Annotated in this window: 199 protein-coding genes (1 of these 199 cut by a window edge); 95 read left to right on the plus strand and 104 right to left on the minus strand. The window is 65.1% G+C overall.

Annotated elements, in window-relative coordinates; genetic code table 11:
• Positions 1-60: 60 nt before the first annotated feature.
• A complete protein-coding gene (locus ASC83_RS11245; RefSeq protein WP_056062211.1) occupies positions 61-357 on the minus strand; it encodes a hypothetical protein in 297 nt (98 codons plus the stop codon).
• Positions 358-446: 89 nt separating this feature from the next.
• On the minus strand, positions 447-815 hold the full coding sequence (locus ASC83_RS11250; RefSeq protein ID WP_056062214.1) for a hypothetical protein: 369 nt from the start codon (positions 813-815) through the stop codon (positions 447-449).
• A 698-nt stretch (positions 816-1,513) separates the two neighbouring features.
• Here ASC83_RS11250 and ASC83_RS11260 point away from each other — a divergent pair.
• From ASC83_RS11260 to ASC83_RS11275, 4 genes are all read left to right on the plus strand, one after another.
• A complete protein-coding gene (locus tag ASC83_RS11260) occupies positions 1,514-2,824 on the plus strand; it encodes an HD-GYP domain-containing protein (protein WP_056062219.1) in 1,311 nt (436 codons plus the stop codon).
• Positions 2,825-3,169: 345 nt separating this feature from the next.
• Positions 3,170-4,108 (plus strand): translesion DNA synthesis-associated protein ImuA, encoded by a 939-nt coding sequence (gene imuA, locus ASC83_RS11265; protein ID WP_056062220.1) that lies wholly within the window; start codon positions 3,170-3,172, stop codon positions 4,106-4,108.
• Positions 4,071-5,678 (plus strand): hypothetical protein, encoded by a 1,608-nt coding sequence (locus ASC83_RS11270; protein ID WP_056062224.1) that lies wholly within the window; start codon positions 4,071-4,073, stop codon positions 5,676-5,678. The genes imuA and ASC83_RS11270 overlap by 38 nt, the downstream gene beginning before the upstream one ends.
• 19 nt (positions 5,679-5,697) lie before the next feature.
• Positions 5,698-8,961, plus strand: coding sequence for an error-prone DNA polymerase (locus ASC83_RS11275; RefSeq protein ID WP_056062226.1), 3,264 nt, complete (start codon positions 5,698-5,700; stop codon positions 8,959-8,961).
• Positions 8,962-9,232: 271 nt separating this feature from the next.
• Here the strand turns inward: ASC83_RS11275 and ASC83_RS24470 are convergent, their stop codons facing one another.
• Entirely contained in the window at positions 9,233-10,831 is a 1,599-nt protein-coding gene (locus ASC83_RS24470) for a methyl-accepting chemotaxis protein (RefSeq protein ID WP_082522427.1), read from the minus strand.
• 414 nt (positions 10,832-11,245) lie between these two features.
• Here ASC83_RS24470 and ASC83_RS11285 point away from each other — a divergent pair, with 414 nt between their 5' ends.
• Positions 11,246-12,064, plus strand: a complete 819-nt coding sequence (locus ASC83_RS11285) for an alpha/beta hydrolase-fold protein (protein ID WP_056062229.1) — start codon at positions 11,246-11,248, stop codon at positions 12,062-12,064.
• A 102-nt stretch (positions 12,065-12,166) separates the two neighbouring features.
• On the opposite strand, the gene ASC83_RS11290 is transcribed toward ASC83_RS11285, so the two are convergent.
• Positions 12,167-13,084 (minus strand): LysR family transcriptional regulator, encoded by a 918-nt coding sequence (locus ASC83_RS11290; protein WP_056062232.1) that lies wholly within the window; start codon positions 13,082-13,084, stop codon positions 12,167-12,169.
• A gap of 84 nt (positions 13,085-13,168) precedes the next feature.
• On the opposite strand from ASC83_RS11290, the gene ASC83_RS11295 reads away from it, so the two are divergent.
• On the plus strand, positions 13,169-14,005 hold the full coding sequence (locus ASC83_RS11295) for a dienelactone hydrolase family protein (RefSeq protein ID WP_056062235.1): 837 nt from the start codon (positions 13,169-13,171) through the stop codon (positions 14,003-14,005).
• Between the two features lie 34 nt (positions 14,006-14,039).
• Here ASC83_RS11295 and ASC83_RS11300 read toward each other — a convergent pair whose 3' ends face one another.
• Positions 14,040-15,413, minus strand: a complete 1,374-nt coding sequence (locus tag ASC83_RS11300; protein ID WP_369816970.1) for a lytic murein transglycosylase — start codon at positions 15,411-15,413, stop codon at positions 14,040-14,042.
• A 221-nt stretch (positions 15,414-15,634) separates the two neighbouring features.
• Between ASC83_RS11300 and sbcB the strand changes: the two genes are divergently transcribed.
• From sbcB to ASC83_RS11315, 3 genes are all read left to right on the plus strand, one after another.
• Positions 15,635-17,083 (plus strand): exodeoxyribonuclease I, encoded by a 1,449-nt coding sequence (sbcB, locus tag ASC83_RS11305; protein ID WP_056062241.1) that lies wholly within the window; start codon positions 15,635-15,637, stop codon positions 17,081-17,083.
• Between the two features lie 147 nt (positions 17,084-17,230).
• Positions 17,231-18,478 (plus strand): cystathionine gamma-synthase family protein, encoded by a 1,248-nt coding sequence (locus ASC83_RS11310; protein WP_056062243.1) that lies wholly within the window; start codon positions 17,231-17,233, stop codon positions 18,476-18,478.
• Between the two features lie 38 nt (positions 18,479-18,516).
• Positions 18,517-19,845: a protein kinase gene (locus ASC83_RS11315; RefSeq protein WP_056062248.1), complete on the plus strand. Its 1,329-nt coding sequence runs from the start codon at positions 18,517-18,519 to the stop codon at positions 19,843-19,845.
• Positions 19,846-19,908: 63 nt separating this feature from the next.
• Here the strand turns inward: ASC83_RS11315 and ASC83_RS11320 are convergent, their stop codons facing one another.
• The gene (locus ASC83_RS11320) at positions 19,909-21,138 is read right to left on the minus strand and encodes a nucleoside recognition domain-containing protein (RefSeq protein ID WP_056062251.1); all 1,230 of its coding nucleotides are present in this window, start codon (positions 21,136-21,138) and stop codon (positions 19,909-19,911) included.
• Positions 21,139-21,415: 277 nt separating this feature from the next.
• On the opposite strand from ASC83_RS11320, the gene ASC83_RS11325 reads away from it, so the two are divergent.
• The 10 genes from ASC83_RS11325 (at position 21,416) to ASC83_RS11370 (ending at position 32,715) form a co-directional block, all read left to right on the plus strand.
• The gene (locus tag ASC83_RS11325; protein ID WP_056062254.1) at positions 21,416-22,129 is read left to right on the plus strand and encodes a YebC/PmpR family DNA-binding transcriptional regulator; all 714 of its coding nucleotides are present in this window, start codon (positions 21,416-21,418) and stop codon (positions 22,127-22,129) included.
• 84 nt (positions 22,130-22,213) lie between these two features.
• A complete protein-coding gene (locus ASC83_RS11330; RefSeq protein ID WP_015014301.1) occupies positions 22,214-22,510 on the plus strand; it encodes a DnaJ domain-containing protein in 297 nt (98 codons plus the stop codon).
• Positions 22,507-23,082, plus strand: a complete 576-nt coding sequence (locus tag ASC83_RS11335; RefSeq protein ID WP_056062257.1) for a hypothetical protein — start codon at positions 22,507-22,509, stop codon at positions 23,080-23,082. Before ASC83_RS11330 ends, ASC83_RS11335 begins: the two co-directional genes overlap by 4 nt.
• Positions 23,083-23,087: 5 nt before the next feature.
• Positions 23,088-23,849 (plus strand): hypothetical protein, encoded by a 762-nt coding sequence (locus ASC83_RS11340; protein WP_056064957.1) that lies wholly within the window; start codon positions 23,088-23,090, stop codon positions 23,847-23,849.
• A gap of 169 nt (positions 23,850-24,018) precedes the next feature.
• Positions 24,019-25,311: a hypothetical protein gene (locus ASC83_RS11345; RefSeq protein ID WP_056062258.1), complete on the plus strand. Its 1,293-nt coding sequence runs from the start codon at positions 24,019-24,021 to the stop codon at positions 25,309-25,311.
• A gap of 341 nt (positions 25,312-25,652) precedes the next feature.
• Entirely contained in the window at positions 25,653-26,759 is a 1,107-nt protein-coding gene (locus ASC83_RS11350) for a GGDEF domain-containing protein (protein WP_235509360.1), read from the plus strand.
• Between the two features lie 163 nt (positions 26,760-26,922).
• The gene (locus ASC83_RS11355) at positions 26,923-27,552 is read left to right on the plus strand and encodes a DUF1569 domain-containing protein (protein ID WP_056062265.1); all 630 of its coding nucleotides are present in this window, start codon (positions 26,923-26,925) and stop codon (positions 27,550-27,552) included.
• 228 nt (positions 27,553-27,780) lie between these two features.
• The gene (locus ASC83_RS11360; RefSeq protein WP_056062268.1) at positions 27,781-28,812 is read left to right on the plus strand and encodes an HlyD family secretion protein; all 1,032 of its coding nucleotides are present in this window, start codon (positions 27,781-27,783) and stop codon (positions 28,810-28,812) included.
• Entirely contained in the window at positions 28,776-31,580 is a 2,805-nt protein-coding gene (rbbA, locus tag ASC83_RS11365) for a ribosome-associated ATPase/putative transporter RbbA (RefSeq protein ID WP_056062271.1), read from the plus strand. Before ASC83_RS11360 ends, rbbA begins: the two co-directional genes overlap by 37 nt.
• A 1-nt stretch (position 31,581) precedes the next feature.
• The gene (locus tag ASC83_RS11370; RefSeq protein WP_056062274.1) at positions 31,582-32,715 is read left to right on the plus strand and encodes an ABC transporter permease; all 1,134 of its coding nucleotides are present in this window, start codon (positions 31,582-31,584) and stop codon (positions 32,713-32,715) included.
• Positions 32,716-32,781: 66 nt separating this feature from the next.
• Here the strand turns inward: ASC83_RS11370 and ASC83_RS11375 are convergent, their stop codons facing one another.
• A complete protein-coding gene (locus ASC83_RS11375) occupies positions 32,782-34,056 on the minus strand; it encodes an amidohydrolase family protein (RefSeq protein ID WP_056062276.1) in 1,275 nt (424 codons plus the stop codon).
• A gap of 71 nt (positions 34,057-34,127) precedes the next feature.
• On the opposite strand from ASC83_RS11375, the gene ASC83_RS11380 reads away from it, so the two are divergent.
• Positions 34,128-34,487 (plus strand): VOC family protein, encoded by a 360-nt coding sequence (locus tag ASC83_RS11380; RefSeq protein ID WP_056062279.1) that lies wholly within the window; start codon positions 34,128-34,130, stop codon positions 34,485-34,487.
• A 34-nt stretch (positions 34,488-34,521) separates the two neighbouring features.
• Here the strand turns inward: ASC83_RS11380 and ASC83_RS11385 are convergent, their stop codons facing one another.
• From ASC83_RS11385 to ASC83_RS11430, 10 genes are all read right to left on the minus strand, one after another.
• Positions 34,522-35,445, minus strand: a complete 924-nt coding sequence (locus ASC83_RS11385; RefSeq protein WP_056062282.1) for an ABC transporter permease — start codon at positions 35,443-35,445, stop codon at positions 34,522-34,524.
• Between the two features lie 114 nt (positions 35,446-35,559).
• On the minus strand, positions 35,560-36,621 hold the full coding sequence (locus ASC83_RS11390) for an ABC transporter permease (protein WP_056062285.1): 1,062 nt from the start codon (positions 36,619-36,621) through the stop codon (positions 35,560-35,562).
• A 25-nt stretch (positions 36,622-36,646) separates the two neighbouring features.
• A complete protein-coding gene (locus tag ASC83_RS11395; protein WP_056062288.1) occupies positions 36,647-38,203 on the minus strand; it encodes an ABC transporter ATP-binding protein in 1,557 nt (518 codons plus the stop codon).
• A complete protein-coding gene (locus tag ASC83_RS11400; protein WP_156379483.1) occupies positions 38,204-39,169 on the minus strand; it encodes a 5'-methylthioadenosine/S-adenosylhomocysteine nucleosidase in 966 nt (321 codons plus the stop codon).
• A gap of 111 nt (positions 39,170-39,280) precedes the next feature.
• Positions 39,281-40,291 (minus strand): BMP family protein, encoded by a 1,011-nt coding sequence (locus tag ASC83_RS11405; protein WP_056062290.1) that lies wholly within the window; start codon positions 40,289-40,291, stop codon positions 39,281-39,283.
• Positions 40,292-40,591: 300 nt separating this feature from the next.
• The gene (gene upp, locus ASC83_RS11410) at positions 40,592-41,221 is read right to left on the minus strand and encodes a uracil phosphoribosyltransferase (protein ID WP_056062295.1); all 630 of its coding nucleotides are present in this window, start codon (positions 41,219-41,221) and stop codon (positions 40,592-40,594) included.
• Positions 41,222-41,304: 83 nt separating this feature from the next.
• Positions 41,305-42,279 (minus strand): threo-3-hydroxy-L-aspartate ammonia-lyase, encoded by a 975-nt coding sequence (locus ASC83_RS11415; RefSeq protein ID WP_056062298.1) that lies wholly within the window; start codon positions 42,277-42,279, stop codon positions 41,305-41,307.
• A 205-nt stretch (positions 42,280-42,484) separates the two neighbouring features.
• Positions 42,485-43,327: an enoyl-CoA hydratase-related protein gene (locus tag ASC83_RS11420; protein WP_056062301.1), complete on the minus strand. Its 843-nt coding sequence runs from the start codon at positions 43,325-43,327 to the stop codon at positions 42,485-42,487.
• Positions 43,328-43,497: 170 nt separating this feature from the next.
• Positions 43,498-44,310, minus strand: coding sequence for a hypothetical protein (locus ASC83_RS23940; protein ID WP_056062304.1), 813 nt, complete (start codon positions 44,308-44,310; stop codon positions 43,498-43,500).
• 183 nt (positions 44,311-44,493) lie between these two features.
• On the minus strand, positions 44,494-46,032 hold the full coding sequence (locus ASC83_RS11430) for a helicase HerA-like C-terminal domain-containing protein (protein ID WP_056062307.1): 1,539 nt from the start codon (positions 46,030-46,032) through the stop codon (positions 44,494-44,496).
• Positions 46,033-46,111: 79 nt separating this feature from the next.
• Between ASC83_RS11430 and ASC83_RS11435 the strand changes: the two genes are divergently transcribed.
• The 7 genes from ASC83_RS11435 to rng all read left to right on the plus strand — a co-directional run bounded on the left by ASC83_RS11435 (position 46,112) and on the right by rng (position 53,202).
• Complete coding sequence (locus tag ASC83_RS11435; protein ID WP_015014275.1) at positions 46,112-46,831, plus strand: YebC/PmpR family DNA-binding transcriptional regulator; 720 nt, start codon at positions 46,112-46,114, stop codon at positions 46,829-46,831.
• A 112-nt stretch (positions 46,832-46,943) separates the two neighbouring features.
• Entirely contained in the window at positions 46,944-48,224 is a 1,281-nt protein-coding gene (gene purD, locus ASC83_RS11440; RefSeq protein ID WP_056062310.1) for a phosphoribosylamine--glycine ligase, read from the plus strand.
• Entirely contained in the window at positions 48,224-49,213 is a 990-nt protein-coding gene (gene hemF / locus ASC83_RS11445) for an oxygen-dependent coproporphyrinogen oxidase (RefSeq protein WP_056062314.1), read from the plus strand. The genes purD and hemF overlap by 1 nt, the downstream gene beginning before the upstream one ends.
• 184 nt (positions 49,214-49,397) lie before the next feature.
• The gene (gene rsfS, locus ASC83_RS11450) at positions 49,398-50,261 is read left to right on the plus strand and encodes a ribosome silencing factor (RefSeq protein ID WP_056062317.1); all 864 of its coding nucleotides are present in this window, start codon (positions 49,398-49,400) and stop codon (positions 50,259-50,261) included.
• Between the two features lie 73 nt (positions 50,262-50,334).
• Positions 50,335-50,802, plus strand: coding sequence for a 23S rRNA (pseudouridine(1915)-N(3))-methyltransferase RlmH (gene rlmH, locus ASC83_RS11455; RefSeq protein ID WP_010458753.1), 468 nt, complete (start codon positions 50,335-50,337; stop codon positions 50,800-50,802).
• 264 nt (positions 50,803-51,066) lie between these two features.
• Positions 51,067-51,681, plus strand: a complete 615-nt coding sequence (locus ASC83_RS11460; RefSeq protein WP_056062319.1) for a nucleoside triphosphate pyrophosphatase — start codon at positions 51,067-51,069, stop codon at positions 51,679-51,681.
• Between the two features lie 30 nt (positions 51,682-51,711).
• On the plus strand, positions 51,712-53,202 hold the full coding sequence (rng, locus tag ASC83_RS11465) for a ribonuclease G (RefSeq protein WP_056062322.1): 1,491 nt from the start codon (positions 51,712-51,714) through the stop codon (positions 53,200-53,202).
• 28 nt (positions 53,203-53,230) lie between these two features.
• On the opposite strand, the gene ASC83_RS11470 is transcribed toward rng, so the two are convergent.
• Entirely contained in the window at positions 53,231-53,839 is a 609-nt protein-coding gene (locus tag ASC83_RS11470) for a glutathione S-transferase family protein (RefSeq protein ID WP_056062325.1), read from the minus strand.
• Between the two features lie 94 nt (positions 53,840-53,933).
• Here ASC83_RS11470 and ASC83_RS11475 point away from each other — a divergent pair, with 94 nt between their 5' ends.
• Both ASC83_RS11475 and ASC83_RS11480 read left to right on the plus strand, forming a co-directional pair.
• Positions 53,934-54,887, plus strand: a complete 954-nt coding sequence (locus ASC83_RS11475; RefSeq protein WP_056062327.1) for a YafY family protein — start codon at positions 53,934-53,936, stop codon at positions 54,885-54,887.
• Between the two features lie 102 nt (positions 54,888-54,989).
• Positions 54,990-56,906: a DUF3857 and transglutaminase domain-containing protein gene (locus ASC83_RS11480; RefSeq protein ID WP_082522430.1), complete on the plus strand. Its 1,917-nt coding sequence runs from the start codon at positions 54,990-54,992 to the stop codon at positions 56,904-56,906.
• A 78-nt stretch (positions 56,907-56,984) separates the two neighbouring features.
• Here the strand turns inward: ASC83_RS11480 and ASC83_RS11485 are convergent, their stop codons facing one another.
• The 6 genes from ASC83_RS11485 to kdpF all read right to left on the minus strand — a co-directional run bounded on the left by ASC83_RS11485 (position 56,985) and on the right by kdpF (position 65,279).
• On the minus strand, positions 56,985-57,707 hold the full coding sequence (locus tag ASC83_RS11485) for a response regulator (RefSeq protein ID WP_056062333.1): 723 nt from the start codon (positions 57,705-57,707) through the stop codon (positions 56,985-56,987).
• 23 nt (positions 57,708-57,730) lie between these two features.
• Entirely contained in the window at positions 57,731-60,448 is a 2,718-nt protein-coding gene (locus ASC83_RS11490) for a DUF4118 domain-containing protein (RefSeq protein ID WP_056062336.1), read from the minus strand.
• A gap of 67 nt (positions 60,449-60,515) precedes the next feature.
• Positions 60,516-61,133: a potassium-transporting ATPase subunit KdpC gene (gene kdpC, locus ASC83_RS11495; RefSeq protein ID WP_056062339.1), complete on the minus strand. Its 618-nt coding sequence runs from the start codon at positions 61,131-61,133 to the stop codon at positions 60,516-60,518.
• Between the two features lie 173 nt (positions 61,134-61,306).
• Entirely contained in the window at positions 61,307-63,373 is a 2,067-nt protein-coding gene (gene kdpB, locus ASC83_RS11500) for a potassium-transporting ATPase subunit KdpB (RefSeq protein WP_056062342.1), read from the minus strand.
• Between the two features lie 20 nt (positions 63,374-63,393).
• On the minus strand, positions 63,394-65,187 hold the full coding sequence (gene kdpA, locus ASC83_RS11505; RefSeq protein ID WP_056062346.1) for a potassium-transporting ATPase subunit KdpA: 1,794 nt from the start codon (positions 65,185-65,187) through the stop codon (positions 63,394-63,396).
• Entirely contained in the window at positions 65,184-65,279 is a 96-nt protein-coding gene (gene kdpF / locus ASC83_RS11510) for a K(+)-transporting ATPase subunit F (RefSeq protein WP_056062349.1), read from the minus strand. The genes kdpA and kdpF overlap by 4 nt, the downstream gene beginning before the upstream one ends.
• 492 nt (positions 65,280-65,771) lie before the next feature.
• On the opposite strand from kdpF, the gene ASC83_RS11515 reads away from it, so the two are divergent.
• Positions 65,772-66,674: a DMT family transporter gene (locus tag ASC83_RS11515; RefSeq protein WP_056062351.1), complete on the plus strand. Its 903-nt coding sequence runs from the start codon at positions 65,772-65,774 to the stop codon at positions 66,672-66,674.
• 22 nt (positions 66,675-66,696) lie between these two features.
• Here ASC83_RS11515 and ASC83_RS11520 read toward each other — a convergent pair whose 3' ends face one another.
• The 5 genes from ASC83_RS11520 to lptF form a co-directional block, all read right to left on the minus strand.
• Positions 66,697-67,863 carry a pyridoxal phosphate-dependent aminotransferase gene (locus ASC83_RS11520; protein WP_056062353.1) on the minus strand — a complete coding sequence of 389 codons (1,167 nt, stop codon included), beginning with the start codon at positions 67,861-67,863 and terminating at the stop codon, positions 66,697-66,699.
• Positions 67,864-67,930: 67 nt separating this feature from the next.
• The gene (locus tag ASC83_RS11525) at positions 67,931-68,872 is read right to left on the minus strand and encodes a CysB family HTH-type transcriptional regulator (RefSeq protein WP_056062356.1); all 942 of its coding nucleotides are present in this window, start codon (positions 68,870-68,872) and stop codon (positions 67,931-67,933) included.
• Positions 68,873-68,944: 72 nt separating this feature from the next.
• Positions 68,945-69,316 (minus strand): sirohydrochlorin chelatase, encoded by a 372-nt coding sequence (locus tag ASC83_RS11530; protein ID WP_056062358.1) that lies wholly within the window; start codon positions 69,314-69,316, stop codon positions 68,945-68,947.
• Positions 69,317-69,338: 22 nt separating this feature from the next.
• The gene (gene lptG, locus ASC83_RS11535) at positions 69,339-70,448 is read right to left on the minus strand and encodes an LPS export ABC transporter permease LptG (RefSeq protein WP_056062363.1); all 1,110 of its coding nucleotides are present in this window, start codon (positions 70,446-70,448) and stop codon (positions 69,339-69,341) included.
• Entirely contained in the window at positions 70,445-71,551 is a 1,107-nt protein-coding gene (gene lptF, locus ASC83_RS11540) for an LPS export ABC transporter permease LptF (protein WP_056064961.1), read from the minus strand. Before lptF ends, lptG begins: the two co-directional genes overlap by 4 nt.
• Before the next feature lie 23 nt (positions 71,552-71,574).
• Here lptF and ASC83_RS11545 point away from each other — a divergent pair, with 23 nt between their 5' ends.
• The 4 genes from ASC83_RS11545 (at position 71,575) to ASC83_RS11560 (ending at position 75,424) form a co-directional block, all read left to right on the plus strand.
• Entirely contained in the window at positions 71,575-73,131 is a 1,557-nt protein-coding gene (locus ASC83_RS11545) for a leucyl aminopeptidase (protein WP_056062366.1), read from the plus strand.
• Between the two features lie 6 nt (positions 73,132-73,137).
• Complete coding sequence (locus ASC83_RS11550; protein WP_056062368.1) at positions 73,138-73,572, plus strand: DNA polymerase III subunit chi; 435 nt, start codon at positions 73,138-73,140, stop codon at positions 73,570-73,572.
• Positions 73,572-74,165, plus strand: a complete 594-nt coding sequence (locus ASC83_RS24545; RefSeq protein ID WP_082522431.1) for a hypothetical protein — start codon at positions 73,572-73,574, stop codon at positions 74,163-74,165. Before ASC83_RS11550 ends, ASC83_RS24545 begins: the two co-directional genes overlap by 1 nt.
• Positions 74,166-74,296: 131 nt before the next feature.
• A complete protein-coding gene (locus tag ASC83_RS11560) occupies positions 74,297-75,424 on the plus strand; it encodes a branched-chain amino acid ABC transporter substrate-binding protein (protein WP_056062370.1) in 1,128 nt (375 codons plus the stop codon).
• Between the two features lie 129 nt (positions 75,425-75,553).
• On the opposite strand, the gene ASC83_RS11565 is transcribed toward ASC83_RS11560, so the two are convergent.
• Complete coding sequence (locus ASC83_RS11565) at positions 75,554-76,561, minus strand: D-2-hydroxyacid dehydrogenase family protein (protein ID WP_056062374.1); 1,008 nt, start codon at positions 76,559-76,561, stop codon at positions 75,554-75,556.
• A 1,066-nt stretch (positions 76,562-77,627) separates the two neighbouring features.
• Entirely contained in the window at positions 77,628-78,302 is a 675-nt protein-coding gene (lexA, locus tag ASC83_RS11575) for a transcriptional repressor LexA (RefSeq protein WP_056062380.1), read from the minus strand.
• An 83-nt stretch (positions 78,303-78,385) separates the two neighbouring features.
• Between lexA and ASC83_RS11580 the strand changes: the two genes are divergently transcribed.
• From ASC83_RS11580 to ASC83_RS11590, 3 genes are read left to right on the plus strand one after another with little or no spacing between them, the layout of a single operon-like run.
• Positions 78,386-79,345 (plus strand): asparaginase, encoded by a 960-nt coding sequence (locus ASC83_RS11580; RefSeq protein ID WP_056062383.1) that lies wholly within the window; start codon positions 78,386-78,388, stop codon positions 79,343-79,345.
• Between the two features lie 19 nt (positions 79,346-79,364).
• Positions 79,365-79,784, plus strand: a complete 420-nt coding sequence (locus ASC83_RS11585; RefSeq protein ID WP_056062387.1) for a hypothetical protein — start codon at positions 79,365-79,367, stop codon at positions 79,782-79,784.
• Positions 79,785-79,825: 41 nt separating this feature from the next.
• On the plus strand, positions 79,826-80,296 hold the full coding sequence (locus ASC83_RS11590; RefSeq protein ID WP_056062391.1) for a DUF6152 family protein: 471 nt from the start codon (positions 79,826-79,828) through the stop codon (positions 80,294-80,296).
• A 152-nt stretch (positions 80,297-80,448) separates the two neighbouring features.
• Here the strand turns inward: ASC83_RS11590 and adk are convergent, their stop codons facing one another.
• The 6 genes from adk to ASC83_RS11620 form a co-directional block, all read right to left on the minus strand.
• Positions 80,449-81,105: an adenylate kinase gene (gene adk, locus ASC83_RS11595; protein ID WP_056062394.1), complete on the minus strand. Its 657-nt coding sequence runs from the start codon at positions 81,103-81,105 to the stop codon at positions 80,449-80,451.
• A gap of 256 nt (positions 81,106-81,361) precedes the next feature.
• Positions 81,362-82,192 (minus strand): 3-deoxy-manno-octulosonate cytidylyltransferase, encoded by an 831-nt coding sequence (gene kdsB / locus ASC83_RS11600; protein ID WP_082522432.1) that lies wholly within the window; start codon positions 82,190-82,192, stop codon positions 81,362-81,364.
• Positions 82,189-82,371 (minus strand): Trm112 family protein, encoded by a 183-nt coding sequence (locus ASC83_RS11605; protein WP_056062396.1) that lies wholly within the window; start codon positions 82,369-82,371, stop codon positions 82,189-82,191. The genes kdsB and ASC83_RS11605 overlap by 4 nt, the downstream gene beginning before the upstream one ends.
• A 28-nt stretch (positions 82,372-82,399) precedes the next feature.
• A complete protein-coding gene (lpxK, locus tag ASC83_RS11610; protein ID WP_056062399.1) occupies positions 82,400-83,500 on the minus strand; it encodes a tetraacyldisaccharide 4'-kinase in 1,101 nt (366 codons plus the stop codon).
• A gap of 5 nt (positions 83,501-83,505) precedes the next feature.
• The gene (locus tag ASC83_RS11615) at positions 83,506-83,940 is read right to left on the minus strand and encodes a biopolymer transporter ExbD (RefSeq protein WP_056062402.1); all 435 of its coding nucleotides are present in this window, start codon (positions 83,938-83,940) and stop codon (positions 83,506-83,508) included.
• A 5-nt stretch (positions 83,941-83,945) separates the two neighbouring features.
• Positions 83,946-84,593, minus strand: coding sequence for a MotA/TolQ/ExbB proton channel family protein (locus ASC83_RS11620; RefSeq protein ID WP_056062406.1), 648 nt, complete (start codon positions 84,591-84,593; stop codon positions 83,946-83,948).
• A gap of 352 nt (positions 84,594-84,945) precedes the next feature.
• Here ASC83_RS11620 and xseA point away from each other — a divergent pair, with 352 nt between their 5' ends.
• Together xseA and ASC83_RS11630 are read left to right on the plus strand one after the other, a co-directional pair.
• A complete protein-coding gene (gene xseA, locus ASC83_RS11625; RefSeq protein WP_056062409.1) occupies positions 84,946-86,271 on the plus strand; it encodes an exodeoxyribonuclease VII large subunit in 1,326 nt (441 codons plus the stop codon).
• 209 nt (positions 86,272-86,480) lie between these two features.
• Entirely contained in the window at positions 86,481-87,062 is a 582-nt protein-coding gene (locus ASC83_RS11630) for a superoxide dismutase (RefSeq protein ID WP_056062412.1), read from the plus strand.
• A 172-nt stretch (positions 87,063-87,234) separates the two neighbouring features.
• Here ASC83_RS11630 and ASC83_RS11635 read toward each other — a convergent pair whose 3' ends face one another.
• Positions 87,235-87,774: a DUF192 domain-containing protein gene (locus ASC83_RS11635; RefSeq protein WP_156379484.1), complete on the minus strand. Its 540-nt coding sequence runs from the start codon at positions 87,772-87,774 to the stop codon at positions 87,235-87,237.
• A 196-nt stretch (positions 87,775-87,970) separates the two neighbouring features.
• Positions 87,971-88,174, minus strand: a complete 204-nt coding sequence (locus ASC83_RS11640) for a hypothetical protein (protein WP_056062415.1) — start codon at positions 88,172-88,174, stop codon at positions 87,971-87,973.
• 225 nt (positions 88,175-88,399) lie between these two features.
• Between ASC83_RS11640 and icd the strand changes: the two genes are divergently transcribed.
• Complete coding sequence (gene icd, locus ASC83_RS11645) at positions 88,400-89,659, plus strand: NADP-dependent isocitrate dehydrogenase (protein ID WP_015014237.1); 1,260 nt, start codon at positions 88,400-88,402, stop codon at positions 89,657-89,659.
• Between the two features lie 92 nt (positions 89,660-89,751).
• Here the strand turns inward: icd and ASC83_RS11650 are convergent, their stop codons facing one another.
• Entirely contained in the window at positions 89,752-90,663 is a 912-nt protein-coding gene (locus ASC83_RS11650; protein ID WP_056062418.1) for a LysR family transcriptional regulator, read from the minus strand.
• A 106-nt stretch (positions 90,664-90,769) separates the two neighbouring features.
• Here ASC83_RS11650 and gstA point away from each other — a divergent pair, with 106 nt between their 5' ends.
• The 9 genes from gstA to ASC83_RS11695 all read left to right on the plus strand — a co-directional run bounded on the left by gstA (position 90,770) and on the right by ASC83_RS11695 (position 100,947).
• Positions 90,770-91,390, plus strand: a complete 621-nt coding sequence (gene gstA / locus ASC83_RS11655; RefSeq protein ID WP_233193738.1) for a glutathione transferase GstA — start codon at positions 90,770-90,772, stop codon at positions 91,388-91,390.
• An 11-nt stretch (positions 91,391-91,401) separates the two neighbouring features.
• Positions 91,402-91,620 carry a 4-oxalocrotonate tautomerase family protein gene (locus ASC83_RS11660; RefSeq protein ID WP_056062421.1) on the plus strand — a complete coding sequence of 73 codons (219 nt, stop codon included), beginning with the start codon at positions 91,402-91,404 and terminating at the stop codon, positions 91,618-91,620.
• Positions 91,617-91,997, plus strand: coding sequence for a nuclear transport factor 2 family protein (locus ASC83_RS11665; RefSeq protein WP_056062424.1), 381 nt, complete (start codon positions 91,617-91,619; stop codon positions 91,995-91,997). The genes ASC83_RS11660 and ASC83_RS11665 overlap by 4 nt, the downstream gene beginning before the upstream one ends.
• 1 nt (position 91,998) lies before the next feature.
• Positions 91,999-93,099 (plus strand): MBL fold metallo-hydrolase, encoded by a 1,101-nt coding sequence (locus tag ASC83_RS11670; protein WP_200938931.1) that lies wholly within the window; start codon positions 91,999-92,001, stop codon positions 93,097-93,099.
• Between the two features lie 2 nt (positions 93,100-93,101).
• Complete coding sequence (locus tag ASC83_RS11675; RefSeq protein WP_056062431.1) at positions 93,102-94,088, plus strand: catalase family peroxidase; 987 nt, start codon at positions 93,102-93,104, stop codon at positions 94,086-94,088.
• Complete coding sequence (locus tag ASC83_RS11680) at positions 94,085-94,765, plus strand: DsbA family protein (protein ID WP_056062432.1); 681 nt, start codon at positions 94,085-94,087, stop codon at positions 94,763-94,765. Before ASC83_RS11675 ends, ASC83_RS11680 begins: the two co-directional genes overlap by 4 nt.
• A 273-nt stretch (positions 94,766-95,038) precedes the next feature.
• Positions 95,039-96,889: a PAS domain S-box protein gene (locus ASC83_RS11685; RefSeq protein WP_056062435.1), complete on the plus strand. Its 1,851-nt coding sequence runs from the start codon at positions 95,039-95,041 to the stop codon at positions 96,887-96,889.
• The gene (locus tag ASC83_RS11690) at positions 96,886-97,296 is read left to right on the plus strand and encodes a response regulator (protein WP_056062437.1); all 411 of its coding nucleotides are present in this window, start codon (positions 96,886-96,888) and stop codon (positions 97,294-97,296) included. The genes ASC83_RS11685 and ASC83_RS11690 overlap by 4 nt, the downstream gene beginning before the upstream one ends.
• A gap of 18 nt (positions 97,297-97,314) precedes the next feature.
• Complete coding sequence (locus ASC83_RS11695; protein ID WP_056062439.1) at positions 97,315-100,947, plus strand: EAL domain-containing protein; 3,633 nt, start codon at positions 97,315-97,317, stop codon at positions 100,945-100,947.
• A 58-nt stretch (positions 100,948-101,005) separates the two neighbouring features.
• On the opposite strand, the gene ASC83_RS11700 is transcribed toward ASC83_RS11695, so the two are convergent.
• From ASC83_RS11700 to ASC83_RS11725, 6 genes are all read right to left on the minus strand, one after another.
• Positions 101,006-102,424: an ABC transporter ATP-binding protein gene (locus ASC83_RS11700; RefSeq protein ID WP_056062441.1), complete on the minus strand. Its 1,419-nt coding sequence runs from the start codon at positions 102,422-102,424 to the stop codon at positions 101,006-101,008.
• Positions 102,421-103,263: an ABC transporter permease gene (locus tag ASC83_RS11705; protein WP_056062444.1), complete on the minus strand. Its 843-nt coding sequence runs from the start codon at positions 103,261-103,263 to the stop codon at positions 102,421-102,423. Before ASC83_RS11705 ends, ASC83_RS11700 begins: the two co-directional genes overlap by 4 nt.
• Positions 103,260-104,228 (minus strand): ABC transporter permease, encoded by a 969-nt coding sequence (locus tag ASC83_RS11710; protein ID WP_056062446.1) that lies wholly within the window; start codon positions 104,226-104,228, stop codon positions 103,260-103,262. The genes ASC83_RS11705 and ASC83_RS11710 overlap by 4 nt, the downstream gene beginning before the upstream one ends.
• On the minus strand, positions 104,225-105,838 hold the full coding sequence (locus tag ASC83_RS11715; RefSeq protein WP_056064972.1) for an ABC transporter substrate-binding protein: 1,614 nt from the start codon (positions 105,836-105,838) through the stop codon (positions 104,225-104,227). The genes ASC83_RS11710 and ASC83_RS11715 overlap by 4 nt, the downstream gene beginning before the upstream one ends.
• An 18-nt stretch (positions 105,839-105,856) precedes the next feature.
• On the minus strand, positions 105,857-107,968 hold the full coding sequence (locus tag ASC83_RS11720) for a TonB-dependent siderophore receptor (RefSeq protein ID WP_056062448.1): 2,112 nt from the start codon (positions 107,966-107,968) through the stop codon (positions 105,857-105,859).
• Positions 107,969-108,215: 247 nt separating this feature from the next.
• Positions 108,216-108,608 (minus strand): hypothetical protein, encoded by a 393-nt coding sequence (locus ASC83_RS11725; protein WP_056062451.1) that lies wholly within the window; start codon positions 108,606-108,608, stop codon positions 108,216-108,218.
• 269 nt (positions 108,609-108,877) lie between these two features.
• On the opposite strand from ASC83_RS11725, the gene ASC83_RS11730 reads away from it, so the two are divergent.
• Together ASC83_RS11730 and ASC83_RS11735 are read left to right on the plus strand one after the other, a co-directional pair.
• Complete coding sequence (locus ASC83_RS11730; protein ID WP_056062454.1) at positions 108,878-109,726, plus strand: hypothetical protein; 849 nt, start codon at positions 108,878-108,880, stop codon at positions 109,724-109,726.
• A complete protein-coding gene (locus ASC83_RS11735; protein ID WP_056062455.1) occupies positions 109,723-110,172 on the plus strand; it encodes a hypothetical protein in 450 nt (149 codons plus the stop codon). Before ASC83_RS11730 ends, ASC83_RS11735 begins: the two co-directional genes overlap by 4 nt.
• A 136-nt stretch (positions 110,173-110,308) precedes the next feature.
• Here the strand turns inward: ASC83_RS11735 and mmsB are convergent, their stop codons facing one another.
• The 6 genes from mmsB to ASC83_RS11765 all read right to left on the minus strand — a co-directional run bounded on the left by mmsB (position 110,309) and on the right by ASC83_RS11765 (position 115,621).
• Positions 110,309-111,211, minus strand: coding sequence for a 3-hydroxyisobutyrate dehydrogenase (gene mmsB / locus ASC83_RS11740; protein WP_255356919.1), 903 nt, complete (start codon positions 111,209-111,211; stop codon positions 110,309-110,311).
• 100 nt (positions 111,212-111,311) lie between these two features.
• The gene (locus ASC83_RS11745; protein WP_056062463.1) at positions 111,312-111,713 is read right to left on the minus strand and encodes a DUF488 domain-containing protein; all 402 of its coding nucleotides are present in this window, start codon (positions 111,711-111,713) and stop codon (positions 111,312-111,314) included.
• Between the two features lie 37 nt (positions 111,714-111,750).
• On the minus strand, positions 111,751-112,254 hold the full coding sequence (locus tag ASC83_RS11750) for a TfoX/Sxy family protein (RefSeq protein WP_056062467.1): 504 nt from the start codon (positions 112,252-112,254) through the stop codon (positions 111,751-111,753).
• 63 nt (positions 112,255-112,317) lie between these two features.
• Positions 112,318-113,484, minus strand: coding sequence for an acyl-CoA dehydrogenase family protein (locus ASC83_RS11755; protein ID WP_056062469.1), 1,167 nt, complete (start codon positions 113,482-113,484; stop codon positions 112,318-112,320).
• Between the two features lie 45 nt (positions 113,485-113,529).
• Entirely contained in the window at positions 113,530-113,946 is a 417-nt protein-coding gene (locus ASC83_RS11760) for a lysozyme inhibitor LprI family protein (protein WP_056062471.1), read from the minus strand.
• A 151-nt stretch (positions 113,947-114,097) separates the two neighbouring features.
• Complete coding sequence (locus ASC83_RS11765; protein WP_056062474.1) at positions 114,098-115,621, minus strand: CoA-acylating methylmalonate-semialdehyde dehydrogenase; 1,524 nt, start codon at positions 115,619-115,621, stop codon at positions 114,098-114,100.
• A 194-nt stretch (positions 115,622-115,815) separates the two neighbouring features.
• Here ASC83_RS11765 and ASC83_RS11770 point away from each other — a divergent pair, with 194 nt between their 5' ends.
• Positions 115,816-116,718 (plus strand): LysR family transcriptional regulator, encoded by a 903-nt coding sequence (locus ASC83_RS11770; RefSeq protein WP_056062476.1) that lies wholly within the window; start codon positions 115,816-115,818, stop codon positions 116,716-116,718.
• Positions 116,719-116,885: 167 nt separating this feature from the next.
• Here ASC83_RS11770 and ASC83_RS11775 read toward each other — a convergent pair whose 3' ends face one another.
• The 4 genes from ASC83_RS11775 to ASC83_RS11790 form a co-directional block, all read right to left on the minus strand.
• Positions 116,886-118,145 (minus strand): SEL1-like repeat protein, encoded by a 1,260-nt coding sequence (locus ASC83_RS11775; protein ID WP_056062479.1) that lies wholly within the window; start codon positions 118,143-118,145, stop codon positions 116,886-116,888.
• Between the two features lie 35 nt (positions 118,146-118,180).
• A complete protein-coding gene (locus ASC83_RS11780) occupies positions 118,181-119,893 on the minus strand; it encodes a DUF4384 domain-containing protein (protein ID WP_056062482.1) in 1,713 nt (570 codons plus the stop codon).
• 115 nt (positions 119,894-120,008) lie between these two features.
• On the minus strand, positions 120,009-120,437 hold the full coding sequence (locus ASC83_RS11785) for a hypothetical protein (RefSeq protein ID WP_056062486.1): 429 nt from the start codon (positions 120,435-120,437) through the stop codon (positions 120,009-120,011).
• A gap of 151 nt (positions 120,438-120,588) precedes the next feature.
• A complete protein-coding gene (locus tag ASC83_RS11790) occupies positions 120,589-121,062 on the minus strand; it encodes a hypothetical protein (RefSeq protein ID WP_056062488.1) in 474 nt (157 codons plus the stop codon).
• A gap of 474 nt (positions 121,063-121,536) precedes the next feature.
• Here ASC83_RS11790 and ASC83_RS11800 point away from each other — a divergent pair, with 474 nt between their 5' ends.
• From ASC83_RS11800 to ASC83_RS11810, 3 genes are all read left to right on the plus strand, one after another.
• On the plus strand, positions 121,537-122,355 hold the full coding sequence (locus ASC83_RS11800) for a response regulator transcription factor (RefSeq protein ID WP_082522434.1): 819 nt from the start codon (positions 121,537-121,539) through the stop codon (positions 122,353-122,355).
• A 115-nt stretch (positions 122,356-122,470) separates the two neighbouring features.
• Complete coding sequence (locus ASC83_RS11805) at positions 122,471-123,286, plus strand: sensor histidine kinase (RefSeq protein WP_146870983.1); 816 nt, start codon at positions 122,471-122,473, stop codon at positions 123,284-123,286.
• Between the two features lie 187 nt (positions 123,287-123,473).
• Complete coding sequence (locus ASC83_RS11810) at positions 123,474-124,055, plus strand: EF-hand domain-containing protein (protein WP_056062496.1); 582 nt, start codon at positions 123,474-123,476, stop codon at positions 124,053-124,055.
• A 74-nt stretch (positions 124,056-124,129) separates the two neighbouring features.
• Here ASC83_RS11810 and ASC83_RS11815 read toward each other — a convergent pair whose 3' ends face one another.
• The 6 genes from ASC83_RS11815 to ASC83_RS11835 all read right to left on the minus strand — a co-directional run bounded on the left by ASC83_RS11815 (position 124,130) and on the right by ASC83_RS11835 (position 131,558).
• A complete protein-coding gene (locus ASC83_RS11815) occupies positions 124,130-125,809 on the minus strand; it encodes a PAS domain-containing sensor histidine kinase (protein WP_082522435.1) in 1,680 nt (559 codons plus the stop codon).
• A gap of 259 nt (positions 125,810-126,068) precedes the next feature.
• On the minus strand, positions 126,069-126,227 hold the full coding sequence (locus ASC83_RS23545) for a DUF3309 family protein (protein ID WP_007856361.1): 159 nt from the start codon (positions 126,225-126,227) through the stop codon (positions 126,069-126,071).
• Positions 126,228-126,457: 230 nt separating this feature from the next.
• On the minus strand, positions 126,458-128,101 hold the full coding sequence (locus ASC83_RS11820; protein WP_056062503.1) for a DHA2 family efflux MFS transporter permease subunit: 1,644 nt from the start codon (positions 128,099-128,101) through the stop codon (positions 126,458-126,460).
• A 16-nt stretch (positions 128,102-128,117) separates the two neighbouring features.
• Positions 128,118-129,443, minus strand: coding sequence for an HlyD family efflux transporter periplasmic adaptor subunit (locus ASC83_RS11825; RefSeq protein ID WP_056062506.1), 1,326 nt, complete (start codon positions 129,441-129,443; stop codon positions 128,118-128,120).
• A 68-nt stretch (positions 129,444-129,511) separates the two neighbouring features.
• Positions 129,512-130,990, minus strand: a complete 1,479-nt coding sequence (locus ASC83_RS11830) for an efflux transporter outer membrane subunit (RefSeq protein WP_082522436.1) — start codon at positions 130,988-130,990, stop codon at positions 129,512-129,514.
• Between the two features lie 34 nt (positions 130,991-131,024).
• Positions 131,025-131,558: a MarR family winged helix-turn-helix transcriptional regulator gene (locus tag ASC83_RS11835; RefSeq protein WP_056062509.1), complete on the minus strand. Its 534-nt coding sequence runs from the start codon at positions 131,556-131,558 to the stop codon at positions 131,025-131,027.
• A 330-nt stretch (positions 131,559-131,888) separates the two neighbouring features.
• Here ASC83_RS11835 and ASC83_RS11840 point away from each other — a divergent pair, with 330 nt between their 5' ends.
• The gene (locus tag ASC83_RS11840; RefSeq protein ID WP_056062511.1) at positions 131,889-132,854 is read left to right on the plus strand and encodes a ketopantoate reductase family protein; all 966 of its coding nucleotides are present in this window, start codon (positions 131,889-131,891) and stop codon (positions 132,852-132,854) included.
• Positions 132,855-132,866: 12 nt separating this feature from the next.
• Here ASC83_RS11840 and metE read toward each other — a convergent pair whose 3' ends face one another.
• Positions 132,867-135,245: a 5-methyltetrahydropteroyltriglutamate--homocysteine S-methyltransferase gene (gene metE, locus ASC83_RS11845; protein WP_056062514.1), complete on the minus strand. Its 2,379-nt coding sequence runs from the start codon at positions 135,243-135,245 to the stop codon at positions 132,867-132,869.
• A gap of 108 nt (positions 135,246-135,353) precedes the next feature.
• Between metE and ASC83_RS11850 the strand changes: the two genes are divergently transcribed.
• Positions 135,354-136,280, plus strand: coding sequence for a LysR family transcriptional regulator (locus tag ASC83_RS11850; protein ID WP_056062517.1), 927 nt, complete (start codon positions 135,354-135,356; stop codon positions 136,278-136,280).
• Here the strand turns inward: ASC83_RS11850 and ASC83_RS11855 are convergent.
• The gene (locus tag ASC83_RS11855) at positions 136,258-136,689 is read right to left on the minus strand and encodes a nuclear transport factor 2 family protein (protein WP_056062519.1); all 432 of its coding nucleotides are present in this window, start codon (positions 136,687-136,689) and stop codon (positions 136,258-136,260) included. The two genes, ASC83_RS11850 and ASC83_RS11855, sit on opposite strands and share 23 nt — an antisense overlap.
• A gap of 97 nt (positions 136,690-136,786) precedes the next feature.
• Between ASC83_RS11855 and ASC83_RS11860 the strand changes: the two genes are divergently transcribed.
• Entirely contained in the window at positions 136,787-137,653 is an 867-nt protein-coding gene (locus ASC83_RS11860; RefSeq protein WP_056062521.1) for a LysR family transcriptional regulator, read from the plus strand.
• Positions 137,654-137,763: 110 nt separating this feature from the next.
• On the plus strand, positions 137,764-139,065 hold the full coding sequence (locus tag ASC83_RS11865) for a M20/M25/M40 family metallo-hydrolase (RefSeq protein ID WP_056062523.1): 1,302 nt from the start codon (positions 137,764-137,766) through the stop codon (positions 139,063-139,065).
• 65 nt (positions 139,066-139,130) lie between these two features.
• On the opposite strand, the gene ASC83_RS11870 is transcribed toward ASC83_RS11865, so the two are convergent.
• From ASC83_RS11870 to ASC83_RS11885, 4 genes are all read right to left on the minus strand, one after another.
• Positions 139,131-140,096 carry a 2-hydroxyacid dehydrogenase gene (locus ASC83_RS11870; protein ID WP_056064978.1) on the minus strand — a complete coding sequence of 322 codons (966 nt, stop codon included), beginning with the start codon at positions 140,094-140,096 and terminating at the stop codon, positions 139,131-139,133.
• A 76-nt stretch (positions 140,097-140,172) separates the two neighbouring features.
• Positions 140,173-140,637, minus strand: a complete 465-nt coding sequence (locus tag ASC83_RS11875; RefSeq protein ID WP_056062526.1) for a nuclear transport factor 2 family protein — start codon at positions 140,635-140,637, stop codon at positions 140,173-140,175.
• Positions 140,638-140,790: 153 nt separating this feature from the next.
• Positions 140,791-141,702 carry a 5-dehydro-4-deoxyglucarate dehydratase gene (gene kdgD / locus ASC83_RS11880; protein WP_056062529.1) on the minus strand — a complete coding sequence of 304 codons (912 nt, stop codon included), beginning with the start codon at positions 141,700-141,702 and terminating at the stop codon, positions 140,791-140,793.
• 49 nt (positions 141,703-141,751) lie between these two features.
• On the minus strand, positions 141,752-142,723 hold the full coding sequence (locus tag ASC83_RS11885; protein WP_056062533.1) for a tripartite tricarboxylate transporter substrate binding protein: 972 nt from the start codon (positions 142,721-142,723) through the stop codon (positions 141,752-141,754).
• Between the two features lie 382 nt (positions 142,724-143,105).
• Here ASC83_RS11885 and ASC83_RS11890 point away from each other — a divergent pair, with 382 nt between their 5' ends.
• Positions 143,106-144,203 (plus strand): beta-propeller fold lactonase family protein, encoded by a 1,098-nt coding sequence (locus ASC83_RS11890; RefSeq protein ID WP_056062538.1) that lies wholly within the window; start codon positions 143,106-143,108, stop codon positions 144,201-144,203.
• Positions 144,204-144,304: 101 nt separating this feature from the next.
• Positions 144,305-145,297: a tripartite tricarboxylate transporter substrate binding protein gene (locus ASC83_RS11895; protein WP_056062540.1), complete on the plus strand. Its 993-nt coding sequence runs from the start codon at positions 144,305-144,307 to the stop codon at positions 145,295-145,297.
• A gap of 68 nt (positions 145,298-145,365) precedes the next feature.
• Here the strand turns inward: ASC83_RS11895 and ASC83_RS11900 are convergent, their stop codons facing one another.
• On the minus strand, positions 145,366-145,689 hold the full coding sequence (locus ASC83_RS11900; RefSeq protein WP_056062543.1) for a helix-turn-helix transcriptional regulator: 324 nt from the start codon (positions 145,687-145,689) through the stop codon (positions 145,366-145,368).
• Positions 145,690-145,918: 229 nt separating this feature from the next.
• Here ASC83_RS11900 and ASC83_RS11905 point away from each other — a divergent pair, with 229 nt between their 5' ends.
• On the plus strand, positions 145,919-147,955 hold the full coding sequence (locus tag ASC83_RS11905) for a tetratricopeptide repeat protein (RefSeq protein ID WP_056062545.1): 2,037 nt from the start codon (positions 145,919-145,921) through the stop codon (positions 147,953-147,955).
• Between the two features lie 33 nt (positions 147,956-147,988).
• On the opposite strand, the gene ASC83_RS11910 is transcribed toward ASC83_RS11905, so the two are convergent.
• From ASC83_RS11910 to ASC83_RS11955, 10 genes are all read right to left on the minus strand, one after another.
• Positions 147,989-148,315 carry an EthD family reductase gene (locus tag ASC83_RS11910; protein WP_056062550.1) on the minus strand — a complete coding sequence of 109 codons (327 nt, stop codon included), beginning with the start codon at positions 148,313-148,315 and terminating at the stop codon, positions 147,989-147,991.
• Between the two features lie 114 nt (positions 148,316-148,429).
• Positions 148,430-150,277 carry an ABC transporter ATP-binding protein gene (locus ASC83_RS11915; RefSeq protein ID WP_056062552.1) on the minus strand — a complete coding sequence of 616 codons (1,848 nt, stop codon included), beginning with the start codon at positions 150,275-150,277 and terminating at the stop codon, positions 148,430-148,432.
• Between the two features lie 77 nt (positions 150,278-150,354).
• Entirely contained in the window at positions 150,355-150,822 is a 468-nt protein-coding gene (locus tag ASC83_RS11920; RefSeq protein ID WP_056062555.1) for a CopD family protein, read from the minus strand.
• 136 nt (positions 150,823-150,958) lie between these two features.
• Positions 150,959-151,279 (minus strand): hypothetical protein, encoded by a 321-nt coding sequence (locus ASC83_RS11925; RefSeq protein ID WP_156379486.1) that lies wholly within the window; start codon positions 151,277-151,279, stop codon positions 150,959-150,961.
• 21 nt (positions 151,280-151,300) lie between these two features.
• Entirely contained in the window at positions 151,301-152,668 is a 1,368-nt protein-coding gene (locus ASC83_RS11930) for a bifunctional diguanylate cyclase/phosphodiesterase (RefSeq protein ID WP_056062561.1), read from the minus strand.
• Between the two features lie 105 nt (positions 152,669-152,773).
• Positions 152,774-153,640, minus strand: coding sequence for an oxaloacetate decarboxylase (locus ASC83_RS11935; RefSeq protein WP_056062564.1), 867 nt, complete (start codon positions 153,638-153,640; stop codon positions 152,774-152,776).
• 80 nt (positions 153,641-153,720) lie between these two features.
• A complete protein-coding gene (locus ASC83_RS11940; protein WP_056062566.1) occupies positions 153,721-154,998 on the minus strand; it encodes a PrpF domain-containing protein in 1,278 nt (425 codons plus the stop codon).
• A 35-nt stretch (positions 154,999-155,033) separates the two neighbouring features.
• Entirely contained in the window at positions 155,034-157,670 is a 2,637-nt protein-coding gene (acnD, locus tag ASC83_RS11945; protein ID WP_056062569.1) for a Fe/S-dependent 2-methylisocitrate dehydratase AcnD, read from the minus strand.
• A 33-nt stretch (positions 157,671-157,703) separates the two neighbouring features.
• Positions 157,704-158,864, minus strand: coding sequence for a 2-methylcitrate synthase (gene prpC, locus ASC83_RS11950; RefSeq protein ID WP_056062572.1), 1,161 nt, complete (start codon positions 158,862-158,864; stop codon positions 157,704-157,706).
• Positions 158,861-159,256 (minus strand): acyl-CoA thioesterase, encoded by a 396-nt coding sequence (locus ASC83_RS11955; RefSeq protein ID WP_056062575.1) that lies wholly within the window; start codon positions 159,254-159,256, stop codon positions 158,861-158,863. Before ASC83_RS11955 ends, prpC begins: the two co-directional genes overlap by 4 nt.
• A gap of 134 nt (positions 159,257-159,390) precedes the next feature.
• Here ASC83_RS11955 and ASC83_RS11960 point away from each other — a divergent pair, with 134 nt between their 5' ends.
• From ASC83_RS11960 to ASC83_RS11995, 8 genes are all read left to right on the plus strand, one after another.
• Positions 159,391-160,842, plus strand: coding sequence for a short-chain fatty acyl-CoA regulator family protein (locus ASC83_RS11960; RefSeq protein WP_056062579.1), 1,452 nt, complete (start codon positions 159,391-159,393; stop codon positions 160,840-160,842).
• A 271-nt stretch (positions 160,843-161,113) separates the two neighbouring features.
• Positions 161,114-164,209 carry an EAL domain-containing protein gene (locus ASC83_RS11965; protein ID WP_056062580.1) on the plus strand — a complete coding sequence of 1,032 codons (3,096 nt, stop codon included), beginning with the start codon at positions 161,114-161,116 and terminating at the stop codon, positions 164,207-164,209.
• A 140-nt stretch (positions 164,210-164,349) separates the two neighbouring features.
• Complete coding sequence (locus tag ASC83_RS11970; protein ID WP_056062583.1) at positions 164,350-165,414, plus strand: diguanylate cyclase; 1,065 nt, start codon at positions 164,350-164,352, stop codon at positions 165,412-165,414.
• Between the two features lie 261 nt (positions 165,415-165,675).
• Entirely contained in the window at positions 165,676-169,200 is a 3,525-nt protein-coding gene (gene smc / locus ASC83_RS11975; protein ID WP_056062586.1) for a chromosome segregation protein SMC, read from the plus strand.
• A gap of 16 nt (positions 169,201-169,216) precedes the next feature.
• Entirely contained in the window at positions 169,217-170,332 is a 1,116-nt protein-coding gene (locus ASC83_RS11980; protein WP_056062590.1) for a hypothetical protein, read from the plus strand.
• A 14-nt stretch (positions 170,333-170,346) separates the two neighbouring features.
• Positions 170,347-172,434, plus strand: a complete 2,088-nt coding sequence (ligA, locus tag ASC83_RS11985) for an NAD-dependent DNA ligase LigA (protein ID WP_056062593.1) — start codon at positions 170,347-170,349, stop codon at positions 172,432-172,434.
• A gap of 118 nt (positions 172,435-172,552) precedes the next feature.
• Positions 172,553-174,847, plus strand: coding sequence for a transglycosylase domain-containing protein (locus ASC83_RS11990; protein WP_156379487.1), 2,295 nt, complete (start codon positions 172,553-172,555; stop codon positions 174,845-174,847).
• A 239-nt stretch (positions 174,848-175,086) separates the two neighbouring features.
• Positions 175,087-175,494 carry a hypothetical protein gene (locus ASC83_RS11995; RefSeq protein ID WP_056062595.1) on the plus strand — a complete coding sequence of 136 codons (408 nt, stop codon included), beginning with the start codon at positions 175,087-175,089 and terminating at the stop codon, positions 175,492-175,494.
• Positions 175,495-175,549: 55 nt separating this feature from the next.
• On the opposite strand, the gene ASC83_RS12000 is transcribed toward ASC83_RS11995, so the two are convergent.
• The 3 genes from ASC83_RS12000 to ASC83_RS12010 all read right to left on the minus strand — a co-directional run bounded on the left by ASC83_RS12000 (position 175,550) and on the right by ASC83_RS12010 (position 177,156).
• Positions 175,550-175,783 carry a DUF1737 domain-containing protein gene (locus ASC83_RS12000; RefSeq protein ID WP_056062597.1) on the minus strand — a complete coding sequence of 78 codons (234 nt, stop codon included), beginning with the start codon at positions 175,781-175,783 and terminating at the stop codon, positions 175,550-175,552.
• 8 nt (positions 175,784-175,791) lie between these two features.
• The gene (locus ASC83_RS12005) at positions 175,792-176,343 is read right to left on the minus strand and encodes an NUDIX hydrolase (protein ID WP_015014179.1); all 552 of its coding nucleotides are present in this window, start codon (positions 176,341-176,343) and stop codon (positions 175,792-175,794) included.
• Positions 176,344-176,460: 117 nt separating this feature from the next.
• The gene (locus tag ASC83_RS12010) at positions 176,461-177,156 is read right to left on the minus strand and encodes a fumarylacetoacetate hydrolase family protein (protein ID WP_056062600.1); all 696 of its coding nucleotides are present in this window, start codon (positions 177,154-177,156) and stop codon (positions 176,461-176,463) included.
• A 121-nt stretch (positions 177,157-177,277) separates the two neighbouring features.
• Here ASC83_RS12010 and ASC83_RS12015 point away from each other — a divergent pair, with 121 nt between their 5' ends.
• From ASC83_RS12015 to ASC83_RS12025, 3 genes are all read left to right on the plus strand, one after another.
• Entirely contained in the window at positions 177,278-177,733 is a 456-nt protein-coding gene (locus ASC83_RS12015; RefSeq protein ID WP_043566498.1) for a MarR family winged helix-turn-helix transcriptional regulator, read from the plus strand.
• Between the two features lie 111 nt (positions 177,734-177,844).
• The gene (gene maiA, locus ASC83_RS12020) at positions 177,845-178,513 is read left to right on the plus strand and encodes a maleylacetoacetate isomerase (RefSeq protein ID WP_056062603.1); all 669 of its coding nucleotides are present in this window, start codon (positions 177,845-177,847) and stop codon (positions 178,511-178,513) included.
• The gene (locus ASC83_RS12025) at positions 178,510-179,415 is read left to right on the plus strand and encodes a polyphenol oxidase family protein (protein WP_056062606.1); all 906 of its coding nucleotides are present in this window, start codon (positions 178,510-178,512) and stop codon (positions 179,413-179,415) included. The genes maiA and ASC83_RS12025 overlap by 4 nt, the downstream gene beginning before the upstream one ends.
• Here the strand turns inward: ASC83_RS12025 and ASC83_RS12030 are convergent.
• A complete protein-coding gene (locus ASC83_RS12030; protein WP_056064982.1) occupies positions 179,335-179,676 on the minus strand; it encodes a hypothetical protein in 342 nt (113 codons plus the stop codon). The genes ASC83_RS12025 and ASC83_RS12030 overlap by 81 nt on opposite strands.
• Before the next feature lie 123 nt (positions 179,677-179,799).
• On the opposite strand from ASC83_RS12030, the gene ASC83_RS12035 reads away from it, so the two are divergent.
• From ASC83_RS12035 to phbB, 5 genes are all read left to right on the plus strand, one after another.
• A complete protein-coding gene (locus tag ASC83_RS12035) occupies positions 179,800-181,500 on the plus strand; it encodes an alpha/beta hydrolase (protein ID WP_056062608.1) in 1,701 nt (566 codons plus the stop codon).
• Positions 181,501-181,570: 70 nt separating this feature from the next.
• Entirely contained in the window at positions 181,571-182,749 is a 1,179-nt protein-coding gene (locus ASC83_RS12040) for an acetyl-CoA C-acetyltransferase (protein ID WP_056062610.1), read from the plus strand.
• Positions 182,750-182,927: 178 nt separating this feature from the next.
• A complete protein-coding gene (locus tag ASC83_RS12045) occupies positions 182,928-184,367 on the plus strand; it encodes a methyl-accepting chemotaxis protein (protein WP_235509361.1) in 1,440 nt (479 codons plus the stop codon).
• A gap of 81 nt (positions 184,368-184,448) precedes the next feature.
• The gene (locus tag ASC83_RS12050; RefSeq protein ID WP_056062613.1) at positions 184,449-185,231 is read left to right on the plus strand and encodes an EAL domain-containing protein; all 783 of its coding nucleotides are present in this window, start codon (positions 184,449-184,451) and stop codon (positions 185,229-185,231) included.
• 251 nt (positions 185,232-185,482) lie between these two features.
• Entirely contained in the window at positions 185,483-186,220 is a 738-nt protein-coding gene (gene phbB, locus ASC83_RS12055) for an acetoacetyl-CoA reductase (RefSeq protein WP_056062618.1), read from the plus strand.
• Positions 186,221-186,697: 477 nt separating this feature from the next.
• Here the strand turns inward: phbB and ASC83_RS12060 are convergent, their stop codons facing one another.
• The 6 genes from ASC83_RS12060 to dapC form a co-directional block, all read right to left on the minus strand.
• Positions 186,698-188,737: an ABC-F family ATP-binding cassette domain-containing protein gene (locus ASC83_RS12060; protein ID WP_056062619.1), complete on the minus strand. Its 2,040-nt coding sequence runs from the start codon at positions 188,735-188,737 to the stop codon at positions 186,698-186,700.
• A 115-nt stretch (positions 188,738-188,852) separates the two neighbouring features.
• Positions 188,853-189,794, minus strand: a complete 942-nt coding sequence (gene prmB / locus ASC83_RS12065; protein WP_056062622.1) for a 50S ribosomal protein L3 N(5)-glutamine methyltransferase — start codon at positions 189,792-189,794, stop codon at positions 188,853-188,855.
• Positions 189,791-190,984 (minus strand): succinyl-diaminopimelate desuccinylase, encoded by a 1,194-nt coding sequence (gene dapE / locus ASC83_RS12070; protein ID WP_056062625.1) that lies wholly within the window; start codon positions 190,982-190,984, stop codon positions 189,791-189,793. The genes prmB and dapE overlap by 4 nt, the downstream gene beginning before the upstream one ends.
• A 163-nt stretch (positions 190,985-191,147) precedes the next feature.
• Entirely contained in the window at positions 191,148-192,311 is a 1,164-nt protein-coding gene (locus tag ASC83_RS12075) for a PilT/PilU family type 4a pilus ATPase (protein WP_056062628.1), read from the minus strand.
• Positions 192,312-192,382: 71 nt separating this feature from the next.
• Positions 192,383-193,216 (minus strand): 2,3,4,5-tetrahydropyridine-2,6-dicarboxylate N-succinyltransferase, encoded by an 834-nt coding sequence (gene dapD, locus ASC83_RS12080; protein WP_056062639.1) that lies wholly within the window; start codon positions 193,214-193,216, stop codon positions 192,383-192,385.
• 16 nt (positions 193,217-193,232) lie between these two features.
• The gene (dapC, locus tag ASC83_RS12085; protein ID WP_056062643.1) at positions 193,233-194,438 is read right to left on the minus strand and encodes a succinyldiaminopimelate transaminase; all 1,206 of its coding nucleotides are present in this window, start codon (positions 194,436-194,438) and stop codon (positions 193,233-193,235) included.
• Between the two features lie 181 nt (positions 194,439-194,619).
• Here dapC and ASC83_RS12090 point away from each other — a divergent pair, with 181 nt between their 5' ends.
• Positions 194,620-196,107 carry a methyl-accepting chemotaxis protein gene (locus tag ASC83_RS12090; protein ID WP_056062645.1) on the plus strand — a complete coding sequence of 496 codons (1,488 nt, stop codon included), beginning with the start codon at positions 194,620-194,622 and terminating at the stop codon, positions 196,105-196,107.
• Positions 196,108-196,151: 44 nt separating this feature from the next.
• Here the strand turns inward: ASC83_RS12090 and rsxB are convergent, their stop codons facing one another.
• The 3 genes from rsxB to ASC83_RS12105 form a co-directional block, all read right to left on the minus strand.
• Positions 196,152-196,859 (minus strand): electron transport complex subunit RsxB, encoded by a 708-nt coding sequence (rsxB, locus tag ASC83_RS12095; RefSeq protein ID WP_056062649.1) that lies wholly within the window; start codon positions 196,857-196,859, stop codon positions 196,152-196,154.
• Positions 196,856-198,469, minus strand: coding sequence for a polyhydroxyalkanoate depolymerase (locus ASC83_RS12100; protein WP_056062650.1), 1,614 nt, complete (start codon positions 198,467-198,469; stop codon positions 196,856-196,858). The genes rsxB and ASC83_RS12100 overlap by 4 nt, the downstream gene beginning before the upstream one ends.
• A gap of 205 nt (positions 198,470-198,674) precedes the next feature.
• Positions 198,675-199,763 (minus strand): GTP pyrophosphokinase family protein, encoded by a 1,089-nt coding sequence (locus ASC83_RS12105; protein WP_056062655.1) that lies wholly within the window; start codon positions 199,761-199,763, stop codon positions 198,675-198,677.
• 201 nt (positions 199,764-199,964) lie between these two features.
• On the opposite strand from ASC83_RS12105, the gene ASC83_RS24475 reads away from it, so the two are divergent.
• Complete coding sequence (locus tag ASC83_RS24475; protein WP_056064986.1) at positions 199,965-202,799, plus strand: EAL domain-containing protein; 2,835 nt, start codon at positions 199,965-199,967, stop codon at positions 202,797-202,799.
• On the opposite strand, the gene dusA is transcribed toward ASC83_RS24475, so the two are convergent.
• Positions 202,792-203,796, minus strand: a complete 1,005-nt coding sequence (dusA, locus tag ASC83_RS12115) for a tRNA dihydrouridine(20/20a) synthase DusA (protein ID WP_056064988.1) — start codon at positions 203,794-203,796, stop codon at positions 202,792-202,794. The two genes, ASC83_RS24475 and dusA, sit on opposite strands and share 8 nt — an antisense overlap.
• Positions 203,797-204,080: 284 nt before the next feature.
• Positions 204,081-205,250 (minus strand): alkane 1-monooxygenase, encoded by a 1,170-nt coding sequence (locus tag ASC83_RS12120; RefSeq protein WP_056062658.1) that lies wholly within the window; start codon positions 205,248-205,250, stop codon positions 204,081-204,083.
• A 322-nt stretch (positions 205,251-205,572) separates the two neighbouring features.
• Between ASC83_RS12120 and ASC83_RS12125 the strand changes: the two genes are divergently transcribed.
• Complete coding sequence (locus ASC83_RS12125) at positions 205,573-206,160, plus strand: lysophospholipid acyltransferase family protein (protein ID WP_056062661.1); 588 nt, start codon at positions 205,573-205,575, stop codon at positions 206,158-206,160.
• 178 nt (positions 206,161-206,338) lie between these two features.
• On the opposite strand, the gene ASC83_RS12130 is transcribed toward ASC83_RS12125, so the two are convergent.
• Positions 206,339-206,788 (minus strand): Lrp/AsnC family transcriptional regulator, encoded by a 450-nt coding sequence (locus ASC83_RS12130; RefSeq protein ID WP_056062663.1) that lies wholly within the window; start codon positions 206,786-206,788, stop codon positions 206,339-206,341.
• Positions 206,789-206,956: 168 nt separating this feature from the next.
• Between ASC83_RS12130 and ASC83_RS12135 the strand changes: the two genes are divergently transcribed.
• Complete coding sequence (locus tag ASC83_RS12135; protein WP_056062667.1) at positions 206,957-208,087, plus strand: saccharopine dehydrogenase family protein; 1,131 nt, start codon at positions 206,957-206,959, stop codon at positions 208,085-208,087.
• Between the two features lie 15 nt (positions 208,088-208,102).
• Here the strand turns inward: ASC83_RS12135 and ASC83_RS12140 are convergent, their stop codons facing one another.
• Positions 208,103-209,965, minus strand: a complete 1,863-nt coding sequence (locus ASC83_RS12140) for a long-chain fatty acid--CoA ligase (RefSeq protein WP_056062671.1) — start codon at positions 209,963-209,965, stop codon at positions 208,103-208,105.
• A 291-nt stretch (positions 209,966-210,256) separates the two neighbouring features.
• Here ASC83_RS12140 and ASC83_RS12145 point away from each other — a divergent pair, with 291 nt between their 5' ends.
• Positions 210,257-211,423 (plus strand): GGDEF domain-containing protein, encoded by a 1,167-nt coding sequence (locus tag ASC83_RS12145; RefSeq protein ID WP_056062674.1) that lies wholly within the window; start codon positions 210,257-210,259, stop codon positions 211,421-211,423.
• A gap of 67 nt (positions 211,424-211,490) precedes the next feature.
• Here ASC83_RS12145 and ASC83_RS12150 read toward each other — a convergent pair whose 3' ends face one another.
• A complete protein-coding gene (locus ASC83_RS12150; protein ID WP_056062675.1) occupies positions 211,491-212,126 on the minus strand; it encodes a GntR family transcriptional regulator in 636 nt (211 codons plus the stop codon).
• A 143-nt stretch (positions 212,127-212,269) separates the two neighbouring features.
• On the opposite strand from ASC83_RS12150, the gene scpA reads away from it, so the two are divergent.
• From scpA to bioB, 9 genes are all read left to right on the plus strand, one after another.
• The gene (gene scpA, locus ASC83_RS12155; protein WP_056062678.1) at positions 212,270-214,438 is read left to right on the plus strand and encodes a methylmalonyl-CoA mutase; all 2,169 of its coding nucleotides are present in this window, start codon (positions 212,270-212,272) and stop codon (positions 214,436-214,438) included.
• Entirely contained in the window at positions 214,435-215,463 is a 1,029-nt protein-coding gene (gene meaB, locus ASC83_RS12160) for a methylmalonyl Co-A mutase-associated GTPase MeaB (protein WP_056062683.1), read from the plus strand. The genes scpA and meaB overlap by 4 nt, the downstream gene beginning before the upstream one ends.
• A gap of 35 nt (positions 215,464-215,498) precedes the next feature.
• Positions 215,499-217,031: an acyl-CoA carboxylase subunit beta gene (locus tag ASC83_RS12165; RefSeq protein WP_056062687.1), complete on the plus strand. Its 1,533-nt coding sequence runs from the start codon at positions 215,499-215,501 to the stop codon at positions 217,029-217,031.
• Positions 217,032-217,046: 15 nt separating this feature from the next.
• On the plus strand, positions 217,047-217,457 hold the full coding sequence (imm45, locus tag ASC83_RS23945) for an Imm45 family immunity protein (RefSeq protein WP_156379488.1): 411 nt from the start codon (positions 217,047-217,049) through the stop codon (positions 217,455-217,457).
• 9 nt (positions 217,458-217,466) lie between these two features.
• Positions 217,467-219,515 carry an acetyl/propionyl/methylcrotonyl-CoA carboxylase subunit alpha gene (locus tag ASC83_RS12170; protein ID WP_056062691.1) on the plus strand — a complete coding sequence of 683 codons (2,049 nt, stop codon included), beginning with the start codon at positions 217,467-217,469 and terminating at the stop codon, positions 219,513-219,515.
• Positions 219,516-219,795: 280 nt separating this feature from the next.
• Entirely contained in the window at positions 219,796-220,266 is a 471-nt protein-coding gene (locus tag ASC83_RS12175) for a VOC family protein (protein WP_056062694.1), read from the plus strand.
• Between the two features lie 33 nt (positions 220,267-220,299).
• Positions 220,300-220,668 (plus strand): hypothetical protein, encoded by a 369-nt coding sequence (locus ASC83_RS12180; protein ID WP_056062696.1) that lies wholly within the window; start codon positions 220,300-220,302, stop codon positions 220,666-220,668.
• 90 nt (positions 220,669-220,758) lie between these two features.
• Entirely contained in the window at positions 220,759-221,148 is a 390-nt protein-coding gene (locus tag ASC83_RS12185) for a hypothetical protein (RefSeq protein WP_056062699.1), read from the plus strand.
• A 354-nt stretch (positions 221,149-221,502) separates the two neighbouring features.
• Entirely contained in the window at positions 221,503-222,546 is a 1,044-nt protein-coding gene (gene bioB / locus ASC83_RS12190; protein ID WP_056062703.1) for a biotin synthase BioB, read from the plus strand.
• Positions 222,547-222,647: 101 nt separating this feature from the next.
• Here the strand turns inward: bioB and ASC83_RS12195 are convergent, their stop codons facing one another.
• From ASC83_RS12195 to ASC83_RS12225, 7 genes are all read right to left on the minus strand, one after another.
• The gene (locus ASC83_RS12195; RefSeq protein WP_056062707.1) at positions 222,648-223,838 is read right to left on the minus strand and encodes a two-component system response regulator; all 1,191 of its coding nucleotides are present in this window, start codon (positions 223,836-223,838) and stop codon (positions 222,648-222,650) included.
• The gene (locus ASC83_RS12200) at positions 223,831-226,917 is read right to left on the minus strand and encodes a response regulator (RefSeq protein WP_056062711.1); all 3,087 of its coding nucleotides are present in this window, start codon (positions 226,915-226,917) and stop codon (positions 223,831-223,833) included. Before ASC83_RS12200 ends, ASC83_RS12195 begins: the two co-directional genes overlap by 8 nt.
• 27 nt (positions 226,918-226,944) lie before the next feature.
• A complete protein-coding gene (locus tag ASC83_RS12205; protein ID WP_082522438.1) occupies positions 226,945-227,481 on the minus strand; it encodes a molybdopterin-dependent oxidoreductase in 537 nt (178 codons plus the stop codon).
• Between the two features lie 139 nt (positions 227,482-227,620).
• Complete coding sequence (locus ASC83_RS12210) at positions 227,621-227,989, minus strand: carboxymuconolactone decarboxylase family protein (RefSeq protein ID WP_056062713.1); 369 nt, start codon at positions 227,987-227,989, stop codon at positions 227,621-227,623.
• A 76-nt stretch (positions 227,990-228,065) separates the two neighbouring features.
• Positions 228,066-228,257, minus strand: coding sequence for a DUF2892 domain-containing protein (locus ASC83_RS12215; protein WP_056062716.1), 192 nt, complete (start codon positions 228,255-228,257; stop codon positions 228,066-228,068).
• Positions 228,258-228,343: 86 nt separating this feature from the next.
• Positions 228,344-228,724, minus strand: coding sequence for a rhodanese-like domain-containing protein (locus ASC83_RS12220; RefSeq protein WP_056062719.1), 381 nt, complete (start codon positions 228,722-228,724; stop codon positions 228,344-228,346).
• A gap of 47 nt (positions 228,725-228,771) precedes the next feature.
• Entirely contained in the window at positions 228,772-229,632 is an 861-nt protein-coding gene (locus tag ASC83_RS12225) for an MBL fold metallo-hydrolase (RefSeq protein ID WP_056062723.1), read from the minus strand.
• Positions 229,633-229,732: 100 nt separating this feature from the next.
• Here ASC83_RS12225 and ASC83_RS12230 point away from each other — a divergent pair, with 100 nt between their 5' ends.
• The 3 genes in view from ASC83_RS12230 to ASC83_RS12240 are tightly spaced (at most 28 nt apart) and all read left to right on the plus strand, a layout consistent with a single transcriptional unit that may run on beyond the window.
• On the plus strand, positions 229,733-230,068 hold the full coding sequence (locus ASC83_RS12230; RefSeq protein ID WP_056062726.1) for a helix-turn-helix transcriptional regulator: 336 nt from the start codon (positions 229,733-229,735) through the stop codon (positions 230,066-230,068).
• Positions 230,062-230,493, plus strand: a complete 432-nt coding sequence (locus ASC83_RS12235) for a YeeE/YedE family protein (protein ID WP_056062729.1) — start codon at positions 230,062-230,064, stop codon at positions 230,491-230,493. Before ASC83_RS12230 ends, ASC83_RS12235 begins: the two co-directional genes overlap by 7 nt.
• Positions 230,494-230,521: 28 nt before the next feature.
• Positions 230,522-230,686: the start of a YeeE/YedE family protein gene (locus ASC83_RS12240; RefSeq protein ID WP_056062731.1), read on the plus strand. It continues 285 nt past the right edge of the window; only the first 165 of its 450 coding nucleotides appear in the window; its start codon is at positions 230,522-230,524; its stop codon lies off the right edge, out of view.

The following is a 230,686-nucleotide window of genomic DNA, read 5'->3' on the forward strand; positions in this document are numbered from 1 at the left end:
GCCTTTTGCATTGGCAATTTTCACAAAGCCCTCATGCAGTCTGCATGGGGCCTCTGGCAATTACATTGCGTTGCCGATTTCGCCCGAAGAGATCTGGCCCGTGCGCAGGGCTTCAGCAGCCTGGGCACGCACAGCAGCACGGTCAGCCGTGGACTTGTAAGTCACCACACGCGAACCAGCGGGTTCGATGGAGCGGGTCTGGGCCACGGTAGCGGCTTCGGCGGCCACTTCAGCGCGGGTGCGGTTGGTTTCGAACTTGGTGGCGAACTGCGAAGCATCGGCTTCATCAGCGTGGGCACCAAAAGCGGCAAAAGCGGCGACAGCAGCAACGGACAGGAAACGGACAGACTTGTTCATGGTGAAACTCCGGAAAATTCTAAAAAGAGGACTTGGGTACTGAGAGATACGGCGCAACCAGGGCGGCAGATTCAGCCACCCCTGGTGAATCAGCCGCGCTCACCCGAAGAAATCTGGCCGGTACGCACTGCCTCAGCAGCCTGTGCACGCACGGCAGCGCGGTCGGCCGTGGACTTGTAAGTCACCACACGCGAACCAGCGGGCTCGATCGAGCGGGTCTGGGCCACGGTAGCGGCTTCAGCAGCCACTTCAGCGCGGGTGCGGTTGGTTTCAAACTTAGCGGGCTCGATCGAGCGGGTCTGGGCCACGGTAGCGGCTTCAGCAGCCACTTCAGCGCGGGTGCGGTTGGTTTCAAACTTGGTGGCGAACTGCGAAGCATCGGCTTCGTCAGCCTGGGCACCAAAAGAAGCAAAAGCGGCGACAGCGGCGATAGACAGGAAACGTGCGGTGTTGTTCATGATGGAAATCCTTGAAGTTAAAGAAGCGGCTCAAAAAACCGGAACAAAGCGCCAAAAACAAAGAAAGCTGCTTGGGACCGGGTTCGGTGAGTCGCCTTGCNTTGGGCACCGAAAGAAGCGAAAGCAGCGACAGCGGCGATAGACAGGAAACGTGCGGTGTTGTTCATGATGGAAATCCTTGAAGTTAAAGAAGCGGCTCAAAAAACCGGAACAAAGCGCCAAAAACAAAGAAAGCTGCTTGGGACCGGGTTCGGTGAGTCGCCTTGCRGGTTCGGCTCATCGATGGGATGAACTGTACGCCGGTGGGGTGCAGAGAAAAACCACCGGGTCGCGAACTAACTGTTCCAGTATTGTGAACAATCAATGCGGAACTTTTCAGGGTTTACCCAAGACTGACTGCCCAGGATCACCAAAAAGCAGGCCACCGGCGACATTGTTGAATGAAAACCCTGATGCCAATTTGGGACAATGACATTGGGGTGACAGGGGGCTTTGTCACCCCGGCGAGCCCGGGCGGGTCCAGGTCTTGGTCATGGGAATCCGGACGTGTGATCTCTGCCATGCGGCAAAAAACGAGCACGGGTAGCAGCGCCTGCTGCTTGATGTGCATCAAGATTGCATGTCTGTATCGCGTCACGCGAGTCAGTGCCCCGCAAGAGAACCCCCTATAGTGCGAAGTAACGATTTGTGTTGCTTGCATGACCGATATTCTTCTTTCAGCGGATGCCGAGGACGCTGACAGTCCCCATTACTTGCGTGCGCTGACCGACATGGCCGACCGGCGTACGGTGGTCGCAGGTGCTGCCATCTACACCGACAACGGCATCAAGCTGGTGGAGAAGGGCGCGCGCATCGACAGCCGCCTGTACGACCGCCTGGTGCAGCACAAGCTGCGCGAACCCATTGACCGCCATCTGTCCATCGAAAACCCGGTGGACGTGCCATCACTGCTGGCCCTGGGCCAGACGCTGATCGAGCAGGAAACCCTGCCCGCCATGCTGGCCGAGGCCCTGGGCTCAGGTGCCTGGTTACTGGCGCCCCTGCGGTCCCTGCCGTTGCCTTCTGCCATGGCCTGCAAGCTCACCGTGATGCGTGACCAGCGGCCCACGCTGTTCCAGCACAGTCTGGTGATGACCACCGTGGCGGTATTTCTGGCGGTCAAAAGCGGGCTGAGCGAACGCGATTGCAGCACGGTGGCGGCTGCTGCGCTGCTGCATGACCTGGGGGTGCTGCACATGGACCCGGCCTGGGACGACCCGGACCACAAGGTGGTGGGGGTAGGGCGCAAGCACTTGGTGGCCCATCCCATCTCGGCCATGCTCATGATCCGCGACACGCAGGCCTATCCACGTGCTGCCGAAGTGGCCGTGCTGGAGCACCATGAGCGCATGGACGGCAGCGGCTATCCGCGCGCCTTGCTGGGGGCGGACATCACGCCCATGGGCCGCATCCTGCTCCTGGCCGAAGTGGTGGCTGCCTTCTACGAGAAATACGACGACATGCCCGCGCAGCGGCTGTCGCTGGTGCTGCGGCTCAATCACCGCAAGTTTCCTTCGGCACTGGTGGCGTTCATCCTGCCGCTACTGCAGGAGGAAGTGGCCCGCGAATCGGCCTTGATGCCCCTGGGTAACGATGCGCCCCGCCAGATCGAATTGCTGGCCGAAGCCTTTGCCTATTGGGACCAGCTCAAGGCGGCCTTGCCCCCGGACACGGCGGCCAAGTCTCCTGCGGGCACTGCCTTTGCGTTTACCGATTCCCGCCTCATGGCATTGCAAAAAGCCCTGATCGAAGCGGGCTCGCACCCCCGGCACCAGGGCGAGTTGCTGGCGCAATTGCAAGGCGACGCCATTGGCATGGCCGAGGTCGCCCTGGTGGGACGCGAGGCCCTGTGGCAACTGCAAAGCATCCTGAACGCCAGCCACCGCCGCTGGCCCCAACTCTCGGACCGTGCCACGCCTGCTGATGCGGCGGTGGCGGACTGGTGCGACTGGGCGATGCGTACGCTGTAAGCAGACTTTCGGATTGACCCCGCTAGGGCGCGGGGTTTGCCTCTTCCACTGGGTACTCCGGCGCGCTGCGTTTGCTGGGCATCGCAACCCGAAGTGAAGGTCTCCTCCGCCACGCCACTCGTCGTTGCGTTCCCAGCCAAAGCCCTGGCCTTGGCGTCGTCGCGCGCCTGGATTGGCGTGGCGGGGGAGGCCTTGGCACTGGCAAAAATAGTGGGAACAAGCCCTTGCCTGCGTGGGCCTCCTCAGACCGACGTCCTTGGTGGGTCTTCGCTTCCAGGTTCACCCATTCGGCAAAATACTGGTTATATTTACAGTATTCGTGTTGCCTCAACTTCTCCCACCACCATGCCTGCGCCACGCCCCTCTTTGCGGGTTGCGTCCGATTTGCCCATCCCCGTGCCTGGGGTGTGGCATGCCGACGCGCTGGGGGCCAGCGCGCAGCGCGTATTGCCTTCGGGCCATGCTGCGCTGGATGCCCAGCTGCCGGGCGGCGGCTGGCCTGTGGGGGCCCTGAGCGAAGTGCTGCAGCCCCTGGCGGGCCTGCACGAATGGCAACTGGTGCTGCCCGCACTGGTGCAGGCCACGGCCCGGCAGAGCGGGGCCGTGGTGCTGGTAGCGCCGCCGTTCGAGCCTTTTGGCCCGGCCCTGCAGTCGCAGGGGTTGCGGGCAGAGCGGGTGTGTGTGGTGCATGCCGACTCGCCCATGGTCGCCTTGTGGGCGACCGAGCAGGCACTGCGCTGCCAGGGCGTGCTGGCCGTCATGGCCTGGCTGCCCCAGGCGCAGCCTGCCGCCTTGCGGCGGTTGCAATTGGCGGCGGCCCAGCAGCAGCAATTGTTGTGGGTGTTTCGTCCGGTCGATGCCCCAGGGCCTGCATCGCGGGTGTCTCAGGCGTCGCCGGCCCAATTGCGGCTGCAGGTGCAGGGGCTGGCTTTGTCAGGGGATGCCGTAGCAGCCCCCGGCATGCAGGTGCAGATCCTCAAGCGCCGGGGGCCTCCGCTGGCGCAGGCGCTTCAACTGGCGGGCTGCCACCCTCAACTGGCGCAGGTGCTGGTGGCACAGGCCGAGCGGCGCCGCGCTGCGCAAGAGGCCGCCATTGCCCAGGTGGCGGGGCGCCAGCCCGCGTCCGTCCGTGTAGCCGGGGTCTTGGCGGGGGCGCTGGCGCGCCACGTGCCCCCAGTCCAGCCCCCAGGCCAGCCCGGAGAGCAGCCAGGGGGCCGACCCGGAGGCCGACCAGAAGGGAGCAGGCATGCACTGGATCGCTCTGCCATTGCCCTGGTCCGATGAGGCTGCCGCCTTGCCAGGTACGGGTATGGGCACGGACAAAAGTGCTGGCGCACACCAGGCCGCCGCAGGCTGGTGGGCCTTGCGTTTCACGCCGCGTGTGGCGCTGGCCGATGGCGAGGCGGTATTGCTGGAAGTGTCCACCACCGAACGCCTGTGGGGCGGGCGCGATGCGCTGCAGGCACTGGTGCTGCAAGCCTGGGCCGATGCGGAGGCCCGATGCGAAGGGGAGGGCGTTGCCCCTCCACCCGTCCGCAGCGCTGAAGGGCTTGCCCCTTCCTGCGGAGTGACTGCAGCTTTGCCACCCCATGCGCCGACGGTATGGGGCACAGGCCCCACCGCCCTGGTGGCCCATGCCAGGCTGCGCATGGCACTGGCAGGGCGCCCCTGCCCACCGCAGGGCAGGGTAGAGAGCCTGCCATTGCACACGCTGACAGCACTGCGCCCCCATGTGGCCAGCCTGGAGCGCATGGGCTGCCGCACCTGGGGCGCGCTGCGGGCCTTGCCGCGTGCGGGCGTCGCGCGGCGCCTGGGCGCGGGCGTGCTGCTGGTGCTGGACCAGGCCCTGGGCGATGCCCCCGAGGCCCATGCCTGGCTGCAACTGCCCGAGCAGTTTGTGTTGACCACCGAGCTGCCCGCCTTGGCCGCGTCGGCCGACGCACTGTTGTGGAGCGCCAGCCGCAGCCTGACGGCCCTGCAGGCCTGGCTGCAGGCGCGCCAGCAGGGCGTGCTGGCGCTGGAGCTGGCCTGGCGCCACGACCTGCGGCGCCTGGATGGCGTGGCGCTGCCCCCCACCCAGGCGCTGCAGGTGCGCACCGCCCAGGCCACCCACGACCTGGTGCACCTGCGGCGCCTGCTGGCCGAAAACCTGGCGCGCACCACGCTGGCCGCGCCGGTCAACCAGATCACGCTGCGGCTGCTCGACGCGGCCCCGTTGCCGCACCGCAGTGCCAGCCTGCTGCCCCCGGGGGAGGTGGGCGGGCGTGACCCCACAAGCCATGGCAGCACCGACCCGGCCGGTACCCCCGGCGAGGCCCTGCACCAACTGCTGGAACGCCTGTCGGCCCGCCTGGGGGCCGACCACGTGGTGGCCCCGGTGCTGCTGGCCGACCATCGGCCCGAACGCATGCAGCAATGGCGACCGGCCGCTGAAGTGCTGGGCATGCCCTCGGCTGCGACGCGCAATGCAGCCACGCGAACACCCTCTAGTCCTGTGTCCGCGCGTGCGGGCGGTGCTTCGCAGGGCATCGTCCCGGATACCCCCTTGCTGCCCACCTGGCTGCTGAACCCGCCCCGGCAGCTGGCCGTGCAGGGCAACCGCCCCTGCCACCACGGCCTGTTGCGCTTGCTGGCCGGGCCCCACCGGTTGGAGGCGGGCTGGTGGTCTGCCACCGACGATGCGGTGGACCCAGCACACCCCAGCGCAAGCCTGGCCCTGCGCGACTACTTTGTGGCTCACAACGACGTTGCGGGACTGGTGTGGGTGTTTCGCGAGCGCCTGGCGCCTGCGCTGGACGGCACGCCAGCGGTGGCTCGCCCACACCGCTGGTTCTTGCACGGAATCTTTGGGTGAGCGGGCAGGGTGGTTGTGCATGGGTTTGACGCACCGACATCCTTCACAGGCCACTGCGGTGCCAGGCCCCGCAGCGGGCGCGGGCGAGCTGCCGGGCTATGCCGAGCTGCACTGCCTGTCCAACTTCAGCTTTCAGCGCGGCGCATCGCACCCGCAAGAGCTGGTCACGCGTGCTGCCAAGCTCGGCTACCAGGCGCTGGCGCTGACGGACGAATGCTCCGTGGCCGGCGTGGTGCGTGCCTGGGGGGCGGCCAAGGAATGTGGCCTGCACCTCATCGTGGGCAGCGAGTTTTTGTGGGGTGACCTGCGGCTGGTGGCACTGGCGCGCGATGCCGAGGGCTGGGGCAACCTGTGCGAGTTCATCACCGCCGCCCGCGCCGCTGCGCCCAAGGGGCAATACCGCGTGGGTGCGGACAGCCCCTGGCACTTGCTGCAGGGGTGCGAGCTGCTGCTGGCACCATGCCGTCAGCGCTTTGATGCTTCTGATTTTGTAGCAATCAGCGCATGTATCACTAGCGCTACCGGCCAGTTAGGCTCTCAAAAGGCTCCGCATGTGTGGCTGGCGGTCGAATTGCACCAGGCCGCCGACGACAGCCTGTGGCTGGCCACGCTGCAGCGCGTGGGCGCTGCACTGCAGCTGCCGCTGGTGGCGGCGGGCGACGTGCACATGCACGCCCGCTCGCGCAAGCCGCTGCAGGATGTGATCACCGCCGTGAAGCGCGGCTGCACCGTGGCCGAGTGCGGCTTTGCGCTGCAGCCCAACGCCGAGCGCCACCTGCGCCAGCGCGTGCGGCTGGCGGGCATCTACCCGCCCGAATTGCTGGCGGCCACGCTCACCGTGGCCGGGCGCTGCACTTTCAGCCTGAGTGAGATCCAGTACCGCTACCCGCTGGAGACCGTGCCCGAGGGCATGACACCTGCCCAGGCACTGGCCTGGCTGGTAGAGCTGGGGGTGCGAAGCCATTACCCGCTGGGCGCGCCCGAGAGCGTGCAGGCGCAGATCCGCAAAGAGCTCGACCTGATCGCGCACTGCGGGTATGAGATGTATTTCCTGACCGTGCACGACATCGTGCGGTTTGCGCGCAGCGTGGGCATCCTGTGCCAGGGCCGGGGCTCGGCGGCGAACTCGGTGGTCTGCTACGTGCTGGGTATCACGGCGGTGGCCCCCGAGCAGTCCCACCTGCTGTTCGAGCGCTTCATCAGCAAGGAGCGTAGCGAGCCGCCCGACATCGACGTGGACTTCGAACACGACCGGCGCGAAGAGGTCATCCAGTACATCTACGACAAATACGGCCGCGACCGCGCCGCCATCGCCGCCGTGGTCACCTGCTACCGCACACGCAGCGCCCTGCGCGACGTGGGCAAGGCCTTGGGCGTGGCGCCCGCCCTGGTCGATGCGTTTGCCAAAGACCACCACTGGTTTGACGAAACCTTTGCCACCGACCGCCTGCAGGAGCTGGCCCAGGCGGTGGGCGTGTCGCTGCACCGGCACATCGCCCGGCTGTGGCTGGAGCTGGCTGCCGACCTGAAGGATTTTCCGCGCCACCTGAGCCAGCATGTGGGCGGCTTTGTGCTGACCCAGGGCAAGCTCACGCGGCTGGTGCCGGTGGAGCCCGCCAGCATGAAGGACCGCTCCGTCATCCAGTGGGACAAGGACGACCTGGATGACATGGGCCTGCTCAAGGTCGATGTGCTGGCCCTGGGCATGCTCAGCGCGCTGCGCCGCTGCCTCAACCTGCGCGCAGCCCTACGCGGCGAGCACTGGGGCCTCAAGGAAATCCCGCGCGAAGACCCTGCCACCTACGACATGATCGGCGCCGCCGACACCGTGGGCGTGTTCCAGATCGAAAGCCGCGCCCAGATGAGCATGCTGCCCCGCCTGCAGCCGCGCGAGTTCTACGACCTGGTGGTCGAGGTCGCCATCGTGCGCCCCGGCCCCATCCAGGGGGGCATGGTGCACCCGTATCTGCAGGCGCGCGAGCGCCGGCGCAAGGGCGAGCCTCTGCAACTCGAAAAGCCGGAGCTGGAGGACGCCCTGGCGCGCACGCTGGGCGTGCCCATCTTCCAGGAGCAGGTGATGCAGATCGCCATGATCGCGGCGGGCTTCACCCCCGGCATGGCCGACGACCTGCGCCGCTCCATGGCCGCCTGGAAGCGCAAGGGCGGCGTGCATCGCTTTGAAGAGCCTCTCAAACAAGGCATGAAAGACCGGGGCTATCCCGCCGAATTTGCCGACCGCATCTTCCAGCAGATGCTGGGCTTTGGCGAATACGGCTTTCCTGAAAGCCACGCCCACAGCTTTGCGCTGCTGGCCTATGCCAGCAGCTGGCTCAAGTGCCACGAGCCCGCGTGCTTTTTGGCGGCGCTGCTCAACTCTTTGCCCATGGGCTTTTACAGCGCTTCGCAACTGGTGCAGGACGCCCGCCGCCACGGCGTGCGCGTGCTGCCCATCGACGTGACCGTGAGCGACATCGACTGCACGCTGGAGGGCAACCCCGAGCCCCTGCGCCCCGCACGCGGCCTGGGCGCACCGCCGCTGCCCCAGTCCGCCGTGCGCCTGGGCCTTCGGATGGCCAGCAGCCTGCACACAGACGCCGCCAAACGCCTGCTGCAAGCACGCGCCACAGGCCCCGCCTTTGCCACCACCGAAGACCTGGCCCTGCGTGCCCAACTGAGCCAGCAAGACCTGCAAGCCCTGGCAGCCGCCGACGCCCTGGCCAGCCTGTCGGGCCACCGGCGCCAGCAGATGTGGGACGCCGCCGCCCAGCACAGCGCGCCGCCCCTGTGGCGAGACGTGCCCGTGCACGAGGCCCCGCTGCAACTGCCCGAGGCGCCCGAGGGCGAAGAAATCCTGTTCGACTACGCCGCCACTGGCCTCACGTTACGCCGCCACCCTCTGGCCCTGTTGCGCCCCCGCCTGGCCCGCTGGCGCCTGCAAACCGCCCTGCAACTGCACAACGCCGCCCACGGCCGCAAGGTGCGCGCCTGCGGCATCGTCACGGTGCGCCAGCGCCCCGGCACCGCCAAGGGCACCATGTTCGTCACGCTGGAGGACGAAACCGGCCCCGTCAACGTCATCGTCTGGCCCGCCCTGGTCGATGTGTGGCGCAATGCGCTGCTGCGGTCACAGCTGCTGGCGGTGGAAGGGGTGTGGCAATGCAGCGCCGGCCCACCCGGCAGCACGGCGGTGGTGCGCCACCTGGTGGCCCAGCGCTTCAAGGACCTGACACCCCTACTGGGCCGCATGGGGCAGGCGCTGCAGGGGAGCCGGGATTTCCATTGAAGGAGAGTTTCCGAGGCTCGTAGTGGGGATGGCAGTCAGGCTAAACAGCGGCCCATGGGGCTTGCGCGCCGCCAGTCCCTCCAACGCCTGGCACTCTAGATAGAGCGCTTGGCTGCTGTATGCAGCCGTTGAAGACGGGGCTCCAAAAGAAAGCCCGCACGAGGCGGGCCAAGAGTGAGGGTGTCGGCAAAGGGCAAAGCCGACGGCCGATAGTAGCGGCCTTGGCGTGCCAAGCCCACCCGACGATGGTCGTATTTCGCAGGTTGCAATCCTATTGAAGGCGAGGCGCAGCGAACGATAGCCCAGGCATGCGTGCCAAAGCTCCCCGACCACCAGGCAATTTGAAGAACGCGACCGCACTGACAAGTTCTGCAGCCTGATTGTTCAAGCTGCTGGCAGCGGCTGCCATCTCTTCCACCAACGCGGCATTCTGTTGGGTGACCTGGTCCATTTGGGTCACAGCTTCGCCCACCTGCGCCACGCCCTGGCTTTGCTCTTGGCTGGCAGCGCTGATCTCACCCATGAGGTCCGTCACCCGCTTGATGGCGCCAACCACTTCCGTCATCGTCGTGCCTGCTTGGTCCACCAGGGTTGTGCCCTGACTCACTCTCGAAACGCTGTCATCGATCAGCGTTTTGATCTCTTTGGCCGCATCTGCGCTGCGCTGTGCCAAGTTGCGCACCTCGGTGGCCACCACGGCAAAACCGCGGCCTTGCTCGCCGGCCCGTGCAGCTTCCACCGCTGCGTTCAGTGCCAGGATGTTGGTCTGGAACGCAATGCCATCGATGACGCTGATGATGTCCGCAATTCTCTTGCTGCTGTAGTTGATGCCCTTCATGGTTTCGACGACCTGACCGACCACCTCGCCCCCTTGTATTGCGACCGTAGAGGCGCTCATTGCCAGCTGGTTGGCCTGGCGTGCGTTGTCTGCGTTTTGCCGGACTGTGGAGTTCAGCTCTTCCATGGACGCCGCCGTCTCTTCCAGCGCACTGGCCTGTTGCTCCGTGCGGGCGCTCAGATCGTGGTTGCCCTGGGCAATTTCTGAGGAGGCCGTAGACACGTTCTCAGAGTTTTGCCGAACCATGCTCACGGTGTTGACCAGGCTTTGCTGCATGCGCTCCAGCGCTGCCATGAGCTGGCCCGTTTCATCCGCGCTGGTGACCTGGATGGTGGTGCTCAGGTCACCGCCAGCCACATGCTCTGCCAGTTGCACGGCTTGGGCCAACGGGCGGGTGATGGAGCGCACCAGCAAGAGGGCTGTCACCACGGCCAGCACTATCGCAAGGGTCGAGATCATCAGCAGCGTTGCGCGCGCATTGGCATAGGTTGCCTCCGACTCTGCCCGGGATGCCTCCGAGCCGTCGCTATTGATCTTTACCAGCTGGTCCAGCGTCTCCATGGTCAGATCAAACAGCTTCTTGGACTCACCCTCCACGAGACTCCGTGCCTGATCGTTTTCGTTCTTGCGCGAGAGTGCAAGCACGCGGTCATCCACCTCACGGTACTGCTTCCATTGCTGCACGAGCTGGTCATAAGCCTTGCGTTCGTTGTCCCCGCTGATGAGCTTCTCGTAAGCCTTCAATGACTGATCCAGTTTCTGCCGGTCGATCACTACCTTCTTGTCAATCGCCTCCATCGCCACCGCGTCGGTATTCATGACATGACCCAATACGGTCATGCGTGCCACCAACAGCTGCGAGTCCATCTCATTGGCTGCTCGAACGCTCGGGAGCCAGTTGTCCGCAATTTCCACGGTGGCTGCCCGCATGGTGGAGAGCTGGAGGGCAGCCAGCCCCGCAAGCCCCATCAGCAGCAATATCAGGGTGGCAAATGCACCGTACAGACGGGTCGAGATTTTCAGATTTTTCATGTCGGCATCTTTCTGGATGGTCTTGTCTCGACGGGATTCCTTGAATCCTCTCTAACCCAGTTAGTGACGGCGGGGCGTTGGGCCTGACCTTCAACGGCCTGTTTTCACCTGCCGCTAAGGTTGTAGTCTGTCGATTTAATCAAATTTATTATATTAATCATTTACAGTGAGAGGCAAGATCATTTTTCGGTTTCTGTCCGGCATTCGGACCGACCCTTCAGGTGTGCTCCGCGAGCCGGAATCGAGCGTCTTCTGTTCCCGGGCCCTCGTTCTTGGCAGCATGAAGCCGCTGGTTTAACTTGGTCTTAAGGAATTTGTCTGTCGCCCACGCAGCCGTGTGCCGCGCGGGGCCCCTAAGATGGCCAGGGTGTGTCGCATTCACCCGCCACCATGGCGCACCAGGAGGAACCACACATGGGCACGAAGTTTCAGCACGCGCGCAGAAGTGCGCTCATTTGCGCGGCGTCCGCCGTCCTGACCGCCTGCGGAGGCGGAGGGGCCGGCGACGGTGCAGGGCCCGCCGCATCAGGCCAGGTGATCAACTCCACCATCAAGTCGGTTGCCAATGGCAACACGTACGCCATTCAGGTTTTCTTGCCAGAGTCGTACGCCAACAGCACGACCGTTTTGCCTGTGATCTACGCGACCGAAGGGGACGCTCCGTACGGGGGCGCCAATCGCTCGCGCTTTGACACGTTCAGGGAGGTCATGCAGCGCCGGGGTACCCAGGCTGTTTTGGTTGGCATTGGGGGAACGGCCTGGAGGGGCACTGACTTTCTCATGCCCGGCGCAACGAAGTACCTCGACTTTCTGGTGAAAGAACTGGCGCCAACCATTGAGAGCCAGTACCGGATTGATCGCAAACGAAGGGCGTTGTCGGGCTTGTCCCATGGTGGGTACTTCGTTCTGGCCGCGTTGATACTGGAGGCGCGTGCAGGTGTGCCCCCCAGTTTTTCATACTACCTGTCGACAGAGTGCAGCGTGGGGGAGCACACCAGCCCGGCGGGGGTCTTAGCGTTTGAAAAGCAGATTGATGGAAAGGCTGTGCCAGCGACCTTGTTCCTTGCGGGTGCGAGTGGCGGCAACCACCCACTGATCGGTATCCCTGTTTTCAATCAGATCGCCTCTCAGAACCTACCGGGCCTGGTATCGCTCAAGGCCGAGTACAACACTTCGCATGTCGGTGCGGATGTGCCTGCATTTGAAGATGCGTTGAAGCGGTTCTTTTCCTAGGCGGGCGTTGTGCTGCGGCGCCTGCACCTGCGCCAGCGTCCGGCGTCACGAACCAATGCACTTTTCTCGGTCATTGCCACGTGCAGACATCGGGTCATCCCTTCATGACTCCAGCTTCACCAGGCGATGCAGCTGTGCCCCTTTGGCTCCCGCAACCACAGCCTCTATCAACGCCCGTGCGGGCACTGACAGCGCTCGGTCCCTCTGCTGCATCACAAACACCTCGCGCTGCACGGTAGGGCGCAGGGGCGAAAAGCGCAAATCGGCAGCATCCCTGTGCGATGCGCCCAGTGCGGACATCACCGCAATGCCCACGCCAGCCCGTGCCATGGCCAATTGCAGGGCGAGGCTGGAGACTTCCACCCCATGGTCCATGTGTGCCACCAGGTCAGAGCCTTGCGCGCGCAGCACGCTGACGATGCTGGTGTCGCTGCCTTCCTTCAGCAGAGGCAGGTCGCCCAGTGTTTCGGTACGGACCCAGGCCTTGAGCTGGTGCAGCTGTGGGTTGAACAGAAGACCCAGCGGTGCGCTCAGCAGCTTGGTGCAGCGCAGGGCCTCGGTGCGGCCTACGGGGGAGCCGATGCCGAAGTCCACTTCGCCTTGTGCCACGCGGCGGGTGATGCCCTGGCTGTTGTCGTTGACCACGCGCACCCGCACGCCAGGGTGTTTTTTGACGAAGGACTGGAGGATGTCGGGCAGCACGGTGCAACCAAAGGCCTCGCCCACTGCCAGGCTGACCGAGCCGCTTTGGCCCGTGGCTTCACCCTGGATCAGGGCGGCGGCCTCCGTCAGGTCGTGCAGCAACCGTTGGGCGACGGGCAGGAATCGCTCACCCTCTGGCGTCAAGGCCAGTTGGCGGGTGGTGCGCAGGAAGAGCGCGACCCCCAGCTGGCTCTCAAACTCTTGCAGCGCGCGGGTGAGCGCGGGCTGGCTGATGTGCAGGGCCTCGCTGGCGCGCGAGATGTTGCCCACGGCGGCGGTGGTCACAAACATGCGCAGCTGGCGTTGGGTGAGATTCATAATGATTGGCTATGAATTGCACTAATTGATGCATTGGACAGGAATTGTGCCGCTTTCTACAGTGCAACCCCAAGGAGTTGCACTATGAAAAAATTCTCGACCCTGTCTCTGGCCATCCTGTTGTCTCTGGGCCTCCATGCGGCCCAAGCCCAAATACCGGCAGGGGAGGTCAAGGGCACCGCGACGGCCCATACCGAGGCGTCTGCCAAAGGCGTGATGGCCGGGGCGCAGCTGGTGTTGCCCGCCCAGGCCACCGGAGGCGCCGCCTATGTGGGGGCGTTCAAGGATGCGCCCGCCACGGTGCGCAACAAGGTGCCCGTGGTGGTGTTCCTGCATGGCTCGTCGGGCCTGGGGCTCAAGGCCATTGGCGAGTGGCAGCAATGGCTGGGCAGCCTGGGCATTGCCAGCGTGGCGCCCGACTCATTTGCGCTGCCTGACCGCGTGACCTACAAGTCGCCCGCCAGCAAGGAGGCGTACGAAAAAATCCACGCGCTGCGCCGGTCGGAGATCACCCTGGCACTGCAGACCTTGCAGACCCAGCCTTGGGCGGACATGCAGCGTCTGGTGCTGGCAGGCACCAGCGAGGGCGCGACGGCCGTGGCACGCTATGGCGGCGCCGAGTTTGCGGGCCGCATCATCTTTTCGTGGAGTTGTGAGGACAACTACTTTGTGGAGCGGCCTGACACTGCCGTGGTGCCGGGGCAGCAGGTGCTGAATATCATCAGTTCGGCCGACCCCTTCTTCTCACCCACCAACACCTGGCTGGGTAACGCCTCGGCCACTGGGCATTGCGCCCGGGCCTTCAAAGACCATCCGCAGGCCAGCGTGGTGTTGATCCCCGGCGCGCCCCACACACTGCTGAACCTGCGGGCGGCGCGGCAGCCGGTGCAGGGCTTTCTGGTGGATTTGTTGAAGCTCTGAAAACCATGGGTGCCCCACGGCGGCTGCAGGGCATTCAGGGCGCCTGCAGCTTCTGCAGCAGTTCCAGCGTCGGATACCCGTCGGCCACCGTGCCCAGGCTGCGCTGGTAGCCGCGCAGGCCTGCGCGGGTGGCGGGGCCCATCACGCCGTCGGGGGTGCCTGCGGCAAAGCCTTTGCGGTTCAGGGCCTCTTGCAGCGTTTGCAACTGTGCACGCGACAGCGGCTCGATGTCGCGGGGCCACGGGGTGGCCACTGGGCCCCCGCCGTCGATCTGCCGCGCAAGCAGCGCCACGCCCAGCGCGTAATTGACCGAGTTGTTGTAGCGCAGGATGGTGCGGAAGTTGTTGCCCACCAGAAACGCCGGGCCCCTTGCACCCGCAGGGGTGGCGATGGAGGCCCCGGCCAGGTCGGGCAACGGCGCCCCGTCGATGGACCGCACCCCTTCGGATTCCCACTGGGCTGTGGTCTGGCGCACGGCGGGGTCGGCGCGGGCGTGGTCGAAGGTGGGTGGCAACTGCACTTCGGCCCCCCAGGGCTCACCGGACTTCCAGCCCGACCGTGCAAGGAAATGTGCGGTGGAAGCCGTCACATCCGGCACGCTGCCCCAGATGTCGCGGTGCCCGTCGCCGTCGGCATCCACAGCGTAGGCCAGGAACACCGAGGGCAGGAACTGGGTGTGCCCCATGGCCCCGGCCCATGATCCGATCATGCGGTCGGCGGCGATGTCGCCCTGGTCGATGATGCGCAGCGCTGCCAGCAGCTCGGTCTGTGCCCAGGTGCGGCGGCGGCCTTCATACGCCAGGGTGGCCAGTGCATCCACCGTGCGGAAGGTGCCAAAGTTGCTGCCGTAGTTGCTCTCCATGCCCCAGATGGCGGTGATGACGCTGGCCGGCACGCCGTAGCGGGCGGCTGCCGCCTGCAGGGCGGTGCTGTGCGCCGCCAATTGTGCTTGGCCCTGGGCGATGCGCTGGGGGGAGACGGCGCTGTCGAGGTACGCCCATGGGGTGCGGGTGAACTCGGGCTGGGCGCGGTCCAGCTCGACCACGCGGGGCAGCCACTGCGCCTTGCCCAGCACGTCGCGCACGGTGGCGGGGCGAATGCCCGCCTCCAGCGCCTGGGCCGAAAAGCTGCTCAGCCATTGGGCAAAGCCGGCCGTGTGGTCGGCATCGGGGCTGGCCTGTGGCGGTGTGGCGGCTGTGGTGGGTGAAGCTGTGGGCGGTGTGGCCGCAGCCACAGGTTTTGCTGCGGGTGTGGGGGTGGGGCTGGGGGCTGACGCGCAGCCCGCGAGGGCGAGGGCAGCTGCCAGGGCCATTCCGGCAACGCCTGTGGGGGCGTGGGCACGGGAGGCCGCGACCGGCAGGGCGGGGGCGCGCCCCAGGGAGCAAGGGGAAGCAATGGAACTGGGCATGCGCCATTGTCCCGCGTGCCAGCCCGCGTACAGGGGGCGAATGTGCATCAGTCCGTATGGTGAATATGATTACTATGTTTTTGATAGCTGCTTGCGCATGTTCCACTAGCGCTTGCGGCCAAAAACACTGAAAAATGCGGTTACAGTGGCACCTTGATCGCCTTGCGCCCCGCCCGCCGTGCGCGAGCCTCCGCCTGCAGCCCCCTGTTAGCCTACCGACCATGGCGCCCCACACCTTTCTCTGGCACGACTACGAAACCTTTGGCGCCAACACGCGCCGCGACCGGCCTGCGCAGTTCGCGGCCATCCGCACCGATGCCGAGCTGAACGAAATCGGCGAGCCGCTGATGCTGTACTGCCAGCCCGCCAACGACTATCTGCCCGACCCGGTGTCGTGCCTCATCACCGGCATCACGCCCCAGCAGTGCCTGGAGCAGGGCGTGCCCGAGCACCAGTTTGCCGCGCGCATCGAGTCCGAGTTTGCGCAGCCCGGCACGATTGGCGTGGGCTACAACACCATCCGGTTTGACGACGAGATCACGCGCTTCATGTTCTGGCGCAACCTCATCGACCCCTATGCGCGCGAGTGGCAGAACCAGTGCGGCCGCTGGGACCTGCTGGACGTGGTGCGCATGACCTATGCGCTGCGGCCCGACGGCATCACCTGGCCCAAGAAGGAAGACGGCGTGACGCCCAGCTTCAAGCTGGAGCACCTGTCCAAGGCCAACGGCCTGCAGCACGATGCCGCGCACGATGCACTGTCGGACGTGCGCGCCACCATTGCGCTGGCACGGCTGATCCGCCAGCACAACACCAAGCTGTTCGACTTTGCCCTCAGCCTGCACAAGAAGGACCGCGTGGCCGCCGAACTGCGGCTGCCCGCCACCACGGCCACGGCGCGGGCTTTTTTGCATGTGTCGGGCATGTTCCCCACCGAGCGCGGCTGCCTGGCCGTGATGTGGCCGCTGGCCAGCCACCCCACCAACAAGAACGAGCTGATCGCCTGGGACCTGGCCCACGACCCACGCGAGCTGGCCACGCTGAATGTGGAGGACATCCGCCTGCGCATGTTCACCAAGGCCAACGCGCTGCCCGAGGGCGTCACGCGCCTGCCCATCAAGACCATCCACCTGAACAAGTCGCCCATGGTGGTGGGCAATGTGAACACGCTCACGCCCGCGCTGGCGCAGCGCTGGGGCATCGACCTGGCCCAGGCTGCACAGCACGCCGAGGTGGCGCGCGCGCTGCCCGACATGAGCGGCATCTGGCCGGCGGTGTTTGCCCGCCCGCAAGAGCCGGCACCGGATGTGGACCAGGACCTGTACGGCGGTTTTGTGGGCAACAACGACCGGCGCCTGCTGAACGACCTGCGCACCCTGAGCGGCGACCGACTGGCCAAGGCGCGTGCGAACTTTGATGACCCGCGCCTGGCCGAGCTGCTGTGGCGCTATCGGGCGCGCAACTTCCCGCAAACGCTGTCGCCCGAGGAGCAGGAACGCTGGGCGGCGCACCGCGCTGCCTGCCTGTTTGACGGGCAGGGTGGGGCGCGCACGGTGGAGCAGTTGTTCACCGAAATCGACGAACTCTCGGAGACCGCCGACGATGAGCGGACGCAGGACATCCTGGGCGCCTTGTACGATTACGCTGAACACATCGCACCGGAGCGGTAGCCCCCTGAGGCGCTGCGCGCCTTCCCCCGGAGGGGGACGCACCCGGTGGCCTGGCAAAGCCAGTTCCACGGGTGCACTGGCATCAGGGCGCGCCAGTAGTGATCGCCCCGTCTTGTAAGTAGCCACGCAGAAACAGCGCAGATTTTTATGACGACACCGCAGAACCACAGTTTCACCACCCAGATCGTGCACGCCGACCGCCTGGGCGGCGCCGAGCACGGGGCCATCCACAAGCCCATTCACACCTCGGTGCAGTACGGCTACGAGAAGGTCGAGGACCTGATCGCCGTCTTCCAGGGCACGGCCAAGGGCGGCTTCAACTACGCGCGCCAGGGCACGCCCACCACGGCGGCGCTGGAGGCCAAGATCACGCAGATGGAGCGCGGGCACGGCTCCATCGTGTTCTCCACCGGCATGGCGGGCATCTGCGCGGTGTTCCTCACGCTGCTCAAGGCGGGCGACCATCTGTTGGCCAGCCAGTTCGTGTTTGGCAACACCAACAGCGTGTTCGGCACGTTGGCCGACCTGGGTATTGAAGTGACCACGGTGGACGTGACCGACGCGGCCAACGTGGCTGCCGCGCTGCGCCCCAACACCCGCATGGTGTTTGTAGAAACCATTGCCAACCCCGGCACGCAGATCCCCGACCTGGAAGGCATTGGCGCGCTGTGCAAGGCGCATGGCGCGCTCTACGTGGTGGACAACACGGTGGCATCGCCCTACCTGTTCCGCGCGGCCACGGTGGGCGCGGGGCTGGTGGTCAACTCGCTCACCAAGAGCATTGGCGGGCAGGGCGACGCGCTGGGCGGCGCCATCACCGACACGGGCCTGTACGACTGGTCCGGCTACCCCAACATCTTTGCGGCTTACCGCAAGGGCGACGCGAAGGGCTGGGGCCTGCAGCAGCTGCGCAAAAAGGGCCTGCGCGACATGGGCGGCACGCTGTCGTCCCACGCCGCCCACCAGCTGGCCCTGGGCGCGGAGACTTTGTCGCTGCGCATGGACCGCACCAGTGCCACCGCCCTGGCGCTGGCGCAGCGGCTGGAGGCGCACCCGGCCGTCTCGCGCGTGCTGTACCCCATGCTGCCCTCGCACCCGCAGCACGCGTTTGCGCGCAAGCACCTCAAGGCGGGCTCGTGGCTGCTGTCGTTCGAGCTGCGCAACCCCGACCAGTGCCTGGCCGTGTGCAACCGCCTGCAGTTGCCCATCAAGGCCACGGGGCTGGCTGACACGCGCACGCTGATCATCCCGGTGGCGCACACCATCTTCTGGGAGGCCGGCCCCGCCGTGCGCGCCACCATGGGCATTGCCGACAGCATGATCCGCCTGTCGGTGGGGCTGGAAGAGGCGGAAGACCTGCTGGCCGACTTTGAGCAGGCGCTGGCCGGAGCCTGACCCCACCTGAACTGCCCACCCTGACCAGGAGCCCCGCCATGGCCACTGCCACCTCTGCACCGCCCGCCAACATCGGCAAGTACCGCATCGAGCGTGAACTGGGGCGGGGAGCCAGTGGCATCGTGTACCTGGGGCTCGACGGCTTCCGGGGCCGCAAGGTGGCCATCAAGCAGACCCACGCGCACCTGCTGAAGGTGCCCGAGCAGGCCGAGCGCTACCGCAAGCTGCTGCGCAACGAGGCCGCCCTGTCGGGCCGCCTGCGCCACCCCAACATCGTGCGCCTGCTCGACGCCGACGAAGAGGCCCTGCCCCCGTACCTGGTGCTCGAATACGTGGACGGCCAGCCCCTGTCGGCCTTTGCCACGCCCGATGCACTGCTGCCCATGCCCCAGGTGCTCGACATCGCCTTCAAATGCTGCAACGCGCTGGACTACGCCTGCCGCGAAGGCCTGGTGCACCGCGACATCAAGCCGGCCAACCTCATGCTGGCGCGCCATGGGGATGTGAAGCTGACCGACTTTGGCGCTGCCCTGTCATTGCGCAGCGACGCCACCCAGCTGTCGGGCCTGGTCGGCTCGCCCTCGTACATGTCGCCCGAACAGGTGCGCGAACACGATCTCACCCACCACAGCGACATGTTCTCGCTGGCCGTGGTGGTGTACGAGCTGCTCACCGGCCGCCGCCCGTTTGATGGCGACACCGACTTCGCCACGCTCTACAAGATCAGCAACGAGACGCCCACCCGGCCCAGCCTGCTGCGGGCGTCGTTGCCTGCGCATGTGGACGAGGTGCTGCTGCGTGCGCTGGCCAAGCAGCCCGCCGACCGCTTTGCCACCTGGGCCGACTTTGCCCAGGCACTGCTGGCCGCGCACCGGGGCCTGCCCCGCCAGAAGTCGCAAGACACTGAGGCCGAGCGCTTTGCGCGCCTGCGGGCATTGCCGTTTTTTGCCGACTTTCACGACGTCGCGCTGTGGGAGCTGATGCGCCTGGGCAGCTGGCGCAGGCTGGAGCAGGGCACCGTGCTGATGCGCGAGAACACGCCCGGCGACTCGTTCTGTATCCTTATCGAAGGCCAGGTGGCCGTCAGCCGCCAGGGCTGGAACCTCAGCACCCTGGGCCCCGGCGTGACCTTGGGCGAGATGACCTACCTGCGTCCCGACAACCGCATCCGCACCGCCACCGCCGTGGCCGAGACCGAGGTGCTGGTGCTCAAGGTGCGCAACCCTGCGCTGCGCGAGGCGTCGGAGGATTTGCAGTCGCGCTTTGACAAGGCCTTCATCAAGCTGCTGGTCGGACGGCTGATTGCCACCAACGAGCAGCTGGCTGAGTGGGAACTGGTGGCTGCGCCAGGGCCCGCTGGCGGTTGATACCCTGATTGCTACTTAATTGATAGCTGCCAGGGCATATTGCACTAGCGCTACCAGCAAAAACTATCCAAAAAACCGGTAGCACACCACAATGGCGGCCACCACGCCCGCCAGCTCGGCCAGCAAGGCGCAGCCCACGGCGTGCCGGGCGCGCTGAATGCCCACGGCTCCAAAGTACACGGCCAGCACGTAAAAGGTGGTCTCGGTGCTGCCCTGGATGGTGGCGGCGGCCAGGGCGGCGAAGCTGTCTACGCCCTGGGTCTGCATGGTCTCGATGAGCATGGCACGCGCCGCGCTGCCTGAAAACGGCTTGACCAGGGCGGTGGGCAGGACGTCCACAAACCGGGCGTCGGCACCCAGTGTGGTCACGCACCAGCGGATGCCGTCCAGCACGTAGCCCAGCGCCCCCGAGGCGCGGAACACGCCCACCGCGCACAGCATGGCCACCAGGTAGGGCAGCAGGCCCTTGGCCACGTCAAAGCCTTCGCGCGCCCCCTCGATGAAAGCCTCGTACACCGGCACCTTGCGCCACGCGCCCAGCGCCACAAACAGCACGACCAGCGCAAACAGCGTGAGGTTGCCCAGCAGCGACGACAGCGAGGCCAGGGCCGCAGCGCTGAGCGTGGTCAGCAGCGCCATGAACCCGCCCAGCACCAGCGCCACGGGCAGCAGGTAGGCCAGCACCACGGGGCTCCACAGCGGCAGGCGCTGCACCACGGCCACGCTCAGCAGCCCCACCAGGGTGGAGGCAGACGTGGCCAGCAGGATGGGCAGGAAGACCAGCGTCGGGTCGGGCGCACCCTGCTGCATGCGGTACATGAAGATGGTGACCGGCAGCAGCGTGAGCGAGGAGGCGTTGAGCACCAGGAACAGGATCTGCGCGTTGGTGGCGGTGTCGGGCTCGGGGTTCAGCTCCTGCAGGGCCTTCATGGCCTTCAGGCCCATGGGCGTGGCCGCGTTGTCCAGCCCGAGGGCGTTGGCGGCAAAGTTCAGCGTCATCAGGCCCAGGGCAGGGTGGCCCCGGGGCACACCCGGCATCAGGCGCAGGAACAGCGGGGCCAGCCACCGGGCCAGGGCATCGACCAGGCCCGCCCTCTCGGCAATCCGCAAAAAGCCCAGCCACAGCGTGAGGGTGCCAAACAACAGCACCATCACCTCGACCGACAGTTTGGCCATGGCAAACAGCGCTTCGACCATGGCCGCAAAAATCTGGGCGTTGCCCCCCACCAGCCATTGGGCCAGGGCCGCGATGGCCGCCGTGAGGAAAAAGCCCAGCCAAAGGGTGTTGAGCATCAGTGCACCGGGCAGGGGTCAAAAGAAGGAGCTTTGCGCATGTCGCCGAGGTTAACTGCACCGCTGCGTGCGGCTGATAGAGAGCGTGGCGGAAGGGCAACGAAAGTGTCCATGGTGGTCAGTGGTACCCTATAGGGTTCGGTCTGAAGTTGCACTCCCATCCTCTGGGGGCTGTTCGGGAGGCGTATTTCCTCCCGGTGGCTCCTGCATGGCTGCAGCAACTCCCACACACGGCGCCCCAGCGCGCCGCATTCACATCAAGGAAAAGAGATCCATCATGGGCGCGCAGTGGAAAGCAAAAGGCAAGGCACAGGTGGCCGACGCCAAGGGCAAGCTGTTTGGCAAGCTGGTCAAGGAAATCACCGTGGCTGCACGCGGCGGTGCCGACCCGGCCAGCAATGCCCGCCTGCGCCTGGTGGTGGAGCAGGCTCGCAAGGCCTCCATGCCCAAGGACACGCTGGAGCGTGCCATCAAGAAGGGCTCGGGCACCGGCGCGGACGCGGTGAACTACGAACGCGTGATCTACGAAGGTTTTGCCCCCCACCAGGTGGCCGTGATGGTTGAATGCCTGACCGACAACGTGAACCGCACGGCCCCCGAGATGCGTGTGCTGTTCCGCAAGGGCCAGCTGGGCACCTCGGGCTCGGTGGCCTGGGACTTCAACCATGTCGGCATGATCGAAGCCGAGCCCGCCACCCCCGACGCTGACCCCGAGCTGGCCGCCATCGAGGCCGGTGCGCAGGACTTTGAAGCGGGCGACGAGGAGGGCACCACCACCTTCTGGACCGACCCCACCGACCTCGACCTAGTCAGCCGCGCGCTGCCCGCCCACGGCTTCACGGTGCTGTCCGCCAAGCTGGGGTACAAGCCCAAGAACCCTGTGAACCCCGCCAACCTCACGGCTGAGCAGCTGGAGGAGGTTGAGAACTTCCTGGCGGCCATCGATTCGAATGACGACGTGCAAAACGTGTTTGTGAGCCTGGGTGGTTGATGTGCGCGCGCAGGCGCCGACACAGGTGCTGAAGAGGGTGCACTGGATGGCGCCCCTGGCTTTGACGGACGGACTGACTGTTTCATGACTGCTGACCACTACGCAGCCCTTGGGCTGGCGGCCAACGCGTCGCTGGCGGACATCAAGAAGGCTTTTCGCCAGAAGGCCTCGTTCTACCACCCCGACCGCAACACGGCGCCCGACGCCGCACAGCGCTTTGCCGAGGTGCAAAAGGCCTATGAGGTGCTGTCTGACGACGACGCCCGCCAGGCCTATGACGACAACCGCCGCCGCAACCTGCTGGACGACCCGCTGCAGACCGCTCAGGAGATCTGGCAGGCCTACAGCGCACGCATTCTTTCTCATCCTTCCGCCCTGTGAAACTTTCTCCCTATTTTTATGACCTGCGCTCCGCCTACCAGGCCGAGCTGGACGACCTGGTGTCCGACTCCGAGGGCAACGACGTTCTGCGCAAGCGCCTGGCCGAAAAGCGCAACGAGATGGCGTTTTTGGTGCAGATGATGGAACTGGCCCCCGAAATGGTGGCCGTGGTCTTTCACCGGGGCTTTCGCTTTACCAAACCGGCTGCACTGGAGCACCTGCTGGGCTTGCCGGTGAACGAGCTGCCCGACTGGCACAGCCTGACCCATGCCGTAGCGTTGGAGCCCTGGGCAATGAGTCTGGCCCAGACCGTGTTGCGCGAACCCCAGGGCGCACGTTTTCTGACGGTAGCCGCCGGCCTGGAATACCTGCAACAGCACGCGCGCCTGGCTCCGGCCGCAGCGTCGCATGCCGACAGCGATGCCGAGGACGATGGTGAAGATGCCGCCGAACACGACGATGACTACAGCGCCCTGAGTGCCGACGACGCGGTGGACCCGCAAAACAGCCGTACGCGCGAAGAGTCCAGCGCCAACTGGCTGGCCGATGTGGGCTTTGAGCGCAAGGAATGACGACCATGAGCAGCAGCAACCAACACCTGGCCCTGATCACCAAGACCACCAGCCTCATTGCGGCCGGTGACATCGTGGGCGCCGAGTCGGCCCTGGCCGAGCTGGCCGACACCGATGGCGACGGCGCGCTGATGGTGGTGCTGGACCAGCTGGCGCCCAAGGACATCCTGGCCGTGATGCGCGAGTACGACGACTCCAAGGCTTCGGTGGTCAACATGCTGGTCACGCCCGAGCAGTTTGCGCGCGCGATGGTGCTGGAAAAGCAGTACAAGGACCTCACCCATACCCACCTGCGCAACATGGTCAACGCGGTGGTGTTCCGTGACGATGCCGACCCGGTGGAGTTCCTCACCGCCATTGGCGACCTGGAGGGTGGCGCTGAGGCCCTGGCCAACTACTTTGCCGAAAAGTGGAGCCGCATCGAGGCCTTTGCCCGTACCGGCACCTTTGACGCCACCGAAGACTACGGCGTCACACTGAGCGACGACGAGCTGCTGGCCTCGGGCTATGTGCAGCCGCGCATCGACCTCGATGAAGTGGCCGACCGCGACTGGATGCAGATGGCCTGGCTGCTGCGCTATGAGTGCCGCGACCTGTTCATCGAGATGCTGCTGGTGCTGCGTGCCAAGGCCCGCGCGTTTGACCAGGGACTGGAAGAGGGCGAAGAGACGTCCGAAGAAGACGATGGCAAGTTCGAGACCAGCGAAACCGACCGCGGCAAGGCCACGCCTGCCGCACGGGCTTCCGACGAAGAGTCTGCAATTTAGTGAACAACCCCCTGAGGCGCTTCGCGCCTCCCCCCTTCTCTCGAATGGCTGTGCCATTCGGGAAGGGGGACACCGCCAGCGCGGCGGGGCGGCCCTTGCGCGGCGGTCCTTGTATGGGCCGCGCCAGTTTCATACCCCATGAGCAGCGCGAAGCGCGATAGATTCAGACATGACCGTGCCTCCCACGCCTTCCTCAATTTCTGCACCAGTCGCTACTGCCAATGCCCTGCAACTGCACGACGCGCGCCCTTTCTTTGAAAAGGCGCTGGTCTACGGCGTGCAGCACGGCCTGATTGACGCGGACCGGCTGGCGGCCATCAATGCCGATGCGCCCAAGGGCATGGTGCAGATCGCGCGTTACTTTGGCAGCGAGTTTCTGCGCCCAGAACTGGAGAAGGCGCGGGACCGCATGGTCAACCTGATCAGCCTGTACCTGCTGGAGACCACAGCCGGTGATCTGGCCAAGGCGGCGGTGTCGCTGCGCGACAACTCCTTTTTGTCGCGCTCCAAAGGCGGCTCGGACATGCTCAAGCGCTTGATCGCCATGCCCGAGAGCAGCAACTTCGGCATGGGCGGCTATGCGGATGCCGAAACCCCACTGCTGGCTGCCTGGTCGCTGCGCAGCCATGCCGACTACCGCGCCGAGCTGGCCCGCCGCAGCCACATCGCCCAGGCCATCGCCGCCGCCGAGTGGCTGGCCGCGCAGTACGACCTGGACACCGAAGAGCTGGAAACCGCAGGGGCCGACGCCGAGGCCGTGATCCGCACAGGGCTGCTGATGCAGGCGCTGAACCCCAAGGCCATGGCGGCGAGTGAGTGGCCCAGCGCCCCGGTGTTTGAAAAGCTGGTGACCGCACTGCGCAAAAAGAAGGCACCCCTGCCGACGGCGCTGCGCCTGCCCCCCGGCGTGCCGGCAGAGCTGCGTGACGTGCTGCAAGTGCAATGCGCCCCCGTGCTGGCCGACCTGCCCAAGCTGCTGCAATCCGCTGCGCCGCTGCGCACCCTGCTGCGCCCCATGGGCGCCTTCAGGGCACGCTACTTCCTGCTGGACGACCCTCTGGCCGAAGTGGACAGCTTTCACCGCAGCCTGGATGTGCTGGAGGACGACGATGAGCCTCCACAGCCTGCCAGCAAGACATGGACCAAGGCGACCGGGGGCAACGACGATGAGCACTCGCTGCTCACGCTCTTCCTGTGCCTGGCCGCCGGTGCGCCCAAGAAAACGCTGCTCACCGAGAAAACCGCCGCCAGCCTGGTGCGCAAGATCCGCAAGTCTGGCCTGCAGCCCGAGCTGGCGTCTGACTTCATCCGCAGCCACGCGGCTGCCGCCTTCCAGCAGGACTACCTGGCTCTGTGGTCTGGTTTTTTGCAAGACGCGCAGGCCACGCTGACCAGCGACCGCGACTACCAGATGCACGATGCGCTGGCGCTGCTGCGGCGCGAATGCCACGTGGTGGGTTGACAGGTGCTCCCAACGGCCACGCGAGGAGGTATGGCCTGAGGAGCTCCAAGCGCCGGCTGAAGCACTGCATTGCTGCCCGCAAAGCGTCGCGGGGCAGTCAATGCTCTCGGTTACCATTGTTCACGTTGATAGTCATCTCACAGCCGGCAGGCGATAGCAGCCGGGCGTTGAGCGATGGCGTCGCGTTGTGAACCCCACTCCATCGCCTGCCCGTACCCTCTGTGCACAGCCCCACCCTCCTTATCGTCGCGGCCATTCTTGCAGCGCTGGTCACTGGCGTTTTGTCCGCGGTGTGGCTCTTCAACAGACGTATTCCGGGACTTCGCCTCTGGGCGCAGGCATTGTTCTGCGCCACTGTGTTCTGCATCAACCTGTTGCTGCGCGACCATGTGCCTCTGCCGTTGTCTGTCGTGCTGGCGCAGTCTTCCATTGCTTTGACTGCATACCTGTGCCTGCTGGGCGCACGCGAGTACATGGGCAAGGCGCCCCTGGGGCGTGGTGTTGCCGCTCTGGCCTTGGGGCTTCTGCTGGCGACTGCCTTGTTTTTTACCCTGGTGAAGCCTAACGTGCAGGTGCGCATCGTGCTGACGGGTCTAGTGCCAGGGGTGATATTCATTGCGGCTGCACACACGCTGGCACGTGGCGGTTTTCGTAAGGTACCCGCACGGTACCTGTTTGCGGCCACGGTGGGTGTGCACGGTGCCTTCTTGCTCGTGCGGCCCTTATTGTTCAAGCTGGCCGCACCCGCCGAAGGGGCGCAGCCCGAGGCGGGCATAGTGGCCGCGCTGTCGCAGTTTGTGGTTCTGGAGTCCACCCTCGCTGTGGTGCTGGTGGCGTTCGGCGCATTGATGCTGACCAATGAGTTCATCACCAACGAACTGCGCCACCTCGCCGAGGTGGACCCGCTGACCAATGTGTTCAACCGCCGCGCGTTTCTGACCTTGTTGGACAAGGCCATCAGCAACGCCCAGCGCACGCAGACGACGTTGCCCGTGCTGGTGATGGACCTGGACCACTTCAAGAAGGTCAACGACAGCTGGGGCCACCGCGCGGGCGATGATGTGCTGCGCCATTTTGTGATGCTGGCCCAGCGCTGCCTGCGCAAGGAAGACGTGATGGGCCGCCTGGGGGGTGAGGAGTTCGCGATCTTCTTGCCCAATGCAGGGGCCGGTGGCGCCATTGCGGTGGCCGAGCGCCTGCGCGCCATGGTAGAGGCACACCCTGTGGTGACCGAGCAGCGCAGCATTGCGCTCACGGTGAGTGTTGGTGTCACCCTGTGCGCGGGCAGCGAGTCGGCGGGTACGGCCTTGCAGCGTGCGGACGAGGCCATGTACCTAGCCAAGGAGCGGGGGCGCAACCGGGTGGAGATGACGGTGGCCCCAGCAGCGCCCTTGGTCCCCGTTACTGCAACCCCCGCGCCGGCCGCACCAACTACCCTGGCGGCCTAGGCGCAGCGGAGCGCCGGGAAGGCGCCCAGGCCTTGCAGCCCTGCGCCATGGCGTGCTGTGTCGGCTGCCCGACCCTGGCGATGGCTGCAGGGGGCACAAGGCAGGCGCTGCCCGGCACAATCAACGCTTTCACCCCACCCCGGTGATGCGAGCAGACAACCCCATGGCAGTTCCACCCCCTCCTGGCGCACCCAAAGCCGCTACCTCCAAAGCCACCCACCCCTCGCCGCCTGCAGCGCCCGACCGGAGGGCGTTTCTGGCCATCGGCACGGGGGTGGCGCTCGCAGCGGCTGGTGCTGCCGGGTATTTTCTGCTCCAGCCCGACAACGACAGGCAGCTGGTGTTTGCCACCCTGCACGATGCGATGCGCGAGGCCGAGCGGCTGAACGCAGCTTCCGTCCACGCGCTGGAACCCGCCACGGCCTGGACCTGGGCACAGACGCTGGTGCATTGCGCACAGAGCATTGAATACTCGCTGCAGGGTTTTCCGTTGCCCAAATCTGCGCTGTTCCAGAACACCCTGGGGGCTGCAGCTTTCAAGGTGTTTACCCTGCAGGGACGCATGAGCCACAACCTGGCAGAGCCTATCCCGGGCGCCCCCGCGCTGGATGCGCAGGCCACGGACACATCGGCCGCCATGGCCCGCCTGCGCCAGGCGGTGCAGGACTTTGCCATCCACACGGGGGCGCTGCAGCCTCACTTTGCCTACGGTGCACTAAGCCGGTCGCAGTACGAGCAAGCGCATGCCATGCACCTGGCCAACCACCTGTCGGCCTTCGATGGGCGCGGGTAGGGCAGTCTCCGGCAACCGACGCGACGCCTCTCAGAACCCGCAGAGGCAAGCTTGTGTCTCAGGCGGAAGCCCCACGCAATTGCAGCCAAATTGATGCAAGTCAAGCGAGGCGGCTGGCCACAAGCAGCCTATGAAGGCGCTGCGCTTACGATGCATTTTGAGGTGAGGCGCCTTTGCTGACGTGACTGGAAATGCGCTCGTGCCTCCGCATCAAAAGGGATCAGAGCCATGGGCAGCAAGTGGAAAATTTATGCGGCCGCCGCAGCGCTGTTGTTGCTGGGCACCGTGCTGGTCGTGCGGTGGGCGCCCTGGCAGCCCAAGGGGCCCGGCCCCGGGTTTGTGAGCGGCAATGGCCGCATCGAGGCCACCGAGATTGCAGTGGCCACCAAGCTGGCGGGGCGTGTGCTCGATGTTTTGGTGGCCGAGGGCGATTTTGTGAAGGCGGGGCAGCCTCTGGCCCGCATGCAGATCGACAGCCTGCAGGCCCAGCGCGAAGAGGCCGTGGCCCGGCTGCAGCAGGCGCAACTGGCCATCAGCAGTGCCCAGGTGCAGGTGGCCCAGCGCGAGAGCGACTACCAGGCCGCCTTGGCCGTGGTGGCCCAGCGCGAGAGCGACCTCGACACCGCCCGCCGCCGCCTGCCGCGCTCTGAGCAGTTGGCACGCGAAGGCTTTTTCTCCAGCCAGTTGCTCGACGATGACCGCGCCAAGGTGCGCAGCCAGCAGGCCGCTGTGACGGCTGCCAAGGCCCAGGCCAAGGCCGCACAGGCGGGCATTGGCGCGTCGCGCACGCAGGTGACCAGTGCCGAGGCCAATGCGCGCGCGCTGCAGGCCACGGTGGCCCGCATTGATGTGGAGCTGGCTGACAGCGAACTCAAGGCACCGCGCGACGGGCGGGTGCAGTTCCGCGTGCTGCAGCTGGTGGACCTGAGCGACGTGTACATGACCTTCTTTTTGCCCGAGACCGTGGCGGGCCGCGTGGCGCTGGGCAGCGATGTGCGCATCGTGCTTGATGCCGCGCCGGGCTTTGTGATCCCGGCCACCGTGTCGTTTGTGGCCAGCACCGCGCAGTTCACGCCCAAAACGGTGGAGACCGCCAGCGAGCGCCAGAAGCTCATGTTCCGCGTGCGCGCGCAGATTGACAAGGCGCTGCTGCTGCGCCACCAGGAGCAGGTCAAGACCGGTCTGCCAGGTGTGGCCTGGCTGCGGGTGGACCCCGCCGTGGAATGGCCCGCCAACCTCGCCATCAAGGCCGACCAGTGAATCTCCCCGGCGGCGTTGCACCCGTGGCGCGCCTGCGTGGCGTGGGCCAGCGCTACGGTCGCACGGTGGCGCTCGCAGACATCGATTTGGAAGTGGCCGCAGGCCGCATGGTGGGCCTGATCGGGCCGGATGGCGTGGGCAAGTCCAGCCTGCTCGCGCTGGTGGCGGGCGCCCGTGCAGTGCAGCAGGGCACGGTAGAAGTGTTGGGCGGGGACATGGCCCAAAGCCGCCACCGCAGCCGGGTGTGCCCCCGCATCGCCTACATGCCGCAGGGCCTGGGCAAGAATCTGTACCCCACGCTGTCGGTGGAAGAGAACCTGCAGTTCTTTGGCCGCCTGTTCGGGCACGACGCGGCCGAGCGTCGCCGGCGCATCGATGAACTCACGCGCAGCACCGGCCTGCACCCGTTCCTGGCGCGGCCTGCGGGCAAGCTCTCGGGCGGCATGAAGCAAAAGCTGGCGCTTTGCTGCGCGCTCATCCACGACCCCGACCTGCTGATCCTGGACGAGCCCACCACCGGCGTGGACCCTTTGGCGCGCGCCCAGTTCTGGGATTTGATCGGCCGCATCCGCGCCGCGCGGCCCGGCATGAGCGTCATCGTGGCCACGGCCTACATGGAAGAGGCCCAGCGTTTTGAATGGCTGGTGGCCATGGACGAAGGGCGCATCCTGGCCACGGGTACGCCTGCCGAGCTGATGGCCCGCACCGGGCACGATGTGCTGGAGCAGGCTTTTGTGGCCCTGCTGCCCGAGGCCAAGCGCCGGGGCCACCAGGCGGTGCAGATTCCGCCGCTGGACCGGTCGCAGGCAGACGACGCTGCCAACGTGGCCATCGAGGCGCGCGACCTGACCATGCGTTTTGGCGACTTTGTGGCGGTGGACCATGTGAGCTTTCGCATCCAGCGCGGCGAGATTTTTGGCTTTCTGGGCAGCAATGGTTGCGGCAAGTCCACCACCATGAAGATGCTCACCGGCCTGCTGCCCGCCAGCGACGGGCAGGCCTGGCTGTTTGGCCAACCGGTGGACCCCAAGGACATGGCCACGCGGCGGCGCGTGGGCTACATGTCGCAGGCGTTTTCGCTGTACAGCGAGCTGTCGGTGGAGCAGAACCTGGTGCTGCATGCCCGGCTGTTCCACGTGCCCGAGGCCGAGGTGCCCGCGCGCGTGACGGCCATGCTGGAGCGCTTTGACCTGCAGGCCGTGCGCAGTTCGTTGCCCATGAAGCTGCCGCTGGGTATGCGCCAGCGCCTGTCGCTGGCCGTGGCCATGGTGCACCAGCCCGAGCTGCTGATCCTGGACGAGCCCACCTCGGGCGTGGACCCGATGGCGCGCGACAACTTCTGGCGCCTGATGGTGGAGCTGGCACGGCGCGACAAGGTCACCATCTTCATCTCCACCCACTTCATGAACGAGGCCGAGCGCTGCGACCGCATCTCGCTGATGCACGCAGGGCGCGTGCTGGAGAGCGCTGCGCCGCAGGACATCGTGGCCAAGCGCGGCGCCGCCACGCTGGAAGAAGCCTTCATCGGCTATCTGGAAGATGCTGCGGGCACGGCCCAGGCTCCTGTGTCCGTGGCGGCTTCGGGCCCCACTGCGCTATCGCCGGCGTCCGCGCCCAACACTCCCACCTGGCCCACCCGCCTGCGCCAGAGCCTGGCCCGCATCCACAGCACCCAGTGGCGCGAGGCACTGGAGCTGCGCCGCGACCCGGTGCGTGGTGCCATGGCGCTGCTGGGCTCGCTGATCCTGATGTTCGTGATGGGCTACGGCATCAGCATGGACGTGGAGAACCTGCGCTTTGCCGTGCTGGACCGGGACCAGACCGCGCTGAGCCGCACCTACACGCTGAACCTGGCGGGCTCGCGCTACTTCACCGAGCAGCCGCCCATCACCACCTACGCTGAGCTGGATGCGCGCATGCGCTCCGCCGAGATATCGCTGGCGCTGGAGATCCCGCCCGGCTTTGCGCGCGACGTGGCACGCGGCCAGCCGGTGCAGATCGGTGCCTGGGTGGACGGGGCCATGCCCCAGCGCGCCGAAACCGTCATCGGCTATGCCCAGGGCCTGCACCAGCAATGGCTGGTGGAGCAAAGCCGCAGCCGCACGGGCGTGGTGCCCCGGGGCCTCTTGGAGGTGGAGCCGCGCTACCGCTACAACCCCGACGTGCGCAGCCTCCCGTCCATGGTGCCTGCCGTGATCCCGCTGCTGTTGCTCATGCTGCCCGCCATGCTCACGGCCCTGGCCGTGGTGCGCGAGAAAGAGCTGGGCTCCATCATCAATCTGTATGTGACGCCCACCACGCGCACCGAATTCATGCTGGGCAAGCAGCTGCCCTATGTGCTGCTGGCGCTGTTCAACTTTGGCCTCATGTGCCTGGCGGCCGTGACGGTGTTTGGCGTGCCCATCACCGGCAGCTTTGCCACGCTCACGCTGGGGGCCGTGCTGTTCAGCCTGTGCTCCACGGGCATGGGGCTGCTGGCCTCCACCGTTACGCGCAGCCAGATTGCTGCCATGTTTTTTGCCATGGTGGGTACGCTCATCCCGGCGGTGCAGTTTGCGGGGCTCATCAACCCGGTGTCGTCCATGACGGGCTTTGCGCGCCGGTTCGGAGAGGCCTACCCGGCCAGCCACATGTTCACCATCAGCCGGGGCGTGTTCAACAAGGCGCTGGGCCTGCAGGATCTGCAGGCCGAGTTCTGGCCGATGCTGTTGGCAGTGCCGGTCATCGTTGGCGCGGCGATCTTGCTGTTACGCAAGCAGGAGACCTGACATGGCGCTGCGTGGCCGCTGGTCGAACATTTTCAGGTTAGGCATCAAGGAGCTGTGGAGCCTGTGGCGTGACCCGGCCATGCTGTTCCTCATCGTCTACACGACCACGCTGGCGGTGTATTCGGCGGGCATGGCGCAGCCCGAAACGCTGCACCATGTGCCCATTGCCATCGTGGACGAGGACGATTCGGCCTTGTCCCAGCGCATCGCCACCGCGTTCTACGCGCCCCAGTTCACACGCCCCGCCATGATCAGCATGCGCGAGGTGGACCCGGGGCTGGACGCCGGCCGCTTCACGCTGGTGCTGCACATCCCCGCGCATTTCCAGCGCGACGTGCTGGCGGGCCGGGTGCCGCAGGTGCAGCTCAACATCGACGCCACGCGCATGGGGCAGGCGTTTGCGGCCAATGGGGCGGTGCAGCAGATCGTGCAGCTGGAGGTGGCCGAGTTCGTGCAGCGCGACCGCACTGTGGCCGCGCAACCCATCGAACTGACGGTGCGCTCGCGCTTCAATCCAGCGCTCAACCCCGCGTGGTTCGGCTCGCTGATGGAGCTGATCAACATCGTGACCATGCTCTCCATCATCCTCACCGGCGCCGCGCTGATCCGCGAGCGCGAGCATGGCACGGTGGAGCATTTGCTGGTGATGCCCGTCACCCCCGGCGAGATCATGCTGGCCAAGGTCTGGGCCATGGCGCTGGTGGTGCTGGTGGCTACCTGGGTGTCGCTCACGGCGGTGATCCGCTGGGCGATTGGTGTGCCCATCGAAGGCTCGGTACCGCTGTTTCTGCTGGGGGCCACGCTGCATCTGTTTGCCACCACGTCCATGGGCATCTTCATGGCCACGGTGGCGCGCAGCATGCCGCAGTTTGGGCTGCTGATGGTGCTGGTGATGATGCCGCTGCAGATGCTGTCCGGCGGCGTCACCCCGCGCGAGAGCATGCCGCTGTGGGTGCAGTACGGCATGGCCCTGGCGCCCACCACGCACTTCACCGAGCTGGCCCAGGCCATCCTCTACCGGGGCGCGGGATGGGCTGTCGTGTGGCCGTCGCTGGTGTGGTTGTTGGGCATTGGGGCCGTGCTGTTCAGCCTGGCGCTGGCGCGGTTTCGCAAGACGATTGCGCGCATGGCGTGAATGTCGGAGAGATGTTTTTGCTATTGAATGTATAGCTATCAAGGCATGATTCACTAGCGCTTGGAGCTAATTCGATGCAAAATCCACGCTGCCGGGCCGCCCAGTCAGGTTCAGCTGCGCCACGGGCACCGGGCTGCTGGCCACCCGTTGGCCGCGCCGCCACACACCTAGGCGCGTGGCCCGCAGGCGGATGGCGTCCACCGGGTTGCGCGCATGCAGCAGCACCAGGTCGGCATGGCAGTCGGGGGCGATACCGTAGCCCTCCAGCCCCAGCAGCTTGGCGGGATTCACCGTCACCGCATCAAAACACTGCCGCATCGCGGCCTGGCTGGTCATCTGTCCCACGTGCAGGCCCATGTGCGCGGCCTCCAGCATGTCGGCGCTGCCGCCGCTGTACCAGGGGTCGAGCACGCAGTCGTGGCCAAACGCCACCGTCAGGCCCGCAGCCATCAGCTCGGGCACGCGGGTCATGCCACGGCGCTTGGGGTAGGTGTCGTGGCGGCCTTGCAGCGTGATGTTGATGAGCGGGTTGGCCACCACGCCCAGGTCGGCCTCAGCCATCAGCGCCATCAGCTTGCTCACGTAGTAGTTGTCCATGCTGTGCATGGAGGTGAGGTGCGAGCCCGTCACGCGGCCCTGCAGGCCCAGGCGCTGGGTTTCGTACGCCAAGGTTTCCACGTGGCGCGAGTGCGGGTCGTCGGATTCGTCGCAGTGCATGTCCACGCGTTTGCCGCGTTCGGCCGCCAGTTCGCAAAGGATCTTCACGCTCTCGGCCCCTTGGGCCATGGTGCGCTCGAAGTGCGGAATGCCGCCCACCACGTCCACACCCATGTCCAGCGCGCGCTTCAGGTTGGCCAGCCCTCCGGGCGCGCGCAGCACGCCGTCTTGTGGGAAGGCCACCAGTTGCAAATCCAGGTACGGCGCCACGCGCTGCTTTACATCCAGCAGCGCCTGCACCGGCAGCAGGCTGGGGTGGCTGGTGTCAACATGGCTGCGGATGGCCAGCAGCCCGCGCGCCACGGCCATGTCGCAGTACTGCAGCGCGCGCTGCACGATGGCGTCGTGGGTCAGCGTGGGCTTGAGTTCGCCCCACAGCGCAATGCCTTCGAGCAGCGTGCCGCTCTCGTTCACGCGCGGCTGGCCGTAGCTCAGGGTCGAATCCATGTGGAAATGCGCGTCCACAAACGGTGGGCTCACCAGCAGGCCACCGGCATCCACCGTCTCATGCGCGGGGGCTTGCAGGCCTTCGGTCACTTCGGTGATGCGGCCGCCTTGCACGGCGATGGACATGTTCTGGCGGCCGTCGGGCAGGCTGGCGTGGGTGATGAGCAGGTCGAGCATGGTGGGGGAGTGTAGATATTCGTCGGGACGCGCTGGCACACTGCGGGGTCTCAAGAAGAAAGGGTCATCCGATGAACGCACATGAAAAGCTGAACTACGTCGAATTTGCCGCGTGCGATGTGCCCGCCACGAAGTCGTTCTTTGAAAAGGCCTTTGCATGGACCTTTGTGGACTATGGCCCCGAATACACGGCCTTCTCGGGCCAGGGGTTGGACGGCGGCTTCTTCCGCGCCAGCCTTTGTTCCACTCCAGCCACTGGCGGCGCCTTGCTGGTGTTCTACAGCGCAGACCTCGAAGCCACATTGGCCAAGGTGGAGGCGGCAGGTGGCCATGTGGTCAAGCCGGTGTTCGACTTTCCGGGAGGACGGCGCTTTCATTTCACAGAGCCCAGCGGCAACGAGTTTGCGGTGTGGTCCGACCAGAGGGTATGAATGAATCGGGCGTGGTGGGCTCATTCGCATCTTCTCACCGCTCCCCCTTGCGGTAGGGCTTCATCAGCGCCTGCGGATACGCCGCCTTGCGTGCCACCAGCACCAGCGCCAGGATGGACAGCAGGTACGGCAGCATCAGATACACCTGGTACGGCAGCCACGCATCGCCCGCCTGCTGCAGCCGCAGCTGCAGCGCGTCAAAGAAGGCAAACAGCAGCGCACCCAGCAGCGCCTTGCCAGGCCGCCACGAGGCAAACACCACCAGCGCCACGCAGATCCAGCCGCGCCCGTTGATCATGTTGAAGAAAAACGCGTTGAACGCCGACAGGGTGAGGAAGCTGCCCGCCACGCCCATCAGCGCCGACCCGGCCACGATGGCGCCGGTGCGCATGGCCGCCACCGAGATGCCCTGGCCCTCGGCCGCCTGCGGGTTCTCGCCCACCATGCGTACCGCCAGGCCCAGGGGGGTGCGCATCAGCACCCAGGCCAATAGCGGCACCAGCAGCAGGGCCAGCAGCGTGAGTGGGGTTTGTGCCGACAGGACAGGAATGCCCAGCCATTCCATCGGTGCAAAGGGCTCGATGGTGGGTGGCGTGTTCACCTTGGGGAAGCTCACCCGGTAGCCGTAGTAGCTGAGCGCCGTGGCCAGCAGCGTGATGCCCAGCCCGGACACATGCTGCGACAGCGCCAGCCCCACGGTGAGCCATGCGTGCAGCAATCCAAACACTGCGCCGGTGAGCGCCGCCACCAGCACCCCGGCCCACAGTCCGTGGCCCGTGTACACCGTGAGCCAACCAGTGAAGGCGCCAGCGACCATGATCCCTTCAATGCCCAGGTTGAGCACCCCGGCGCGTTCGCACAGCAAAACCCCCAGCGTGCCCAGAATGAGCGGGGTGGCGACCCGCAGGGTGGCAATCCAGAACGCGGGGTTGGCGAGGATGTCGAGCAGTTCGGTCATGCGGCTGCTCCGTGGAAATTTGCTTTCATTTCGATAGCATCTAGCGCATGATTCACTAGCGCCAGAGGCCTATTTGGCTTGAAATTGTGGTGTGTATGGGTTGTCATGGCTGCTTCACTTCCACCGCACGCGGTACTGCGTCAGCAGCCCGGCCACCAGCACCGCAATCAGCGAAGTCGCCACGATCACATCCGCAATGTAGGTAGGCACGCCCACCGCGCGGCTCATGCTGTCAGCCCCCACCAGCACGCCCGCCACAAAGGTGCCCGCCGCAATCACGCCCAGCGGGTGCAGTCCGGCCAGCATGGCGATCACGATGCCGCTGTAGCCGTAGCCGGGCGACATGTCGAGCGTTACATAACCAGTGCGACCGGCCACTTCGATGGCGCCAGCCAAGCCTGCGAGCCCGCCGGAGAGCAAGGCGACCAGCACCACCGTGCGGGTGATGGGCACGCCCGCAAAGGCAGCAGCGCGTGCATTGGCTCCCGCAGCACGAATGTCAAACCCCGGCACAGTGCGTGCCAGCAGCGCCCACAGCATCACGGCCAGCGACACGGCCCACAGCAGCCCCGTGTGCAGCCGCGTCTGAGGCACCAGCTTGGAGAGTTCCAGGTCGCCCTGTAATGCCACACTCTGCGGCCAGCCCATGGAGAGCGGGTCTTTCATCGGCCCATCGAGCAGGGCTGACACCAGCAGCAGCATGATGAAGTTGAGCAGCAGTGTGGTGACCACCTCGTCCACGCCCAGCCGCGCCTTCATCAGCGCCGGGCCCAGCAGCAGCGCCGCGCCCGCCAGCGCGGCCGCCAGCATCATGAGTGGGAAGAGCAGATAGGGCGACCACTCCAGCCCCGTGCCCCCATGCATGCCGCCCACGGCCACGGCGGCCAGCGCCCCGGCATAGAGCTGCCCCTCGGCCCCGATGTTGAACAGCCGCGCGCGAAAGGCCACGGCGGCTGCCAGCCCGGTCAGGATCAGCGGCGTGGCGCGGGTGAGGGTTTCGGTCAGCGCAAACACCGAGCCGAAGGCGCCCTGCAGCAGCAGCGCATAGGTCTGCCCCACGGGCGCGCCAGCCCACAGCACCAGCAGGGCGCTGACGATCAGTGTGAACACCACGGCGCCCACCGGCGCCAGCACGTAGGCGGCTGGGGAGGTGTGGTTGCGTTTTTCAAGTCTCATGCTGGGTTGTTCTTGTTGTTGTCGCTCAATGGGCAGCGCCCGCCATGGCCAGGCCGATGGCTTCGCGTGTCCAGTCTTCGGCGCGTCGCGCCTCGCTCAGTTGTCCGTCGTGCATGACGGCCACACGGTCACCCAGCGCCAGCACTTCGTCCAGATCGTCCGAGATCAGCAGCACGGCCGCTCCCGCATCGCGCGCGTTGATGAGCTGCTGCTGCACAAACATCACCGCGCCAATGTCCAGCCCCCAAGTAGGCTGGTGCGCCACGATGAGCTGGGGCGCAGGCGCGGTGTAGCCTGCTGCGTCCTTCGGCGGCATCAGCGCCCGGCCCAGGATGAGCTTTTGCATGTTGCCGCCCGACAGCGACCGGGCGGGCGCGTCGGCACCGCCGCCGCGCACGTCAAAGGTCTCGGCCACGCGCTGCGCGTGCTGGCGCGCGGCGCGGCGTTTGACCCAGAAGGCGCGGAACCACGGGTGCGCAAACCAGGGCCCGCGCAGGCGTTCGGCCACCGCGTTCTCCCACACGGGCAGGTCGCCCACCACGCCCACGGCGTGGCGGTCTTCGGGGATGCGGGCCACGCCCTGGCTTACTAGCCAGGCAGGCCGCGCTTGCAACGGTGCGCCGCGCAGCGTGACCTGGCCGGTGGAGGCGCTGCGCACGCCGCACAGCAGGTCGGCCAGTGCCACTTGGCCGTTGCCGCTCACGCCCGCAATCGCCACGATCTCGCCAGCGCGCAGGGCGAGGGAGACCTCGTGCAACCGATCGCGCCCCGTGGGCGCGGTGCTCACGTTGTTGAGCGTGCAGATGGGCTCGCCCACGCTCCCCGCGGGGCGGCGTTCGGCCGCTTCAATCGCGTGACCCACCATCCACTGCGCCAATTGCCCTTGCGTGGTGCCCCGCGCAGGCGCCTCTGCCACCAGCTTGCCCTGGCGCAGCACGGCCACGCGGTGCGATACACGCAGCACCTCGCCCAGCTTGTGGCTGATGAAGATGATGGACAGGCCCTGCGCCACCATTTGCGCCAGGGTGTCGAACAGTGCCTCGCTCTCTTGCGGGGTGAGCACGGCGGTGGGTTCGTCCAGGATGAGGATGCGGGCGCCCCGATAGAGGGCCTTCAAGATTTCGACCCGCTGGCGCTCGCCCACCGAGAGGCTGCCGACCTTCGCATCGGGGCTCACTGGCAGGCCAAACTGCTGTGACACCGCCAGCAGCTTGGCGCGCGCCACGCTGCGGCGTGAGAAGGGCTGCCACAGCGGCTCGCTGCCCAGCAGCACGTTGTCCAGCACCGTGAGGTTGTCGGCCAGCGTGAAGTGCTGGTGCACCATGCCAATGCCCGCCGCCAGCGCTGCACGCGGCTGGCCGGGCGGCAGGGGCTGGCCGAAGACTTCGATACTGCCTTCGTCAGCCACGTAGTGCCCGAACAGGATGGACATCAGCGTGGACTTGCCTGCGCCGTTTTCGCCCAGCAGGGCCAGCACTTCGCCGCGTGCCAGGGTCAGGCTGATGGCGTCGTTGGCGACGAGCTTGCCGAAGCGTTTGGTGATGTCCGACAGTTTCAGGACGGGGGCGTTGGTGGAGGCCATCTACTTCCACGCCGCCAGAAACGCCCGCAACACCTTGGCCGAGTTGGCGGCCGCCAGGCCCATGAAGGTGCCCATTTCGTTCTCGCCCTCGCCGCCACCGGCGAGGTCGCTCAGTGACCGGAAGGCGATGTAGGGCACGCCATTGCTGTGGGCGACCATGGCGGTGGCGGCGGTTTCCATGTCGAGCACGTTGGCCCCGAAGGTCTTGAAGGCGTACTCGCGGAAGGCCTTGTTGTCCACAAAGGCCTGGCCCGATACGCCGTTGCCGCCCACCACCAGTTGTGGGCGCTGCTTGAGGCAGGTGGCGGCCAGGCAGTGCTCCAGGCCCACGTTCTGCAGGCTGCGGGCGGTGGCCAGCATCTTCGGGTCGGCTTCGAACCAGAACTTCTTGCTGAGCTGGGGGTTGGCAGCCGATCGCACCTCCACCGGGCGCGGGTGCATCATGCCGAAGGCGGGCATCGTCAGCTCGCTTTGCATCCACGCGGGGGCGCTGTACTGGCCGGGTTTGTCTTCGCGCGCCATCAGCCATTCCATGTACTGGCCCCACTGCGCAGGCACCGTCACGTCGCCAATGTGCAGGCTAGGGTTCACGCCGCCCGCGATGCCGCTGAAGACCACATGGCTCACGTGGAAGCGGTCCAGCACCAGCTGGGTGTTCATGGCCGCGTTGGTCATGCTGATGCCCGACAGGAAAACCACCACGGGTTTGCCCTCCAGCGTGCCGGTGGTGAACTCCACGCCGTTGATGCTGTGCTTGGAAGGCTGCTGCACCTGGGGCAACAGCACGGTCAGCTCGGGCGCAAAGGCGGAGATGACGGCGATGCGGGGCGTGTCGTCCAGCCGCACGGCTGTTTTGCCAGGCGAGGTGGCGGCACAGCCCGCGACCACGGCGGCCAGGGCCAGGGCGCCCAGCAGGCGGGTGCACCGCGTTGTCAGAGTCGGCTTGGTGGTGTGGTGCGAAAACATGATCGGTGAGCCAATAGCGGTGAGCATCAAAACAAACAGGCCACCGCTTTGCTGGGGTGGCCTGTGCACAGAAGTTGAGGACGCGGGCACGGCGCCCGCTGCATCCGGTGCTTACTTGGCCGTGGACTTGGGCTGGCTGTCGTCCACCTTCACGGTGAACTTGCCGGCCAGGATGTCGGCCTCCTTGGCCTTGACCTTGGCGACGATGTCGGCCGGTACCTTCTTCTCGAATGTGCCCAGGGGCGCGAGTTCGGAGCCCTTGTGCTTCATCATCGAATACGGGCCGTAGTCCTCGGCGGTGAATTTGCCGTCCTTGACCAGCTTGAGCGCGCGCTCGATGCTGGGCTCCATGTGCCACAGGGCCGATGCCACCACGGTGTCGGGGTACTGCTCTTGCGTATTGATCACGTTGCCGATGGCGAGCTTGCCTTTTTCCTTGGCCGCGTCGCTCACGCCAAAGCGCTCGGCGTAGAGCACGTCGGCGCCCTTGTCGATCATGGCGAAGGTGGCTTCCTTGGCCTTGGGTGGGTCAAACCAGCTGTTGATGAAGGTGATGGTGAACTCGACCTTGGGGTTGGTCTCCTTGGCGCCCGCCATGAAGGCGTGCATCAGGCGGTTGACTTCGGGGATGGGGAAGCCGCCCACCATGCCGATCTTGTTGGTCTTGGTCATGCCGCCAGCCACCATGCCGCTGAGGTACGCGGGCTCCTGGATGTAGTTGTCGAACACGCTGAAGTTGGGCGCCTGCGGCTTGCCGGAGGAGCCGAGCAGGAACGAAGTCTTGGGGAAGTCCTTGGCCACCTTGCGGGCGGCGGCCTCTACCGCAAAGGCCTCGCCCACGATGAGCTGGTTGCCGCCGGTGGCGTACTCGCGCATCACGCGCTCGTAGTCGGCGTTGCTCACGTTTTCGCTGGCCTTGTATTCGATTTCGCCACGTGCCTCGGCGGCCTTGAGGGCCTTGTGGATGCGGCTGACCCATTGCTGTTCAAAAGGCACCGTGTAGATCGCCGCGACCTTGATCTTGGACTGTGCGAAGGCCAAAGAGGGCGCCATCGCCATGGCGGCCGAGAGGGCCATGGAGGTGCAGAGCAGGCGTCCGGTGAAGATGCGGCGAGTGGTCATGGTGGGGTTCCTTCAGACAAGCAAACAAGGAGGTTGGGTGTGCTGCTACCAAGCAAGGAGCGCGCCAGTCGGTGGCTGTGTAACTGCAAACCAGCGGCAAGTCTGCCAGAGGAAAGCCACCAGTTGGTAAAAAAATGGTGCATGCGTGCAGCGCATCAGGAAACCAGGCTGGGGCACCCCACCAGGGTAGGGCTCCCAATGGGCTGTTATGCAACGCAGAGAGGCCCGGTGATGAAAAAAAAGCCACCGCTGGGCGGCAGGCCCTGCGGTGGCTGGTGCACGGGCGCTGCCGTTGTGCGCTTATTTGGTGCCAAAAATGCGGTCACCCGCATCGCCCAGGCCCGGCAGGATGTAGCCGTGGTCGTTCAGCTCGCGGTCGATGGCGGCGGTGAAGATGGGCACGTCGGGGTGGGCCTTTTGCAGCGTGGCCACACCTTCGGGGGCGGCCAGCAGGCACACGAACTTGATGGAGCGGGGGTTGAGCTTCTTGAGGCGGTCCACACAGGCGGCGGCCGAGTTGCCGGTAGCGAGCATCGGGTCCACCACGATGATGTCGCGCTCGTCCATTTCGGACGGCATCTTGAAGTAGTACTCCACCGGCTGCAGCGTGGCCGGGTCGCGGTACAGGCCGATGTGGCCCACGCGGGCGCCGGGCACCACGTTGAGCATGCCGTCCAGAAAGCCGTTGCCCGCGCGCAGGATGGAGACCAGCACCAGCTTCTTGCCGTCGATCATCTTGCCGGTCATGGTCTCCAGCGGGGTTTCGATCTGCACGTCCTGCAGTGGCATGTCGCGCGTGACTTCGTAGGCCATCAGCGTGGAGAGTTCGCCCAGCAGGCGGCGGAAGCTGTTGGTGCTCGCGTCCTTCTTGCGCATCAGCGTGAGCTTGTGCTGGACGAGGGGGTGGGTGATGACGGTGACGTTGCTCATGGGGAACCTGAAAGGAGAAGGGCAGAGGCCTTTGCGCTGACGAACAGGCGCGCTCTGCCGCGCGGTGAGTGAAAAAGTGGGGGCTAGTCTGCCAGAAACCGTGCCAGCCGCGACAAATCGACGTTGCCGCCGCTGATGAGGATGCCGACGCGCGCTCCGTGGATGTCGACGTTGCCATGCTGTGCCCCGGCGAAGGCCAGGGCGCCTGTGGGCTCGACCACGATCTTCATGCGTTCGGCAAAAAAGCGCAGGGACTCGACCAGTTGCTCGTCGGTGGCGGTGACCATGTCGTCGGCCAGGCGCTGGATGATGGGGAAGGTGAGCTGGCCCAGCGCCTGGGTTTGTGCGCCGTCGGCAATGGTGTGGGGCGTGGGGATCTGCACCACATGCCCGGCCTTGACCGACTGCTGGCCGTCGTTGCCCGCTGCGGGCTCCACCCCTACCACCCGGCATTGCGGCGCCAGGGCCTCGGCGGCCAGCAGGCTGCCCGCAAGCAGGCCGCCGCCGCCGACGCAGACGAACAGGTAGTCCAGGTCGGGCACTTCTTCAAAAAGCTCCTTGGCCGCCGTGCCCTGGCCCGCGATCACATGGGGGTGGTCGAACGGGGGGACCAGCGTCATGCCGCGCTCCAGCGCCAGGCGGCGGCTGATGGCCTCGCGGTCTTCGGTGTAGCGGTTGTAGGTGACGACCTGGGCGCCATAGTCGCGCGTGGCGGCCATCTTGGAGGCGGGGGCGTCCTCGGGCATGACGATGGCGGCAGGCATGTCCAGCAGCCGGGCCGACAGTGCAATGGCCTGCGCGTGGTTGCCCGCCGAGAAGGCGAGCACACCGCGTTCGCGCTGCTCGTCGGTGAACTGGGCCAGGGTGTTGAACGCGCCCCGGAACTTGAACGCGCCGGTGCGCTGCAGGTTCTCGCACTTGAAGAACAGCTGCGCGCCCAGCCGCTCGTCGGCGGTGCTGGAGCGCAGCACGGGCGTGCGGTGCGCCATGCCCTTGAGCCGGTGCGCGGCAGCGGCCACATCGTCGTAGGTGGGTGGGGTCAGGCTGGGCAGCGTCATGGTGGCGGCATCCTTGTGGACAGGGCTGGAAGACGGCCATAACTGGCGCAGCCCTTGAAGCCTGATGATAGCCCTTTGCCTCGCCATTTCAAGCAAAAGGGCTTGCAAGCGCTAGTGCTGCATGCCTGGGCAGCTATACATTTTGATGTGGCACATGCCCGTGCGCGCCCCACAATCCGGGCCGCATGGCGCGGCCCGGCGGCGCTCAGCCCAGCTCGCTGAACCGTTGCAATGGTGTGAGCGCCGGGAACTCGCCCGCGCGTTTTTGCTTCATGGCCGTGACCGATTCGCGCACATGCTGGTTGCTCCAGATGGCGCCCTGCAGCCAGCCCATCTGGCGCAGGCTGTCTTCCACGCTGTGGTCGCGCGCGTAGTTCACGGCCTGCTTGGTGCCCCAGATGGCGACGGGTGGTTTGGAGGCGATCTCCTTCGCGCATTGCAGTGCGGCGGCCACCATGGCATCCTGTGTGTCGAACACTTCATTGACCAGGCCATAGTCCAGGGCCTTGGCTGCGCTCAGGCGGCGGCCGGTGTACGCCAGCTCCTTGACCACGCCCAGGGGGATGAGCTTGGGCAGGCGTTGCAGCGTGCCCACGTCGGCCACCATGCCGATGTTGATTTCCTGGATGCAGAAGAAAGCGTCGGCCGTGGCATAGCGGATGCAGCCTGCGGTGACCATGTCCACCGCTCCGCCGATGCAGCCGCCGTGGATGGCCATGATGACGGGGATGCGCAGGTTGTCGATGCGGGTGAAGGTGGCCTGCATGTCCGTCAGCAGGTCAAAGATGGCGGCACGGCCCTCGGGGCTCTGGTCGTCCATCGTGATGGCGCCGCCAAAGGTTTCCAGCGCCATGCCCGCGCTGAAATGTTTGCCGGTGCTGCTGATGACCAGCGCCCGCGCCGCGCCCGCCTGGTGCAGCTGTGCCAGCACCGCGTCCAGCTCGCGCCAGAAGGTGGGGTGCATGGTATTCATGGCCTCGGGTTTGTTCAGAACCAGATGGGCCACATGGTCAGTGATGCTGAGGGAAAAGCAGGTGAGGGTGTTCATGGGGTGCCACTGTAGACCGGTGTGCGCAGGCCCGGTCGTCGCCTGGGTGACTGGGCTTGATTTCAGGCAATTTTGGCTGCAGGCGCTAGTGCATCATGCCCGGGTAGCTATCAAAAAGAGAGTGATTGGGGCTGGCGTTGTGTCGCCAACGGGGTCGGTGGTTCAGGCGCTCAGTCCCCGCCACCACCACAACCGCCGCCGTCTCCCCCGCCATCCCCGCCGCCGTCACTGCCTGCATCCGAACTCTCGGCGCCGCCAAAGTCGCCCGAGCTGCCGCTGTAGCTGCCGTCCGAAAAACTGGTGCCGCAGTAGCTGTCGCCGCCGCTGCCACCCGCGTCGCTTTTGCGGGCGATGTCGGAGCAGTCGGGCACGTAGCTGAAGCCTCCGGCAATCGCGAACTTGGCGTCCAGCGCAAACAGCAGGGGCAGGCGGCTGGGCGCCTTGGGGTCGATGGATTCTTCCTTGCACACCCAGTACCAGCAGCGGCGCAGTCCGTCGTTGTGGCGCGCCTTGTGGCCCAGCGCCTCGGCGGGTGTGTGGTGCAAGAAGAAACCCAGTGCGTTCTGGCACCACAGCTTGTACGCCTGCGTGTGCAGGATGAATTCATGCCACAGCGCATCGACCGCCTTGGATGGCATGGCCACAAACTGCTGGTTGCTGCGCAGGCAGGCCATGAAGAACTGGCGCAGGCCGCGTTCCACCAGCTCACAGTCGCGGGTGCTCAGGTGGGGGTAGGTTTCGCGCAGCCTGCGCTGCAGAAAGCGGGGCAGGGGAGCCTCGCGGATGTAGCGCTGGCGCACTGCGTTGGTCCACTGGATCACCAGCGCCGTGATGATGACGGTGGCAATGAAGTACAGGACCCAGGGCCAGCGCAGGCGCCAGGCGCCTGCAAAGATGCCGAGGATGGCTGCCACCCACACCCCAATGGCCAGCAGCATGACCTTGCCGCCCCAGCGCAGCAGAACGTTTTCAATGCGTGTCATCGTCCCTCCTTCTTTTTGTTGTTGTGTATGGCGATTTCACGGCGGCCATGTGACTGATTTGTGACGAATCGCGGGGTGTCGTCAAAAGGTCACAGGCGCCATGTTGTGCGCTTTCACAGGGAGGCGAGCCAATGGCGGGAGGGGCGCCGCCGGTCTATGACGCCGGGCGCCGTCCCAACGGCGTCAGCGGCGCTTGCTGCCGCCGCCAAAGATGCCGCCGAGCACGCCCCGCAAAATCTCCTTGCCGATCGTGGTGCCCATGGTGCGCACGGCGGACTTGGCCATGGTCTGCGCCAGGCCGTCGCGTTTGCCGCCTCGCGGGCCGGTGCTGCCAAACAGCACATCGTTCAGCCCACCCAGCAGGCCGCCGCCTTCTTCGGTGGGCGTACCGGTGGCCACCTTGCCGTTGCCCCCGCCCGCTGTGTTGCCCGCCTGCCCGCCAGCTTCGGCGGCGCGGCCCTTGAGTTTTTCGTAGGCCGACTCGCGGTCCACCGCCTTTTCATACACACCCGCGACCAGAGAACTGGCCATCAGGGCCTGGCGCTGCTGCGGGGTGATAGGGCCCAACTGGCTGCCGGGAGGCAATACAAACACGCGCTCGGTCACGCTGGGGCGGCCCTTGGCGTCCAGAAAGCTCACCAGCGCCTCGCCCACGGCCAGCTCGGTAATGGCGGTTTCAATGTCCAGCCCCGGTTTTTGCCGCATTGTGGTGGCCGTGGCCTTCACGGCCTTTTGGTCGCGCGGGGTGAAGGCGCGCAGCGCGTGCTGCACGCGGTTGCCCAGTTGGGCCAGCACGCTGTCGGGGATGTCGAGCGGGTTTTGGGTCACGAAGTAAACCCCGACGCCCTTGGAGCGCACCAGGCGCACCACGAGTTCGATGCGCTCCACCAGCACCTTGGGCGCCTCGTTGAACAGCAGGTGGGCCTCGTCAAAGAAGAACACCAGTTTAGGCTGGTCCGGGTCGCCGATTTCGGGCAGTTGCTCGAACAACTCCGACAGCATCCACAGCAAGAACGTAGCGTACAGACGCGGCGAGTTCATGAGCTTGTCGGCCGCCAGGATGTTGACCACGCCATGGCCGTCCACGGTCTGCATGAAGTCCTGGATGTTGAGCATGGGCTCGCCGAAGAACTGCGTGCCGCCTTGCTGCTCGATCTGCAGCAGTCCGCGCTGGATGGCGCCCACGCTGGCGGCGCTCACGTTGCCGTACTCGGTGGTGAAGTCCTTGGCATTGTCGCCCACATATTGCAGCATGGCGCGCAGGTCCTTCAGGTCCAGCAGCAGCATGCCGTTGTCGTCGGCAATCTTGAAGACCAGGTTGAGTACGCCCAGCTGGGTCTCGTTCAGGTTGAGCATGCGGCCCAGCAGCAGCGGGCCCATGTCCGACACCGTGGCGCGCACCGGGTGGCCCTGTTCGCCAAACACATCCCACAGCGTGGTGGGGCAGGCCAGGGGCGTGGGCAGGTCCAGGCCCCGCTCCTTGAGCACGGCGGCCAGCTTGTCTCCGATCTTGCCGGGCTGGCTGGCGCCCGTGAGGTCGCCCTTCACGTCGGCCATGAATACTGGCACACCGATGCGGGAGAAGTTTTCCGCCAGGGTCTGCAGGGTGACGGTCTTGCCCGTGCCGGTGGCGCCGGTGATGAGCCCGTGGCGGTTGGCCAGGCCGGGAAGCAGGTGGCATTCAATCGTGTCGTGCTTGGCAATCAGCAGGGGTTCGGCCATTTCGGGTTTCCTCGGGGGTACGGGTTCGGCAAAAAGTAAAATCCACCGACTAGATTAAATCAATACAAAAGGACTTCTCGTGGCAGGACACAGTAAATGGGCGAATATCCAGCACCGCAAAGGGCGCCAGGATGAAAAACGCGGCAAGATCTGGACCCGCATCATTCGTGAAATCACTGTAGCCGCCCGTGCCGGTGGCGGCGACCTGTCTGCCAACCCCCGCCTGCGCCTGGCGGTGGACAAGGCCAAGGCGGCCAACATGCCCGCCGACCGCATCAAGTACAACATCGACAAGGCCACGGGCAACGCCGAAGGCCTGACCTACGAAGAAATCCGCTACGAAGGCTATGGCATTGGCGGCGCAGCCATCATGATCGACACCATGACCGACAACCGCGTGCGCACCGTGGCCGAAGTGCGCCATGCGTTCAGCAAACACGGTGGCAACATGGGCACCGAAGGCTCGGTGGTGTTCCAGTTCAAGCACTGCGGCCAGCTGATCTTTGCCCCCGGTACCAGCGAAGACAAGGTGATGGAAGTGGCGCTGGAGGCAGGCGCTGAAGACGTAGTGACCGACGAAGACGGCGCGGTGGAGGTGCTGACCGCCCCAGCCGACTTTGAAGCGGTGAAGAACGCGCTGGAGGCCGCAGGCCTGACGGCCGAGGTGGCGGGCGTGACCATGCGGCCTGAAAACACCATCGAACTGACCGGCGAAGACGCCGCCAAGATGCAGAAGCTGCTGGATGTGCTGGAAGACCTGGACGACACCCAGGAGGTTTATCACAACGCGGCATTGTGACTCCGCCCCCTAGAGCACCGCTTTTTCTTGCCCTGACCTGTTTTCCGACTGATATTCCCTCGAACCCTGCCCGGCAGCGCTGCGCTGCGGGCCAGGTTCACCAAAGGTTCCTATGAAAGTACTTGTGATTGGTGGCGGCGGCCGTGAACACGCGATGGCGTGGAAACTGAGCCAGTCCCCCAAGGTGACCAAGGTGTTTGTGGCACCCGGCAACGGTGGCACGGCGCTGAACCCCAAGCTCGAAAACGTGGCGATCTCCGACGTGCGCGAACTGCGCGCGTGGGCCCAGGCCGAGAAGATCGCACTGACGGTGGTGGGCCCCGAGGCCCCACTGGCGGCCGGTGTGGTCGACGAGTTCCGTGCCAACGGCCTGCGCATCTTCGGCCCCACCAAGGCGGCAGCACAGCTCGAAAGCTCCAAGGCCTTCTCTAAGGCCTTCATGCGCCGCCATGGCATCCCCACGGCCGACTACGACACCTTTACCGACCCGGTCGCCGCCCACGCGTTTGTGGACCGGCTGGGTGCACCCATCGTCATCAAGGCCGACGGCCTGGCAGCGGGCAAGGGCGTGGTCGTGGCCATGACGCTGCAGGAGGCCCACGACGCGGTGGACTTCATGCTGGTGGACAACAAATACGGTGTGACGCACAACGAAGGCGGTGCGCGCGTGGTGATCGAGGAATTCCTCGAAGGCGAGGAAGCCAGTTTCATCGTCCTGTGCGACGGCAAGAACGTGTTGGCCCTGGCCACTAGCCAAGACCACAAGCGCTTGAAGGACGGCGACGAAGGCCCCAACACCGGTGGCATGGGCGCTTATTCGCCCGCCCCCGTGGTCACGGCCGATGTGCACGCCCGCGCGATGCGTGAAATCATCCTGCCCACCATCCGGGGCATGGAAAAGGACGGCATTCCTTACACCGGCTTCCTGTATGCCGGCCTGATGATCGACGCCAAGGGCCAGCCCAAGACGCTCGAATTCAATTGCCGCATGGGGGACCCCGAGACGCAGCCCATCTTGATGCGCCTGAAGAGTGACTTCAGCGACGTGATGGCCGCTGCCGCCGACGGCAAGCTCGACCAGATGGAACTGCAATGGGACCGCCGCACCGCGCTGGGCGTGGTCATGGCCGCCCATGGCTACCCGGAGAACCCGCGCAAGGGTGACCCCATTACTGGCCTGCCTGCTGAGGCGGACGATGCCGTGGTGTTCCATGCGGGCACGCAGCTGAAGGATGGTGTGGTCAGCGTGACCGGTGGCCGGGTGTTGTGTGTGACGGTGCTGGCCGACAGCGTCAAGCAGGCGCAGCAACGTGCGTATGACGTGGCACGCGGCATCCAGTTTGATGGCGCGCAGTACCGCCGCGACATCGGCTTCCGTGCCCTGAAGAGCTGATGGCAGACGCTCAGACCTTGAACCCAGCCGACACGGTGACCCGCGTGCGCGGCTACCTGGTGGGCCTTCAGGCCCGCATCACCGATGCGCTGGAAGCCGTGGAAGCCGCTGAAGGTGAGGGCGGCGCACGCTTTCTGGCCGATGCCTGGAGCAAGCCGCCCGGCGAGCCGCTGCAGGGTGATGGCATCACCAAGATCATGGAAGGCGGCCGCGTGTTCGAGCGCGCGGGTTGCGGCTTCAGCCACGTACGCGGCCCGCAGCTGCCACCTTCGGCCACGCAGCACCGGCCCGAGCTGGCGGGTGCGCCGTTCGAGGCCATGGGCGTGTCGCTGGTGTTCCACCCGCGAAACCCTTATGTGCCCACCGTGCACATGAACGTGCGCATGATCGCCGCCGGTCACCCCGGTCAGGCGCCCACCTGCTGGTTTGGCGGCGGCATGGACCTCACACCGTACTACGGGTTTGAAGAAGACGCGGTGCACTTTCACCGCACCTGCCGCGATGCGCTCAGCACCTTTGGCGACGACAAGTACCCCCGCTTCAAGCAATGGTGCGACGAGTACTTTTATCTCAAGCATCGCAGCGAGCAGCGCGGCGTGGGCGGCGTGTTCTATGACGATTTCTCGGAGCTGGGCTTTGAACAAAGCCTGGCGATGACGCAGTCGGTGGGCGACGCTTTCCTCGGCGCCTACCTGCCCATCGTCGAGAAACGTCGGGGCATGCCTCACGGCGAGCGCGAACGCGACTTCCAGCTGTATCGCCGGGGCCGCTATGTCGAGTTCAACCTGGTGTGGGATCGGGGTACACACTTTGGCCTGCAGTCGGGCGGGCGAACCGAGTCCATTTTGCTGTCCATGCCGCCGCTCGTGTCTTGGTCTTACCAGCGCTCTGACGCAGCCGATTCGGCCGAAGCCGACCTCACGCAACGCTTTTTGGTGCGGCGCGACTGGCTGGCTGAAGGCCTTGGCGCAGCGCAGTCAATGGCCTGAAAAACGCAAAAGCTATAATTTCAATAGCTGCCCGCGCTTTTCACATGAGCGCAAGAGGTCAAAAACACCTCATATTGCTGCAGCGCCCCAGCACAACACCCGCGCAACACTCAAGGCCCAGCCCGCTGGCTGCGCGATGCGTTGCACGCTATATTGATTCCATTCCCTCTCTATTCACCGCCTGATGACCACCTCCACCAAATCGGAAACCGCTGCCAAAAAAGACGTCACCAAACTCCAGCGCGCCATCGTTGATGGCCTGGAAGACGTCAAGGCGCAAGACATCCAGGTCTTCAACACCGAGCATCTCTCGCCGCTGTTTGAACGGGTGATCGTGGCATCGGGCACCTCCAACCGCCAGACCAAGGCCCTGGCCGCCAGCGTACGCGACGCGGTCAAGGAGGCTGGGTTCTCCAAGCCCCGCATCGAAGGCGAAGACAACGGCGAATGGATCATCGTGGACTGTGGCGCGGCTGTGGCGCACATCATGCAACCGGCCATCCGCCAGTACTACCGCCTGGAAGAGCTGTGGGGCGACACCCCCGTGCGCCTGAAGCTCGGCGCAGCCAAGCCGGTGTCCAGCGCGGCCACAGAGTTGGCCGAGAAGAAGTCGGCCCAGAAGGCGGCCAAGTCTGACGCCAAGGCGGCAGGCAAGGCGCCCGCCAAGAAGGCGGCGGCCCCCACCGTAGCCGCCCGTTCGGGCAAGGCCACCGTCAAGGCGGTCGCCAAGACCGCTGCGAAGACTGCTGCCAAAACAGCCCCCAAGCCCGCTGCAAAAACTGCGGCCAAGGCTGCACCTGCCAAATCGGCTCCCAAGACAAGCACCGCCAAGCCAGCCAGCAAGACCACTGGCGCAGTGGCGACCAAGAAGCCCGCAGCCACCAAGACCCCTGTCAAGACGGTGGTGGTCAAGCCCGGTGGCGCCAAGAAGCCTGCGGCCAAGAAGTCGCCAGCTGCCAAGTCCCCTGCGCGCGCAGCTGCCAAGCCAGCCTCCGCATCGGGCTCCAAGCCCGCGGCCAAGAAGGCACCTGCTCGCAGCAAGGGCTGATCCGTTTCAGCTGCTGCGCGCTCCATCGCTTGCGCGCGGCAGCGGTGACTCCCTCACGCATCCAGGTTGATCCATGAAGCTGCTGATAGTGGCGGTCGGTCAGCGGGTGCCCGACTGGGCGCAGACCGCGTACGACGATTACGCCAAACGTTTTCCACCTGAACTCAAGGTCGAGCTCAAGGCCGTCAAGACCGAGCCGCGCGGCTCCAAGACGCTGGAGACGCTCTATGCCGCCGAGCGTGAGCGCATCGAAGCCGCCATTCCGCGTGGCACGCGCGTGGTGGCACTGGACGAGCGTGGTACCAACCTCACCACCAAGGCCCTGGCCGAACGGCTCAAGGGCTGGCAACTGGGCGGTGACGATGTGGCATTGGTCATCGGTGGCCCCGACGGGCTGGATCCGGCCTTTCGCCAGGGTGCGCACGAGCGCATCCGCCTCTCGGACCTGACGTTGCCGCACGCCATGGTGCGTGTGTTGCTCATCGAGCAGCTGTACCGCGCCTGGTCGGTGAACGCCGGGCATCCTTACCACCGTGAATGAAGCAGACCCTTTGCGATGATGGTCTGTAATACTCCTGTTTTCATAGCTGCTGGCGCTTGATGAATAAGCGTATGGGATGTCCTGCATCACTCCCCGCGGTCTGTGATAGCGCGGCCTCGGGCAGTCCGCTGCGTTGCTTTTCTTGCCAATAGCCCGGCTATTGGCTGCAAAAAGACGCCTTGCGGCCTATCCCGATCCGCACTACCACCGACTTGCGAGGGTGATGCAGGACATCCCTAGCCGATTTTTATTCAAAATCCGTTCATGCCCGACTTCATCTACCTCGCCTCCCAGAGCCCGCGCCGTCGCCAGTTGCTTGAACAGTTGGGCGTGCGCCACGAACTGCTGCTGCCCAACGTGGATGGCGATGAGCCCGAAGACGCTGAAGCCATCGAGGTGGTGCTGCCTGGCGAAGCGCCCACAGCGTACGTGGAGCGCGTGACGGCCCTCAAGCTCGACGCGGCCGTGGCCCGGCGTGCACGGCGCCAGTTACCGGATGCGCCCATCCTGTGTTCCGACACCACCGTGGCCCTGGGCCGCATCATCTATGGCAAGCCCGACGATGCCGCGCATGCGGCACGCATGCTGGCTGAACTGGCAGGGCACGAGCACCGCGTGCTGACCGCTGTGGCTCTGCAGGTAGGCACCAAGCGGCTGACAGCACTGTCGGTATCGCGCGTCACTTTCGCGCCCATGGCACCTGCGCAGATCGAGGCATATGTGGCCACGGGCGAGCCGCTGGGCAAGGCAGGCGCCTACGGCATCCAGGGCCGGGCGGCGGCGTATGTGGAGCACCTGGCGGGCAGCTATTCGGGCATCATGGGGCTGCCGATGTACGAGACCGCGCAGCTGCTGCGCGCAGCGGGTTTTGCGATCTGAGCGACGCCAACCAAAGACAACAACAACGCCATGCAACAAGACATCCTGATCAATTGGTCCCCCCAGGAAACCCGGGTGGCCGTGGTGGAGCACGGCGCGGTGCAGGAGCTGCACATCGAGCGCACGCTGGAGCGCGGTCTGGTCGGCAATGTCTATCTGGGCAAGGTCTCGCGCGTGCTGCCAGGCATGCAGTCGGCCTTTATCGACATCGGGCTGGAGCGTGCGGCCTTCTTGCACGTGGCCGATGTGTGGCAGCGCCAGCCCGATGGCGAGCCGCCCGCATTTGCCCGCAAGAACGAGCCGCAGGTACCGATCGAAAAGCAGGTGTTCGAGGGGCAGGCGCTGATGGTGCAGGTCATCAAGGACCCGATCGGCACCAAGGGTGCGCGGTTGTCCACGCAGATCAGCATTGCCGGTCGCCTGCTGGTGTTTTTGCCGCAGGACGACCATGTGGGCGTGTCACAGAAGATCCCTCCCGCCGAGCGCGATGCGCTGCGCGCGCGGCTGCAGGCGCTGGTGGGCGACAAATCCACGGGCGGTGGCGGCGGCTTCATCCTGCGCACCAACGGCGAAGATTCCACCGATGCCGAGCTGGCCGAAGACATCGCCTACCTGCGCAAGACCTGGGCGCGCATCAAGGAGGCATCGCTCAAGCTGCCCGCCATGTCGCTGTTGCACCAGGACCTGGACCTACTGCAGCGCGTGCTGCGCGATCTGGTGGGCGACCACACGCAGACCATCCGCCTGGATTCGATGGAGCAGTTCCAGCGCCTGCGTGCGTTCGGGCAGGAGTTCATGCCCGCAGCCGCTGGCAAGCTGCAGCACTACAAGGGTGAGCGGCCGATTTTTGACCTGTACTCCATTGACGAAGAGGTGGCCAAGGCCCTGGGCCGCCGGGTCGATTTGAAATCGGGCGGCTACCTCATCGTGGACCAGACCGAGGCGCTGACCACCATCGACGTGAACACCGGCGGCTACGTGGGTGCTCGCAATTTTGACGACACCATCTTCAAGACCAACCTGGAGGCCGCACAGGCCATTGCGCGCCAGCTGCGTCTGCGCAATCTGGGCGGCATCATCATCGTGGACTTCATCGACATGGTGCGGGACGACCACCAGCAGGCCGTGCTGTCGGAGTTCAAAAAGCAGCTGGCCCGCGACAGGGTCAAGACCATGTCATCTGGCACCTTCTCGCAACTGGGTCTGGTGGAGATGACGCGCAAGCGCACCCGCGAATCACTGGCACACATGCTGTGCGAGCCCTGCGAGGTGTGCCAGGGCAAGGGCAGCGTCAAAACCGCGCGCAGCGTGTGCTACGACATCCTGCGCGAGATCCTGCGCGAAGCCCGCCAATTCAACCCGCGCGAGTTCCGGGTGGTGGCCTCGGCCCGGGTGGTGGAGCTGTTCCTGGACGAGGAAAGTCAGCACCTGGCCGGCCTCTCGGACTTCATCAAAAAGCCCATCTCGCTGCAGGCCGAAAGCGCGATGGGGCAGGAGCAGTACGACATCGTGCTGCTGTAGCAGCACTCTTGATCGACTGAGGGCGTCGTCAGGCCTCGATTTGCATCGCAGGGCGCGCCTGCACCCGCGTCAGCCACGCCTGCACATGCGGGTGTGCATTGACGGGGGCACCCAGGTACACGCTGTAGCCCAGCACCGAGCCCACCACCAGATCCACCAGGGAATAGTCCGCGCCCAGCATCCAGGGTTGGGCGGCCAGGCGGGCATCCAGCAGGGTGAGCAGGTCGTTCAGCCCCGCTGTGGCTGCCTGTGCATGGGCAGGGCTGCGCAGCGCCTCTTCGCCCTGCGTGGCCAACTGCAGGCGCACCAGCACCGTGCCATAGGTCACGTACGCCCAGGTGCACCACGACAGCGCCTGCAACGCCTCGGGCGTACCGGCGGCAGGCCACAGGCCACGCTCGATGCCGTAGCGGTGGCCCAGCCACAGGTGGATGGCCAGGGCCTCGAACATGGGCGCACCGTCCACCGTCAGCGTGGGGACCTTGCCGTTGGGGTTCAGGGCGAGATATTCGGGGCGGCGCTGCTCGCCGGTGCGGATGTCGATCTTCACGCGCTCGTGGGGCACGCCCAGCTCGGTGAGTGCGCAGGCAATCGGGGTGGCGCTGGACATGGAGTGCCAGTAAAGGACGATGGACATGGAAAACTCCTTGGTCGTGGTGGAAGAAAAGGTGGAGTCACTGTAAGAACCATTGCGGACAATTTCAGTCCTCGATTCAACGTACAGTGTCGGCATGCTCAGTTCTTCCACACGCCTGTTGCGCCTGCTGTCCCTGCTGCAAACCCGCAGCCACTGGATGGGCCCCGAGCTGGCCGAGCGGCTGGAAGTGCATCCGCGCACGCTGCGGCGCGACATCGATCGCCTGCGCCAGCTGGGCTACCCGGTGCAGGCCAGCAGCGGCGTGGCGGGCGGCTATGCCTTTCGCGCGGGGCAGGCGTTGCCCCCATTGCTGCTCGACGATGAAGAAGCCCTGGCCGTATCGATCGCGCTGCGCACCGCCACTGCGGGTGCCGTGGGCGGCATTGAAGAGCCCGCCTTGCGTGCCTTGGTGAAACTGGAGCAGGCCATGCCCCTGCGGCTGCGTGAGCAGGTGGACGCGTTGCGCTCCACCATCCTGCCGCTGGACCGCACCGGGCCCGTGGTGGAGGCCTCGCTGTTGGCCACGCTGGCATCGGTCTGCCGCGACCAGTTGCGGCTCGGGTTCTCGTACGAAGACGGCAAGGGGCGCGCCACCCAGCGCGCCGTGGAGCCGCAGGGCATGGTGCACACTGGCATGCGCTGGTACCTTGTGGCGTGGGACTGCGACCGTGGCGATTGGCGCACCTTTCGCATCGACCGCATGGTGGCAAAGCCCGAAGTCGGCGCGCATTTCTCGCCGCGCCCCGGGCCGGACGGCGGCGACCTCAAGGCGTATGTGTCCCGCTCCATCACCGCGGCGCCGCACCCCGACCAGGCGCGGGTGGTGCTGCATGCACCTTATGCAGAAATGGCGCGGCGCATTCCGCAGTCGGCCGGTGTGGTCACGACGCTGGCCAACGGGCAGCAGTGCCAGCTGGAATGTGCGGCCAGCGATGCCCTGGTGTTCTGGCTCATGGCGCTGGACGTGGAGTTTGAGGTGCTGGCGCCCGCGTCGCTGCAGGAGCGGCTGCGCGTGGCGGGAGAGCGGGCGTTGCGTTGCACTGGTTAGGCCTGCGCCGGTGTGGTGCATTTGACTTACCATCCACCGCGGCAGCGCCTTGAGTCTGGCGGGTGTGCGTTGCTGAATATCAAAAATTTGGAGGGAGAAAATATGATCCGTTCCACGAAGGAAGGGCGCTGGTACGCGCGAGGCGCGCTGGCGGGAGTTTTGGCGCTTTCATGGTGCGTCGCCATGGCGCAATCGGGCGATGCGTCGTCTGTGCCGGTGATTTCAAGGCAGCTTCACACGACCTATGACGTTGCCGCAGACGGAAAGTCTTCGGTCACCTTCGCTACAGTCAATCAGATCGTGCATTCCAGTGCGTTGGAGAGGATGAAGTCCTTTTCTTTCTCCTACAGCAGCAGCATTCAGCAGGGCCAGATCGTTGAAGCTTTCACGGAGAAGCCCGACGGCCGCCGCATCGTGGTTCCGCCCAACAACTACCAGACTGAAGTCAGCGACGGGCGCGACGGCAACAAGCCCATGTTCTCGGACCGCTCGCGCATCTCGGTGGTCTTTCCTGATGTGGCCGTGGGTGACTCGGTGGGCGTGATCTACAAGATCGAGGACAAGGTTCCGATGTTTCCTGGGGCATTCTCGACGGTGCAAAGCTTCTCGCCGTACGGTGTGCACCAGGATTCCCGTATTACCGTGCGTGCCCCTCAGGGTTTGAACTTGCGCTTTGAGGCACATGACCTCAAGGAGCAATCTGCCACCGTGCAAAGTGATGTGGTGGTGCGCGAATGGCGCTATCAGAACCCTGTGCCGCGCAGATGGGACGAGGCGGATGCCGGAATCTGGCGGCTGGAAGAGACGCCCGTTTTATTGGTCAGCACCTTCCCGGACTACGAGAGCATCGCCAAGGCCTATGGCGACCGCGCACTGCCCAAGGCGCAGCCCACACCGCGTGTCCGGGCGCTGGCTGAATCAATTGTTGGCAACCAGGCAATTCCGCGTGAGCGCGCGAGGCTGCTGTACGAGTGGGTCTCCACCCAGATCACTTACGGTGGCAACTGCATTGGCGTGGGTGCGGTGGTCCCGCGTGATGTCGATGTGGTGCTGGACAACAAGATGGGTGACTGCAAGGACCACGCTACGCTCCTGCAGGCGCTGCTGGCCGCCGTTGGCGTCCACAGCGAGCAGGTGCTGATTAACTCGGGAAGCCTTTACGACCTGCCCGCAACGCCCGTCGTTTCCACCGTGAACCATGTCATCAACTACCTGCCTGATTTCGGCGTGTATTTGGACGCAACGGCGAAGCAGATTCCGTTTGGCTACCTGCCGGAAGATGCTTACGCAAAGCCTGTGATCCACGTGCGTGAGGGCAAGGCGCTGGCGCAGATTCCTGCGGGCAACCCAGCCCACACGGAACAGCGGATGCACATGGCGCTGAAGCTTGCGGCCAACGGCGGCGCGACAGGCACGCTGCAGGTGCAGATGAAAGGCGCCAAAGCTGCTTACTTGCGTGATTACATGCGCAAATTGCAAGGCGAGAGTGAGCGTGACTTCGTGAAGAAAGTCCTGTCTTCGTCCGGCTGGAAGGGCAAGGGGACGGTCGACAAGGGCGACCTGTCTGGTAGCAAGCTGCTGTCGGACCAGTATGCCTTCAGCATTGCTTTCGATATCGACAACTACCTGTCGTCCAGCGCGCAAGGGGCCTTCCACCTCGGGCCTGTGATCTCCCTGCCCTTGTCGATCTCCAGGCTGGGAGGTGAGCACGAGGACGTCGCGCCGCGCCGCCGCAGCACATGCTTTGGGTACTCGAGCTACGAGACCTACGATCTGGAGCTGGTGCCCGGCGTGGCCTTCACGCAGGTACCTCCCAATATGAAGACGCGAAACAAGCTGATCAATTACAACAGCTCGTATCAGCGAACCAAAAGCGGCTTCAAGGTTGTGCGCGAGCTCAAGGACGCGACGCCGGACGGTATCTGCAGCGCAGAGTACTTGGCGCAATGGAATACGGAGGTCAAGCCGATTTCGGACCATCTACAGCAACAGGTCTTCTACAAGCGTAAAAGCCGTTAACGCCGCTCAAGCCCTGGTCTGCATGCTGCAGGCCGAGCGCGGCATGGTGGTGCTGGTGTAACTCTTGAAGGCCGGGCTTTAGGGTACGAACCGGTACCCGATACCCGCCTCAGTCCGCAAGTGCCGAGGCATGGAGGCGTTGTCCTCCACCTTCTTGCGCAGGTTGGCCATGTGCACGCGCACGTAGTGCGTGTCTTCAGCATGGCCTGGGCCCCATACGGCCTTGAGCAGCTGGGCGTGGGTGATGACGCGGTCGGGCTGGGAGGCCAGATAGGTGAGCAGCTTGTATTCGATGGGCGTGAGGTGCAGGGCCTCGCTGCCATCGCCTTCGCCATTGCTTTGCGTGCGGCGCTCTACCGTGCGGCGGGCAAGGTCCACGGTGATGGCGCCGAACTGGATGACGGGTATCGCCTCTGGGCTGGAGGCCCGCTGGCTACGCCGCAGCTGCGCGCGCACGCGGGCCATCAGCTCGCCCGAGCCAAAGGGCTTGACGAGGTAGTCGTCGGCCCCTGCGTCCAGCGCCGCGATCTTGCTGGCTTCGGCGCTGCGGGCCGAGAGCACGATGATGGGCATCGCCGACCAGGTGCGCAGGTCTCGGATCAAGTCCACGCCATCCCCGTCGGGCAGACCCAGGTCCAGCACCACCAGGTCGGGGCGGCGGGTACCGGCCTCGATCAGGCCGCGCTGCAGGGTCGCGGCCTCGTGCACGGTGTGGCCTTCGGTCTCCAGCGTCAGGCGCACAAAGCGGCGAATATCGGCTTCGTCTTCAACGATGAGGATGTGCGTGGGCAGGTCGGTCATGGCATGGCATGGATGCAAGGGTGTCAGGCGTTGGCGTCATCGCCCAGGTCGGTGGGCGGTGTGCCGCGTGGCAGCAGCAGCGTAAAGCGCGCCCCGGCAGCCTGGCCTTGAGCGTTCAAGATCGTATCGCCCCGGATGCTGCCACCATGCGCCTGCACGATGGCGCGGCAGATGGCCAGGCCCAGGCCCACACCGGGCGTGGCGCTTTCGCGGGCGCCGCGCTCGAACTTTTCAAACAGCAACTCTTCGCGGCCTTTGGGCAGGCCGGGGCCTTCATCGGTGAGGGTCAGTGCCACCGCGTCGCTTTGGGGCTGCGCGCTGATGTGGATGGTGGTGTCTGCGGGCGTGTACTTGGCGGCGTTTTCCAGCAGGTTGACCAGCACGCGCTCCATCAGCACGGCATCGATCTGCAGCAGCGGCAGGTCGTCGGGCAGAGTCACTTCGACCCGGTGCGTTGCTATGGCCGGGGCGCTGGCGGCGAGGGCGCTGCCCACCACTTCTTCCAGCGGCTGCCAGGCCTTGTTGAGCTGCACGGCCCCAGCCTCCAGGCGGGCCATGTCCAGCAGGTTGTTGACCAGCGCGCTCATGCGCTGGGCCGATTGCTGGATGGCGCCGGTCAGTTCTTGTTGATGGGCAGGCAGGGGCGGCTGCACCATGGCCAGTGATTCGGCAAGGCCGACCAGCGAGGCCAGCGGCGTGCGCAAATCGTGCGAGATGGCCGAGAGCAGCGAGTTGCGCAGCCGCTCGGACTCGATCTGCACCGTGCTCTTTTGTGCCACGTCGATGTAGTGGATGCGTTCCAGCGAGATGGCCAGCAGCGATGCACAGGTCTGCAGCAGGCGGCGCGGTTCCACCCCAGGCACCTCTCCTTGGGGCATGGCCACCACCAGCACGCCACGGATGCGCATGGGCGCCTTGAGCGGCAGCACCAGCGTGGGGCTGGAGTGCAAGGTGTCGGTGCCCCGGCCTGCGGGCTCGCCGCGCTCGAATGCCCATTGCGCCACGGCCATGTCCACGGGGGCGGTGCCTCCGGGCAGCACCTGCAGGCGGTTGTCATCGTCGGCCACCACCAGCGTGCTGCCTGCGCTGAACTCGCCCGTGATGAAGCGTGCGCCAATCTCGGCCACCTGTTCGGGCAGCAGGGCGGCAGACAGGTCACGCGCCATGTCGTACAGGCTGCGCACGCGGTGTTCGCGGTCGGTGGCGGCCTCGGCCTGTACCTTGAGCCCGGCGGTGAGCTGGCCCACCACCAGGGCCACCACCAGCATCACGGCAAAGGTGACGACGTACTGCGCGTCGCTCACCGCAAAGTTGAAGCGGGGCGGCACAAAGAAGAAATCAAAAAACCCCACGCCCAGGAACGCCGCCATGATGGCCGGGCCGCGACCAAAGCGCAGCGCCACCCCCACCACCACCAGCAAAAACAGCATGACGATGTTGGTCAGCTCCAGCACGTTGGCCAGCGGTGTGGCAATGACGGCGGCAATGCAGCAGGCCAGGGCGGCGGCGATGTAGCCGGGCCAGAATGCAGCGCGGGGGGCTGCGGTGCTGGTGCGGGTGGTTTTGCGTTCGGTGGTGTCGGCGCTGCGGCTGGGCAGTGTGCCCACCTGCAGCAGGTCCAGGTCGCTGGCACTTTGTCCGATCTGCTCGGCCAGCGTGGCCTGCCACGGCCAGCGCCGGGTGCTGCGCCCCATGACCACACGCACAAGGTTGTGTTCGCGCGCATAGCGCACCAGGGCCTGGGCGGGCTGGGCTGCGGGCAGCACGGCGCAGGCGGCGGCGCCCAGTTGCTGCGCGATCTTCAGCGTACGCTCCACCTGCGGGTGCAGGGTGGCCGACTGGCCTTGCTGCTCGGGCGTTTCCACATGCACGGCGTGCCACGGCAGGTCGAGCTGGGCGGCCAGGCGGGCGCAGCTGCGCACCACCTTTTCGGCGTTGTCGCCCGTGCCCACGCAGGCCAACAGGGCCTCGCGGTTGGGCCACACGGCCTCGGCGCTGGTGCTGCTGGCGCGGCGGTAGGCGCGCATTTCGTCGTCCACGCGGTCGGCGGTGCGGCGCAGGGCCAGCTCACGCAGGGCCAGCAAGTTGCCTTTGCGAAAGAAGTTGGCAGCGGCACGCTCTGCCTGCTGGGGCAGGTAGACCTTGCCGGCTTTCAGGCGCGCCAGCAGCTCGTCGGGCGGCAGGTCGACCACCACCACTTCGTCAGCAGCGTCAAAAAACTGGTCGGGCACCGTCTCCCACACGCGGATGCCGGTGATGCCGCTGACGATGTCGTTCAGGCTCTCCAGGTGCTGCACGTTCATGGTGGACCACACGTCGATGCCTGCGGCCAGCAGCTCTTCGGCGTCTTGCCAGCGTTTGGGGTGGCGCGATCCGGCCACATTGCTGTGGGCCAGCTCGTCCAGCAGCACCAGGCCCTCGGGGTTCGCAGCGCCCCAGGCCAGGGCGGCGTCCAGGTCAAACTCGGGCAGGGTGCGGTCTTTGTAGGGCAGGGCGCGCAGCGGCAGGCGCGGCAGGTGTGCGGTTAGCGCCTCGGTGTCGGTGCGGCCATGCGTTTCGACCACGCCGATGGTGACGGGCAGGCCCTGCGCCTGTGCCGCCCGGGCGGCGGACAGCATGGCAAAGGTCTTGCCCACCCCGGCGCAGGCGCCAAAAAACACCTTGAGCCGCCCGCGCTGCTGCTGGGCCTGCTCTTGCTGGATGCGCTGCAGCAGCGCGTCGGGGTCGGGGCGATCCTGCATGGGCACAGTGTATCCACCAATTTGATGTCGAATAGGCCTCAAGCGCTAGTATCAATTGCGCTGATAGCTATTTATTTGATAGCGAATCGAGTGCCAGATTCAAGGCCAAAACGTTCACACGCGGCTCACCCAACAGGCCCAGCCAGGGGGTGTCGGTGTGCTGCTGCACCAAGGCTTGCACTTGTCCCACGGGCAGGCCCCTGGCACGGGCCACGCGTTCGCTCTGGTAGGCGGCGGCTGCCGGGCTGATGTGTGGGTCCAGCCCGCTGGCCGATGTGGTGACCAGGTCCACAGGCACTGGGCGGGTGTTGCCCGGGTCGGCAGCACGCAGGGCTTCAATGCGCGCCTTGACGGCATCGGTCAACGCCGGGTTGGTGGGGCCCAGGTTGGAGCCGCCCGAGGCCGATGCGTTGTAGGGCATGGGCGCTGTGGCCGATGGGCGGCCCCAGAAGTGGCCGGGCTCGCTGAACGACTGGCCGATCAGCTCGGAGCCCACCGCCTTGCCACCCTGGGTGATGAGGCTGCCGTTGGCTTGGTGCGGGAAGGCCGTTTGTGCGACACCGGTCACGGCCAGCGGGTAGAGCAGGCCGGTGACGAGGGACAGCACGACAAACAGCGTGAGGGCAGGGCGCAGCAGGCCGCCTGGGCTGGCGGGCACGTCGTCGCGGGGGATACGGATAGGCATACGATTTTCCTTTCAATGAAATTCCGGGAGCTGCGCATCAGACTGGCGCTGCTCAGGCGAGGGGACACCGAGCAAGGGCCGCCCCGCAGCGAGGGTGTCGTCCCGCTCCCCGCGTAGCGCAGCGAAGCGAGAGGAGGGGGAAGGCGCGAAGCGACACAGGGGGAGGCCCTGGTTCAGGTCAACCCGGCTGCGGCCAGCACCATGTCAATCAACTTGATGCCAATGAATGGCACCACCATGCCCCCCAGCCCATAAATGGCCAGGTTGCGGCGCAGCAGTGCGGCGGCACCCACGGCGCGGTAAGTCACGCCTTTCAGGGCCAGTGGGATCAAAAAGATGATGATCAGCGCGTTGAACACCACGGCCGACAGGATGGCCGACGAGGGGCTGGCCAGGTGCATGAAGTTCAGGGCCGACAGCTGCGGGTAGGTGGTGACAAACGCCGCCGGGATGATCGCGAAGTACTTGGCGATGTCGTTGGCAATGCTGAAGGTGGTGAGCGAGCCGCGCGTCATCAGCATCTGCTTGCCGGTCTCCACGATCTCGATGAGCTTGGTGGGGTTGCTGTCCAGGTCCACCATGTTGCCCGCCTCCTTGGCGGCCTGGGTGCCGGTGTTCATGGCCACGGCCACGTCGGCCTGGGCCAGGGCGGGCGCGTCGTTGGTGCCGTCGCCGGTCATGGCCACCAGTTGCCCGGCCGCCTGGTAGCTGCGGATGAGCTGCAGCTTGGCCTCGGGTGTGGCCTCGGCCAGAAAGTCGTCCACACCCGCCTCGGCCGCAATCGCGGCGGCCGTCAGGCGGTTGTCGCCCGTCACCATCACGGTCTTGATGCCCATGCGGCGCAGCTCGGCAAAACGCTCCTTAATGCCGCCCTTGACAACGTCTTTGAGCTCCACCACGCCCAGCACATGGGCACCATCGGCCACCACCAGCGGGGTGCTGCCACGGCGCGATACATCGTCCACTGCGGTCTGTACGGCGGTGGGGAAGCGCCCGCCCAGGGCTTCCACATGCTTGCGGATGGCGTCGGCCGCGCCCTTGCGGAGCAGGCGGGCGCCGGGCAGGTCTACACCACTCATGCGGGTTTGCGCCGTGAACGGCACAAACACCGCCTGCAGGCTGGAGAGATCACGTTCACGCAGGTTGAACTTCTGCTTGGCCAGCACCACGATGCTGCGGCCTTCGGGGGTTTCGTCGGCCAGCGATGCGAGCTGGGCGGCATCGGCCAATGCGGCATCGGTCACGCCGGGGGCAGACACGAACTGACTGGCCTGCCGGTTGCCCAGGGTGATGGTGCCGGTCTTGTCCAGTAGCAGCACGTCCACGTCGCCTGCGGCCTCCACCGCGCGGCCCGAGGTGGCAATCACATTGGCCTGCATCATGCGGCTCATGCCCGCCACGCCGATAGCGCTGAGCAAGCCTGCAATCGTGGTAGGGATCAGGCACACCAGCAGCGCCACCAGCACCACCAGGCTCACAGGCTCGCCCGCGCCGCTGGCCTGCACGCTGAACAGCGAGAACGGCAGCAGCGTAACCACCACGCCCAGGAACACGATGGTCAGCGCCACCAGCAGGATGGTCAGCGCGATCTCGTTGGGTGTCTTGTGGCGCTTGGCGTTCTCCACCATGGCGATCATGCGGTCGACAAAGGTCTCGCCGGGGTTCACGGCCACGCGCACCACGATCCAGTCGGACAACACGCGGGTGCCGCCGGTCACGGCCGAGAAGTCTCCGCCCGATTCGCGGATCACCGGGGCCGATTCGCCCGTGATGGCGCTTTCGTCCACCGAGGCCACGCCGTCGATCACCTCGCCATCGGCGGGAATGGTGTCACCGGCTTCCACCAGCACCACATCGCCCTTGCGCAGGTGGGCGGCCTCCAGCGGCAGCCAGGTCATGGCAGTGCGCGGGGTGGTGCGGTCAAACTGGCCGTCCAGCTTTTTGGCCCAGGTCTGCTTTTTGAGGCCGCGCAGCGAGGCCGCCTGGGCCTTGCTGCGGCCTTCGGCCATGGCCTCGGCAAAGTTGGCAAACAGCACGGTGAACCACAGCCACAGCGCCACGGCAGCGGTGAAGCCCTCGGGCTTGCTGGCGGCCAGCGCGGTGGTGAAGGCGCTGCCCACGTACACCACAAACATCACCGGGTTGCGCCATTGCACGCGCGGGTCCAGCTTCTTGAAAGCCTCCAGCAGCGCGGGGCGTACCAGGGCGGGGTCAAACAGGGTCAATGTTTTGCGAGTCATCACAATCTCCCAGCCATTTCTTAACGGGGTGTGAGCACGAGATGCTCTACCACCGGGCCCAGCGCGAGGGCGGGCACATAGTTCAGCAAGCCCACCAGCAGCACCACGCCCGCCAGCAGTGCCACAAACAGCGGGCCGTGGGTGGGCAAGGTGCCATCGGTGGCGGTGGCGCGCTTCTTAGCGGCGAGGGACCCAGCCATGGCCAGCACCGGCACGATCACGCCAAAGCGGCCCAGCCACATGGCCACGGCCAGCAGCACGTTGTAGAAAGGGGTGTTGGCCGACAGGCCTGCGAAGGCGCTGCCGTTGTTGTTGGCGGCAGAAGACAGCGCATACAGCACCTGGCTGAAGCCGTGTGCGCCGGGGTTGGAGAGGCCTGCGCGGCCTGCCTCGCTCATCACCGCCACGGCCGTGCCCAGCAGCACCAGCAGGGGGGTGACGAGGATGGCGATGGCAACGAGCTTCATCTCATGTGTCTCGATCTTCTTGCCCAGGTACTCGGGCGTGCGGCCAATCATCAGCCCGGCGATGAACACCGCCATGATGGCGAACACCAGCATGCCGTACAGGCCCGAGCCGACACCGCCAAACACCACCTCGCCCATCTGCATCAGCACGAGGGGCACCATGCCGCCGAGGGGGGTGAAGCTGTCGTGCATGGCAATCACCGCGCCGCAGCTGGCGGCTGTGGTGATCACTGCGAACAGGGCCGAGGTGGCAATGCCAAAGCGCGTTTCCTTGCCTTCCATGTTGCCGCCCGCCTGCAGTGCGCTGGCGGCCTGGTCCACACCCAGCGATGAAAGCAGCGGGTTGCCCTGCTGCTCGAAGGCGGTGGCTGCTACTACTGCGACCACGAAGAGCAGACTCATCGTTGCCAGAATCGTCCAGCCCTGGCGCTCATCGCCCACCATGCGGCCAAACACCAGGCACAGCGCAGCTGGGATCAGGAAGATCGCCAGCATCTGCAACAGGTTGCTCGCGGCCGAGGGGTTCTCGAACGGGTGGGCCGAGTTGGCGTTGAAGAAGCCGCCACCGTTGGTGCCCAGCATCTTGATGGCCAACTGCGAGGCCACGGGGCCCATGGCCAGCGTCTGGGTGGTTTGTGTGGCGGGTTCCGTCACCGGGGCGCCCTGGGCGTCCAGCACAGGCTGGCCTGCGCTATCGAGCTTGGGGGCGTCGTAATGCACGGCCTCCAGCGTCTGCACTTCGGTATAGGGCGACAGGTTCTGGATCACGCCCTGGCCTGCAAACACCACGGCCAGCACCAGCGACAGGGGCAGCAGCACCCACAGCGTGGCGCGGGTCAGGTCGGCCCACACATTGCCAATGGATTGTGCTGAGTGCCTTGAAAAGCCACGCACCAGCGCGATGACCACCACCAAGCCCGTCGCGGCAGACAGAAAGTTCTGCACCGTCAACGCCAGCATCTGCGTGAGGTAGCTCATGGTGCTTTCGCCGCCATAGCCCTGCCAGTTGGTGTTGGTGACAAAGCTGATGGCGGTGTTGAAGGCCGAATCGGGTGCCACCGCAGCCATGCCCTGAGGGTTGAGCGGCAGCACGGCTTGCCAGCGCTGCAGCGCATACACCGCCAGCACGCCCAGGCCATTGAACACCAGCAGGCCCAGCGCGTAGCGCAGCCAGCCGGCTTCTTCATCGGGCCGCACGCCTGCCAGTCGGAACAGCGGGCCTTCCAGCCGCCGCCCCAGCGCAAAGCGGCCTGCCATCACGGTGTCGATATAACGCGCCAGCGGCCATGCCAGCGTTAGCAGCAGTGCCATGAACACTGCCAATTGCAGCCAGGCACCGGTGCTCATGAAAAGTCCTCCGGCCGCAGCAGCACGGCGATCAGGTACACCAAAAGCGCAGCGGCGAGCACGGCCGCCAGAATCATCCAGCCGCTGGTCATGACCGCCCCCCTTGTGCTTGGCGTTGCAGCAGCGCGCAACCCTTGGCCAAACCATAGACGGCCAGCCAGAGCAGGCCTCCCACCGCCATCAATATCCAGTCCATAGCGTCCTCCTTGAGACATGGACCGATGCTAGGAACGGCCGCATCAAGATGGGCGCAAGAGTGCGGTGCGGGGTATCAAGATCGCATCAAGATGCACGGGCGCCAGGTCTGGTTGGCAGAAAGATGTATGACAGTTTGCTATTGAATTTATAGCTGTATGCGCATGATATTCAAGCGCTACAGACCATTTCTATTCAGAGTTTTGCCTTGAAGCGCGGGTTTACTGGTTCTCGCACCGGTTTCGGGCGTCAGCACGCCCGGCAGGTGTGGCGCACCTTGAGGTCTGTCCGTTCTCCCAATGGTTCATAAGAGAACGCTCGCATCGGCCTGAAGCAAAGGCGTGTGCAAGGTGCGATCATCCCCAACCTGCATCACGCTTCTGTTCTCCATGACCCAGGCCACACCGCTCCGTCCCAGCGCTTCCAGTCCGCTCGATTCTTTCGTCCCTCTGCTGTTTGTGGCGCTCTGGAGCACCGGCTTTATCGGCGCCAAGCTGGGGCTGCCGTATGTGGAGCCGCTGACCTTTCTGGCGCTGCGGTTTGCCATCGTCATCGTGCTCATGCTCGCGGTGGTGGCCGTAGCCCGTGCACCCTGGCCGCCGTCGGGCAGGGCCTGGCTGCACATCGGGGTGTCGGGCCTGCTGGTGCACGGCGTGTACCTGGGCGGTGTGTTCATGGCCATCGGGCACGGGCTGCCGTCGGGCATCACAGCGCTGGTGGTGGGCTTGCAGCCGCTGCTGACAGCCCTGGTGGCCGGGGCTTTGCTGGGCGAGAAGGTGCGGCCTGCCCAATGGGCGGGCCTGGCCCTGGGCTTCACCGGCGTGGCGCTGGTGGTGGCCGGCAAGGTGGCTACCGTGCCGGCGGGTGCTTTGCTGGGCATGCTGCTGCCGGCGGTGGTCGCGCTGCTGGGCATCACGGCGGGCACGCTGTACCAGAAGCGGTTTTGCCCCTCGTTCGACTTGCGCACGGGCTCGGTGATCCAGTACCTGCCGTGTGCGGTGGCCATGGCTGCGGTCGCCTACGCCACCGAATCCATGGCCATATCGTGGACCGGCGAGTTTGTGTTTGCGCTGGGCTGGCTGGTGCTGGTGCTCTCACTGGGGGCCGTGAGCCTGCTCAACCTGCTCATCCGCCGGGGCGGCGCGGTCAATGTGGCCAGCCTGTTCTACCTGACCCCGCCCACCACAGCGCTGATCGCCTGGGCGATGTTTGGCGAGACGCTCAGCGGCTGGGCGCTGGCGGGGATGGCGCTGGCGGCTGCGGGGGTGTGGCTGGCGCGGCAGACGAAGTAAGAGCCCTGGAGGGCCCTGCGGATCACAGCTTGCGCAGCCGCTCCAGCGCCGCCCGCAGCGTCTCATCCTTCTTGGCGAAGCAGAACCGCACCACACGCTGGTCAAACCCGTCGCCATAAAACGCCGACAACGGAATCGCCGCCACGCCCACCTCGCGGGTGAGCCACTGGCAGAAATCAGCCTCGTTCAAATCACTGATCGCCGAGATGTCCACGCACTGGAAGTAGCTGCCCGTGCTGGGCAGCAGCTTGAAGCGCGAGCCTGCCAAGCCCTCGCGGAACAGGTCGCGCTTGGCCTGGTAGAACGCGGGCAGCTGCAGGTAGGGCGTGGGGTCTTGCAGGTAGGCGGCCAGGCCGTGCTGCACGGGGGTGTTGACGGTGAACACATTGAACTGGTGCACCTTGCGGAACTCGGCCGTCAGTGCGGCAGGGGCGGCCACGGTGCCGACCTTCCAGCCGGTGACATGGAAGGTCTTGCCAAAGCTCGACACGATGAAGGCACGCGCGGCGAGGCCCGGAAAGCGCGCGGCGCTCTGGTGCTCGACACCGTCGAACACCATGTGTTCGTACACCTCGTCGCTGATGAGCAGGATGTCGGTGGGGGCGAGCAGATCTTCCAGCTGGCGCATTTCCTCGGCCGTCCAGATGGTGGCGCTGGGGTTGTGCGGGCTGTTGATGAGGATGGCGCGGGTGCGGGGCGTGATGGCCGCGCTGATCTTGGCAAAGTCAGGGCGGAAGGTGCCGGGCGTGAGCGGTACGCGCACGGCCTTGCCACCGGCCAGCTCGATGTTGGGCACATAGCTGTCGTAGCACGGGTCGAGCACGATCACCTCGTCACCCGCGTGCACGATGGCCAGGATGGCGGTGATGATGGCCTGCGTGGCACCGGCGGTGATGGTGATTTCGGTGTTGGGGTTGTAGGCGCGGCCATGCAGTGCCTCGATCTTGCGGGCCACGGCTTCGCGCAGGGCGGGCACACCGGTCATGGGCGGGTACTGGTTGTGGCCGGCTTGCATGGCGGCGGTGACGGCGTTCACCAGCTCGGGCGCGCATTCAAAGTCAGGAAAGCCCTGGCCCAGGTTCACCGCCTTGTGTTCGGTGGCCAGCGCCGACATCACGGTGAAGATGGTGGTGCCGACGTTGGGCAGCTTGCTGGGGAAGGCGGGTGTGCGGGCGGTGGAGGAGGTCATGGCGCAGCAGCTTGGAAAACGGGGGAATTCTGGAAGGGTTCAGGGTGCTTCTCGGGCTGAACGGAGGTCACAGCTCGTAGTCGTTGACATGGCCCGTCATCGCACGGGCAATCAGCTCGCGGCTCAGGCGGTCGCTGAGCAGCTCGGCAAACTTGTAGACAAAGTTGCGCAGGTAGGCGCCGCGCTTGAAGGCCACGCGGGCCACGCTCTGGCCGAACAGGTGGCCCACGGGGCGCACGGCCAGGTCGCCCACCGGGTCGTCGCGCATGGCCATCTCGGCCACGATGCCGATGCCCAGGCCCAGGCGCACATAGGTCTTGATCACGTCAGAGTCGATGGCTTCGAGCACGATGCGGGGCGTGAGCTTGCGCGCCGCAAAGGCGTGGTCGATCTTGCCCCGGCCGGTGAAGGAGGGGTGGTAGGTGATCAGCGCTTCGTGCGCGAGGTCGTCCAGACCGATGCGTTCCTTTTGCGCCAGAGGGTGGTCGTTGGGCACCACCAGCACGTGCTGCCATTCGTAGCAGGGCAGGGTGACGAGTTCGGGGTAGTCAGCCAGGGATTCGGTGGCCATGCCGATCTCGGCCACCTCGTCGATGATCATGCGGGCCACTTCGTGCGGTGTGGCCTGGTGCAGGCTCACGTTGACCTTGGGGTAGGCCTCGCGCAGGCGGGCCACAGGCACCGGCAGCACGTAGCGCGCCTGGGTGTGGGTGGTGGCGATGCTGAGGGTGCCGCTGTCTTGCGCGCTGAACTGCTCGCCAATGCGCTTCAGGTTACCCACCTCGCGCATGATGACTTCGATGCTTTTGAGCACATGCTGGCCGGGCTCGGTGATGCGCTTGAGGCGTTTGCCGTGCCGGGCGAAGATGTCCACGCCCAGTTCTTCTTCCAGCTCGATGATGGCTTTGGAGACGCCTGGCTGCGAGGTATGCAGGGCCTTGGCGGCCTCGGTCAGGTTGAGGTTGCGGCGCGCAGCCTCTTGAACGAAGCGGAATTGGTGCAGATTCATATCGAATATCGCCTAAAGGATTGCATCATTATGCTGCAATCGTCTAAGCGAATGAACCGCACCCCAGAAATTTCAGAGCGGCGGGCTTTCGCAGGCGATCTCTGCCATCAAGGCCGTCATGCGTGGATCCTCCCCGATGGCGGCCTGGATGTGGAATTGCACGGCGGGGTGGGCGGTGCGCAGCTCCTGCACCAGCAGGGGCAAATCCTCCCGGGCGTGTTTGCCGGTGCCCAGAAACATCGGAACCACTGTGACGGCGGTGGCCCCATCTGCTACCAATTGCCGGACGGCGTCCGGCAGGGCCGGTTCACACAGTTCCAGATAGGCGCAGATGGCTCGGCGGTCTGGACTTTGGGACGCAATGCGCGTTGCGACTGCCTCCATGGGGGCGCGCCACAGGGGGTCGCGGGACCCGTGGGCAAACAGGACAATGGCGTGGGTCATGGGGCGGGGCGAGGTCAGGGTGTCAGCGTCTCAGCACCAGCCAGCCAAAGGCCGCCAGCGAGAGCAGGGAGTAGATCAGGCCGGGCGCTGCCGCTGTCAGCCATGGCGACCAGTTTTGCAGGTTGCCCGCATAGCCAAAGACGTTGTTGAGCAGGAAGAAGCTGATGCCCGCCATCACGCCGCCGAACACGTAGCCCGCGATGCCGCCCGAGCGGAAATGCAGGTACGCAAAAGGCAGCGCCAGCACCACCATCACCAGACAGCTCAAGGGGTAGAACACCTTGCGCCAGAACTCGATCTCGTACTTTTGGGCGGACTGGCCGTTGGCGTTCAGGTGCCGAATGAACTGAAAGAGGTCCAGTGTGGCCATGCGATCGGGCTTGAGCAAAGAGGCCGCCACCATGTCGGCACTGATCTTGGTCGGCCACTGCAGGGAGGGGCTTTCCAGGTGCTCCACGCGGGCCTCGTTCTTGTCGCTTTGCTGTTCAAAGTGACTGCGCTGCACCTTCTCCAGGGTCCACGCTCCATCCGAGCCGAACTGCCCTGACGCGGCCCGCGTCTGCGAAGCCAGGCGGCCCTTGTCGTCAAACTCGAAGATGCGCACGTCCAGCATGCCGCCATTGGGGGTGAGCGCGCGCACGTTGACGGCAAAGGAGTGGTCTTCCTGCCGCTCTTTGAGCCATGCGCCCGTGGCGCCTGCTGTCAGCCGCCCCAGGTAGCGCACCTTAATGAGCTGGGCGGTGCGGTCCGTCAGGGGGGCCAGGTAGTCACCGACAGCAAAGGTCAGTAGCACGAAGACGCCACCCAGCGTGAGCAGCGTGCGCAGCGCCCGCCAGGGGCCCATGCCGCTGGTGCGCATGATGGTGAACTCCGAGCTTTGGGCCAGGCGGGCCATCACAAAGATGGTGCCGATCAGCACGGTGATGGGCAGCAGTTCGTACAGGTGGCTGGGAATGCTGAGCACCACAAACAGCAGCGCGTGCGATAGCTGGTAGCCATCCTCCCCCGCACGGCCCACCCAGCGGAGTTCATCCACCAGGTCAAAAAAGAAGAACAGGGCCAGAAAGCCCACAGTGACGAAGGTGACGGCGCCGAGCGCCTCACGGTGGATCAGGCGGCGGATGGTTTTCATGCGGACTGCCCTCCGGTGCGCAGGGACTGCCATAGCCGGCCCGTCGTCCATTGGTTGTGTCGGACAGCAAGCACCAGCAGTGAGGCCGCCAGCATGCCGCCGTGCAGCAGCACCATGAAACTGGTCAGGCCCAGCCGGTCCGCGCCCACCCAGCTCTGGCCCAAGGTCATGAGGTTGTAGTAAACGATGAAGGCAAACAGCGCAAACACCATGCTCGTGCTGCGCGCTGCGCGTGGGTTGACGCTGGCCACGGCCAGACCCAGCAGCACAAAGTTGAGCGCGGCCAGTGCCAGGCCGAGGCGCCAGCCCAGCTCGGCGCGGTAGGCCGGCAGCGGCCGCATCACGAGGTCGTAGGTCGTGCGTGTCTTCACCGCCAGTTCTTCCGCCGCACCTGGGGCTGCACTACCGATGCGGGTGCCGTACAGGCTGAACTCGCTGATCTTCACGCCGGGCTTGTCCCGCGAGGTCTCCAGGCGCTGACCGTCGCTCAGCAGGGCCATGCGTTCACCGCCCTGGGTCTCCAGCCGGGCGCTGCGGGCGGAAGTGACGGATTCGCGTTTGCCGTCATTGGCGGCAATGAAGACGTTGTTGGCGGCCTGCGTGTCTGGGGTGTCCTTGTCGATGAAGAACACCCGGCTGCCGTTGGACGACTCCTGGAACTCGCCCGGTGCAATGCGGTCGATGTCGCTGCGCTGCTCGTAACGGGTCTTGAGCTCCTGGATCTGGGAGTTGGCCCAAGGCCACACCAGCAGCGACAGTACGGCAATCACCACCATCACCGGCCAGGCAAAGCGCAGCAGGGGTCGCACCAGACTGATCAGGCCGCGCCCGCTGGCGAACCAGATCACCATTTCGCTGTCGCGGTACATGCGCGATAGCGTGCCGACCACCGCAATGAACAGACTGAGGCTCAGAATGGTGGGCAATTGCCCCAAGACGGTAAAGCCCATGACGAGCATCACGTCGGACGGGCTGACACTGCCCTTGGAGGCCTGGCCCAGCGTGCGGATGAGCATCATGGTCATGACCACGGTCACCAGCACCACAAGGGTCGCGCCGAAGCTGCGCGCCAGCTCCTTGCGGATGGATGAATCGAATAACATTGGCTGGAAGGAAAACACCAATTATGAACTTTGATCTCAAGACCCTTGAACTTGCTGCGGCAGCCTCGGAGAAATGCGACCTGCTGATCGTCCTGCTTCCCGAGGGCTTCAAGCCGGGCAAGGACGCGCTTTCTGCCCTGGCGGCCTTGGCACTCAAGAACGGAGATCTGACTACCAAGGCAGGCAAACACCTGCAGCTGTACCAGGTGCCTGCCGTTGCAGCCCGCCGCGTGGTGCTGGTGGGGTTGGGCGATGGGTCGGCGCGCGCAACGCGCCAGGCGCTGCAGGCACTCGGTGGTGCCATCAAGGCGCCGCAGACCAAGCGCGTGGTGCTGTGTTTTGCCGGCGCAGCCCCGGCGGCGTCTGTCAGCGCGGCCGTGCAGGCGGTGGCAGACGTGAGCTATGTCTACACCACCACCAAGACCAAGGTGGAGGCACGCAGCCTGAGCCGCTGTGTGGTGGGTGTGCCCGATGCCGCCGGTGCGCGTGACGGGTTTGACAGCGGGGTCGCCCTGGTCGCTGGTGTGGAGTTTGCGAGGGAGTGGGGCAACCGCCCAGCCAACCACGCCACCCCCAGCCTGCTGGCGGATGCGGCCAAAACCCTGGCCAAGCTGCCACGCATCCAGTGCAAGGTCCATGGCCCGGCAGAGGTGGCGCGTCTGGGCATGGGCGCCTTCATGGCTGTGGCAAAGGGCTCTGAAGAGCCCCTGCGTTTCATCGAGCTGCGCTACAACGGCGCTGCCAAGGACCAGGCACCCATCGTGCTGGTGGGCAAGGGCATCACCTTTGACACCGGCGGCATCTCGATTAAGCCCGCGCCCGAGATGGACGAGATGAAATTCGACATGTGCGGCGCTGCCAGCGTGCTGGGCACCTTCCGCACGCTGGGCGAACTGCAGCCTGCCGTCAATGTGGTGGGCCTGATCCCCGCCTGCGAAAACATGCCGGACGGGCGTTCTGTCAAACCTGGCGATGTGGTCACCAGCATGAGCGGCCAGACCATCGAGATTTTGAACACCGACGCGGAGGGGCGCCTGGTGTTGTGTGATGCGTTGACCTATGCAGCGCGATTCAAGCCTGCTGCCGTGGTAGACATTGCGACGCTGACCGGCGCCTGCGTGATCGCTCTGGGGGGCGTACGCAGTGGTCTGTTTGCCAATAACGACGGTCTGGCGGAGTCCTTGCAGGCGGCTGGTGAGGCCGCGCAAGACCTCTGCTGGCGCATGCCGCTGGACGATGACTACGCAGACGGCCTCAAGACCAACTTTGCCGATATGGGCAACGTGGCGGGCCGTGCGGGTGGCTCCATCACCGCTGCCAAGTTCTTGCAAAAGTTCGTCGGCGACATGCCCTGGGCTCACCTGGACATTGCGGGCACTGCCTGGAAGGGAGGCGCGGCCAAGGGTTCCACAGGACGCCCGGTCGGCCTGCTGGTGCACTATGTGCTGGAGCAGTCCAGGTCGCAGGTCCGACAAGCCAAGGCACCCAAGTCCGCGTCACGCTCCGTGACCAGGACGGCCGCTGCTGGAGCTGTGGGCAAGCCAGCCGCCAAGCGGTCCTCCAGCACCAAGGCTGCGTGACGCGTCATGACCGAGGTAGCCTTTCACTTCAACGCACCCGACAAGCTGGCCTACGCATGCCGGTTTGCGCGCAAGGTGCAGCGCAGCGGGGCTCGTTTGGTCATTGCCGCGCCTGCGGATGCGCTTCAGGCGCTGGACCGCATGCTCTGGTTGTTGGCCCCGCAGGACTTTGTGGCCCATTGCCACGCCGACTCGGACGAGGAGCTGGTTCAGGCCTCTCCGGTGTTGCTGGCGCAGGATGCACGCCTGGCACCGCATCACGAAGTGCTGTTAAACCTGAATGCGGAAGTCCCGGAAGGTTTTGGCCGGTTTGACCGTCTGGTCGAAGTGGTAAGCGCCCAGGACGAAGCCGACCGTGCCCAGGCGCGTGCGCGTTGGCGCCACTACGCGTCCCGGGGTTACGCCATTACCCGCCATGATCTGGTGTTGAAAGCGGGCTGATGGCGCTCCCACCCAAAACCCCTCCGCGGTTTGTACCCACGCTCACCGAAGTGGTGCAGGTGCCTGGCGTGGCGCCCCTCGCGCCGGGGGCTTCAAATCCGGCGGCCCGCACCACCGTCCTGTCGCCGTCGCAGTCTGTGGCGTTGGCCAGGCCTGCATTGCCCACTGCGCGACCGGCTGGTGCGGCGCAGGTCGCTGCGCCCCCCGCCACAGAGCGTCCTGTGGCCTCTCCGGTGGCTGCGCCAATCCCTGTGGCCGCTCCCCCGGCATCACGTTCTACGTTATCCCATGTCCAACCTCGCCCGGCGGTTCATGCTGCCACCCCTGCTGGCCCAAAGCCAGGGGCTGCGCCCGTTGCGGCCCGCGCCTTGCCAGAGGGGATGGAGGAGTACATGGTGCACCGCGTCATGCAGCGCGTGGATGTAGTGCTGGACCAGCGCTTGCGCGAAGCAATCGCCACAGTGGTGCAGGAGCAGACGCGGTCAGTGCTTCCGCGTCTGCGCGAAGAGATCGAATCGGTGGTACGGCATGCGGTGTACGAGGCGGTGGCGGACGAGCTGGCCAGTGGTGCGCCCCCTGTGGCCAAGGGATGACAGGGTATTCCCCTGTGGTTTCTCTTGCGTTTAATCGTGTTCCCTAATGATCTGGCCCGTAAATTGCGATATGTTCGCCTGCGTTGAGACACAAGAAGATTCTCAGCGTTTATCTTTACTGGAGATTTGATATGCAATTGAAGTTGAAACTGACCGTGGTTGCTGCTATCGCGGCTGTTGCTGGTGTGGCCTCTGCACAAGAGCAGGTGGTCAAGATCGGCCACGTGGCTCCGGTTTCCGGCGCCCAAGCCCACTACGGCAAGGACAACGAAAATGGCGCCCGCATGGCCATTGAAGAGCTGAACGCTCAAGGCGTCACCATCGGCGGCAAGAAGATCAAGTTCGAGCTGCAGGCTGAAGATGACGCTGCCGATCCAAAGCAGGGCACTGCTGCCGCACAAAAGCTGTGCGACTCCAAGGTCGCTGGCGTTGTAGGCCACCTCAACTCCGGTACGACGATCCCCGCCTCCAAGGTGTACAACGATTGCGGCATCCCCATGGTGACGGGCGCTGCGACCAACCCCAACCTGACCAAGCCTGGCTACAAGACCACGTTCCGTATCATCGCCAACGACAACGCCCTGGGCGCTGGTCTGGCTTTCTACGCTGTGGACACGCTGAAGCTCAAGACCGTTGCCATCATCGATGACCGTACTGCTTACGGCCAAGGTGTTGCCGACGTGTTCAAGAAGACCGCTACGGCCAAGGGCATGAAGGTGGTGGACGAGCAGTTCACGACCGACAAGGCCACGGACTTCATGGCCATCCTGACCGCCATCAAGGCCAAGAACCCTGATGCCGTGTTCTACGGTGGTATGGACCCTCAAGCCGGTCCCATGCTGCGCCAGATGGAACAGCTGGGCATGGCCAACGTCAAGTACTTCGGTGGTGACGGCGTCTGCACGTCCGAAATCGCCAAGCTGGCTGCCGGTGCCAAGACCCTGGCTAACGTGATCTGCGCGGAAGGCGGCTCCTCGCTGGCCAAGATGCCTGGCGGTACGGCCTGGAAGGCCAAGTACGACGCCAAGTACCCCAACCAGTTCCAGGTGTACAGCCCCTACACCTATGACGCCACGTTCCTGCTGGTGGACGCTATGAAGCGCGCCAACTCCGTGGACCCCAAGGTGTACGTGAACGAACTCGCCAAGTCCAACTTCAAGGGCGTGACCTCCACCATCGCCTTCGAACCCAACGGCGAAATGAAGAACCCAGCGATCACGCTGTACGTCTACAAGGACGGCAAGAAGACACCTCTGTAATTGGAGTGTTGCTTTCTGCTGCGGGGCATTTCGGTGCCTTGCAGCAATCGCAAAAAAGGCTTCCCTCGGGAAGCCTTTTTTAATTGCGCGGTGTAGTCAGCGTTGCCAACGCCGCAACGGTTTGATCGGTTAGCGCCTGACTTGTAGCGAGCCAGGATTCACGATGTTGGTAGGCGTGCCTTTGATGAAATTCACCACATTGTCGAAAGCTGCACCAAAGTAGAGCTCGTAGCTGTCCTGCTCCACGTACCCGATGTGTGGCGTGCAGATGCAGTTTTCCAGGCGGAGCAGGGCGTGGCCTTGCAGGATGGGTTCGCTCTCAAACACGTCCACGGCCGCCAGGCCCGGGCGACCCCGGTTGAGTGCTGCGATGAGCGCGTCGGGTTCAATCAATTCTGCACGGGACGTGTTGACCAGCAGCGACGTGGGCTTCATGCACGAGAGGTCTTCAAGCGAGATGATGCCGCGCGTTTCGTCGTTCAGGCGCAGGTGCAACGAGATCACGTCGCACTGCGAAAAAAACTCTTCGCGCGTGGCGGCAGCCTGGTACCCATCCGTCAGCGCCTGCGCGCGTGAGGCTTCACGCCCCCAGACGCGCACGTTCATGCCAAACGTCCGTCCATAGCCCGCCACCAGTTGTCCGATGCGACCATAACCCCAGATACCCAGTGTTTTACCCCGCAGCACGCTGCCGACTCCGAAGTTGGGGGGCATGGACGCGGTCTTGAGACCGGACTGCTGCCAAGCGCCATGCTTGAGGTTGGAGATGTACTGGGGCAGGCGGCGCATGGAGGCCATCACCAGGGCCCAGGTCAGCTCGGCGGGAGCCACGGGGGAGCCGACCCCTTCTGCCACCGCGATCCCCCGCTCGGTACATGCCGCTACATCAATGTGGCTCCCAATCTTGCCAGTTTGGGCAATGAGCTTGAGCCGCGGGAGCTTTTCAACCAGTTGGCGTGTGATCTGGGTCCGTTCGCGGATCAGCACAATGATGTCGGCGTCTTTGAGTCGCACCGAAAGCTGCCCCAGCCCTTTGACCGTGTTGGTGTACACCTTGGCGGTGTATGCGTCGAGCCGAGAGGCGCAATGCAGCTTGCGCACTGCATCCTGGTAATCGTCAAGGATCACAATATTCATGCCGACATTGTGCCTTGACGGGCGCAGGGGAATGCCATAGGGGCCGTGCTGGGCATACCAAAGCCTGCGGTTTTTTGGTGACTGAGTGCTGCATGGGCCCCGCAGACGTACTTCTTGCACTGCGCGTGCACGGAAGTCCGCATTCAGAGAGTGCCATGCACCACGACTGCTGCAGCTCGGTGCGGATTTTTGGACCTGCCGGTGCCCCGGTGTTAGACGTTTGCGGATCGAGAACTGCCCGACATTGCCGCAGCCCTGGTGCGCGGGGCGTAGAAGAGGGCTTGGCGCTCGTGCCGCCTGCTGCGCTTTGCGAATCAGGCCCGGAGCGCCTCGGATGCTGCCAGGCGGTCCAGCTCTGCGCACACATCGGCCATGCGGCCAGCAATTACCAGGCGGCAGGTGCCTGTGTCAGAGGCCCGGCGCAGCACCCGGGTGGATTGTGGTGGGCAGTGGTCTGCACCCACTGACGCCAAAAAGGCTTGTCGTTTGCTGCCGGCCATGTGTGTTGGCAGGAAGGAGCGGTGGGGGGCAGCGGATCTGGTCGGGCTTTCTGGCGTTCGTACTGGAGGTTTGGCGGTAAAGGGCCAATTTCCGCGCAATGGACGTTGTGCCTGGGGCTCTGTGGAGTTGCTGGGAACCAGGGCTTGGGCTTCGTCGCTGCGGGAGGCCGATGCTGGGGCGTTGCCTGGCCTGGCACGTCTCATGCCGACTGGCTGTGCCTGCAGGTCCAGTCGGTCTTTGGGTGCACTGGCTGGGTTGGCAAGCAGCTTTTTAAGACTGCGAAAAGGGTTCTGCACAGCAGACAGGGTGAACAAAGCAATTCCCATGTGAAAACTCCGAAAGTCGGTGGTTGAACATAGGCAGGATTGCAAAGTGGTCGAACACCAGTGCAGACAGGCGCAGTGCGAGTTGATCCCTCGACAGTGCAGACAGCTGCTCCGCCGATCCATCAAGCATTGCCTGAGAGGCCTTGGCATTCAACGGGACCTGCACCGCAGGGCTGGTGAATCGGTTGTATCCGTTCACCAAACGCCCGCCACCCACGGTGCGGCCCCTGGGGCACACGCTACATCAGCATGGTGTTGCGGATAAGTCCCACTGCCAGTCCTTCGATTTCGAAAGGCTCGCCGGGCTGCACCACGATCACGGGATAGTCGGGGTTTTCGGGCAGCAACTCGATGGCAGTGGCTGTGCGGCGAAGTCGCTTGACGGTGACATCATCGCCCAGGCGGGCCACGATGATCTGACCATTGCGAGCCTCACGGGTGGACTGCACAGCGAGCAAGTCACCGTCCATGATGCCGGCGTCGCGCATGGACATGCCCCGCACCTTGAGCAAGTAGTCGGGCTTGTGTTGGAAGAGGCTGTTTTCCACGCTGTAGGTCTGGTCCACATGTTCCTGCGCGAGAATGGGCGACCCCGCAGCCACCCGACCTACCAGGGGCAAGACCAGCTGCGACAGACCCGGGATGGGCAGACTGAATTGGTTGCCACGGGCTGCGTTGATGGAGCGCACTGTGTCTCCGCGCAAGCGGATGCCGCGCGAGGTGCCGCTGACCAGTTCGATCACCCCTTTGCGGGCCAGGGCCTGCAGGTGCTCTTCTGCCGCGTTGGCTGACTTGAAACCCAGCTCGGCCGCGATTTCTGCGCGGGTGGGAGGCGCGCCGGTGCGTGCGATGGCGGTCTGGATGAGATCCAGAATCTGCTGCTGGCGGGCGGTGAGTTTGGGGTTGTCGAGCATGGTGGTTTCCGGTGCAGGCGGTTACAGTGGCGAACAACTGTTTTTTAATCCAGTAACTGTATTTTTCACCAGTTTTTCGGAGTATGCAAGTGAGTGGGCAAAAAATTGTGGTTTTGGGCACCGGTGGCACGATCGCGGGCACCTCTGCCCAGGCGGGAGACAACATCGGCTACACCGCGGCCCAGGTGGGGGTGGAGCAACTTCTGACGGCCGTGCCAGGCTTGCAGGCACTGGCAGGGGGCGCCTTGGCTGCAGAGCAGGTGGCGCAGATCGACAGCAAGGACATGGATTGCGAGGTGTGGCGCACGCTGGCACTGCGGTGCGCGCACCATTTGAGCGACCCGGAGGTGAGAGGTGTGGTCATCACCCATGGCACGGACACCTTGGAAGAGACCGCGTGGTTTTTGCACGAGGCGCTGGATGCGCGCAAGCCCGTGGTGCTGACCTGCGCCATGCGGCCCGCCACAGCCCTGACCCCCGATGGACCCCAGAACCTGCTGGATGCGGTGGCTTCGGTGTTGGCACCGGGTGCAACAGGTGTGCTGGCCGTTGCTGCGGGTGAAGTGCATGGCGCTCGGCATGTGCAAAAAGTGCATCCCTACCGCGTCAATGCCTTCAGCTCGGGCGAGGCCGGTCCTTTGGGATGGGTGGAAGAGGGCGTGGTCCGCTGGGCATGCAATAGCCCGGTAGCGCATGTCAATCATGCCGATAGCGCTATGAATAATATAGTGAACGCTGTGGCTTGGCCGTGGGTGGAAATCGTCATGAACCATGCGGGGGCATCGGGCAGGGCGGTAGATGCGCTGGTGCGAGAGGGCGTGCAGGGCCTGGTGGTGGCCTGCACCGGCAATGGCACGATCCACCACGATCTGGAGGCCGCTTTGGTGCGTGCGCAGGACGCCGGGGTGCGGGTGGTGCGCTCCACCCGCTGCGCGGAGGGTCAGGTGCTGCCCAAGCCGGGGGATGCGTTGCCCGCCTCGCAGGGCCTGTCGCCGGTCAAGGCGAGGGTTGCTCTGATGCTGGATTTGCTGCGGGCGGATTGATCGAAAAGGACTGCCAGCCGTGTTCACCGCACTCAAGACACACGCCTGGGCTTATCCCGCGCTCGAAGTCGTCCACATTGTGGGCATTGCGCTGTTGCTGGGCAATCTGGTGTTGCTGGAGTTGCGGGTGTTTGGGCGCGGTGCGGCCTTGCCGATGAAAGACCTCGCGCGGCTGGGTCTGACTTTGGCCGTGTGCGGCTTTGGATTGGCGGCAGTATCGGGTCTGTTGATGTTTGCCACCCAGCCTGCGGAGCTGCTCAGCAACCGCGCCTTTACCTTGAAGATGCTGTTGTTAATGCTTGCGGGCTGTAACGCGGCGTGGTTTCATGCACGCGGTTCGCTTGCACGCCTGGACGGGTTGGCACGTCTGCAGATGCTGGTGTCCACCGTGATCTGGCTGTCGGTGGTGGCCTGTGGCCGCTGGATTGCGTACCTTTGATATGGCCCCTTGAACCGGGTTTTATTCCTACGGGAGTCTTTATGGGCTTGCAACGTCGTCATGTGCTGATCGCCGCCAGTGCCTTGCCTTTGGGGGTGCACGCCCACCATGGCTGGAGCAGTTTCGATGCAGACCGACCGCTGTATCTGGAGGGCACAGTGCGCAAAGTGCGCTGGCAAAACCCACACGCAGAGCTGGAGCTGGAACCGCCCGCAGCGCTCCGGTTGCCAGCGGACCTTGCGCAACGTGCCATCCCTGCGCAGACAGCGCCCGTGGATGGCCGCGCGCTGCTGGCCAAAACGGTGCTCCCCACCCGCAAGGACCGCGTCTGGGAGATTGAGCTGGCGCCTTTGACCCGCATGCAGGCGTGGCAGGTACCAGAGATCAAGCCAGGCACCGCCGTATCAGTCGTGGGTTTTGGCCTGCGGGACGAAAAGGGCGAGGCGGTACTGCGCGCCGAGTACCTGTTTGTGGACGGCAAAGCCTACGGCCTGCGGTCCAGTCCTGCCTGAGTCAACGCACACGCCCGCAGCAGGCGCCTGTCGCGGCTGCCGTGCTTCAAGGCGGCCCATGAAAAAAGCGACGCCCTGGTGCGGTGCGTCGCTTTGATGTGGCTTGACCGCCCAACGTGTGTCAGGCGGTTTTTTGCTCCTGGTTCAATGTATCAGCTGGCCAGCGCCTGCAGCGCGCGTGCGGTGATCTCGTCCACACTGCCGGTGCCGCTGATGGCGCGGTACTTGGGCGCTACAGCGGGTTCATCCTTGGCCCAGTTGCTGTAGTAATCCACCAAGGGGCGCGTCTGGTCGCTGTAGACCTGCAGGCGCTTCTTGACGGTTTCTTCCTTGTCGTCTTCGCGCTGGATCAGTTCTTCGCCGGTCACGTCGTCCTTGCCTTCCACCTTGGGGGGGTTGAACTTGACGTGGTAGGTGCGGCCGCTGGCGGGATGCGAGCGGCGGCCGCTCATGCGCTCAATGATGGCGTCAAAGGGCACATCGATTTCGAGCACATAGTCCAGCTTGACGCCTGCGGCCTTCATGGCGTCGGCCTGGGGAATGGTGCGGGGGAAACCGTCGAACAGGAAGCCGTTGGCACAGTCTGCCTGCGTGATGCGCTCCTTGACGAGACCGATGATGATGTCGTCACTGACCAGGGCGCCCGAATCCATCACTGCCTTGGCCTGCAGGCCCAGGGGGGTGCCGGCCTTGACCGCTGCGCGCAGCATGTCGCCGGTGGAGATCTGGGGGATGCCGTACTTCTGGCAGATGAACGTGGCTTGCGTGCCCTTTCCGGCGCCAGGCGCGCCCAACAGAATCAGTCTCATGGATGTCCTCGAAGGTTAGAAATCGGGTGGCGCCGCTGGCGGGGACGTTCGAAGGGCGCCTGAAGCCGTTCTGTGCGCCCGGGATGCGGTGCTCTCGTTACAGTTGAGGATAGCATGTGACCACCTTGCGCTGACTTACATGGGTGACCGTTTCTAGGTCGGTGCCTCCACGTGTGCACCATGGAGCCCCGCTGTACGTCCCCAGTGCGTTGAAATGCGCCCGCAGTGCACACCGCACGGCGGCGCCAGAGAGCTTTCAGCGAAACAGCGCGCGCACCCGCTCCAGGTCCTCCGGCGTATCCACGCCAGGGCCGGGCGCCGCGTCTGCCAAGTGCACGGCGATGTGGTGGCCATGCCAGAGTGCGCGCAGCTGCTCCAGGGCCTCCACCGCCTCGGTCGGTGCTGGCGCCAGCTGCGGAAATTTCCGCAAGAACCCTGCGCGATAGCTGTAGATGCCCACGTGCCGCAGCGGTGCAAAGCCTTGCAGTGCCTTGACGCCGGGCTGTGCGGCCTGTGCCGCGCCCTCCCACCAGGCCGTGCCCGCGTGGTCGCGGCCAAAAGGGATGGGTGCACGGCTGAAGTAATGGGCCAGACCCCGCGCGTCCAGCACCACCTTCACCACATTGGGGTTGGTGTAGTCGGCCAGGGACGCAATGGCATGGGCAGCGGTGCCCATGCTGGCTTCGGGGCGCTTTCCATCTCGGTCTTGCAGCAGGCTTGCCACGGCATTGATGAGGCCGGGGTCTATCAGCGGCTCGTCACCCTGAACATTGACCACGATGTCGTCGCCGTCCAGCCCCAGCTGTATGCAGGCCTCGGCCAGCCGGTCGCTGCCGCTGGCGTGGTCGGCGCGCGTCATGACGGCATCTACGCCATGCACTGCGCAGGCTTGCAGGATGCGGGCATCGTCGGCGGCCACCACGACGCGGGTTGCGGCGCTCTGCGCAGCACGCTGGGCCACGCGCACCACCATGGGCAGGCCCGCAATGTCGGCTAGAGGCTTGTCTGGCAAGCGGCTTGAAGCCATGCGTGCCGGGATCAGCACGGTGAAGGGGGTGTGGGCTACGGCGGGCACGGGTGCGCTCACTGCTCCAGTTCCTCGTCGGTCAGGGTGCGTGCTTCGTTTTCCAGCAACACCGGAATTCCGTCGCGCACCGGGTAGGCCAGCCGCGCGCTGCGCGAGACGAGTTCCTGCGCCTCGCGGTCATAGGTCAGGGGTCCTTTGGTGACGGGGCAGACCAGCAGTTCAAGCAGTTTGGGGTCCATGGGGGAGGAGCTTTCCGGGAGGGTTCGTTCAGGCAGGGGCAGATGATAGCGGCGGCCTTTGGGCTCCTGGGCCGGTCGCAACTCGATGGAGCCAGGCATCGAGGACGGTAAAAAATTGCGGGTCCATCTGCGCGACCAGGGGAACAGCCAGTGCGTCGGGATGGCGGGTCCAGAGCTTGACGGCGTCTTTTTCAGTGCAAACAAGCTGCATACGCTGGTCGGATATGCGCTGCCAGCTATCAAAATCATAGTGATCTGGCAGGGCCTCGGTGCGCTCCAGCGCCAGGCCCTGGGTGCGCAGCATGGCAAAAAACTCGCTGGGTCTGGCCACGGCTGCCACCGCATGCAGCGGTTGCCCCTGCATTTGGGCCAGCGGCACCTGGTGGCCGTTCGACCGCAAGGCATAGGGCGCCAGGCTACGCTGTAGCTCAAATGCAGGCGCCTTGGTCCCGTGCGGCGGCGCACTGCCTGCGTGCAGCACGATGTCCACGGCGCGGGGCCAGGGCTCCCGCAGCGGGCCGGCAGGCAGCAGAAATCCGTTGCCGATGCCCTGGTCATTGAAGATGCAGATCTCCAAGTCCCGCTGCAGCGCCAGGTGCTGCAAGCCGTCATCGCAAATAAGAACGTCGGTGTCAGGGTGCGCGGCCAGCAGCGCGCGTGCGGCAGCGATGCGGCGCGGGGCCACAAACACAGGCACTGTGCCACCCGCCGCCACGCTGCGGGCAATCAGGGCGGGCTCGTCGCCCACCTCACTGGCCATGCTGTCAGGCAGTACCGCACGGCAGTCGTGCGTGCTGCGGCCATAGCCGCGCGAAATCACGCCCACGCGCAGGCCGCGCGCCTGCAGGTGTTTGGCGAGTGCGATGACTACCGGGGTCTTGCCGGCGCCTCCGGCAATCACATTGCCCACCACGATGACGGGGCGGCCCGGGTGTTCGGAGCGAAGCCAGCCCCTGCCATACAGCCAGCGGCGCAGCGCCACCAACGCGCCATACACCAGGGAGACGGGCCACAGTGCCCAAGCCGCCGGACCCCGGGACTGCCAGATGTTGTGAAGCCGTTGTTCGGCCGTGGGCGGAGAGACCTGCGGGGCCGAAGCCCGGGGCGGCTGCGGCCCGGAAGCGGCCATGCCCGTCAGCGGCTGGCCGCGCGTCCCGACGCGGACGACTGCGTGGCAAACGTGATCTGCGTGAGGCCCACGCGGCGCGCGGCTTCCATCACAGTGACCACGGACTGGTGTGGCGACATGGCGTCGGCGCTGATGATGACCACGCTGTCGCGGCCTGCGGTGGCAGCACTGCGCAAAGCCTGGGCGATGGCATCCACACTCTTGCCTTCCACGCCGGTCTTGTTGACGGCGTAGCGGCCGTCTGCGGCCACCGACACGATCACTTCCTTGGGATGGTCGCGCTGCTGCTCGGCATCGGCCACGGGCAGGGTGAGTTGCAGCTCCGTGAACTTGCTGTAGGTGGTGGTGAGCATCAGAAAGATGAGGATCACCAGCAGCACGTCGATGAACGGGATCAGGTTGATCTCGGGCTCATCCTTGGCGCGGGGACGAAAGTTCATGGCGCTTACTTGGCTTTGCGCAGGCGCAGGATGTGGCGAACGAATTGCTCCGACGCCAGCTCCAGCGTGAGCAGATATGCGTCCACGCGCGCCCGGAAGTAGCGCCAGAAGATCAGCGAGGGGATCGCCACGATCAGGCCAAACGCGGTGTTGTAGAGCGCGATGGAGATGCCATGCGCCAGCTGGGCCGGGTTGCCGCCACCCATGGCCTGGCCCACACCGCCGCCGCCAGCCTGCGAGCCAAAGATCTCGATCATGCCGATGACGGTGCCCAGCAGGCCCAGCAGCGGCGCGGCTGAAGCGATGGTGGCCAGGGCCGACAGGTACTTCTCCAGCCGGTGCGCTACCGCGCGGCCGGTGCCTTCCATGGCGGCGCGCAGGTCGGTTTCGCTGCACTGGGGGTTACTGTTGAGGGTACGCAGGCCGCTGGCCAGCACTTCACCCAGGGCCGAGTTCTGGGCCAGCTGGTTCACCACGTCGGGGGTGGGCAAGGCCTTGGACGACACCGTGATGGCTTCGTCGAGGAGTTTGGGGGGGGCCACGCGGGCCGTTTTCAGGGCCAGAAAACGTTCAAAAATCAGTGCCAGTCCCAGGACGGAACACGCGATCAGGGGCCAGATGGGCCAGCCTGCGGCTTGTATGATGGACAGCAAATCTCTCTCCGCGCAGATGAAAGCAATCGGCGATTATGGCCTAGCTTGCGGCGGCTACCGCGTCACAAACCGTTACGTTATCGCGCACGCCACCCATCACCGCGCTCACCCACAAAAACTGTGGATAACTTTGTGGGCAACCCATATCCACAGCCTCGCAAAGTGGCTTCGCGCCGTGCTTGCAACAGATTGATGAAAAATTGTGCAGTGAAAAATGTATATAAATCAACAACTTGCACGTGCTCTCGTGTTTTGCAGCCGATTGGGGTGCCCAGTTTGAAGGTAACTCCCGCTGGCTCGAAACTGTGGAGTACTCGCAGGGGGGGCGCGGCGCCAACGCGCGCCGTTTCTCATGTTTGATCGTTCAAGCCCAGCAGCGGCGCCCCGTATCTGGGAAGTTGGCGCGCTGTGCCGCGCCATTGCTGATGCCTTGGAGGCGCGCTTCAATCCTGTCGCGGTGCGCGGCGAGATCACGGGCTTCTCGCGCGCGTCCAGCGGACATTGTTATTTTTCGATCAAGGACGCCAACGGGCAGTTGCGCTGCGCCATGTTCCGCCGCGCAGCCACGCTGCTTGACTTTTCGCCGCGCGATGGTGAATTGGTGGAAGTGCGCGGGCGTCTCGGTGTGTATGAGGCGCGGGGCGACCTGCAGTTCATCGTGGAAAGCATGCAGCGGGCGGGGCAGGGCGCGTTGTTCGAACAGTTCCTGCGGCTCAAGGCGCAGCTCGACGCCGAAGGCCTGTTCGACACGGCGCGCAAGCGCCCGCTGCCGCTGCAGCCCCGCGGCATTGGCCTGGTCACCTCGGCGGGTGCTGCCGCGCTGCACGATGTGGTGACGGCGTTGCGCCGCCGGGTGCCGCACATTCCGGTGGTGCTGGTGCCCGCGCAGGTCCAGGGTGTGGCCGCCCCGCCGTCGATCATTGCGGCGCTATCAAAACTGTATCTACTCGCGCAAGCGGGGCAGGCGCCTGGGGCTGATTCGAACCGGCATCCGCCCATTGACGTGATTTTGCTGGTCCGTGGGGGAGGCTCCATCGAGGACCTATGGGCCTTCAACGACGAGCAACTGGCCCGCACCATCGTGCAAAGCCCGGTGCCCCTGGTCAGCGGGGTGGGGCATGAGACCGATTTCACCATCGCTGACTTTTGCGCCGATCTGCGCGCACCCACCCCCACCGCGGCGGCCGAGCTGGTGGCTCAGCCGCGCGAGGTCTGGCTGGGCGCGCTGGATTTGCTGGCAGGCCGCCTCAGCGATGGTGTGCAGCGCCAGCTCGATACCCGCCACCAGCGGCTGGACCAGGCCGCGGCCCGCCTCGGCCGTCCCTCAGGCCTGGTGGCGCGCCAGCAGCTGCAACTGGCGCGCCTTGCGCAGCGCATGCGCCATGGGGTGCTCCTGAAAATGCAGCTCCTGGCGCAACGCCAGCAAACACTGGAAACCCAATTGCCCCAGGCTCTGCAACGCAGTGCTGCGCAGCACGCCGAGCGGCTGGACCGTGCTGCCTTGCGGTTGGAGCTGCTGGACCCACGCTTGGTACTGCAGCGCGGTTATGCGCTGCTGACCGACACCAGCGGCCAGGCGGTGACCAGCGTGCGCCAGGCCCAGCCGGGCGACGCGCTGCGGGCCACGCTGGCCGACGGCGCCGTGGATGTGACGGTGTCGCAGCCACGGTTGCTGTGAGCGGATTGCGGAGGGCGAGGGCTGCAGGGCTTTTTTGTAGGACAGCGGCGGTTTGTGGCGTTGCGGGTGGGGAACCGGGAGCCCACATGCTGCACAGGTCACCTGATGTTCCTACAATGCCCCCTTCGCGCTGTGTCCGACTGCATTGCTCAGGAAAGCCCGCGTTGCAGACGGCATCCCAGAATTTCAAACCACGAGGAAACACCACCATGGAACACACCCTTCCCCCGCTGCCCTACGCCATCGACGCCCTGGCCCCGCACTACAGCCAGGAAACCCTGGAGTACCACCACGGCAAGCACCACAACGCCTACGTGGTGAACCTCAACAACCTGCAAAAGGGCACCGAGTTCGAATCCCTGACGCTGGAAGAGATCATCAAGAAGGCCAGCGGTGGCATCTACAACAACGCTGCGCAAATCTGGAACCACACCTTCTTCTGGAACTGCATGGCTCCCCAGGGTGGCGGTGAGCCATCGGGCGCACTGGCCGCAGCCATCAACGCTAAGTGGGGCAGCTACGCCGCCTTCAAGGAAGCCTTTGTGAAGTCCGCCGTGGGCAACTTCGGTTCGGGCTGGACCTGGCTGGTGAAGAAGGCTGACGGCAGCGTGGACATCGTCAACACCGGCGCCGCTGGCACGCCACTGACCACCGCCGACAAGGCCCTGCTGACGGTGGACGTGTGGGAACACGCGTACTACATCGACTACCGCAACATGCGTCCCAAGTTCGTCGAGACCTTCCTCGACAAGCTGGTGAACTGGAAGTTTGCTGAAGCCAACTTCGCCTGATCGCTCCGTGCAGTTGCGGTGTGGTGCTCAGCCCACATCGCACTGACAACAAAAAACGGCCCTCGGGCCGTTTTTTGTTGCTCCACAGAAAAGTTGAAGTCTTTTCGACCGGATGCGCTAGTGAATCATGCCTGTGCTGCTAGTGAAAATATAGCGTCAGTCGCCACTTGCATTACTGCCGAGCAAACGGGGTCCCTCCGAGTTTCGCCCCGGCCTTGATGCCCTTCTTGGCAAACCAGCCCTGGTTCATCTCCAGCACGTAGCGCACGGGCTTGGCCGAACAGTGCGAATCCAGTGTCTGGGGCTTCATGTCCTCTAGGTTCACGATGGTACCGTCATCAGCAATGAAGGCTGCCGTGAGCGGCAGCAAGGTGTTCTTCATCCAGAAGCACTGCTGCGAGGGCTGTTCAAACACAAACAGCATGCCCTCGTGCGCGGGCATTTCCTTGCGGTACATCAGGCCCGTTTGGCGCTCCTGCGGGGTGAGGGCGACCTGGGCGTCGATGCGGTGCATGCCTGCGGTCAGCTCCACGCGCCGCAGGTTCATCTGGGGGCCTTCCTGCGCCTGGGCGATCCCAGCAGACGCTGCCAGTGCGCCCACTACCAGCCCAGCACACCACGCCCCGACGGCGCGGCGGGCGCGGCTTGGAACACCGGTCGCACCGCACAGGGCGGCGAGCGGGAAGGCTGGGAGGGCGCGTGAGGCGATCATGGGCGGGGCTTTCTGGTAAAAAAGACAACACGAAGTGCGGCAACTGCGCCAGGGACGGACTGCAGCGGTCGCGAAAAGTTCAGACGGTGTGCAGGGCGTCTGCAGCACCAAAGAAAACGCCCGCAGGAGCGGGCGGTTTTGAATCAGCGAAGGCGTGGGACCCGGCGGCGGGCACAGCAGGCCTTGCAGTGCTGTTTCAGGCGGCCTTGTGGGCGGTTTTCTTCTTGGCGACCTTTTTGTGGGTCTTTTTCTTGGCGACCTTCTTGGTGGCCGGTGCTGCTGCCTGGGCCGTCATGGGAGCGGCTGCAGGAGTGGTGGTGGCAGGGGTGGCTGCGGGTGCCTGTGCAAAAGCACCAGCAGTGAACAGACCGGCCACGAGGACAGCGAGGAGTTTTTTCATATATGCCGTTTCCAGTGTGAACGAAGGTTGAAGGGCCGGACGAATTCCGTACGGCTCCACTCGCAACGATAGCAGCGCGCGGCCCGTTGACAGGGTCTTCGACGAAATTTTTTGTCATTAGAATGGTTTGAAACCACACTGCCACGCCTGTGGCGGTGCCTCTTTTCCTCGCTTTGCCCCTCATCGACCGAATCAGACTCGGCGCATACCGGAGACTCCCCACCCATGACCACCTACCAGCACATCGTGGTGCCTGCCGAAGGCCAGAAAATCACCGTCAACGCCGACATGTCCCTGAATGTGCCGGACGAGCCCATCATCCCCTTCATCGAAGGTGACGGCACGGGCCTCGACATCACGCCCGTCATGATCAAGGTGGTGGATGCAGCCGTGGCCAAGGCCTACGGCGGCAAAAAGAAAATCCACTGGATGGAGGTGTACGCGGGCGAAAAGTCGACCAAGGTGTACGGTCCCGATGTGTGGCTACCCGATGAAACCCTGCAGGTGCTGCGCGAGTACGTAGTGTCCATCAAAGGCCCGCTGACCACGCCCGTGGGCGGCGGTATCCGCTCGTTGAACGTGGCGCTGCGCCAGGAGCTGGACCTGTACGTGTGCCTGCGCCCTGTGCAATATTTCAAGGGCGTGCCCTCGCCGCTGAAGGAGCCTGAAAAGACCAACATGGTCATCTTCCGCGAGAACTCGGAAGACATCTACGCTGGCATCGAATTTGAAGCCGAGTCCGACAAGGCCAAGAAGCTCATCAAGTTTCTGCAGGACGAGATGGGTGTCAAGAAGATCCGCTTCCCCAACACGTCCGGTCTGGGTGTGAAGCCCGTCTCCATCGAGGGCACGGAGCGTCTGGTGCGCAAGGCCATCCAGTACGCCATCGACAACGACAAGCCCAGCGTGACCATCGTGCACAAGGGCAACATCATGAAGTACACCGAAGGCGGCTTCCGTGACTGGGCCTATGCCTTGGCACAGAAGGAGTTCGGTGCTGAACTCATCGACGGTGGCCCGTGGTGCCGCCTCAAGAACCCCAAGAACGGCAAGGAAATCACCATCAAGGACAGCATCGCCGATGCCTTCCTGCAGCAGATCCTGCTGCGCCCGGCGGAGTATTCAGTCGTGGCCACGCTGAACCTGAATGGTGACTACATTTCTGACGCGCTGGCCGCGCAGGTGGGCGGCATTGGCATTGCCCCTGGCGCCAACATGTCCGACTCGGTGGCCTGCTTTGAAGCCACCCACGGCACGGCGCCCAAGTACGCGGGCAAGGATTACGTCAACCCCGGCTCCGAGATCCTGTCGGCCGAGATGATGTTGCGCCACATGGGCTGGACAGCGGCTGCCGACCTGATCATCAGCTCGCTGGAGAAGTCGATCGCATCCAAGAAGGTGACCTACGACTTTGCCCGCCTGATGGAAGGTGCCACGCAGGTCAGCTGCTCGGGGTTTGGGCAGGTCATGATCGACAACATGTAGTCGCATCCGCCTTGGCTTCGGGGCGGTTCAAAACGTCTCCATAAAAGAAGAACCCTGGTGCGTCATTCGGACCAGGGTTTTTTGTTTGCGCCTCATCGTCCCAGCGCGCGTACCAGATAGTCGATGAGCACCCGCACCCGCAGGGGCATGTGCCGGTTGCCTGGGTAGATCAGCGAAAACGGGCGTGACGCGCCCGCATGCCCCGCCAGCACTTCGACCAACTGGCCGTTGCGCAGATCCTCCTCCACCAGAAAACGGTACGTTTGTACCAGGCCTGCTCCTGCGCGGGCCAGCGTGACCTGACCCAGGATGTCATCAGCACAGCGCAACTTGCCCTGGGTCGGCCATTCCATGGTCTGGCCCTCGTGCACCAGCAACCAGGGAACGACCTGCCCGCTGCTCGGCAGCACGAACTGCACGCATTCATGTCGTTCCAGCTCGTCTGGCGTAGCGGGTGCGCGGTGGCGTTTCAGGTAGGCCGGGGCTGCGACAACGATCAAGGCCGCATCCTCCAACTTGCGAGCCACCAGGCTCGAATCTGGCGGTGTTCGGCCGCGGATGGCGAGGTCAAAACCTTCCTCGGTGAAGTCCACGTTACGGTTGGACAACTGCAGTTCTATCTCTATGTCGGGGTACTTCTTGCTGAACGCGGGCAAGAGAGGCAGTACGCGATGGTGGCCGTACGAAGTGGGCAGGCTCATCCGCACAAGGCCTGCTGGCTTGAGTTGCTGGCCCGACGCCTCACGCTCTGCCTCGCTGAGTTGCGTCAGCGCCTGGCGGCATTGGTCGTAATAGCGCTGCCCAACCTCCGTCAGGCGCACTTGGCGCGTAGTGCGCATGAGAAGGCGCACGCCCAGACGCTCCTCCAGCCGTGCCACTGAACGGCTCACGGCAGCCGCCGTGAGTCCTGTGGCCTTGGCTGCCGCAGTGAACCCCTGGTGCTGCGCCGTCAGGCAGAACAACTCAATGCAGCCCAGGCGAAGGTTGTCGAATTGCCGGTTCATTGTTGATTCTTATGTAATTAGTGATTTGAAATGAATCTAGTTTATTGTCAATTTCATCGCAAATACAGTTACTGCATCACCAACCACGGACGTAAGGAGTCCCCAGATGCAGAACTCGATCAAGCTTTACTACTCTCCCGGCGCATGCTCGCTGGCGACGCACATTCTTCTGCGCGAAACCGGCACGCCATTCACGCTGGAGAAGGTGGATACCCACAAACACACCACCAGCACTGGCGGCGACTTCTATGCCATCAGCCCCAAAGGCCAGGTGCCTGTGATCGAACTTGCTGATGGGACGCGGATCACCGAAGGGCCGATAGTTGCTCAATATGTGGCGGACCGGGCGGGCGCACGCACCCTGATGCCCCCCGCAGGCAGTCTGGAGCGCTACCGGGTCATGGAGTGGCAGAACTACGTGACGGCGGAACTGCACAAGTCTTTCACCCCGCTGTTCCACAGCGATGTGGATGCCAATGCCAAGAAGGCGCTGGCTGCTGTGCTTTACAAGAAGCTGGTCTGGCTCGACGGACAACTGGCTGGCAAGAGCTACCTCACGGGCAGCGATTTCACTGCCGCCGATGCCTATCTGTTCGTGGTGCTGGGCTGGGCCAAGTTTGTTCAGATCGACTTGGGGGAACTGCAGCACATCGGCAGCTTCATGGCGCGTGTGGCAGCCCGCCCCGAGGTCCGTGCCGCGATGCAGACAGAAGGCCTCGTAGCCTGAGGAATACTCCCATGCCTTACATCAAGATCCAGATCACCCGCGAGGGTGCATCGCGCGAGCAAAAGGCCCAGCTGATTCGGGGCGCTACCGACCTTGTCGTGCAGGTGCTCGACAAGAACCCTGCCACTACTTTTGTTGTGATCGAAGAAGTGGATACCGACCACTGGGGCATCGCTGGCGAAACCGTGACCGTGCTGCGTGAGCGGGCGAAGAAAGGCGGTGCGCAATGAGTAGCGCCGCTGACTTTGCCGCCATCCATTCGGTGCTGGAGCTGTACCTCGACGGCCTTTACCACAGCGACACAACGCGCCTGGCCAAGGTGTTTCATCCGCAGGCCCTGTACGCCACGGCGGTGGGAGAGCAACCCATCTTCTGGCGTATGAACGAGTACTTCCCGGTGGTGGATGCTCGCCCAGCCCCTGCGGCGAGCGGCCAAGGGCGCACCGACCGCGTGCTCTCCATCGACCTGGTAGGCCCCGTCACGGCACTGGCCAAACTCCAGTGCTCCATTGCGCCCAAACATTTCATCGACCTACTGACGCTGCTCTGGCTGGACGGACGCTGGCAGATCGTCTCCAAGGTCTTTCATTACGACATCAGAGATTGACATGAATATTCTTCGACCTTTCTCCAAGCCGTTTCTCTCTTCAGTGGGCGGGCTGGCGCTGTATTGCGTCACTGCAGTGCTGCTGGGTTTTTCTGCCAGCGCATCGGCGCACCAAGAGTGCGCGGCCCCAGGGTGTGCTGCTTCGGAGCCTTACCATGGAATGCCCGCGATTGCGACCATTGGAGCGCGCACCGGCAAGTACATGGAAATCCCCGAAGCTGCCAAGGGACCCACCATTGACCCCGCGAAGGGTTATCGAATCCAGGAACTGGGGCGCGGCCTGTACATGGTGACCGACAACGTCTACCAGGCGATGTTCGTGGTGCACGAAAAAGGCGTAGTGCTGGCTGACGCACCGCCCCCGCTGGCCGGATTTATCGCGAAAGCCATCCGTGAAGTCACGGGCAAGCCGATCACACACATCATTTACAGCCATGCCCATGTTGACCACATCGGTGCAGCAGGGGAGTTGCTAGCCACGCTGCCGCGCCGACCTGTGATCATTGCGCACGAAGAAACCCAAACCATCCTGGCGCGTGCACGTGATCCCAAACGCCCGCTGCCCGGCGTCACCTTCCGCGACAAGTACACCCTCAAAGTGGGCGGGCAGCGCCTGGACCTTTCGTACCACGGCAATGGTCATGAGCCGGGGAACATCTTCATCCTGGCACCTGAGCAACGTACGTTGATGGTGGTGGACGTCATCTTTCCCGGATGGATGCCGTGGAGACGCCTTGCGCTGGCGCAGGACATCCCGGGCTACTTCAAGCAGGTCGAGAAGATCAAGTCGATGGACTTCGACTGGCTGGTTTCTGGCCATGTTGCACGCGCCGGTACCAAGACCGATGTCGCCATGCAACACGAGTTTTTGCAAGATCTCAAAGAGGCTGCCGGCAAGGCACTGCAGAACACTGCCTCGGGCGAGGGCATGGATGCCCGCGACCAATCCAACCCCTGGGCCGTCTTTGACAATTACATAGACCGCGTGGCGGCCCAATGTGTGAACGCGTTGACACCCAAGTGGGCTTCTCGCCTGGCGGCTTTTGATGTGTACATCTGGGACCAGTGCTTCACCATGGAGCAGAGCCTGCGGCTGGATTGAACATGGCACTCAGAAACTACATCTACCTTATGTTGCTTACGCTGGCCGTTGGGCAGCCGATGGCGGTAGTAGCCCAACCATTGACAGAGTCTGTGGACGGATTGGAGGCGTTGTTTGGCAAACACGCTGGCGTGCGTCGTACGCAGACGAAGGGGCTGTGTGCGAAGGGCTTCTTCATCGGAACTGCCGAGGCACGAGCACTGAGCAAAGCGACTGCTTTTTCGGGAGCCCAAGTGCCAGCCCTCGCTCGGTTTTCGGTGGGTGGGGGCAATCCCGGCACGTCGGACAAAAGCCGTTCAACACGTGGTCTGTCGCTCAAGCTGGACCTTCCCGATGGGGCAGTCTGGATGCAGGCCAACCTGTCTGCTCCGGTATATTTTGTGAAGGACCCGGCGGACTTCGCTCCGTTTGTCCGATCCCGCGTCCCGGACCCGGTGACCGGTAAACCGTCTCCAGAACGCTTGGCAGCATTCAACCTGGCTCATCCCGAGTCGTTGCGCCAGGGGAAATATCTGGCCGAGCGTTCTGCGCCTGCGAGTTATGTCACGACTCCTTATTGGGGCGTGAACGCATTCATCTTCCGGGCTCCGGATGACCAACGCCGCTTTGTGCGTTGGCGCTTTGAGCCGGAGGCGGGAGAGCAGCGGCTGAGTGAGGAGCAGAGCATGCAGCTACCCGACGATTTTCTCGCGGCAGAGCTGAAGGAGCGACTTGCCAGAGGACCCGCTTCCTTCCGGTTTTTGGTGCAGTTGGCTGAAGACATCGACGATCCCAGCGACCCGACCGTCGCGTGGCCAGAACAGCGTCGGCAGGTCACTGCAGGGCGTCTGGTGATTGAGAGCTTGTCCGAGTCTTCGACCTGCGAGCCCGTCCTTTTCAATCCCCTGGCTCTGCCGGATGGCATCGAACCTTCTGCCGACCCGGTGCTGCTGGCGCGTCCAGCCGCATATGGGATTTCATTCGGGCGCCGAATGGCGGAGCGCCAATGAACGCCGCCGCCAGCGAGCGACACCGCTTGGTGTTTGTGGGAGACCCCATGTGTTCATGGTGCTACGGCTTCGGACAAGAACTGTCCGAGGCACTGGCCCAGCGGCCCGAAATGCAGCTCGACATCGTCACTGGTGGTCTGCGTGCAGGGGCTACTGAGGTATTGGACGATGCCGGCAAGAGCTTGAGGTTGTTTCACTGGGCGAAGGTGGAAGCACAGACAGGCCTGAGCTTTGACCGAGAGGCCCTCCTGGCTCGGCGAGGCTTTGTATACGACACAGAGCCTGTCTGTCGCGCGGTAGTTGCCGCTCGGCTCAGTCAGCCGGGTGCAAACCTGTTGGCCATTTTTCGGGCGCTGCAAAAGGCTTTTTATGCCGACGGCTTGGACACGACCGATCCAGAAGTGCTGGTCGCCGTAGTGACTCAGGCTCTGTCGGTACAGGCGTTGGATGCCCAAGGGCTGCAGGAGTGCTTCGTGGCCGATGCAACCCTCCAGGTGACTCAGAGGGACTTTGCGCAAGCGCGTCGCTGGGGCATCACCAGCTTTCCCGCACTTCTGGGCAAACATGGCGAGCACCTGGTCCGCCTGGTGGATGGTTTTGCCAAAGCGCCCGCGTTGCTTGCGACCATAGATCGTTGGATGGATCAGACATCGATGACAGTCACACCCCGGGGCTAGCGGGGGAAAGTGTATGCAACGCCACAGATGGTGAGGCCCACTTTGTACAGCAGCGCTATTGATCAGCCCCTGTTGCATGCTTCCCGATTTTTCCCACAGCCTGCATGATCGCGCTGGCAATTCAGAGTTGGCTTTTTGAATCTTTCCCTCCTAAGATGGCCTGACGCTTCGGCATTGCTGGCATAAGCCTGATGTGTGCTTTGCCGAATGTGGCGAGCGTTGAAGGTCCCTGGAGCAGCTGACTCTCCAGGAAGCAGAAAGCGAGAGGGCTGCATGGCGACTGACTTTTCTGCCGGGTACTGGGAGCAAAACCCCGATGCATTGCTGGTGCTATCACCCCAGGGCGTGGTGCTGGAGTGGAACCCGGCGGCCGAGCTGATCTTTGGCTATTCGCAGGCCGAAGTGCAGGGGCGCTCCATCCTCGACCTGATCGTGCCCCAGGGTCGCGCGCATGAAGAGGACCTTTTCCGTGCCGAGGCCCTGCGGCTGGGCACTTCGGTGCAGGAGGCTGTGCGCCGCCGCAAGGACGGCTCGCTGGTGCATGTCAATGTATCGACCAAGGCCGTGTGCGATGCGGCCGGCCAGGTGCTGTACTTTTTGTCGAGCAAGAAGGATGTCACCCAGCTCAAGGTGCAGCGCGATGCCAAGCTGCTGGAGGCGCGGTTTCGCGACCTGCTCGAATCCACCCCCGACGCAATCGTGATGGTCAACGTGACCGGGCGTATCGTGCTCGTCAACTCGCAGGCCGAGCGCGTGTTTGGCTACCCCCGCTCCGAGTTGTTGGGCCAGGCGGTGGAGGTGTTGTTACCCCACCGTTACCGGGGTGCCCACCTGGGCCATCGCAGTGGTTTTTTTGGCCAGCCGCGCACGCGCACAATGGGCGCAGGGCTGGAGCTGCATGGCCTGCGCAAGGACGGTGGCGAGTTCCCGGTCGAGATCAGCCTGAGCCCCATCGACACCGAAGAGGGCACCATGGTGATGAGCGCCATCCGCGACATCACCGACCGCAAGCGCGCAGACCAGAAGTTCAAGGACCTGCTGGAGGCCGCACCCGACGCCATGGTCATCGTCAACCGCGAAGGGCGCATCGTGCTGGTCAACTCCCAGGCGGTCAAACTGTTTGGCTGGAGCCGCGATGAGCTGCTGGGCCAGCCCATTGAGTTGCTGGTGCCCCAGCGCTTCAGCGCTCGCCACCCCGACCACCGGCGCAATTTTTTTGCCGAACCGCGTACCCGCTCCATGGGCGCAGGGCTGGAGCTGCACGGTTTGCGCAAGGACGGCAGCGAGTTTCCGGTCGAGATCAGCCTGAGCCCGCTGGAGACGGAGGAGGGCCTGTTTGTCTCCAGCGCCATCCGCGATGTAACGGAGCGCAAGCGCATCGAGCAGGTGCTGCGCGACAAGAACCTGGAGCTGGAGAACGCGGCGCTGGTCAAAGACCGTTTTCTGGCAAGCATGTCCCACGAGCTGCGCACACCGCTCAACGCCATCATTGGCTTTACCGGCACGCTGCTCATGAAGCTGCCCGGCCCGCTCAATGCTGAACAGGACAAGCAGTTGCGCATCGTGCAGACCGGTGCCAAGCACCTGCTTTCGCTCATCAACGACCTGCTCGATGTGGCCAAGCTCAGCGCCAACAAGGTCACACTGAATCTGGAGCCCGTGGACTGCAAGACCCTGATCGAAGAAGTGTCTGCGACACTGGAACTGGAGGCGCGGCGCAAGGGCTTGGCCTTTGCCGTGCATGCGCCGCCGGTGGATGTCTTGCTGCTCACCGACCGGCGCGCGCTCAGTCAGATTCTCATCAACCTCGTGGGTAACGCCATCAAATTCACGCAACAGGGGAGGGTGGATGTGGTGCTGCAGGAGTTGCTGCTGCCCACCGGCCGCGCCGTTCAGCTGCGGGTGCAGGACACCGGGCCAGGCATACCGCTGCAGGAGCAGCCCCGGCTGTTCGAGGCGTTTTCGCGGGTCGAGAGTGCGGACCGCCGCCACCATGAGGGCACGGGCCTGGGCTTGCACCTGAGCCGCAAGCTGGCCGAAGCACTGGGAGGCACCCTGGGTTTTGACAGCACCGAAGGCCTGGGCAGCACCTTCACTCTGCAATTGCCGGAGCCCCAGGCATGACAACCACCATCCATCCCGCCACCATTCTGGTCATCGAGGATGATGACGCAAGCCGCCTGCTGGTCACCTACCTGCTGGAAGCCGCTGGCCACCGCGTGCTGGCGGCCGAAAACGGCGCCGTGGGGCTGGACCTGGCCCTGGCCGAGAGTCCGGACATTGTGTTGTGCGACCTGCAGATGCCGGTGATGAACGGCTACGAGGTGGCTCGCGGCCTGCGCGCCAGCCCACGCTGGCGGGTGGTGCCACTGGTGGCGGTGACAGCCTTCTCAATGCCGGGCGACCGCGAGAAGGCCCTCGAAGTCGGCTTTAATGAACACCTGTCCAAGCCCATCACGCCCGAGACCTTTGTGCAGCAGATCGAGGCGTTTTTGGCTGGTGCCCACCCGGCTCCGCCCCAATCAGGTTGAATATCCAGCACGTACAGCATGGCAAAGATCCTCGTCGTCGATGACCTCCCAGCCAACCGCGCCCTGGTGGTGACCCTCATCGGGCACAGCGGCCACCAGGCGCTGGAGGCGGCTGATGGCGCCGAGGCGTTGGCCGTGGTCCGTGCCGAACGCCCCGACCTGGTGATCTCCGACATCCTGATGCCGACCATGGACGGCTTTGAGTTTGTGCGGCAACTGCGCTCTGAACATGGCCTGGCGGCCACGCAGGTGATCTTTTGCAGCGCCCACTATCACGAGGTAGAAGCCCTTCGCCTTGCCAAGGCCTGCGGTGTGACCCAGGTGCTGTTCAAGCCCTGCGAGCCGCAGGACATCCTGGCCGCCATCGAGCAGGCGCTCACGCAGATCCGCCACCAGCCCTCGGTGGCGCTGGAGCACAGTTTTCAGACCCGCCACCTGCAACTGATGACCGACAAGCTCACCGGCAACATGGCCGAGCTGGAGGCCATGAACCGGCGCCTGTCCGCGCTGACCGATCTGAACCTGCAACTGGCCTCCGAGCGCGATCCGCAGGTGCTGCTGGCCAATGTGTGCCGGGGTGCGCGCGAGCTGGTGGGCGCGCAGTACGCCGTGTTGTGCGTGGTGCGCAAGCACAGCGACGGTGCCATCACCTGCACCAGCGGCATGGACCCGGCCCTGCAGAACGGACCGCTCGATCTGCCTGTGGTGTCGCATGGACTGTTGGGGCAGCTGCGGGCCGAACGCCGCCCGCAGCGCCTGGTCAATGCCGGCGGCGACCCTGTAGCGCTCGGCTTGCCCGCAGGCTATCCCCCGGTGCACACGGCAGTGATCGCACCCATCGTGTCGTTGTCGTTCTCCTATGGCTGGCTTTGCCTGGCCAACAAGCTGGGAGCCGATGCCTTCAGCGCCGATGACGAAAAAGTCCTCGCCATCCTGGGCGCGCAGGTGGGCCGCATTTACGAGAACGGCAGCCTCTACCTGGAGATCCAGCAGCACGCCGACCAATTGCAGGTGCAGGTGCAAGAGCGCCAGCGGGCAGTGGATGCCCTGCGTGCCAACAAGGCCAGCCTGCGCCGGGCCCAGGCGCTGGCCAAGATATCCCACGTCATCAGCGGGCCCGATGGCGCCTTCGAGAGCTGGCTCGATACCTTGCCCGACATGCTGGGCCTGGACGAAAGCGCCATGCCCCGCTCGGCCCGCGAATGGCTGGCGCTGGTACACCCCGACGACCGCGACATGTTCCGCCGCCATGCGCTGCAGGCCGCCCACCTGGGGGCGCGCATGGATTTCACCTACCGGGTGCTGCGTGGCGACGGCCAGCCGCTGTACTTGCGCCAGGTGATGGAGCCGCTGGAGGACGAGGCGGGCCGTGGAGAGCAGGGCCGCTGGTTCAACACCATCCAGGACATCACCAAGGAAAAGCGCGCCGAAGAAGAACTGCACGAAAGCGACCGCCGCTTCAACGACATGCTCGACAAGGTCGAGATGATCTCGCTGATGCTTGACTGCGAAGGACGCATCACCTACTGCAACGACTACCTGCTGCGCCTGACCGGCTGGCAGCGCGACGAGGTGTTTGGCCGCAACTGGTTCGATCTGTTCGTTCCACCCGAGATGGGCGATGTGCGCAGTGTTTTTGCGGACGTGCTGGCCGATCGGCCATCGGCGTGGCACTACGACAACGAGATACTGACCCGCTCTGGCGGGCGGCGCCTGGTGCACTGGAACAACACCGTGTTGCGCTCGGTGGGCGGGCAGGTGACCGGGGTGGCAGCCTTGGGAGAAGACATCACGGCGCGCCGGGATGCCGAGCGGCGCATCAAGCGCCTCAACCGCGTGTACGCCGTGCTCAGCGGCATCAACACCTTGATCGTGCGCGTGCGCCAGCGCGACGAGCTGTTCCGCGAGGCCTGCCGTGTCGCGGTGGAGCACGGCCAGTTCAAGATCGCCTGGATCGGCCGCGTGGACCATGCCCTGCAAGAGGTGGTGCCGGTGGCGCTCGCCGGGGCCGGGGCGGAGTTCCTCATGCATGTGCGGCGCCGGTTGTGGCTCAGCGAAACCCCCAGGGAGGGCGAAAGCCTGAGCGCCAGCGTGGTGCGCACCCAGCAGGCCGCGGTGTGTGAAGACATTCAGAGCGACCCGCGCATTCTGGTGCCGCAGGAGCTGGCTGCGCGCGGCGTGGCATCCATGGCAGTGCTGCCCTTGCTGGTGGCGCACGAGGTGGTGGGCGTGATCGCCCTCTTTGCAGACGAAGCCGGGTTCTTTGACGATGACGAGATGCACCTGCTGACCGAGCTGGCGGGGGACATCGGTTTTGCCATGGACCACCTCGACAAGGAAGAGCGGCTGAACTACCTGGCGTACTACGACGACATCACCGGTCTGCCCAACCGTACCCTGTTCCTGGAGCGCAGCGGCCAGCACCTGCGGCCGCGCGAAGGGGCCAAGGCGCTGCTCGGCATGGGGCTCATGGACATCAGCCGGTTTCGGTTCGTCAACGACACCCTGGGGCGCCAGGAGGGGGACGAACTGCTCAAGCAGGTGGCGCAGCGCCTGCAACAAGCGGCGGGCGACGCCTACGACGTGGCGCGCATTGGCGTCAACAGCTTTGGCATCGCCGTGACCGACGCGCGGGATGCCGGCGCGGTGGCGCTGGCGCTGGATGGCCTGATGCGGGCCTGTTTTGGCGCCCCCTTTGTGCTGGGCGGCACCGAGCTGCGCATGGCGGCCAAGGCCGGTGTCGCGCTGTACCCCATGGATGGTGCCGATGCAGAAACCCTGCTGCGCAACGCGGAGGCAGCCCTCAACAAGGCCAAGGCCTCGGCAGATAGCCTGCTGTTCTACACCTCGGAGATGAACACCCGCGTGGCGGAGGCCCTGAGCCTGGAAGGCCGCCTGGGCGACGCACTGGAGCAAGGCCAGTTCGTGCTGCACTACCAGCCCAAACAGCACCTGGCCACGGGTGCTATCGCCGGGGCCGAGGCCCTCATCCGCTGGAACGACCCCCGCCGGGGGCTGGTGCCACCCGCGCAGTTCATCCCCATTCTGGAAGAAACCGGCCTGATCTACGACGTGGGTCGCTGGGCGCTGCGCCAGGCCCTGGCCGACAACCTGCGCTGGCGCCAGGCGGGGCTGGCGCCCCTGCGGGTCGCCGTCAATGTGTCGTTCTTGCAGCTGCGGCACCGGGGCTTCATTGCCGAGGTGCGCGACGCCGTGTCCCACGACGCAGGGGCGGCCGCAGGGCTGGAGCTGGAGATCACCGAAAGCATGGTCATGGACGATGTGCAGCACAGCACCGCCAGCCTGCATGCGCTGCGCGAGATGGGCATCACCATTGCCATCGACGACTTTGGCACAGGTTTCTCGTCACTGAGCTACCTGGCCAAACTGCCGGTCGATACGCTAAAGATCGACCGGTCCTTCATCCTGAACATGGCCTCAGGCCCGCAGGGCGTGGCGCTGGTGTCCACCATCGTCAACCTGGGGCACTCGCTGGGCCTCAAAGTAGTGGCCGAAGGTGTGGAGACTGAGGACCAGTCCCGGCATCTGGCGCTGCTGGGTTGCGACGAGATCCAGGGGTATCTGCTGAGCAAGCCGGTGCCTGCCGAGGTGTTTGAGGCGCAGTTTCTTCAGTCAGCGGTGGCCGATTGACAGAGCATGTCTTCGGCGTGTTTGCGCTTTGGTCCACAACGGGCTGTCTGGTCATCTGTTAAGGCGATTCGCGCATATGCAGCGTGTGCGTTGCAACGACATTTGCCAGCGCCTCATCATGGGTGACCAACACTAAAGCAGCCCCGGATTCGTGTACGGCATCTAGCAGTACCTGTATAGCCTCTTGCTGCGTGATCGGGTCCAGGCGCGAGGTCGGCTCATCGGCAAACAGCAGCGCCGGTTGCGCCACCAGCACGCGCGCCAGCGCAATGCGCTGCAGCTCGCCGCCCGACACCTGGTCGGGCCTGCGCACCAGCATGTCCTCGGGCACGCGCAGTTGGGCCAGGCGCTGCTGCACCGCCTTCCAGTCGCAGCGGTGCAGGCGGGCGGCATCGCGCAGCGACTGGGCCAGGCTGATGTGCGGCGCAAACGAGCCCACCGGGTCCTGGTACAGCTTTTGGAACGCATGCGGGCGCAGCCGGGCGCTGCGCTCCACACGGCCCGTGTCGGGCGCCACCAGGCCCAGCAGCACATTGCCCAGTGTGCTTTTGCCGGTGCCGCTGGGGCCTTGCACGGCGATGCGTTCGCCGCTGCGCAATTCCAGGTCCAGCGGTGCAAACAGCTTCTGCGCACCATAGGCTTTGGAGATACCGCGCGCCTGCACGACGGGCTCGCCCAGCGTGGGCTCGGCAAACGGCAGCCAGTGGGCCGGGTCGGCCTGCAGCAGCTGGCGGGTAAAGGCGTGCTGCGGCGCGGCGGTCACGGTGTGGATATCGCCTTGCTCCACCGCCTGCCCGTGGCGCAGCACGATCACCTGGCCGCCCAGCGCCTGCGCCACCTGCATGTCGTGGGTGATGGTGAGCAGGCAGCCGCCTGCCTGCAGCACCCCCCGGAACAACTCCACCATGCGGCCGCGCCAATGCGCGTCCAGGCCCTTGGTGGGCTCGTCCACCATCAGCACCGGCGCGCCTCCGGCCAGGGTGATGGCGGCCACCGCGCGCTGGGCCATGCCGCCCGACAGTTGCCAGGGGTAGTGGCTGCCTGCACCGCCCAGGCCCGCAGCGCTCAGCACCTGTTCGGCCTGCGCGCTGGCGGCGCTGGGGGGCTGCTGGTGCAGCAGGCGGTACACCTCGGCCAGCTGCGGTGCCACGCGGGCCAGGGGGTTGAGTGCCAGCGAGGGCTCCTGCGGCAGCAGCGCCAGCTTGCGGCCCCACAAGGCGCGGCGCGCGGCGGCGTCCTGGGCGCGGGTGCTGGTGCCATCCAGCGTGATCTGGCCTGTGGCCTGCAGCGCAGGCGGCAGGTTGCCCATGATGGCCTGGGCTAGCAGCGACTTGCCTGCGCCGCTTTCGCCCACCAGCGTGAGCGCCTCGCCCGGCCGCAGGCTGAAGCCGATGTCGCGCAGCAGCCGCTTGCCGCCCACCTGGATGCCCAGGCCCTCCACGACCAGCAGGGCGTCGGATTTCAAAGGCGTGGTCATGCGGTCTCCCGGTCGGGGTTGAGCAGCATCATCGCGGCCACTAGCCACACCAGCAGGGCGGTGGGGGCGGCAATGAGCCACGGGGCTTCTTCGTAGTAGGGCATGGCCTCTGTCATCATCAGTCCCAGCTCGGGCGTGGGTGGCTGCATGCCCACACCCACAAAACCCAGCGCGGCCAGCGCCAGCACGGCTTGCGATGTGGTGAAGGCCAGCAGCGTGCCCAGCGTGGGTGCCAGCGCGGGCAGCAGGTGGCGGCGCAGCACATAGCCGCGTCCAAAACCCAGCAGGCGCGATGCCTGCACCGCATCGCCCGCCAGCACGGGCCGGGCCACCGCACGGCTCACGCGGAAGTACTCCACCCACAGCGCCGCCGACAGGCCCGCATACAGCGCCCACAGTGCACCGGGCGCCAGGGCTGCCACCAGCAGCACCAGCAGCAGGCCGGGGATGGCGAGCACCGAGTCCGACAGCATGAGCAGCGCCCGCTCGGTGCGCCCACCGCGCCATGCGGCGACGATGCCCAGCAGCGTGCCGGGCACGGCGGCGCTCACGGCCGCCAGCAGCGCCATGCCCAGCGACAGCTGCGCGGCATGCGCCAGCCGCGCCAGCGCTGAGCGGCCCAGCACATCGGTGCCCAGCCAGTGCTGGGCGCTGGGGGGCGCCAGGATGTTGCGCAGGTCCTGCACCACCGGGCTGGCACCCACTAGCCAGGGGCCGAGCAGGGCAAACAGCGCCAGCAGGCCGAGCATGGTCAGGCCCAGCATGGTGCGCAGCGGCCAGCGAGGCTGGGCCACCAAGCCGCCAACTGGTGAGGAAAGAGTGGAAGGCACAGCACTCATGCAGCTACCTTCTGGGTATGCCGAGGGTCCAGCGCCAGGCACGCCGCATCCACCAGCAGGTTGAACACTACAAACAGCACACCCATGCACAGGGCCGTGCCTTGCACCACCGGGATGTCGCGCCCGAACACGGCGTGCACCAGCGCGTGGCCAATGCCGGGCCAGGCAAACAGCGTCTCCACCACCAGCGCACCCTCCACCAGAAACAGCGCCTGCACGCCCAGGTAGGCCGTCACCGGCACGGCGGCATTGCGCAGGCCGTGGCGCAGCAGCGCCTGCCAGTCGCTCAGGCCCTTGGTGCGCGCAAATTCAAAGAAAGGCGACACCACCACCTCCAGCATTGCAGCGCGGGTCACACGCGCCAGCCCGGCAGCCAGGCCCAGCCCCAGCGTGAGCGCAGGCAGCACCAGGCTGGCCTGGCTCTCGTCACCGCCCGCAGGCAAAAAGCCCCACTGCACCGCCACCAGCAGGATGAGCAGCACCGACAGCAAAAACGGCGGCAGCGCGCGCAGCACCACGGCCATCAGCCAGCTGGCCTTGTCCACCCAGCCCTGGGGGCGCAGCCCGGCCCACACGCCCAGCGGCACACCCACGGCAAAGGCAATGGCCAGCGCGGCGGCAGACAGGCGCAGCGTGGCGCTCAGGTGGTGCGCCACCTCATGCCACACCGATCGCTGCGACACCAGCGACTGGCCCAGGTTGAACGTGGCCATGTCGCGCCACCAGTGCAGCAGCGCCAGCCAGCCGGGGCGGTCCAGCCCCAGCTCTGCGCGCACCGCGTCGGCGGCAGCGTTGCTCACCAGGTCATAGCCATAGCGGCCCGCCGCCACGCGCATGGCCAGGTCGCCCGGCAGGGCGCGCACCATCAAGAAGCACAGCGTGCCGATCAGCAGGGACACGGCGAGCACCTGCACCAGCCTGCGGCCGAGCAGGGCGGCCCAGGGTGTTGAAATCAAAGGGTTCATGGGTTGGTCCACTCAATGCCGGTCAGGCGGTAAGAACGCTCCAGCGGGTCCAGCGTGACGCCCGCCAGCCGGGGGGCCACGGCCACATGCTGGCGGTACCACGCCACGGGGATCACGGGCAGCTCGGTTTGCAGGGTTTGCGTGATGGATTGCCGCAGCGCCCGCGTGCGCTCGGGCGGCGCCTGGGTGCGCGTCAGCTCTTGCAGGGCCTGCACCACGGTGTCGCTGTGCCAGCCCATGGCGCCCCAGTCGCCGCCCTGGGCGGCAAAGTCGCCCGCCAGCGTGCCTGCGGGGTCGGGCACGTTGGCGTAGTTGCGCGCAGCCAGCGCCAGTTGCAGGCTGCCGTCGCGGTGGCCCCGGGGCACGTCGCCCGAGTTGCCAATGCTCACCTTCACTGCCATGCCCGCCAGCCGCCATTGCTCCTGCAAGGCGGTGGCAATCAGCGGCAGCTCGGGCCGGTCCACAAAGGTGCGGATCACCAGGTGCAGCGGCTGGCCCTCGGCATCGCGCAGGCCGTCGCTGTGGCGCTGCCAGCCAGCGGCCCCCAGCAGGCGCGCGGCGGCTTCGGGGTCGTGCTGCAGCGGGGGCAGGTGCGGGTTGTGCCACGCGCCCAGCGTGGGCGGCAGTAGCTGCGTAGCCGCCAGCGCCTCGTCGCCCATCAGCGCCAGGGCAATGCCCGCACGGTCGATGGCCAGGCTCAGCGCCTGGCGCACGCGCACATCGCGCAGCGCAGGCAGGCCCGCGTTGAGCTTGACGATGACGGTGCGCGGCAGCGTGACCGACGCAATGCGCACCGCTGTGCGGCGTGCCAGCGCCGGGTTCTGCGCATGGCGCCGCAGCCGCCGCAGGCTGGCCGGGTCCAGCCCATAGGCCAGATCGGCCTGGCCGCTCTCGGCCATCAGCGCGCGGGTTTCGGCACGGCTGGCGGCCAGGTAGCGCACGGCGGCAATGGCGGGGCGCGGGCCGTCATAGGCGTCAAACACCACAGCCTCCACCTGCTGCGGCGGCACCAGCACCGCAATGCGGTAGGGCCCGCTGCCGATGATGCTGCGAACCTTGCCGTCGGCCCCATAGCTGGCCGGGGCCAGCACCATGGTGCTGGAATGCGCCAGCAGCGCGGGCAGGGCGGTGTGGGGGCGTTGCAGGCGGATGAGCACCGTGCCCTCGTCGGGCGCGGTGATGGACTCGATGGGCGCCTGGCTCAGCAGTGCGGGCGCCACCTGCGCGGCCTGCAGGCTGCGCACCACGGCGGCGGCAGTCACAGGTGTGCCGTCATGAAAACGCGCCCCGCGCCGCAGCTCAAAGTGCCACACCAGCCCATCCGCCGATCGGCGCCAGAGCCGCGCCAGCGCGGGCCGTGGCTGGCCTTCGTCTGCAGCGTCCAGCAGGGTTTCGGTGACCTGCAGGCGCGTGAACACATAGCCACTGCTGGCGGGCGCCAGGCCGCTGATCTCCCACGGGCCGACGATTTGCAGCGGTGCGGGGGCGGAAGCGGGTGGTGTGCCCTGTGCCCAGGCCGCGGGCAGGGCGCCCGCCGCCAGCGCGGCCATGGGGGCCTGCAAGGCTCGGCGCCGGGTCAGGGGTTTGAGGGCGGAGGAGAGTGTTGTCATGCAGGTCACCGGCACCACTCAGAACTTGGCTTGCAGGCCAAGGGTGACGGTACGCGCGGCCCCCGGCGCCACCCACACGCGGCTGTACGAGCTGGTGTAGTGCACCTTGTCAAACACGTTGTCCACGTCCAACGACAGGTTCAGCGTGGGGCTCAGGCGCCAGTACGCCATCAGCTTGGCCGTGGTGTAGCTGGGCAGTTCAAACGCAGCCGTGCCCGCATTCGCCTCGGCCTGCGTGCGGGCCTGGCCCAGGCGTTTGCCCATGTGCGTCACGCCACCGCCTACGCCATAGCGCTGGCCGTTGGCCAACTGGTTTTCGTACACCGCCAGCACGCTGCCGTTCACGCGCGGCACGTTCAGCAGGCGGCCACCCACCTCCAGCGTTTTGTCGCGGGTCACCTCCACGTCGTTGACAACCAGGCTGGCGTTCACGCGCCAGTGGGTGCTCAGGCGGCCCGCCAGGTCCAGCTCCAGGCCCCGGCTGCGCACTTCGCCTGCAGCGGCGGAGAAGCCCGCGTTCAGCGGGTCGCTGGTCAGCACATTGCGCTTGGTGATGTCAAACAGCGCCGCCGTGGCGCCCAGGCGCTGGTCGGCGCTCTCCCACTTGGCGCCCAGCTCCAGCGCGCGGGATTTTTCGGGGTCAAAGCCATTGCCCGCCACATTGCTGCCCGTGTTGGGGCGGAAGGAACTGCCCGCATTGGCATACACCGTCCACCCCGGAGTGGGCAGCCAGCTCACGCCCAGGCGTGGCGATACGGCCGAGGGGCTTTGCGCCGTGGTGCGGTTGGTGATGCGGTTTTGCAGGCTCTGGTCGTAGTTGTCGGCCCGCAGCCCGGCCATCACGCGCCACTGCTCGCCCAGCTTGAGGGTGTCTTGCACATACAGCGCGGTGTTGCGCTGCTTCTCCAGCGTGTCGGTGTTGCGCCCCGGCGTGGGCTGCGCCTGGCCGTACACGGGGTTGAAGATGTCGATGGCGTACGGCGCGGCAGCGCTGGGGTTCACGCGCAGCATCACCGAATCCATGCTGAACCGGTAGCTCTCCACCCCCACTAGCAGCTCATGCTCCAGCTCGCCCGTGCGCAGGTTGCCTTGCAGTTCAGCCTGCATTGCCACGTCGTCCGACTGGAAGTCGCGATACCGCCGCTGGCGCGTCAGCGTGCGGCCATTGGCCTGCAGCGCGGTGGCTTCGGTCGAGAAGCCTTCCATCCCCGTCTCGCGGTACGACAGCCCCACGCGGCTGCGCCAGTCGGGGTTCCACTCGTGCGACAGCACCAGTTGGTGTGTCTGGTTGGTCACCGTCACATCGCCATCGGCAGGCTCGCCCAAAAAGCGGCTGGCGGGCACCGCGCCCAGGCGGTTGTTGACCGCCACCACGCCCCGGTCCAGCGGCGTGGCGTGACGCAGAAATTCGGCCGTGTACTCCAGCACCGTGTCGGGCGACAGCTTCCAGGTGAAGGCCGGGGCCACCACCTGCCGCTGCGCGCGCACATGGTCGCGAAAGCTGCCCTTGTCTTCCACAGCCACATTCAGGCGGTAGGCCAGCCGGTCGTTGATGGGGCCGGTGGTGTCCAGCGCCGCACGGCCCAGGCCGTAGCTGCCCGCGTAGGCCTCTACCGAATGTGCGGCCTTCCACAGCGGCTTCTTGCTCACGATGTTGAGCGTGCCGCCGGGCTCGCTGCTTCCATACAAGGCCGCCGCTGGGCCCTTGAGGAACTCCACCCGCTCCACCCCCGCCAGATCGCGCGGCGCGTTGAAGCCCCGGTTGGACGAAAACCCATTGAGCAAGGTCGCCATGCCCGTGTTCTCGTTGCCCGGCAGGCCCCGGATGGCGATGTTGTCCCACAGCCCGCCAAAGTTGTTCTGGCGCGAGACCCCGCCCACATAGTCCAGCACATCATCCAGCCGCGTGGCGCCCAGGTCGTCCAGCGTCTGGCGCGACATCACGCGCACGGATTGCGGCAGCTCGCGCAGCGGCAGGCTGGTCTTGGCGCCTTCGGCCTCGTCGGCGTAGTAGGTGCCCGAGGCACTGCGGCCCACCACGTCCACGGCAGACAGGGTGGGTGGGGTGACCACATCGCCGTCTGCGGCCCAGGCGGGGTGCAGGGATGCCAGAAACGCGGCAGCCGCCATGGCCGTCAAGGTGGGGCGTGGCAGGGGCGCAGGGCGTGAAGAAGAAACAGAAGCAGAGGAAGAACGCATGGCAAACCAGTCCAAAAGCGGTGTGTGCAAAAGCCAGGAGCAACGCGGCTCACACCCGCCAGGGAGTTGGCAGGCGCACATGGCCGCGTGCCCACACCCACCCACGGGGGTGAATGCAAGGGCGAAAACGAGAAGGGGATGCGCTGGAAAGCGCAGGCTGGCTGGGGTCTGACGCGTGTCAGGCCCGCTGGGCTGGCGGAGGATCGCGTGCAGCAAACGGCCAGCGCACCTGCTGGGCCGTCAAGGGGTCTGCGCTTTGCGGCGCGATGGCGCCGGGTTCTGCGGGTGAGTGCGGCAGTCGCGCCGGTGCATGCGCCAGCCCCGCCTCCAGCGCGTGGGTCAGGCACCAGGCGCAGGTGGTGTGTGTCTCTTCACTGTGCTCGTCGCTGGCTGCGGAGCTGGTTGCCGCGTAGGCATCCACATTGCCTGCGGTTGCCGAAGCTGCTGCGCTGCGCACCAGCTCCTGAATGTGCCGCGCCTCGTGCAAGGGCGCGCCCGCCAGGGCGTTGAACAACGCCACCAGCAGAAGCACGATGTGGAAAGGCAGGGCGGGGATGGTGCGGCGCAGCATGAGGGGATGCGAATCATACTCAAGTGCGGGGGGTGGCGCGGGGAAGCGCCGATGCGCCGGTTACGCACTTTGGCAGGCCATAGTCTGCCGGGTTAAAGTTGCCGGGTTTAACGGAATTTTTATCCCTGGATTTTTGAACAAATCTATGGCTGCAAAAAATAGGCCCGGAGCCGCATCCAAGAGGACTCAATGTCCAGAATATCCGCACGGTCCAGTTTATTGCGCAAGGTTTGCGGTATACATCACGTTAGCCCTCAGAAAGCCATCGCATGCGTCGTCCAATCGCCCGGTTTCATCTGTACCGCTATCAGTTGCTCCCCGTTGATCGGCACTTTCAAGGCGATCTCTACGGCGCATCGACGATTGACGATTTGCTCGCTCAAAAGAACAGAATCTTCTCGAATGCGCTTGCCGCACCCAGTGCCTTTGACGGAAGTCGAACGCAAACAGCGACACAGAAGCTGGCGGAATCTGACGAGTTTCTTCTCTACCGAATCGCGGCGAATCGTTCGCTTCAACATGAGACCCGAGACTTTCAAACTGAGGTCATAGACAACTGGCCGAAGATCCTTCTGGTCATTTGGAATGCGCCGGACAAACAACTGATCGCAGTCCAGCACAGAATCAACGCGTTCAAGGATACAGAGTCGGTCGTGAAGCTCGTATTCGATTCAATCGAACCGATCCTTTCAAAGAACCAGCTGACGGCCATTTGGGAACCTCTCTTCGAAAAGAAAGTGTTCTGGGACCTGATTGACAAGAATATGGGCAAGATTCAGGAGATCGACTTCGAGTTGGTCACGCCAAATATGGCGAACATCTCTGCCGTGTTGCCAGAGAATTTGCGACAGTTCGCAAAGCGAACAAACGCTGTAAAGAGCCACGTCGCCATCACATCCGACGGAGCTTCAGCGCTAAAGATTGAGCGCAACGATCCTGTAGTAAATGCGCTCGTGGACTACAGCAGTGAGGGCGGCGGTGACATAGCTATCCGGCTTGCAGGAATAAAGAAGAAGATTCACACCTCGCGCACTGTTCGAGAGGTCTCTATCGACGAAGCAGTTCTTCAAGGAACGCCGGAAAACGTCGCCTCAATTCTTCGGGAGCTACTCAAGTGATCGCCCAGATCGCGAAGACATCGCTGCTCTCGCTCGGTGCGGGCTTCATGTGCCAGCTGGCCCAGGACTGGCTTGCGAGCCAGTACTTCAACGAGTTCTTGCGCGCAAATCTCATCAATATCTTGATCGCCCTTTTGGCCGTCAACTCGGCGACTATGGGGATCGTTCTCACTAAGATCCGTGAACTCATAGAGAAGCATGGTCACGGGGATGCGTTTCAACAAACAAGAGAACAGTTCCTTCTGTCTGTCAAAGAGCAAGTTGCTCTTATAGGCGTGGCAATCGTTTTGCTAACAGTCTCACAGTCCAAGTACCTCAAAGACATTCCGAACGTTGGAATGTTCTTTGGCTCAGCCATCGCTGCCGTTTTCGTCTATTCCATGACCATCCTTTACGACACAGCAAAGGGTGTTTTGATCATCATTGACTACAAGCCCGAGAACTGATGGCTAACCCTTCCACTCTGGAACCGAAGAGCGATGGGAAGTGAATCTCGCCGGGTTTTGAGGAGTCTTTTCCACTCCGGTAAGCCCAATAAAAAACGCCAGCAGACGCTGGCGTTTTTCTTTGACGGAAGAGCGATTACCCCTTTTGAACCATCTTAATAATGCTGGAAAAATCCAGCGCCCCATGCCCCGCCAGGCTGTGCGCCGCATACAGATTGCGCGCCATGCCCCCCAGCGGCGTGGCTGCCTTCACCGCCATCGCGTTCTCCTGCGCCAGGCCCAGGTCCTTCAGCATCAAGTCCGTGCCAAAACCGCCCGCGTAGCCTTTGCTGGCGGGCGCGGTTTCCATCACGCCGGGGAAGGGGTTGTACTTCTCCAGCGCCCAGTTGCCGCCCGAGCTGCGGCGCATGATTTCGCTCAGCACCTTGGGGTCCAGGCCGTTGGCTACGCCCAGGGCAATGGCTTCGCTGGTGCCCGCCATCAGGATGCCCAGCAGCATGTTGTTGCAGATCTTGGCCGTCTGGCCTGCGCCCACGCTGCCTGCGTGGAAGATGTTGGCGCCCATTTTTTCGAGCACGGGGCGGGCGCGTTCCAGATCGGCGGCGTCGCCGCCCACCATGAAGGTGAGGGTGCCTGCAATGGCACCGCCGGTGCCGCCCGACACGGGGGCGTCGATAAAGGCCACGCCCTTGGCCTTGGCGGCTTCGGCCACCTTGCGAGAGGTGGCGGCGGCGATGGTGGAGCAGTCGATGATCAGCGTGCCCGCAGGCAACTGGGCCAGCAACTCGCCCGCGCCCAAAAAGAGGCCTTCCACATGCTGGCTGGCGGGCAGCATGCTGATGACGACTTCGGCGCCTGCGACTGCCGCCTTGGCGTCGGTGGCGATGGGCACGCCGTCTGCAGCCAGCTTGTCGCGCGCGGGTTGGGAGAGGTCGAACGCGCGCACTTCGTGGCCTGCCTTGTGCAGGTTGTGTGCCATGGGGCCGCCCATGTTGCCGAGGCCGATGAATGCGATTTTCATGGTGTGTTGCTCCTGGATGTCGTTGTGATGGTGAAAGGGAATGGGTACGGGTTTAGTATGAATTTGATAGCTATAAAGGCTTATCCATAGCGCGGTAACGGCCTAAAAAGCTTGAAATCTAGGGGCTGATGTCTGCCCCACGACTTGCCAGCTCGGCGCGCAGCACCGACCGGTGGCAGCGGGCTTCGTCCTCGCAGTAGCAGCCCAGCGACATGGCGCTGTGGTGCGACAGCGCGGCCAACAAATCGAGCGTGCGGCTGGCCTCGGGCTGGGCCAGTTCTTTGCGGAACTGTTTGGCGAAGGCCTCCCACGCCTTGTCGCCTTCTTGGCCGGTGGGCACCTGCTGGCCCTGGGCCATGAGGTCGGCGCTGGGGGAGAGCAGGGGGTACCACACGTCGTAGTAGTCGCGGCTGGCGAACTCGGCCTTGGGCACGCCACGCGGCGGGCGGCGCACTGTGCCGATGCGGGTACCTTCCCCGGCGGCGCGCGGGGTGCCAAGGCGGACGATGCGAAGGGGCATGGTGATGGGCTCCGGGGTGGGCGATGGAAAGGGCGGGTCAGTCGTCGGCTTCGAAGATGCTGTGCTTCTTGGCGGTCGGCTTTTTGGAGAGGGGATTTGTAGCTTTGGCAGCGGCACCTTTTGGACGCGCGCCTGTTGCTGTGACTTTCTTCGGCGTGGCGGGCTGGGCTTTGGCGATGCCCATTTTTTTCTTGGGCGGTGCAGCCTTGGCGTGCGGGTTGTAGGCCAGCGCTTCGTCAATCCAGAAGCTCCACTGCGTCCGGGTAGAAAACCCATTGGGCTCCACCCAGAAATAGCCCTTCATCCCCCCGCCCGGTGAGAGTTCGCGCGTGTTCTGCATTTCCTGCAGCTCGCCGTGCCGCTCCGGCGGCAAGCGCACCAGCAGCTCCTCGCCCTTGACGGCGATGCACATCTTGCCGTCCACGAAGAAGGCGTGCGTTCCAAACAGGGCGCGTTCTTCCACGTCACTGCGGTGGGCGAGCGCCGTGCGCACGGCGTCAATCAGGTGCAGGGTTTCGTCAGACAGCGGACGGGCGGGCATGGTGAGAGCTAAAAATGCCGGTAGCGCTAGTGCAATATGCCTGGGTAGCTATGAATGTTGTAGCTACCGGATGGCCTCGGTGGCATCTCCATCCAGCATGCGCCGCGCAATGATCACCCGCATGATTTCATTGGTGCCTTCCAGGATCTGGTGCACGCGGGCATCGCGCAGCAGGCGCTCCAGCGGGTATTCGCGGATGTAGCCGTAGCCGCCGTGCAACTGCAGGGCGTCGTTGATGACGGTGAAGCCTGCGTCGGTGGCAAAACGTTTGGCCATGGCGCAGTAGGTCGATGCATCGCGGGCCCCCGCGTCGAGCTTGCTGGCCGCCAGGCGCACCATCTGGCGCGCGGCCACCAGCTCGGTGGCCATGTCGGCCAGCTTGAACTGCAGGGCCTGGAAGCTGGCGATGGGTTTGCCGAACTGCTTGCGGTCTTGCATGTATTGCTGGGCTGCGTTGAGCGCGCCTTGCGCGGCGCCCACCGAGCAGGTGGCGATGTTGATGCGGCCTCCGTCCAGGCCCTTCATCGCGATCTTGAAGCCTTCGCCCTCGCGGCCCAGCAGGTGGTCGTCGGGGATGCGCACGTTGTCAAAGCTGATGGTGCGCGTGGGCTGGCTGTTCCAGCCCATCTTCTGTTCCTTCTTGCCGTAGCTGATGCCGGGCGCATCGGCGGGCACGGCAAAGGCGCTGATGCCGCTGGCGCCGGATTGCGCATCGCCGGTGCGGGCCATGAGCACCAGCACGTCGGTGCTGCCTGCGCCGCTGATGAAGGCCTTGGCGCCGTTGATGACGTATTCGTTGCCCACCAGCTCGGCGCGGGTCTTGAGCGAGGCGGCGTCGGAGCCTGCGCCGGGCTCGGTGAGGCAGTAGCTGGCGAGCTTTTCACCGGTGGTGAGCAGCGGGCCCCAATGGTCGCGCACGGCAGGCGTGGCCCAGGTGCCCAGCATCCAGGTGGCCATGTTGTGGATGGTGATGAAGGCGGTGGTGCTGGGGTCAATGGCGGCCATTTCCTCGAACACCAGCGTGGCGTCCAGGCGGGGCAGGGCGAGGCCGCCGGCGGCTTCGGGCGCATACAGGCCACAAAAGCCCAGCTCGCCCGCCTTGGCGATGGCTTCTTTGGGGAAGATGCCTTCCTCGTCCCAGTGCGCGGCGTTGGGTGCGAACTCAGCTTGTGCAAAGTCGCGGGCCGTCTGGGCAAAGGCGCGTTGTTCTTCGGTGAGTTCAAAGTCCATGGTGTTCTGTCTCGTCGTCAGTTCTTGTTGTTCTGGGGGCCTTGCTCAGGGCTTGGCGGACGGGTGGTCCAGCGTGAGCCAGCGCATCAGGCCCTTGCGGCGCGCCTGGGTTTCGGCCGTCAGGCACTCGTGGTACAGGCGCGGCCATTGGGGCTGCGATTCGTTGCTGCGCTGGGCCTGCTTGCAGCGCGTGGTGCGCTCGCGCTGCCAGGCCGTATGCTCTTGCCGAAGCTGGGGCCGCTCGTGCGCCGACAGGGCGCGCATCACGTCGCCGTAGAGGATGGCGATCTCGGTGTCTGCCGCCTGGAAGACTTGCACGGCGCAGGCGTTGGTTTCTTCCACGGTGCCACCGGGTTTGCAGGCTGAACCGGCCTGCGCGTGGGCGTCGGCACCCATCAGCATCGCGCAAGCAGCACCGAAGACCATGGCCCATCCCCGCATCGTTGTCAGATCAATTTGCATGCCCCGCTTTTACCACCGCGCGCAGTCGTTGAAACTGGTGCGGCCCAGGCCAGTGCCACCGTGCAAGGGCCGCCCCGCCGCACGGGTGGCGTCCCCCTTCCCGCGCAAAGCGCGAGAGAAGGGGGAAGGCGCGCAGCGCCTCAGCGGGATGTCACTTCAAGCTAATCGTCGTGTTCACACCATGCGAGATGGTGCTGTCGTCAAACCAGCGTGCTGTCACGGTCTTGGTCTGCGTGTAGAACAACACGACCTGCTTGCCGTAGGGGCCCAGGTCGCCCAGCTTGGAAGCGCGCGAACCCGAGAACGAGAACAGCGGCACGGGCACAGGGATTGGCACGTTGATGCCGACCTGGCCCACGTCGATCTCTTCCTGGAACTTGCGGGCTGCCGCACCCGACTGGGTGAAGATGGCAGTGCCGTTGCCGTTGGGGTTGTCGTTGATGAAGGCAATGGCTTCATCGATGTCTGCCGCAGCCGACAGGCACAGCACGGGGCCAAAGATTTCCTGGTCGTAGATGCTCATGCCGGGCTTGACGCCGCTGAACACCGTGGGGCCTACAAAGTTGCCCTTTTCGTAGCCAGCCACCACGGGGTTGCGGCCGTCCAGCTCCAGCGTGGCGCCGTCGGCAATGCCGCGCTCGATCAGGCCCTGCACACGGTCCTTGGCGGCGCAGGACACCACGGGGCCCACGTCCGTGCCTTTTTCCACACCGGCGCTCACCTTCAGGGTCTTGGCCTTGGCAACCAGCTCGGGGATCCACTTTTGCGCCTCGCCCACCAGCACCACCACCGACAGCGCCATGCAGCGCTGGCCAGCGGCGCCAAAGGCAGCACCGGCCAGGGCGTTCAGGGTCTGTTCCTTGTTGGCGTCAGGCATCACGATGGCGTGGTTCTTGGCGCCCATCATGCATTGCACGCGCTTGCCGTTGAGGCTGGCGCGGTTGTAGACATGGGTGCCCACCTTGGTGGAGCCCACGAAGCTGATTGCCTTGATGTCCTTGTGGTCGCAGATCGCGTTCACAGCGGCTTCGCCACCGTGGATCACGTTGAGCACGCCAGGGGGGATGCCCGCTTCGAGCGCCAGCTCCACCAGGCGCATGGTCACCATGGGGTCTTGCTCGGAGGGCTTGAGCACGAAGGTGTTGCCCGTGGCAATGGCCATGGGGAACATCCACAGCGGGATCATGGCGGGGAAGTTGAAGGGGGTGATGCCTGCGCACACGCCCAGCGGCTGCAGCAGGGTGTAGGTGTCCACGCCGCCAGCCACGTTGTTGGCCAGCTCACCCAGTTGCAGGTTGCCAATGCTGGCAGCGTGCTCGACCACTTCCAACCCACGGAACACATCACCTTCGGCGTCGGGCAGGGTCTTGCCTTGCTCTGCCGTGAGGATGGCGGCCAGCTCGGCCATGTTTTCGCGGATGAGCTGCTGGTACTTGAGGAAGATGCGGGCGCGGGTGCCGATGGGGGTCTTCTTCCAGGTCTTGAACGCTTCCTTGGCCGAGGCCACTGCGGCATTGATTTCATCGGCCGTGGCAAACGGCACGCGGGCCAGCACTTCTTGCGTGGCGGGGTTCACCACATCACGCCACTCGGTGGACTTGGATTCGACGAATTTGCCGCCGATCAACAGTTTGACGGTGGGGGCCAGCACGGCCGTGGAAGTGGGTGCGTTCATGGGTTTGTCTCCTGGAAAAAACGGGCAAAGGTGCGGGCAGGGTGCCCGGAACTTCGCCATCCTAGCTGTGCAGAATTGTCTGCACAATAGACAATGGTGCGCACGAGGTTTGCAAAAATGCACATCGCTGCTTTTACCTCCGACCTTTGCGCATCCTTGTTTGCGTAATTGCTCACTGATTCAAGGACTACCCCGTGGACTGGGACAACCTGCGCTACTTTCTGGAGCTGGCCCGCGCTGGCACGTTGGTGGGGGCCGCGCGCCGCCTGGCCGTAGACCACACCACGGTGGCGCGCCGCCTGCAGGCGCTCGAAAAGCAGGTGGGCTCCGCCCTGTTTGCGCGCGAGGCGGGCGGCCACCGGCTGACCGAGGCCGGGCGCGCACTGCTGCCCCAGGTCGAGGCCATGGAAGCCGCCTTTCTGGCGGTGGAAAACGCCGCCCCCGGCGTGCGCCAAGGCCTACATGGCCTGGTGCGCATTGGAACCACCGAGGGCTTTGGCAACCTGATCCTGGCGCCCCAGTTGGCCCGGTTTGCGCTGGACCACCCCGGTCTGGTGGTGGACCTTCTGGCCCTGCCGCGCCTGGTGCACCTGTCGCGCCGCGAGGCCGACATCGTCATCTCGCTGGAGCGCCCGGCGCGCGGCGCGGTGGTGGTCGTGAAGCTCACCGACTACGTGCTGCAACTGTATGGAGCGCGCAGCTACCTGCAGCGCCATGCCCCCATCCACACGCCAGACGACCTGCGGGGCCACACCTTCATCAGCTACGTGGACGACCTGCTGTTTAGCAAGGAGCTGCAGATCCTGGACGAGCTGCACCGCCCCGCGCATTTCGCACTGCGCAGCACGAGCATCCTGGCCCAGTACGAAGCCGCCCGCGTGGGGGCGGGGCTGGCTGTGCTGCCCGCCTTTGTGGCAGCGCAAGACCCATCGCTGGTGCCTGTGCTGCCGGGGGTGGCACGCTTTCAGCGCACCTTTTGGATGTCCATGCCCGGTGACAACAAGCACGTGGCCCGCATGCAGGCCACGTGGGCGTTTTTGCGGGAGGCGGTGGCGGCTCAGCAGGGGTTGTTGTTGCCTGCGGTGATTGCTACTTAATTGATAGCTGATAAGTCAATTTCGACTAGCACTACAGCCCGTTGGATTCCATTTCCTGATTTTTGGGGGCGCTACCTGTGCGGCTGGAGTCCATGGCTCAGGACACGTTTCGAGGGCGCTCGTGTCGGGGCGGGTATTGGGTGTTTGTCCCCAGCTTTTGGGCCGACCTATCGACGCAACACTTGCCCCGGCGTCCGCCACTGCAGCGGTACCAGGTCATACAGCGGGCTGGGCTCGCGCTGCCAGCCGCTGGTGGGTGCAGCGTTGGTCATGCCGGTGGGCGAGCTGTTGGTGCCGATGTGGAGGCCTGCGAGCTGCTGCATCCACGCGACGTCGATGGCGCCGCCTTGCAAGGGTCTGGAGAAGATCAGCTCCAGCATCTTGCGGCCCTGTGGGTCGCCGCTGCTGGCTGCTACCTGGTACAGGCGCACGGCCTCGGTGTAGTTGGCAGGTACGCCGTCGCCGCGGTGGTACCGCTGGGCCTCCGCGTACCAATCTGCAGCGCTGTAGCGGGCTGATCGGGTGCGGGCGTTGGGACCGCTCTGGATGCGGCGGGCCAGAAGGCGGGCGTTGGCAGCGGCGGCCTCGGATTTTGCAGACGCTGATTGAAACTGGACCATCGCCTGTTCGAGATCGCCACTGGCGATGAACTCCAGCCCCAGTTCGTTGCCGGCCTGCGCGTTGCCGGCGCGCACGGCTTGCGTCAACAGTTTTTGAAGCGATGGGCTGGTCGTCGCTGGGGCCGCTGAGCCGGGATATCGGTCAGGTGAGGGCAAACGGGGCTCGGCTAATGGAGCCAATGCCTTGGCCGCATGCCATTCGAGGTATTTGGCAAGCCCTGGATCGGCACGGCCCACCAGCGCAATCCAGTGCATGGCGGTTGAAGGATTGGGTGCTGCCACGCAGCCGCTGAGCTGGCACCACGCAAGGCCTGCAGGAGCCAGGGGGTGGCTGAGCATTTGCGCTCGCTCAAACCAGTGCTGCGCCTGCGCCGGGTCAGCGGGCATGGCCAGGCCATGCAGCGCCAGCAATCCCAACAGCCACGCCGCATCGGCAGGCGTCAGGTCGCCCGTTGATCGCGTCGTAGGGGCAGGGGGGGGGCGCGGCTTGCGCGTCGGCACCCCATCGCGTTGCGCGGCGCTGCGAAGTTTTTGCAACATCTTCTCCTGCATGGGGTCGTCAGACCCGGGCACTTGGGGGGAAGCGGCGTTCAGGCTGGCGCGATCGATGTCGGTGATTTCCGCGGGCGTGGGAAGCGCCCGCACCGATCCCTGCGCAGGAGCAGCAGTCACCACCGCCATTACCAGGCACGCTGCACCCGAGGCCTGCGCCACTGCGCCATGGATGGCGCGCCATATGCCCTGCGGTGCGTGTACCCCACCAAGGGTGGAATACGTGCGCGCCGTGGTCGCCGGGGTGGTGGTCATCGCGTTCGCCTGCGCAGTGCTTTTCCGACGGTGTTTCACTTGCGCGGGGCGGGTTGTGCAGGCGCACTAGCGGCGGCGGGCAGGGCCCGGCGTGGAATGACTTGCCAGTACACGGCATTGCCGGTGTAGCCATCGGTACCCCAGGCGGTGGCGAAGGCTTCGTTCAAGCGCTCCAGCGCCCGGTAGTTCGGGATGGGCTTGAGCGGCGGTCCGCGCAGCGCCTCGGGCAAACGGGGCGTGCTGTCCTCGTCGGTGGCAAAGCAGGCCACACCTTCGGTGCCGGGGCTGGCTGCGTCCATGATGAAGCCGGGGTTGGGGCTCATCCAGTCGGGGATGCGTATGGCCTGGTTGGCAGACACCCAGCCGGTGGTGTTGGCCTGGTTGGGCAGCAGGCGGATGACTGTGCCGGTGGCATCGGCCAGAAAACACTGCAGGTAGGAGGCGCGCGACACGGTGGCCGACAGGAAGACCTGTTCCCCCACCTCGAATGCGGTGCGCTCCAGCAACACGTTCTCGATCTGCAGATCGATGCTGCGCGCAGGCGGTGGGTCTCCGTACTTGGCCGCCCCCGGATTGCTGCTCACCACATGGATTGCAGTATTGGGAGTGGCAGGACTGGCGGCGATGTGCGGCACAGGCTCTGCGTGCGTGCTAGCCCAGCCAATGCGGGCCAGGGTGCCGTCTGCGGACAGCCCGACAAAGTGGCGCAGCGCCCGTTCGTAGGTCGCAAAGTCCACCACGCCCGTCACCACCATACCGTTGTCCGCCTGAAAGCGCGCCAGGGCTTTGCGCAGCGCCGGGTCGTTGTCCGGCAGGGGTTGCGCGACGGGGGCAAGGTAGCCCCGGCTGACCAGCGAGCGTGTGATGAGCTGGGTGCGCACGGCGGGCGAGCCTTCGTCAAACCAGTCGCGCAGCTGCCGCTGAAAGTCCGGGTGGTTTTGCTCCAGCGTCAGGCATTGCCAGTAAGGCACCCGGGCCCATTTGCCAATGAGTTCGATGGTGGCCAGGTCCACCAGTGTGCGCACTGCACTGCCTGAGCCCTGGGTGTAGTCACGCCCCACGTTGAACTGAACGCCATAAGTGCCGATGCGCCCGGCCAGGTCCACGCCCTGTCCGCCGTTGCCAATGATGACTTCGTTGGCGGAGTCCAGTCCGGGAATCAGAGTGCGGGTGCGAAAGTCGCCCAGGTGCATCTCCAGGCCGATGATGGTGGCGTTGCGGCTCTGGCTGTAGCCCATGTCGATGCGGGGGCCGGAGAGCCCGGTGTCGAACCGGTTGTTGATCACGTTCTGGTCCACGAACGAGATGGCACCCGACAGGTACAGCGCGGGCCGCTGCAGCTGCATCTGGTTGTTGTTGAGCAGGATGGTGGTGAGGTTCTGCACCGTGTCCTGGCGCGCGATGTCCACCTCGTAGTCCACAAAGCGGAAGGCATTGCTCAGGCGCGACATCTGCGACAGGGCCGTGATCACCATGTCCTTGGTGGCCACGGTGACGCGGGTGGAGTAGTCGGGAATCTGCTTGCTCGTGATCAGTGTGGTGGGCAGCTGTGCATCGCGCAGCATGTGGTCCATGCACATCAGCGAGTCGGAGAAGCTGGAGATGGAGCGTGTGGGTCGCACCACGGGGCGGTCGGTGATGGAAGCCAGGCTCTGAAAGGCCTGGTCCTTGCGCGGATCCCTGGGCGTGGCACAGCCAGCCAGTCCCAGTCCGACGACAAGCCAAAGCGCTCCATGGATCGCGCGCATCACAGGGTGTGGGGAGCGTGGGCGCTGGGGGCGAGAGCATGCAGGCATGGCGGGGCTCGGCGGGGTGGGCGGCATGTTCTCTCTCCTGGCGGCCGGGCGTATGGCGCCTGGCCTGTTATTTGCAGATATTGACGAGATCGCCGCGCAGCACCACCACCTGCGGCGCCTGGTTGGGACCGTACTTGGCCGATCCCGTGGTGTTGGCAGACACGGTGTTGCTGCCCACCTCCTGGACGCAGGTCTTTTGCATGCCCTGTGCATTGGCAGTGGTGACCACGTCGTTGTTGGTCAGCACGCCAGTGGTGTCGTCTGAGAAAGCCTTGGCTTCGTAGCGGGCGATGCGGGCGCGTAGCCACGATGGCATGGTGTTGCTGCCGTCCAGTCCCGTCGAGGCTGCCACTGGCCCTGTGGGCTGCATCTGGACCGAGAGCTTCTTGGTCAGGATGACCGGGTCTTCCCCGGGGGCCTGCGCCCACGCGGGGCCTGGCAGCAGGCCGCAGACCGTGAGCAACGCTGCGCATGGCGCCAGAAAACGTGTGTTCATGGAACACCTCCTATGGTGAGAATGAGGGGCCCACCCGCGCTGCTGTTTGCAGCCTTGCCGGTGTGCCCCTGGCACGAACTCATCCGGGCACTGATGTGCTGCCGGAATCAGACCCTCGCAGGTCTATTCACCAGCCGAGCTGGTGCCGATCTCAGTAGGGCCAGCCGGCGGGCTTGGTGGGCTGGCAGGTGAAGCAGGCGTTGTTGGAGGCGATGTTTTGCACCGCCTTGCTGTTGCTGCCGCTGGAGAGGTTATTGACCGACGAGTTGATCATCGAGGTGAATTGGCTGGAGTTGCCAATGATGGTGACTTCGCCCACGTTGGATGACAGGTTCTGGCTGGCGTAGGCTTCGCTGCCGCTGGCGGTGTTGGTCAGATTGCCGCCAAAGCCCGTTACCGTCTGGGTCGAATTGCCACTGATGGTGACGTTGCCGGTGTTGGAGGCCAGGTTCTGGAAAGCTTCGCTCTTCGAGCCCGTCGAGTTGTTGTTGACGGACACCGACGTCAGGGATACCGACTGCGTGGAATTGCCGGTGATGGTGATGTCCGGAGTGGAAGGGACCGGACCGGTGGCCATGGCGGCGGAGGCGATGACGCTGAGCGTGATGAAAGCAAGGGTTTTCATGACAGATCCTTCAAGGATGACTTCTACACTGGCTGCAACCGCAGCGAACCTGCGGTGCAGAGGGGGTTGGACGGCGCTTTCAGGCCTGGTTTTTTGAGAACCGGTGGCCGTTAGGCGCTGTCGGAGTTCAGTGTGCGAGCCGATGCGATTCGTGCGAATACGCCGGGCGGGCTACCTCATACAGCGGAGCGGTTCAACCCTTGGACCCGCGCAAAGCCTTTGCCAGCGCGGCTTGGCCGCCCGCACCACATGAGATCGGCCGAACAAAGTCAGGTAGTAACCAATTGCTACTTGGGCAACATTGCCAAATATATTTGGACCTTGAAATTTATTTGGCGCACTGTGTGCGCTGCCGTACAGAGGGGCATGAGTGCGTTGGAGAACATGCATGTGAACGCAAGAGTTGCATGCAGATGCGTCCACCGAAAGACCCAGTCCATCGGGGCCCACCACCACGTCCGCAGGAGTTCACCCATGAGCAGCAGTTGGCAGGTCGATACACCATCGCAAACGTTGACGTCTTCAGCGTTGCTTTCAAAGCAGAGTGCGCGCGACCTTGCATCGCTTCCCTCGGGCCGGTTTGAAACCTATTCCAATCCGCCATCGGTCTGGCCCGCCTTCCTCACTGGGCAGGAGGCCAACCCGGTGCGGGTCTTGCTGGTGGACGACGATCCGCACATCCGCCTGGTGATTGCACAGGAGCTCATGGCCGATGCCCGCACGTTGCTGGTGGCGCAGGCGGGCAGTGTCCGCGAGGGGCGCAAGGCCATCAAGAATCACGATTTTGATGTGCTCCTGGTGGACCTGAACCTGGGCGACGGTGACGCCTTTGACCTGTTGCACTACGTGAAGCCTGTGCGCCCATCGGCCCAGACGGTCGTGATCTCGGTCATGGAAAATGACGAGCAGGTCCTGCGGGCCTTTGAACTGGGGGCCACGGGGTATGTGGGCAAGAACTCGTGGTTCGGCAACTATTCGCAAGCCGTGTTGCAGGTGGCCAATGGTGGCGCCTCCATCACCCCCAACCTGGCGCGGCGGTTGCTGCAGCGGTTTGACCGCACCCACTCAGCCGAAAACAAGCGACGGCAGCCCGATGAGGCAGATCGGCTGTCCACACGGGAAAAGGAAATCCTGCGCATGGTGGCCAGCGGCTACACCAGCGTCGAGGTGGGTGCGCGCCTGCTCATCAGCAGCATGACGGTCAACACCCACTTGCGCAACATCTACCGCAAGTTGCAGGTGCGCACCCGTGCCCAGGCGGTGCGCTTCGCCTCGCTGCGGGGGCTCTTTTGACGGAGTGATGCAGGTGGCTGCCGCGTGTGTGGGTTGTGCGGTCACCAGGTGTGCTCTCGGTTGCCCACGCCACTTAGAAAGCCAGGATTGAGCGGTGTTTCGCACACGTCCCCCGTTGTTCGCCATCGCTTGCATGTGCATGTGGCTGCTGCAATGGGCGCTCCTTGCGACGGCGTTTTATGGCTATGACGAGGAGAGGCCGTCGGATCGGCAATGGTGGGAGCTGGCCGCCCTGGTGATCTCGGTGGGCCTGGGGGCCCTGCTGCTGGTGCAACTGCCGCGGGCCCTGCAGTGGCGCCCCCGGCTGCGGCTGCGCGCCAGTGCTGAGGTGACGGCAGAGCGGCGGCGCATTGCGCAGGATTTGCATGACAACCTGGGCGCACAACTGGTCTTTGCCATGGCGCTGCTGGAGACCGAGCCGCCCGCAGTGCGTGAACTCCGTTCGCTGCTCGACAAGTGCATGCTGGACCTGCGACTCGTGGTGGACTCCATGGATGCGGCGGACGAGCCATTTGCTGACCGCCTGGCCCGGCTCCGGCACCGCATCCAGCCCGTGCTTGATCGGCGTGGCATTCGCATGGTGTGGGATGTGCAAATTCCGCCGTTGTCCAGTTTTCCGTATGCCGACAGTGCCATGCACCTGGTTGCCATTGTTCAGGAGGCCTTGAGCAACGTGTTGCAGCATTCGGGCGCCACCGAGGTCTCGGTGGGTGTGCGTTACCGTGCGGGTGCCGAGTCCTGGTGTGCCGAGGTCAGCGACAACGGGCGTGGCATGCTGCTTCACGCTGGCGAAGGCAGCCCACTGGGAGGCCATGGGGTGGCAGGCATGAACCACCGCGCCCAGATGGCGGGCGGTGACTTGCTGGTGCTGCAGCGTCCGGGTGGGGGCACCTGCATTCGGGTGGTGATGCCGGGCAGAGGGAGTGCCTAGGATCGCGTGCGACTGCCGGGCTCGCAGCCTCCAGCCCGCTGTCCATTCGCAAAACTGGCGTGAAAACTGTTGGCTTATTCGCCCACCGTACGGGCTGCTGCCCGCTACCCTTGGTGCATCTGGGCGATGCGGTGACTTGCGGACAGGTCAAAGGTACCGGGCTGTCGCCACACAGGAGTTCATGGCGATGTCCCCTCTCATTTGCGGCCTCGCATCGGTGGCGTCGATGATTTTCAATGCCGCCTCCAGTGGCGCGGGCAAGGCGTCCGCGCGGCGTGGGGGTGAGGCGGCGTCGCCCGAGCCCTCGGCCGTGGTCACGCTGAGCCCCGAGGCGCAGACGCTGGCGGGAATGGCCGGGCAGGGCGCTCTGGCGACCCAGGGCCAGCCTTCTGGCGCGGGGATGGCCGTGGGGCGTTCGTCCGGTCAGGCCACTGCGGCATTGCCCGGTGGCCGTGCGGCAGGGGCCGTGTCCAAGGACGATTTCCAGGCGTTGCTGACCCGGTTTGGTGCCACCGAAGATCAGAAGCAGCAGCTCACGGCGGGCTTTGACGCGGACAAGGATGGTGTCATCACCCACGATGAATTCCTCAAGGGGCTGGCCCGCACCAAAGGCCAGCAGGCGGGCAGCGATCCGTTTGCGCAAGCCGTGCTGCAGGTGATGGACCGTGCGGGTAACGCCGATGGCACCGTGGCCAAGGACGAGTTTGCAGCGCTGACTTCGGCGTTTGCTCTGGCAGAGTGGCGTGCGCCCTCGACACGGACTGCCTGAACAGCCTGAACCGTGAGGGTGCACCGGTACCTGCCACCTGTGCTGTGAGCACGCGTGTTGGGGCTGGAGCTGTATCAGGTGACCTTGGGCAGCGGCAGCGACACCCAAAAGCTGCTGCCCTTGCCCGGTTCGCTCTCCACCCCCAGGCTGCCCCCCATGCCCTCGACGAGGCGTTTGCACAGCGCCAACCCCAGTCCCGCACCCTCAAAGCTGCGCGTGGATGACCCGTCGACCTGTTCGAACAACGTGAAGATGCGGTGCTGGTCACCGGCCGCAATGCCAATACCCTCGTCCGTCACGCGCAGCCGCCACACCGTCGCATCAGGGGTGTCCTGCTCGGTCTCCAGGGTCAACTGGATGTGACCCGAGAGGCTGAATTTCACGGCGTTGTCCAGCAGGTGGACCAGCACCTGCTGAATACGGTCTGCGTCCCCCACGTGGCTGGCGTCGGTGCCCACGCCATCGAGGGCCAGGAAGATCTGCAAGCCTTTTTGGCGCGCCTGCGGCTCCAGCAGTTGCACCGCATCTGCGGCCAGCTCTGGGACCGATAGCGGTGCAAACTGGAACGCCACCTGGCGTGTTTCCAGCGCAGCCAGATCGATCAGGTCGTTGAGCATGCGCATGAGGCCTTTGGCCGCATCCATCACATTGTTCAGCACGGGCTTCAGGCGCTCATCCTGCGAGCGGTTGCGCACCAGTTCGGTCATCCCCAGGATCAGTGTCATGGGGGTACGCAACTCGTGCCCAATGTTGGCGAGAAAGATGCTCTTGGTGCGCAGGGCAGCCTCTGCGGCTTCCTTGGCGACGGACAGCGCCGCCGTTCGTTCCTTGACCCGGGCCTCCAGGTGCTCGCGCTCGGCCTGCAGGGCCTGTTCCAACTCCCGCCGGGCGGTCACATCGCGGCCGATGCTGTGGTAACCAGCGGGCTGGCCCGAGGCGTCGCGGTACAGGCGGCTGGACATCTCGAACCAGCGCACGCTGCCATTGGCACAGCGCATGGGCAGTGTCAGCAGTTGCCGCCGCTCGCGCACAGCCTGTCGCAGTGCTTCGGCACCTTCGGGCGTCAGGCCCTTGAAGATGGACCTTCCGATGACGTCGCGGGCGGGCACGCCGCGCGCCCGTTCGTCGGCGGGGCTCACGTACGCCACCGTCATGTCGGGGTTGATCCGCCAGATGACTTCTGCGGCGCCTTCGGTCAGCAAGGTGTACTGCTGGTCCCGCTCGGACAGGTGCTGGTACAGGCGCAGCGCCTCACTGACGAACAGGTAAAAACACAGGCTGCTCAGCGACAGAGCCAACGTGAAGATGATGAGCGCGTGCAGCGAATACGGCGCGCTTTGCATGCCGTTGCTGCCCACTACCAGCGCCAGTGTCAGGACGGTATAGCAGACGCCCGCGGCCCGCCCCAGCAGCAGATATGCCGCGCCCACTCCGATCAGGAACCACACGGCGCGCAGCTCGTGTCCCAGGGGCTGCCACAGGGCATAGGTGAACAATGCCAGCCCGATGGAGGTCTGGATGAGTGCCACCGGAACATAGACCCGCGGCCAGCAGCGCAAGGCCCACCACAGCGCCATCATGACCGCGGTGCCAGTTCCCAGGGCAAGGTTCCACGACCCTGGGGAGGGAACCAGCCCGGTAGCGCCCACCGCCAGCAACAGCAACTCAAAAGCCACATTGGCTGACAGGATGCCCTGCAGCAGACGGATCTGAACCTGCCGCATGTTGCCAACGGGGTAGGGGGATGAGGGCATAGTCTGGGCGGTATGGCGATGTTTTGTATTTATCGTTTATATCAAATAAATGATTAAAATGCCAATATTATCAATTTGATTGTATTTTGCTGCAAATTAATCATTTGCGTGTTTCTGGCCGAGTCCGGGTGGTCGCCATGCCGCGCCACCCTCCTACAAAGCGCCAAAGACAAAGGGCCCTCGGAAGGGCCCTATGTGTGCATTTGAAAACTTCCTCTCGCAGACGCTGTGTGGCCTGCACCGGAAGTTCAGCTACCGGTCATATCCGGCCCATCAGCAGCAGGATCACCAGGATCAGCACCACCAGGCCAATCCCGCCGCTGGGTCCGTAGCCCCATGAGCGGCTGTGGCCCCAGGTGGGCAGGGCGCCGACCAGGATGAGGATCAGAACGATCAGAAGAATCAGCGAGAGTGACATGGCAGTTCCTTGTTGGAGTGGTTTGCGGTGAGTGCATTGTTGGGTGCACCCCGCGAACTGCCCGCAGGTGCCGCGCCCGCCACTGGGTCAGGGATTTCCGACACCCACTGTGGGATGTGCGGGTTGTGCCCGGACGAGACCCGGCAGATTCATGTCAAAAATGATAGCTGCAGGCGCATGTTTGACTAGCGCTTGCAGCTGTTTTTTCTCCAAACCTGTGCCGAAGCCTCTCAATGGGCCCCCGCTGCGTCTGCCGCGCCAGCACCGCCGCTGCGCGCAGGGCGCTTGGTCAGCCAGATCAGCCCGATGAGCAGCAAGAACAACCCGGCCGAGCCCAAAAAGATGTCGTTGGCCGCGCGGGTGAACGCCTGCTGGTCGATCAGCCGGTTGATCTGCGCCAGCGCCTGCATCTGCGTGAGGCCCGAGGCCACCAGGCCGTCCAGCGTCTGCGCGAACACCCCCTGGCCTTGCACCAGCCCTTCGGTCAGGTGCGCGTGGTGCATGGCGGCGCGGCTCTCCCACAGCGTGGTGGCAATCGACGTGCCCATGGCACCGGCGGTGATGCGCACAAAGTTCGACAAGCCTGCTGCCGCCGGGATGCGGTCTGGCGACACACCCGCCAGCGTCAGCGTGGTCAGCGGGATGAAGAAGAACGCCATGGCCGCGCCCTGCAGCAGCGTGGGGATCAGGATGTGGATGAAGTCGGTCTGCACCGTGAACTGCGAACGCATCCACAGCACCGTGCTGAACACGATGAACGCACCCGTGGCCATGCGGCGCGGGTCCCACTGGCCGACCTTTTTGCCCACCAGCGGCGTGAGCAGGATGGCGAACACGCCCACCGGCGCCAGCGCCATGCCGGCCGAGGTGGCCGTGTAGCCCATCCACTGCTGCAGCCACAGCGGCAGCAGCACCACGTTGCCGAAGAACAGCGCATAGGCCACCGACAGCGCCAGCGCACCAAAGGTGAAGTTGCGGCCCTTGAAGAGCTTCAGGTCCACCACCGGGTGCTTTTCGGTCAGCTCCCACACCAGAAAGACAGCAAACGCCACCACGGCGACCACGGCCATGGTGATGATCTCGCCCGAGGCAAACCAGTCCAGCTCCTTGCCCTTGTCGAGCATGAGCTGCAGCGCGCCGACCCACAGCACCAGCAGGCTGAGGCCCACGGTGTCAATCGGCAGCTTGCGGATGGGGGTCTCGCGCTTGCGGTAGATGCCCCAGGTCAGCACCCCGGCCAGCAGGCCCACGGGCACATTGATGTAGAAGATCCACGGCCAGGAGATGTTGTCGGTGATCCAGCCGCCCAGGAGCGGCCCCACCACCGGCGCGACCAGCGTGGTCACGCCCCACAGGGCCAGGGCAGTGCCCGCCAGAGCGCGCGGGTAGCTTGCCAGCAGCAGCGTCTGGCTCAGCGGAATCATCGGCCCGGCCACCAGGCCCTGCAGCACGCGGAAGAAGACCAGCATCTCCAGCGACGACGCAAAGCCGCACAGCCAGGAGGTCAGCACGAACAGCAGCACGCTCATGGTGAACAGCCGCACCGCGCCAAAGCGCTGGGTGAGCCAGCCGGTGAGCGGCACCGAGATCGCATTGGCCACACCAAAGCTGGTGATGACCCAGGTGCCCTGGCCGGGGCTCACGCCCAGGTCGCCGGCAATGGCCGGGATGGAAACGTTGGCGATGGACGAGTCCAGCACGTTCATGAACGTGGCCAGCGACAGCGACAGTGTGCCCAGCAACAGGGCGGTGCCCTGCAGCGGAGGATAGGCAGCAGGCGGCCCGGGGGGGGCTGCTGGTGGCGACACCGCAGCAGGCGCCGCCGGAGCGGGGGCCTGGCCTGCGGTGTCTGCAGTGGGGTTGGCGGCAGTCATGCTCGGTCAACCCCGCTTACTGCACCACCGGGGACTGCACAGCGGGCTGCGCCGGGGCCGATGCATGCTTTTGCGCCTGCACTGCGGGCTGGCTGCTCACCTTGGGCGACGCCACGGCCACGGCGGCCTTGCCATTGCGGCCCAGGTTGGCGGCGATGATGTGCGCCACTTCGTCGTCGGCGGCCTTGAATTGCTCGTCAAACACAGCGGTGGCGGCCACGGGCGTGGTGCGCTGGGTGTCGGCCAGCGTCTTGCCGCTCTGGTCGGCGGTGTCCACCTTGACTTCCATCGACAGGCCCACGCGCAGCGGGTGCTCTGCCACTTCCTTGGGGTCGAGCGCAATGCGCACGGGCACGCGCTGCACCACCTTGATCCAGTTGCCCGTGGCGTTCTGTGCGGGCAGCAGCGCAAAGGCAGCGCCAGTGCCTGCGCCCAGCCCTGTCACCGTGCCGTGGTACGTGACCTTGGTGCCGTACACGTCGGCTTCCAGTTCGGCGGTCTGGCCGATGCGCAGGGTCTTGAGCTGGCTTTCCTTGAAGTTCGCGTCCACCCACAGGTCGTTCAGCGGCACCAGCGTCATCAGCGGGGCGCCGGCCTGCACACGCTGGCCCACTTGCACGCCGCGCTTGGCCACGTGGCCGTCCAGCGGGGCGACCAGCTGGGCACGCTGCACGGCCAGGTAGGCCTCGCGCACGCGGGCCGAGGCACGCTGCACATTGGGGTGCTGCTCGACCGAGGTGCCTTCGGTCTGCGTCTGGCTGGCGGCCAGTTGTTCTTGTGCGGCCAGTACGGCCGACTGGGCGGCGGCCACGATGCTCTTGGCGGCGGCCAGCTGAGCGGTGGCGTGCTGGAACTCTTCTTTGCCCACGGCACCGCTGGCCATCAGCGGGGTGCGGCGGTTCACGTCGTCCTGGGCGCGGGCAGCATCGGCCTGGGCACGGGCCAGGTCGGCGCTGCGCAGGCTGACCTGGGCCTTGAGCGTGGAGTTGTTGGCATACAGGGTGCGCACTTCGCGCACCGTCTGGGCGAGCTGGGCCTCGGCCTGCTCCAGCGCCACGCGGGCGTCGGCAGGGTCGAGCTTGACCAGCAACTGGCCGGCCTTCACGTAGTCGGTGTCGTCAGCGCCGATGGACACCACCGTGCCGCCGATCTGTGGCGTGATCTGCACCACGTTGCCTGCCACGTAGGCGTTGTCGGTGGTCTCCACATGGCGGCCATTGGCCCAGTGCCAGCCGCCCCAGCCGATGGCCACCAGCGCAACGGCTGCGGCGATGAGGGTGAGGCCGCGGCGGCGGGCGGTGTTGGCTTCGTTGGCGGTGAGGGGTTCGCTGTTGGCGGTCATGGCTGTGGTCTTTCAGGAATGTGTTGTTATGTGTTTTTGAATGAGTGCGGTCCGGTGCGGTGGGCCGGTCAGTGCGCGGCGGCGGTGTGCAGCACGGCCGTGTCGTCCGTCCAGCCGCCACCCAGGGCCTTCATCAGCACCAAGCGGGTGTCGAGCTGGCGGGCGCGCAGGTCCACGGCCAGGCGGCGCTGGGCCAGTACCTGGCTTTCGGTGGAGAGCACCACCAGGTAGTTGCCCAGCCCTGCGCGGTAGCGCTCCTGCGCAAAGCGGTAGGCTTTTTCGGCGCTGGCCACGGCCTCGTCCTGCAAGGCCTGCTGGCGGGTGAGCGACTGGATGGAGGCCACGGCGTCGCCGGCTTCCTTCACCGCATCGAGCACGGCGCCGTTGTACTGGGCGATGGCCACGTCCATCTCGGCAGCGCGGCCGCCCAGCTGGGCGCGCAGGCGGCCCCCGTCAAAAATGGGCAGGCGCAGCGCGGGGGTCACGCCCATCTGGCGCGAGCTACCGTTGAACAAACGGTCCAGTCCCAGCGAGTTCAGGCCAATGAACGCGCCGATGTTGATGTTGGGATAGAACTCGCTGCGCGCGCTGTTCACACCTTGCGTTGCCGCTTCCACGCGCCAGCGCGCGGCCACCACATCGGGGCGGCGGCCCAGCAGGTCGGCGCCCAGCACCTCGGGCACGGCAGTGGGCTGCAGGGCAGCAAGGCGGGGCGTGAGCTGGGGCAGGGCGTCGGGCGCCTGGCCGGTCAGCACGGCCAGTTGGCGGCGGCCCAGGGTGATCTGCTCCTCGAGCGCTTCGATTTGTGTGCGGGCGTCGGGCACAGCGGCCTGGGCCTGGGTCAGCTCGACCTGGCTGTCCAGGCCGGCAGAGGTGCGCTCTTGCGTGAGCTTGCGCTGTTCTTCCCGTTGCTCCAGCGCGCGCGTGGCCACATCGCGCTGGGCCACCAGCCGGGCCAGCGCCACATAGCTGCGCCCCACCTGGGCGGCCAGGGTGTTGGCGGCGGCGGCTGCATCGGCCTGGGCGGCGCGGGCCTGGCCCAGCGCAGCCTGCAGCTCGGCAGCGTGCTGGCCAAAGAAGTCGGGCGACCAGCTCAGCGTGGCCTGCACGGTGCCGCTGTTGTATGTGTTGCCAGCCACCGGGGCGGGCACCAGCCCGTTGGCGGTGTAGCGCTGGCGGGTAGCGTCCACGCCCAGGGTGGCCTGCGGGCCGTTGGCGGCCTCGCGCACCTGGCTCAGGGCCACGGCTTGCTCCAGGCGGGCACGGCTCACGGCCAGGCTGGGGTTGCCCTGCAGGGCGGTGTCGATCAGGGTGTTGAGCTGCTCGTCGCCCAATGCTTTCCACCATTGGCTGGTGGCCACCACGTGGGTGGTGGTTGCGGTCAGTCCAGCGGCGGCCGGGGTGGTTTGCGCGAGCGGTGTGTGGGCCGGGCCGGGGTTGGCGCAGCCCACCAGCAGCAGCGCGGCGGCCAGGGCAACGGCCGATACCGCCAGATGGGCGGCGAGGGCAGAGCGGGTGGACAGGGAGGTGGGGGCAGTGGCGGTCACGGAAATCTCCAGGGGGCAGGGCAACAGGGCGGGGTCAACCGGCTGCGGGTTCGGTGGGTGAGGGGGGCTGCTGGCGCAGCGCTTCGCCGTTGGCCAGCATGCGGCGCAGCATGGACAGCAGCAGCTGCCACTCGTCATGGCTGAAGTCGCTGAGGTGGCCGTTGAGCACGTCGGCCAGCACGGGCGGCACGAGGGCTGCAATGCGCTGGCCTTCCGGTGTGAGCCTGAGTTGCACGACGCGGCGGTCCACGGTGGAGCGCTCCCGCACCACCAGGCCCTTGGCTTCCATGCGGTCGAGCGACCGGGTCATGGAGGCCGGGTCGGTCTCCAGGTCACGCGCCAGGCTGGCCACGGTCGCGGTCTCGCACAGCGACAACTTGAACAGTGGCAGCCACTGGGCGTAGGTGAGTTCGTGCAAAGACAGCTGGGCATCGGCCTGCGTGCGGATGGACGACATCACCTTGCGCATCAGGTAGCCGACGCTGTTTTCGGGCACCAGCTTGCTGGGGTCGTAGTGCTCGGCGTTATAGAACGCGGGGGCTTGGCTGGGTTCGGGAGGGGCTGACATGGGTGGGAAATTTAATTGACTAGACAATTATTGTCTTTGCATTGATTAAATTCCTGACACTGAAGAGGGGCCTTTGAGCGGGGTGGGAGCCCACGAACGGGAGGTAACGGACGGGGCTTCGCGGTGCTGAAAATGGCGCGAGCGAAGGGAGTGCGCCCCTGCAAGCAGCCTTGCAGAATGTCAATTTGCTACGTATTTGATAGCTGATAAGGCATGTTCGACTAGCGCATCAGCCCAAAAAACCTTGATTTTTGGTGCGCAGGCTACCGCCGATATAGTGAGGCGCCTTGTTGACCGCCCCTTCTGTGACTTGCCCACCGGGACACCGCCATGACCGCTTCTGCTGATTCGTCTGCCTCCCTGCCCACTGCCTTGGACATTGCACCGCCCCTGCGCTTTGCCGTGATGGGCGCGGGTGCCGTGGGCTGCTACTTTGGTGCCTTGCTCGCCCGGGCGGGTCATGCCGTCACGCTCATCGGGCGGCCCGCCCACGTGCTGGCCGTGCGTGACAACGGTCTGCGGCTGCAGACGGCGGCGATGGATGTGCAGGTGCCCCTGGCGGCCAGCACCGAGGCCAGCGCGGTGCACGGCGCGGACGTGGTGCTGTTCTGCGTGAAGTCGTCCGACTCGGAAGACGCCGCGCAGCAGATCCGCCCACATTTGGCCCCTGGCGCGCTGGTGCTGACCTTGCAGAACGGTGTGGACAACGACGAGCGCGTGCGCGCCGTGCTGGACGCCAGCACCCCCGTGGCAGCCGCGGTGGTCTATGTGGCTACTGCCATGGGCGGCCCCGGGCACGTGGTGCACCATGGCCGGGGCGAGTTGGTGATCGCACCTTCGCCGCGCAGCGACGAGGTGGCCCGCCAGCTCACGGCGGCGGGCATTCCCACCCAGGTGTCAGACAACGTGCGCGGCGCGCTCTGGGCCAAGCTGCTGCTCAACAGCGCCTACAACGCGCTGTCGGCCCTGGCGCAGCAGCCCTACGGCCCTCTGGTGCAGGTGCCCGGCGTGACGCAGGTGATTGCCGACATCGTGGCCGAGTGCCTGGCGGTGGCGGCTGCTGACGGAGTGACGATTCCGGGCGATGTGCAGGCGGCGGTGCGCGGCATTGCCAGCACCATGCCCGGCCAGTATTCGTCCACCGCACAGGACCTGGCGCGGGGCAAGCCCACCGAGATCGACCACCTGAATGGCTATGTGGTCAAGCGCGGCGCCGCCTTGGGCGTGCCGACGCCGCTGAACCACGCGCTGCAGGTGCTGGTGAAGCTGGCCGAGATCAAGCGCGCTGCTGGCTGAACCGGGGGGCCGTCAGGCCAAGGCCGCCTCTTCCAGCAGCCGCTCGCGCACTTCCTGAGCGGCCTGCACCATGTGGCGCAGGGCGGCTTCGGTCTCGGGCCAGCCCCGGGTTTTGAGGCCGCAGTCGGGGTTCACCCACAGGTGCTCCACGGGCACGACCTCGGCGGCTTTTTCCAGCAGCGCGGCCATCTCCTGTACGTCGGGCACGCGGGGCGAGTGGATGTCGTACACGCCGGGGCCGATCTCGTTGGGGTAGCGGAAATCACCGAACCCCTGTAGCAGCTCCATGTCCGAGCGGCTCGTCTCAATTGTGATCACATCCGCATCCATGGCCGCGATGGCGGGCAGGATGTCGTTGAACTCGCTGTAGCACATGTGCGTGTGGATCTGCGTATCGTTGCGCACGCCGCTGGCGCTGATGCGGAAGGCGCGCGTGGCGCGCTCCAGATAGCTCTTCCACCCCGCGCGGCGCAGCGGCAGCCCTTCGCGGATGGCGGGCTCGTCGATCTGGATGATGGCGATGCCGGCGGCTTCCAGGTCGCACACCTCGTCGCGGATCGCCCAGGCGATCTGGTCGGCCGTGGTGGCGCGCGGCTGGTCGTCGCGCACAAAGCTCCACTGCAGGATGGTGATGGGGCCGGTGAGCATGCCCTTCATGGGTTTGGCGGTGAGGCTCTGCGCGTACTGCGTCCACGCCACGGTCATCGGCGTGGGGCGGGCCACGTCGCCGTAGATGATGGGCGGCTTCACGCAGCGCGAGCCATAGCTTTGCACCCAGCCGTTGGCGGTGAAGGCAAAGCCGTCGAGCTGCTCGCCAAAGTATTCGACCATGTCGTTGCGCTCGGCCTCGCCGTGCACCAGCACGTCAATGCCCAGCGCTTCCTGCTTGCGCACGGCCAGGGCAATTTCAGCTTCCATCTTCTGTTGGTAGTGGGCGGCATCGAGTGCCCCGCGCTTGAAGGCGGCGCGGGCCGCGCGGATCTCCGCCGTCTGCGGGAACGAGCCAATCGTGGTGGTGGGCAACAGCGGCAGCTTCAGCCGTGCGCGCTGGGCCTTTTGCCGGGCAGGGAAGGCGCTGGCGCGCTGGTCGGCCCCTGGCGCGGCCGCGGCAATGCGGGCCGCCACGGTGGCGCGGTGCACACGCGGGCTGGCGCGGCGCGCGGCCAGGGCGGTGCGGGCGGCGTGCAGTTCGTCGTCCACCGCCGCTTCGCCTTGCGACAAGGCGGTAGACAGAACACGCATTTCGTCCAGTTTTTCCACCGCAAACGCCAGCCAGGACTTCACCTCGCCATCCAGCTGCGTTTCGGCCTCTAAGCTGAACGGCACATGCAGCAGAGAGCATGATGGTGCCAGCCACAGCTCGCCCTGGTGCTTGTCGGCCACGGGCCGCAGCTTTTGCAGCGCCGCATCCAGATCAGTGCGCCAGATGTTGCGGCCATCCACGATGCCTACCGACAGCACCTTGTGCGAAGGCAACCAGTCCGCCACGCCCACCAGCTCGCCGGGGGCGCGCACGGCGTCCACATGCAGGCCGGCCACGGGCAGCTGGCAGGCAAGGCGCAGGTTCTCGGCCAGCGGCGAGAAGTAGGTGGCCAGCAGCAGCTTGGGCGCGCTGCGGGCGAGTTGCCAGTAGCTGGGCTCAAAGGCGTGGCGCCACACGTCGGGCAGGTCCAGGCCCAGGATGGGCTCGTCGATCTGCACCCATTCCACGCCCTGGGCCTTCAGGCGTGCCAGCACGGCCTCGTACACCGGCAGCAGTTGCGCGAGCAGGCTGAAGCGGTCAAAACTTGTCGCCTTGGATTTGCCCAGCCACAAGAAGCTCAGCGGCCCCAACAGCACGGCCTTGACGCGGTGGCCCAGTGCCTGGGCCTCGGCCACCTCGGCAAACAGGCGCTCGCTGGCCAGGTGGAACTGGGTGTGGGCGCTGAACTCGGGCACGAGGTAGTGGTAGTTGGTGTCGAACCACTTGGTCATCTCCAGCGCGGGTTGGCCGGTGGTGTGGTGCTGGGCTGTGCAACCGGCGCTGCAGCCTTGGTGGTTTTCAGCTTGGGCCGACACGCCCCGGGCCATAGCAAAGTAGCGCGCCAGCTCGGGCGTGTGGGCATCAAAGCCAAAGCGCGCAGGCTCGCAGCCCAGCAGTTGGATGTGGTTGGCCACATGGTCGTACAGAGCAAAGTCGCCCACGGTCACAAATCCCAGGCCCGCATCGGCCTGCGCCTGCCAGTGTTGCTGGCGCAGCTGGGCAGCGGTGGCCTGCAATTCAGCCTCGGTGCTGTCGCTGCGCCAGAAGGATTCGAGCGCGAACTTCAGCGCGCGCTGCGCCCCCATGCGCGGAAAGCCCAGGGTGTGCGTGAGCACGGGGCGGCGGGTGGTTGGAGCGGCGAGCGACATGGTGATTTCCTTCTTCTGAATGGAGCAATGCAATGAAGGCACCGATGGTCGCGCGGGCTCGTTTATTATTCAAACGAAAGTTTTGGTAGTTCAACTTGAAAATTAATAATGAACCAGTCGATTCTGGAAGTGCGCCATCTGCGCACGCTGGTGGCCTTGCGTGACAGCGGCAGCCTGGTGCGGGCCGCGCAGCTGCTCAACCTCACGCAGTCGGCGCTGTCGCACCAGGTCAAGCTGCTGGAAGACCGCTACGGCCAGCCGCTGTTTGAGCGCAAATCGGTGCCACCGCAGTTCACCGCCGTGGGCGAACGCCTGCTGGCGCTGGCCGATGCCGTGCTGCCGCAGGTGGAAGGGGCCGAGCGCGACATTGCCCGCCTGGTGCTGGGGCAGGGCGGGCAGATGCGCATTGCGGTGGAATGCCACACCTGCTTTGACTGGCTGATGCCCGCGATGGACGCGTTTCGCACCCGCTGGCCCGAGGTGGAGCTGGACATCGTGAGCGGCTTTCATGCCGACCCCGTGGGCCTGCTGCACCAGGGCCGGGCCGATGTGGCGATCGTGTCCGAGGTGGATGCCGACGAGGCGGGCGTGGACTATCACGCGCTGTTTGGCTTCGAGATCCGCGCGCTGCTGGCCAACACGCACCCGCTGGTGGCCAAGCCGCATCTGGTGGCGCAGGACTTCGCCGGCCAGACCATCATCACTTACCCCGTGCCCGACGAAATGCTGGACCTGATCCGCCAGGTGCTGGAGCCCGCCGGCGTGCGCCCCCCGCGCCGCACCACCGAGCTGACGGTGGCCATGCTGCAGCTGGTGGCCAGCGGGCGCGGCGTGGCGGCGCTGCCGCTGTGGGCGGTGCAGAGCTACCTGGACCGGGGCTATGTGACGGCGCGGCCCATCGGTGAAAAAGGCCTGCGCGGCGAGCTGCACGCCGCCTGCCTGCCCAGCCTGTCGGCCAAGCCGTATCTGCAGGACTTTGTGCAGGTGACGCGCGAGACCAGTTTTGTCACGCTCAAGGGCGTGGAGTTGTTGTGACTGGCTCAGGCGCGTACTTGTCGCCCACTTCTTCGCGCAGCGGGTGGGTGTCGTAGACGATGTTCATGTCGCGGATGCGGGTGCTGCCCGCGTCGAACGTGAACACATCCACGCAGGTGAAAGTCACCTCGCGGCCATCGTTCAAGGTCCAGTCGTAGCGGAAGTAGGCGGCGACCCGCACGGCGCCGCCGTTGTCTGGCTGGGCGGAGACAAACAGATCCAGCACGGTGATCACGCTGCGGCTGGAGGCCTGGGCGAGCTTTTGGAAAAAGTCGCTCGCGCGCATGGTGCCCAGGAAGGGCGAATGCACCACGCCATCGTCTTCAAAGCAGGCAATCAACCCGTCGGTGTGGCTGGCGTGCAGGTGGGCGAGGTAGGTGCGGACGGTGTCGATGGGGGTGTGGCTCATACGTGGCGATGCAAAGGGCGCGGAGTGGAGTGCGTAGCTTCGCCAACTCCGCGCCGCACGACAAGAGACAATGGTGGCTTATACATAAAAGGTGTTTATGTATCTGCGCTACCTGCAATACCTCCACGCGGTCATCGAAAAGGGCTCGTTCGCCTTGGCGGCCAAGGCCTGCGGCGTGTCGCAGCCTGCGATCAGCCATGGCATGAAGGCGCTGCAAGCCCACTTCGCGCAGCCCTTGCTGGTGCGCGAGGGGCGCCGCCATGTGCCCACCGATCTGGCCCGGGCCGTAGCCGCGCAGGCCCTGCCCTTGGCACAAGGGGTTGAGGCGCTGCCCCGCGCGTCAGTGGCTGCGGCAGACCGCCATCTGCTGCGGGTGGGGCTCACGTCTTCAGCGGCGCTGGTCTGTGGACCGCTGCTGTATGCCAGCTGGTGCCTGCCCAATGCCCGGCGCTCGCTGGAGATGGCGACGGCCGATGAAGGCAGTCTGCTGGAAGGCCTGCTGCAGCAGCGATTTGATGCGGTCATTGCCCCCAAGCCGCGCAAGTTTGCGCATCCTGACGTGGTGGAGCGGCGCCTGTACGAGTTGCATCCCCAGGTCTATGCGCGCAAAGGCCACCCTATGGCCCAGGCTCGGTCACTGGCGCAACTGCAGGGCGCCGCGTGGGCGTGTGTGGGGCCCAGTGTCAGCGGGCCGGTGGATGTGCTGACGGAAGCGCACCGTGTGCGCCGCATGCCCGCGCCCAAGATGTCCGTGCGCTGCCCCGACTTTGCCAGCCTGTTGCACCTGGTGGCGCAGTCCGACCTGCTGGCGGTTGTGCCGCACCCTGCGTTGCTGGGCGGCGCGTCCACGCTGGTGGCGCCCCTGCGACTGGCGGAATCTCTGCCGCTGTATGGCATGTGGCTGTTCGAACCCCGGGGCCACAAGTCACGACTGGGCCCCGAGGTGTTTGCGCCTGCGGGCTGAGTCTGGCGCGCAGGCGCTGACCGAAACATTGCAAGGAGGATCAGTGTTTGAAATTGGTGTTGCAAGACTCCATAATCGCTTTCCTCATTCCTTCACCGAGCCTTTGCACCATGCACCATCCGCAGCGCCGCCCACACTCAGCCCCTTCGTTTGTCCGCCCCCTGATGGCCTCGCTGGCGCTGGCGTTTGCCGCCGCCGTGGCCCACGCTGCGCCGGTGGCTGATGTCCATGCGCTGGCCCAGAAGGAGCAGCAGCCGCTGCTCGACACCCTGCGCGACCTGGTGCATATCGAGTCGGGCAGCAAGGACATCGAAGGCCTGAATCAGATCGCCGAGCGCATTGCCAGCCAGCTCAAGCAACTGGGCGGCACGGTGGACGTGCTGCAAACCAGCGATATCTACCGCCTGGACGACACCCCCGAGAAGGTGGGCCCTGCTGTGCAGGCCGTGTTCAAGGGCACGGGCAGCAAGAAGATCATGCTCATCGCGCACATGGACACGGTGTACCTGAAAGGCATGCTCAAGGGCCAGCCTTTCCGCATCGATGGCGACAAGGCCTATGGCCTTGGCATCTCGGACGACAAGCAGGGCATCGCGCTCATCATCCACACCGTGGCCTTGCTACAAAAGCTCAACTTCAAGGACTACGGCACGCTCACTGTGTTGATCAACGGCGACGAAGAAATCAGCTCTCCCGGCTGGCGCAGCACCATCACCCGTGTGGCGTCTGAGCAGGACGTGGTGTTGTCGTTCGAAGGCGGCGGCACCGACGGCACGCTGCGCCTGGCCACCAGCGGCATTGGGGCGGCCTACCTTACGGTGCAGGGCAAGGCGTCGCACGCCGGGGCCAAGCCCGAGGATGGCGTGAACGCGCTGTATGAGCTGTCGCACCAGCTGCTGCAAATGAAGGACTTGTCCAAGACCGACGAGGGCCTCAAGCTGAACTGGACGGTGTCCAAGGCGGGCACCAACCGCAACGTGATTCCGGCCGAAGCCACGGCCCAGGCCGATGCGCGCGCGCTGCGTGTGGCCGATTTCGACGGGCTGGAGAAAGGCCTGCAAGAGAAGGTCAAGAGCAAGCTGCTGCCCGCATCCAAGGTGGATGTGAAGTTTGAAGTGCGCCGCCCGCCGCTGGAGGCCAGCGACGCATCCCGCCGCGTGGCGGGTTACGGCAAGGTCATCTACCAGGAGCTGGGGATGTCGCTCAATGTGGTGGAGAAAGCCACGGGCGGCGGCACCGACGCAGCGTTTGCGGCGCTCAAGACCAAGGGCGCGGTGGTGGAGGGCATGGGCCTGTCGGGCTACGGCGCGCACTCCAACGATGCGGAGTACGTGCAGATCAACACCATCGTGCCGCGTCTGTACCTCGCCACGCGCATGATCATGGACATCTCGCGCGACCGCGTGAAGTGACACGCTGAGCTGCTCCACACCCTCCCTGTGAGGGCAGCCGTGTAACACAGGGCGCCGTGGCGGGCTCAAGCGCCCGGCGTGCCCGGCACCGGCGTGCGCACGGTGCCGGTCGCAAAGAAGGATGCCAGGTTCTCCAGCACCAGGTCTGCCATGGCGCGGCGGGTTTCGTGGGTGGCGCTGGCGGTGTGCGGGGTCAGCACCACGTTGTCCAGCGCCATCAGCGCGGCGGGCACGCTGGGTTCATTCTCAAACACGTCCAGCCCGGCGCCGGCAATGCGGCGCTCGGTCAGCGCATCGATCAGTGCCGCCTCGTCCACCACAGTGCCACGCGCCACATTGATGAGAAATCCGTTGGCGCCCAAGGCCTCCAGTACATCGCGGTTGACGAGGTGGCGCGTTGCGGCGCCACCTGCAACGGTGAGCACGAGGTAGTCGGCCCACTGCGCCAGCGCGGTCACCGACTCGAAGTAGGGCAGTGCGCATTCCTGCGCCGGGCGGCGGTTGTGGTACCCCACCTCCATGCGAAAGCCGCTCGCACGCTCGGCCACGGCCTGCCCGATGCGGCCCATGCCCACGATGCCCAGCCGCTTGCCGGACACGCGGGTGCCCAGTGCGTATCTGGCCTTCGGCCATTCACCACGGCGCACAAAACGGTCGCTGGCGGCCACGTGGCGTGACACATCCAGCATCAGCGCAAACGCCATGTCGGCCACACAGTCGTTGAGCACGCCGGGTGTGTAGCCCACCTGCACACCACGGGCCTTGGCTGCATCGATGTCCAGCGCATCAAAACCCACGCCAAAACTGCTGATGACCCGAAGGTTGGGCAATGCCGCAATGACTTCGCCCTTGAGGCCGATGGCTGCGGTGGTCACCACCCCCGTGAACTCCGCACCGTGCGACGCCAGAAAAGCCGCCGGATCGGTCTGGTCGGCCAGGCAGGCGACGCTGTAATGGGCAGCCAGTTCGACTTCCAGTGCAGGAAGGGGCAGGCGGCCGATTTGCAGGATGCGAGGGGGAGTCGTGGTCATGGTTTCGTGGGGCAACAGTGCCAAAAAATGCAAGGGGCGGCATACGGCGGCACACAGCCGCCCCGATGTGTCTACATCATGCCGCGACGCGCACGGCCTGGCGCGCCAGCAGCTTCCACTGGCCACCTTGCTGTTGCCACACGCCCAGGATCTTGATCTGCACCTTGCCGGGCTTGCCCGAGTCGTTGGTGTCGGCCGTGAGGGTGTGGCGCACGATGGCGGTGTTACCCACCACCTTGATGGTCTGGTCGGTGATGGCGATGGTCACGAAGTCGGACTTGCCAGCGATCAGGTCGCCGATGAAGCTGTCCTTGGTGTCCACGCGGCCGCCCGAATGGCCGTAGCTCAGGTCGTCGGCGACGAGGGCGGTCAGTGCAGCGGGCGTGGGGTCGATCATGGCCACGCGCAGCTTTTCTGCGGCGGCAGCCACTGCCTGTTCGGTCGATGCCGAGGAGGCTGTGGCTGCCGCACCCGTGGCGCAACCTGCGAGCGCGGCAATGGTCACGGCAGCGGCCGCGGCGAGAACGATTTGCTTGAACATTTTGTCTGTCTCCGTTGTTGTGTTGGGGTTTTGGGAATGGGCGTGCCACGACTGCCTCCGGACCTGTGCACGGCCGGGCCCGGGGTGTAGGGGTGTCTGCAATGGGAGCAAAAAACGAGGGCCTGGTGAACCAGGCCCTGCGCCAGGCCGCGCTTACTGCGGCCCGAGCTTGTCAATCAGCGCCTTGAGCTCTTCCATCTCGTGGGGCTTGAGGTCCGTCAGCGGCGCCCGCACCGGCCCGCCGTCATGGCCCACGATGCGTGCCCCCGCCTTGATGATCGACACGCCATAGCCCTCCACCCGGTTGCGGATGGCCAGGTACGGCATGAAGAACGACTTGAGCAGCCGGTGCTGCGTGGCCGTGTCATCGCTGGCCACCGCCTTGTAGAACTCCATCGCCGTCTTGGGGATGAAGTTGAACACCGCCGACGAATACACCGGCGTGCCCAGCGCCTTGTAGGCAGCGGCATACACCTCCGCCGTGGGCAGACCGCCCAGGTACGAAAAGCGGTCACCCATCTTCATGTAGATGGAAGACATGGTCTCGATGTTGCCCACACCGTCCTTGAACCCCACCAGGTTCGGACAACGCTCGGCCAGGATGGCCAGGGACTCGGCCGTGAGCTTGGTGCGGTCGCGGTTGTAGACGATCACACCGAACTTCACGCTCTTGCAGACCTGCTCCACATGGGCGATCAGGCCTTCCTGGCCAGCTTCGGTCAGGTAATGCGGCAACAGCAGGATGCCATGGGCGCCCAGGCGCTCGGCCTCCTGGGCATGGGCAATGGCCGTGCGGGTGGGGCCACCGGCCCCGGCAATGATCGGCACCTTGCCCCGGCAGGTATCCACGGCCGTCTTGATGACCTCGCTGTATTCGGGTCCCGAGAGCGAGAAATACTCACCCGTGCCACCGGCGGCAAACAGGGCGCTGGCGCCATAGGGGGCGAGCCACTCCAGGCGCTCGATGTAGGTCTTGGGGCGGAAGTTGCCCTGCTCGTCGAAGTCGGTGATGGGGAACGAGAGCAGGCCGGAGCCCATGATGGTTTTGAGTTCTTGCGGGGTCATGGTCATTGCAGCGGGAGAGGATGGTGAATGAAACGGGTGTCTGCGGCGCTCAGTCGAGCTTGATGTTGGCGGCCTTCACCACGCTGGCCCAGCGCGCGCGTTCCTTGGCGAAGAACTGGTCCTGTTCGGTGGAGGTCATGGTCACCACTTCGGCGCCCTGGCCGGCCAGGCGCGAGCGGATCTCGGGTGCGCGGATGGCAGTGATGAGCGCCTTGTTGAGCTTTTGCACGACCGCATCGGGTGTGCCGCGTGGCAGCAGCACGCCTTGCCAGGTGCCGGACTCGTAGCCGGCCACACCCTGCTCGGCAATCGTGGGCACGTCACCGATCAGCGGCATGCGGGTGGACTTGGAAACGCCCAGCACCTTGAGCTTGCCGTTTTGTACCTGGGGCAGGGTGGCCAGCATGCCGTTCATCAGCACCTGGGTCTGGCCGGCCACGGTGTCCTGAATCGCGGTGACGCCGCCCTTGTAGGGGATGTACTGCCAGCGTGCGCCGCTGGCGCGCTCCAGCGCCACGCCGGCAAGGTGGGGAGCGCTGCCGGTGGCCGTCACGGCGAAGTTCAGCTCGTTCTTCTTGGAGTAGGCGATCAGCTCCTTGAGGTTGTTGACCGGCACCGAGGGGTGCACCACCAGCAGGTGGGGGGAGTAGGCCAGCATGGTCACACCGCGCAGGTCTTTGGAGGGGTCGAACGACAGCTTGGTGTAGACCGAGGGGCTGATCGCCAGCGCGCCCACATCACACAGCAGCATGGTGTAGCCATCGGGCTCGGCCTTGGCCACAAAGTCGGCACCCAGGTTGCCATTGGCGCCGGGCTTGTTCTCGACGATCACGCTCTGCTTGAGCGATTCGGACAGCGCCTGGCTGATCGAGCGCGCAATGATGTCCGAGCTGCCGCCTGGTGGGTAGGGCACCACGATGCGCAGTGTCTTGGCAGGCCATTCAGCGGTCTGGGCCGTGGCAGAAGCTGCCGCCAGAGCGGCAGTGCAGGCCAGAAGAATTGCGCGACGTTGCAGGCTCATGGAATGTCTCCGTGTGTTTGTGTTGTTAGTCATCGTACAACTAGATCGAAAAATATGCAATCCATGCCGGTGCCATTCAGTGCATGTTTAGGTGGATTTCAGGGTTTGTACTGAGATTTCTGGTCCAAAAAAGTCCAGAGATTGTTGACTGGCGGGTGTTTCAAGGTTGTACGTGACCTCGGGTAATCCCTTTCTCTGTCAGCGCTGAAGATGGGTCAGAATGCATTCCTTGTTGTATGACGACATATCACAATTACACGATGCTGCAGCAATGAATCGCCATGCGAATGGCGTCTCCGGGCGCAGCAGAACCACCACAGCCTCACTGGCGGGCGCGCTTCAGAGTCGCAGTCCAGCCGAAGGCATTACCAGGGGACCGAGCATGAGCATCCCATTTCGTATCCATCACCGCGTCGCGCCCGTGATGCTGGCCGTCGCAACCGCGCTGGGCGTACAGGCGGTACAGGCAGCCACCTGGGTGTACGTAGCCAATGCAGACAGCCAGGATGTGTCGGTGCTGGAGCTGGACCGCGCCGCCGGGACGCTCAAGCCCGTGGACACCACGGCACTGGGCGGCGCTGCCATGCCCATGGCCGTCAGCCCGGACAAGCGCGTGCTCTACGTGGCATTGCGCTCACAGCCGTTTCGGGTGGTCAGCCTGGCCATTGACCCGGTGAGTGGCAAGCTGCGCAAGCTGGGCGAGGCGCCGTTGGCCGACAGCATGGCCAATATCGACACCGACGCCACCGGGCGCTGGCTGTTCGCAGCCTCCTACCCCGGACACAAGATCACGGTCAACAGCATTGGCAAGGACGGTGCCGTGGGAGCGGTGCAGCAGCTCATCCCCACTGCGCCCAACGCGCACGCCATCCACGCGGACGCAGCCAACCGCTATGTCTTTGCTACCAGCCTGGGTGGCGACCACCTCTCGGCCTGGAAGTTTGATGCAGAGACCGGCAAGCTCACCGCCCACGAGCCCGCGCTGACCCCCGTGGCGCCCGAAAAGTCCGGCCCCCGCCACTTTGTCTGGAGCGGCGACCAGCGCCACCTGTATCTGCTTGACGAACTGGATGCGGCCGTGCATGTGATGGCCTACGACAAGGAGCGTGGCACGCTGCGCCCGCTGCAGCGCACCACGGCGTTGCCCGCAGGTTTTGCGGGCAAGCCCTGGGCCGCCGACATTCACCTATCGCCCGATGGCCGCACGCTGTATGCGTCGGAGCGCACGTCCAGCACGCTGAGCGCATTTCGCGTCGATGCCGCCACCGGGCAGCTGCAGCCCCTGGGGCATGTGCCCACCGAAAAGACGCCGCGCGGTTTTGCAGTGGACGCGTCTGGCCGCTTCCTGATCGCTGCGGGACAGGAGTCGCACCACGTCGCACTGCACCCCATTGACCCCGCGACAGGCCTTCCCGGTGTGCCCACCCGCGTTCCGGTGGGCAAGAACCCCAACTGGATCGAGATCGTCGATATGCCCTGAGCGAGTAAGGGCGCGCGTTCACAGGCTGCACCGACAACACGGCCTCTGCAGGCGCCCTCGCTCTTTGCCCCCTTTTTTCATTGCCCCTAGGAGACAAACACATGCAACGCAGAACCCTGGTCCAATCCGCAGCGCTGGCAGCTGCAGGCGCGCTGATGGCGCTGCCCGCCATGGCCCAGACCACCTGGCCCACCGGCAAAGCCATCAGCTACGTGGTGCCCTTTGCCGCCGGTGGCACCACCGACACCCTGGCCCGTCTGATCGGCCAGCAACTCGGCACAGCCCTGGGCACGACGGTGGTGGTGGAGAACAAGGGCGGTGCGGCTGGCAGCATCGGCTCGGAGGCCGCCGCGCGCTCGGCCCCGGATGGCTTCACGCTGCTGGGTGGCACGGTCAGCTCGCATGCCATCAACATCAGCCTGTACCCCAAGCTGGGTTACGACCCCATCAAGTCGTTCAGCCCCGTCACGCTGATCGGCACCAACCCGGTGGTGCTGGTGGTGTCGGCCAACAGCCCTTATAAAACCCTGAAGGACGTGCTGACGGCCGCCAAGGGCAAGCAGGGCGGCCTGTCGTCCGCGTCCGCTGGCACCGGCAGCTCGCAGCATCTGGCGGTGGAACTGCTGGCCTACAAGTCGGGCGTGAAGTTCACGCACATCCCCTACAAGGGCAGCGGCCCCGCGATCCAGGACGTGATCAGCGGCCAGGTGGACATGATGTTTGACACCACGGTGGTGGCCGCACCCCACATCCAGAGCGGCAAGCTGCGCGCCATTGCCGTCACATCGCCCAAGCGCCTGGCCTCCATGCCCGACGTGCCCACGGTGGCGGAGTCGGGTGTGGCCGAGCTCAAGGACTTCGAGGTGCAGTCCTGGCAGGCGATTTTTGTGCCGGCGGGCACGCCCACCCAAGTGGTGAGCCGCCTGCACGACGAGATCCGCAAGATCCTCGCCCAGCCCGACATGCAGACCCGCCTCAAGGGGTTTGGCATGGAGCCTGCCGACATGAGCGTGGCCCAGATCGCCACGTTCCAGAAAGCCGAAGTAGACAAGTGGGCCCAGGTCATCAAGGCGGCCAACATCAAAGTGGACTGATGCTCCGCTGACCCCTTTTGCTCCCTGTAAAGACTTGGCGGAACAGCCTTCGGGCCATTCCGCCTTTTTTATTGCGGGTTGGGCGCTTGCGCGTTTGCGGGGGCGTCCGCCGACGGAGAACGTGGCGTGAGCACGAGATCTGGATGCTGCCCGGTGAGCAACAAAAACATCGCAAACACCGGCCCCTGCATGTTGCGCTCGTCGGTCATGCTCTCCAGCGCCTGCCAGGTGCGCGATTGCACGCCGCCCCGGCTGCCGGTCTGCAGCGGGTAGCCCATGAGTTCGGCGGCTTGCGCCTGGCTGAGCCCGGCCGCAACGCGCGCGGCCTTGAGCTGCTCGCCGGTGGGCACAGGCATCGCAAGGGCCATGGCGGAAACGGGTGGTGTGGACATGATTTGCTATAAAAAGAAGAGCTAATTGGGCATGAAGTACCGGCGCTACAGCCCATTTTTACCCAAAAAGCGGGAGCGTTATCCGGGTGTGGTGCTGGCACATCACTGGACAAAACAGAGAGGTGCCGCGATGCAGGCTGGCGGAGGGCGCTTCTAGAATTTGCTCGCACTTGACGAGCGTCAACACAAACAACAAGCCGCATTCCGAGCGGCATCCGAGGAGGGATTCGTGAGCTACACCATCCAGATCTGGGAAAAGCCCGCCGATTGGCCGTGGCCCACGACCAAGGCCGAGGCGGACGCGCAGTACGAGCGCGTGGAGGCAGGCCCCCAGGTGCCGATGAACCCCAAGTACGCAGCGTGGGCCCAGGCCGTCGAGCCGCGCTTTCCCGGGTTCTGGGACATCTACTTGGGCGGCCCAGACATCACCGATCCGACCTTTGGCGTGGGCATCAACACCCGCTTTCCGGATTGGGGTCCGCCGTTTGACGATGGCTGGGAGCAGGCGGCCCGCCTGGGCCTGAATCTGTATGACCCACAAAGTGGCGTGCACTATCTGGCCAATGGCGACGCCCCTGAGGAGCCCGACTTGCAGGTGCACCATGCGGTCCGTGCGCGCCAGGCGGGCGATGACGCCAAAGCCTGGGCCGAGTACCGGCGCTGGGCAGCGCGGGGCAACCCCCATGCGCTGTATGCGCTGGGTCGGGCCCTGCGCTTTGGCACCATGGGCCAGCGCAGGCACTTTGACCTGGCGGCTGCACTGCAGCTCATGGGCGCGCACGATGCGGAGACCCGCAAGGACGCCCAAGCCTTCTACGAGCGCTTTCCGGACAAGGCCAAGGCCCGCGTTCAGGCTCTGATGGCACGGCTGACGGCCGCCCCGGGCGAGACACTGCTGCAGATCGTGGACGAAGAGCGCAAGGCGGTGGATGACGCCGTGGCCCGCAGCGAGCAACTGGCCTTGTACTCGCGCAAGCGCATTGAAGCGGCAGACGCCCTGGAGCCCGCAGCGGCCCAGGGCCACGAGGTGGCAGCCTTTCTGCACGCGCTGGAGACCGTGATCGGCTGGGAGCAGCCCAACTACGAGAACGCGCGCTCCTGGTGCCAGCGCGCTGCAGACTGGGACCATGAACCCGCCAAACGCCTGTTGGCCGTGATGTTCGAGCGCGGCTGGGGCGGGCCGGCGGACGCGCAGCAGGCCGCCAAGTGGAACGCCGCCGCGCAAACGCAGCGGCAGCGGGCGCAGCAAAAGCAGCAGGCCCAGCAAGCGTCAGAGTCGCCCGGCGGCCTCAGCCTGGCGCCCATGGCTGCAGCTTCGTCCGCGCCCGGTGCCGCAGCACCCCTGGTGTGGACTGGCAACCCCCTGCGCGACCTGCCGGGCTGGTACGCCCGCGAGGGCGATCCGCACGCCGCTTTCCACCTGGGCACCAGCGACGAGCATGGCCGCTATGGCGGCCCCGTGAACCTGGCCCAGGCCCGCGCCTGGTATGCCCAGGCGGCCGAGGCAGGCCACGCCGACGCCACCTACAACCTGGGCACCTTCATCGAAAGCGGCAAGGGCGGCCCCAAAGATGCCCTGGTGGCCAAGGCGTTGTTCATGCTGGCCAATACGCGGGGCACCACCATGCAGGTGGCCGACCTGCGCATCAAGCCGCAAGAGCAGGGGCCCGTGCGGGCGCTGGTGATGGCACTGCGCGAGCCGGGGCGGCTGCGTGCCGTGCTGCAAGAGCGGGGACTCGCCCCGAATCCTCAGGCTGCTGGTGGGGCCGCCGCGCGGGTGGTGGGCGCAGCGGCAGCGGCGGGTCTGTCCGCAGGTGAATGGGGGCGGGGTGATGGCGCCCCGCCGTCGCCAGGTACAGCCAGGCCGCCAGAGCCACAGACTCCGCGTTCGCAGGCGCCCAGCCCCTCGCGCAGCCGCACAGGCCCGACGCATCGCAGCGAAGAGGGCGACGAGGGCGATGCCCATGAAGATGCCCGCTATGGACGCTCCACCTCCACGTTTGCATGGCACCTGGGCCATGCGGCGCTGGGCATTGGTGTGGCCAACGGGGCATTGCTGATGGCCTTTTTCAAGCCCGGGGCCAGCTTTCGCGTGGGCATGGTGGTGCTGGGCCTGATCGCGGCGCTGGGCGCCTGGCGCACAGCGCGCGACTTTGACTGGTCGCCCCTGGCGCGTGCCGTGGTGGCGGTGCTGGCCGCCATCCCCTTGCTGGGCATGGGCGTGTGCCTGGGCCTGCTCTTCAAGGCCTTGCGCGAACGCGGGTAGGGGTGGGCCGCCCACCGCAAACCCACGAGGCCGTCAGGTGGTGACAGAGTGCTCCAACGCCTGCGCAAAGTACGAATCGGGCTGGATGTTGGTGTAGTTGGGAATGTCTGCCGACAGTTCAGCCATCGTCGCTTTGGCTGCTGTCTGGGCCTGCTTCAGGTCGCTGAAGAACGCGTTGGTCAGCGCCACGATCTGGCCTGGGCGCGGATCGCCGGGGTAGAGCACGCGGTCGCTCTCCAGCCGCACCAGGCCCAGCGGCTGCAGTGCCGCGCGGGCGATGCGCATGTGCTCGGAGTGGTAGTAGTCGTGGTTGAAGGTGGCGCCTTCACGCCAGCGGTAAACGGCGGTGACTTTGATCATCGGTGCGATTCCATCCGGTGGTTGAAACCCGCCACCGTAGGGACAACACACCCGCGGCACAGCCGCGTGCGCGACAGCGTGTCGCCCAGGCGGCTCGTGTCCGTCCTCGCCGACTCAGTCTTCTTCCGATTCGCCCAGGAACCCGCCGCTCTGGTGGCCCCACAGCCGGGCATACACGCCGCCCTGGCCCAGCAGCTGGGCGTGTGTGCCTTCTTCCACAATGCGGCCCGCGTCCATCACGATGAGGCGGTCCATGGCGGCAATGGTGGACAGGCGGTGGGCAATGGCGATCACCGTCTTGCCCTGCATCAAGCCGTCCAGGCTTTGCTGGATGGCCGCTTCCACCTCGGAGTCGAGCGCGCTGGTGGCTTCGTCCAGCAGCAGGATAGGCGCGTCTTTCAGCATCACGCGTGCAATGGCCACACGCTGGCGCTGGCCACCCGAGAGCTTGACGCCGCGCTCGCCCACATGGGCGTCATAGCCGGTGCGGCCCTGCAGGTCGGTGAGTGTGGCGATGAAGTCTGCGGCCTCTGCACGCGCGGCCGCCTGGTGCAGGTCGGCCTCGCTGGCATCGGGGCGGCCGTACAGGATGTTGTCGCGCATGGAGCGGTGCAGCAACGAGGTGTCCTGCGTGACCATGCCGATGTGGCGGCGCAGGCTGTCCTGGGTCACGTGGGCAATGTCCTGCCCATCGATGAGAATGCGGCCCGACTGCACATCGTGAAAGCGCAGCAGCAGGTTGACCAGCGTGGACTTGCCCGCGCCCGAGCGGCCAATCAGGCCGATCTTCTCGCCGGGGCGGATGGTGAGGTTGAGATGGTCGATGACCGGACGGGCATCGGGGCCGCTGCCGTAGGCAAAGCTCATGTCCTCAAAGCGTACCTCTCCCCGGGTCACGACCAGGGGCTTGGCGTCGGGGGCATCTACCACGGCGCGCGGTCGGGTCAGCGTGTTGATGCCGTCCTGGATGGTGCCCACGCTTTCAAACAGGGTGGTCATCTCCCACATCACCCAGTGCGCGTGGCCCGATACGCGCAGCGTCATCGCGGTGACAGCCGCCACGGCACCCGCCCCCACCTCGCCGGCCGACCATAGCCACAGGGCCGTGCCGCACGCGCCGAGAATCATGGCCACCACCAGCAGCTGGTTGACGATCTCGAACAGGCTCACCAGGCGCATCTGCGCATAGCCGGTCAGCTTGAACGCGTCCATGGCGGCACGCGCGAATTCGGATTCGCGCCGCGTGTGCGAGAACAGCTTGACGGTGGCAATGTTGGTGTACGCGTCGGTGATGCGCCCGGTCATCACCGAGCGCGCGTCGGCCTGCGCCTTGCCCACCTGGCCCAGGCGCGGCACAAAGTACCAGCAGGCCAGGCCATAGGCCACCATCCACGCGGCAAACGGCAGCAGCAGCCGCGCGTCAAACCCGGCCAGCAGCACAAGGATGGTCACCAGGTAGATGCCCATGCCAATCACCACGTCGGTGGTCGTGAAGATCATGTCGCGCACGGCCAGCGCGGTCTGCATGATCTTGGTGGTGATGCGGCCCGCAAACTCGTCGGCGTAGAACGCCATGCTCTGGCCCAGCATCAGCCGGTGAAAGTTCCAGCGCAGCCGCAGCGGAAAGTTGATGGCCAGCACCTGGTGCTTGATGCTGGTCTGCAAGGCGACCAGCACCACCGACACCAGCAGCAGCGCAGTGATGCCGATCAGCGCCGCTTTGCGTTCGGCCCATAGCGTGCCCGGAGACGCGGACGTGGAGATCCAATCCACCACCACGCCCAACACGGCAAACAGCAGGGCTTCGTAAATGGCAATGGCTGCGGACAAACCTGCCATGGCGGCCACGTAGCCACGCAGGCCACGGGTGCCGTCCCACACAAAGGCCAAAAAGGCCTTGGGAGGCAAGTGCGGCTCTGCAGCGGGGTAGGGGGGAAGCCGGCTTTCGAAGAAACGGAACAACGTCAAAACTCCTGGGGCCACGCGGTGCGAGCTGCCGCGCGGGGCAGCAGGCTGCGGGCCCATCCAATCAATAGACCCTAGACCAGCAGCGTGACCACGACGATCACCACACCCAGCGCCAGGTTCACGCCCACCCAGCTGCGGATGCTGCCCAGGGCCTTGGCGCCGCTGGGCCAGTCCGACGCTGCCACGGCACGCTGCAGGCGCCGGAACAACGCAAAGCGGATATGGCCGAAGATGGCCATCATCACGAGGCCCAGCGTGGCCATGATGGTCCAGTCCAGTGGCATGGAGAACACACCGCCCGTCTGAACGGCCTGCTTGGCCGCGCGGCCGATCATCCACAGGCCGCTGCCCAGCACCAGCACCACGGCGGCAGTGACTGCCACAAAGAAGCGCTGCAGCACGTCATGCATCAGCCGCAGGCGCTGCGGGGGCTCCAGCGACTGCGCGGCAGGCCGCAGAAAAAAATGGGCGAACACCATGCCCCCCACCCACACGATGATGGACAGGACATGGACAAGCTTCAAGGCGTTGTAGAGCATGGGTGCGTGGCGCTGGGCGCCGAGTGTGGTGAAGTGACCCAGGGGTGGGTCAGAGCATCCGGCCAGCGGGGTTGCGAATGCCAGGCCGCATTGTGCGGTGATATGCCTGCGGCGGTGAACCTCGACCCAAGAACCCCTATGTGTCTGCGTGGCCATGTGGCTTGCGCAAGAGTGCCTTGGCCAGGCGCCACACTGCGGGCAGCAGCAGGGCCGTGACCATGGGCACCCACACGGCCAGATAGCACCAGCTGGCCGGCCCGCTGTGGCCCACGCTTTCGATGCCTGTCGTGCGCTCCACCCATGACCACACCGGATAGAGCATCAGCGTGACGGCAAGGGCCACCGGCAAGGCCGCCACAGCCAGACCCAACCGCACCACGCACTGCAGTACAAGCGGCTTGGTCCCGTTGTATGCCCCCACCGAAGTCGCCTCAGAGCCAGGGACGGACGTGTGCAAGACGGGCTGGCATCACGGACATCAAGAATGCAGGGGCGCCAGCGCCACCCGCACCTGGTTGCCGCCGTTGCGCTTGGACAGGTACATGGCTTCGTCGGCGTGGCCCAGCAGGCGGTGCTCTTCGCCACCATGCTCGGGGTAGATGGCCACGCCAATGCTGGGCTGGATGTACAGACGCTGGCCTTCGAGGTCGAAATCCTGACCAAAGGCCGCGAGTATCTTGTCGGCCACCGCACAGGCGTGCTCGCGGGCCTGGCCGCCTTCGAGCAGCACCACAAATTCATCTCCGCCCAGCCGCGCCACCGTGTCGGATGCGCGCACGCATTCGAGCAGCCGCTGCGCCACCCGCTGCAGCAGCAGATCGCCCATGGCGTGGCCCAGGGTGTCGTTCACTTCCTTGAACCGGTCGAGGTCAATGAACAGCAGCGACAGCAGCGTCTGGTCGCGCCGCGCGCGGGCCAGGGCGGTCTTGAGCCGGTCCAGAAACAGCTGGCGGTTGGGCAGGTGCGTGAGCTGGTCGTACTGCGCCATATGTTCAAGGCGCTCATACATCTGCTTGCGTTCAATAGCGGCCGCTACCTGGGTGGAGACGAACTGCAGCAGCTCCTTGTCCTTGTCGGTGTAGCGGCCTTGTTCGGTGTAGCTTTGCAGCACCAGTGCTCCCAGGGGGCCACGCTGCGTCTGCAAGGGCACACCCAGCCAATACAGCGGTGTCCGCGTGGCATGCGCTGCAGCGCGCCAGTGCGTGGCCTTTGCTACCGACGAGTCCGGCGTGAGCAGCAAGGTGGCACCGCCACGGATCACCTCCGCATAGCGCGGGTCCTCGGCCAGCGCCATGGGTTCGGGCGCGGGCAGGTGCTCGTTGACGTGGTACGGAAAGCTCAGCTGGTCATCGTGCGGGTTGTACAGGGCCACCGCAAAATTGGTGGCGGGCAGCAGGCCGCCCACGATCTGGTGAATGTGCTGGAACAGGGCCTGCAGGTTGTGTGTGGTGTGCGCGGCTTCGGAGATGGCGTAGATCACCGCCTGCATCGACTCGGTGGCCTTGCGCGCGGTGATGTCATGGGCCACCSCCAGCCGCACCTGCTTGTCGGGCAGCCAGCGGGCCGTCCAGCGGATGTGGGCGATGGAGCCATCCTTGCGCACGTAGCGGTTTTCAAACTGCAGCTGCAGCTCGCCCTGCGTCACGTTGTGGGCCTGCCGTTGGGTGGCGGGCAGGTCGTCGGGGTGCACCATGTCCAGCATGCGCTTGCCGATCACTTCGTCGGGGGTGTACCCAAAGATGCGCTCGAACGCCGAACTGACAAACACAATCGAGCTGTCTCCCCGCACGATGCAGACGGCGTCGAGCAACAGGTCCACCAGGTTCAACGAAGAAATGCTTTGCATGGTGCAGCGCGCACGGTGTACTGGAAAGACCCATTGTGCCCGGCACCGGTGGCTTGTGCGGCCTTGAAGGCAAAAACGCGACGGGTTCTTGCCCCGGGGGTGACACTAAGGCCTGGCGTACTTCGCTTCCAGCGTATCCCAGTCGGCTTTGCGCACCAGCCGCTGGCGCTCTGCAAACGGTGCGACCAGTGCGGGGTCTTCGTCAATGCGCTGCGCGTCGCGCAGCACGGTCAAGGCCTTTTGCATGCCAGCCACCGCGCCCTGCAGCGCTGCGTTGGCGTACAGCACCAGGCCATAGCCCAAGCCGGCGAGTTCTTCGGCGCTGGTGATGGGGGTCTTGCCTCCGATCACCATGTTCATCAACTGTGGCGCCGCCAGCCGCTGGGGCAGGGCGCGGATCTCTTCCAGCGTGGTGACGGCCTCCACAAACAGGATGTCTGCGCCCGCCTCCTGAAAGCGCTGGGCGCGCTCCACGGCGGCCTCGAAGCCCTGGGTGGCGCAGGCGTCGGTGCGGGCCAGGATGAGGGTGTCCGCATCACGGCGCGCCTCCACGGCGGCTTTGATCTTGCCCAGCATCTCGTCGGTACTGATCACGTCCTTGCCGTTGAAATGCCCGCAGCGCTTAGGGCTGACCTGGTCTTCGAGCTGGATGCAGTCGGCCCCCGCGCGCTCCAGCACACGCACCGCATGGTAGGTGTTGAGGGCGTTGCCAAAACCCGTGTCGGCATCGACGATGAGCGGCAGCTCCACCGCGTCGCGGATGCGTGCGGTGTGGTCGGCAATGTCGGTCAGGCCCATGAAGGCCTGGTCGGGCAGGCCGAACCACATGTTGGTCACGCCAGCGCCGGTGACGTAGAGGGCTTCAAAGCCCAGGTCGGCCACCACGCGGGCGGAGAGGGCGTTGAAAGCGCCGGGCACGATGACGCCCCGGCGAGCCTGGGCCAGGGCTTTGAGTTGTTGTCTGGTGTTCATGGTTGGGGTGGTGAGCTGGGTTGCTATATGTTTGATAGCTGTTGGCGCATGAGTCACTAGCGCATCAAGCCATTTTTGCTTTAAAAAATGTCGCCCGGCACCCGCACCCAGCCTTCCATCAGAATGCGGGCGCTGCGGCTCATCAGGGCCTTGGTCACCTTCCACTGGCCGTTGATCTGCGCTGCTTCGGCCCCCACGCGCAAGGTGCCCGAGGGGTGGCCAAACCGCACGCTGCTGCGCACGCCCCCGCCCGCTGCCAGGTTGACCAGCGTGCCGGGGATGGCTGCGGCCGTGCCAATGGCCACCGCTGCCGTGCCCATCATGGCGTGGTGCAGCTGGCCCATGGAGAGCGCGCGCACCAGCAGGTCGATGTCCTTGGCGTCAATGGCTTTGCCGCTGGAGGCCGTGTAGCTGGCGGGAGGCGCGACGAAGGCGATCTTGGGGGTGTGCTGGCGCGTGGCGGCCTCGCTCACATGCTGGATCAGGCCCATGCGCAGGGCGCCGTATGCACGGATCGTCTCGAAGCGCGCCAGTGCCGCCGCATCGCCGTTGATGGCCCGCTGCAGCTCGGTGCCGGTGTAACCCAGCTCTTGTGCATTGAGAAAGAGGGTGGGGATACCCGCGTTGATCAGCGTGGCGGCGAAGCTGCCGACCCCGGGCACCTCCAAGGTGTCCACCACGTTGCCCGTCGGGAATAACGCCCCCACGCTCCCCACTGCGTGTGGTTCGCTGCCCCCCGAGGGGGCCCTCGCCAGCTTGGGGCGGCCCGGCGCTGTCGAGATGGCTCCCCCGTCATCGCCATCCTCCGCCGGGTCCATGAACTCCAGCGCCACCTCGGCGGCTGCAAAGGTCACGCCGTCCAGCTCGAAGTCGCCCGTCTCCTGCACCTGCCCATGGGCAATGGGCACATGCGCCACGATGGTCTTGCCGATGTTGGCCTGCCAGATGCGAACCGGAAAGGTGCCGTTCTGTGGAATACGCGCCGCATCGATCAGCCCCATGTGAATGGCGCACGGCCCCACCGCAGCCGACAGGTTGCCGCAGTTGCCGCTCCAGTCCACAAAAGGCTGGTCGATGGACACTTGGCCAAACAGGTAGTCCACGTCGTGGCCCGGCCGCGTGCTGCGCGACAGGATCACGGCCTTGCTGGTGCTAGACGACGCATTGCCCATGCCGTCGATCTGCTTGCCGTAGGGATCAGGGCTGCCCAACACGCGCAGCAGCAGGGCGTCGCGGGCGGGGCCAGGTTGCTGGGCGGGGGCGGGCAGGTCGTCGAGGCGAAAGAAAACGCCCTTGCTGGTGCCGCCGCGCAGGTAGGTGGCGGGAATGCGTATCTGTGGTGCGGAGTGGATGCTCATGAAGAAATATCAAATTTAATAGCGCACAGTGCTTTCTAGGCGGGCGCGAGCACCTGTTTTTGGTCTGCATTCTTGGCAAGAAAGTCTTGCGCAAAGCGCTGCAGCACGCCACCCGCTTGATAGATAGAGACCTCTTCGGCGGTGTCGAGGCGGCATGTCATGGGCACTTTTGTTTCCTCGCCATTCTTGCGGTGGATGACCAAGGTGAGGTGGGCACGGGGTTGCATGTCTCCCTCCACGCCATACACCTCCGTCCCATCCAGCCCCAGCGTGATGCGGTTGACTCCCGCTTCAAACTCCAGCGGCAGCACCCCCATGCCAATCAGGTTGGTGCGGTGAATGCGTTCAAACCCCTCGGCCACCACCACCTCCACCCCCGCCAGCCGCACCCCCTTGGCGGCCCAGTCGCGGCTCGACCCCTGGCCGTAGTCGGCGCCAGCAATGATGATGAGTGGCTGGCGGCGGTTCAGATAGGTTTCCATGGCCTCCCACATGCGCATGACCCGGCCTTCGGGCTCCACGCGGGCGAGCGATCCCTTTTTCACTTTGCCATCCACCACGGCCATCTCGTTGACGAGCTGCGGGTTGGCAAACGTGGCGCGCATGGCGGTGAGGTGGTCACCCCGGTGCGTGGCGTAGGAGTTGAAGTCCTCCTCGGGCACGCCCATGTGGGCCAGGTATTCGCCCGCTGCGCTGTCCCGCAGGATGGCGTTCGAGGGTGACAGGTGGTCGGTGGTGATGTTGTCGGGCAGGATGGCCAGCGGACGCATCCCTTTCAACGTGCGCGGGTGGGCGGCGAGTGCACCGATGCCCTCGGTGTCCCAGTAGGGCGGGCGGCGGATGTAGGTGGACTGCGGGCGCCACTCGTACTGCGGCGACACGCGCTGGCCATCGTCGTGTCGGATGGCGAACATGGGTTCGTACACCGCGCGGTACTGTGCGGGTTTGACGGCGGCCTTTACCACCGCGTCGATTTCTTCATCGCTGGGCCACAGGTCCTTGAGGCGGATCGGACTGCCATCCACCACCGCCAGCACGTCTTTTTCGATGTCAAACCGTACCGTGCCGGCAATCGCATAGGCCACGACCAGCGGGGGCGAGGCCAGAAACGCCTGCTTGGCATAGGGGTGGATGCGCCCGTCGAAATTGCGGTTGCCCGAGAGCACGGCGGTGGCGTACAGGTCGCGGTCAATGATCTCCTGCTGGATGGCAGGGTCCAGCGCCCCACTCATCCCGTTGCACGTGGTGCAGGCAAAGGCCACGATGCCAAAGCCGAGCTTTTCCAGGTCGGCCAGCAAGCCCGCTTCCTTCAGATACAGCTCCACCGCCTTGGAGCCGGGCGCCAGCGAGGTCTTGACCCAGGGCTTGCGCGTGAGGCCCAGCCGGTTGGCGTTGCGCGCCAGCAGCGCGGCGGCGATCACGTTGCGCGGGTTGGAGGTGTTGGTGCAGCTGGTGATGGCGGCAATGACCACGGCGCCATCGGGCATCGTGCCGTCCTGTGGTGCGGGCATGGCCCAGGGGCCCGCGATGCCTTGGGCGGCCAGGTCGGACGTGGCCACGCGCGCATGCGGGTTGGAGGGGCCGGCCAGGTTGCGTACCACGCGCGACAGGTCGAACACCAGGTTGCGCGCGTAGACCGCGCCTTTGAGGGTGTCGGACCACAATCCCGCTGCCTTGGCATACGCCTCGACCCGCTTCACTTGTTCCGCCTCGCGGCCCGTCAGCGTCAGATACTCCAGCGTCTGTTCGTCGATGCTGAACAAGGCTGCCGTGGCACCATATTCGGGCGCCATGTTCGAGATGGTGGCGCGGTCGCCAATCGTGAGCTTGGCGGCGCCTTCGCCAAAGAACTCCAGATAGGCACCCACCACCTTGGCCTTGCGCAAAAACTCGGTGAGCGCCAGCACCACATCGGTGGCGGTGATGCCGTCCTGGCGATGTCCGGTCAGCTCCACGCCCACGATCTCAGGCAGCCGCATCATCGATGCGCGCCCCAGCATCACGTTCTCGGCCTCCAGGCCGCCCACGCCGATGGCGATCACGCCCAGGGCATCCACATGGGGGGTGTGGCTGTCGGTGCCCACACAGGTGTCGGGGTAGGCCACGCCACGGTCGGCATGGACCACGGGCGACATTTTTTCCAGATTGATCTGGTGCATGATCCCGTTCCCCGCCGGGATCACATCCACGTTGGCAAAGGCTTTTTTCGTCCACTCGATGAAGTGAAAGCGGTCCTCGTTGCGGCGGTCTTCGATGGCGCGGTTCTTGGCAAACGCGTCGGGGTCGAAACCGCCACACTCCACGGCCAGCGAGTGGTCCACGATGAGCTGCACTGGCACCACGGGGTTCACCTGGGCCGGGTCGCCACCCTCCTTGGCAATCGCATCGCGCAAGCCCGCCAGGTCCACCAGCGCCGTCTGGCCCAGGATGTCGTGGCACACCACGCGCGCCGGGTACCAGGGGAAGTCGCGGTCGCTGCGCCGCTCGACGAGCTGGCGCAGGCAGTTGTTGATGGTGGCCGGATCGGCGCGGCGCACGATGTTTTCGGCGTGGACCCGGGCGGTGTAGGGCAGGGTGGCCCAGGCGCCCGGTTGCAGGGCTTCGACGGCCTCTCGGGCATCAAAGTAGTCGAGCTGCGTGCCGGGCAGCTTCTTGCGATACAGAGTGTTCATGAGCGTGGGGCAGGGGGCTTCGGCCGTTTGGTTTTACTTGCGGTCCTGGATTGGTACGAACGCCAGGTCTTCGGGCCCGGTGTAGTTCGCACTCGGCCGGATGATCTTGTTGTCGATGCGTTGCTCGATGATGTGCGCCGCCCAGCCGCTGGTGCGTGCGATGACGAACAGCGGAGTGAACATGGCGGTGGGCACACCCATCATGTGGTAGCTCACGGCGCTGAACCAGTCGAGGTTGGGGAACATTTTTTTGACCTCCCACATCACCGTCTCCAGCCGCTCCGCAATGTCGAACATCTTGGTGCTGCCAGCGGCGTGCGACAGACTGCGTGCCACGCCCTTGATGACCACATTGCGTGGGTCGCTCACGGTGTAGACCGGGTGGCCGAATCCGATCACCACTTCCTTGGCCTCCACGCGGCGGCGGATGTCGGCTTCGGCCTCATTGGGGCTGTCGTAGCGTTTCTGAATCTCGAACGCCACCTCGTTCGCGCCGCCATGCTTGGGGCCGCGCAGCGCGCCGATGGCGCCGGTGATGGCCGAATACATGTCGCTGCCCGTGCCCGCCACCACGCGGGCGGTGAAGGTGCTGGCGTTGAACTCGTGTTCTGCATAGAGATTGAGTGAGGTGTGCATCGCACGCTCCCAGGCGGCGCTGGGCTTGGTGCCATGCAGCAGGTGCAAGAAGTGCGCACCGATGGAGTCGTCATCGGTCTCCACCTCGATGCGACGGCCCGAACTGGCCCAGTGGTGCCAGTAGAGCAGCATCGAACCGAGAGATGCCATGAGCCGGTCGGCAATGTCGCGCGCACCGGGCAGGTTGTGGTCATCCTTTTCGGGCAGCGCACAGCCCAGGGCCGAGACGCCCGTGCGCATCACGTCCATGGGGTGGCTGGCGGCGGGCAGTTGCTCCAGCGCCTGCTTCACACTCATCGGCAGGCCGCGCAGGGCCTTGAGCTTGGACTTGTAGGCACGCAGTTCGGCGCGTGTGGGCAGCTTGCCGTGTACCAGCAGGTGGGCGATTTCTTCGAATTCGCAGACCTCTGCAATGTCGAGGATGTCGTAGCCCCGGTAGTGCAGGTCGTTGCCCGTGCGGCCCACGGTGCACAGGGCGGTGTTGCCCGCCGTCACGCCCGAGAGCGCGACGGACTTCTTGGGCCTGAAGCCCGGGGTGTCTGCGGTGGTGGTGGTCATGCGGTCTCCTGGTTCAGATACGAATTAGTGATGGCAACGGGACGGCCTTTGGCATCCACCGCCACCATTTCAAAAATCCCCTTCAGCACCTCTTCTGGGGGAGAGCCCAGCGTGGCGGCCAGGCCCGTCACACACACGGTGAGCGAGCTGCGCCCGATGCGGCTGACCCAGGCGCGCAGGGTGAGCACATGGCCCACGGGCACGGGGGCCAGAAAACGCACATCGGTCACGCCCGCCATCACCACGTCGCGCTGTGCGGCGCCGCGCGCTGCCAGAAACGCCGCCTTGGCCATGAGCTGCAGGGCGTTGCCGCCGAACAGCGTGCCGTAGTGGTTGGCTTCTGCGGGGAAGACGATTTCCGTCAGTTCGACGGTGCCAGTGGGGGTTGTCATGCTTCGCAATTTACGCACAATGGCATTTCGCTGTAAGCACTAAATTGGCGAATGATTGCGAATGAAAACTCGTCAATTTGCGAATATTGCGAATGGCGATCAGGGTGCGACCAAAGAGCAGCGAGAAAGATGGAATGAAAAAAACCTTCATGGGTGTGCGCCTGCGCCGCCTGCGCGAAGAGCGCGGCATGACCCAGGTGGCGCTGGCCCGGGCGCTGGACCTGTCAGCCAGCTACCTCAACCAGCTGGAGCAGAACCAGCGCCCGCTCACGGTGCCCGTTCTGCTCAAGATCAACGCCGTGTTCGGTGTGGATGTGCAGCGGTTTTCTGACGACGACGAGGCGCGTCTGATTACCGGCCTTCGAGAGGTGCTGGCTGACCTGCCTGCGGGTGTGGGCGGGGAGGGCGCGGGCGATGCCGTGTCTCTGGCAGAGATCCGCGAGCTGGCCGCAGGCATGCCCGCTGTGGCGCGCACGCTGCTGGCGTTGCACCAGAGGCACCGTCAGGCGCTGGAGCGCCTGGCCGCCCTGGGCAATGACCGGGGCGGCGAGGGCACCGTGGCCCACCATCCGCCCATGGCTTATGAAGAGGTGCGCGACTTCTTTTTTGCACGCCAGAACCACATTGCCGAGCTGGACGATGCTGCCGAACGCTGTGCCGCTGAATGGGGCCTGCTGCCAGGGCGGGCGGATGAAGCGCTGGCGCAGCGACTGCACCAGGCTCATGGCGTGCGCGTGGTGGATGTGGCCGACCTGCCCGGGCAGGCGCAACGGGTATTCCAGGCCGATGCCGGCGTGTTGCAGCTGGCGGCTGGCCTGGAGCGGGGGCAGCGGGCGTTTCAGATGGCGACGCAGCTGGCGTTTCTGGAGCAGGGCGCCGAGCTGCAACGTTTGGCCGCTGGCGCCGGGCTGTCGAGCGACCAGGCCCGGGCGCTGGCGCGTATCGGTCTGGCCAACTACTTTGCGGGGGCGCTGGTGCTGCCCTACACTGCCTTTTTGCAGGCGGCCGAAGCGGCGCACTACGACATCGACCGGCTGGGCCAGCAGTTTGGTGTGGGCTTCGAGACCGTGTGCCATCGCTTGTCCACGCTGCAGCGGCCCAGTGCGCGCGGCGTGCCGTTCTTCTTCATCCGGGTAGACCGCGCGGGCAACATCAGCAAGCGGCAGTCGGCCACACACTTTCACTTCAGCAAGATCGGCGGCACCTGTCCACTGTGGAATGTGTACGAGGCCTTCGCACAGCCAGGCCGCATCGTGCCGCAGGTGGCGCGCATGCCCGATGGCCGCGCCTACCTGTGGGTGGCGCGTGTGGTATCGCGCACCGGCGGCGGCTGGGGCGTGCCCGGCAAGGAGTTCTCCGTAGCCCTGGGTTGTGACATCCGCCACGCGCCGCAGCTGGTGTATTCACGTGGGCTGGACCTGGCCAACCCCGAGGCCGCCGTCCCCATCGGCATGGGCTGCAAGGTGTGCGAGCGAGACGCCTGTCCGCAACGCGCGTTTCCGCCCATCGGGCGGGCGTTGGATGTGAATGAAAACCGCAGCCGTTTCGCGCCGTACCCCGTGGCGCCAGGGGCAGTCGTCGGGTAAACCCGTGGGCGTTCTGGTTCGGAAATATGCTCATCATTTCATAGCTTGTGAGGTAAGTCGCTGTGGCGCTAGAGGCACTTTTTTCTTAAATTTTTCGCCGTAACCAAATGTTGGCTCCACAGTGGCTGGATTGCCGCTATCCTGCGCAATTTGCATGGTGTCTGGTCGGCTCCCCGGCCAGCAAAGCAAAGGCACGTCTCTGACTTCTTCCACTTCTTCCCCGCTGGCTGCCCTGGCTCCCCCAAGCCGCTATCGGCATTGGGTGGCGGGCATGGGTGTGGCCGTTCTGGGGTTGGTGGTGAGCCTGTGGCTGGCGCAGCACCAGGCTGCGTCGATGGCGCAGATCGAAGAAGCGCGCTTCACCCAGGAGACGCGGGCGTTTGCCGAGGCGCTGAGCCAGCGCATTGCCGGTCACACCGAGGTGGTCAACGGCCTGCGGGGCCTGTTCACGGCCAACCCCCGCTTGTCGCGCCTGGACTTTGAACGGGCCGCCAGCGAGATGGAGGTGGGCCAGCGCTACCCCGGTGTTCGCAACCTGTCTTTCACGCGCTGGGTGCCTGGGCGTGAGCGCGAGGCCTACGAGGCCAGGGTGAGGGCGGACACTTCGTTGTCACCCGACGGTTTGCCCCAGTTCAAGATCCACCCACCCGGCGATCGTGCCGAGTACTTCGTGGCCGAGTATCTCTGGCCCATGTTCGGCAATGAAGGGGTGCTGGGCCTGGATATCAGTGCCCAGCCCGCCAACCTGGCCGCCATGCGCTACAGCCGCGACAGCGGGCAGACCGTGGTGTCTGCTCCGTTCGATCTGCTGCAAGAGACAACACATCGCGCAGGCATCGTCATCCGCGTGCCGGTGTTCGACCCCACCGCCGGCACGGCCGAGCAGCGTTTTGTGGGCGCGGTGGCGTCCACCTTGCGGGTCTATGACCTGGTGCAGGGGCTGGGCAGCCAGGGGTTTCTGAACGGCATCGCTGTCGCCATGGCGGATCTCGGCCCGGTGCGCCCGGATTCGGGCGATGCCATGGTGCGACCCCTGCTGGAGCAGACGGCCCCGGGCCTGCCCGGTGCACGGCCATTGGTGCGTGAGCTGGGGGTGCATGACCGGCGCTGGCAGCTTACTTTCTACCCGACCCGGTCGTTCCTGACGGCGTCGGAAACGCGTTTGCCGTGGCTGGCCGGGCTGGCGGCCGCAGTGGTGTCGTTGTTGCTGGCTTCCGTCGTGGCCCTGCTGGTGCGCCAGCGCACCCTGGCGCTGGTGCGCGCCCAGCTGTCCGACGATGCCCGGCGCGAGAGTGAGGAGCGGTTCCGTGCGCTCTTCAACCAGGCCACCGTGGGTGTCGCACAGGTGGACTCGGCCACGGGCCAGTTTGTGCGCGTCAACCAGCGCTACGGCGACATTCTGGGGTACAGCCCGGAGGAAATGGTGGGCATGACCTTTCAGAGCCTCACCCACCCCGATGACCTGGCAGCGGACCTGGCGCAAGTGAGGCGGCTACAGAGCGGCGATGTGCCCGAGTACCGGCTGGAAAAACGCTACATCCACAAGGACGGGCACGAGGTCTGGGGCGACCTGACCGTGTCGTCGATGTGGGCGTCAGGCTCCGCGCCCGGCCACCACATTGCCGTGGTGCAGGACATCACTGCGCGCAAGCGCATGGAAGAAAACCTGCGGGCCAATGAACAACGCCTGCGCAGCATTCTGGAGCGCCTGCCCATGGGCCTGTGCCTGGTGCAGGACGATGGGCTCATCAGCTTTCGCAACCAGCGGTATGTCCAGATCTGCGGCTACACGCAGGAGGAGGTGCCCGACACCGACACCTGGTGGCAGCGCGCCTACCCTGACGCTGCGGAGCGCGACGCGATCCGCCAAAGGCTGCTCGACACCAGGCACCTGGGCGTGATCCCGCTGGCCGAGTACACGATCCGCTGTGCGGACGGCAAGTACAAGCCGGTGGAGATTTCCGGCATTTTTGTCGAGGGGGGTCGCCTGATCACCATGCAGGACCTGAGCGAGCGCAAAGCCGCCGAGGAAGAGATCAACCAGCTGGCCTACTACGACCCACTCACCCGCCTGCCCAACCGCCGTTTGCTGATGGACCGGCTGCAGCAGGCGCTGGCCACCAGCGCGCGCCACCAGCGCAGTGGTGCACTGCTGATGCTGGACCTGGACAACTTCAAGACGGTGAACGAAACCCGGGGCCACGACCGGGGCGATGCCTTGCTGTTGCAGGTGGCGCACCGTTTGCGCGGCTGTGTGCACGAAGACGACACCGTGGCCCGACAGGGCGGCGACGAATTTGTGGTGGTGCTGGAAGACCTGGGCGACAGTCCCGAGGAGGCTGCAGCGCGCGCCGAGGACGTAGGTCAGCGCATCCTGGGTGTGCTGCGCGAGCCCTACCAGATAGATGGCGCTGCGCACCACAGCTCGCTGAGCATGGGTGTCACCATCTACAGCGGCACGCGCGAGACCGTGGACGAGCTGCTCAAGCGTGCCGACCTGGCGCTGTACCAGGCCAAGAACGCGGGGCGGGACACCTTGCGCTTTTATGACCCTCAGATGCAGGCCGCGGTCAGCGCCCGCGCCACGCTGGAGCTGGACATGCGGGTGGGCCTGGCCCAGGGCCAGTTCGAGCTGTATTACCAACCCCAGATCGACCGCGGCCGCATTACCGGGGCCGAGGCGCTGCTGCGCTGGCGGCACCCGCGCGATGGATTCATCTCGCCCGCGCATTTCATCCCGCTGGCCGAAGAAACCGGCCTGATCCTGCCGTTGGGCGAGTGGGTGCTGCAGGCAGCCTGTCGGCGGCTGGCCGCATGGGCCCAGCAGCCCGACCTTGCCTTGCTGAGCCTGGCCGTGAACGTGAGCCCACGGCAGTTCCACCAAAGCGGCTTTGTTGCCCAGGTGCTCGCGGCGCTGGCGGGTGCGGGGGCTGACGGCCACCAGCTCAAGCTGGAGATGACTGAAGGCCTGCTGCTGCAAGACGTGGAAGACACCATCGACAAGATGGGCCAGCTCAAGGGCTACGGCGTGGGCTTTTCGCTGGACGACTTTGGCACGGGCTATTCGTCGCTGAGCTACCTCAAGCGCCTGCCGCTCGACCAGCTCAAGATCGACCAGAGCTTTGTGCGCGACGTGCTGACCGACCCCAATGACGCGGCCATTGCCCGCACCGTGGTGGCACTGGGCACCAGCCTGGGCCTGCGCGTGATTGCGGAGGGCGTGGAGACCGAGGCGCAGCGCGAGTTTCTGGAGCGCCACCACTGCCACGCCTGGCAGGGCTACCTGCTCAGCCCCCCCGTGGCAGTGGCGGAGTTTGAGGCGCTGGTGCGCCGAACCAATGGCGCCCTGGATGGGCGCCTTGGATGACGCGGGGCGTGCGGCGTGCGGCGGGCGCAGGGTGGCGTGTGTTGCGCGGAGTGCAGGTGGCAACACGCCGCCGGAAACCCTTTGCAACCGCAGTCTGGCTGCGCCACCTATGATGCAGGCGCTCCACCGCTGCCGCCTTCATGTTCTTCAAAAAGCCTTCGCCGCCCGCACCCTCGCCATTGACGCAGGGCTTTGACGCGCAGCGCGAACGCTCGGTGATTGCCGAGATGCTGCTCAAGCGCTCGGCCAAGCTGATCCTGGGGCGCAGCGAGCTGGAGATCATTCGCGGGGTATGCCAGGCCATTGTGGATGTCTCCAGCCACATCCGCCTGGCCTGGACCTGGTTCGGTCCGACCGACACGCACACCATCCGCCCGCAGGTGTTTGCAGGCCCGGCGGCGGCATATGCCGAATCGCTGAACATCGAACGCAACCTGCTCACCCGCATTGGCCCTGCCTTCACCACGCTGGACGGCAAGTCTGCAGGCCCTTTCACGGTGTCGCAGTTTTCGCCGTTTGGGCCCTGGCGCGACGCAGCCCGCCACCACGACATCCACCATGTGCTGGCCTTGCCCATCGCCTCCACCTTCAACGGCTACAGCGGCATCTTTGTGCTGTATGCCGACCGTGATGGCTACTTTGATGAAGTCGGCGTCAGCCTGTTTGCAGGGCTGGCCGAGCTGTTCGGCTCCCTCATGACCGTGGCCGCCGAACGCCAGGAGCTGCAGCGCGCCGCCTACCACGATGCGCTCACCGGGCTGCTCAACCGCCATGCGGTGGACCTGATCGACCGGCGCGTGTACCGCGCCTCGCTGTTTGAGCCCGTCTCGTCCATCCTGTTGATGGACCTGGACCGGTTCAAGAGCATCAATGACCGTTTTGGCCACGACGCGGGCGACAAGGCCCTGCAGGCGGTGGCCCGGGTGCTGACCGACACCTTGCGGCGTGGCGACGAGATCATTCGCTGGGGCGGCGAGGAGTTTCTGGTCTGCCTGCCGCAGACCGCGCTGCCCGACGCGATGAAGGTGGCCGAGAAACTGCGCCGCGCGGTGGAGAGCATCACCGATCCCGAGCAGCTCACCGTGTCAATTGGCGCGTGCGAAATCTCTGCACTGCAGCACCTGCCCCAGGCGGTGGCCCGTGCGGACGAGGCCCTGTTCCAGGCCAAGTCGGGTGGGCGTAACCAGGTGTGTGTGCTGCATTGACGTTGCCCGCTTTTGACTATCAAATTTGATAGCAAACAAGCCATATCACACTAGCGCATCAGGCCGGTTTTGCCGATTTTTCGCCTGCGCAGCTGCCCCAGGCGCCACCCACAGCCCTGGAGGCCGGGGGGCGGGCAGGCGGCGCGGTATCATTCCGGCCTTGCCCACACCCGGCCCTGCCGGTGTGTTTTACGCCGGGACTGCGCACCGGCGCCCTGGTTGACCCCCGCGTCCCTCCTGCATTTATCCGCCTTCTGATCCGTGCGTCTTACCTCGATCAAGCTCTCTGGCTTCAAGTCGTTCGCTGAACCCACCAACTTCATGCTGCCCGGGCAACTGGTGGGCGTGGTGGGCCCCAACGGCTGCGGCAAGTCCAACATCATGGACGCGGTGCGCTGGGTGCTGGGCGAGAGCAAGGCCAGCGAGCTGCGCGGCGAGAGCATGCAGGACGTGATCTTCAGCGGCACCACTACCCGCAAGCAGGCCAGCCGCGCAAGTGTGGAGCTGGTCTTCGATAACTCTGACCATCGCGCAGGCGGCCAGTGGGGTCAGTACGGCGAGGTGGCCGTGCGCCGTGTGCTCACCCGCGACGGCACCAGCAGCTACTACCTCAACAACCAGCCCGTGCGTCGGCGCGACGTGCAGGACGTGTTTCTGGGCACCGGCCTGGGGCCCCGCGCCTACGCCATCATCGGCCAGGGCACCATCAGCCGCATCATCGAAAGCCGCCCTGAGGAACTGCGCCTGTTCCTCGAAGAGGCTGCGGGCGTCTCCAAATACAAGGAGCGTCGCCGCGAGACCGAAAACCGCTTGTCGGACACGCGCGAGAACCTCACGCGGGTCGAAGACATCCTACGCGAGCTGAACGCCAACCTCGAAAAGCTCGAAAAGCAGGCCGAGGTGGCCGCCAAATACAACACGCTGCACGCCGATGCGACGCTCAAGCAGCACCAGCTGTGGTTCTTGAAGCGGGCTGAGGCCGAGGAGCAGCAGAACAAGGTGCGCCTGGACGGCCTGCAGGCCGTGAACGACCTTGAATCGCGCATGGCCGACCTGCGCGCGGTCGAGTCGGACCTCGAAACCATCCGCCAGGCCCACTACGCCGCGGGCGACCAGGTCAACCAGGCCCAGGGCAAGCTCTACGAAGCCACAGCCGAGGTCGGCAAGCTCGAAGCCGAGATCCGCTACGTGGTCGAGGGCCGCCAGCGCGTGGAACAGCGCCTGGTGCAACTGGCCGAGCAGATCGCCCAGTGGCAGACCCGCAAGGAAGAGGCCGACATCGAGCTGGAGAACCTGGCCGGTGCGGGTGTGGACGCCGAAGAACGCGCCGAGCTGCTGGCCGCCCAGGTCGAAGAGCAGGCCATGCAGATGCCCGACCTGGAAGAGGCCCTGCGCCAGGCGCAAAGCCGCACGGCCGAGCAACGGACTGCCGTGGTGCAGGTGCAGCAGCAGATTGGCGTGCTCGCTGCCGAGCAGCGCAGCTTTGACGAGCAAAGCCGCCAGCTGGACGCCCGCTTCGAGCGCCTGCGCACCGACCGCAATGCGCTGGCCGCGCCCGACGAGGCCCGTCTGACCAACTTGCGCGAGCAGCTCGAAGAAGCGCAAGAGATCGCAGAAACCACCGCAGCCCGCCTGCACGAGTTGCAGGAGTCCGTGCCCCAACTGGACGACGACCGCCGCGCCCGCCAGCAGGCCGTCAACACCGAAAGTGCCCGCCAGGCCGACCTGTCGGCGCGTATGGAGGCCCTGAAGGCGCTGCAGGAAAAGGTCAAGACCGATGGCAAGCTGCGCCCCTGGCTTGCCAAGCACGGCCTCGACGGTCTGCAGGGCCTGTGGAGCCGCATCCACATCGAACCCGGCTGGGAAAACGCGCTCGAAGCGGCCCTGCGCGAGCGCCTGGCCGCCTTGGAAGTAGGGCGCCTGGACATGGTGCGCGGCTTCCTGGGCTCGGGCGGCAACGACGCGCCGCCCGCGCGCCTGGCCTTCTACAGCGCCCCCGCTGCGGGCCACCCCGAAACATCGTCCCCCCATGCCCGCCTGTCGGACCTGCTGCGCCTGAACGATGCGGGCCTGCGTGCCGTGTTGGTGGACTGGCTGCAGGGCTGCTACACCGCGCCCACGCTGGACGACGCGTTGGCTCGCCGCAGCACGCTGCAACCCGGCGAAGTGGTGTTTGTGCCCACAGGCCATGCCGTCAGCGCCCACAGCGTGAGCTTTTATGCGCAGGACTCGGAGCAGTCCGGCATGCTGGCCCGCGCGCAGGAGATCGAGCACCTCGAAAAGGAATTGCGCGCGCAGGCGCTGATCGCCGAAGAATCACGCACCGCTCTGGTCCGTGCGGAAGCGGCCTATGCCGATGCCTCGCAGCGCCTCGTGGCCGCACGCCGCGAAGCCACCGAGACACAAAGCCGCGCCCACGAGCTGCAGGTCGAAACCCTGCGCCTGACCCAGCTGGCCGAGCAGACACGCGCCCGCAGCCAGCAGATTGACGGCGACCTGGCCGAGGTCGAAGCCCAGCTGGCCGACCTGCAGGAACGCCGCGTGGCCGCCGAGGCCCGCTTTGAAGAGCTCGATATGCAGCTGGCCGACAGCCAGGAGCGCGAGGCGCAACTGGGCGACAAGGTCATCGAGGCTGAGCGCAAGCTCACCGCTTGCCGCGAACAGCAGCGCACGCTGGAGCGCCAGGCGCAGGAGGCCACGTTCTCGCAGCGCAGCCTGGAGGCGCGCCGGGGCGAACTCAACCGCTCCATCGAAACCGCCACACAACAGGCCAAGGCCCTGGCCGACGAAGAGCAGCGTGCGCGCGATGAACTCGCCCGTCTCTCTGACGCCGCGGCCCAAGGCGGCCTGCAGGCCGCGCTGGAAGTGAAGATGGAGCGCGAAAAGGCACTGGCCGCCCAGCGCAGCGAATACGACGACCTGACCACCAAGCTGCGCGCCAGCGACGAGCGCCGCATGCAGCTGGAGCGCGCGCTCGACCCGCTGCGCCAGCGCATCACCGAGTTCCAGCTCAAGGAACAGGCCGCGCGCCTGGGCCTGGAGCAATACACCACCTTGCTGCAAGACGCCCAGGCCGATCTGGAAGCCGTGGCCCGCTCCATCGAGGAGGGCAATGTGCGCATGGGCGGCCTGCAGAGCGAAATCGACCGCCTGCACCGCGAGATCGCGGCACTGGGCGCGGTCAACCTGGCCGCACTGGATGAACTGAAGCTGGCCAGCGAGCGCAAGGTGTTCCTCGATGCGCAGACCGCCGACCTGACCGAGGCCATGAACACGCTGGAAGACGCGATCCGCAAGATCGACGGCGAAACGCGCCAGCTGCTCTCGGGCACGTTCGACACCGTGAACGCGCACTTTGGCCGCATGTTCCCCGAGCTGTTCGGGGGCGGCCAGGCCAAGCTCATCATCACCGGTGACGAAATCCTCGATTCCGGCGTGCAGGTGATGGCCCAGCCACCCGGCAAGAAGAACCAGACCATCCACCTGCTGTCGGGGGGCGAAAAGGCCCTCACGGCCATCGCGCTGGTGTTTGCCATCTTCCAGCTCAACCCCGCGCCGTTCTGCCTGCTGGACGAGGTGGACGCGCCGCTGGACGACGCCAACACCGAGCGCTATGCCAAGCTGGTGTCCAGCATGAGCAAGGGCACACAGTTCCTGTTCATCAGCCACAACAAGATCGCGATGGAAATGGCCGAGCAACTGATCGGCGTGACCATGCAGGAGCAGGGCGTGTCGCGCATCGTGGCCGTCGACATGGAGTCGGCGCTGACGATGGTGGACGCTTGAACCCATTGATTCAAACATGAGCACATTGCAACTGAGTCTCGCCATCATCGGTGGCCTGGTGCTGGCCCTGATCGTGGCCTACAACACCTGGACCTCGCGCCGCAACGCGCCCAAGCGCGCCTTGCCCACGGAGCATGACCCAGCGGCAGAGCCCGCGCAGCGCCTGGAGCCCGGTTTTGATGCCGCTGCGGCGGGGGCAATGCCGCCCAGCGAGTTCCATGGCCTGGACCGGGGGCCGGAGCCGTCTGAACACACCGTGGATGCGGGCGACGCCCTGCAACTGCCCGTGCCGCCGTTTTCACCCGAGCGCCGCCCCGGGCTGGACCCGCTCATCGATGTGATCGCCTCGCTGCAGCCCGAGCATGTGGTGTCGGGCGATGCGGCGCTGGCCGCGCTGCCGCCCACCCGCCGCGCAGGCAGCAAGCCCTTTGCCATCGAAGGCCTGAACGAAGCCACCCAGCAGTGGGAAACCCCGACCCCTGGCCAGCGCTACCAGTCCTTCCAGGCGGGGGTGCAGCTGGCCAACCGCATGGGCGCGCTCAACGAGATCGAGTTCTCCGAGTTCGTGGTCAAGGCGCAGGCCTTTGCTGACGCCATCAACGCCGCTCCCGACTTCCCCGACATGCTGCAAGAAGTGGCCCGCGCCCGCGAACTGGACCAGTTCGCCAGCGACCACGACGCCCAGCTCATGTTCATGCTGCGCGCCCGCCAGGCCGCCTGGAGCCCTGGCTACGTGCAGCAGAACGCTGCCCGCCTGGGCTTCGTGCCCGGCGCCATGCCCGGCCGCCTGGTGCTGCCCGCCAGCACCCAGGGCCTGCCGCCATTGCTCACCCTGGGGTACGACACCCAGGCCGCGCTGGCCGAAGACCCGGACCAGTCCGCGATTCGCGACATCACCCTGAGCCTGGATGTCGCCCAGGTGCACCGCACCGAGCAGCCCTTTGCCCGCCTGCGCGACGTGGCCGCCGCCCTGTGCCAGGCCATGGATGGCGTGCTGTGCGACCAGAACGGCACGCCGCTGCCCGCCATGGCCATGGACCCGATCGCTGCGGACCTGGAGCTGCTGTATGACCAGCTCGATGGACGCGATCTGTCGGCGGGGTCGGTGTTGGCGCGGCGCCTTTTCAGCTGAGCGCCGGTGCGGCCATGACCGACAATCTGGATCTTTTTTCGGCTCCAGCGCTAGTGGATCAAGCGCAGCCTGCTATCAAAATCAAAGCACTGCGCGACCAGCTCAACCAGTGGGCGCACCAGTACTACGTGCTGGACGAGCCCACCGTGCCCGACGCCGAATACGACCGCGTGTTCCGCGAGCTGCAGGCGCAGGAAGCCGCGCACCCTGACCTGGTCACCCCCGACTCGCCCACGCAGCGCGTGATTGGCGCGGTGATGGAGGGCCTGGCCCCCGTGCGCCATACGGTGCCCATGCTCAGCATCCACACCGAAACCGACACCGAGGCCACGGGCGCCCAGGCGTTTGATGCGCGCGTGCGGCGCGAGCTGGGCCTGACCGATGCTGACCCTGCCATTGAATACGTGGCCGAGCCCAAGTTTGACGGCCTGGCCATGAGCCTGCGTTACGAAAACGGCCGCCTGGTGCAGGCCGCCACGCGCGGTGATGGCGAGGTGGGCGAGGACGTGACGCACAACATCCGCACCATCCGCCAGATTCCGCTGACCCTGCCCGACGGCGTGCCTTCTTTGCTCGAAGTGCGCGGCGAGGTCTACATGCGCCGCGCCGACTTCGACGCGCTGAACGAGCGCCAGCGGGAGCAGGGCGGCAAGACCTTTGTGAATCCACGCAATGCGGCTGCGGGTGCGGTGCGCCAACTGGACTCCAACATCACCGCCCAGCGGCCCTTGAGCTTTTTTGCCTATGGCCTGGGCGCCATCACGCCGCCTGCCGAGGGTGGGCCCGTGTTCCGCACGCATTTCGAGATGCTGCAGACGTTGAAATCCTGGGGTTTCCCGGTGGCAGCGCAGGTACAAATTGCGGTGGGTGCTACTGAATTGGTAGCATTTCACCAGCAGGTGGGTGCCAGCCGCGATGCGCTGCCGTACGACATTGACGGCGTCGTCTACAAGGTCAACTCGCTGCAGCTGCAGCGCGACCTGGGCTTCAAGACGCGCGAGCCGCGCTGGGCCGTGGCGCACAAATATCCCGCGCAGGAGATGGCCACCAAGATCGAAGGCATAGACGTGCAGGTGGGGCGCACCGGCAAGATCACGCCGGTCGCACGCCTGGCGCCTGTGTTTGTGGGCGGCGTCACCGTCACCAACGCCACGCTGCACAACCTGTTCGAGATCCGCAAGAAGGGCGTGCGCGTGGGCGACACCGTCATCGTGCGCCGTGCGGGCGATGTGATCCCCGAAGTGGTGGGCGTGATGCCGGGCAACCGCACGGGCTATGTACCCAATTTCCAGATGCCCAAGGCCTGCCCCGTGTGTGGCAGCGCCGTGGTGCGCGAAAAGGGCGAGGCCAACCACCGCTGCACCGGCGGCCTGTTCTGCGCCGCGCAGCGCAAGGAGGCGATCCTGCACTTTGCCGCGCGCCGCGCCATGGACATCGAGGGCCTGGGCGACAAGCTGGTGGACCAGCTGGTGGATGCCAATGTGATCCGCACGCTGCCCGACCTGTACCGGCTGGGCCTCACATCGCTGATTGCGCTGGAGCGCATGGCCGAGAAGTCGGCCCAGAACGTGCTGGCCGCGCTCGAAAAATCCAAGCAGACCACCTTGCCACGTTTTCTGTTCGGCCTGGGACTGCGCCATGTGGGCGAGGCCACGGCCAAGGACCTGGCGCGGCACTTTGGCACGCTGGACGCCATCATGGACGCCAGCGTGGAGCAGTTGCTGGAGGTGAACGACGTGGGCCCCGTGGTGGCGCAGAGCCTGCACACCTTCTTCCAGCAACCGCACAACTGCGAGGTGGTCGAGCAACTGCGCGCCTGCGGCGTGACCTGGCCCGAGGGGCCGGTGGCCGAGCGCGCTCCGCAGATCCTGGCGGGCAAGACGGTGGTGCTGACCGGTACCTTGCCCACCCTGAGCCGAGACGCCGCCAAAGACCTGCTGGAGGCGGCTGGTGCCAAGGTGGCGGGCTCCGTCAGCAAAAAGACCAGCTATGTGGTGGCGGGCGAAGAAGCCGGCAGCAAGCTGGCCAAGGCCCAGGAACTGGGTGTGCCCGTGCTCGACGAAGCCGGCATGCTGGAACTGTTGTCAGGCCAGGGTGTCTGACGGAGCACGGTGCACCATGCCCGACTCTCTTTTCGCGTTCTCATTCCCCTTTCTCCTTCCTGACCGGCCCCTGGTGGGGCGGTCCTGAAGCGACCCCCAATCTCCCGGCGATTCATTGATGCACAACTGGCTGCTTTCTTTCCGGGCCCGCATGGCGAGCCTGTTGGCCTGGGTTCCCCGGCCCGTGCGGCGCCTGCTGCTGTGGACGGTGGTGGCGGTGCCCGCTGCGCTGCTGGTGTTCACGCTGGCGCTGGTGCCTTTTACTCCCGGCATCAGCGACATCCGCAAGGCCAAGAGCGAGCTGCCGGCGCAGCTCATGTCGGCCGACGGCAAGCTGCTGGCCGAATACCGCTGGGCCAACCGCGAATGGGTGGAGCTGAACCAGATTTCGCCCAACGTGGTGGACGCGCTGATAGCAACCGAGGACCACCGTTTCTACAAGCACTTCGGGCTGGACTGGCGCCGCACGGCGTCGTCGGTGGTGCTGACGCTCCGTGGGGACCCGCAGGGCGGCTCCACCATCACCCAGCAGCTGGCGCGCAACCTGTTCCCGGAGGAAATCGGGCGCTCGCGCACGCTCACGCGCAAGCTCAAGGAGGCGATCACCGCGCTCAAGATCGAGGCGTCGTATTCCAAGGACGAGATCCTGGAGACCTACCTCAACACCGTGCCGTTTCTGTACAACGCCTACGGCATCGAGATGGCCGCGCGCACCTATTTTGACAAGTCGGCCGACAAGCTCAATGTGCTGGAAAGCGCCACGCTGATTGGCATGCTCAAGGGCACGGCCTACTACAACCCGGTGCTCAACCCCGAGCGCGCGCAGGCCCGCCGCAACACGGTGCTGTCGCAGATGGTCAAGCGGGGCAAGCTCGATGCCAAGCAGTTCGAGACCCTGCAAAAACGCCCGCTGCGCATCAACTTCGAACGCCAGACGGAGGTGATGGGCCCGGCGCCGCACTTTGCGATCCAGCTGCGCAAGCAGCTCATCGACTGGGCCGACAGCAAGGGCTACAGCCTGTATTCGGACGGTCTGGTGATTCGCACCACCATCGATTCGCGCCTGCAGGCCTATGCCAACCAGGCGGTGGCACGGCAGGGCCGGCAATTGCAAGGCGTGGCAGACACCGCCTGGTCGCAGCGCAACGGCTGGGGCCCCAAGAACGAGCTGGTGCAGACCCTGGTGCGCGAGAGCGCCGAATACCGCGCCGCCGTTGACAAAGGCGACACCCCTGACGACGCCCTGAAGGCGCTGATGGATGACGCCTCCTTCATGGCCAAGCTGCGCGCCGAAAAGACGCGTGTGCAGGCCGGCTTTCTGGCGCAAGACCCGGTCACCGGCCATGTGCTGGCCTGGGTGGGCAGCCGCGACTTTGCGCAAGACCCGTTTGACCACGTGCAGGCTGCGCGCCGCCAGCCGGGCTCTACCTTCAAGCCATTTGTGTATGGCGCTGCGTTTGCCAACGGCGCCACGCCCGAAGACACGCTGATGGATACTGCCGTCGAAATCCCGCTGGGCGGTGGCCGCGTCTGGCGCCCCACCGACGGTGGCCCGCCCAGCGATCAGCCCATGACGCTGGCCGATGGCCTCGCGCTGTCCAAGAACACCATCACCGCGCAGGTGATGCAGCAGGTGGGCCCGGCCCGCGTGGCCGAAGTGGCACGCGCCCTGGGCGTGCGGCAGTCCAAGCTGGAGGAGGTTCCGTCCCTCGCGCTGGGCACCAGCCCGGTCACGCTCAAGGAGATGATCTCGGCCTACAGCAGCATCGTGAACCTGGGCCGCTATGTGGAGCCCGTGCTCATCACCAGCATCGAAGACCGCCACGGCAAGGTGCTGGAGACCTTTGCCAAGCCCGTGCCGGAAGAGGTCTTCCAGCCCCGGGCTGCCCAGACCCTGCGCAACACCATGCGCGGTGCCGTGGACCGGGGCACGGCCACGGCCATCCGCACGCGGTATGGCATCCAGGCCGACGTGGCGGGCAAGACCGGCACCACGCAAGACAACACCGATGGCTGGTTCATCCTGATGCACACCCGCGTGGTGGCAGGCGCGTGGGCCGGCTTCAACGACGGGCGCATCACGCTGCGCAGCGACTACTGGGGGCAGGGCGCGCGCAGTGCGTTGCCCATGGTGGGCGAGTTCATGCAGCAGGCCATCCGCAACAAGGTGATCGACGGCAACGACCGGTTTGTGGACGAGTTTGACACCAGCCCGCCGCCACCGCCCGACAGCTCGCTCAGCACCATGCGGGACTGGATCCGGGGGCTGTTCCGTACCGACCCCCAGCAACCCCCGGTGCCTGGCATGCCGCCTCGGCCTGCCGGTGCGGGAGGCTTGCCGCCGGTCACCATTGACCCACCGGGTTCTGTCTCGCCGCCTGTGCCTGCGGAAGACCGGGTGGGGGGCGAATAGGCCGTTGCGTCTTCCGGGCTTCTGTGACGCCAGCGCCGCGATGATGTGGGTGTTGCCTTGGGGCCTTAAAGCAAGGCCGCCTGAATAGGGGCTTTGCGAGGTGTAGGACGTTGTCGCCAAAGTCTGCGTCCAGCGTTTGTCGCCCGCACTAAGCGCGCAAGCGAACAGACCCTGCCAGAGGTGCCCCGCACAGTGGCGCATGCAGTCGTTGGACTGCATGCAACGCCAAAGGACTCACCATGAAAACAATCACCACCACCTTGCTGGTACTGGCCACCCTGACGCTGGGCGCCTGCACCGGCCCCATGGGCCCTCCGGGCGCGCAAGGCAATACCGGCAACACGGGTTACACCGGCAAGACTGGCGATACTGGCTACACCGGCGCGACGGGAGCCACGGGCAACCAGGGCAATACGGGCTACACCGGTGCCACAGGCAGTATGGGCTCGACAGGGGCCACCGGAGGACAGGGTAGCACCGGGGCCACCGGCATGCAGGGGGCTACCGGCTACCAGGGTGACACGGGGGCCACGGGCGCAAAGGGAAATACGGGCAACACCGGCAGCAAGGGCAACACCGGAAACACCGGCAGTGCCGGTAGCTCGGGCGACGGCAATACCGTCATCGTGATTCCTGCCAAGCCTTGATGCGCTGCGCGCGGCAGGTGCGATAAGACCACGGCCTGATGGGCTGGCCGCGCAGTCAGGCCACCGTACCGGGCCACACGATGGCCTGCGCCACGATCACGGTCTGCCCATTGAAGGTGGCCGCAGGAGAGCCATACAGCCGATAGCCCAGCGCCAGCGCGTCGCTCACGCGGCGGCAGAAGCTGGCGTCGTCGGGGCCGGTGAGCAGGCGGTAGGCGGGCAGGCCATCGGGCGGCACACTGGCCTGCGGGGTGGCCACGGGTGATGCTGTGGAGGTGGCAACTGTCATGGCAGGGCCTACTCAATGTCGATGAAGTGCATGCCCATGGTGCCCGCCTTGCGGTCGGCAAAGTAGCACTCCAGTGTTTCTTTCACGGTGCGGAAGGCCAGCTCGTCCCAGGGCACCTCGTCTTCGGCAAACAGCCGCGCCTCGATGGTTTCGTAGCCCGGGTTGAACTGGTCGCTGAGCAGCGTGGCCCGGTAGAACAGGTGCACCTGGCCCACGCGGCGCACGTTCAGCAGGCTGAACAGGGGGCCGATCTCGATCTGCGCTCCGGCTTCCTCATCGGTCTCGCGCGCCGCACCCTGTGCCGTGGTTTCGTCCAGCTCCATGAAGCCTGCGGGCAGCGTCCATTTGCCCCAGCGGGGTTCGATGTTGCGCTTGCATAGCAGGATGCGGCCATCGGGCAGCGCGGGCACCGTGCCCACCACATTGAGCGGGTTCTCGTAGTGCACCGTGTTGCAGGCGGGGCAGACCGCACGCTGTTTGGTGTCGCCGTCGTCCGGCAGGCGGTACACCACGGCGGTGCCACAGGCGCGGCAATGTTTGATGGGGCTGCGGTAGGTCATGCAGGGGTTTGAGGGTCAGAATGGCTGGCAGCGCCAGTGAAACATGCGCTACCAGCTATGAAAATCGTAGCGTTTTCGGTGTTCGCCTGGCCGGGCAGAAGGGCAGCCCGGTGGTCTTCAGACTACCGTCAGGCGCAAGGGCGTGAGGCCGCCCACGCCGCCTTCGAGCGTATCGCCACGCACCACGGCGCCCACGCCTTCGGGGGTGCCGGTGTAGATCAGGTCGCCGGGCTGCAGCTCCCACGCGGCCGACAGGTGCTCGATGGTCTCGGCAATGTTCCAGATCAACTGGGTCACGGTGCTGCGCTGGCGGTCCGCTCCGTTGACCTGCAGCCAGATGGGCGCATTGGCCACATCACCTGCCTGGGCTGCCGGCGTGATGGGACCGATGGGCGCGCTGGCGTCGAAGCCCTTGCCGATGCACCAGGGGCGGCCCTGTTTCTTCATGTCGTTCTGCAGATCGCGGCGGGTCATGTCCAGGCCCACGGCGTAGCCGTAGATGTGCGCAAACGCGTCGGCGGCCTGGATGTTCTTGCCACCCTTGCCAATGGCCACCACCAGCTCGATCTCGTGGTGCAGGTTGGCGGTCAGGCTGGGGTAGGGCAGTTGCCCGGTTTCGCCCGCGTTGACGACCACGATGGCATCCGCAGGCTTGAGGAAGAAGAACGGTGGCTCGCGGCCGGTGAAACCCATCTCCTTGGCGTGTTCTTCGTAGTTGCGGCCCACGCAGTAGATGCGGTGCACCGGAAACCGTTCGCCGCTGCCCACCACGGGCACGCTGACCACGGGGGCTGGAGGAAACACGTAGCTCATGTCTGCCTTTCAATGGTTCTGGGAATGCTGTCAAAAAACCGGGCGCAGTGCCGTGCGCGCCGCAGTGTGGCAGTGTGCCATGGGCGCAGGCCCTCTGCTGGGGGGCGCTACACTCGCGCTCATGGCAAAGAGCTTCGATTTCCACAACACGCCGGGCCACCTGGTGCGCCGCGCCCACCAGCGGACCGTGGCACTTTTCATGGAAGAGACGGCCGGATTTGACGTGACGCCGGTGCAGTTCGCCATCCTGCACGAGCTGCTGGCCCAGCCGGGCGAAGACCAGGTCACCCTGGCGGCCCGCGTGGCGTTCGATGCAGCCACTTCCGGCTCGGTGATCGGGCGCCTGGAAAAGCGCGGCTGGATCCGTCGCGAGCCCGACACCCGCGACCGCCGCCGCAAGCTGCTGTGGATCACCCCTGAAGGCGAAGTGGCCGCCCTGCAGATGCGCGACGCCGCCCAGCGAGTGCAGGAACGCCTGACCGCACCGCTCACCGCCCAGGAAAGCGCCGACCTGATGGTGCTGCTCTCCAAAGTCGTATACAACCACCAGGACCCGGCAGGCACTTCGGGCGCCTGACCGGCACGTCCCGCGCTCTCAGGCCCCAGAGGCTTGCCATCTGCGGCGTGCTGGCACCACGGTGCGCCGGTTCCGTATCCCCACAGACCCCATCACAGGCACCGTTCTTCCATGCAGCTGTACAACTACTTCCGCTCCTCTGCCTCGTTCCGCGTGCGCATCGCGCTGCAGATCAAGGGCCTGGACTATGACTACCTGCCCGTGCACCTCGTCAAGGGCGAACACAAGGACCCCGAGTACCTGCGCCGCATTGGCGACGCACTGGTGCCCACACTGGTGACCGACGGGGGGACGGCGCTGTCCCAGTCCATGGCCATCATCGAATACCTGGACGAAACCCACCCGACGCCCGCTTTGCTTCCCGCCACGCCGCTGGCCCGGGCCCGGGTGCGGGCGCTGGCGCAGATGGTGGCGTGCGAGATCCATCCGCTCAACAACCTGCGCGTGCTCAAGTACCTGGTGCGCGACCTGAAGGTGGATGAGGATGCCAAGAACGCCTGGTACCACCACTGGGTGCGCGGCGGTCTGGAGGCGTTTGAGCGGCAACTGGAGCTGCTGGCCCAAGAACGCGCAGCACAGGGTATGGCACCCTCGGTGCTGTGCTGGGGCGATACGCCCACGCTGGCCGACTGCTGCCTGGTGCCCCAGATCTTCAACGCCCAGCGCTTCAAGGTCAGTCTGGACGGCCTGCCACTCACCATGGGGGTGTTTGACGCCTGCATGGCACTGCCTGCATTCCAGCAGGCGCAGCCCTCGGCCTGCCCGGACAACGAAGCGTGACGCCTGTGTCATCGTCGGTCCCAAGCCGGCACGCAGACTGGCTGGTGCCCGACTGGCCCGCACCGCCCGGTGTGCATGCGCTGTGCACCACGCGCACGGGCGGCGTGAGCCGCGCACCGTACGACCAGTTCAACCTGGGCACTCATGTGGGCGACGATCCGTTGGCAGTGGCTGCCAACCGGCAGACCTTGCAGTCCGCCTTGCAATCCACCACCCCGGACGCCCGCGCGGTGTTCCTGAACCAGGTGCACGGCGATGGCGTGGTATTGCTGGATGCGAGCACCCCCGACGGCACAGAGGCCGACGCCTGCGTGGCCAGCGCACCCGGCGCCGTCTGCACCATCATGGTGGCCGACTGCCTGCCCGTGCTGCTGGCCCACCGCTCAGGCCAGGTGGTGGCTGCGGCCCATGCCGGCTGGCGCGGACTGGCCGGGCACGCAGGGCAGGGCGTGCTGGAATCGGTTTTCAAGCATTTTTGCCATGAAGCGCTAGTGCATCATGCCTCAGTAGCTATCAAAAACGGAGCGTCGGCGCCAGGCTCTCCGGCCGCTTCAGAGCTTGCTGCGCACACGCTGGCCTGGTTGGGCCCCTGCATTGGCCCCACAGCTTTCGAGGTAGGGGCTGAGGTGCGTGCAGCGTTCTGCGACGCGCCGGGCGCATTGGGCGCTGCGGCTGCTCCATGTTTTGTGGCCCGTCCCGACGCACCGGGCAAGTACCTGTGCGATCTCGCAGGGCTGGCCCGGCTGCGGCTGCGTGCCATGGGCATCACGCACATTTACGGCAACGACAGCACCCCGCCGTGGTGTACTGTCACGCAGGCCTCAAGGTTCTTTTCGCACCGCCGTGACAGCGCCGCCCTCGGCGGCAGCGGGCGCTTTGCCGCCTGCATCTGGCGCGGCTGACGCTGCCGACTCGGCTCCCGCATCGGCCACGCGGGCTGCAGCCTGCTCCGCGTCATACGCAGCCTGTTCGGCCGCCTCCCGTTCCTTGATCTTGCGCTTGCGCGAAGGCGTGCCCAGGATGTACACCAGGATGCCCATGGGCAGCAGGCCATACAGTGCAAACGTGATGATGGCGCCCAGCACGGTGCCCTGCGGACTGGTGGCCTCGGCCACCGCCATCATGAGTGTGACGTAGGTCCAGGCGATGACGATGAGGTACATTGGTTTGTGTGCACTGAAAGCGTTGAATTCGTTGCCATGCACCGTGGCGGTGGGCAACAATGAACCCGCGAAACAAAAATCAGGCCCCAGCCGCTGCGAGCGACCAACCATCGAGGAATGAGCATGACTTCTGAATCACCCTGGGCCGAGAGCGCCCAGCAGTTCCAGCAGATTTTCGGGCAAAGCTGGTCGCAGGCGCTGCAATCGTTCCAGAAACTGGACCTGGGGGCGCAGGTACCCGCCGCCGCACCCCTGAAGCTGTCGCAAACCAAGCTGCAGGCATTGCAGCAGCAATACCTCAAAGAAGCGCAGGACCTCTGGGCACAGGGCTTGCAGGGCACCCCCGAGGTCAAGGACAAGCGTTTTGCCGGTGAGGGCTGGGCCAGCAACCCCGTGGCAGCGTTTTCCGCCGCCGCCTACCTGCTCAATGCCCGCACCCTGATGGGGCTGGCCGAAGCAGTCGAGGCTGACGAAAAGACCAAGGCCCGCATCCGATTTGGCGTGGAGCAGTGGATGGCCGCCATGGCGCCCAGCAACTTCCTCGCTTTCAACGCCGAGGCGCAGAAGAAAGCCATCGAGACCCAGGGCGAGAGCATCGCCAAGGGCATGCAGAACCTGCTGCACGACATCACGCAGGGCCATGTGTCGATGACCGACGAAAGTCTGTTCGAGGTGGGCCGCAATGTGGCCACGACCGAAGGCGCGGTGGTGTACGAGAACGAGTTGTTCCAGCTGCTCGAATACAAGCCTCTTACCGCCAAGGTGTACGAGCGCCCGTTCCTGCTGGTGCCGCCCTGCATCAACAAGTTCTATATCCTTGACCTGCAGCCCGAGAACTCGCTGATCCGCTACGCGGTGGAACAAGGCCACCGCACCTTCGTGGTGAGCTGGCGCAACCCTGATGACAGCCTGGCCCACAAGACCTGGGACGACTACGTGGAAGATGGCGCCATGGCCGCCATCGACGTAGTGCAGAACATCACCGGTGCCGAGCAGATCAATGCGCTGGGTTTTTGCGTGGGCGGCACCATCCTGTCCAATGCGCTGGCGGTGCTGGCAGCGCGCGGCGACGAGCCCGTGGCCAGTGCCACCTTCCTCACCACGCTGATTGACTTCACCGACACGGGCATTCTGGACGTGTTCATTGATGAAGCCTTCGTCAAGTTCCGCGAGATGCAGATGGGCCATGGCGGGCTGATGAAGGGGCAGGACCTGGCGTCCACCTTCAGCTTCTTGCGACCCAACGATCTGGTCTGGAACTACGTGGTGGGCAACTACCTCAAGGGCGAAACGCCGCCGCCGTTTGACCTGCTGTACTGGAACAGCGACAGCACCAACCTGCCCGGCCCGTTCTACGCCTGGTACCTGCGCAATTTCTACCTCGAAAACAACCTGGTCAAGCCGGGCAAGCTCGCCGTGTGCGGCGAAAAGCTGGACCTGGGCAGCCTCGACCTGCCTGTCTACATCTACGGCTCGCGCGAAGACCACATCGTGCCCGCCACAGCCGCTTACGCGTCCACCCAGGTGCTGCCGGGCAAGAAGCGTTTTGTGATGGGCGCCTCAGGCCACATCGCGGGCGTGATCAACCCACCCGCCAAGGGCAAGCGCAGCCACTGGACCCGCGCCGACGGCAAGTTCCCAGGCACGCTGGACCAATGGCTGGAAGGCGCTACCGAGCACCCCGGCAGCTGGTGGACCGACTGGTCAGGCTGGCTCAAGAGCCATGCGGGCAAACAGATTGCTGCGCCCAAGGCCTATGGCAAAGGCACCAAGTTCAAGGCCATCGAGCCCGCGCCCGGCCGCTATGTCAAGCAGAAAGCCTGATACGCAAAAGTCCTGACTTTTGGCGCTGCGAGAATCACTGAACCACCACTCACCACTACAAGGACATTCCATGGAAGACATCGTCATCGTTTCTGCCGCTCGCACTGCTGTGGGCAAGTTTGGTGGCTCGCTGGCCAAGACGCCTGCGACCGAACTCGGCGCTATCGTGATCCGTGAAGCGATCGCGCGCGCAGGTCTCTCGTCCGACCAGATCGGCGAAGTCATCATGGGCCAGGTGCTGGCAGCTGGCGTGGGCCAGAACCCCGCGCGTCAGGCCTCCATGAAGGCGGGCGTGGCCAAGGAAACCCCTGCACTCACCATCAACGCAGTGTGCGGCTCCGGTTTGAAGGCGGTCATGCTGGCCGCCCAGGCTGTGGCCTGGGGCGACAGCGAGATCGTGGTGGCCGGCGGCCAGGAGAGCATGAGCCTGGCGCCGCACGTGCTGCCCAACTCGCGCGACGGCCAGCGCATGGGCGACTGGAAGTTGATTGACACCATGATCGTGGACGGCTTGTGGGACGTGTACAACCAGTACCACATGGGCATCACGGCTGAAAACGTGGCCAAGCAGTACGGCATCACCCGCGACATGCAGGACGCACTGGCCCTGGCCAGCCAGCAAAAGGCAGCTGCTGCACAAGATGCTGGCAAGTTCGCCGATGAAATCGTCGGCGTAAGCCTGGCGCAGAAGAAGGGTGACCCCATCCTGTTCAACACCGATGAGTACCTCAACCGCAATACCAACGCCGAAGCCCTGGCCGGCCTGCGCCCCGCCTTTGACAAGGCGGGCAGCGTGACCGCCGGCAACGCATCGGGCCTGAACGATGGCGCCGCCGCTGTGGTGGTGATGAGCGCCAAGAAGGCTGCCGCCCTTGGCCTCAAGCCCCTGGCGCGCATCGCCGCGTTTGGCACCAGCGGCCTGGACCCTGCCACCATGGGCATGGGCCCCGTGCCGGCCTCGCGCAAGGCCTTGCAGCGCGCAGGCTGGAACGCCGCCGATGTGGACCTGTTCGAGCTGAACGAAGCCTTTGCCGCACAGGCCTGCGCTGTGAACAAGGAACTGGCCATTGACCCCGCCAAGGTCAACGTGAACGGAGGCGCCATCGCCATCGGCCACCCCATCGGCGCATCGGGTTGCCGCATTCTGGTCACGCTCTTGCACGAAATGCAGCGCCGTGACGCGAAGAAGGGCCTGGCCGCGCTGTGTATCGGTGGTGGCATGGGCGTGTCGCTGGCTGTGGAGCGTTAACCTCAAAGCCTCGGCCAGGACTGCCCTGGCTGGTTGTTGATTGGCGAGGCAGCAGGCGACAGAAAAAGGGCCGCATTGACATGCGGCCCTTTTTTTGTCCAGTCGAATATTGAATTGCATAGTCACAAAATTACCAACAAGTTTACAATTCACACATAACGGTTAATTTTTGATCTCTATGTCCATTTTTTCTGCGCCCCCCACGGATTTCTCAGAACGTGCAGGTGGTCCGGTCCCAGGCGCCCTGCTCGGTGACCGGGTCATCTTGGCAGCTATTGGACTGAGTTCGCTGGCAGCCATTGCGCTGGGCTTGCAGTTTGTGGATTCGATGCTGGCGTTGACGGCAGTTTTGCTGTTGGGTGCGGTTGCCGCTGTGGCCTATGCTTTGGCTCCGGGCACGCTGGCATCGCGTCTTGTGTTGTCGTTTGTTCAGGTCAGCTTGGTTGCACTGCATATCCAGTTGGCTCGCGGCATGCTGGAGTTCCATTTCGGTGTCTTCGTGACGCTGGCGCTGCTACTCGTGTATTTGGACTGGCGGCCCATTGTTTGGGCTGCGGCATTGTTCGCCGTACACCATGTCGTGTTTGATCGGCTTCAGGCGGCAGGGGTTGGCCTGTACTGCATTACCGCTCCTGACCTGGGCCAAGTGATGTTGCATGCGCTTTACGTGGTGATCCAGACGGTGTTGGAGGTCATCCTGGCCGTGAAGATGGGCCGGACGGCTCAAGAATCCGCCGAGTTGCGACGTCTGACGGCGTCGCTGGCGCACGGCGACCGGATCATGTTGGACATGTCTCGCTTGTCAGTTCACACGCCAGGCGGGCGAGCGCTGAAGGAAGCCCTGGACCGGCTGCATCAGACCGTAGCTACCGTGCAGCAGGCCGCAGCCGGCATGGCAGTGGCGTGCGAAGAAATCGCAAGCGGAGCGCAAGACCTGTCTGTACGCACCGAACATGCTGCCGGTAGTTTGCAAGCCACGTCTGCCAGCATGGAACAGTTGACAGGCACCGTGGGGCAGACTGCCGCTGCGTCCGCCGAGGCCAACACGCTGGCGGTGTCGGCCGCAGGGGTAGCCCGGCGCGGTGGGGACGTGGTGGGCGAAGTGGTGCGGACCATGCGTGATATCAACGAAGGCTCAGCCCGCATCGCTGACATCACAGGCGTGATTGACTCCATCGCATTTCAGACCAACATCCTTGCCCTCAATGCGGCTGTGGAGGCTGCGCGTGCCGGTGAGCAGGGGCGCGGATTTGCAGTAGTCGCCACCGAAGTGCGGGGGCTGGCGCAGCGCTCGGCACAAGCAGCCCGCGAGATCTCTGGCTTGATCGGCGCATCGGTGCAAAAGGCGTCACAGGGAGGGCAATTGGCTGATGATGCCGGCCGTACCATGACCGAAATTATGGGATCGGTCCAGCGTGTGAGCGCGATGATGGGTGAGATTCATACTGCAGCCAGAGACCAGTCCTCGGGCATAGCGCAGGTCAATCAGTCGGTGGGCCTGCTTGATCAGATGACGCAGCAAAATGCCGCTCTTGTGGAGGAATCGGCTGCAGCCGCCGCGACCCTCAAAGGCCAGGCCGACCGGCTGGCCGAGGCGGTGGCGGTCTTCGTGCTTTAGTCGCTGGGGCCGCGTTGGGGCTATGGTCTACGTAGCAACACGAGGCTGCAGCTTTGTAATGATGCGTTACCATGGTTCTCCATGACAGTGACCATTTTTGCCCAACCCTTCGAACCTGTGGGCTGCCAATCCTGTCGTGACAAGACGCAGCTTCCGTTCGACTTCACGATGGCGTTCCAGCCCATCATGGATCTGGAGTTGGATCGTCCGTTCGCCTACGAAGCGCTGGTACGCGGTGTGGATGGCGAGTCGGCTGGTACGGTGCTGTCGTGGGTGGATGACACCAACCGCTACCGGTTTGACCAGGCGTGCCGCGTCAAGGCCATTGAACTAGCGTCGCGCCTGGGGCTCGCCAGCCTGCCAGACTGCCGACTGAGCATCAACTTCCTGCCCAATGCGGTGTATCGGCCCGAGACCTGCATCCGCGCCACCATGGAGGCGGCTGAAGAGTTCGATTTTCCGCACAACCGGATCATGTTCGAGGTGACGGAGGGCGAGCAGGTCAGCAATGGTGCACACCTGAAGTCCATCTTCAATGAATACCGGCGCCAGGGCCTCATTACGGCCATCGACGACTTTGGTGCGGGCTACGCGGGGCTGAACATGCTGGTGCAATTTCAGCCCCATGTGCTCAAGATCGACATGGAGCTGATTCGCAACATCGATCAGGATCCCGTGCGACAGGCGATCGTGTGCGGCATTGCGCTGGTCTGCCAACGGCTGTCCATCGACATTGTGGCGGAGGGCATTGAAACCTCCGCTGAGTCCGCCTACCTGAGTTCGGTGGGCGTTCGCTACCAGCAAGGTTATCTGTTCGCCAAGCCGGGATGGGAGTCCTTGCCGCTGGCGCCACGGCACGTATAGCGCAACACAGCGCCTGCATTTCAAGCCAGTCCTTGCGGGCTGCCGGAGTCCACAGCAGCCAATCCGCTGCCTCCATTTGGTGCATCTGCAGGCGCTACGCCGGTGACGCGTCGCTAAGCGTGCCTCGCGTCAGCTGTGCGACGCATGTGGATATGTCAAAAAGGAAAGGGCTTCAGTGTTTTCCTTCACGGCAGTGCCCAATTTCTTCGGTAGAGTGGGTCCTGAGCCAATCACTAACAAGGAGAAATCACATGAGCCAGAAAGTCGCGTATGTCACCGGTGGCATGGGAGGCATCGGTACCGCCATTTGCCAGCGCCTGCACAAGGAAGGTTTCAAAGTCATCGCTGGTTGCGGCCCGACACGGGACCACGCCAAATGGCTGGCAGAGCAGAAGGCCCTAGGCTACACGTTTTATGCGTCGGTCGGTAACGTGGGTGATTGGGATTCCACCGTGGAAGCCTTTGGTAAGACCAAGGCAGAGCACGGCACCATTGACGTGCTGGTGAACAACGCTGGCATCACACGCGACCGCATGTTCCTCAAGATGTCGCGCGAAGACTGGGACGCCGTGATCGAAACCAACCTCAACAGCATGTTCAATGTCACCAAACAGGTGGTGTCTGACATGGTGGAAAAGGGCTGGGGCCGCATCATCAACATCAGCTCTGTCAACGGCGAAAAAGGTCAGGCGGGGCAAACCAACTATTCCGCCGCCAAGGCGGGCATGCATGGCTTCTCCATGGCCCTGGCGCAGGAACTGGCCACCAAGGGCGTCACCGTCAATACGGTAAGCCCAGGCTACATCGGCACTGACATGGTCAAGGCAATCCGTCCGGATGTTCTGGAAAAGATTGTCGCCACGGTGCCTGTCAAACGCCTGGGTGAGCCCAGCGAGATTGCATCGATCATCGCCTGGCTGGCCTCGGAAGAGGGCGGATATGCCACCGGTGCAGACTTTTCGGTCAATGGCGGCCTGCACATGGGCTAAAGGCTGTTCCGTCCTTTTGGACCAACAAAAAACCCCGCATCTGCGGGGTTTTTTGTTGGGACTTGCAAGAATCGCGGAAGTTAACTCCGACCTTGCTATGGCCCACCTGAGAAATATGGAGCTAATGTGGCCACATTTCTCATGCCTTGGTATGGTTTATGCTTGATGTGCACTGTGTGGCTACACAACAGAGGCAAGGCCGCAGCGCTTTCAGAAGCGGGCCGGTGCGCGCTTACGGTCGCGTTCGTCTTCGGGCCAAGCGGACAAGATTGCGGTGGTATTCATGGTGGAAAACTCCTGTGATGTACCAACAACGCGGGCGGTCCACAGTCCGTTGACAACCTTTCGCAAAAAAATGCAACCGCAATAGCCTGTAGATTTACACTAAAAGTTGCTACATATTTGATAGCGTAGAAGTGAGATGGATCAATGGAAAGTCCGGAAAATTCTGGAAAGAATTTACAGGACTTTACATCTCTAGCCCACCGAGGCCGCTGAAATTTCTTCGAGTTCGGAAGAAATTTCCAGCCAACGCTCTTCCAGTTTTTCCGTTTCATCATTTCCGGCTTTCAATCGCCGGCCGCACTCGGCGATCTCTGCAGGAGGCAAGGCTTCCGTCAGTTTTTGCTCCAATTGGGTGCGTTCTGCGCTCAGGGCCGTCAAGCGTTTATCGATCTGTTCCAGCTCTTTTTTGAGTGGCCGGGTCTTTTCGGCCAGCTGCTGGCGCGTTTGAGCGTCAAGCTTGCGCTGCTCGCGCCCATCACGCGAAGGGGACAGAGCGGGAGCCGGCGCTGGCGCGGCAACGGAGGCCAGAGCGACCACCGGTGTCGGTGTTGCGGTAGGGGCTGCTGCAGGAGCTTGTGAGGCCTGCGCCTGCTCGGCAAGGCGTGCTTCTTCGCGCAGGCGCTTGGACTCTTCGAGCAGGTAACGTTGATAGTCGTCCAGGTCGCCGTCGAACGGGCCGACCACACCCCGGCCCACCATCCAGAAGTCCTCGCAGACCGAGCGCAGCAGGGCGCGGTCGTGGCTGACCAGCATCACAGTGCCATCGAAGTCGTTGAGCGCCATCGCCAGCGCCTCGCGGGTGGCCAGGTCCAAGTGGTTGGTAGGCTCGTCCAGCAGCAGCAGGTTGGGGCGCTGCCATACGATCATGGCCAGCACCAGGCGCGCCTTTTCACCGCCGCTCATGGTGCCAACGGCCTGTTTGACCATGTCCCCGGTGAAGTTGAAGCTGCCCAGGTAGCTGCGCAGATCCTGCTCCCGGCTGGGTTGCTTGGCATCAGGCCCCAGCTCCTTGGCCAAGCGGATCATGTGCTCCAGCGGGTGTTCGCTGGGGCGCAGCACGTCGAGTTCCTGCTGGGCAAAGTAGCCAATGTTCAGGCCCTTGCCCTCGGTGATGCTGCCGCCCAGTGCTTTCATGGTGCGCGCAATGGTCTTGACCAGCGTGGACTTGCCCTGACCGTTGGCGCCCAGGATGCCGATGCGCTGACCCGCCAGCACCGAACGGTTGACGCCCGTAAGAATGGTGGTGGGCGTACCCTCGTCGTCCACATAGCCGAACGAGGCGTCGCTGATGGCCAGCATCGGGTTGGGCAGGTTGGCCGGTTCCTTGAACTCGAAAGTGAAGTCCGCCTCGGCGAGCACAGGCCCGATTTTCTCCATGCGTTCGAGTTGCTTGACCCGGCTTTGCGCCTGCTTGGCCTTGCTGGCCTTGGCCTTGAAGCGGTCGATGAATTTCTGCAGGTGGGCCATCTTCTCCTGCTGCTTGGCAAAGCTGGCCTGTTGCAGTTCGAGCTGCTGGGCGCGCAGTTCTTCAAACTTGCTGTAGTTGCCGCCGTAGCGGTTCAACTCGCCTTGCTGGATTTGCAGCGTGACGTTGGTGATGGCGTCCAGAAACTCGCGGTCGTGGCTGATCACGATCATGGTGCCCGCGTAGCGCTTGAGCCAGGCTTCGAGCCAGACCAGGGCGTCCAAGTCCAAGTGATTGGTGGGCTCGTCCAGCAGCAGGAGGTCGCTGGGACACATCAGCGCACGCGCCAGTTGCAGTCGCATGCGCCAGCCACCGGAGAAGCTGTTGACGGGCTGGTCGAGTTCGCTCACGCGAAAACCCAGGCCCAGGATCAGCGCCTGGGCACGCGCCACGGCATCGTGCGCGCCGGCGTCATGCAGGTCCGAATAGGCATGGGCAATGGCCATCCCATCGTCGCTGGCCTCGGCTTCGGCCAACTGGCGTTGCACCTCGGCCAGACGCGTGTCGCCTTCGAGCACAAAATCGGTGGCCGACTGGTCGGTCTCGGGCATGTTCTGCGCGACCTCGGCCATCCGCCAGCTCGACGGGATGTGAAAATCCCCGCCATCTTCATGGAGCTTGCCGCTGAGCAGCGCAAACAGGCTGGACTTGCCCGCGCCATTGCGGCCCACAAGCCCGACGCTTTCGCCGGGGTTGATGGTGGTGGACACGCTGTCGAGCACGACTTTAGTGCCTCGGCGCAGGGTAACGTTCTTGAGGGTGATCATCCGGGAATCAGAAAAAAGCGCACCCGCACGAGGCGGGTGGCATGCAAAACTCTGGGGGCCAGCGCAACTGCCAACGGCACAGCCGCTGCTGCTGCCAAAGGTGGCGTAAAGGGCTCTATTGTGCCGTGAGCCGGGTTTGGGCAGCCAGCGCCTGCCGGGTGACCAGCAGAACCTGGTCTTCTCCTGCACTGGTATCGAGCCAGAAAACCGGCAATTGCGGAAAGGCCGCCTCAAAATAGGCGCGCTCGTTGCCGATCTCCAGAATGATCACGGCGTCTTCGCTCATGCAAGCGGGCGCGGCGGCAAACAGCTGGCGCACAAAGTCCATGCCGTCCTTGCCACCGGCGAGGGCCAGTTCGGGCTCTGCGCGGTATTCGCTAGGTAGCACGGCCATGCTGTCGGCGTTGACGTAGGGCGGGTTGCACAGGATCAGGTCCCAGGGGCCGGGCAGGGCACTCAGTCCATCGGACAACTGCAAGGTGATACGGTCCTGCAGCCGATGTTTCTCCACATTGATGCGTGCCACGGCCAAGGCGTCGGGCGAAATATCAGCACCGGTCACTTCGACTTCGGGCCAGGCCATCGCCGCCAGCACAGCCAGGCTGCCGTTGCCCGTGCAAAGGTCCAGCACCCGATGGGTGCGGTCGCTCAGGAAATCGTCCACGCTGCCGTCCACCAGCAGCTCTGCAATGAAGCTGCGCGGCACGATGGAGCGCTCGTCCACATAGAACGGCACGCCCTGGAGCCAGGCCTCGCGCGTGAGGTAGGCGGCAGGCTTGCGACTGGCAATGCGTTCTTCAAAAAGTGTAGCAACCAACGCTATTTCTGCAGGCGCTACCGGCTTGTTTTTGATGGACTCTGGTGCATCGGAGAGGTCGCTATCCAGCGGCAGGCCCAGGCGCCACAACACGAGCCATGCAGCTTCGTCCTGCGCATTGGTGGTGCCATGGCCGAACGAGACGCCGGCCGACTCCAGCTGCTGAGAGCCCCATTCGATCAGGGCGCCAACGGTGTCACCTGCAACTGCCGGTGGGTGGTGGCTGGGTGCCTTGCTCATGCGGCCACCGCCTGGGCCGCCAGGGCCTGCGCATGCAGGTTCTCCAGCGTGCGGCGGTAAATGTTCTTGAGCGGCTCGATATCGGACACCACCACATGCTCGTCGATCTTGTGGATCGTTGCGTTGGACGGGCCCAGTTCGATCACCTGGGGGCAGATCTGCGCAATGAAACGCCCGTCGCTGGTACCACCGGTGGTGGAGAGTTCGGTGGCAATGCCCGTCTCGGAGGCGATGGCCTGCTGCACGGCGCCCACCAGTTCACCGGGCGTGGTGAGGAAGGGCTGGCCGCCCAGCGTCCAGCGCAGGTCATATTCGAGGCCATGGTGGTCAAGCACGGCGTGCACGCGCTGCTGCAAGCCCTCTGCCGTCGATTCGGTCGAGAAGCGGAAGTTGAAGTCGATCACCACCTCACCCGGGATCACGTTGGTGGCGCCGGTGCCGCCATGGATGTTGCTGATCTGCCAACTGGTGGGCGGAAAGAAGGCATTGCCGTTGTCCCACGCGGTGGAGGCCAGTTCTGCCAGGGCGGGCAGGGCCTGGTGGATGGGGTTGCGGGCCAGTTGTGGATAGGCGATGTGGCCTTGGACACCGCGCACGCTGAGCTTGGCACTCAAGGTGCCACGACGTCCATTCTTGATCATGTCACCGGTTTTCTCGACCGACGTCGGTTCGCCCACGATGCAGTAATCAAGCTTTTCACCACGCGCCTGGAGCTGCTCGACCACGACCTTGGTGCCGTCAACGGAAGGACCTTCCTCGTCACTGGTCAGCAAAAAGGCCAGCTCGATCAGCGGTGCGGGCGTGGCGGCCAGGAACTCCTCCACCGCGACCACAAAGGCTGCGATGGAGGTCTTCATGTCGCTCGCACCCCGGCCATAGAGCTTGCCGTCCTTGTGGGTGGGCACGAACGGGTCGCTGCTCCACTGGGCCAGAGGCCCGGTGGGGACGACATCGGTATGGCCTGCGAATACTACTGTTTTGATAGCGGATGAGGCATGATTCACTAGCGCTACCGGTCGCTTTGCCCACAAATTGCTGACACGGAAGTCTGTGGGGCCACTGTCCAGTCGTTCGCACACAAACCCGAGCGGAGCGAGCCGTGTGGCCAGCAGATCCAGGCAGCCGGCGTCCTCCGGCGTGATGGAGGGCAGGGAAATGAGCTGTTCAGCCAGGTGCAGGGTTCGGGACATGGGATGGGGTCAGGGAATGGAGACAGGCAGCCGGGCTGCGATCATGGATACAGGCATTGGCGCTGCGTGGCCCAGCCCAGAGCCGCCAAGCAGGGGATGCCAGGCACCGAGCGCGTCGTCCTCCCTGAGGGAGGGCTCCGCAGGCCGCTCAAGGCGCGTCACATCACGCCGCCGGCTTGACGTCCAGCACGATCTCGGTGAACGACGGTGCATCGTCGGGTGCATCGCGTGCTTCTTTCTGGGCCTTGGCGGCGTTGGCGGCCAAGGAAAAGTCATTTTGCAGGCGCCACATCAGGTTGGTGGGCGAATCGGCGTAGGCCATGCCTTCCTTGCGGTCGATCTGCGCATCCATGATGAGGCGTGCCAGCGCTTCTTCAAAGGTCTGCGATCCTTCGGCCATGGATTTTTCCATGGCCTCGCGGACGCCCGAGAAGTCGCCTTTTTCGATGAGATCGGACACCAGCTTGGTGTTGAGCATGACTTCAACTGCCGGCACCCGGCCGCCGTCGGTCTTGCGCACCAGACGCTGGGAAACCACGGCTTTGAGTGCCGATGCCAGGTCGCCCAGCATGGTGGGTCGTACTTCGACGGGGTAGAACGACAAGATGCGGTTGAGCGCGTGGTAGCTGTTGTTGCCGTGCAGTGTGGCCAAGCACAGGTGACCCGACTGCGCATAGGCGATGGCGGCTGACATGGTTTCGCGGTCGCGGATTTCGCCGATCAGGATCACGTCGGGCGCCTGGCGCAGCGCGTTTTTCAGGGCCGTCTGCAGGGACTGGGTGTCGCTGCCGATCTCGCGCTGGTTGACGATGGATTTCTTGTTCTTGAACTGGTATTCGACCGGGTCCTCGATGGTGAGGATGTGGCCTGTGAGCGCCTCGTTGCGGGTGTCGATCATCGACGCCAGCGAAGTGCTCTTGCCGGAACCCGTGGCACCCACCATCAGGATCAGTCCGCGTTTTTCCAAGATGAGTTCGCGCATCACCGGGGGCAGGCCCAGGGAATCGAACTCGGGAATCTGCTGGGAGATGAAGCGGATCACCACCGCATAGCTGCCACGCTGGCGCATGGCGCTGACCCGGAAGCGGCCCACGCCGCTGAGCGGCACACCCATGTTGAGTTCGCCGGTTTCTTCCAGCTCTTCGATACGGTCCGGGGGGACCACTTCGGACAGCAGGTTGCGCGGCGCATCGGGCGGCAGGATCTGGTTGTTGATGGGCACGCACTCGCCGTTGATCTTGATCAGCGCGGGGGCGTTGGCCGACAGATAGACGTCGGAGGCCTTTTTCTCTGCCATCAGGCGAAGAATTCGTTCCATCGTGCTCATGGTGTTTCCCTCTTGTTGTCAGTCTCTGTCGGTGTGGCGAACGGCCCGGGCCGTCCGCAGGTCCCCGTCAATCAGTCGCGCAGCAGGTCGTTGATGCTGGTCTTGGAGCGGGTTTGCGCGTCCACCTGCTTGACGATGATGGCAGCGTACATGCTGTAGGGCGTGCCGTTGGCGGCCGTCTTGGGCAGGTTGCCGCTGACCACCACCGAGCCCGAAGGCACGCGGCCGTAGCTGATTTCGCCGGTGGCACGGTTGAAGATCGGGGTGCTCTGGCCCAGGTACACACCCATGCCCAGTACGGAGTTTTCTTCGACCACCACGCCTTCGACCACCTCGGAGCGTGCGCCGATGAAGCAGTTGTCTTCAATGATGGTGGGGCCGGCCTGCAGAGGCTCCAGCACACCGCCAATGCCCACGCCACCCGACAGGTGCACGTTGGAGCCAATCTGTGCGCACGAACCCACGGTGGCCCAGGTGTCGACCATGGTGCCTTCGCCCACGTAGGCGCCGATGTTCACGTACGAGGGCATCAGGATCGCGCCCTTGGCGATGAAGCTGCCACGGCGGGCCACAGCAGGCGGCACCACGCGCACGCCAGTGGCTTTCATCTCTTCTTCGGACAAGTGGGCAAATTTGGTCTGCACCTTGTCGTAAAAGCCCAGGTCGCCAGCCTTGACGACTTCGTTGTCCTTGAGGCGGAACGACAGCAGCACGGCCTTCTTGATCCACTGGTGCACCGTCCACTGGCCCACGCCTTCGCGGGTGGCCACGCGCAGCTTGCCATTGTTCAGCTCGGCAATCACATGCTCGACGGCGTCCTGGATCTCCTTGGGGGCGGCGGCGGGCGAGAGGCTGGCGCGGTTGTCCCAGGCGTTGTCGATGAGGGTTTGGAGTTGTTGGGTCATGTTGTTGTCGATCAGATCAGGCAGTACGGGATTGGATGAATTGCACGATGCGCAGCGCAGCTTCCACGCATTCTTCGGCTTCGGCCACCAGGGCCATGCGCACGCGCTGGGCGCCGGGGTTGCTCCCCTGGGCCTCGCGGGCCAGGTAGCTGCCGGGCAGCACCGTGACATTGTATTGAGCCAGCAGGGCGCGCGCGAACTCGGCATCGTCCATCCCCAGGGCTTCCGGTACTTTGGCCCACAGGTAAAAACCGGCATCCGGCAGGGCGACTTCCATCACGCCAGCCAGCAGCGGTGTGACCTGGGCAAACTTCTTGCGGTACAGCGCCCGGTTGTCCACCACGTGCTTTTCATCACCCCAGGCAGCGATGCTGGCGGCCTGCACGATGGGGCTCATGGCGCTGCCGTGGTAGGTGCGGTAGAGCAAGAACGACTTGATCAGCGCTGCGTCGCCAGCCACGAAGCCGCTGCGCATGCCGGGCACATTGCTGCGTTTGGACAGACTGGTAAAGGAGATCAGGTTCTTGAAGTCGCCGCGCCCCAGCTGCGCCGCAGCCTGCAGGCCGCCCAGGGGCGGCTCGTCGCGGAAATAGATCTCGCTGTAACACTCGTCCGAGGCAATCACAAAACCGTAGCGGTCGCTCAGCTCAAACAGCTTCTTCCACTCGCTGAGCGGCATCACGGCGCCCGTGGGGTTGCCAGGGGAGCAGACGAATAGCAGCTGGGTGCGTTGCCACACAGCCTCGGGCACTGCGTCCCAGTTCACCGCAAAGTTGCGGCCGGGGTCGCTGGCCGCGTAGTACGGCTGGGCTCCCGCCAGCAAGGCGGCACCTTCGTAGATTTGATAGAACGGATTGGGGCAGACGACCAGCGGCTGGCCTTGCGAGGGATCGATGATGGTCTGCGCAAATGCAAACAGTGCCTCACGCGAGCCGTTGACGGGCAGCACCTGGGTGCCCGGGTCCAGGGTCAGCGCATAGCGCTGTTGTATCCACTGGGTAAAGGCCTCGCGCAGCTTGGGTTCGCCTGCGGTGGCAGGGTAACTGGCCAGTCCGCCCAGGTTGTTACTGAGTGCATCTTTGATGAACTGCGGTGTAGGATGGCGCGGCTCACCCATGCCCAGGCTGATGGGGCTGTAAGCCGCCGGGAGTGTGACTCCCGCAAAGAGTTGCCGCAGCCGCTCGAAGGGGTAAGGCTGGAGTTGGGAGAGCAGGGGATTCATGGAGCGACATTATGGGCGAAGGGCATACGCCCACGGCACGGTGCAGGGTGTCGCGCCGTCCATGGCGAGGGGCGGGGCCAGGTGCGCAGTCAAGCACTGTTTACCCCATGCCGAGTTGTCAATCCGACGTAAGAGCGGGCACATAGCATGGCCCACATTCAAAAACGATAACGGAGACAAGATGTCTGGATTCCTACCGCTGCGCCCCGGGCTCTGGTGGATGCGCAGGTGGCACCTGCCGGGCAAACTGGTGACATTGGGCGTGGTGATGGGTGGCGCCCTGGCGATGGCCGCCGTGGATGCTCCGTGGTGGGCGGTGGCATTGGCAGCCGCCGTGGTTCTGTATGCACTGTGCGCGTTGTATGCGGGTCTGGCATCCGACCTGCAAGGCCTGGCGCATGCGATGGAGCAGACCACACGCGGTGATTTGTGTGCCAGGGCGGGTGTTTATGGGCGGGACGAGGTCGGGTCCATGGCCCAGTCGCTGGACCGCATGGTGCTCGCACTGTCGGCCATGGTGGCCGATATCCGCAGCAATGCTGCGTTGGTGGCCCATGCGGGACAGAGCCTGGCGCAAGGTAACCGATCGCTGGCCGATCGCACCGAACAGCAGGCGGCCAACCTGGAGCAGACGGCTGCCAGCGTGGAGCAGCTGTCGTCGGCCGTGCAGAGCAACGCACAGACCGCGCGCAGCGCCGATGCCCGCGCCGCAGAAGTACGCAAGGCAGCCGACACCGGCGCCGAGGCCATGGCCCGCGCCGTGCAGTCGGTGGAGGCCATCCAGCAAAGCGCGCGCCGCATGACCGAGATCATTGGTGTCATCGACAGCATTGCGTTTCAGACCAACATCCTGGCCCTGAACGCTGCGGTGGAGGCCGCCCGTGCGGGCGAGCAGGGCCGGGGCTTTGCCGTGGTGGCGGGCGAGGTGCGCACGCTGGCCAAGCGCTCGGGTGATGCGGCGCGGGAGATCCGCGAGCTGATCGGCGCCTCGGTCAGCCAGGTGGAGGCCAGCGCCGGGTTGATCCGGTCGGCGGGCGAGGGCATTGCCAACATGGCCAGCGGCATCCGCAGCGTGGCGGCGAGCATGACCGAGATCTCCGGCTCCAGCGCCGAGCAAAGCACGGGACTGAGCGAAGTCAGCTCCGCCGTGCAGCAACTCGACCAGATCACGCAGCACAACGCCCAGATGGTGGGCCACGCGGTCTCGCAGGCCGAGGCGCTGGAGCACCGCGCGTCCACCCTGTCGCAAGCGGTGGCGGCGTTTCGCCTGCAGCAGGGCACAGCCGATGAGGCAGTGGCCCTGGTGAACAAGGCGGTGGCGCTGCACAAGACCAGTTCGCGTGATCAATTCCTGCGCAGCATCACCGACAAAACCCAGCCCTACCATGACCGTGACATGTATGTGTTTGTGCTGGACGCCGGCGGGACCTATCTGGCCTTTGGTGGCAACCCGGCCAAGGTGGGCACGCGGGTGCAAGACATCCCCGGCATTGCAGGCGACCGGCTGGTGAGCGACATCGTGACCCAGGCCGACCGCGCCCCGGGGTGGGTTGAGTACGACATCAACAACCCGGCCACCGGCGCGGTGCAAACCAAGATGTCCTACGTGAGCCGGGTGGGGGACTGGTACGTGGGCTGCGGCGTGTACAAGTCACTGGCCGCGCGGTAATCCGCAGACAAGCGGTTTCTCGTCCAGCAACCTGGGTGTCGCTCTCAGCGCGACCCTTTTTCGCGCAGTTGGCGCGCGCGCTCCATGGCGGCGGCAATGGCCGCCTTGCGTGCCTCCATGCCCTCGGCGGCCACCGCAGCGGCGGCTGGGCTGTGGGTGGCGGCCGATGTCGAATCGGCCTGCGCTCCGGAGCCTTCGTCCTCTACATCCTCCAGCGGCACCCGCTGACGGTGTTGCTGATACCGCTGTTTGGCTTGGAGCGCGAGCGCATCAGACCACGCAGCCCATCCGGTGGCCATGCCGCTGGCGCTGTCGAGCTGGATGCAATCTACCGGGCAGACCGGGATGCACAGCTCGCACCCTGTGCAGTAAGCCTCGATGACGGTGTGCATTTTCTTGTTGGAGCCCACGATGGCATCGGTGGGGCAGGCCTTGATGCACAAGGTGCAGCCAATGCACCACGCCTCGTCGATGAAGGCCACGCGGCGCGGTGCCTCCACCCCATGGTCGGCGCTCAAGGGCGCCACGGCATGGCCCGTGATGGCGGCCAAGCGGGCCACGCCCTCAGCACCGCCCGGAGGGCACTGGGTGATGGCCGCCTCCCCCTGGGCGATGGCCTGCGCATAGCTGGCGCAGTCTGGATAGCCGCAGCGCGTGCACTGCGTCTGGGGCAGGGCGGCATCAATCCGCGCTGCCAAGTCGGTGAGGGCAGCGTGGGATGGGGTCGTGCTGGCGGAGGCGGGGTGGCTCAAGCCTTGCGCGCCTTGCTCTTGCTGCCGCTGCGGGTGGACGGCGCTGCAGTGGCGCTGGTCTGAGTCGTGGCCAGATCAGCGGTGGGCGCCTGCGCTGCACCTGTGGGCGCCGCGGCGGGCTGCACCCAGCGGGTGGCCACAGCGGTGGCCGCCACGGGCTTGGCCGCAGCGCGGACTGGAGCAGGCTTGGCTGCTGCCGTAGGCGCCTTGGTCGCCTTGATCACCTTGGTGGCGGCGGGTTTGGCTGCCGGTGCGGGCTTGCTGGCAACCTTGGCAGGGGCCGGTGCAGGGCTGGCGAGCCTGGGGGCCGGTGTGGACGTTGCGGCCACAGTGGCGGGCTTGGCAGGCAACTCGTGTTCCAGGATGAATGCGCGCACCTTGGGGTACACGATGTCGCGCCAGCGGCGGCCACTGAAGATACCGTAGTGGCCTGCGCCCTTGGCTTCCAGGTGGCGTTGCTCCTTGCGCACGATGCCGCTGCACAGGTCGTGGGCCGCTTCGGTCTGGCCCGAGCCAGAGATGTCGTCCAGCTCGCCTTCCACCGTGAAAAGGGCTGTGGTCTTGATGTCTTGCGGACGCACGCGCTCCAACTTGCCAGCGGGCGAGCGCACATCCCAGGTGCCGTTCACCAGCTTGTAATCCTGGAACACGGTCTGGATGGTTTCGAGGTAGTAGTCCGCATCCATGTCCAGCACGGCGTTGTACTCGTCGTAGAACTTGCGGTGCGCCTCGGCACTTGCGTCGTCGCCCTTGATCAGGTCCTTGAAATAATCGTAGTGGCTGGTCGCATGGCGGTCCGGGTTCATGGCCACAAAACCGGTGTACTGCAAAAAGCCCGGGTACACGCGGCGGCCCGCGCCGGGGAATTTCTCCGGCACGCGGTAGATCACGTTGTTCTCAAACCACTCGTAGCTGCGGTTGGTCGCCAGATTGTTCACTGCCGTGGGCGACTTGCGGGCGTCGATGGGGCCACCCATCATGGTCATCGTCAGGGGCGTTTTCTCGCCGCGGCTGGCCATCAGCGACACGGCGGCCAGCACGGGCACCGTCGGTTGGCACACACTGATCACGTGGCAGTTGCCGTAGATGCCCTGCAGATGGCGGATGAAGTCCTGCACGTAGTTGACGTAGTCGTCGAGGTGGAACTCCCCCTCCGACAGCGGCACCAGGCGGGCGTTCTTCCAGTCGGTGATGTAGACCTTGTGGTCCTTGAGCATGGTGCGCACGGTGTCGCGCAGCAAGGTGGCGTAGTGGCCCGACAGCGGCGCCACGATCAGCACCACGGGCTGGCCCTTGAGCTTGGTCAGCGTGGCAGGGTCGTCCGAAAAGCGCTTGAAGCGGCGCAGCTCGCAAAACGGCTTGTCGACCTCAATGCGTTCGTGGATAGCGACACCGATACCGTCCACGTCGACCGTGTGGATGTCGAAGGTGGGCTTTTCGTAGTCCTTGCCCAGGCGGTAGAGCAGGTCGTAACCGGCAGCCATGCGCTGTGCTGCTGAGGTCTGGCTCAGCGGCGAGACGGGGTTGCTGAACAACTTGGAAGCCGCCTGCGCAAAATCTGTGAAGGGCTCCATCAAGGAGCGCTGGGTTTCGTAGAGGTGGTACAGCATGGGGCGAAACTCCGTTTTGTTGCAGTGCAATATAGCAGCACTTGGTAACAAGCGCATGGAGTAAAACCACCAATGTCCAGTCGCCTATGCGACAAATTGACGTGGCCCCAGGGGCGGCGCGCCGGTTCGGCGACGAAGGCTGCGAGGCTGTCAAAAATGATAGCAACTCAGGCAATTAGCACTAGCGCTTGCGCCGATTTTCGCCTCAACCCTGCACTTTGGGCTCCGCGTTGTCGCTCAGCCAGGCCTCGAACGACTCGCGGGCCGAGTTGCGCAGTGCGGGGCGGAACGCCGTCTTGTTACTCAGATACAGGCAATGCCGGATCACGGTGTACGGGTTGAAGCTGCCCTGCGGGTTTTGCTCTTCAAAGTGCTGCTTGTAGCGTTTGACCACTCCGATCGTCTCGCGCATCAAACTGTTAAAGCGCGCACGTGTCATGCCGGCTGACCAGGCCTGGATGTCATCCACAAACCCATCGACCTTGGACGGCTCAAATTCGAAGTCCTTGAAAAAATGCGTGGCGATCTTCAAGAACGTGAACGCGTTCAGTTCGCTGCTGGTGGCGGCTGCGCGGGTGGGAGCCTGCAAATCGGCGGCGACATCGGTTGCGGGTTCGGCGGTTTCGTCGGGGGCCTGCAGCAGCTCGGCCGCAGTGGCATCGCGGATCTGGCGGAACTCGCGGTCGGCCAGCTCGAACAGGGCGGACAGCACGTTGATGCGCCGCTTGAGCTGGCCCGGGATGGATTTTTTGTACTTGATCTTGTGGTCCAGCACGCTCCACGAGTCCTGGATGATGGTGCGCACCTGCAGCTCGAAGGGCCACTCGGCATAGGCCGCGTGCTCCGGCAGGTCGCGTTCGGCCACGCTCAGCCGCAGGTCCAGGTGCAGCCCTTTGTAGCCAAAGGACGCCTCGGTGCTTTCCACCGCCGAGACCTTGTCGGTCACGTCGATCACGGCGAAATGGGCGCGCACGATCTGGGCAATCTTCTCCAGCTCGTCTTCATACAGGCACACCACCCGCACGCCAATCAGGTCGGTGACGTAAGCCTCTATGTCGTAGGGGGTGTTGCTCTCTTCCAGCGCCGGACGGTATTTGCGCACGAACTTGCGCACGCATTCGTCCACATCCTTCACGCGGCCCTCCACCTTGGTGATGTCCACGCCGCCCGCCTGGGTCACCACCGCCGCCACCCGCGCGGTCAGCGCTGCGCAGGCGTCTTCCAGCGCAACCGCCTGCGCGGTGTACCAGCTTCGAAATTGGGATTCCTCCAGGTCGAAATCGAGCGATGCCATGCCAGGCCTTTGTGATGGGTATTGCCAGGGTTGATACGGGAAGTGGGTGCGGGCGCATAGCCCTTGGCCCAGCGGGTGCGAGCATAAACGGCATGCAGAGACCCGGCATGTGCAGTTTGCGCGCAAATGCCCCTTTTCGGCGCAGGACAGATGCTCATAATGGGGCAGCACCGCCGGTGCATCGAAGTCACACCATCCACCATGACACCCCACCCAGCCCCCGACAACGATGACCTCGCCGCGCCAGGGCAGGCGGCATGGGGGGCTGAAGGGGTTGCGGGCACCAGCAACCACCGCTGGTTGCCCGTGGTGCTGCCCCCACTGATCGCGCTGCTGACCCTGGGGCTGACCTTCCTGTACTGGCAGAGTGAAGAAAAGAACACGAGGACCAAACGCGAGCAGAACTTTGAAGTGGCGGCCGACCAGATTACCTACAACCTCAAGGACCGCATGGCGACCTACGAGGTGGTGTTGCGCGGCGTCAAGGGCTACTTTGAGGGGTCGGAGCGCATCGACCGCGAGGAGTTTCAGGCCTATGTGAGCGCGCTGCAGTTGCAGGCAACCCGTCCCGGGCTGCAGGGGGTGTCGCTGATTCTGCAGTTTCCTGGCAAGGCGCTCGCTGCCCATCTGGAGGACATGCGCCAGCGCGGTTTTGACCAGTATGCAGTGCGCCCGCCCGGCGAGCGCGAGTGGCTGGCACCCATCACCCACATCGAGCCGCTGGAGGGCCCCAACCTCAAGGCGCTGGGACTGGATGTGTTGACCATTCCCCCTGCCAAGGAGGCGCTGGACCGGGCCCGTGACACCGGAGCGCTGGCGTTGTCCGGGCGACTGACCCTCATGCAAAACGGTGCCCCTGGGCTGGTGATGTACATGCCCCTGTACCGCGCCGACGCCGACAACGGCACGGTAGAGGGCAGGCGGCAAGGGCTGGCGGGCTGGGTGTCGGCGCCGTTTCTGATGGAGGACGTGATCAACGGCATGTCCCGTGAATTTGACGCCGACATCGGCCTGCAGATCACCGACAGCACCCCGGGCGCGGGTGCGGCATCCCCCGGCACCGGACCAGGAGATGCCGGTGCCGTAGCGGGCGCGCTGCTGTTCAGCAACCTGAAGACACCGGCCCAGGGCGCTGGCGCTCCGGCGTTGCAGGCGCGGCGCGAGCTGGAGCTGGGCGGGCGCCGCTGGGCCTTGCACATGGCCCCACTACCGGGCTTTGCGCAGCGCTTTCAGGACGATGGACACCACCCGGTGGCGCTGTTGGGCACGGTGCTGAGCCTGATCCTTGCGTGGTTTACCTGGCTGCTGGCCACGGGGCGCGAGCGTGCGGTGGCACTGGCGCGCGACATGACGGCCGAACTGCGCGCCACCCGGGATGATCTGGAGAGCACGCTCAGCGCCATTCCTGATTTGTTGTTCGAACTGGGGCTGGACGGCTGCATCCACCACTACCGGTCGGCACGATCGGGAGAGCTGGCTGTGCCGCCAGAGATGTTTCTGGGCCGCCTGCTGCGCGATGTGGTCCCCCCCGAAGGCGCCGCCGGCTGCCATGCGGCGCTGCAAGCGGCCCACCAGACCGGGTACTCGTCAGGCCACCAGTTCCGGCTGGAGCTGGGCGGGGTGACCCACTGGTTCGAGTTGTCGATTGCGCGCAAGGAGAGTGCTGCGCCTGGCGACGAACCCCGCTTCATTGCACTGTCGCGCGACATCACCGAGCGCAAGCAGGCCGAGGCGCGCTCACACCAGCTGGCTTACTTTGACGCGCTCACCGGCCTGCCCAACCGGCGCATGCTGCTGGACCGCATGGAACATGCGCTGGCCAACGCTCTGAAGGCCGCCCAGGTGGGGGCGGTGCTCTACATCGACCTGGACAACTTCAAGCAGATCAACGATGCACGGGGCCACACGGTGGGCGACATGCTGCTCATGCAGGTGGCCCAGCGGCTCACGCAGCTGCAACGCCCGGGCGACACCGTGGCGCGCCTGGGTGGGGACGAGTTTGTGGTGCTGGTGCACAACGTGGCGTCGGACATGGAGTCCGCCGGGCGCGCTGCGCTGCTGGTGGCCGAAGAAATGCGCGCCGCACTGGAAGCGCCTTACACCATCGACACCCACCTCTACAGCACCACCGGCAGCATCGGCATCACGCTCTTCCCCAAGCGGGGCGAGGGTGTGGAAGACCTTCTGCGGGAGGCCGACACGGCCATGTACCGGGCCAAGGACCTGGGTCGCAACCGCATCCGCTTTTACGAAGCCGCGATGCAGGCCGACGTGCAGGAGCGCCTGGCGCTGGAGCAGGACCTGAAAAAAGCGCAAACCCTGGGCCAGTTGGCCGCCTTTGTGCAAAACCAGGTGGACGCTGCGGGCAACGTCGTGGGCGGCGAGCTGCTGATGCGCTGGGACCACCCCGTGCGCGGCAACGTCCCGCCCAGCCGTTTCATCCCCATCGCCGAGGCCTCGGGCCTCATCCTGCGCATGGGCGACTGGATGATCCAGCAGGCCTGTGAGACCCTGGCACGCTTGCAGGTGGCAGGGCACGCGCTATCGCTGTCCGTCAACGTGAGCGAGCGACAGTTCCGCCAGGACGACTTTGTGGAGCGCGTGCGCCACATCCTGGCCCACACCGGCGCCAACCCGGCCCATCTGATCCTGGAGGTGACGGAAAGCCTGCTCATCGAAGACCTGGACGACACCATCGCCCGCATGACCGAGATCGTGCAGCTGGGCGTGCGTTTCTCCATCGACGACTTTGGCACCGGCTATTCGAGCCTGGCCTACCTCAAGCGGCTCCCGCTCTACGAGCTCAAGATCGACAAGAGCTTTGTGGACGACACGCCCGACGACCCCAATGACACGGCCATCGTGCAGTCCATCATCTCGGTGGCCCGCCATCTCAACCTGCGCGTGGTGGCCGAGGGGGTGGAGACACGCGCCCAGGCCGACTTTCTGGTCGAAAGCCAGTGCGAGTGCCTGCAGGGCTACCTCTTCGGGCGGCCCGAGCCGCTGGCGGCCTGGGTGGGGCGGCTGACTAAGTAGTCACGGAGTCCAGTGTTGTGGGCTCAGCGCTGGGCTCCGACGCTCCACTGGCATAGGCCTGCATCGCCAGCGCATGCACTTCCCGCGCGGGGCGGTCCTTGAGCAGATGGTTGCTCCACACCTGGCGCCAGATGCGAGCGCCGGGCAGGCTGTGGCGCAGGCCCAGCATGTGGCGGGCGATGTGGGGCCAGGGGGTGCCATGCTGTGCGGCCTCGCGCTCCATGTATTCCACCATCGCCAGCTCCACTTCCTCGCGGGTCAGGGGGCAGGGGGCGCCGCCGTAGTAGAGCTGGTCCCAGCGCGCCAACCACCAGGGGTTGTGGTACGCCTCGCGGCCGATCATCACGCCGTCCAGGTGTTGCAGCTGCTCCTGCACCACCGCGTCGGCGGTGATACCGCCGTTGATGGCGATGGTGAACTGTGGAAACTCGGCCTTGAGGCGGTGGACCACCTCGTAGCGCAGCGGCGGGATGTCGCGGTTTTCCTTGGGGGAGAGGCCCTGCAGCCACGCGTTGCGCGCATGCACGATGAACACGGTGCACCCGGCCTCGGCCACGGTGCCGACGAAGTCGCGCACAAAGCCGTAGTCCTCCACCTTGTCGATGCCGATGCGGTGCTTGACGGTGACGGGCACGCTGACCACGTCCTTCATGGCCTTGACGCCGTCGGCCACCAGCTGGGGGGCCTTCATCAGGCTGGCGCCAAAGGCACCGCGCTGTACGCGGTCGCTGGGGCAACCGCAGTTCAGGTTGATTTCGTCGTAGCCCCATTCCTCACCCAGTTTGGCGGCCTGGGCGAGCTTTTCGGGCTCGTTGCCGCCCAGCTGCAGGGCTACGGGGTGCTCTTCGGCGTTGAAGCGCAGGTGGCGCTCGGTGCCGCCATACAGGATGCCGCCCGCGTTCACCATCTCGGTGTACAGCAGGGTCTGGCGCGTCAGCAGCCGGTGAAAGTAACGGCAGTGGCGGTCAGTCCAGTCCATCATGGGGGCGACGGACATGCGCCAGGGGCTCAGGGTGGTTTCCACAGGCAAACAGCGAAGGCGGGGAGGGGAATGTTCTGCAGCAGAACGCCCCTCTGGTCGGGGGCGCTGCGGGGCTGCAGGTGCGAAACCCGCATTATCCCACTGGCTGCGTGAGGGGCGCCAGCGGAGGGTTTTGGGTCAGAACGGGCGCAGGTGCTAGTGCCGATTGTTCCGGGTGCTATCAATAGAGGAGTGCTGGAGGTGGCGGGTGTCGGCCCGCAGGGTGCCCGTGCCCGGTCGCCGGCGCATCCACACTCGTTCTATCCCAGGTCCTGCAACCCGTATTTCCGCACGATCGCGGCCCGCTGGCGCGGGTCGATGTTGATGTGGGCGGCGTCGCGCCCCACCTGGGCCAGCAGGCGCGGGTTCATCACGCGGCGCCACAGGGGCGGCACATAGGCCAGCATGAACATGCCGAAGTAGCCGATGGGCAGCTGCGGCACATCGTCAAAGTGCCGCAGAGACTGGTAGCGGCGCAGCGGGTGCGCGTGGTGGTCGGAGTGCCGCTGCAGATGGAACAGGACCCAGTTGGAGAACACGTGGTTGCTGTTCCACGAATGCTGGGGGCGGCAGGGTTCGTAGCGGCCGCTGGCGTCCTTTTGCCGCAGCAGCCCGTAGTGCTCGACATAGTTGGCCGAGGTGAGCTGAAAGTTGGCCCAGAAAGACGCCACCAGCAAAAACGGCAGGATGACCACGCCCAGCCACAGCGCCAGCCCTGCCCACAGCAGCGCCGTGATGAGCGCTGGCTGCAGGATCTCGTTGTGCCACGACAGCAACGGCAGGTGCTGGCGGGCCAGGCGGTCTTTTTCCAGCGCCCAGGCGCGGCGTGCGGCGCCGGGCATCTCGCGCCGCACAAAGCGGTAGATGGACTCGCCCATGCGCGACGAAGCCGGGTCGGCCGGTGTGGCCACATCGCGGTGGTGGCCCCGGTTGTGTTCGATGAAGAAGTGCCCATACGCCGTGGGCGCCAGCACCAGCTTGGCCAGCCAGCGCTCCAGCGCTGTGTTCTTGTGGCCCAGCTCGTGCCCCAGATTGATGCAGAACCCGCCCACCGTGCCCGTGGTCAGCACCATCGCCAGCACGCCATGCCAGGGCAGGGGCTGCGTGGCCACCCACCAGGCGCTGAAGATGAAGGCCGCCCACAGCACCGGCACCAGCAGGAAGGTGATGCGGCGGTAGTAGCGGTCGTTTTCCAGCGCAGGCACGGCGGATTCGGGCGGGTTGCTCTGGTCCACGCCCAGCATCCCGTCGAGCAACGGGGCGACGAGGTAGAAAAACGCCACCGGCGCCCACAGCACCAGCGGTTCGCCGGTCCATGCCATCAGTGCCGGGCCTACGCACACGGTGCAGGGCACCACCAGGGACAGCAGCCATGCGTACCGCTTGCGGTCGCGGTAGGGCGGGGTGGTGGGCAATAGGGTTGGCAGCATGGGGCGGCAGCGACAACGCGGACCTGCTGGTGGTGCATTCTGGACCGGTGGAGATCCAACGCCAGTTTTATTTGGCATGGCGCCTTTGCTCCGGCAATTGAAGCAAAAATGACTGGTAGCGCTAGTGATGTTTGCCCTGATTGCTATGAAATTGGGAGTAATCTGCAGGGGTGCATGCAAGCGGCGACGGCTCCACTTTGCCTTGCGTCAAGGTGGGACATTGGCACGATCAGCGATACTCGCGGCGCTCTCGATGCCTGTGGAGCCAAGCGCCCACTGCCTGTTTCAGCGCCCCGGGCTCCGTTCTGTCACCCCTTTTCCCATGCACCACACCATTTTTGACACACCGGTTGTCAACACGCTCCTGCGCGCTTTTTCCCGCTTCACCCTGCGCATCACCGGCTGGAAGGTCGAGGGCGCCTTGCCAGCCCATGCTGCCAAAAGCGTGCTGATCGCCGCACCCCACACCAGCAACTGGGACTTGCCGTACACGCTGATGCTGGCGTTCTCGCTGCGCCTGCGCGTGTACTGGATGGGCAAGCACAGCCTGTTCAAGGCGCCGTTTGGCGGGGTGATGCGCTGGCTGGGGGGCATCCCGGTGGACCGGGAGCAGACGAACAATTTGGTGGCCAGCTCGGCCCAGGCCATGCGGGAGGCCGAAGGCCCCATGCAGCTCATCGTGCCGCCCGAGGGCACGCGGGGCAAGACGCGGCACTGGAAGACGGGTTTTTACTTCATCGCCCAGCAGGCGGGCGTGCCCATCGTGCTCGCGTTTGTGGACTATGGCCGCAAGGTCGGCGGCCTGGGCCCGGTGTTCGAGCCCACGGGCGATGTGGATCGTGACATGGCGCGCATCAAGGCGTTTTATGCGCCGATCCGGGGTAAGAACCCGACGCAGTTCGAGGCTTGATTCACTGGTTGTAAAAATAGCCACTATCGCTTGATAGATAAGGGCTGGTAGCTTCAGTATCCATAGCGTTCAGCGCTTGATTTTGAGCGCGCTGGTGGCTATGGGCGCAGCGTCCCCGTCCCGAATCGCGCAGCGAGTCGTGAGAAGGGAGAAGCGGCGTAAGCCGCTCAGGGGGATGTCACCCTACCTGTCGTCGGTCGATTTTGCGGCTGAGCACGATGCTGGTCTGCGTCTGGTGCACGCCCTCCAGCTGGCCGACCTTGTCGAGCAGGGTGTCGAGCTGCTCGTGGCTGGCACAGCGCAAGAACACCAGGTAGTCAAACGGCCCGCTCACGGCCGACACCTCTTCAACCTCGGGCATGGCTTCCAGCGCGCGCAGCACGGCGGGCGCTGCCTTGGGCAGCACGCTGATGCTGCACCAGGCCCGCACGGTGGTGGCGTCTAGCCGCGTACCCAGCCGCACCCCGTAGCCCGCGACCACACCCGAACGCTCCAGCCGCGCGATGCGCGCCACCACGGTGGTGCGGGCCAGGCCAAGCTTGCGCGCCAGCGTGGCCGTGCCCTCGCGCGCATTGGCCTGCAGCAGGCTGAGCAGTTGCCGGTCGGTGTCATCCAGGGCCTGGGTCATGCGCATTTCCTCAAAAAGTCATAGCGCCCATCATATTCGCCGTTATGGCAAAACAAAAAACAGCTTTCGACGTTTTGAACGCTACACATTGACAGCGCTGTTGCCTAGCATCAAGGCATCCACAACACCTCTCCGCCATGTGCGGAGAGCACTACCAGGAGCACTGCCATGACCACCTTCGACATTTCCTCGTACTCCACCTCCCGCCGCCCCATCACCATACTGGGGGCGGGCCACATCGGCTTTGCCATGGCGCTCTTGCTGCAGCGGTCGGGCGACTACGACATCCTGGTGGTGGACCGCGATCCGGTGCGGCTGGCCGAGGTGGCAACTTTGGGTATTTGCACCCGATTGGCCACAGACGACGCGAGCCTGCAGGCCGCCATCGACGGCCGCTTTGCCGTGCTGAACGCACTGCCATTCCACCGCGCTGTGCCCGTGGCCACGCTGTGCGCCAGCGCAGGCGTGCATTACTTTGACCTGACCGAAGACGTGGCCAGCACCCAGGCCATCCGCGCCCTGGCTGCCAACGCACGCAGCGTGCTGATGCCGCAGTGCGGCCTGGCGCCGGGCTTTATCGGCATTGTGGGCAACGACCTGGCCCGGCGTTTTGACACGCTGCACACGCTGCACACGCTGCGCATGCGCGTGGGGGCGCTGCCCCGCTACCCACAGGGTGCCCTGCGTTACAACCTGACCTGGAGTACCGAGGGCCTCATCAACGAGTACTGCAACCCCTGCGAAGCCATTGTGGACGGCGTACGCACCACGGTGCCTGCGCTGGAGGGGCTGGAAACCTTTGCGCTGGACGGCGTGGAGTACGAGGCCTTCAACACCTCGGGTGGCCTGGGCACGCTGACGGAAACCTTGGCGGGCAAGGCGCGGCAGGTGGACTACCAGTCCATCCGCTACCCGGGCCACAACGCCATCCTCAAGCTGTTACTCAATGACCTGCGCCTGCGGGACCGTCGCGATCTGCTCAAGGACATTCTGGAAACCGCCATCCCCACCACGGACCAGGACGTGATCGTGGTGTTTGCCACCGCATCAGGCCTCAAGGGCGGGCGGCTGGTGCAGGACTCGTACTCGGCCCGTATCGTGGGCACGCAAGTGGCTGGGCATACGCTGAGCGCCATCCAGCTCACCACGGCCGCAGGCATCTGCACGGCGCTGGACCTGGTGTCGCAAGGCAAGTTGCCGCAGCAGGGCTTTGTCGGGCAGGAGTCCGTGGCGCTTGCGGACTTTCTGGCCAACCGCTTTGGTTCCGCCTACGCCCGGGAGGGCGAGTTGGTGTTGTAAGAAGCAAGCCGAGGCTCAGCGCCCCGGCTTCTGGTACATGCCCTCAATGGCTTCGGCAAAGTGCGCCATCAGGTTGTTGCGCTTGAGCTTGAGCGTGGGCGTCATGAAGGTGTTTTCAATCGTCCAAGGCGTGAGCGTCAGGTGCACCGTGCGCGGCACGGCATAGCGGGCAAAGCTGGCGGTGTTCTTTTCGATGCGCGCCAGCACAGCACGGTGCACGCTGGGGTGGTTCAGGCTGTTGGCGGCCTGGGGGTTCAGGCCCAGGTCAGCGGCCAGGCGCTGCCACTCGCCCGGGTTCAGCACGGCCACACAGGCGATGAAGGGGCGGTTTTCGCCCACCACAAACGCCTGCTCCAGCAGCGGGTCGGCCAGCATGGCCAGCTCCAGGTCGCCCGGGGGCACCTTTTCGCCGGTGGAGGTGACGATGATCTCCTTGATGCGGCCCTTGATGTAGATGCGGCCGTTCACGATCTCGGCCTGGTCGCCCGTGCCCAGCCAGCCTTCTGGGCTCAGGATGCGCGCGGTGTCTTCCGGGCGCTTCCAGTAGCCCTTCATCACGATGGGGCCACGCACCTGCAGCTCGCGGTTGTCGCCAATGCGCACTTCCACACCGGGCAGGGCCTTGCCCACGCAGGCAGGATCGTTGTCGTCCAACGAATTCACCGACACCACGGGCGCGGTCTCGGTCATGCCGTAGCCCTGCACCAGCGGCAGGCCCAGGCCCAAAAAGCATTTGGCGATGGTGGGCGACAGCGGCGCGCCGCCGCTCACCGCCACGCGCACGCGGCCGCCAAACTGGGCCAGCAAAGGCTTGGCCACCAGGGCCTGCAGCACCGGCCAGGGCAGGGCGGCCATCCAGCCTGCGGCCTGACTGCTGGAGTCCGGTGTGGGGGCAGCCAGCCCCTGGGCTGCACAAAACCGGGCCCAACCCTTGTTCTGCGTGGCTTCGTACAGCTGCATCTTCCAGGGCGTGGGCGAGAGTTTTTCGAGCAGTTTGGCGTGGATGCGCTCGTAGATGCGCGGCACCGACACCAGCACGGTGGGGCGTATGGTTTTCAGGTCTTCCGCCAGCTGGGCCACCGAGCGGGCATAGGCCACGCAACTGCCCGCTGCAATCGGCAGGTAGTAGCCGCCCGTGCGCTCAAAGGTGTGCGACAGCGGCAGGAACGACAGGAACACGTCGTCCACTGTGGGTGCAATGCGGTCGAGCACCGCCTTCACATCGCTGACCACGTTGCGGTGGGTCAGCATCACGCCCTTGGGTTTGCCGGTGGTGCCGGAGGTGTAGACGATGGCCGCCAGGTCATCGGCCTGCGGGCCTGTGGCCGCGGTGGACGCGTCCGTTTGTGCCGCACCCGTCAGCCATTGCGCGAGCGAGCCCACGGCCGGGCTGTCGCCCGACGCCGGGGTGGCCTTGAACGCGTCGTCGTCATCAGTGATCACCACGGCGCGCAGGGCCGGGAAGGGCGTGCCCACGGCGCGGATCTTTTCCCATTGCTCGGCCTGGCTCACGATCAGCATCGATGCCTCGCAGTCCGCCAGGATGTAGGCGATGCTGCCGGGGTTGTCGATGGCGTGCAGCGGCACAGGCACTCCGCCGACGGCCAGCGTGGCCTGGTCTGCGCACATGGCATTGAGGCCGTTGGGCAGCAAGATGGCCACGCGGGCCGCAGGCGGCAGCTGCATGGCGGCGAGGGCCTGGGCCCAGGCTTTCACGCGTTCTGCGGTCTGCGCCCACGTCAGGCTTTGCCAAGCCTTGCGGTTCGTGTCATATGCGCGAAAGGCGTCGGCCTGGGGAGTTTGGCCGACCCGGTAAGCCAGTAGTTGGGGCAGCGTGTGAACGTCGGAAATTCGGGTGGGGGCGGTGGCTGAGGTCATCTGACTGGTGCATGGTGCCCGCTGAGGGACTTCAGTGGGGCGTCCGCATGCCGGAGCGCCTCACTGGGAGATTCTGGGCCCTGATCAGGGCAAACCCGAAGATGATAGCCAGCGCAGGAGCTTGCGGCACCCATCCGGTGGCGTGCTTTGTGAGAAATGGTGCATTCCTAAAGATGGAATGCCGGGGCGGGCACTGCGTGCGGCCGCCACATGGCGCGTCGAGGGCTGCAGGCACCATGGGCACAATACGCGCCATTCCATAGCCACGCGAACGCCGCACCAGCAAACCCCATGGACCCTGTCACCATTTTTTTCATTGCCACCCTCATGATGCTGGCAAACGGTGGGGTTCTGGGCCTGATGCACAAGGACTTGCCGTTGCCCATGCGGCCCGCTGCGGCCAGCTGGCGCGTTGCCACACTGCTGTTTGCCGGTGGCTCTATCCTGTTTGCCGCGCAGGGGCTGAACCCGCCCGCCTACACCCTGGCCCTGGCCAATGCGCTGGTGATGTTCGGATTCACGGGTTATCTGCGTGCATTGCGGCAGTTTTATGGCCTCAAGGACAAGCTGTGGATCATGGTGCCCGCCGCTCTTGGCACGGCGGCCGTGTTCTGGCTGACCTTGGGTACGGCTGACGTGGGCGGGCGCATTCTGACCGTGTCGGTGGTCTGGTCGGTGCTGATGGTGCACTGCATTGTGGTGCTGGTTTCGCAGGAGCGCCGCGACGGCGCCCGCAGCCGACGCGTGATGGCTGGCCTGTTCACGGCCGTTGCCTTGTTTGTGCTGTTCCGTGCGGGCTACTTCGTGTTGATGGGTGTGAACCCGGCCTTCAATGTGCTGGGGGCGGGAGCCTGGATGAACATTGCCACCCCTATGGTGGCCGCCACTTTGCCCGTGATTGGCACCACAGCGTTCTTGCTGATGTGCTCGGAGCGCATCCGCCGCCAGTGGGAGCGCGCAGCGTCCACCGACTACCTGACCGGCCTGCCCAACCGCCGCACGCTGGTGGAGATGGGGCTGCAGCGTTTTGAGCAGGCCCGCACCAGCCCGGCGTCCGGCGGGTTCGGGGTGGCGATTGTGGATATAGACCACTTCAAGCGCATCAACGACGAGCACGGCCACGAGATGGGCGATGTGGCCCTCAAGCATGTGGCGATGCGGCTGCGGTCGGCCTGCCGGGGGGCCGAGTTGCCGGCTCGGCAAGGTGGGGAAGAGTTTGTGGTGCTGTTCGACAACCTGCAGCTGCACGACGCCCCTGCCGCTGGCGAGCGGTTGCGCCAGGCCGTCGCCCAGGCGCCGTTCACGGCGGGTGACCTGGTGTTGCCGTTGACGGTGTCGATAGGCTTGGCGGTGCTTCGCGCTGACGACGCTCACTTTGATAGCTTGCTGCGCCGCGCGGATGAGGCGCTTTATGCGGCCAAGGCGGCCGGGCGTAACCGGGTGGAAGTCGCTCTCTGAAGGCCCAATCGAGCCTGATGCCCACTGGGTCCGGTGTCTGGCTACCAGCCTTTTCCGGTGCCAAGAATCAGGTCGCCGCTTCCAGCCCCTGCGCAAAGTGCGCCTGCATAGCCTTCACCGTGCCCTTGGCATCGCGCACCACCATCGCAGCCAGGATTGCGCGGTGTTCGCCCAGCGAATCTTCAATACGCCCTTGCTTGAACAGCGAGTTGTGGCGGTTGAGCTTCATCACCTTGCGCAGATCCGCCACCATCTGGCTACGCCAGCGGTTGTCGGCCATCTCCAGCAGATGCATGTGAAAGCGTTCGTTGACGGCAAAGAATTTTTCGCGATCAGCCACGGCGGCTTCCAGCTCGGCGTGCAGGTCCTGCAGCGTTTTCAACTGCGCCTCGGTGGCGTGTTCGGCCACCACACCGGCGGCGTCGCTCTCGAGCAGGCTGAGCAGGTGGTAAACATCGCGCAGGTCTTTTTCGCTCATCTCCGTCACATAGGCGCCACGGCGCACCTTCATCGTGACCAGGCCTTCAGCGGCCAGCACCTTCAGCGCCTCGCGCAGGGGCGTACGGCTGATGCCGAATTCCTCGGCAATCTTGAGTTCGTCAATCCAGCTGCCCGGCTCCAGTTCGCGCCGGAAGATGCGCTGGCGCAATTGCTCGGCCACTTCTTCGTAGAGCGCGCGGGGAGTGAGGGTAAGGGCAGACATGGGGTGGATTGTAAGCTGGGTGGAATATTTTGAATCAATAATTATGAATGATGTAAACTCGCCGCCACACCACTGTACCTGTGCGGTCACCGCCTGTGCGCTGTGTTGGACGCCCCAACGCCATCTTCGGAGTAGCTTTTGCCATGAGTGACAACCCCACCAACAACGCCCCAGAGTTCGCCGCGTCTTCGCTGGAAGCCTGGGCCAAGGCCGCAGCCAAGTCGGCGCCGGGGGGCGATGTCAGCGCCCTCAACTGGGTCACGCCCGATGGCATCACCGTCAAGCCGCTGTACACCGCCGAAGACACGGCCAGCCTGCCGTACGCCAACACGCTGCCCGGGTTTGAGCCCTACCTGCGTGGCCCCCAGGCCACCATGTATGCCGTGCGGCCCTGGACGATCCGTCAGTACGCTGGGTTCTCTACCGCCGAAGAATCCAACGCCTTCTACCGCAAGGCCCTGGCTGCGGGCGGGCAGGGCGTGTCGGTGGCGTTCGACCTGGCCACCCACCGGGGTTACGACAGCGACCATCCCCGCGTGACGGGCGATGTGGGCAAGGCCGGCGTGGCGATTGATTCGGTCGAGGACATGAAGATCCTGTTCGACCAGATCCCGCTCGACAAGGTGTCCGTGTCGATGACCATGAACGGCGCCGTGCTGCCCGTGCTGGCGGGCTATGTGGTGGCGGCAGAAGAGCAGGGCGTCTCGCAAGACAAGCTCTCCGGAACCATTCAGAACGACATTCTGAAAGAGTTCATGGTGCGCAACACCTACATCTACCCGCCCAAGCCGTCGATGAAGATCATTGGCGACATCATCGAGTACACGGCCAAGAACATGCCGAAGTTCAACTCGATCTCGATCAGCGGCTACCACATGCAAGAAGCCGGGGCCAACCAGGCACTGGAGCTGGCCTTCACCCTGGCCGACGGCAAGGAGTATGTGAAGACTGCCATCGCCAAGGGCATGGACGTGGACGAGTTCGCCGGGCGCCTGTCGTTCTTCTGGGCGATTGGCATGAACTTCTATCTCGAAGTCGCCAAGATGCGCGCCGCGCGCCTGCTGTGGTGCCGCATCATGAAGGCCACGGGGGCCAAGAACCCCAAGAGCCTCATGCTGCGCACGCACTGCCAGACCTCGGGCTGGAGCCTCACCGAGCAGGACCCCTACAACAACGTGGTGCGCACCACCATCGAGGCCATGGCGGCCGTGTTTGGCGGCACCCAAAGCCTGCACACCAACAGCTTTGACGAAGCCATTGCGCTGCCCACCGAGTTCAGCGCCCGCATTGCGCGCAACACGCAGCTCATCATCCAGGAAGAGACCCACATCACCAACGTGATCGACCCCTGGGCTGGCAGCTACATGATGGAAAAGCTGACCCAGGACATGGCCGACGCGGCCTGGAAGATCATCGAAGAGGTCGAGGCCATGGGTGGCATGACCCAGGCCGTGGACAGCGGCTGGGCCAAGCTCAAGATCGAAGCTGCTGCCGCCGAGAAGCAGGCGCGCATCGACAGTGGCAAGGACGTGATCGTGGGCGTCAACAAGTACAAGCTGGCGAAGGAAGACCCGGTCGACATCCTGCAGATCGACAACATGAAGGTGCGCGACGGCCAGATCGCTCGCCTGCAAAAGATCCGTGCAACGCGCGATGCCGCCAAGGTGCAGGCAGCACTGGATGCGCTGACCGCCGCCGCAGAGAGTGGCGAGGGCAACCTGCTCGATTTGTCCATCCAGGCTGTGCGTCTGCGTGCCACCGTGGGCGAGATCAGCGATGCGCTGGAGAAGGTTTTTGGGCGCCACCGCGCCGATACACAAAAGGTGACCGGTGTGTACGCAGCTGCCTATGACTCGGCCGAAGGCTGGGACAAACTCAAGACCGAAATCAACGCCTTTGCCGAAGAACAAGGCCGCCGCCCCCGCGTGATGATCGCCAAACTGGGCCAGGACGGCCATGACCGGGGCGCCAAGGTGGTGGCCACCGCGTTTGCCGACTTAGGGTTTGACGTGGACATGGGCCCGCTGTTCCAGACCCCCGAGGAATGCGCGCGCCAGGCCATCGAGAACGACGTGCATGCCGTGGGCGTGAGCACGCTGGCCGCAGGCCACAAGACGCTGGTGCCCGCCATCATCCAGTCGCTCAAGGACCAGGGTGCGGACGACATCATCGTGTTTGTGGGCGGGGTGATCCCCGCGCAGGACTACGATTTCTTGTACGAGTCGGGCGTCAAGGGCGTGTACGGCCCCGGCACACCCATTCCCGCCAGCGCCAAGGATGTGCTCGAGCAGATTCGCAAGGCGGTGGCGTGACACCTGCGGCGCTTCTTGACGGGGTGGTGCAGGGCACGGCGGCGGTGCAACGCCGCGCCATGTCCAAAGCCATCACGCTGCTCGAATCAACGCGGGTGGACCACCGCGCCCAGGCCGACGAGCTGCTGACCCAGCTGCTCCCGCACACCGGCAAGGCCTTCCGCCTCGGCATCAGCGGCGTGCCCGGCGTGGGCAAATCCACCTTCATCGAAGCCCTGGGCCTGTACCTGATCGGTCAGGGCCACCGCGTGGCCGTGCTCACCATCGACCCGTCCAGCACCGTCTCGGGCGGCTCCATCCTGGGCGACAAGACGCGCATGGAACACCTGTCGGTGCATGAAAAGGCCTACATCCGCCCCAGCCCCAGCAGCGGCACGCTGGGCGGTGTGGCCGAGAAGACGCGCGAGGCCATGCTGGTCTGCGAGGCCGCAGGCTACGACGTGGTGATCGTCGAAACCGTGGGCGTGGGCCAGAGCGAGATTGCCGTGGCGGGCATGACGGACATGTTTGTGCTGATGCAGCTGCCCAACGCAGGCGACGACCTGCAGGCCATCAAGAAGGGCGTGATGGAGATTGCCGACCTGGTGGTCATCAACAAGGCCGACATCGACAAGAACGCCGCCACGCGCGCCGAGGCGCAGATCACCTCCAGCCTGCGCCTCTTGAGCCAGCACGGCAATCCGGAAAACGCGCACCACGACGAAACGCTGTGGCACCCGAAGGTCGTGCAGATCAGCGCGCTGCTGGGGCAGGGCGTAGACAGCTTCTGGGCCGCCGTCACGCAGTTCCGCCAGCTGCAATCCGCCAACGGCCGCCTGGCCACGCGGCGCGAGAAGCAGGCGCTGTCCTGGATGTGGGAGCGCATCGACGCAGGCCTCAAGCTCGCATTTCGCCAGCACCCGCAGGTGCGTGAGCTGCTGCCCCAGATGCAGGCCGATGTGGCCGCAGGACGCATTGCAGCATCCACTGCAGCACGAAATCTGCTGCTAGCGCAATCCAATCATGCGCTGGCAGCTATCAAATAGATAGTAGACACCAACCCATTCACCAAAGGACGACCATGCAAGACATCCTGGATCAACTGGAGAAAAAGCGTGCGCTGGCACGCCTGGGCGGCGGGCAAAAGCGCATCGATGCGCAGCACGCCAAGGGCAAGCTCACCGCGCGCGAGCGCATCGAGCTGCTGCTGGACGACGGCACGTTCGAGGAATGGGACATGTTCGTCGAGCACCGCTGCACCGACTTTGGCATGGAGGACAACAAGATCCCCGGCGACGGTGTGGTGACGGGCTACGGCATGATCAACGGCCGCCTGGTGTTCGTGTTCAGCCAGGATTTCACCGTGTTCGGCGGGGCACTCAGCGAGACGCACGCCGAGAAGATCTGCAAGGTGATGGACCAGGCCATGAAGGTCGGCGCTCCTGTCATCGGCTTGAACGACTCGGGCGGCGCCCGCATCCAGGAGGGCGTGGCGTCCCTCGGCGGCTATGCCGATGTGTTCCAGAAGAATGTGCTGGCCAGCGGCGTGATTCCGCAGATCAGCATGATCATGGGCCCCAGCGCCGGTGGCGCCGTGTACTCGCCCGCCATGACGGACTTCATCTTCATGGTCAAGGATTCGAGCTACATGTTCGTGACCGGCCCCGAGGTGGTCAAGACCGTGACGCACGAAGAAGTCACCGCCGAGGAACTGGGCGGCGCCGTGACGCACACCACCAAGAGCGGTGTGGCCGACATGGCGTTTGAGAACGACGTGGAGGCGCTGATGATGCTGCGCCGCCTGTACAACTACCTGCCGCTCAACAACCGCGAAAAAGCCCCGGTGCGTCCCAGCAACGACCCGGCCGACCGCATGGACCTGAGCCTGGACACCCTGGTGCCCGAGAACCCCAACAAGCCCTACGACATGAAGGAGCTGATCCTCAAGACGGTGGACGATGGGGACTTCTTCGAGCTGCAGCCCGAGTACGCCAAGAACATCCTGATCGGCTTTGCCCGCATGGAAGGCCAGACCGTGGGCATCGTGGCCAACCAGCCGCTGGTGCTGGCGGGCTGCCTGGACATCAAGAGTTCCATCAAGGCCGCGCGTTTTGTGCGCTTTTGCGATGCGTTCAACATCCCCGTGGTCACGTTTGTGGACGTGCCCGGCTTCATGCCTGGCACCAGCCAGGAGTACGGCGGCATCATCAAACACGGCGCCAAACTGCTGTACGCCTATGCCGAGTGCACCGTGCCCAAGATCACCGTCATCACCCGCAAGGCCTACGGCGGTGCGTACGACGTGATGAGCTCCAAGCACCTGCGCGGCGACGTGAACCTGGCCTGGCCCAACGCCGAGATCGCGGTGATGGGCGCCAAGGGCGCGGTGGAAATCATCTTCCGCGAAGACAAGAACGACCCGGTGAAGCTGGCCGCCCGCGAGGCCGAATACAAGCAGCGTTTTGCCAATCCGTTTGTGGCCGGTGCACGCGGCTTTATCGACGACGTGATCCTGCCGCACGAAACGCGTAAGCGCATTTGCCGTTCGCTGGTGATGCTGCGCGATAAGAAGCTGGAAAACCCATGGCGCAAGCACGGCAACATTCCGCTGTGATCTGAGAGCTTGAGCATGCACACCGCTGATCTTCGGCCTCAAATTCGCGCCGATTGGCAGCCGCTGTCGCAGTTGGTGGTGCCAGGGCTTTGGCGCGGAACTGTGCTTCGAATTACGGCTGCTCAGTGGCCATACGAGCCAGTCGTTGATTTGATGTGTCTGGAGTCACAGGTCTCCGATTGCGGTTTGAGTTTGATTGTCTGTACGGGGCAAAAAGCTGGGCTTACGCTGATCGAACTTCCTCTGGAAGCGAAGTTTCAGCCTGACGCAAGCTCTTTGTCTGTTGAATGGCTCAGGGCGAATTGGGGACGATGGATCTATCCAGAATGCTCGGTGGAGCAAGTGCTGGTGATTCCTCAATACCCAAGCAATATGTGTATCAACCACCGCGAAGCCGCCGCTTCGCGGGATCTCCAAGTTGAGTAGGGCAAAGCAATGTTTACAAAAATTCTCATCGCCAACCGTGGCGAAATCGCCTGCCGAGTGATTGCAACGGCCAAGAAAATGGGCATCGCCACCGTCGCCGTCTACTCCGACGCCGACAAGGAAGCCCGCCACGTCAAGCTGGCCGACGAGGCCGTGCACATTGGCGCCGCGCCCAGCCGCGAGTCCTACCTGCTGGTCGACAAGATCATTGCGGCCTGCAAGCAGACCGGCGCGCAAGCGGTGCACCCCGGCTATGGCTTCCTCTCTGAGAACGAAGCCTTCGCCAAGCGCTGCGAAGACGAAGGCATTGCCTTCATCGGCCCCAAGGCGCATTCGATTGCGGCCATGGGCGACAAGATCGCGTCCAAGAAGCTCGCCAACGAGGCCAAGGTCAACACCATTCCTGGCTACAACGACGCGATCAGCGGCCCCGAGCAGGCGGTGGAGATTGCCAAGGGCATTGGCTACCCCGTGATGATCAAGGCCTCGGCCGGGGGCGGCGGCAAGGGCCTGCGCGTGGCGTTCAACGACAAGGAAGCGTTTGAAGGCTTTGCCAGCTGCCAGAACGAAGCCCGCAACAGCTTTGGCGACGACCGCATCTTCATTGAGAAGTTTGTGCAGGAGCCGCGCCACATCGAGATCCAGGTGCTGGGCGATTCTCATGGCAACGTGATCTACCTGAACGAGCGCGAGTGCTCCATCCAGCGCCGCCATCAGAAGGTGATCGAAGAGGCGCCATCGCCCTTCATCAGCGACGCCACCCGCAAGGCCATGGGCGAGCAGGCGGTGCAACTGGCCAAGGCCGTGAAGTACCAGAGCGCGGGCACGGTGGAGTTCGTGGTCGGCAAGGACCAGGACTTCTACTTCCTGGAGATGAACACCCGCCTGCAGGTGGAGCACCCGGTGACGGAATGCATCACCGGCCTGGACCTGGTGGAGCTGATGATCCGCGTGGCCGCAGGTGAGAAGCTGCCTTTGAGCCAAGCCGATGTGAAGCGCGACGGCTGGGCCATTGAGTGCCGCATCAACGCCGAAGACCCGTTCCGCAATTTCCTGCCGTCCACCGGCCGCCTGGTGCGCTTTCAGCCGCCGGAGGAGTCGATGTTCCAGTCCGATACGACCAAAAAATTGGGCGTGCGGGTGGACACGGGCGTGTACGAGGGTGGCGAGATCCCCATGTACTACGACTCGATGATCGCCAAGCTCATCGTGCACGGCACGGACCGCAACGATGCGATTGCCAAGATGCGCGCGGCGCTCAACGGGTTTGTGATTCGCGGCATCAGCAGCAACATCCCGTTCCAGGCGGCGTTGCTGGCGCACCCCAAGTTCGTGACGGGCGACTTCAACACCGGCTTCATTGCCGAGAACTACGGCAAGGGCTTCCACGCCGAAGACGTGCCGCACAGCGACCCGCTGTTCCTGGTGGCGCTGGCCGCGTTCATGAACCGCCGCTACCGTGCACGCGCCTCCGGCATCAGCGGCCAGCTGGCCGGCCACGAGGTGAAGGTGGGCGAGCAGTTTGTGGTGGTCACGCTGGGCGCCGAAGGGCAGAACCAACACCACGAGGTGACGGTGTCCGACTTTGAAGACAAATCGGGCTCCAGCGCAATCAGCGTGGGCGGAAATAGCTATCAGATCAGTAGCGCCGCCACGCTGGGCCAGATCCGCGTGCAAGGCGCATGCAACGGCCAGGGCTTCACGGCCCAGGTGGAACGCGGCGTGGGCAAGAACCCGCTGGCGCTGCGCATTGCGCACAACGGTACGCAGATCGATGCGCTGGTGCTGTCGCCGCTGGGCGCGCGGCTGCACAAGCTGATGCCCTTCAAGGCGCCGCCAGATCTTTCCAAGTTCCTGCTCTCGCCCATGCCCGGCCTGCTGGTCGATGTGGCGGTGCAGCCGGGCCAGAAGGTGCAGGCTGGTGAAAAGCTGGCGGTGATCGAGGCCATGAAGATGGAGAACATCCTCTTTGCCGCGCAAGATGGCGTGGTGGGCAAGATCACGGCGGGCAAGGGTGAGTCGCTGGCGGTGGACCAGGTGATCCTGGAATTCCAATGATCCCGCCAAGGGATCCTCTGCACGAATCTCGCTGGCCAAGTGAGCGCAGCGGATCGGGAGGGGCTGCAAGGCGCAAAACGCAGCAATAGCCGTAGCTATTGCGATTATTTGCAACGCTGCAGACCGCCCGAGGCCGCTGATGCACACGGCGCGCTGATTCGTGCAGAGGATCCCAAAGGCCCCACAACCCATCCAGAGGGGCCTTGCGCCCCTTTTTTAGTCTTTTTGGCCGCTAGCGCCAGAAGAATATGCGCTGGTAGCTATCAAATCAGGAGTAATCATGAGCACAACCCCACGCCCCTTCAAGGTCCTGGGCATCCAGCAGGTGGCCATTGGCGGCACCGACAAGCAGCGGATGAAGACGCTGTGGGTGGACATGCTGGGCCTCGAACAGACCGGCACTTTCCAGAGCGAGCGCGAGAACGTCGATGAAGACATCCTGGCCATGGGCAAAGGCGCCTTCAAGGTGGAGGTGGACATCATGCAGCCGCTGGACATCTACAAGAAGCCCGCCGTGCACACCACGCCGCTCAACCACATCGGCCTGTGGATCGATGACTTGCCCAAGGCGGTGGAATGGCTCACGGCCAAAGGCGTGCGCTTTGCGCCCGGCGGCATCCGCAAGGGGGCGGCGGGCTACGACATCACGTTTTTGCACCCCAAGAGCAATGACGAGTTTCCAATTGCGGGCGAAGGCGTGTTGATCGAACTGGTGCAGGCACCGGCGGACGTGATCGCCGCGCTGGGCTGAACCCCAACACCACCACAGCCCGCTGTCGCACCCATGGTTTCGCTCCAGCGTACGTTGCTGGCCGGCGCCAAGGTGAGCGCCCTGCTGGTCCTCGCACTGTCAGGGCAGGGCGGTGGGGCCGCAGGTGGCACGGGCGCCTATCCGCTCGACTGGGGCCGGCCGGGGGAAACCCTGCAGTACCGGTCCTGCGGCTGCGCGGACCGCTGCTGGGTGGCGGAAGTGAAACACCAGCGGTCCCGCAAGACGCTGGCCTCCCTGCGATGTGACTGCGAGCGCCTGTTCGGTCGCGTCGGCAGTAGCGGCGCTGAGGTGGAGCACAGTCCGAGCTGCTCTGCCATCGACGACGCAGACAACAAGCCCCGCGCCATCCGCGAGGCGCTGGAGCAGATGCTGGGGCGCTGAACAGCGCGGCGTCCATGACCTGGGGCGTCATGGTCACCGGGCCCGGCGGGGGCTACAACGGCAGCACCTTGTCTTTGGTGTCACCTGCCCATGCAAAAAATCGCTTCTCTGGCCTTGCTGCTCGCAGGTGCCATTCACCTGATTCCCTTGATCGGCGTGCTCGGCGCAGAGCACTTGGCCAGACTCTACGGCGTGGCCCCTTCCGATCCGAACACGCTCATCCTGCTGCGGCACCGCGCTGTGCTGTTCGGCATCGTGGGTGGGCTCTGCCTGATGGCGGCGTTCAAGCCCGGCTACCAGTGGTTGGGCTTGCTTGTTGGCGCGGTCAGCGCCCTTTCTTTCCTGCTGCTTGCATGGCTCACCGGTGGCTTCAATGCGCATTTGCAGCGCGTGGTGGTGGCTGATGGCCTGGCCCTGGTGTGCCTGGTGGCGGGCGCTGGGGCCTTGAGCTGGTCTGGCCGGGGTGCAACGAGCGGCTAACTTTCATGAACGTCGGAGCCTGCGAGGTGGCACGGGCTGCAAGATAGAAGCCAAAGCCGCCGGTTGTCAGCGCGTTACTTTGGCGGTTTTGGCCGTGGTTTCAACATGCTCTCTAAAGTGGTCAACAGTCGGCTTTTTTGCCGTTCTCGCGCAGCGAGATGCCGGCCGTTGAGCACCGGAAAATAGTGGCACCTTTTGTGACCATGTTGAGAGCAGTTGTGCCGAAATCTCCTTCAAAATCATGGTGATAGCGATGCAGGGCGGTGCTCCGGAAGACTCTGGAGTGGCGCCTCGTGTGATCACCGACGCAATGCCTGGTGCTTGCAGCAGCAGGCTCTTGAAAGGACCCCACCTATGGCCAACGCAACCCTCTCCGCCCCGCAGCCCATCCAGGTCCATCGCCCCGTCTCTGCGCCGGTTGTGCAGGGAGAATGGTCGGTGGAGGCCATCCAGGCGCTGCTCGACAAGCCCCTGATGGACTTGCTGTTTGAGGCACAAACCGTGCATCGCCAGCATTGGCCTGCGGGCGACATCGAGCTGGCCACGCTGCTGTCGGTCAAGACCGGCGGCTGCCCAGAAAACTGCGGCTATTGCCCGCAGGCGGCCGAGTTCGACACCGGTGTAAAGGCCGACAAGCTCATGGAGGTGGATGAGGTGGTGCGCGCTGCCCAGGCCGCCAAGGACGCGGGCGCCACGCGCTTTTGCATGGGTGCCGCCTGGCGTGCGCCCAAAGACCGCGACATTGAAAAAGTCAGCGCCCTGATTGGCGCGGTGAAAGGCCTGGGCCTGCAGACCTGCGCCACGCTGGGCATGCTCGAATCGCACCAGGCAAAAGCATTGAAAGACGCCGGGCTGGACTACTACAACCACAACCTGGACACAGCCCCCGAGTACTACACCGATGTGGTCAGCACCCGGGCCTACCAGGACCGGCTGGACACGCTGCAGCATGTGCGCAGCGCAGGCATCAGCGTGTGCTGCGGCGGCATCGTGGGCATGGGCGAAGCGCCCGTGCACCGTGCGGGCCTGATTGCGCAGTTGGCCAACCTGCAGCCGTACCCTGAGTCGGTGCCCATCAACAGCCTGGTGCGCGTGCCTGGAACGCCTTTGGCCGACAGCGAGCCCATCGACCCGTTCGACTTTGTGCGCGTGATTGCCGTGGCCCGCATCACCATGCCCAAGGCCCGTGTGCGCCTGTCGGCCGGGCGCCAGCAACTGGGCGAGGCCGTGCAGGCGCTGTGCTTCATGGCCGGGGCCAATTCCATCTTTTATGGCGACAAGCTGCTGGTGACGGGCAACCCCGATGTGGATGCCGATGTGCAACTGCTGGCCAAGCTGGGGCTGAACGGGCACCGCACAACGACCACCACCCTCGACGGGCACAGCCACAGCGCTTGATGCCCCCCGACGCGGCGGCGTGCTTCTGCTGGAGCCCGCTGCGGCGCCACCGAATGCCGTGCCTCAGTGCTGCGCCACGGTAAGGCGCGGGGCACTGCCATTCAGAGCGGCTCTTCGCGCGAGGTCAGTTCGATGCGCTCCATGGGCAGATCGGCGGCCAGGCGGTCCACCTGGGCCAGCCGTGCAGGCTCGGCATCGGCAAACTGCTGGGCAATGCGCCGGAACTCCTCGGACAGGGTCAGGAAGGCATCGACCATGTCGGGGTCGAAGTGGCTGCCCCGGCCGTCGCGAATGATCTCTACCGCCTGTTCGTGGGAGTACGCGGGCTTGTAGACGCGTTCGGAAATCAGTGCGTCGTACACGTCGGCCACGGCCATCAGCCGCGCTGACAGTGGAATGGTGTTGCCCACCAGACCTTCGGGGTAGCCCGAGCCGTCCCATTTCTCCTGGTGGCTGTAGGCGATCTCCTTGGCATACCGGAAAAACGGGTTGTCCTGTGTGGTCCCCGTCTCGGCCGCGATGATGGCGTCGCGGCCCAGCGTGGTGTGCGTCTTCATGATCTCGAACTCTTCCGGCGTGAGCTTGCCGGGCTTGAGCAGGATGCGGTCGGGGATGCCCACCTTGCCAATGTCGTGCAACGGGGCGGACTTGAAGATGGTCTCGATGGCGGCGTCGGTCAGCTCGTCCTTGAAGCGCGGGTGGTTTTGCAGGTGGCGGGCCAGCGCTTCCATGTAGTGCTGCGTGCGCCGGATGTGGTTGCCCGTTTCGTTGTCGCGCGTTTCGGCCAGCGAGGCCATGGCGCGGATCGTGGCGTCCTGCAGCTCGGCCATCGCCCGGGTGCGGTTGGCGACCTCCTGCTCCAGAAAGTGGTTGTGCTGGGCCAGGAAGTCGCGCGCGCGCTTGAGCTGCAGGTGGTTGCGCACCCGGGCCATCACGATGGCCGGGTTGATGGGTTTGGTGATGTAGTCCACCGCACCCAGCTCCAGGCCAATGCTTTCGTCATCGGCCGCGCTCATGGCGGTGAGGAAGATGACAGGGATGTCTTCAGTGTCGGGGTTGAACTGCAGGCGGCGCAGCACCTCGTAGCCATCCATGTCCGGCATCATGATGTCCAGCAGGATCAGGTCGGGCTTGCTGTCGCCCGCCACGATCTGCAGGGCGCGCTCGCCACTGGGCGCAAGCTTGACCTTGTAGTCGGTGCGCAGGAGGTCGCTCATCAGCGAGAGGTTGTCGGGCGTGTCGTCTACGACCAGCACCGTGCATTTGCCGCTGGGTGCGAATGGGCTATTCATGGACCGGGTCCTCCTTGTTGTCATTGTGCGCCTCGGGGGCCTGGCGCAGTATGGCCAGTGCCTCCACAAAGTCGTAGCTGTCCAGCGACCGCTTCATCTGGCCATATGCCGGCCCCAGCAGGGCCTGCAGGGTGGGCGTGGATTGCCTGAAGATTTCGATGGCGTCGGAATCGTCGTCGGACAGCAGTGCTTCAAGCTGCGCCACCAGCGCATGCGCAGCGGAGGCGTCGATCTGCGGGCCAGGCGCAGCGTCCGTGCCCGCAACCTCCTCTGCGGGCAGGGCCTGCTGCAGCGCAGTGACCAGCGCCTGGCAAGCCGCTTCCACGGGCTCCAGCAGTGGCTCTGCCAGCTCGGGCGAGGCCTTCTGGGCGATGGCTTCTTCCGCACGCTGTGCCAGGGCTGCCAGTGCGGTGGCGCCAATGGTGCCGGCCGTGCCTTTGAGCGTGTGCATGGCGCGCTGGGCCTCGTCGTGTAGCCCGGCAGCCAGGGCAGTACGGGTGGCTTGGACCGCCTGCGCTTGCCCCGCCACAAACTTGCGCAGCAGGCCTTCGTAGGCAGGCCGTTTGTCCAGCACACGCCGCAGGCCGGCGGTCACGTCGAGCCCTGGGATGCGGCGCAGTGCGTCATCGGCGGGAAGCGCGGCTGTGGAGTGGGGCGCTGTGTCGGAGTTGGAAGGGGCGCTAGCTGGCTGCCCCTGAGGGTCTCCGCCTTCGCGGTCAGCCTCGTCCGCACCGGTGGCTCGGGGTGCAATCCATTGCAGCAGGGCAGCAAACAGTTCGTCCGGGTCGATGGGCTTGGCCAGGTGGCCGTTCATACCCGCTTCCAGGCACAGGTCGCGGTCGCGGCTCATGGCGTTGGCCGTCATGGCCACCACGGGCAGCTGGGCCCAGGACGGGTTCTGGCGCAGGTGCCTGGTGGCGGTCAGGCCGTCCATCACGGGCATTTGCATGTCCATCAGTACCAGGTCGTAGAGGGCTTGGGCGAGCATGTCCAGCGCCACCTGCCCGTTCTGGGCCACGTCCACCACCAGGCCAGCGCTGCTCAGCAGCTCGGCGCCCACCTGCTGGTTCAGGTCGTTGTCATCCACCAGCAGCACCCGTGCGCCAGCAATGGCGGAAAGGTGCGCAGCGCGCCGGGGTATTTGTGTGCCACGCCTGTCGGACGACCGGACCTGCCCGCCCAGCGCCTGCATGGCGGCATCAAAAAGTTGCGAGGGGCTGACGGGTTTGGACAGCATCAGCTGCAGCCCGGCGCGTTCCAGTTCGCTTTGCACATCGTCGCGGCCTGCTGCGGTCACGATGACCGTGAATGGCGGGTGCTGCAGGCGGGCAAGTGCGCGGTGGGTGTCAAACCCGTCCATGCCGGGCATCTTCCAGTCCACGAATGCGATCTCGCAGGGGCGACCAGCCTGTTCGGCGGCGCGGGCCTGGGCCACCGCCTCCTCGCCGGAAGAGGCCGTGGTGACGGCAAAGCTCATGCGGGCCAGCATCTCGCCCAGGATATGCCGGGCCTGCTCGCTGTCGTCCACTACCAAGACATGCCGCCCGCGCAGGTCGGGGGTGGGCAGCAGGGGGGCATGGCTGGGGTTGCCCAGCCCCAGACGGGCGGTAAACCAGAAGGTGCTGCCCACCCCCGGCTGGCTTTGTACTCCTACTTCGCCGCCCATCAAGCCGGCCAGCTTCTTGGAGATGGCCAGCCCCAGCCCGGTGCCACCGTATTTGCGCGTAGTAGATGTGTCGGCCTGTTCGAACGAGCGAAACAGCCGCGACTGCTGCTCAGGAGTCAGGCCGATGCCGGTGTCCTGCACCTCAAAGCGCAGCAGGACTCCGGTGTCGCCGCGCGAGGTTTCGGTGACGCGCACGATGATTTCGCCCTTGTCGGTGAACTTGACGGCGTTGTTGGCGTAGTTCACCAGGATCTGCCCCAGGCGCAACGGGTCGCCGCGCAGGTCGTCGGGCAGGGCCGGGTCCACATCGAACAGCAGCTCCAGACCCTTGTGCGCGCATTTTTCGCTGACCAGGTTGGCCACGTTGTCCAGCACGCCGCGCAGGTCAAAGTCCACCACCTCCACTTCGAGCTTGCCCGCTTCGATCTTGCTGAAGTCCAGGATGTCGTTGATCAGGCCGAGCAGATGCTGGCCGGAGCGCTGGATCTTTTCGACATAGTCGCGCTGGCGCGGTGTGAGGTCGGTGCCCAGGGCCAGGTGGCTCATGCCGATCACCGCGTTCATGGGGGTGCGGATCTCGTGGCTCATGTTGGCCAGGAAGTCCGACTTCATCTGCGAGGCGTCCTCCGCACGGGCGCGGGCAATCTCCAGCTCATCCTCATGTTCGCGCAGGGCTGCGTTGACTTTTTGCAGCTCCACGGTGCGCTCGGCCACGCGCGCTTCCAGCACCTCCTCGTTGCGCTTGAGGGCATCGACCAGCTCGTTCTGCGCCGCCATGGCCTGGGCCGTCGCCTTTTCGCGCTGAAGGAACTGCCGCGCCATCGCAAAAGCGAGCAAGAACGTAAGCAGTGCCTGGAATGCAGTGAGCCCGGTGGTCAGCAAAGTCTGGTGTTTGACCTCGGCGTTGCGGGAGTCGCCCAGCAGGGCCGACACGCGCGACGCACTGAGCGACAGCTCTTGCACCGTTTCACGCAGGCCGTCCAGCTCGGTGCGCAGGCGCCGCATGTTGGTCTGGCTGGAGAGGGCATCCACACTGGCGCCAAAGTAGCTGTCGCCCGCCGCCACAAACCGCTGCAGGGCGGCCAGCGCATTGCTGTAGATGGGCTCGTCCTGCATCAGCGTGCGCGAGGTGCCGCTTTCCAAGGCGCTGAATCGGCTCAGGAACAGGTCATACCGCAGCTCCAGCCGGTCCATGGTGATGCTGGTGGGGTCCAGCTCGAACTGGTGCAGCGCATGGTCCAGCTTTTCATATTCCACATTGAGCTGCAAGAACGACCACAGCGCATTCACATCGCCGCGCCGCATGACGGCCTCCACACTGCGGTACTGGCTGTACTGCACCGCCGCAATAGCGACATAGGCCAACACCAGCCCGGCAATGATGAGCCGCAGGATGTGTTGGCTGCGCAGCATAGATGGGGCAGGAAGCGGGGAGGGCGGCTACCGGATGTGCAGTGCGTTGAGCTGCCAGGCCGCCCGGTTGTAGTACAGCTCGCTGCGCAGCTCGGCCTTGGTATCAAACGGGTACACGATGAACAGCGGGCCTTTCTCGCGGATGGGCATGGGCCGGTTGTTCATCAGGCGCGCCACGATCACGTCATGCCGCGTGGCGTCGTCTGCCGGGATCTCGGTCTTGTAGTCATTCAGGGCCACGGCGGTGATCTTGGTGCCCTTGGCGCCCACCGCCGCCAGCACATCGCGCAGCAGGGGGCCAGTGAACGTGACTGCGCTGGGGTACCAGGGTGTCTGGGTGGAGAAGCTGTGCTGCGGCAGCTTCTCCAGCATCTTCATGTCGAACTGCGCCTGCTGACCCCGGTTGGTCTGGGTGATGGCGCCGTCGATGGTCAGGACGACGGGGCCTGTGGGTGGCTCCAGCGCCTGCACATTGCTCGCTGCCAGCAACGCCGCGCCGATGACCCATGCCGCCCATGCCTTGGACAACGCCAATTTCAACCCATGACGACGATGAGATTGCATGGACACCCCCTCCTGTTTTGGTAACAGTCTCGCGGATAGATGCCCAAAATGTAAACCGATTTATCGCCGCCAGTCTGACGGAGGGCACGCCGGGGTGTCGAGCGTGCGACGGGGGCGGACAGGTGGCAGGGCCCCTGCTTCAGGCTGCGGCTGTGGCATTGGCTGCGACGGCCATGGTGTCCCAGGCCTTGAGGGCCTCGGCCGTATACATGAGTGCCGGACCTCCCCCCATGTAAACGCACACGGTCAACATTTCTTCCAGTTCTGCGCGGGTGGCGCCGAGCTTTTGCAGCGCCTTGACATGAAAACCGATGCACCCGGAGCAGCGCTGCGTGACGCCGATGGCCAGGGCAATCAGCTCCTTGTGCTTGCTGGTCAACGCCCCTTCCGCCATGGATGCCTGGGCGAGCTGCGCAAAGCCCCGCATGGCGTCGGGCTGCGCCTTGCGAAAGGTGGCCAGGTTTTCGTTGATGCCCTGAATCAGGCCGATGTGGTCAAACGTACTCATTGAATGGTTCCTTGCTGAGGCCGGGGAGAGTGCCGGGCTCTCTCTGAATCTCTGTGTGTGGCCGCCTGCCGGCGGTTTATTTCTTCACGGGGCAGGTATTGATTCCGAGCAGCGTGTAAGCCGGGCAGAAGCGAAACAGTCCGGTGGCCAGTGGCACCACGCCCAGCCAACCCCACCAGCCCACCGTGCCAGTGGCAGCCAGCGCAATCAGGACCAGGCCTGCCAAGACGCGCAGTACACGGTCTGCGGTTCCTACGTTGATGTTCATGATGAGTTCCTTGCTCAAAGGTTGCGGCCCGGGAATAGGCCCTGCTTGCACAAGCGCGGTGAACGCGAAATGCGCTCACCGCCCGGTCAATCGAATGAGGGGGATGCGGGCGCCGCGACGGGCTTGCCCGCAGCCACCCACGCGTCAAAGCCACCGGCGATGGACTGCACCTGCAGGTAGCCCATGTCCTGCATGGCGCGCGCAGCCAGCGCGGCCCGGCCACTGGTCTTGCAGTACAGCACCACCTTGAGGTCGCGTGCGCTGAGTTCGGACGTGCTGCTGAGCCGGAACTCCAGCACTCCGCGAGAGGCGTGAATCGCGCCGGGGATATGTCCGGCCTGGTACTCGTCGGCCTCCCGCACATCGATCAGCACGTCGGCGGTGCGGATGGCTTCGTCGGCCTGGTCCAGCGGTACCTCTTGCACCAGGGCCTTGGCAGCGGTGACGAGGTCGTGGGCTGTTTTCATGTGTGCGTTCCTGCAGTGGGTGGGGCGGTACGGATGTGGCAGTTGTGTCACAGCGCGTTGACAGGAATCTTGAGATAGGTCACGCCATTGGCTTCCGATGGCGGCATTTCCCCTGCGCGGATGTTGACCTGCACCGAGGGCAGGATGAGCACGGGCATCTCCAGCGTCGCGTCGCGCTGGGTGCGTAGCGCCACAAAGGCGTCTTCGGTCACCCCGTCATGCACATGGATGTTCTTGGCACGCTGGTCGGCGACGGTGGTTTGCCAGGCCACGGCACGCCCTGCGGGTGGGTAGTCGTGGCACATGAACAGGCGGGTTTCATCCGACAGGCTGAGCAATTTGCGCACCGACTGGTACAGCGTGTGGGCATTGCCCCCGGGAAAATCGCAGCGCGCTGTGCCCACGTCGGGCATGAACAGGGTGTCTCCCACAAACACAGCGTCGCCCACCTGGTAGGCCATGCAGGCGGGCGTGTGACCGGGCACTGCCAGCGCCTGGGCCTCCAGCTGTCCGATATGGAAGACCTCGTTGTCGTGCAGTAGCTGGTCGAACTGGCTGCCATCGGGGTGGAACCCTGGCTCCAGATGAAACACCTTCTTGAATACGTCCTGCACCTGGGTGATGGACGCACCAATGGCGATTTTTCCACCCAACTTGTCGCGAAGGTAGTGCGCGGCCGACAGGTGGTCTGCGTGGGCATGGGTTTCCAGAATCCATTGCACCGTCAGCCCCTGACTTTGCACAAACTCCACGATCTTGTCGGCAGACCGCGTACGGGTGCGGCCCGACTTCGGGTCGTAGTCCAGCACCGAATCCACCACCGCGCACTGGCCGCCAGACTGATCGAACACCACATAGCTCACCGTCCAGGTGGAGTCATCAAAGAAGGCTTCTATCTGGGGGGTCATCGAAGGGCTCCGTATTTAATTTCGATGTTGATAGTTTATTGACAAATAGATTGTTAGTCAATAGAATATCAACATCGAATTTGAAAAGGAGCGCGCGACCATGCACGCAGAAGCACAAATGGACCTGGAAACCTTGCGCAGGTCCGCCGACAGCGCTTGTCGCTTGATGAAGGTGTTGTCCAACCCCGACCGCCTGCTGCTGCTATGTCAGCTGACGCAGGGTGAAAAGCGTGTGGGTGAACTGGAAGAGTTGGTGGGCATCTCCCAGCCCACCTTGTCGCAGCAGCTGGGCGTATTGCGCGAGGAGGGCCTCGTCAACACGCGCCGTGACGGCAAAAACATCTATTACGAGATCGCCAGCCCCCAGGCCCTGGCGGTGATGAACGTGCTGTTTGAACAATTTTGTGGCCCCGCCCAGGAGAGCAAGCCATGCTGATCGACGGGACCCACTTCACTCCCTGGGCTGCGCTCGCTGGCGGCGTTTTGCTGGGCCTTGCCTCGGCGCTTTTTGTGCTCCTCAACGGACGCGTTCTGGGCATCAGCGGCATTGTGGGCGGGCTGTTGCGCCCCCGCGCTGGGGACATTGGTTGGCGCTTGGCTTTTGTGCTGGGCATGCTGGTAGCCCCCAGTCTCTATTGGCTGGTAGTCGGCCCCACGCAGCCGCGCATTGATGCGAGCTGGGGCATGGTGGTGATCGCTGGCCTGCTGGTGGGTGTCGGTACCCGCTACGGATCGGGCTGCACCAGCGGCCACGGTGTGTGCGGACTCTCGCGCATGTCGCCCCGGTCCCTGGTGGCCACCCTGGCCTTCATGGGGGCCGGGTTTGTCACCGTCTTTCTCATCCGGCACGCGCTGGGCTGACCCAGCCTACATCGGAGCATTGATCGCTATGAAAAATCGCATTACAGAGTTTGTGGTGGGTCTGATCTTCGGACTGGGCCTGATCGTCTCGGGCATGACCGATCCCGGCAAAGTGCTGGGCTTCCTGGACCTGGCTGGCTTGTGGGACCCGTCGCTGGCGTTTGTGATGGGCGGCGCGATTGCGGTGGGCGTC

This window comes from Acidovorax sp. Root402, from assembly GCF_001425125.1.
Lineage (GTDB): Bacteria > Pseudomonadota > Gammaproteobacteria > Burkholderiales > Burkholderiaceae_C > Acidovorax > Acidovorax delafieldii.

Coding starts and splice junctions, on each gene's coding strand:
- ASC83_RS11470 (WP_056062325.1), bottom strand. CDS start 53,839: ATGTCCATCGTCCTTTACTGGCACTCCATGTCCAGCGCCACCCCGATT.
- ASC83_RS11565 (WP_056062374.1), bottom strand. CDS start 76,561: ATGAATATTGTGATCCTTGACGATTACCAGGATGCAGTGCGCAAGCTG.
- lptG (WP_056062363.1), bottom strand. CDS start 70,448: ATGAAAACCATCCGCCGCCTGATCCACCGTGAGGCGCTCGGCGCCGTC.
- ASC83_RS11970 (WP_056062583.1), top strand. CDS start 164,350: ATGTTCTTCAAAAAGCCTTCGCCGCCCGCACCCTCGCCATTGACGCAG.
- ASC83_RS11475 (WP_056062327.1), top strand. CDS start 53,934: ATGCTCAGTTCTTCCACACGCCTGTTGCGCCTGCTGTCCCTGCTGCAA.
- kdpA (WP_056062346.1), bottom strand. CDS start 65,187: ATGAGCACCGGTGCCTGGCTGCAATTGGCAGTGTTCATGGCACTGCTG.
- ASC83_RS12205 (WP_082522438.1), bottom strand. CDS start 227,481: ATGCAATCTCATCGTCGTCATGGGTTGAAATTGGCGTTGTCCAAGGCA.
- ASC83_RS11385 (WP_056062282.1), bottom strand. CDS start 35,445: ATGACCGAACTGCTCGACATCCTCGCCAACCCCGCGTTCTGGATTGCC.
- ASC83_RS11515 (WP_056062351.1), top strand. CDS start 65,772: ATGACCCAGGCCACACCGCTCCGTCCCAGCGCTTCCAGTCCGCTCGAT.
- prmB (WP_056062622.1), bottom strand. CDS start 189,794: ATGAGCAAGGCACCCAGCCACCACCCACCGGCAGTTGCAGGTGACACC.
- ASC83_RS12045 (WP_235509361.1), top strand. CDS start 182,928: ATGTCCATTTTTTCTGCGCCCCCCACGGATTTCTCAGAACGTGCAGGT.
- xseA (WP_056062409.1), top strand. CDS start 84,946: ATGTTTGATCGTTCAAGCCCAGCAGCGGCGCCCCGTATCTGGGAAGTT.
- ASC83_RS11520 (WP_056062353.1), bottom strand. CDS start 67,863: ATGACCTCCTCCACCGCCCGCACACCCGCCTTCCCCAGCAAGCTGCCC.
- gstA (WP_233193738.1), top strand. CDS start 90,770: ATGCAGAACTCGATCAAGCTTTACTACTCTCCCGGCGCATGCTCGCTG.
- dusA (WP_056064988.1), bottom strand. CDS start 203,796: ATGTCCGTCGCCCCCATGATGGACTGGACTGACCGCCACTGCCGTTAC.
- imuA (WP_056062220.1), top strand. CDS start 3,170: ATGCCTGCGCCACGCCCCTCTTTGCGGGTTGCGTCCGATTTGCCCATC.
- ASC83_RS12100 (WP_056062650.1), bottom strand. CDS start 198,469: ATGCTGTACCACCTCTACGAAACCCAGCGCTCCTTGATGGAGCCCTTC.
- ASC83_RS11680 (WP_056062432.1), top strand. CDS start 94,085: ATGAACGCCGCCGCCAGCGAGCGACACCGCTTGGTGTTTGTGGGAGAC.
- kdpB (WP_056062342.1), bottom strand. CDS start 63,373: ATGACTCGCAAAACATTGACCCTGTTTGACCCCGCCCTGGTACGCCCC.
- bioB (WP_056062703.1), top strand. CDS start 221,503: ATGGCCAACGCAACCCTCTCCGCCCCGCAGCCCATCCAGGTCCATCGC.
- ASC83_RS11480 (WP_082522430.1), top strand. CDS start 54,990: ATGATCCGTTCCACGAAGGAAGGGCGCTGGTACGCGCGAGGCGCGCTG.
- kdpC (WP_056062339.1), bottom strand. CDS start 61,133: ATGCCTATCCGTATCCCCCGCGACGACGTGCCCGCCAGCCCAGGCGGC.
- ASC83_RS24470 (WP_082522427.1), bottom strand. CDS start 10,831: ATGAAAAATCTGAAAATCTCGACCCGTCTGTACGGTGCATTTGCCACC.
- ASC83_RS11810 (WP_056062496.1), top strand. CDS start 123,474: ATGTCCCCTCTCATTTGCGGCCTCGCATCGGTGGCGTCGATGATTTTC.
- ASC83_RS11285 (WP_056062229.1), top strand. CDS start 11,246: ATGGGCACGAAGTTTCAGCACGCGCGCAGAAGTGCGCTCATTTGCGCG.
- metE (WP_056062514.1), bottom strand. CDS start 135,245: ATGTCGCTCGCCGCTCCAACCACCCGCCGCCCCGTGCTCACGCACACC.
- ASC83_RS11960 (WP_056062579.1), top strand. CDS start 159,391: ATGAAAAAAACCTTCATGGGTGTGCGCCTGCGCCGCCTGCGCGAAGAG.
- ASC83_RS11550 (WP_056062368.1), top strand. CDS start 73,138: ATGACCGAGGTAGCCTTTCACTTCAACGCACCCGACAAGCTGGCCTAC.
- ASC83_RS12010 (WP_056062600.1), bottom strand. CDS start 177,156: ATGAGCTACGTGTTTCCTCCAGCCCCCGTGGTCAGCGTGCCCGTGGTG.
- ASC83_RS11630 (WP_056062412.1), top strand. CDS start 86,481: ATGGAACACACCCTTCCCCCGCTGCCCTACGCCATCGACGCCCTGGCC.
- ASC83_RS11900 (WP_056062543.1), bottom strand. CDS start 145,689: ATGTCCACACCACCCGTTTCCGCCATGGCCCTTGCGATGCCTGTGCCC.
- ASC83_RS12220 (WP_056062719.1), bottom strand. CDS start 228,724: ATGAAAACAGCCCACGACCTCGTCACCGCTGCCAAGGCCCTGGTGCAA.
- ASC83_RS11340 (WP_056064957.1), top strand. CDS start 23,088: ATGAGCAGCAGCAACCAACACCTGGCCCTGATCACCAAGACCACCAGC.
- rlmH (WP_010458753.1), top strand. CDS start 50,335: ATGAAGCTGCTGATAGTGGCGGTCGGTCAGCGGGTGCCCGACTGGGCG.
- ASC83_RS11530 (WP_056062358.1), bottom strand. CDS start 69,316: ATGACCCACGCCATTGTCCTGTTTGCCCACGGGTCCCGCGACCCCCTG.
- ASC83_RS11315 (WP_056062248.1), top strand. CDS start 18,517: ATGGCCACTGCCACCTCTGCACCGCCCGCCAACATCGGCAAGTACCGC.
- ASC83_RS11855 (WP_056062519.1), bottom strand. CDS start 136,689: ATGAGCCACACCCCCATCGACACCGTCCGCACCTACCTCGCCCACCTG.
- ASC83_RS11250 (WP_056062214.1), bottom strand. CDS start 815: ATGAACAACACCGCACGTTTCCTGTCTATCGCCGCTGTCGCCGCTTTT.
- ASC83_RS12215 (WP_056062716.1), bottom strand. CDS start 228,257: ATGAACATCAACGTAGGAACCGCAGACCGTGTACTGCGCGTCTTGGCA.
- ASC83_RS11460 (WP_056062319.1), top strand. CDS start 51,067: ATGCCCGACTTCATCTACCTCGCCTCCCAGAGCCCGCGCCGTCGCCAG.
- ligA (WP_056062593.1), top strand. CDS start 170,347: ATGACCGACAATCTGGATCTTTTTTCGGCTCCAGCGCTAGTGGATCAA.
- maiA (WP_056062603.1), top strand. CDS start 177,845: ATGCAGCTGTACAACTACTTCCGCTCCTCTGCCTCGTTCCGCGTGCGC.
- ASC83_RS11730 (WP_056062454.1), top strand. CDS start 108,878: ATGCGTCGTCCAATCGCCCGGTTTCATCTGTACCGCTATCAGTTGCTC.
- imm45 (WP_156379488.1), top strand. CDS start 217,047: ATGCACACCGCTGATCTTCGGCCTCAAATTCGCGCCGATTGGCAGCCG.
- ASC83_RS12130 (WP_056062663.1), bottom strand. CDS start 206,788: ATGACCCAGGCCCTGGATGACACCGACCGGCAACTGCTCAGCCTGCTG.
- ASC83_RS11415 (WP_056062298.1), bottom strand. CDS start 42,279: ATGACGCTGCCCAGCCTGACCCCACCCACCTACGACGATGTGGCCGCT.
- ASC83_RS12040 (WP_056062610.1), top strand. CDS start 181,571: ATGGAAGACATCGTCATCGTTTCTGCCGCTCGCACTGCTGTGGGCAAG.
- ASC83_RS12175 (WP_056062694.1), top strand. CDS start 219,796: ATGAGCACAACCCCACGCCCCTTCAAGGTCCTGGGCATCCAGCAGGTG.
- ASC83_RS11355 (WP_056062265.1), top strand. CDS start 26,923: ATGGCAGTTCCACCCCCTCCTGGCGCACCCAAAGCCGCTACCTCCAAA.
- ASC83_RS11800 (WP_082522434.1), top strand. CDS start 121,537: ATGAGCAGCAGTTGGCAGGTCGATACACCATCGCAAACGTTGACGTCT.
- ASC83_RS11755 (WP_056062469.1), bottom strand. CDS start 113,484: ATGGACTTTGAACTCACCGAAGAACAACGCGCCTTTGCCCAGACGGCC.
- ASC83_RS11745 (WP_056062463.1), bottom strand. CDS start 111,713: ATGCCCCTTCGCATCGTCCGCCTTGGCACCCCGCGCGCCGCCGGGGAA.
- dapD (WP_056062639.1), bottom strand. CDS start 193,216: ATGACCCAACAACTCCAAACCCTCATCGACAACGCCTGGGACAACCGC.
- ASC83_RS11775 (WP_056062479.1), bottom strand. CDS start 118,145: ATGACCACCACCCCGGCGACCACGGCGCGCACGTATTCCACCCTTGGT.
- ASC83_RS12210 (WP_056062713.1), bottom strand. CDS start 227,989: ATGAGTACGTTTGACCACATCGGCCTGATTCAGGGCATCAACGAAAAC.
- ASC83_RS11650 (WP_056062418.1), bottom strand. CDS start 90,663: ATGAACCGGCAATTCGACAACCTTCGCCTGGGCTGCATTGAGTTGTTC.
- ASC83_RS12050 (WP_056062613.1), top strand. CDS start 184,449: ATGACAGTGACCATTTTTGCCCAACCCTTCGAACCTGTGGGCTGCCAA.
- ASC83_RS11310 (WP_056062243.1), top strand. CDS start 17,231: ATGACGACACCGCAGAACCACAGTTTCACCACCCAGATCGTGCACGCC.
- kdgD (WP_056062529.1), bottom strand. CDS start 141,702: ATGACCCCGCAAGAACTCAAAACCATCATGGGCTCCGGCCTGCTCTCG.
- ASC83_RS12150 (WP_056062675.1), bottom strand. CDS start 212,126: ATGTCTGCCCTTACCCTCACTCCCCGCGCGCTCTACGAAGAAGTGGCC.
- ASC83_RS11920 (WP_056062555.1), bottom strand. CDS start 150,822: ATGCTCTACAACGCCTTGAAGCTTGTCCATGTCCTGTCCATCATCGTG.
- ASC83_RS11590 (WP_056062391.1), top strand. CDS start 79,826: ATGGGCTTGCAACGTCGTCATGTGCTGATCGCCGCCAGTGCCTTGCCT.
- ASC83_RS12105 (WP_056062655.1), bottom strand. CDS start 199,763: ATGGCATCGCTCGATTTCGACCTGGAGGAATCCCAATTTCGAAGCTGG.
- ASC83_RS12195 (WP_056062707.1), bottom strand. CDS start 223,838: ATGAATAGCCCATTCGCACCCAGCGGCAAATGCACGGTGCTGGTCGTA.
- ASC83_RS11750 (WP_056062467.1), bottom strand. CDS start 112,254: ATGCCCGCCCGTCCGCTGTCTGACGAAACCCTGCACCTGATTGACGCC.
- ASC83_RS11300 (WP_369816970.1), bottom strand. CDS start 15,413: ATGCCCAGTTCCATTGCTTCCCCTTGCTCCCTGGGGCGCGCCCCCGCC.
- ASC83_RS11640 (WP_056062415.1), bottom strand. CDS start 88,174: ATGAAAAAACTCCTCGCTGTCCTCGTGGCCGGTCTGTTCACTGCTGGT.
- ASC83_RS11785 (WP_056062486.1), bottom strand. CDS start 120,437: ATGAACACACGTTTTCTGGCGCCATGCGCAGCGTTGCTCACGGTCTGC.
- ASC83_RS11330 (WP_015014301.1), top strand. CDS start 22,214: ATGACTGCTGACCACTACGCAGCCCTTGGGCTGGCGGCCAACGCGTCG.
- ASC83_RS11865 (WP_056062523.1), top strand. CDS start 137,764: ATGCACCATCCGCAGCGCCGCCCACACTCAGCCCCTTCGTTTGTCCGC.
- ASC83_RS11710 (WP_056062446.1), bottom strand. CDS start 104,228: ATGAACCCTTTGATTTCAACACCCTGGGCCGCCCTGCTCGGCCGCAGG.
- ASC83_RS11715 (WP_056064972.1), bottom strand. CDS start 105,838: ATGACAACACTCTCCTCCGCCCTCAAACCCCTGACCCGGCGCCGAGCC.
- ASC83_RS12015 (WP_043566498.1), top strand. CDS start 177,278: ATGGCAAAGAGCTTCGATTTCCACAACACGCCGGGCCACCTGGTGCGC.
- ASC83_RS11245 (WP_056062211.1), bottom strand. CDS start 357: ATGAACAAGTCTGTCCGTTTCCTGTCCGTTGCTGCTGTCGCCGCTTTT.
- prpC (WP_056062572.1), bottom strand. CDS start 158,864: ATGACCACCACCACCGCAGACACCCCGGGCTTCAGGCCCAAGAAGTCC.
- acnD (WP_056062569.1), bottom strand. CDS start 157,670: ATGAACACTCTGTATCGCAAGAAGCTGCCCGGCACGCAGCTCGACTAC.
- icd (WP_015014237.1), top strand. CDS start 88,400: ATGACCACCTACCAGCACATCGTGGTGCCTGCCGAAGGCCAGAAAATC.
- ASC83_RS11675 (WP_056062431.1), top strand. CDS start 93,102: ATGGCACTCAGAAACTACATCTACCTTATGTTGCTTACGCTGGCCGTT.
- ASC83_RS11870 (WP_056064978.1), bottom strand. CDS start 140,096: ATGACCACGACTCCCCCTCGCATCCTGCAAATCGGCCGCCTGCCCCTT.
- ASC83_RS11890 (WP_056062538.1), top strand. CDS start 143,106: ATGAGCATCCCATTTCGTATCCATCACCGCGTCGCGCCCGTGATGCTG.
- ASC83_RS12235 (WP_056062729.1), top strand. CDS start 230,062: ATGCTGATCGACGGGACCCACTTCACTCCCTGGGCTGCGCTCGCTGGC.
- adk (WP_056062394.1), bottom strand. CDS start 81,105: ATGAGACTGATTCTGTTGGGCGCGCCTGGCGCCGGAAAGGGCACGCAA.
- ASC83_RS12120 (WP_056062658.1), bottom strand. CDS start 205,250: ATGCTGCCAACCCTATTGCCCACCACCCCGCCCTACCGCGACCGCAAG.
- ASC83_RS11835 (WP_056062509.1), bottom strand. CDS start 131,558: ATGTCAGCCCCTCCCGAACCCAGCCAAGCCCCCGCGTTCTATAACGCC.
- ASC83_RS11375 (WP_056062276.1), bottom strand. CDS start 34,056: ATGCTCGACCTGCTCATCACCCACGCCAGCCTGCCCGACGGCCGCCAG.
- ASC83_RS11605 (WP_056062396.1), bottom strand. CDS start 82,371: ATGGACCCCAAACTGCTTGAACTGCTGGTCTGCCCCGTCACCAAAGGA.
- ASC83_RS11720 (WP_056062448.1), bottom strand. CDS start 107,968: ATGGCGGCTGCCGCGTTTCTGGCATCCCTGCACCCCGCCTGGGCCGCA.
- ASC83_RS11695 (WP_056062439.1), top strand. CDS start 97,315: ATGGCAAAGATCCTCGTCGTCGATGACCTCCCAGCCAACCGCGCCCTG.
- ASC83_RS12060 (WP_056062619.1), bottom strand. CDS start 188,737: ATGATCACCCTCAAGAACGTTACCCTGCGCCGAGGCACTAAAGTCGTG.
- ASC83_RS11370 (WP_056062274.1), top strand. CDS start 31,582: ATGGCGCTGCGTGGCCGCTGGTCGAACATTTTCAGGTTAGGCATCAAG.
- dapE (WP_056062625.1), bottom strand. CDS start 190,984: ATGTCCCGAACCCTGCACCTGGCTGAACAGCTCATTTCCCTGCCCTCC.
- ASC83_RS11895 (WP_056062540.1), top strand. CDS start 144,305: ATGCAACGCAGAACCCTGGTCCAATCCGCAGCGCTGGCAGCTGCAGGC.
- ASC83_RS24545 (WP_082522431.1), top strand. CDS start 73,572: ATGGCGCTCCCACCCAAAACCCCTCCGCGGTTTGTACCCACGCTCACC.
- ASC83_RS11875 (WP_056062526.1), bottom strand. CDS start 140,637: ATGTTCAAGCAAATCGTTCTCGCCGCGGCCGCTGCCGTGACCATTGCC.
- ASC83_RS11725 (WP_056062451.1), bottom strand. CDS start 108,608: ATGCTGCGCCGCACCATCCCCGCCCTGCCTTTCCACATCGTGCTTCTG.
- rsfS (WP_056062317.1), top strand. CDS start 49,398: ATGACCACCTCCACCAAATCGGAAACCGCTGCCAAAAAAGACGTCACC.
- ASC83_RS23940 (WP_056062304.1), bottom strand. CDS start 44,310: ATGACACGCATTGAAAACGTTCTGCTGCGCTGGGGCGGCAAGGTCATG.
- ASC83_RS11545 (WP_056062366.1), top strand. CDS start 71,575: ATGAACTTTGATCTCAAGACCCTTGAACTTGCTGCGGCAGCCTCGGAG.
- ASC83_RS12000 (WP_056062597.1), bottom strand. CDS start 175,783: ATGACAGTTGCCACCTCCACAGCATCACCCGTGGCCACCCCGCAGGCC.
- ASC83_RS11360 (WP_056062268.1), top strand. CDS start 27,781: ATGGGCAGCAAGTGGAAAATTTATGCGGCCGCCGCAGCGCTGTTGTTG.
- ASC83_RS11580 (WP_056062383.1), top strand. CDS start 78,386: ATGCAAGTGAGTGGGCAAAAAATTGTGGTTTTGGGCACCGGTGGCACG.
- ASC83_RS11270 (WP_056062224.1), top strand. CDS start 4,071: ATGCACTGGATCGCTCTGCCATTGCCCTGGTCCGATGAGGCTGCCGCC.
- ASC83_RS11705 (WP_056062444.1), bottom strand. CDS start 103,263: ATGAGTGCTGTGCCTTCCACTCTTTCCTCACCAGTTGGCGGCTTGGTG.
- ASC83_RS11405 (WP_056062290.1), bottom strand. CDS start 40,291: ATGACCACTCGCCGCATCTTCACCGGACGCCTGCTCTGCACCTCCATG.
- ASC83_RS12125 (WP_056062661.1), top strand. CDS start 205,573: ATGCACCACACCATTTTTGACACACCGGTTGTCAACACGCTCCTGCGC.
- ASC83_RS11290 (WP_056062232.1), bottom strand. CDS start 13,084: ATGAATCTCACCCAACGCCAGCTGCGCATGTTTGTGACCACCGCCGCC.
- ASC83_RS11995 (WP_056062595.1), top strand. CDS start 175,087: ATGAAAACAATCACCACCACCTTGCTGGTACTGGCCACCCTGACGCTG.
- ASC83_RS11820 (WP_056062503.1), bottom strand. CDS start 128,101: ATGACTGCCGCCAACCCCACTGCAGACACCGCAGGCCAGGCCCCCGCT.
- ASC83_RS11275 (WP_056062226.1), top strand. CDS start 5,698: ATGGGTTTGACGCACCGACATCCTTCACAGGCCACTGCGGTGCCAGGC.
- purD (WP_056062310.1), top strand. CDS start 46,944: ATGAAAGTACTTGTGATTGGTGGCGGCGGCCGTGAACACGCGATGGCG.
- ASC83_RS11380 (WP_056062279.1), top strand. CDS start 34,128: ATGAACGCACATGAAAAGCTGAACTACGTCGAATTTGCCGCGTGCGAT.
- ASC83_RS11660 (WP_056062421.1), top strand. CDS start 91,402: ATGCCTTACATCAAGATCCAGATCACCCGCGAGGGTGCATCGCGCGAG.
- ASC83_RS12200 (WP_056062711.1), bottom strand. CDS start 226,917: ATGCTGCGCAGCCAACACATCCTGCGGCTCATCATTGCCGGGCTGGTG.
- sbcB (WP_056062241.1), top strand. CDS start 15,635: ATGGCGCCCCACACCTTTCTCTGGCACGACTACGAAACCTTTGGCGCC.
- ASC83_RS12030 (WP_056064982.1), bottom strand. CDS start 179,676: ATGTACCTCATCGTCATCGCCTGGACCTACGTCACACTCATGATGGCG.
- ASC83_RS11295 (WP_056062235.1), top strand. CDS start 13,169: ATGAAAAAATTCTCGACCCTGTCTCTGGCCATCCTGTTGTCTCTGGGC.
- ASC83_RS11390 (WP_056062285.1), bottom strand. CDS start 36,621: ATGAGACTTGAAAAACGCAACCACACCTCCCCAGCCGCCTACGTGCTG.
- ASC83_RS11670 (WP_200938931.1), top strand. CDS start 91,999: ATGAATATTCTTCGACCTTTCTCCAAGCCGTTTCTCTCTTCAGTGGGC.
- ASC83_RS11430 (WP_056062307.1), bottom strand. CDS start 46,032: ATGGCCGAACCCCTGCTGATTGCCAAGCACGACACGATTGAATGCCAC.
- ASC83_RS11690 (WP_056062437.1), top strand. CDS start 96,886: ATGACAACCACCATCCATCCCGCCACCATTCTGGTCATCGAGGATGAT.
- dapC (WP_056062643.1), bottom strand. CDS start 194,438: ATGAATCCCCTGCTCTCCCAACTCCAGCCTTACCCCTTCGAGCGGCTG.
- ASC83_RS12170 (WP_056062691.1), top strand. CDS start 217,467: ATGTTTACAAAAATTCTCATCGCCAACCGTGGCGAAATCGCCTGCCGA.
- ASC83_RS11780 (WP_056062482.1), bottom strand. CDS start 119,893: ATGCGCGCGATCCATGGAGCGCTTTGGCTTGTCGTCGGACTGGGACTG.
- ASC83_RS11760 (WP_056062471.1), bottom strand. CDS start 113,946: ATGCAAATTGATCTGACAACGATGCGGGGATGGGCCATGGTCTTCGGT.
- ASC83_RS11345 (WP_056062258.1), top strand. CDS start 24,019: ATGACCGTGCCTCCCACGCCTTCCTCAATTTCTGCACCAGTCGCTACT.
- ASC83_RS23545 (WP_007856361.1), bottom strand. CDS start 126,227: ATGTCACTCTCGCTGATTCTTCTGATCGTTCTGATCCTCATCCTGGTC.
- ASC83_RS11635 (WP_156379484.1), bottom strand. CDS start 87,774: ATGATCGCCTCACGCGCCCTCCCAGCCTTCCCGCTCGCCGCCCTGTGC.
- ASC83_RS11320 (WP_056062251.1), bottom strand. CDS start 21,138: ATGCTCAACACCCTTTGGCTGGGCTTTTTCCTCACGGCGGCCATCGCG.
- ASC83_RS11615 (WP_056062402.1), bottom strand. CDS start 83,940: ATGAACTTTCGTCCCCGCGCCAAGGATGAGCCCGAGATCAACCTGATC.
- ASC83_RS11980 (WP_056062590.1), top strand. CDS start 169,217: ATGAGCACATTGCAACTGAGTCTCGCCATCATCGGTGGCCTGGTGCTG.
- ASC83_RS11840 (WP_056062511.1), top strand. CDS start 131,889: ATGACCGCTTCTGCTGATTCGTCTGCCTCCCTGCCCACTGCCTTGGAC.
- ASC83_RS12225 (WP_056062723.1), bottom strand. CDS start 229,632: ATGACCCCCCAGATAGAAGCCTTCTTTGATGACTCCACCTGGACGGTG.
- ASC83_RS11260 (WP_056062219.1), top strand. CDS start 1,514: ATGACCGATATTCTTCTTTCAGCGGATGCCGAGGACGCTGACAGTCCC.
- ASC83_RS12035 (WP_056062608.1), top strand. CDS start 179,800: ATGACTTCTGAATCACCCTGGGCCGAGAGCGCCCAGCAGTTCCAGCAG.
- scpA (WP_056062678.1), top strand. CDS start 212,270: ATGAGTGACAACCCCACCAACAACGCCCCAGAGTTCGCCGCGTCTTCG.
- lexA (WP_056062380.1), bottom strand. CDS start 78,302: ATGCTCGACAACCCCAAACTCACCGCCCGCCAGCAGCAGATTCTGGAT.
- ASC83_RS11485 (WP_056062333.1), bottom strand. CDS start 57,707: ATGACCGACCTGCCCACGCACATCCTCATCGTTGAAGACGAAGCCGAT.
- ASC83_RS12180 (WP_056062696.1), top strand. CDS start 220,300: ATGGTTTCGCTCCAGCGTACGTTGCTGGCCGGCGCCAAGGTGAGCGCC.
- lptF (WP_056064961.1), bottom strand. CDS start 71,551: ATGTTATTCGATTCATCCATCCGCAAGGAGCTGGCGCGCAGCTTCGGC.
- ASC83_RS11940 (WP_056062566.1), bottom strand. CDS start 154,998: ATGAGCATCCACTCCGCACCACAGATACGCATTCCCGCCACCTACCTG.
- ASC83_RS12185 (WP_056062699.1), top strand. CDS start 220,759: ATGCAAAAAATCGCTTCTCTGGCCTTGCTGCTCGCAGGTGCCATTCAC.
- phbB (WP_056062618.1), top strand. CDS start 185,483: ATGAGCCAGAAAGTCGCGTATGTCACCGGTGGCATGGGAGGCATCGGT.
- ASC83_RS12075 (WP_056062628.1), bottom strand. CDS start 192,311: ATGAGCACGATGGAACGAATTCTTCGCCTGATGGCAGAGAAAAAGGCC.
- ASC83_RS11765 (WP_056062474.1), bottom strand. CDS start 115,621: ATGAACGCACCCACTTCCACGGCCGTGCTGGCCCCCACCGTCAAACTG.
- upp (WP_056062295.1), bottom strand. CDS start 41,221: ATGAGCAACGTCACCGTCATCACCCACCCCCTCGTCCAGCACAAGCTC.
- ASC83_RS11965 (WP_056062580.1), top strand. CDS start 161,114: ATGGGTGTGGCCGTTCTGGGGTTGGTGGTGAGCCTGTGGCTGGCGCAG.
- ASC83_RS11490 (WP_056062336.1), bottom strand. CDS start 60,448: ATGCAGGATCGCCCCGACCCCGACGCGCTGCTGCAGCGCATCCAGCAA.
- ASC83_RS11325 (WP_056062254.1), top strand. CDS start 21,416: ATGGGCGCGCAGTGGAAAGCAAAAGGCAAGGCACAGGTGGCCGACGCC.
- ASC83_RS11860 (WP_056062521.1), top strand. CDS start 136,787: ATGTATCTGCGCTACCTGCAATACCTCCACGCGGTCATCGAAAAGGGC.
- ASC83_RS12005 (WP_015014179.1), bottom strand. CDS start 176,343: ATGACCTACCGCAGCCCCATCAAACATTGCCGCGCCTGTGGCACCGCC.
- ASC83_RS12090 (WP_056062645.1), top strand. CDS start 194,620: ATGTCTGGATTCCTACCGCTGCGCCCCGGGCTCTGGTGGATGCGCAGG.
- ASC83_RS12140 (WP_056062671.1), bottom strand. CDS start 209,965: ATGACCTCAGCCACCGCCCCCACCCGAATTTCCGACGTTCACACGCTG.
- ASC83_RS11665 (WP_056062424.1), top strand. CDS start 91,617: ATGAGTAGCGCCGCTGACTTTGCCGCCATCCATTCGGTGCTGGAGCTG.
- ASC83_RS11990 (WP_156379487.1), top strand. CDS start 172,553: ATGCACAACTGGCTGCTTTCTTTCCGGGCCCGCATGGCGAGCCTGTTG.
- ASC83_RS11700 (WP_056062441.1), bottom strand. CDS start 102,424: ATGACCACGCCTTTGAAATCCGACGCCCTGCTGGTCGTGGAGGGCCTG.
- ASC83_RS11885 (WP_056062533.1), bottom strand. CDS start 142,723: ATGAGCCTGCAACGTCGCGCAATTCTTCTGGCCTGCACTGCCGCTCTG.
- ASC83_RS11420 (WP_056062301.1), bottom strand. CDS start 43,327: ATGAACACCCTCACCTGCTTTTCCCTCAGCATCACTGACCATGTGGCC.
- rng (WP_056062322.1), top strand. CDS start 51,712: ATGCAACAAGACATCCTGATCAATTGGTCCCCCCAGGAAACCCGGGTG.
- ASC83_RS12145 (WP_056062674.1), top strand. CDS start 210,257: ATGGACCCTGTCACCATTTTTTTCATTGCCACCCTCATGATGCTGGCA.
- ASC83_RS11400 (WP_156379483.1), bottom strand. CDS start 39,169: ATGTTTTCGCACCACACCACCAAGCCGACTCTGACAACGCGGTGCACC.
- ASC83_RS11850 (WP_056062517.1), top strand. CDS start 135,354: ATGAACCAGTCGATTCTGGAAGTGCGCCATCTGCGCACGCTGGTGGCC.
- ASC83_RS11560 (WP_056062370.1), top strand. CDS start 74,297: ATGCAATTGAAGTTGAAACTGACCGTGGTTGCTGCTATCGCGGCTGTT.
- ASC83_RS12165 (WP_056062687.1), top strand. CDS start 215,499: ATGCAAGACATCCTGGATCAACTGGAGAAAAAGCGTGCGCTGGCACGC.
- ASC83_RS11815 (WP_082522435.1), bottom strand. CDS start 125,809: ATGCCCTCATCCCCCTACCCCGTTGGCAACATGCGGCAGGTTCAGATC.
- rbbA (WP_056062271.1), top strand. CDS start 28,776: ATGGCCCGCCAACCTCGCCATCAAGGCCGACCAGTGAATCTCCCCGGC.
- kdpF (WP_056062349.1), bottom strand. CDS start 65,279: ATGACCAGCGGCTGGATGATTCTGGCGGCCGTGCTCGCCGCTGCGCTT.
- ASC83_RS11910 (WP_056062550.1), bottom strand. CDS start 148,315: ATGATCAAAGTCACCGCCGTTTACCGCTGGCGTGAAGGCGCCACCTTC.
- ASC83_RS11825 (WP_056062506.1), bottom strand. CDS start 129,443: ATGACCGCCAACAGCGAACCCCTCACCGCCAACGAAGCCAACACCGCC.
- ASC83_RS11395 (WP_056062288.1), bottom strand. CDS start 38,203: ATGGCCTCCACCAACGCCCCCGTCCTGAAACTGTCGGACATCACCAAA.
- lpxK (WP_056062399.1), bottom strand. CDS start 83,500: ATGGCCGCTTCCGGGCCGCAGCCGCCCCGGGCTTCGGCCCCGCAGGTC.
- ASC83_RS11685 (WP_056062435.1), top strand. CDS start 95,039: ATGGCGACTGACTTTTCTGCCGGGTACTGGGAGCAAAACCCCGATGCA.
- ASC83_RS12230 (WP_056062726.1), top strand. CDS start 229,733: ATGCACGCAGAAGCACAAATGGACCTGGAAACCTTGCGCAGGTCCGCC.
- ASC83_RS11955 (WP_056062575.1), bottom strand. CDS start 159,256: ATGACAACCCCCACTGGCACCGTCGAACTGACGGAAATCGTCTTCCCC.
- hemF (WP_056062314.1), top strand. CDS start 48,224: ATGGCAGACGCTCAGACCTTGAACCCAGCCGACACGGTGACCCGCGTG.
- ASC83_RS11790 (WP_056062488.1), bottom strand. CDS start 121,062: ATGAAAACCCTTGCTTTCATCACGCTCAGCGTCATCGCCTCCGCCGCC.
- ASC83_RS12135 (WP_056062667.1), top strand. CDS start 206,957: ATGACCACCTTCGACATTTCCTCGTACTCCACCTCCCGCCGCCCCATC.
- ASC83_RS24475 (WP_056064986.1), top strand. CDS start 199,965: ATGACACCCCACCCAGCCCCCGACAACGATGACCTCGCCGCGCCAGGG.
- ASC83_RS11525 (WP_056062356.1), bottom strand. CDS start 68,872: ATGAATCTGCACCAATTCCGCTTCGTTCAAGAGGCTGCGCGCCGCAAC.
- ASC83_RS11935 (WP_056062564.1), bottom strand. CDS start 153,640: ATGAACACCAGACAACAACTCAAAGCCCTGGCCCAGGCTCGCCGGGGC.